We start from the raw sequence: 184,698 nt of genomic DNA on the forward strand, positions 1-184,698 counted from the left end.
AAGTGGGACTTGCACAAGCCCCAAAATGATGCCTAACTAGACACATTCTAAAACTGCCCATTTATTGTGCATATCGGGAGAATTGTAGGCATGGAGGGGCTATGGGAAGCGCAACGCCCGGCACCTCCGACGCAAACCACACGCTTGTGCTTCGTTGGGCAACTCGTGTCGTCGAGCTTTGGCGAGTTCGCTGACAGGCGCGCCGCGCGGCTCAGCCTCGAGCTGCTGGTGCAGGAGGCCGCGGACGATCGTTTTGTCGTCCATGTTTCGGGTCAGCCCGATCTCATCGATGCCTTCGAGATGGCGTGCAGTCTCGGCCCGATCGACTGTCTGGTGACGGACTGCGAACGAGCCGAAATATCAGGATACTCCAGAGGGAAAGACGCAGGATGACGATGCAGGCCGGATGGCACCCAGTGGCGCTTTCAGTATCGGTCGAGCCGGGAACTTCAGCAGGAACCCGCCTTGCCGGAAACGAACTGGTGGTGTGGCGGGACAATAATGGCGCGGCGCATGTGTGGGAGGACCGCTGCCCGCATCGCGGCATGAAGCTGAGCTTCGGTTTCGTGCGCGGCGACCACATTGCGTGCCTCTATCATGGCTGGCAGTACGATACCGCCGGCCAATGCCGCTACATTCCGGCACACCCGGATCTCAGGGTGCCGCAGTCCATCACCGCGTCTGTCTACAGCACGGTCGAGGCAGCCGGCATGATCTGGACGGCGCTGGACCAGTCGGCCGCCTTGCCCGAACTACCTGCCTTGCCGCAAGAGGAGGTGCCGGTCCGCAGCCTGTATCTCGACAGTTCGGCGGGAGCGGTGATGGAGGTGGTGAAGACCATGCCGCCCACGCCTTTCTCCGGAGGTCCCGTTGTCGCCAATCTGGCGGCGTTGGGCGAAACACTATTCAGCCTGACGGTCGGCGAGGACACGCTGCTTCTCGGCCTGCAGGACCTGTCCGGCGGACGGTCTGCCTTGCATGTGGTGATCGACGGGCCGGCAGCCAGATATGCGGGCAGGGGGCAGGCGCACTTCCTCGCCTGGACGGCCGAACTGCGTTACCATTTCGAGCTCGAACGTGCCGCCGGCGCGACCTCAATGACGCAGGCCGCATGATGGCCGGGATCACGCTCTACAACTACGAGCTGGACGAAAGCTGCTACAAGGTGCGGCTGGCACTTTCCATGCTTGGCCTGGAATGGGAGACCGTCGCCGTCGATGCATTTCCGGGGGCGGAGCACAAAACCCCGCCGTTCCTGGCCATGAGCCCCGCGGGCAGCCTGCCTATACTGCGCGATGGCGAGATGACGATGTTCGGCGCCGAGTCGATCATCGTCCATCTGGCGCGCGGCCACGACGCCACGGCGGCGTGGCTGCCGGCGGATGGTGCGAACTTCGCCAGGGTGATGCAGTGGCTCTTCTTCGCGGCAGGCGACCTGAGCGTCGCCAGCGCCGCGCGCCGCGGCGCCATGTTCGGCGCCGGCGGCGATGAGGCGGCTCTGCGTGCCGGCGCCATGCACGCGCTCCGCGCCATGGACGACCACATGACCGCGCGCGGCTTCGAGAAAAAGGAGTGGTTCGCTGCCGACGGGCCGACGATCGCCGACATCGCGCTTTTTCCCGCCTTTGCGCTGAGCCGCGATTTTGGCGTCGACCACGACGAATACCCCGCCCTGCGGCGCTGGACGCGTCGCTTCCGCGCGCTGCCCGGCTTCATGACGATGCCGGGCATTCCCGACTATCATTGACGTCCAACATTCAACGAGGACGAGGCTAGGAACAGAATGACCTCTCTCACGCGCTTTTCCGTCCAGCCGCTCTCGTCCATGACCCGACGACTGGCCGATGTCGCTTCCGGGCGGACCGATCCCGATCTTGTCATTGCCGGCGCGCGCGTGTTGTCGACCTATTCGGAGCGCATTCTTCCAGGTCGCGAGATTTGGCTGTCGGGAGGGCGGATCGCCGCTGTGAAGCCGGCCGGCACGTATACGGGCGGCAGCGCCCGGATATACGACGTCAGGGGCGGCATCGTCGCGCCAGGCCTGGTCGATCCGCATATCCACATCGAATCCTCGATGGTGACGGCCTGCGCCTATGCCGAAGCGGCGCTGCTCAACGGCACCACGACCATCTTCTGCGACAGCCATGAGATCGGCAACGTCATGGACGTTGCAGGCGTCGAGGCGATGCTGGAGGACGCGCGCCTGGCGCCATTGTCCATTTTCCTGACCGTGCCGAGCACCGTCCCGGCGACATCGCCGTTGCTGGAAACGGCCGGTGGCGACCTGACGGCCGAGAAGATCGGCGCATTGTTTGACAAATGGCCGGAAGCAGTGGCGCTCGGGGAGAAGATGGACTTCGTGCCAGTGACCATGGGCGACGAACGCAGCCATGCCATTCTTGCTGCGGCGCTGAAACGCGGCCGCCCGGTGTCGGGCCACGTCTATGGACGCGAATTTGTATCAGCCTATGCCGCGTCCGGCGTCACCGACACGCATGAGGCGATCGACCGCGAGATCGCCGACGACATGCTCGAGGCCGGCATCTGGCTGTTCCTGCGCGGCGGCCCGCCAACGACACCGTGGCACAGCCTGCCGCAAGCGATCAAGACGATCACGGAGCTCGGAGCCTCGCACAAGCGCATCGCGGTCTGCACCGACGACCGCGATGCCGACGACCTGATGCTCTTCGGCTTGGACTGGGTGACACGCGAGGCGATGAAGGCCGGCATGACGCCGGAGCAGGCTTGGTCGATGGGCTCGCTGCATGGCGCGACGCGCTTCGGCATGGAAGGCGAAATCGGAGGCCTCGGTGGTGGCCGCCGTGCCGACCTGGTGCTGCTCGACGACGGCTTCGATCCCGTCAGCACGTGGTACGGCGGCGAACTCGTCGTCGATGACGGCAAGATCACGCCGCTGCTCGACCAGGCCCTCTCGACCCGCTACCGCTATCCGGACACGGCCTACCACACAGTGAAGCTGCCGAAGCAGATCAAGCTAACGCCGGACCTGCCAACCGGCAAGGTGGTGGCGCATACCATCCGCACCGAACTGCCGGGGATCACGCTCGGCCACCAGAAGATCACGCTCGATCCGGCCAACGACTGGCAGAACCATTTCGACCGCCACGGCCTGTGCTTCGTCACTGTGGTCGAGCGCCATGGCAAGTCGGACGGCAACGTCGCTTACGGGCTGCTCAGCAATTTCACGCTGCGACGCGGCGCCGTCGCATCGTCTGTTGGTCACGACAGCCACAACATCATCATCGCCGGCCTCAACGAGGCCGACATGCAGGTGGCGCTGCGGGCGATCGAGGAAACACAAGGCGGCGTCTGTGTCGTCGTCGACGGCAAAGTGACTGCCATGGTTGAACTGCCGATCGCCGGCCTTTTGTCCGACAAGCGCGTCACTGAGGTCGCGGAGGAGGTGAAGATCCTCAAACGGGAATGGGAGGCGGCCGGCTGCTGCATTCCCTATATGGGCTTCAACCTCATCCCGCTCTCGGTCATCCCCGAAATCCGTATCACCGACAAAGGTCTCGTGCTGGTGCCGGAAATGGAGATCGTCCCCGCCTTCGAGGCCGCCTGAGTGGATCCCTTCCGGCTTGGGCTGGTCTCACCGCGCATCCATTATTTCCAAATGGTCGCGCGGCTGGGCTCGGTGCGCCAGACCGCGCAGGCGCTCAACGTGGCGCCATCCTCCATCAGCCGCGTCATCAAGGGTCTGGAGGACGAACTGGGCACGCCGCTCTTCGAACGCGTGCGCCAGCGACTGAAACTGACCAGCGCAGGCGAGCTTCTGCTCTACCACGCGCGTCAGAGCATCACCGAGTTGGCGCGCGCCTCGTCCGAGATCAATGATCTCAGTGGCCTCAACCGCGGCTCGTTGTCCGTGGCAATCGTGGAGAGCGCGGCGCGCGGGCTGGTGCCGAACGCGCTGAAGGAATTCTGGAAGCGCCATCCGCGGATATCGGTCGATGTGCATGTCGCCGGGTCGCAGCGGGCCTGCGATGCGGTTGCCGACGGCGAATGCGATCTGGCGCTTGCTTTCGACGTGCGCGTGCCGCGCAACGTGCGCAAGATCGCGAGCACGCCTCTGCCGCTGGGCGTCGTCGCTCATCCGGACAGCCGCCTTGCCGGCCGCAAGGAAGTGAAGCTGTTCGATCTTGCCGGCGAACAGGTCATCGTCTCGGACAACAGCCTTGCTTTGGGCATTTCGATCGACGATGCGATCGGGCGCTCCATGATCGACATCACGCGACGGTCGCGGACCAACTCGATCGGACTGATGACCGAGATGGTGCGCCTCAACCTCGGCGTGGTGCTTTGCACCAAGCTCGGCATCGAACCGGAAGTGGCTGACGGATCGCTCGTTTTCGTGCCGTTGCGCGATTCGCGCATGAACCCGCACCGACTGATGCTGCTCGCCCGACTTGAACGCGAAATGTCGGATGCGGCCTCCGCATTCGCGGCGCTACTGGCCCACATGGTCGAGGCACTGCATGATTAGTTGTTGCACTTTGCGCATCGATAAAGCGAGAAATTTGTCTCTATCTCGAACAACTGTGCTTTGCGAGACTTCCCGACCTAAGGGGATGTCATGAAGCAGAGTGCGGTCGACGCGGTCATTCGGGGGCTCAAGCGGGCGGGAGTGAGCATCGTCTGCTACCTGCCCGATTCGCTGTTCAAGGAGCTCTACCCGGCCCTTGATGCCGATCCGGATATCCGCACGATCCGCGTCACCAACGAGGGTGAGGGCGCGGCGATCTGCGGCGGGGTCTTCCTGTCGGGCCAGCGCGCGGCGCTGGTCATGGAAAACTCCGGCTTGCGCGCCTCGGTCGAGCCGCTGGCCCGAATGGGCCTCGGGGCAGGCATCCCGGTCGTGATGCTGATGAGCTACCGCGGCGAGCTCGGCGAGAACAATTGGTGGGCAATCCCGCACGGCATCACCATGGAGCCGGTGCTGAACGCGCTGCGCGTGCCGTACCGAATCGTCACAGAGGAGGCGAAGATCGAGCGCGCCATCCTTGACGCCTATTCCTGGTCCTATGCGTCCTACTACCATTCGGCTGTGGCGCTTGGCGGCGAGGTGGTGCGATGAAACGCTTCGACTGCATGAAGGCGCTTGCCGCGCGGTTGAAGGATGAGTTGGTGATCCTTTCGCTCGGCGGCAGCGTCGACGAGTGGTACAACGCCGCGCCGCATATGCGCGAAGCGAGCCTGTTCCAGCAGCAGCTCGGCTGCGTCACGCCGCAGGCCTTCGGGCTCGCCGCCGGCCTGCCGCACCGCCGCGTCGTTTCGCTCGATACGGATGGCGGCCTGCTCTTCAATCTGGGCATCCTGGCCACGCTCGGAAACGAGCAGCCGAAGAACCTCTTCATCGTGGTCTGGGACAATGAGTGCTACCAGTCGATCGGCGGCCCGCCGACGCATACGGCGCTGGGCCGTGTCGACCTTGCCGCGATCGCGCGCGGCGCCGGCGTCGAGAACGCCCATACGGCGCGCACCGTGGAGGAGTTCGACGCGCATTGCGCGAGGGGGCTGGCCTTGGACGCTCCCTATGTGGTGGTCGCCAAGGTCTCGGGAACGGTTCAGCCGGACATCAAGCGCAAACACAGCGACGGCCGCGAGGACAAGTATATCTTCGTCCGCCACGTCGAGGCGAGCGAAGGCATCGTCATCATGGGCCCGAGCGAGCACAACTGACGAGATCATGGGCACCCTCGGACCTGTCGTCCCCCGACGCGCGCTGAAACCCAGCTACGACTACGTCGTGGTCGGCTCGGGTTCCGGTGGCTGTGCGGTGACGCGGCGGCTGGTCGATGCCGGTGCCGACGTCCTCCTGATCGAAGCAGGCCCGACGAGTCTTGGGATCGTGGAGGCCGACGACCCCGGCCAATGGGTGCCGCTTGGCCGCGGCACCTATGACTGGGGCTATGACTATGCTCCGACACCGCGCGTGAACGGCCGTACCATCGGCATCCCGCGTGGCCGCCTGCTGGGCGGCTCAAGCGCCATCAACGCGATGATGTGGTATCGCGGCCACCCACATGATTACGATGCCTGGGAGGCTGGCGGCGCCAAGGGCTGGAGCTTCGCCGACGTGCTGCCCTATTTCCGGCGCTGCGAGGACTGGCGCGATGGTGCAAGCGAGTTTCGGGGTGCGGGTGGTCCGCTCCGTGTCGAGCGGCCGGCGGCACTGCACCCGGTCGCGCAGGCGCTGATCGATGGCGCGGCCGAGATCGGCATCCCCGTAATCGACGATCCCAACGGCCCCAGCAACGAGGGGGCGACCGCCGCGAATTTCAACATCTGCGACGGCAAGCGCTGGAGTTCGGCGACGGGCTATCTCGTGCCTATACTCGATCATCCGATGCTGACGGTGCTGACCGGTTCCGCGGCCATCGGCCTGACGGTCGAAGGCAGCCGATGCGTCGCGGTCCAGCACCTAGTCGGTGGCGAAATCCGCGAAACACGCGCGCGCGAGAGCATCGTGCTCGCGGCCGGTGCCATCGACACGCCGCGCATGCTGATGTTGTCAGGCATCGGCGATCCGCTCGAACTGAAGCGCCTTGGCATTGCGCTCGTTTGCGCCCTGCCGGGCGTCGGCCGGAATCTTCAGGATCATCCGCTGGCGCAGGCCTGCGTTTTCCGCGCGAAGCGCCCGATCGGCCCAATAATGGGCAATGGCGGCGGCTCGATGGTGAACTGGAAGTCGCGGCCGGACCTGCCGCAGCCCGACCTGCACGCCTTTCCGGTCCAGGGCAACAGCGCCGAACCGGCGATCCGCGCGCGCTACGATCTATCCGGCGATGTCTTTTCCTTCGGTACGGGTCTCATGCGCTCGAAGAGCGTCGGGCACTTGAAGTTGCTCGACGGCAAGCCCGGCGGGCCGCTCGAAATCCAACCGAACTTTCTGGCGGAACCGGAAGACCTCGACGCCATGGTCACGGCGGTCGAGATGGTGATGGAGATGGCGGCTGCAAAGGCGAACGCCGGTGTCTTCCGCAACTTTGCCGCACCCGACCGCCGACTGACCCGCACCGAGACCATTGCCTTTATCCGCGACGCGTGCTCGACCTTCTTCCACGTCTGCGGAACCGCCAAGATGGGCGACGACGCGATGGCTGTCGTCGACAGCCGCCTCGCCGTGCACGGGCTGGATGGGCTGCATATCGCCGACGCCTCGGTGATCCCGACGATCCCGACCTGCAACACCCACGCGCCCGCCACTATGATCGGCGAGCGCGCCGCCGATTTCCTGCTCGCGGCAGCTTGAGGATGTCATGAACGACAGAACGCACACGGAGCACTGGCGATGACACGAAGCCTCATCCTTGCGGCCGACACGCTGCTCACTATGGATGAAAATAACCATGTGCTGCCTGACGGCGCCGTGCTGGTCGAGGATGGCCGTATCGCCGCGGTCAGTGCGCTCGCTGCACTGCGTGCGGCGCATCCGGCCGTGGCCGTGAAGAAGCTCGACGATGCCGTGCTCATGCCCGGGCTGGTCAATGCGCATGCACATTCCGGTTTCCTGCGCGGCACGGCGGAGCATCTGCCGGTGTGGGACTGGCTGACGCTCCACATCAATCCGATGCATCGCGTGCTGCAGCCGCACGAGGCCGAGGCGGCGTCACGGCTCTGCTATGCGGAATCCGTGCTCGGGGGCACGACGACCGTCGTCGACATGTGGCGTTTCATGGAGGGCAGCGCCAGGGCGGCCGAGGCGATCGGCAACCGCCTCATCGCCGTGCCTTATGTCGGCGAGCATCCGGACTACGACTACTTTGACACGCTCGACATGAACGAGGCGATGATCGAAGGCTGGCACCGCAAGGCGGGCGGGCGCATCAATGTGTGGGTCGGGCTGGAGCATCTGTTCTATGCGGACGAGGCCGGCCAGCGCCGGGCGATCGACCTCGCAAGGAAATACGAGACCGGCTTCCACACCCATTGCAGCGAGGCTGAGATCGAGATCGCGGAATTTGAGCGGCGTTACGGCAAACGCCCGATGTTCGCGCTGGATGACCTTGGCTTCTTCGAAACCCCGCGCGCCATGATCGCCCACGCCGTCTGGCTCGACCGGGACGAGATCGAGCTTATTTCGAAGCGCCGCGTCTCGGTCGCCCACAACCCCGTTTCCAACATGAAGCTGGCGAGCGGCATCGCGCTGGTGGCCGAGATGCTGAAGGCCGGCGTGTCGGTTGGCATCGGCACGGACGGCGAGAAGGAGAACAACAATTTCGACATGTTCGAAGAGATGAAGGTGGCTTCGTTGCTAGGCAAGCTGAAGGACCTCGACGCCGCCGCAATGGATAGCTGGCAGGTGCTGCGCATGGCCACGATCCTTGGTGCAAAGGCGATCGGCCTCGATCATGAGATCGGCTCGATCGAGGTCGGCAAGCGTGCCGACATCATCGCGGTCCGCACCGATACGCCGCGCATGACGCCGGTCTTCCGCGACGGACCCTATTTCAATCTCCACCACAATCTCGTCCACGCCGTGCGCGGCAGCGACGTGTCCCTGACGATGGTCGATGGCGAGATCCTCGTCGAGCACGGCGTGCTGCGCACCGGCGACCTGCGCGAGATCATTGCCGAAATCCATCGCGTCGCACCTGGCCTGTTCGCCCGGCGCGCCGCCTTCCTCGCCGCGAATTCCGGCGGCAGCCTGCAGTGGACCCAATAAGGCGAGCCCCGGTCATGAAGACGACGGACAAGGCGGCACTGGACGACTGGTACGCGGTGGAGACGGCGGCCGATCTAGGCGGCGCGCCAAGCCGCACGCGGCTGCTTGGACAGGACATCGAACTGGTCCGTGACGCCGCGGGCGCAATCACCGTCCGGGAGGTCCTGGACGACGGCGGCCGCGGTCCCGCGCTGCCCGTCCGGCAGCGCTATGGCTGCGTCTGGACGACGCTGGGCGAGCCCGGGAAGGAGATCTTCGAGATCGCCGAGGCGCTGGAAGCCGACCGGCGCTACGTGCCCTGCGGCTGGGTGACGATGCGGGCTTCGGGTTTGCGTGTCGTGGAGAACTTCCTCGACATGGCGCACTTCCCCTTCGTGCATACCGACATTCTCGGCTCGGAGCCGCACACGGAGGTGCCGGCCTATCTGAGCGAGATACGTCGCGAAGTGGACGAGGTCTGGGCGACCAATTGCACGTTCTTCCAGCCACGCATCGCCGCCACGGAAAGCTCCGGCGCGTTTGTGCATCTGACCTATCGCGTGCCGAGCCCATTCGTGGTGATGCTCTATCGCGTGTGCCCCGTGGCGCCGGACCGGCTCGACGCGATCGCGCTGTTCATTCAGCCCATCGAGGAAGACCTCTGCCGCGCCCAGCCGGTCATGTATCTGGTCGATTCCGCTTCGACGCAGACGGCGTTGCTCAACTTCGAACAGGTCATCTTTCTGCAGGACCGGATCATCGTGGAGAACCAGCGACCGCTGCGCCTTCCACTCGAGCCACGGATGGAAATCCCGACCCGCGCCGACAGTTCCTCCATCGCCTACCGCCGCTGGCTGAAGGAAAGGGGCATCCGTTTCGGCACGGCCGCCGGAGCCACATGACCGAGCTGGGTCTCCAGGTGCTTCGCCCGACCTCGGTTGCCGAGGCGCTGTCATGGGCAGGCGAGGGCGCGTCGCAACTGGTCGCCGGGGGCACGGCGCTGCAGCTCGGCTGGGCGACGGGCCTGCCAAAGCCGCGGCGCCTTATCAGCATCAGCCGTATCGCTGGCCTGAAGGGCATCCAACCGGCCGGCGACGGCTTGCGCATCGGCGCACTGACGTCCCTGGGTGCCTTGGAGCGCGACCGGGCGATAGGCGAGACTTTGCCTCTGCTCGCAGCCGCCGTCCGCGCCACGGCGGGACCGGCCGTCCGCAATCTCGCGACACTGGGCGGCAACGTCGCCGGGCGCACGGGTTGCCTTCTGCCGGCGCTGCTCGCGATCGACGCGAAGCTGGAGATCGCCTCACCGGCCGGACACGCCGTCGTGCCGCTCGCGCAATGGCTGGCCGACGCACCGTCAGCGGGCCTCATTGAGACGGTCATCGTTCCACCGCAGCCAACCGCCGCTCGCTGGACCCATCGCAAAGTCGGCCTGCGCGCCGCCTTCACCCCAAGCATGGCCGGTGTCGCCGGGGTGATCGAAACGGCGGACGATCGTGTTACGATCGCGCGGCTCGCGGCCAGCGGCGGCGGGCAAGCGGCCCGCCTTGGCCACGCTGAAGCGCTGCTTATCGGCCGCCGCCTCCAGGAGATCGATTGGGCCGAGCTGCACGCTGCAATTCTCGAAGAGGCGCCGGCGATCGACGATCTGTGGCGGTCCGGCCGCTATCGGCGCAGTGTCGCGGCGAATGCGCTGGTCTTCGGGCTCGGCGGCAAGTTGTCCCAAGGAGCACATTCGCCGCGCCGGCGGACCGTGCCGTCCGGAAAGCCGCCTGCCGAGGTTCTTGTGTCCCGGTCGCAAACCGGCGCACGCTGGCACCAGCGGCCGGACGTTGCGCCGAAAATCGCCGGCAGGCTCGAATACCTGACCGACCATCGCGAGCCCGCCATGCTGGTCGGGCGCATTCGGCGTGCCGGCATTCCCCATGCAAGGATCGTTTCCATCGATACGAGCGCGGCCGAGGCGCTGCCAGGAGTCGCAGCGGTTGTCACGCACCGCGACATCGCCGGCAGCAATGCCTTCGGCATCGTTGTGCAGGATCAGCCTGCACTGTGCTTCGACAAGGTCCGCTATTTCGGCGACGCTGTTGCTGCCGTTGCCGCTGTTGACACGAAGACGGCCGAACGCGCGCTTGCTCTCGTCAGCGTCGAATACGAGCCGCTGCCAATTGTGAGCGATCCCCAACAGGCACTCGCCGCTGGAGCCGAGCCGGTCCACGCCTCAGGCAATCTGCAGTGCAGCTTCGAGTTCACGCGTGGCGATGCCGCCGCGACTTTTGCCAAGGCAGCTCATATCGTCGAGGCTGTCTACGAAACGCCACGCCAGATGCACGGCTTTATGGAGACCGAGGGCGGCTACGCTTTCGTCGGTACGGATGGTACCCTGAACGTCTTTGCCGGTGGGCAGCATGGCCGCCGCGACCGCATGCAGCTCTCGCGCATCCTCGGTATGCCGCAAGAGCGGATACGGGTGGTCACCAGCCCGACTGGCGGCGCATTCGGCGGCAAGGACGAGCTGACCGTGCAGCCGGCCCTGGCCCTGCTGGCGCTGAAGGCCGGACGCGCCGTGCGGCTGCATCTCGACCGGGCGGAATCCGTCATCGCGGGCACCAAGCGCAATGCCATGCGCATCCACATGCGCACCGCCTGCGACGCCGAGGGTCGTCTGCTCGCCCAGCAGGTGGATGTGATCGCGGATGCCGGCGCCTACGCGTCGCTCGGTCCGGGCGTGCTTGAGACGGCGCTCGAACATGCCTGCGGGCCATATGTCGTTCCCAACGTCCTCAGCTCGGGCAGGCTCGCCTACACCAATAACGGCGTCTGCGGCGCGTTTCGCGGCTTCGGTGCCAACCAGATGGCCTTCGCGGTAGAGTGCCAGCTGGACCGGCTGGCCGAAGCCGCCGGCATCGACATTCTCGAGATACGGCGCCGCAATCTGCGTCAGCCTGGCGCGCGCGGTCACCTCGGCCAGCAGGTCGCGCCGTCCGAACGTTTGGCCGAGATGCTGCAAGCCGCCGCTGCTGACCCGATCTGGGCCAAGCCGCGTGGTCCGTCGTTCGACGGCTATGAGACGATCGGCGTCGGCATGGCGATGAACTATCAAGGCAACGGACTAGGCACGCTGCCGCCGGACCCGGCCGGGGGTGCGTTGCGCTTGGCTGCGGATGGAATGATCGAAGCTCTCTACGGCCTGGACGAGATGGGACAGGGCCTGCTCACCTCGGTCAAGGCCGCCGTAGCCGGAGCGCTCGGCTGCGGTCGCGACGATGTCCGGCCGGTCACCGGCGATACGGCGGCGACGCCCGAATCCGGTTCCTCTACCGCCTCGCGCGGCACTCACGTGGTCTGGCGGGTCGCGGCAGTCGCCGCACCACATTTTGCGCGCGACCTGCTGGCCGCAGCGGGCCAACTGCTTTGCCGTGAAGCCGGGACGCTGGCGCTGGGGCCCGGCGGCATCGTCGAGCGACATTCCAACAGCGGCTCACTGCTCATGAGTTTCACCGAGCTTGCCAAGGCGTTGCCTCCGGACGGGCTGCCAGCTGCTGCCGTCAGCTTCGAGTTTCCGAAATCGGACTACCTGAAAGGCAATGCACGCCTGATCTTCGCTTTCGGCGCGACACTGGCGCGCGTTGCCGTCAGCCGCATCACCGGACAGGTACGTGTGCTCGACCTCCATCAGCACACCGCGGCCGGACCGATGCTCGATCCCGCCGCCTATCTCGGCCAGATCGAAGGCGGCGGCGTCCAGGGGCTGGGCTTCACCCTCACCGAGGACGCGGCGATGCGGGATGGCCGGTATCTTGCCGGCAACCTCGACTTCTACATGCTGCCAGGCATTGCCGATACGCCGGAAAGCCTCGCGACCTTCGCATTGGAGGATTTGGACGAGGACGACCCGTTCGGCCCGCGCGGAGCCGGTGAGCTTGGCATTGGCGCCGTGACGCCAGCCATCGTCAACGCGATTGCGGACGCCATAGGGGATTGGCCCGAGCGCATCCCGGTCGATCCAGAATGGGTGCTCGACGCCTTGCGGAGGAGTGCGGCGTGAGCGCCGACATCGAGATCGCCTTTGACCTCAACGGCTGCCGCCAGGCGCTGGCCGTGCCCGCCGAGTTGCGCCTGATCGACCTGCTGAGCGATCATCTCGGCATGACCGCCGCCAAGAAGGCTTGCGGCATCGGTCGCTGCGGCGCCTGTTCCGTGCTGATGGACGATCGCGCGGTCAACGGCTGTCTGCTCATGTCGTGGCAACTCGACCGGGCCACCATCATCACGCCGGAGGGTTTCGACGACCTTCCCGAAGCTATTGTCCTGCGCCAGGCCCTGGCGGCCGAAAACGCCTTCCAGTGCGGCTACTGCGCACCCGGCATCACTGTTGCGCTGACCGCTCTGCTGCTGGAGAATCCGGCTCCAGACGAGTCTCAGATCCGCACTGCGCTCGAAGGCAATATCTGCCGCTGTACCGGCTATCATTCCATCATCCGCGGTGCTCTCGCCGCGGTCGAGGCACTCGGTCGCGGGATGCGGACATGACGATCACCATTCGAAACGGCGAACCCAGGCACGAAGGCGTCAAGGCGTTCCTGGCCAAACCTAGAATGCAGCACCTGATCGGCGGCGGCTGGTGCGACGCCAGCGATGGCGCAACCTTGCCCGCGACCGATCCTGCGAGCGGCGGCACGCTCGCGCTGCTGGCGCAAGGCACAGCCGATGACGCCGGGCGCGCCGTTGCTGCGGCGCGTGCTGCTTTCGAGGGCGAGAGCTGGCGCGACATGACGCCGTCGGCGCGCGGCAAGCTGCTCTGGCGCATCGCCGACCTGATCGAGCGCCATGCCGATGAGCTTGCGGAGATCGAGACGCTCGACCAGGGAAAGTCGCTGAAGACTTCGCGCTTCGCGGAGGTTCCGGCTTCGGCTGAGCAGTTCCGCTATTTTGCCGGTTTTGCCACGAAAATCCTCGGCACGACAATTCCCACCTCGATCGGCCATCAGCCGGCAGGCAGGAAGATTTTCGCCTATGCGGTGCGCGAGCCGATCGGTGTTGTGGCGGCCATAACGCCATGGAATTCGCCGCTGCTCATGGCCTCGATGAAGCTCGCCCCGGCGCTTGCGGCCGGCTGTGCGATCGTGCTCAAGCCGGCTGAGGAAACGTCGCTCAGCGCGCTGCGGCTTGGTGAACTGATGATCGAAGCCGGCTTGCCGGACGGCGTCGTCAACATCGTCACCGGTCTCGGTGAAACTGTGGGCGCGGCGCTAACCGCACACCCCGATGTCGATAAAGTCGCCTTCACCGGTTCGACGGAAGTCGGAAAGATGATCGTCTCCGCAGCGCGCGGCAATCTGAAGAAACTGACGCTCGAACTGGGCGGCAAGTCGCCGGCCATCGTCATGCCGGATGCGGAAATGGAGCTCGCAATCCCCGGAGTGGCGCGGGGGATATTCGCCAATGCAGGCCAGGTCTGCGTCGCCGGCTCGCGTGTCTATGCGCATCGCTCGATCTACGACCGTCTGGTGGAGGGCCTGGCAGCGGAGGCGCGAAAGCTGCGTCTCGGACACGGGCTTGACCCGGATACCGACCTTGGTCCGCTGGTCAACGGGACCCAGGCCGCGCGCGTCGCCTTCTATGTCGACGATGGCGCTTCTGGTGGCGCCGAGATCGTCGCCGGCGGCCGGCGCTTCGACAATTTCTTCGAGCCGACCGTCGTCACCGGCGTGCGTCCGGACATGCGCATGATGCGCGAGGAAATCTTCGGCCCCGTCGTTGCTGTGATGCCGTTCGACGATGTTGAGGAGGCGATTAGCCATGCGAACGACTCGCCCTACGGCCTCGCCGCAAGCGTCTGGACCCGCGACCTTTCCGCTGCGCACCGCCTTGCTGCACATGTCCGATCGGGCACCGTCTGGATCAACTGCCATTCCTACTTCTCGCCGGAATTGCCCAAAGGCGGCCACAAGCAATCCGGCTGGGGCTATGAGAACGGCGCACCGGGCCTAGAGAACTATCTCGAGACGAAAACGGTCTGCGCGGTGATTTAGTCGCGCGTTTGTCTCGATGTTGGCGGATCGGCGGCTGAGAACCCTTCCTTTGGTTGGCAAGGATTGGTCGAAAAATGCCCCGGGATCGGCGCGACGCTCCAAGGGGCCAGTTCCGCTGACGGCGCTGGTCCACATTGACGTTGCGCTTGACTTGTCAACATTTCCTATAATAAATCATACATATTGCCATGAAAAAAGACGGCAGGTCTGGGAGGACCAATGAAAATCACGGCCATCAAGGCGCGCGTCTGCAATGCGGAAATGCGCAACTGGGTCTTCGTTCGCGTCGAAACCGACGAGCCAGGCCTGTTTGGCTGGGGTGAGGCAACGCTGGAATGGAAGACCAGAGCCGTCGTTGGGGCGCTTCAGGACCTTGAGGCCCTGCTCATCGGGCAAGATCCGCGCAACGTGGAGCAGTGCTACCAGATACTTACGCGCCACGGATTTTGGCGTCTCGGCGTCGAGGGAATGTCCGCCGTCAGCGGCATCGAGATCGCGCTCTGGGACATCCTGGGCAAGTCATTGGGCGTCCCCGTCTGGCGCCTTTTGGGCGGTCAGGTCCGCGACTATCTGCGCACCTATACGCATCTCGGCCTCGGGGACATGAAAGCGGTCTATGAGACCGGATCCGCGGATGCCATCGTGGAACGCGGACGCATCGTGACGCAAGCAGGCTACGATGCGGTCAAGGTCGTCTGCATTCCCTACACCCACTACGTATCGCCCGCCAAGGCAGTCGACTCCGTTGCCAATATGGTTGGCTCACTTCGCGAGGCGGTAGGCCCGGATATCGACATCATGGTCGATTTCCACGGACGCCCTGCATCGGTTAACGCAGCGATGGATTACCTCAAGGCAATCGAGCCGGCCCGCATCATGTTCGCGGAAGAGCCCGTTCCACCCGAAGATATTGCCGGACTGGCGCATATTGCGGCGCGATCGGCCGTGCCGATCGCGTCCGGCGAACGGCTGATTGGGCGCCGCGAATTTACGCACTCGATCGCAGCCCGCGCCTTCAACATTGCCCAGCCTGATATTTGTCACACTGGCGGTCTGCTCGAGACAAAGAAGATCGCGGCCATGGCGGAAACCGCAGGTATCGGCCTTGCGCCGCACAACCCGCTTGGTCCGATCGCCGGTGTGGCTGCTCTTCATTTCGGCATATCGACGCCAAACGTCGTCATTCAGGAGGAGATGTCCGGTGCCGTCGCCTGGTACGACGACGTCGTCACCTGGCCAATTCAGCGTAAACCAGGCCGCTGGGACCTGCCCGAACTGCCGGGCCTTGGCGTCACCGTCAATGAGGACGTCATCGCGCGTCACCCCTTTAAGCAGGAAGTGCTGCATGCCCGCAATGCCGTCATGCCGGACGGCACCGTGGTTGACTGGTGAATGCTATGGCAGGCCGGCTGCAAGGAAAGATCGCAATCGTCACGGGCGCCGGCCAAGGCATAGGTGCCGCCACCGCCCGGGCTTTTGCGATGCATGGGGCAAAGACCGTCATTGCCGAACTGAATGCGGCAAGCGGCAAAGCGATCGCCGACGAACTGCGTGCCGGAGGCGCCGAGGTATTGTTCGTCGAGACGGACGTCACCGACGCATCCGCAGTCGCGGACATGATCGCGCGGACGATCACGGCCTATGGCGGCGTCGACATTCTGGTCAACAATGCCGGTGCCAACGTCTTCTACGAACCATTGATGATGCCGGATGAGGAATGGGAGCGCTGCCTCAAGCTCGACCTCCAGGCCGCGTGGTTCTGCGCCAAGGCGGTTTTGCCGACGATGCTGGCGAAGGGCTCGGGGTCCATCGTCAACATAGCGAGCTGTCACGCCTTCCAGATCATTCCCCATACGTTTCCGTATCCGGTCGCCAAGCATGCACTTTTGGGCCTGACCCGTTCGCTGGCGATCGAATATGCCGCACGCGGTATCCGGGTGAACGCGATCGCCCCCGGCTATATCGAGACGCCAATCGCGGAAGCCTACTGGAACACATTCCCGAACCCCGCCGAGGAGAAGCGGCGAGCCTACGACCTCCATCCGCCCAAGCGAATTGGCCGGCCGGACGAGGTTGCAATGACGGCGGTTTTCCTCGCTTCGGACGAAGCGCCGTTCATAAATGCCGAGACGATCACCATCGATGGTGGGCGCTCGGTTCTCTACCACGACTAGCAACCACCATAGAGCTCTCAGGGAGGATATTCATGAAAACCACAACAAAGGCTTTGGCGACATTTGCGGTATTGGCTGCCGGACTGATGAGTGGCACAGCAAGCGCAGACGACATCAAGATCGGCTACATCAACAAGATGGGAGACCACCCATGGTTCGTCGCCGAAGTCGGCGGCGCCAAGAAAGCGGCTGAGGCGGCAGGGGCCGCGTTCGTGTCGCAGGACGTTCAGTTCGACGCCAATTTGACGATCACGACCTTCGATACGATGGTCGGCGATGGCGTGAAAGGCATCGCCATCGTTGTCCCCGACAAGGCGCTGGGACCAGTCATTGCCGAGAAAGCAAAGGCCGCAAAAATTCCCTTGGTGGCGGTGGACGACGACATCTACTACCAGGATGGCACCCAGGTCCCCTATGTCGGCATGAATGCTTACAATATCGGTGCGCGGGTGGGCGAAGAGCTTGCCAAGCTCTACAAGGCTGAAGGCTGGGCGGGCAAAGAGGTGCGCATCGCCTCGATCGAGGACCGCAAGGCCGATACCTGCATGCAGCGCAACAAAGGCGCGGAAGAAGCGTTCCTGAAGGCGGTGCCCGATTTCAAGCCGGGCAGCATCGTTCGCGTCCCCTACGACAATACGATGGTCAACGCCATCGATGTGATGACCACCACATTGACGGCCAATCCCAGCGTCACGAACTGGATATTCTATTCATGCAACGATGACGGCGTGCTGGGTGGTGCGCGAGCACTGGAGAATGCCGGCTATTCCGCAGACCAGGGCATGGGGATCGGCATCGACGGGAGCCGCGCCTGCGATGCCTTCGGATCCGGAAAGCCCTCGGCGTTCCGTGGTACGATGTGGCTCAATTCGGAAAATCATGGCGCGCTGGCTGTGAAGATTCTCTTGGCCTCCATCAAGGACGGAACGAAGCTTCCCGTTCAATCCTTCACTGACCCGGAATACATCACCGCCGACAATTTTGCGTCGGACTACAAAGCCAAGCTCTGCCACTGAACCAGATATGCGTCATGCGCCGCAGTGCGCATGACGCTCTTTGGGCCGGCAGTTCGTCGGCGGGCACACGGGACGATCCTCGGGAGTGAGCTTTTGATGCAATCGGATTTCTTCTCGCTCGACAGGATATCGAAGCGCTTCGGCGTCGTGCAGGCGCTCGACAATGTCTCGATTGCCTTTCGGCCAGGAGAGGTACTTGCCCTGGTTGGCGAGAATGGCGCCGGCAAGTCGACAATGATGCGAATTCTCGAGGGCGTGTTCGCACCGGACACCGGCACCGTGCTGCATGGCTCCACGCCGATCGTTTTCAGCGAACCGCGCGACAGCCACAGAGCCGGAATACGCGTCATCCATCAGGAGCCGGAGATCGTTCCGAACCTGACCGTGGCCGAGAACATTTTCGTCGGCGAACTGCCGCGGCTGGCAGGCGTCCTGCTCGACTGGCACAGGCTCGAGGACCAGACCGATAAGGTGCTTGCGACCTTCGGCATGCAGCAGGATATGCTGCCGCGTCAACTCTGCAGCACACTCGGTCCGGCACAGCGCCAGATGATCGAAATCATGCGCGCCATACGTGCCGGCGGCCGGCTGATCGCATTCGATGAGCCGACCTCGTCACTGACCGACGACGAAGCGCGCCGTCTGTTTTCAGTAATTCGCCGGCTGCGCGGCGAGGGCACTTCGATCGTCTATATCTCTCACAGGCTGAACGAGGTCATCGACCTTGCGGATCGCATTGTCGTCTTGCGGGACGGCCGGCTGGTCGATGATTCCCCCGCTGCCGGTGCCAGCGAGCAGACCATAGCCAAGCTCATGGTGGGCCGCGACATAGCCGATCTGTTTACGCGCGAGACGTGGCAATCGGGGCAACCGTTGCTGGAGGTGACGGGCCTGACCACCGACCACGTCACCGATGTGAGCCTCAAGGTCCGCCGTGGCGAGGTGCTCGGCATTGCCGGCCTTATGGGTGCGGGTCGATCCGAACTGGCAAAGGCGATTGTCGGCTATGATAGGCGCGTCGACGGAACCATAACGATGAATGGTGTGCCCGTTGGCCCTAACAGCCCGCATGCAGCGATCGTGGCGGGCATCGGCTTTGCCCCGGAAGACCGCAAGCACGAGGCGCTACTGTTGTTCCGAAGCATTCTTGATAACGCCTCGCTTTGCGTGCCCGATAGAACGTCGACCTTCGGCTTCTTCAACCGGCGCAAGGCACTGGAGATCGTCTCACCGCTTGCAGCAAAGATGTCGATCAAGGCGCCCAACCTCGACGAACAGGTTTCGAAATTATCGGGTGGCAACCAACAGAAGGTCGTTCTCGCGCGCTGGCTTGCGCGGCAGCCGATGCTTCTCATCCTCGACGAGCCGACCCGCGGCATCGACATCGGCGCCAAGGCGGAAATCTATCGCCTGATCGACGAGCTCGCCGCCAGCGGCATCGGCATAATCCTGATTTCCTCGGAAATGCCGGAACTGATCGGGCTGGCCGACAGGGTGCTTGTTATGGCTGGAGGCCGGATCACGGCCGAACTTTCCCGCCCTGACATCGACGAGGCCACGATCCTGAGACATGCCATGCCTCAATCTGCAGCATCGCTTGGAGGACAAATTCAGTGAACAGCCTTGAGCTCAGGACAGCAACAACGCAAACCGGCAAAAGGCGCGCTTCCTTGCGCATCGCAGAGCGCATCGGCATTCACAACATAAGCCTTCTTATTGCTCTCGCCATTCTCGTGCTCATTTTCGGCACCCTGAGAGGCGACGTGTTCTTCTCCAGCCGAAACCTGCTGAACATCGGTCTAGGCATTACCATCCTGGGCGTTCTGGCGATGAGCCAGACCGTGGTTATTGTCGCCGGAGGGCTCGATATTGCCGTCGGCGCAATTGTCGGTCTGACCACAGTATCGACGGCAATGGCCATCCAGGCCACCGGATCACCCGCCGCGGGCATTCTCGCCGGCCTGGTCCTGGGCGGTCTTGCCGGCCTCGTGAACGGCATCATCATCACCTATGGGCGGGTCAACGCTGTCATCGCGACTCTCGGTACGATGGCGATCTTCCGCGGCATCGCGTTCATCATGTCCGATGGGCAATCGATCGCGATTTTCAGCGACACTTTCCGCTTCATCGGGATCGGACGAATCCTCGGCCTGCCTCTGCTGATCTGGATTCTCTTGCTGACCGCGATCGTGTTCCATCTCTTCCTTGCCCGCTCGATCGTTGGCCGCAACATCTATGCCCTGGGCGGCAATCCCGTTGTCGCACGCTTCTCCGGCATCGACATCAACCGCTACCGCGTCGGCATCTACATCATGAGTGGAGTGGCGGCCGGATTGGCCGGGATTCTGTTGGCTGCCCGTACCGGCTCCGGGCAGCCCGTATCCGGATCCCAAGGCCTGGAACTCGAGGCCATCACAGCGGCCGTTCTTGGTGGCTGCGCCTTGCAGGGCGGCAAGGGCACGATCGTCGGCGCACTGCTGGGCGTCGCCATCATTGGCGTCCTCAACAACGGAATGATACTGACGTCCGTGCCAACCTTCTATCAGTTGCTTGCCAAGGGCTCGCTGCTGATACTTGCTGTGGTAATTGCCGAGTACCACTTGAACAGGACATGACGATGGACGCGGCGATCGCTTCGACTGGCCAAGGCAAGCAGGACATTCCTGCCGCAGATGGCACCACGTCATCGCTCAAGGATCGCATCGCACGCGATCTCGGACAGCGCATCCTCGCCGGCTCCTACGCCCAGCACTCCGTCCTGCCGACGGAAGCCGAGCTTTGCGTTATCTACGGGGCGAGCCGCACCGCGCTTCGCGATGCCCTTCTGACGCTTTCGGCGAAAGGTTTGATCGAGGCGCGCAAGCGGGCCGGGACGCGTGTGCGCGTGTCGAGCGAATGGAACAGGCTGGATGCACAGGTTCTGGAATGGATGCGCGATATCGAGCCCGATCTCGATTTCGTCCGCGGATTGATCGAGGCGCGGCTGGTCATTGAACCCGCTGCCGCCCAACTTGCGGCCAAGATGGCGACGTCAGGCGATCTCGCAGTCATCGAAGCGGCATATGAAGCCATGCGCATTGCTCCGCAGGATGACCTTGCTGCGTGTCTCGATGCCGACGTCAGGTTTCATACCGCCATCCTTCGTGCCAGCCGCAACCCGGTATTCGCCAATCTCGGCAATATGCTTGCGGCCGCCCTCAGCTTCTCCTTCCGCTTGACCACATCGGCCACCGCTAATTACCAGCAGACGCTGAGCGCGCATGGCGACGTGCTGGAGGCAATCAGGATGCGCAGGGCCGACGATGCACACGATCAGATGAAAGCGCTCATCGGGATCGCGTCGAACGACCTTCTTGCAGTCGCCCGCAAAGGTCGCCATCAACAGCCGATCGCCGCTGCCAAGGCCGATACCGTCTGAAGCTGATGGTCGGGACGATCCAGATCAGAAGCGGAGACCTGTCTGCTGAAATCGTCCCATCGCTTGGGGCAGGTCTTGCGAGACTGGACCATGGACGCGTGCCGCTCTTCAGGCCTTGGCCGAACGGCGGGAGCAGCAACCCGTTCGACCTTGCCTGCAACCTGCTTTTGCCATGGTCAAATCGCATCTCGGGCGGCGGGTTCACATTCGACTCAAAATTCCACGAACTGCCTGCCAATGTTGCAGGCGAGCCATTTCCCATTCACGGCAATGGATTTTCGAGCGAGTGGGACGTCGACAGCGTAACGCAGGACAACGCAAAGCTGTCGCTCATCAGCAACGGGCCCGGCCCATACCGATATCGCGCCGAGGTGAGCTACGCCCTGGCCGGGCAGGGGCTCGACCTGAAGCTTCGCATCGTCAATCAGGCGCCGGTCAGGCTCCCGTTTGGGCTTGGCATCCATCCGTGTTTCCCAAGAACGGCACGGACCACGCTTCATGCGCCGGCCTCGCAGGTTTGTCTCGAACTGCCCAGCCATCTCCCTGAACGGTTTGTCGATATCAAAACTCGTCCCGATTGGGATTTCGGCGCCCCGGCCGTATTGCCGAACGGATGGATAAACAATCTGTTTGCCGGTTGGGACGCCGTCGCTACCATATCGTGGCCGGAGCACAGTTGCAGCCTGCGGATTGAAGCTTCATCGTCCTTGAACTTCTACCTGGTCTATTCGCCATCGGACGAGAGCGACTTCTTCTGTTTTGAACCGGTCAGTCATCCTGTCGATGCTCACAATCGTGGTTCGATCGACGAATGGAATGGACTGTCGGTGCTTGGGCCCGGCGAGAGCCTGGCAGCCCGTTGCAGCTTTGCCGTCAATTAGGCGGACCTCTGCGGCGCCCTCGAATTGGCGGATGTCGGCCAGCATGTCCGGTGAGAACGAAGCCGGCTTTTCGTCCAAACGGAGCTTGGGAAGAGGGAACTCCGGCGACCGGGAACCCGTGAGCCAGTTCGACGTTTGCCGGATGTCGCTGCGCCGCTCGTCTGCTTGACGGCCCACCAAATGTGCCTGGCAGGATTGGATCAATGACGGATGTTGAACCAAAAGAATTCGTGCTCGCAGGCATCGTCATGAAGCGACTGGTCTCCGGCGAACAGACGGGAGGCTTGTTGAGTCTCTTCGAAAACAGAAGCGACGGGCACACGAAAACGCCAATCCATGTTCATGCGAATGACGACGAGACGGTCTACGTCATCGAAGGGCACTTGACCGCAATTGTGGACGGTGTGGTCCGAACGCTCTCGCCGGGCGAGAGCATGTTTTTGAGGCGCGGCATCCCGCACCAGCTTATGAATCCCGGCAATCAGCTCGTTCGCTATATCCTGATAGACACGCCAAGTGTGTTCGAGCAGTTTCTCGCCGAAGGTGGCCATGAACTCGGCAAGGGAGAGGTGGTCGGGCCGCCGACGCCTGCCGATATCGAGCGGCTCAAAGCAGCGGCGCCGAAGTTTGGGATTACGCTTCTGCGAGACTGGCCGGCAAGAGAGTAGATGACTTCGTGATGGCGGCTCGGATCGCCGCCAAAGCCGGCCCTTGCCCGAGGAACGGTTTTGGCTAGCCGTCGGCAATCCAATCCGAGAGGCTGCGGGCAAAACTTCGCGGCACGATGAGTTCGCACGCGGTCTCGCCGGTGCGCAGGAAGAGCACGGGCACGTGATGGAAGGATGTTTGCACGGCGCGGCCCGGAGCGGCGGCCGGCGCGTGCCAGTCGACGGCAATGCAGCCGGACAGAAGCCTTGCAATACCAGGGCCGGCCATTCTCAAACGAACACGACCTTCGCCGAGGGGCACGGAACAGCCGAGGAGGGGCACGGAACAGCCGAGATCGGGGTCGACGACAAGGGCTGGCGCTTCTGTGCCTTCGTCGAGAGCCAGCCAGAGGCGGCGAGGTGCAATGCGGATGATTAGAAGCCCCTTGTGGCGAATCGTCTCTCCAACCGAGGTGGGAAGTTTCGTGCCGAGCGACGCCGAGACACTCTTTTCGAATTGTCTCAGTGTCGCGTCCCAGCCCTCGATCTGGACAAGCGGACAATCGGCCACGGACAGGCTGAAATCCCGAGAAGAGGTCAAGCTAGTCATGCAGCCGTTCTCCCTGCGGATCGATGAATATCGGCGAGACAACGCGGGCGCGAACCGTTTCGGCCTTCATCGGATAGACCGCCACGACCTCGCTTCCTTCTGCCGCGACATCACCGGCAAGCAGGGCCAACCCGACATAATGGCCGCGTTCGGGGCTGAAAGTGACGGAGGTGACACGACCGCGCCCATGGCCATGGGGTTTCTCATCCGGCAGGAACAGGATGGCGCCGCCGCGCAGGCGTTTTCCCTCTTCGATGCATTCCAGCCCGACCAGGCGCTGCCGGTCGGGAGCCTGGAAGGCGGGGCGCCGTCGCAGGACGTCGCCGACGAAGCCGCTGCGTTTGCCGGCCATGCGACCGAGGCCGAGATCGTCGAGCGTCGTGCGCCCATCGATCTCAGGTCCGGCGACATGGCCCTTTTCGACGCGCAGCGCGCCGAGCGCCTCGACGCCGTAAGGCTTCAGGTCGAATGATCTGCCGGCCTCGAGCAGACGGCTCCAAAGCTGTTCACCGGCAGTGGCGCCGATATAGACTTCGTAAGCGCGCTCGCCGGAATAACTGAGACGCAGGATGCGGAGCGCACGGCCCTCCCATTCGCTTTCGAGTAGTCCCATATGCGAAAGCGCCTCCTCGGAAACGTCGAGAGCGGGAAACGCTGCATTCAGGATCGCGCGGCTGTTAGGCCCGGCAACCGACATCGCCGCCCATTCATCGCTGACCGAGGTAACGGCCACGCGCAAATCCGGCCAGGCCGTGTCGAGCAGGAATTCGAGACGCGACAGCACATCGGCGGCCTTGGCGGTCGAAGTGGTCATGAAGAACCGGTTTTCCGCTAGCCGTGTCGTGGTGCCGTCGTCGAAGACGATGCCGTCGTCGCGCAGCATGACGCCGTAGCGGGCGCGGCCTATCGCCAGTTTGGCAAAGCCGTTGGCATAGACGCGGTCGAGGAAGATTGCCGCATCCGGGCCCTGGACATCGATCTTGCCCAGCGTGGAGATGTCCATCAGGCCCGCCGCCTGACGTACGGTCCGCATTTCGGCGACGTAGGCCTCGTTCACGTTACGCCCCGACTGCCGGTAGAAATAGGGCCGCATCCAGAGCCCGACCTCGAGCATCTCGGCGCCGTTTGCCATGTGCCAGTCGTGCATCGGCGTGCGGCGGATCGGCTTGAAATGATGGCCGATGGCGCGTCCAGCAAGCGCCCCGATCGCCACGGGCGTATAGGGCGGCCGAAAGGTCGTGGCGCCGGTCTCGGGGATTGTTGCCTTGCGCAGGGCGGCCATCGCGGCAAGTGCGGTAAAATTGCTGGTCTTGCCCTGGTCGGTGCCCATGCCGAGCGTGGTGTAGCGCTTCAGGTGCTCGACCGATTCATAGCCCTCACGATGGGCGAGCTCGATATCCCCGGTCGTCACGTCCATCTGGAAATCGACGAAGGCCTTTCCACGTCCAACGGAAGGGATTTCGCGAAGTGAACTCGTGGCGGTCTCGTCGAGATCGAGTTTCGACGGAGCGGGCACCGGCGCCGACTTGCCGCAGGAGGCTGCGGCCTCGCTACCGGCGCGATGACCGTCGTCGATGGCATCGGCCGTCGCATAGGTTCCCATCATCGCGCCGGCGCCGAACCGGCCGGCCGGAAACGAACCCGGCACGAAGCCGTCGATTTCGTCGCGGTAGGTGGGCTTGCTCCCCAGGTGCGAGGTGAGATGGACAGTTGGCGACCAGCCGCCGGAGATGCAGACCAGGTCACAGGCGGCCGAGGACTGGCCCTCCGGCCCGTTGAGCGTTACTTGCCTGACGGCACGGCCGCCGTGCAGGTCGACGATGCGCGTTGCGGCCCGCACCACCACGCCGAGCCGTGCGGCTTCCGCGGCAAGTGCTGCGGGCGGGACGGCGCGCAGATCGGCAACCGTCACCTCCGCGCCGGCTGCGGCATAGTCGAAGGCGGTGCGCCAGGCACCGTCATTGGTGGTGGCGACAATGATTTTCTTGCCCGGCAGGACGGCGAAACGGTTGAGATAGGTCCGGGCGGCCGAGGCAAGCATCACGCCGGGCCGGTCATTGTTCGAGAACACCATCGGCCGCTCGATGGCGCCGGTGGCGAAAACAATCGAGCGGGCGCGCAGCATAGTGACCGTTTGCCGGGCCTCGCCATTCGGCTTCTGATCGGTTGGATCGCGCTGTTTGACCAGTCCAAGGACATTGCCGTCATAGCTGCCGAAAGCGGTCGTCCGCTTCATCAGCGCGACGGTTTCGAAGCCCTCCAACTCGGCCTCGGCCTGCCTCAACCATCCAGCCGCTGCGCTGTCGGACGGTTCCGCCAGAAGCTGGCCGCCAAGCAGGAAATCCTGCTCGATCAGCGCAACCCGCGCCCCGGCCGCGGCCGCTGCCCGCGCCGCCGACAATCCCGCCGGGCCGCCGCCGACAATGGCGACATCGGCGAAGGCATGACGAACCTCATAGCGGTCGGGATCCGGGCCGGTGCCGGCTCTACCCAGGCCGGCCGCCTTGCGGATGAAATGTTCGTAGAACATCCAGGCGCGGCGCGTCGGGCCCATGAAGGTCTTGTAGTAGAAGCCGGCGGACAGAAACGGTGCCAACAGCCCGTTGACGCTTTGCACGTCGAAGGCAAGCGATGGCCAGCGGTTCTGACTCTCCACGACCATGCCGTCGGCGAGTTCCAGTGTCGCCGCCGGCAGGTTCGGCTCGCGCCTGCCGGCGCTCCCGAGCGTAACCAGCGCATTCGGCTCTTCGGGCCCGGCGGAAAAAATGCCGCGCGGGCGATGATATTTAAAGCTGCGACCGACCAGCGTGACGCCATTGGCGAGCAGCGCAGAGGCAAGCGTGTCACCGCGATATCCAGCCAGCTTGCGGGCGTCGAAGGTAAACTCGACCGGCTGCTCGCGGTCGATGCGGCCACCTAACGACAGCCGTTTGCGGTTCGAACTCATGCCGGGGATTTCCTTAGAGTTGATTTCCTGGCCCGCAATTTTCTGGCGAAGTCGACGGATGCGACGGCATGGTTGCGGGTGTCGCGTTCGACCACCAGCCATTGCCGGCAACCGGTCACGTGCTGCCAGAATTCACGGTGCGGGCCGGCCGGGTTTGTCCTGATATAGACGTAGCGGTACCAGGCCTCCGGATCGGGATCGTCATGGGCCGGACGCGTGACCGAGGCATCGCCGCCATAGCGGAACTCGTCATGGTCGCGCGGGCCGCAGCAGGGGCATTCGATGCGCAGCATTTTGTCCCGCCTCCTATTGCAGCCAGGCGGAAGGGCCGACACCGGCCTCATCGAGCGTGTGGCCGGTGCGGAAACGATCGAGTCCGTAGGCCGCGGTCAAAGGATGCGGCTTGCCGGTGGCGATCGTGTGGGCGAAGCACCAGCCGGAAGCCGGCGTCGCCTTGAAGCCCCCATAGCACCAGCCGCCGTTGAGATAGAGGCCGTCGATCGGCGTCGGGCAGATGATCGGGCTGGCATCGGGCGTCATGTCCATGACGCCGCCCCAGTGGCGCAGCAGCCGGACGCGCGAAATGCACGGCATCAATGCAATCGCCGCCTCCGCCACCTCGCGCACGACGCCGAGATTGCCGCGCTGGGCGTATGAATTGTAGCCGTCGAGATTGCCGCCGAAGACCAGTCCGCCCTTGTCGGACTGGCTGACGTAGAAATGGTCGGCGCCGTAAGCGACGACGTGATCTACCAACGGCTTCAGCGGCTCGGTGACGAATGCTTGCAGCACATGGCTTTCGATCGGCAGTTCAAGCCCGGCCTTGGCGCCGAGCACGGACGTGTGGCCAGCGACCGCGAGGCCGACCTTGCCGGCGCCGATCCGGCCTTTCGTCGTTTCGACGCCGACGATACTGTCGCCGTCGCGGACAAAGCCTGTCACTTCGCAGTTCTGGATGATGTCGACGCCATGGCCGTCGGCAGCGCGCGCATACCCCCAGGCGACGGCGTCGTGGCGCGCCGTGCCCGCCCGGCCCTGGAAGATGGCGCCATGGATCGGGAAGCGGGCGGTGTCGGAAAAGTCGAGATAAGGCACCAGCCGGCGCACGTCTTCCCGGTCGAGGATATCGGCATCGATGCCGTTCAGCCGCATGACATTGGCGCGGTGGCTGAAGCCGTCGAGCTGATCGGCCGAATGCGCCGTGACGAGCTGGCCGCGCTGCGAGAACATGACGTTGAAATTCAGCGCCCGCGACATGCCCTCCCAAAGCTTCATCGAGAATTCGTAGAACTGGGTGTTGCCATCGAGCAGGTAGTTGGAGCGGATGACGGTAGTGTTGCGGCCGACATTGCCGCCGCCGACATAGCCCTTTTCGAGCACCGCGACGTTGCGGATGCCGTGGTTCTCGGCAAGGTAGAAGGCGGTGGCGAGGCCATGTCCACCGCCGCCGATGACGATCACGTCATAGGACGGTTTTGGCTCCGCCGCACGCCAGGCGCGCTGCCAATTCTTCTGGCCGGACAGCGCGTTGCGTAAGATCGAAAATGCCGAGTAGCGCGCCATGCGTGCGGGCCTATCGAACGATCGGGCCGGCCGGCGTGCGGGTAAGCACTTCGGCGCCCGCATCGGTCAACAGCACCGTGTTGGAGACGAAGTCATCGCCGCGACCGGTTCCCATCAGCCACGACAGGATGTGGAAGCTCATCCCGGTCTCGATCTCGAGGTCGGAATCGTGCCTCAAGCCCGTCACCGAATTGCCGCCGGTCCATGATGGTGGTTGGCCGGCACCGACAAGGTAGCCGCAGTGATGGCGGCGATAGTGGGAAAGACCGGCCGCGTCGGCGACAGCCTGCCAGGCGGCGTAGACATCGCGCGCCTTGGCGCCGGGCCGCAGCGCCTCGACGACAGCGTTGAACGCCTTGGCGGTCACTTCCGCCATTGCAGCGTCTTCGTCGCTGATGTGGCCGATGCGAACGAGCCGGCCGAGCGGGGCGTGGTAGCGCGAGATGCAGCCGGACAGTTCGACGAAGACCGGCTCACCCTTGCGGTAGATACCGTCGCCCCAGGTCGTGTGTTCTTCACCCAGGCGCGCGGCCGGGCGGATGAACGGCCCGAAGCCCGGCGCATGACCGCCGGCGCGGATCATTGCCGCAACACATTGGGCGGCGACCTCCTGTTCGGAAGCGCCATCCGAGATCGCGGCGATCGCAGCACCGGCGGCGGCGTCCGTCACCTTTGCGGCGCGCCGCATCAGCACCTGTTCTTCGGCGCTCTTCACCCGCCGCATCTTGTCGATCAGACCGGAGACATCGCTCCACGTTGCATCGGCTTGCGTCTGGAGCGCCACGGCAAGCCCATGACTGAGGCCGGCCGTCCAGTATTCGAGGCCGATCCGCTTGCCCGACAGGCCGAGCTCCGCAAGCACCCGCGCGGCAAGGTCGGCCGCCGTTTCGCTGTCAGAGTGGCCACGGAATTCCGCTGCATGCACCTGCTTCTCGATCGTCACCTTCTCCATCGAGCGGGTGACCAGGACGGGGTTTCCCTGGAGCGGGACGATCAGCAGGTGAGGGGCAAAATACCCCCAGTGATCGAGCCCGGTGAGATAGAAGACGTTCTCCGGCGAGGCAAACACTGCCGCGTCGAGCTCGCGCTCAACCAGTGCAGTACGGACCTTTGCCAGGCGGCCGGCGATTTCGGCTTCGGAAAACGGATTGCGGTCCATCGGGCGTCCTCGTGCTTGTCGCCGGCTTGGTGGCGGGCATGGTTCTTTTCGGCAGCCGGTTTCCCGGCCGCCATGTCAGTCGATGACGATGAGTTCGCGCGCCACATCGCAGAGGCGTTCGCCGCCGCGTTCCGTGACGACGAACGATTCCGAGATGGCGATGCCGAAATCGTCGAGCCAGACGCCGGCCATGAAATGGAAGCACATCCCGGGCTGCATCTCGGTGGTGTCGCCGGGACGAAGGCTTGCGGTGCGTTCACCCCAATCGGGCGGATAGGCGAGCCCGACCGGATAGCCGACGCGGCTTTCCTTCTTCAGCCCGTTCTTCCTCAACACTGCCTGCCAGGCGGCTTCCACCTGTTCGGCGGTGTTGCCGGGGCGCGCTTTCTCGAGGCCAGCGTCGACGCCCTCGACGATCGCCTTGGCCATGTCGAGGATGGCTTGCGGCGGCTTTCCGAAATGTACCGTCCGGGTCAGCGCCGCATGATAGCGGCGGCGCACGCCGGCGATCTCCAGAATGGCGAGGCCGCTGTCCGGCAGCGGCGCGTCGGACCACGTCAGATGCGGCGTGCTGGTGCCCTCGCCGACGGGCATCAGCGGACAGATCGCGGCATAGTCGCCGCCCGCTCCGGGCACGCCCATGATCTGCGCGTGATAGATTTCGGCAATGACATGGTTCTGAGGCACACCGGGCCGCATTTTCTCGATGGCGCGGTTCATGGCATGCGTGCAGATCGCACCCGCCTCGCGGATCAGCACCAGCTCGGCCTCGGATTTGACCAGCCGCGCCCAGTTGACGAGATCGTGGTTGTTGGCGAAGTGCGCGTCGGGCAGCCCTTGGATCAGATGGGCGTGGCAGCGCGCCGTATAATAATGCGCGTCCATCTCGACGCCGATGCGGGCTTTTCCCCAACCACGCGACCGGATCAGTTGGGCGAGTTCGTCATAAGGGTGTTCGAGGGGCTGTTGCACCAACCGTTCCGAGAACGGCACGATGTTTTTCTCGGGCAGGCCGGTGGTCAGGCGTGCGCTCTTGGCATCCTGTGCCCTGCCGAACCAGATCGGCCGGTCTTCCTCCAGATGGACGAGCACGCACTGCGGAACGTAGAACGACCATCCATCATAGCCGGTCAGCCAGCACATGTTGGCGGGATCCTGACAAACGATGAGATCGAAGCCGGCTTTTTGCATGCGTGTCTTCACGCCGGCGAGGCGCTGCCCATACTCCGCTTGCGTGAATGTCCCGAAGCCGTTCGCGGTCGCCACCGAAATCCTGCCTTCCAGGTACGCCGTTTGCCTTTTGTAAATGGCAACTAGGCCAAATTGTGCACAACTCGACGTCAATTTGCTGGCTAACTGCGAATTATCGCCGAATTTTCATGGTTTCTATATCTCTGCTTGCGAAATGTCTAGGGCAGTTGTATACGTCTGATCTAGCAGGCGTCGACCTCGAAGAAGGCCGCGCCCTGGGAACCATCCACAGTTGTCCAATGGGAGAAAAGCATGTTCAATTCATCGATATCGCGCCGTATGGTCGTGAAGGCGGCTGCCTGCATCGCGCTCGCCGCGACGTCATTGACGTCGTTGTCCGCTCACGCGGAAACCACCCTCGAACGGGCCAAGAAGGACGGCTACATCCGCGTCGGTTTCGCCAACGAGGCGCCGTTCGGTTACGCCACGCCAGACGGCAAGCTGACCGGCGAGGCCCCTGAAGTCGCCAAGGCGGTGCTCGCCAAGATGGGCATACCGCAGGTCGACGGTGTTTTGACCGAATTCGGCTCGCTCATTCCGGGTCTCAAGGCCGGCCGCTTCGACATCATCGCCGCCGGCATGTTCATCACTCCGAAGCGCTGCGCCGAGATCAACTACTCCGAGCCGTCCTACGGCATCGGCGAGGCTATGCTGGTGGCAAAAGGCAATCCGAAAGGCATCAAGGATTTTTCCAGCATCAAGGACAATCCGGATCTCAAGCTTGCCGTGATGGCCGGCGCCGTCGAAGGCGGCTTCGCCAAGGAAGCGGGCGTTGCCGGTGGGCAGATCGTCTCCTTGCCCGACCAGTCAAGCCTGGTCGCCGCCGTCCAGTCGGGCCGCGCCGATGCAGCCGCGCTGACCGCTCTTTCGATCGCCGACATGGCCAAGAAAGCCGACGGCGTCGAATCGACCAAGCCCTTCGGCGAGGTCGCCGGCAAATCGGTAAAAGGTCATGGCGGCTTCGGCTTCCGCAAGGAAGACACCGACCTGCAGGAGGCTTTCAACGCCGAGCTGAAGAAGTTCCTCGGTTCGCCGGAGCATATCGCGCTGGTCGAGCCACTCGGCTTCGGCAAGGATTATCTCCCCAACAAGACCACCGCAGAGCTCTGCGCTGGCAAATAGGTTCCCAACTGCTGGCGGCGCGAAAGCGCCGCCCTTTTTCCTTGGGGGAATCGCATGGGTATCCGTACGCTCGTTGCCATGCTGGTCATCGCGCTTGTCGTGATCGGTGCCTTGGCAACACAGGAATCATATCAAGTGTTTATGCCGGGGCTGCTGCAAGGCGCGGTCCTGACAATCGAGATCGCCGTCCTCGGCAGCCTGCTGGCAATTGTCATGGGCGTGCTTGCGGCACTTGCAAGGATGTACGGCCCGACGCCGCTCAGATGGCTGGCCACGGTTTACGTCGAGATCTTCCGCGGAACGTCGGCACTGGTGCAATTGTTCTGGCTGTTTTTCGTGCTCCCGCAATTCGGCGTCACGATCAACGCATTCGTTGTGGCGGTGCTCGCGCTCGGCCTGAATGTCGGCGCCTACGGATCGGAGTGCGTGCGCGGCGCGATCCAGTCCGTCGCCCGCGGGCAGTGGGAAGCGTGTACGGCATTGAACATGAGCCGCCCACAGATGCTGCGCCGGATCATCCTGCCGCAGGCCTTTGTCGCGATGATCCCGCCCTGGGGCAATCTGTTCATCGAGCTTCTGAAATCGACGGCGCTGGTCTCGCTGATCACGCTTTCGGATCTCGCCTTCAAGGCGCAGCAAATGAACCAGAATACGTTCAAGACCATTCCGATCTTCACCCTCGTTCTTTTGATGTACCTGGCAATGTCGCTGGTTGTGACCATCGGCATGCGGCTTCTTGAAAGGCGGGCGTCGCTCGGACTGGCGCGGGGGAAGGCGGCATGATCTGGGATTGGGGATTTGCCCTGGAAATCCTGCCGGTGCTTGCCCGCGCCGCCGTCATTTCCATCGAGGCGACGCTGATCGGCTTTGCACTTGCCGCCTCGCTCGGTCTGGTGCTGGCGGTCGTCCGCATCGCCGTGCCGTGGACCAGCTGGACGATTTCGGTGCTGGTCGAGCTGATCCGCTCGACCCCGCTGCTCATCCAGATATTCTTTCTCTATTTCGTCTTTCCGAAATTCGGTGTCGTGCTCGACGCTTTCACCGCCGGGGTGCTGGCCATCGGCATCCACTACGCCGCCTATTGCTCCGAGGTCTATCGCGCCGGTTTCGACAACATCCATCGCGGCCAGTGGGAAGCTTCGATCGCGCTCAATCTCTCGTCCTGGACGACGTTCCGCGACATCATCATTCCGCAGGCGATCCCGCCGATCGTTCCGGCGCTCGGCAATTATCTGGTGGCCTTGTTCAAGGAAACGCCGTTGCTTTCCGCAATCGCCGTGATGGAACTGATGCAGACCGCCAAGATCATCGGCTCCGAAACGTTCCGCTACACCGAGCCGATCACGCTGGTCGGCCTGTTTTTCCTTGCCATGAGCCTGGTTTCGGCGGCGCTCATCCGCTCCCTCGAAGGGCTGCTCAACCGGAGGACCACGCGATGACTGAACAACCGATGGTCCGCTTCGACAATGTATCGAAACGCTACGGCACGTTAACCGTTCTCGACGGGCTCAATCTCGAAATAGCGCGCGGCGAAAAAGTCTCGGTCATCGGTCCGTCGGGTTCGGGCAAGACGACGGTGCTGCGCATGCTGATGACGCTGGAGACGATCAATGACGGCGTCATCTGGGTCGAAGGCGAGCCGCTGACTCATATGGAGAGGAACGGCAAGCTTGTTCCCGCCGATCTCGCCCACATCCGCAAGATCCGCGCCAAGATCGGCATGGTGTTCCAGTCGTTCAACCTGTTTCCGCATATGACGGCGATGCAGAACTGCATCGAGGCGCCGATAACGGTGCTCGGAATGAAGCGGGCGGACGCCGAGGCAAGAGCGGCCGAGCTGCTGGAGCTGGTCGGTCTGGCCCAGAAGAAGGACCACTATCCGTCACAGCTTTCCGGCGGACAGCAGCAGCGCGTCGCCATCGCCAGGGCGCTGGCCATGCGACCCAAGATCATGCTGTTCGACGAGGTAACGTCGGCGCTCGACCCGGAGCTTGTCGGCGAAGTGCTACAGGTGATAAGGCAGATCGGGCGCGAGCATGATCTCACCATGCTGATGGTCACCCATCAGATGGGCTTCGCCAAGGAGTTTTCCGACCGCGTTTGTTTCTTCTATCAAGGCAAGATCTGCGAGCAGGGGCCGCCAAGCGAACTGTTTGGTGCTCCCAAGAACGAGCGGACACGGCAATTCCTGCACGCTGTCCTGGAGGCTGGGTGACGATCGAGACAGAGGCCAAGCCGCCCACGACGGTGACCGCCGCGCCGCCGCGCCCGCTCTCCGCGCGGGAGCGGTTCGAGCGCATCTACCGGATATTGCGCGACCGCATCTGCCTGCTCGATTATGCGCCGGGAAGCCACCTTTCCGAGGAAGAACTTGCCCAGGAATTCGAGATCAGCCGCACGCCGGTCCGGCGCGTGCTGGCGCGCCTTGAATCCGAGGGTCTGGTTCAATCCGTCCACGGCGTCGGCACGATCGTCACCGACGTCGACATCGAGGAATTGCAGCAGGTCTATCATCTGCGCCTGGAGCTGGCGCTCCTCGTCGGCAAGCTTTCGCCGATCCCGCGCACGGCGGACGACCTCGACCGGATACGGGCGCTCATCGCGCGCTGCGATTCCGATATACTCAATCCCGACCAGCGCGCTTTCCTGCGCCTCAACATGGATTTTTTCTACGAGCTCACGGCGATGACCGGCAACCAGCCACTGCGCGAGATCAGCGAGCGCCTGTATTTTCAGGTCGCGCGCGTCGTCCTGAAGCTGATGCCACAATTGGGCCTTGTCGAGGAATTCACCGCGTTCCGCCGCGAAATGGAAGAGGTCCTTGCCGCCGCTGAGATCGGCGACTGGGAGTCCATCGGGCACATAAGGCGGGCGCATATCTCAATGAGCTTCCGCCGCATGATGCGTCACGCAGGCGAGGCGAATCTGGATAGAGCTACATAATCAGCGCTTAAGATTGTGCCGGTGGCCTGCCGTCGAACTTGCCTAGTTGCCAGGGAAAGCATGGCCGCCCGCCCGGTGCCGACAGAATTTGCCAGCACCGGCGAGACTGCAGGCCCGCGCCGCCCTTAAAGAGGATTCTCATTCGGTATGCTGGCGGGATTCCAGACAACCTCCCATAGGTGTCCGTTCGGGTCGCGGAAGTATCCGGCATATCCGCCAAAGAACGTGTCCCGGGCAGGCTTGATGATCTCGGCTCCGGCGCGGGCGGCCTCATCCATCACTTGATCGACTTCTTCGGGGCGCACAACGTTGTGGCCGATTGTGAACGAGGTCGAGGTAATCGGCGCCTTGGGCAGGCCAGTGTCGTAGGCGAGGTAGTCCTGAGCCCAGATCGCGAGCTTCAACCCGCCGGACAGCGTGAAGAACGCGACGGCGCCATGCTCGAACTCGCGGCCGATGATCCCTTCCGTCGGCAAGCCGAGACCGTCGCGGTAGAATGCGAGAGAACTCTCGAGGTCGGCGACAGCGATAGTCAAAACCGAAATGCGCGGTTTCATGGCAGTCTCCTCTGGTTGTCGGAGACACCCGGATAAAGTCGGGCGACAATGAAGACTTGAACAAAACGGCCAACAGCGCGCCGCCAAGTCGAAGGACGCCCCGAGAGGTTTCACCCGTTCTGCAGCAGCCGATGAATCTGTCGCGGGGTGCTTCCTGTCAGGCGTCGGCTCTCGCGGACAAGATGCGCCTGGTCGGAATAGCCCGCCTCGGCTGCCAGGATGGCCGTAGCGCTGTTCGATTGGCTCCAAAGCCGCAGAAAGCGCTGGTAGCGGAGGATACGGTCAAGCGTCTTGGGGCCATAGCCGAAGCTCTCGTCGAAGCGCCGGCGCAACGTCCTTTCGCTCATCTCGAGTGCGCGCATCAACCAGGGGACGAGCGGCGCGTCGGGTGACGGCCCGCGCTCGATCAAGCGATATGCCGCCTGCATGGGAACGTCTGTCGCGTGGGAGGCCATTTCCTCGGCGAGGACCTGTTCGAGCGAACAGGCCAGATCCTCGAGATTGTCGCTGGCGCGCACGCGGCTGGCGAGGCGGCGAGCTCGCGCGCCCCACAAATCGTCGAGCGACAGCCTCTGGCCGACAAGCTCGATTTGCGGCACACCGAGCCATGCCGCCGCCGTGGCAGGATGAAATCGGAAACCGATCACGACCCTCGTCTGCCGCCAGAACCTCGGTCTGCGGCTCCTTGTCGGGGCCGGCAACTCGGAAGCTGCCTCCGATCCATTGCAGATCGATCGTTGCGTCGGGCATGATGACGATTGGCGGTGCGCCCGCCGGGTCCATTCGATGCACCCACACCGAAGCAAAGCTCCCGTGAAGCCGCGCCGACGCTGGACGTTGCTGAAATGAACCCGTTGCCTGTGCTGGGACGGGATCGCTCATCTCGCTCCTCTTCGGACTAGCGGCGGTGAACCTACGGCCCAGCGGCTGCGCCCGGCCGTCGCTCGAGGCAACAATCTGCACGACCGTCAACGTCTTCCAATCGAGAACGGTTGCAAGAATCGGTCGTTTTCTTCCGGCCGGAATGAAGAGGGCAGGTGAGGGGTGATGCCACGCGCATCGCCATCGGTAGCGCCGTGTGCGGGGCATACGTCGATGGCCGTTTTGTTCAATCCGGCAGGCGAGATGCGTGCTTATCTGTCGGCGTCGTACATCACACGAGAGGTTTGCGTCATGAGCAACAACAACGACCAACGGATCGACTACGTCGAATTCAACGTGAAAGACATTCAGCGGTCACGCGACTTCTACGGAAAGGCATTCGGCTGGACCTTCGACTACGGCCCGCAATATTGCGAGTTCAACGACGGGCGCTTGTCAGGTGGCTTCGCCGCTGGCCCAGCGAGGTCGGGAGGAGGCCCGCTGGTCATTCTCTATGCCGATGATTTGCCGGGAACGGTCAAGCGTGTCGAGCAGGCGGGAGGCAAGATCGTCAGACCGATCTATGGCTTCCCCGGTGGCCGGCGCTTCCATTTCGCGGATCCGGATGGTTACGAGCTTGCGGTTTACACCGAGGACGGCAGCAAGGAATGATCGCGTTCTTCCACCACCTCGGATTGGTTTTGCTCGGCGGCGTCTTTATCTGGGCGGGCGCCGAGCATTTCCTCAGATTCCGGGCGATTGCAGCGTCCCTGGCCGAGCGGGGCTTTCCTGCTCCCAGGCCTCTTCTCGCGGCCGGATCGGTGCTGGAGATCGCAGGCGGATTTTGCCTCGCAACGGGCCTTGGTGGACCCTTTCCCGGCGCGGCCTTGGCCGTATTCACCATTGCGGCGTCTTTCATGGCGCTCAACTTCTGGCGCTACGGCGGTGATGAACGCGAAGCGCTTCGTACCGGCTTCACCATCAATGTTGCCGTCTTGGGCGGGTTGATTGTCGCCGCGACCACTAGCCTGTGATCATCGTTTCGAGGCGGCGGGCCACTGGACCACGTCAGAGCCATTCTATGACGCTGCGCTGCTTGAGCAGTTCATTGATGGCTTCCGCAAGGCCGGTCTTCCGGCGTGACCTCCCAAACGGCCAGCATTGAACGCGGTGCTCTGTACAAAGCCTACTTCAAGATCGCGGCGACGATGAATCCCATCCCCTGCGGTCCTCCTCTAAGGTAACGGCGCCTTGGCTGTCACGGGTCGCCTTAGGCGCTCACGAATGCCTTGGGCAATGTGGATGAAGGCAGCGCACCTCGTAAACATGCAAGTTCACATTTTTAGCGGCGTGAGCAGGCGGTCCCTGAAAATCCGTGTTCTGATGTCGTTGCCTCCTCGGCACCGTTCGTGCGACCTATTCGTCAAAGCGACCCGTGGCGTCACGATCGCGCTCGTATCGTCTGGTGAGCGGAAACGGCGGCAACCAGGACTCGCGTCGGATGATCCAGCTTTCGTAGGTTGGCATCAGTTGGTCAGGCGCATCAAGCGACCCTAGGTTTACTTCGATTTCGTCTGCGGTGCGTCCGAAAATGGAGGAGCCGCAGCGGGGACAGAAAAACCGCCCGGCGTAGTCGCGTGTTTCGCCGTCGATCGTCACCGCATCCTCAGGAAAAATCGCGGAAGCGTGAAAAAGGGCGCCATGATGCTTGCGGCAGTCAAGACAGTGACAAAGGCCGACCCGGTATGGGCGCCCCGACGCGATAATTCGGACGTTGCCGCACAGGCAACCGCCGGTGAATCGGTCCATGCTGCGTCTCCTCCAAAATCAAGCGGCCGGAATGGTTACAACGACCGGCACTGTTGTTGCAATCGCCGCGCCGCGGGCGGGGACACGTCGTTCTTCCGTGGCGATGACATTGCAGCCGCCTCTCTATGCCTTGCGCGAGCTTGCCGCCGAAAATAGGCTTTGGTTTGTCATATGGAACGAAACGGCGCGTTCCATTGAGCCGCCAACTCGGCGGCCGAGGCGATCTTGACGCCGCAGTCGGCGAGTATGCGTGCGACGGTCGCTACCAGTTCGGCGTTGGACGAGGCTATGCTGCCGTCCGGAAGGAAAAGATTGTTTTCGAAGCCGACCCGGACATGGCCGCCAAGCAACGCGGCGGCGGTCACGCACGCCGCTTCGTTGCGGCCGAAGGCGCAGACGCTCCAATGGTCGAAGCGCGGCATGTTCGCCGCAAGGAATGGCAAGAGATCGGCAGGAACGGACGTCTGTCCCGGCGTGTAGCGGCCCAGCACGTAGAGAACCGGTATGCTTGCCCAGGGGATCAGTCCGCGCTGCTGCATGTCCGAAAGCCTGACGGCCTCCTCGGGCGAATAGAGGATGATCTGCGGCGCAACCCCCTCGGTGTGCAGCCAGGCCATGAAGCGCACAAAGGCGAGTTCCGATCCGGCATCAGGAACGATTTCGCGAAGCGCCAGCGAGACAGCTTGCGGCTTTACATCTTGTACGACGGCCATCTGTTGGGCCGGCGAATAGATACCGAGCGCTTCGGAGGTGATCTGGATTACCAAGCGGTCGCCGGCAGCACCGCGGATGGCGGCGATCGCCTGGCGGTAGGCGTCGGCGTCGAGCAGATGATTGCCGCTTCTGTCGCGGACATGGACGTGGATCATAGCCGCACCGGCATCGGCGCATTCCGCGGCCGTCCTCGCAAGTTCGGCTGGTGTCAGTGGAATCGCCGGATGGTCGGCCTTGCTGCGACGTCCCCCGTTCGGGGCGACGGCTATAGCGATGCGGTCGAGACTATGGGCCGGCTTCATGGGGACGTTCTGTGAGTGACAAGATTCATATGAATCAATCTTTGATCACACTGAAACAGACGTTGCAATCGCTGGTCTGGCGAGCTAGCAATATCCATGGACCAGGGAGAGCTTGCTGGACAGATCGTCAGTGCCTTCGACGGCATGTCGGCACAGCTTCGGTCCGCCGCGCGCTATGTCCTTGATAAACCGTATGACGTCGCGCTGTTGTCCATGCGCGAGCAGGCCCGGCACGCAGGCGTGCAGCCGGCGACGATGACGCGGCTGGCCCAGCATCTCGGCCTTGATGGCTACGAGACCGTACGCGATATCTACGCCGCCGCGATCCGGGACGGCGAAATCGGTTTCGCCGGCAAGGCGGGCCTTCAGGTGGCCAGCCAAAAGCTCAAGGGCGACCACGCGCTGGCGGCCGATATTCTGGATTCGATTTCCAGCCAGCTTTCCCATCTCGCCGAAAGCAGGTCGATCGACCGTCTGGTCGAGACGGCCAGGGCGCTGAGTGCGGCAAGGCGCGTCTATTGCCTCGGCCTGCGCTCGAGCCACGCAGTCGCCTGGCATCTGCATTACATCCTGTCGCTGATCGGCGAGAAGTCGGTGCTGCTGCACGGCATCGGCGGAACCGATGGCGACGCTCTGGCCCATGCGACCAAGGACGACGTGCTGATCGCCGCCAGCGTCCTGCCCTACACGCGCTTCACCATCGAGCTTGTCGAGTACGCTGCCGGCCGCGGCGTACCGGTCATTGCGATCACCGACAGCGGGGTAGCGCCCTTGGCGCTGCTTGCCGATCACCTAGTCGTCGTGCCGACCGGCAGCCCGTCCTTTTTCCACACCATGACGCCAGCTTTCATCGTTGCTGAGGTCCTCGGTGCTCTTGTCGCAGGGCAGGCAGGCGAGGGCGCTGTTGAGTCGCTGCGACGTTTCGATGAGCAGGGCGCCGCTCTCAAGACCCATCTGAACCAACGTGCGCCGAAGAAAATGCCCATGAGGGACCGTCGATGACACACATTCTTCATCGAACCATCCACTCGACGCTGCCGTTCGCCATTCGCGGCCAAGGCATCGAACTGTTCGATGCCGAGGGCAAGTCCTATATCGACGCGTCGGGCGGCGCGGCCGTGTCCTGTCTCGGCCACGGCCATCCCGACGTGATCGCTGCACTGCACACCCAGCTTGACCGCATCGCCTACGCCCACACCAGCTTCTTCACCACCGAGGTGGCGGAGCGCTTGGCGGATCGGCTGGTCGAGGACGCGCCGAAAGGCTTGGACCACGTCTATCTAGTCAGCGGCGGCTCGGAGGCGGTCGAGGCCGCGCTCAAGATGGCCAGGCAATATTTTGTCGAGAAAGGCGAGCCGCAACGGCGCCATCTCATCGCACGCCGGCAGAGCTATCACGGCAATACGCTCGGCGCTCTCGCCACCGGCGGCAACGAATGGCGGCGCGCCCAGTTCAGGCCGTTGCTGATCGAGACCCACCATATCGACCCCTGTTACGCCTATCGCTATCAAAAGCATGGCGAAAGCGACGAAGCCTATGCGGCGCGCGCCGCCCAGCAGCTCGAAGACAAGATCCTTGAACTCGGCCCGGACGAGGTCATCGCCTTTGTCGCCGAGCCGGTGGTGGGTGCCACGCTCGGCGCGGTGCCGCCGGTCGCGGATTACTTCAAGCACATTCGCGCGATTTGCGACCGCTACGGCGTGCTGCTCATTCTCGACGAGGTGATGTGCGGCATGGGCCGTACCGGCACGCTGCATGCGTGCGAGCAGGACGGCATCGCTCCCGACCTGCTGACCATCGCCAAGGGACTCGGCGGTGGCTACCAGCCGATTGGCGCGGTGCTGCTCGGCCGGCATATCTTCGATGCCTTTGCCCAAGGCTCGGGCTTCTTCCAGCATGGGCATACCTATATGGGCCATCCAATGGCAGCGGCGGCCGGCCTTGCCGTGCAGGAGGTCATCCGGCGTGACGGTCTGCTCGACAACGTCAGCGCAATGGGCGCGCAGCTGGACGAACGCCTGCACCAACGCTTCGATAACCACCATCACGTCGGCGACATTCGCGGGCGGGGTCTATTTAGGGGAATCGAGCTGGTGGTTGATCGCGCCAGCAAGGAACCATTCGACCAGAGGCTTGAACTCAACGCCCGCATCAAGCGCGAAGCAATGGCCCGCGGCCTGATGATTTATCCGATGGCCGGGACGATTGATGGTGTGCGGGGCGTTCATGTGCTTGTGGCGCCGCCATTCATCATTTCCAAACAGGATATCGATCGGATCGTCGAACGGCTCGGTGAGGCGATCGACGCTGCGATCGCTTCAGCGGCCTGACCCGCACGACGCGGACCGCCTCAACCAGTTCCAACGCGTCATCGGCGACGGGCCGGGACACCCACCAGAGAGGTAGCAACCATGTACAGTTCAATGAAAACCCTGATCGGCGCGGCGGCCTGCATGCTGCTGGCGCTGCCATCCGTCGGAGCCGAGCAGCGCTTCGTCACGGTCGGCACCGGCGGGGTCACCGGCGTCTACTATGCCGTCGGCGGCGCCATTTGCCGGCTGATGAACAAGGACCGGCAGAAAACCGGCATCCGATGCTCGACGGAGTCGACCGGCGGTTCGGTCTTCAACGTCAACTCCATCCAGACCGGCGACCTCGATTTCGGCTTGACCCAATCGGACGTCCAGTACCAGGCCTATGAGGGGACCGGAAATTTCGACGGCAAGCCGTTCAAGGATCTGCGGGCCGTGTTCTCCGTCCATCCCGAGCCGTTTACCGTGCTGGCGCGGCCGGACGCCGGCGTCACCAAATTCGAGGATTTCAAAGGCAAACGCTTCAACGTCGGCAATCCCGGGTCAGGCACCCGCTCGTCCATGGAGGAGTTGCTCAAGCAGATGGGCTGGACGCTCGGCGATTTCTCGCTTGCGGCGGAGCTGAAGGCGGACGAGCAGGGCAGCGCGCTGTGCGACAACAAGATCGACGGTTTCTTCTACGGCGTCGGTCATCCTTCCGCCGCGATCCAGGATCCGACCACGGCCTGTGGCGCCAAACTCATCCCGCTGACCGGTCCGGCAGTGGACGCGCTGTTGGCAGCTCATCCGTACTATTCAGTCGCCACCATCAAGGGCAGCATGTACGCCAACAATCCGGACGACGTGACGACATTCGGCGTCCGCGCGACAGTGGTGACGAATGCCAGCACGCCCGATGAGGTGGTCTACGAACTGGTGAAGTCGGTCTTCGAAAATTTCGACGACTTCAAGAAACTGCATCCGGCTTTCGCCAATCTCGATCCCAAGGAGATGATCAAGACCGGTCTGTCGGCGCCAATGCATCCGGGCGCGGAGCGCTATTACAAGGAGAAGGGCTGGCTCTGAGGCCTTCAATGCGAGGCGCCACAGGCGCCTCGCATCGCAAATAATTGTGGGGAACGATGACAGATCAAAGCCAGCGGGCGGCAGGGCCTGACCAACCCGTTATCGACATTGACAAGCTTAGCGAGATCGTCGCCGAGGCCGACACCGGTGGGCGCAAGCCGACCGGCCGCACCGCGAAGCTGATCCTCGGCGTATCGCTGGCATGGTCGCTGTTCCAGCTCTGGTATGCCTCGCCCCTTCCGTTCATGCTCAATTTTGGTGTCGTCAGCGACGGCATCGCCCGCTCCATCCATCTGGCCTTCGCCCTGTTTCTGGCGATGCTGACGTTTCCGGCCTTCAAGACCTCGTCGCGCAGCCGGGTGCCGCTGCCCGACTGGGTGCTAGGCATCGCCGGGGCGGCGTCCGCCCTGTATCTGTTGGTCTTTTACAGCGATATCGCCCATCGGCCGGGCCTTCCTACTACGGCTGACCTGGTCGTCTCGATCGCCGGCGTCCTCATCCTGCTCGAGGCCGCCCGTCGCGCCGTCGGGCCTGCCATCACCGTCATCGCGGCGATCATGCTGATCTATATCTTCGCCGGGCCTCACCTTCCTGGCCTGCTCGGCCACAAGGGCGCGACGTTATCGCGCGCAGCCTCGCAGATGTGGCTGACGTCGGAGGGGGTCTTCGGTGTTGCCCTCGGTGTGTCCACCAATGTCGTCTTCATGTTCGTTCTGTTCGGAACATTGCTGGAGCGCGCCGGTGCCGGCGGCTTTTTCATCCAGCTTGCCTTCTCGCTGCTCGGCAAATACCGCGGCGGTCCGGCCAAGGCCGGTGTCGTCGCCTCCGGCCTGACCGGCATGATTTCCGGCTCGTCGATCGCCAATGTCGTGACCACCGGAACCTTCACCATCCCGCTGATGCGTCGCGTCGGATATTCTGCGGTGAAAGCCGGCGCCATCGAATGCGCGGCCGGCGTCAATGGTCAGTTGATGCCCCCGGTGATGGGCGCGGCCGCGTTCCTGATCGCGGAATATGTCGGCATCTCCTATGCCGAGGTGGTCAAGCACGCCTTCTATCCGGCGCTGCTGACCTACGGCTCGTTGTTCTACATCGTCGATATCGAAGCGATGAAGACGGGGATGAAGGGCCTGCCGTCACGCAGCACGCACTCCGCATTTCAGGGTGCGCTGCGCGGGCTGATGGGCATATGCGGTTTCATCATCCTCGCAGGGCTTGTCTATTACGGCATTGGCTGGACGAAGATCGTTTTCGGCGCGGCCGCGACCTGGATGATCACTGCCGCGCTGATCGCCGTTTACATCGGCCTTGTCGCCTACCGGGCGCGTTATCCCGACCTGCCGCTGGAGGATCTGGAGGGCGAGATCGTCAGGATTCCCCACTTCGGCGAGACGGCGCGCACCGGCCTACATTTTCTGCTGCCTGTGATCCTGCTGATCTGGTGCCTAATGGTGGAGGAGTTGTCGCCCGGCCTGTCGGCATTCTGGGGCGCTGTCGCCCTTATGGCGCTGATCGTCACGCAGCGGCCGCTCACCGCCTTTTTCCGCAAGGACCGCGCGCTGGCGCAGCATTGGCTTCACGGTTTCGACGATCTGGTCGGTGGGCTGTCCGCCGCCGCACGCAACATGACGACGGTCGGCATTGCCACTGCGACGGCCGGCATCATCGTCGGCACGGTTCTGCTCACGGGCATCGGGCTGGTAATGACCGAGCTGGTCGAATTCATCTCGGGCGGCAGCTTCATCGTCATGCTTTTGTTCACCGCGGTGATCTGCATCATTCTCGGCATGGGCATGCCGACCACTGCAAGCTATGTCGTGGTCGCCACCTTGATGGCGCCGGTCATCGTCGATTTGGCGGCGCAGAACGATCTTGCCGTGCCGCTGGTCGCCGTCCACATGTTCGTTTTCTATTTCGGGCTGATGGCGGACGTGACGCCGCCAGTGGGCCTGGCGGCTTATGCTGCTGCGGCAATTTCCGGCGCCGATCCGGTGAAGACCGGCATTCAGGGCTTCAAGTACGAGATCCGTACCGGCCTGCTGCCGTTCATCTTCATCTTCAACACCGGACTGCTGATGATCGATCTCGAAGGTCCGTTCGATTTCGTCGCGATGGTGGTGACATCGACGCTGGCCATGGTCTCGTTTGTAGCAGCGACGCAGAATTGGATGCTCGTGCGCAACCGCTGGTACGAGACGATTGCGTTGCTTGCGGCCTGTTTCATCTTGTTCAGGCCGGGATTGTTGCTCGATCAGGTGAGTGAACCGTATCGGGCAGTACCCGCCACCGAACTCAGCCGTATCGTCGACGAGACCGCCGAGGGAGGCGCGGTTCGCTTGCGCCTGACGACACTGAACCTCAACGGCGATGAGATATCGAAGCTGGTTCGACTGCAGCTCGGGCCTGCAAATTCATCGGCCGAACGCCTGAAGGCGGCGGGCCTGGACGTCAGTGCGCTTGGCGATAGCGTGACGGTCGGCGTCGTGCGACTGGGCAGCCAGGCGGCCAAATTCGGCCTGCAGCCCGGCGACGAAATCAACCAGGTGCTAGTCCCTGCGGAACGGACGTCGCGCTATTGGTTCGCCATTCCGGCTCTGCTGTTGCTCGGTCTCGTCGTCTGGGGTCAGAAGCGGCGAAGGCGGGCGGTTGGTCTGTAAACGTCTTGTGAGCGGAAGCGTCTTGGCCAGCATGTCGGTAACCAGAGAACCAAACGACGCCCCGGAGCCGGCTAACGCGGAAATGCGCATGGCGACGCGCGACCGCCCCTTCGAACCCGTCGACTACGGGCTTTACGCGCTGACGGTCATTGCCTGGAGCGCATCGTGGTTCGCGATCGAGCTTCAGGTCGGCAGCGGCGTGTCGAACGAGGTCAATCTGGTTTGGCGCTTCGCCATCGCCACGCTGCTGATGTTTGCCTGGGCAGGTTTTTCCGGCCGGCGGCTCCGCTTTTCGATCACCGATCATTTGCGCTTTGCTGTGCTTGGCATCCTCATCTTCTCGTCGAACTTCCTGTTTTTTTATTATGGCGCCGGCTATCTCGTCAGCGGCTTGCTCTCGGTCGTCTTCTCGCTCGCCTCGGTCATCAACATGCTGCTCGGTGCCTTGGTCATCGGCGAGCGCCCGGCGCCGCGCATTCTCGCCGGCGGCATCATCGGCTTCGCCGGAATAGCGCTGATGTTCTTTCCCGAAATCGCTGCCAACGGGCTTTCCGGCGGTACGTTGGTGGGCCTTCTTCTGTGCCTCTGCGGCACGCTGAGCTTCTGCGCCGGCAATCTCGTCTCCGTCGCAAACCAGCGCCGCGGCTTGCCGCTCGTTTCAACGAGCGCCTGGGGCATGCTTTATGGCACTCTTTGGTCGGCGTTCCTGGCCTTCCTGCTCGGTGAGCCGTTCGTGTTCGCGACGACTGCCTCTTATATCGGCTCGCTGGTCTTCCTCGCCGTCATATCGACGGTCATGGCTTTCGCCGCCTACCTGACGCTGCTCGGACGCATTGGCGGCGCCCGCGCCGGCTATGCGACTGTCATATTTCCCGTCTTTGCGCTTTTGATCTCCACGGCGCTGGAAGGCTATGCCTGGACTGCGTACGCGATCATCGGGCTCGTCCTCGTCGCCGCCGGAAACGTACTGGTCATTCGCGGGGGACGGCGCTGACGCATGGAATGCTTGCGCAATGCCGCCGCGTTCCGGTTGTGCGGGCCGCGGTTCTATCGAGCTTGACTCTCCGCATCCTCTGTCTAAGCTGCGGTCAATGGGTCAGACCAATGTACCAGGGTTGGCCCGGGAGGGAACTAAACGCGCATGCCGATCCAGGCCGTTGAACCACGCCGGCTTTACCGACAGGTCGCCGATCAGCTCAGGCAACTGATCGATGCCGGCGAGTTTTCCGTCGGCGACCGCCTGCCGACCGAGCGGGATCTGGCCGACCAGCTCGGAATTTCCCGCCCGACAGTCCGTGAAGCGCTGATAGCGCTGGAGGTCGAAGGCCGCATACGCATCCGCGTCGGCTCGGGTATCTACGTCACCGATCCGCCGAGCGCCGCCGCCTCCGAACCCGAAGTCGAGGAAGGCCCGTTCGAGCTGTTGCGCGCGCGCGAATTCGTCGAAGGCGCGATCGCCGCCGAAGCGGCCCTCCATGTCCGGCCTGCAGATATCGAACGGCTCGACGACGTGCTGCGCCGGATGGAGGCCATGCGTCACCCCAACAAGATGACCATTGCGCTCGACCGGGAATTCCACACCGCTGTCGCCGGCATTCTCGAGAACGCGGTGCTGGTGCGCTTCATCGGCGAGCTTTTCGACCAGCGCATGAACCCGTACTTCGAACGCCTGTCGATCTATTTCGAGACCAGCGATTCCTGGCAGGTCGCGGCAAAGGAACATCGTGCCGTGCGCGATGCAATTGCCGCGCGCGACCCCGAGCGGGCCAAGGCCGCCATGCAGCAGCATCTGCGCCAGTCGCAAATCAGATTCTCACGCAATTTCGATGAGAGAGCCGCAGCCAAGGAGGTTGCGGAATAGCAGTTGGCCGGGGGGAGATCCGGCCGTCAAGTTCAACCAGGGAGGAATTAGATGCTGAGAAAATACGCAGTTCTGCTCGGTGCGATCGCCGCAATTGCCATACCCATGGCGTCGGCCTCGGCGGAAACGGTCCTGAAATGGGCACATGTCTACGAGACGACGGAGCCCTTCCACACCGAATCCGTGTGGGCGGCCGACGAAATCAAGAAGCGCACCCAGGGCCGCTACGCCATCGACGTCTATCCGGCCTCGCAGCTTGGCAAGGAAGCGGACATCAACCAGGGCCTGATGCTCGGCACCGTCGATATCATCATTTCCGGATCGAGCTTCGCGGCGCGCGAATATCCACCGATCGGCGTCACCTATTTCCCATACACTTTCCGCGATGCCGACCATCTGCTGAAATACACCAAGAGCGACGTCTACAAGGCCCTGACCAAGGGCTATGAGGACAAGACCGGCAATCATATCGCCGCCACCACCTATTACGGGACGCGGCAGACCACCTCGAACCGGCCGATCGCCAAGTGCTCCGACATGCAGGGCTTGAAGATGCGCGTTCCCGACGTGCCGGCCTATCTGGCCATGCCGCGTGCCTGCGGCGCCAACACCGCGCCGATTGCCTTCGCCGAGGTCTATCTGGCCCTGCAGAACGGCACGGTGGAGGCCCAGGAGAACCCGCTGACCACCATCGAGGCGAAGAAATTCTACGAGGTGCAGAAGAACATCGTGCTCACTGGCCATATCGTCGATCATCTCAACACCATCATATCGGCGTCGCGCTGGGCCTCGCTTTCCGACGAGGACAAGAAGATCTTCACCGAGGTGATGCAGGAGGCTGCCGCCCGCGCCACGGCAAAGATCGTCGCCCGCGAAAAGGAACTGGTGCAGGTATTCAAGGACCGCGGCATCACCGTAACCGATGTCGACCGTGCCGATTTCGAGAAGAATGTCCTGGAGAAGGTCACCTTCGAGGAGTTCGGCTACAACAAGTCCGATTGGGAAGCGATCCGCGCCATCAAATAGGCTATCCGGAAATCGGATGCTTAATCAAGAGGATAGAGCGGCAATCGGATTTGCTGCTTTGACCTGCCCTTCCGTCCGGCTCCAAATTGCGCCGGACGGCCTTTTCAATCCTTGACGACCCACCAGCTTCGGGAGCCCGCGCCGATGGCCGAGGAACACCACACCGAGATCACCGTCGAAGAGATCGCGCACGCCTTCGAGGAGGTGCCGGTACACGTCGACCTGTCGGACCACGGCGTCGAGGACTGGATTACGCTTGCCGTTTTCTGGGGCATGGTCGTCTGTGTCTTCCTGCAGTTCTTCACCCGCTATGCGCTGAACAACAGCCTTGCCTGGACCGAGGAGATCGCCATCAACGCGCTCGTCGTCGTCGTTTTTCTGGGCGCCGCCATGTGCGTGCGCCTTTCGCGCCATATCCACGTCGACGTGCTTTACCACTATCTGCCGGAGCGTGTCGGCCGCTGGCTGGCGCTCGCCGTCGATATTATCCGCATCGCATTCTTCGCCTACGGATCCTGGCTGATGTGGCGCTACGTCACGATCGTGGCGCATGAGCGCATGGTCACCGTCAACCTGCCGCGGCGCTGGTTCTTCTACGCCGTACTGGCGGGCTTCGTGCTGATGCTTCTGCGCTCGATCCAGGTCTTTATCGGCAATTACCGGCGCGGCTATTCGGTGCTCGAGCGTCCCGGTGCGTTCGAGACAGCGGGGGTCTGAGCGATGCTGCTTCTGGTCGGGGGCTTTCTTGTCCTGATGCTCATCGGCGTGCCGGTCGCCGTTTCGATGGCGGCCGCGTCGATCCTTTACCTCGTCATCTACGGCGTCGCGCCCGATATCATCGCGGCCCAGCGCATGATCGCCGGGGTGGAGAGCTTTCCGCTACTCGCCGTTCCGTTCTTCATCCTGGCCGGCAACCTCATGAACATCGCCGGCGTCACCGGGCGCATCTATTCCTTCGCCCTTGCCCTGGTCGGCTGGATGAAAGGCGGCCTGGCGCAGGTCAACATCATCGGATCGGTGATCTTTTCCGGCATGTCGGGCACCGCGCTCGCCGACGCCGCTGGCATCGGCACCATCGAGATCAAGGCGATGAAGGATCACGGCTATCCTATCGACGCCGCGGTTGGCGTCACCGCCGCTTCCGCCACGCTCGGGCCGATCTTTCCGCCCTCGCTGCCCTTCGTCATCTACGGCATGATGGCCAATGTCTCGATCGGTGCGCTGTTCATGGCCGGCATCCTGCCCGGCGTGGTCATGACCGTGCTGATGATGATTACGGTTGCCATCTTTGCCTACAATCGCGGCTGGGGTTCCGACACGCCTTTCGAGCTTCGGCGGCTCGCCGAAGCGGCGGGCGAGGTGCTGGTGGTGGCTGCCTTTCCGATTGGCTGTTACGTGCTTGTGCAGCTTGGCCTGTCGATCAACATCGCGGTCGGCATCGCGCTGCTGCTGCTGATCGCCGCGGACTGGTATTTCGATTTCTCCGCGGTCATGGCGCTGATGACGCCGGTCATCCTGATCGGCGGCATGACGATGGGCTGGTTCACGCCGACCGAAGCGGCGATGGCGGCTGTGATCTGGTCGCTTTTCCTCGGGCTGGTGCGCTACCGCACAATGACGCTGCGTTTGCTTGCCAAGGCCAGCTTCGACACGATCGAAACGACCGCGTCGGTGCTGTTCATCGTTACCGCCGCATCGATCTTCGCCTGGCTGCTCACCGTCAGCCAGGCGGCACAGCTGTTTTCGAACTTCATTTTCGCGCTCACCGAAAACAAATGGGTCTTCCTGATCCTGGTCAACATCCTGATGCTGGTGGTCGGCTGCTTCCTCGATACGATCGCCGCGATCACGATTCTGGTGCCGATCCTGCTGCCGGTCGCCGCCGTCTACGGCATCAACCCGGTGCATTTCGGCCTGATCATGACGCTCAACCTGATGATCGGGCTTTTGCACCCGCCGCTCGGCATGGTGCTGTTCGTGCTGTCGCGCGTCGCCAAGCTTTCGGTCGAGCGCACCACCATGGCGATCCTGCCGTGGCTGGTGCCGCTTATCGTGGCGCTGCTTCTGATCACCTTCATACCCGCCATCACGCTTTGGCTGCCGACCGAGATGGGCTTGATCCGGTGAGCGGCCAGGTGATTGCCGCAACGCTGTTCGGCCCGCAGGACCTGCGCGTCGTGGAGCGTCCGCTTGAACCGCTGGCACCAGGTATGGTGCGGGTGCGCTTTGGGGCAGGGGGCATCTGCGGCTCCGACCTGCATTATTTCCGCCATGCCCGTACCGGCGACTTCGTCGTCACTTCGCCGCTTGTCCTCGGCCACGAAATCTCAGGCGAAATCGTCGAGATCAACGGCGCCGCGCCCGGCCTTGGCGTCGGCGACCATGTCGCGGTCAATCCATCGCGCTGGTGCGGGCGTTGCGCGCGATGCCTGGAAGGCCGCGCCAATCTCTGCGAAAACATCTACTTCATGGGCTCGGCATCGAAGACACCGCATATGCAGGGCGGCTTCGTCAGTCTGTTCGACGCCACGCCCGCGCAATGTTTCAAGGTTCCACTTGATGTGGCCTACCAGGCGGCGGCACTTGCCGAGCCGCTAGCGGTGAGCCTGCACGCCGCCACGCGGGCGGGCGACATCAGGGGCCGCAATGTCATCCTGTTCGGTGCCGGCCCCATCGGTCTCTTGACCATGCTCGCGGCCAGGCTTGCCGGCTGCGCTGAACTGACCGTCGCCGACATCGCCGCCGCGCCGCTCGCCTTCGCCCGCAGTTTGGGCGCCGACAGGACGATCGACCTTTCCGGCGGCGACGCCGAACTCCAGGCGCTCGCGGCCGGCGGTTCGCTTGATGTGGCGTTCGAGATTTCAGGCACTGCCGCAGGCCTTGCCGCGGCGATCGCCAGCGTCCGGCGCGGCGGCACGGTGGTCCAGGTCGGCAATCTTCCCGGCGGCCAGATCCCGCTGCCTGCCAATGCAGTGATGGCCAAGGAGATCGACCTCAAAGGCACCTTCCGCTTCGGTACGGAGTTCGGCCGGGCGGTCGATCTCATCGTTTCGGGGGAGGTGGATGTCCTCAAGCTGGTGACCGCCGAGCGCACGCTTTCTTCCGCGCCCGACGCCTTCCGACTTGCCGTCGACCGTTCACAGAGTGTCAAGGTCGTGCTGACCGCGGACTGAATCATGGTTTTGCCAGATCGTTAGCAGCCATAACTCATTGCGAACGGACGAAACTCAGAACGTGCTCGACGTATATGCTCCCACCCAGGTCTCCGGTTAAACTCGGGAGCAATACCGGCAGCTTGCTGTCAAAATTGTTGGCAGCAAATCCGCTCGCGATTAAAGCCCCTTCGTCGCGAGATTTTGCTTAGTTCGGCCATTCCTCGTCCTGCCAACCGCGCGCTGCGTGGATCACCCGCAAAATTGAAATGCTTTCCCGGCCGCCCTTGGCGGTCACGGCATAAGCGATGATGTAGGGCAGGCGACTCACAGGCTTTTCATAGGTGCCGGATAGACGGCCGGGTCGCCCGGTTGCCATTTCCCCAAGCGCGGCCCCTGCGTCCAGAATCCGGTCTGCGACCAGGCGCGCAGCGCGCGGATTATCCTGCGAGATATAGGCGATCTGTTCCTTGATGTCGTCCAGCGCACCGCGAGACCACTGAACGGCTCGCGTCACACCTTGCGGCCCATGCCGGCATCAATCGCGGCATAAATTTCTGCCATGGCCTTATCATGAGACACGATGCGCCCAGCTTCGACATCAGCAAGGCCGCGCTTGATACCTTCAATGATTTCAAGCTCGCGATCGACATACGCTGCGACGGCTTCACCTGCGAGGAACGACTTGCTACGCCGGGTGTCGGTTGCGATCCGGTCGAGCTTTTCCTTTACATCGGGACTGACGCGAATTGTCATAGTGGTGCTAGCGGCCATAGCGGTGTCCTGTGTTGATCTGTGTACACCTTAGCACAGAGCGCCGCGCTGGTCCATTATCCCTTGACCGCCGAGCCGACGATCGAATCCACGAAGAAGCGCTGCAGGAAGGCGAAGAGCATCAATGGCGGCAGCACGGCGAGCGTGGCGCCGGCCATGACCAGTCCTGTATTGAGGGCGCCTCTGTTGTAGCTGAGCAGGCGGCTGAGGCTAATGACGATCGGATAATCCTCTGCATTGCCCTGCAAAACTGTCAGCGGCCACAGATAGCTGTTCCAATGATAGACGAAGGCAAACAGCGCCAGTGCCGCGATCGCGGGCGCCAGACTGAATCGAGGATGCGCAAAGTCCCTATTTTGCGAGGCAATCGGCGCTTCACTGTGCGGGTACAAATAGAATGTGCGACCGTGCTGGCTTCCCAGCATCAGGATAGAGCATACGCCTGTAACCTTCATAGCCCGATGCCGCGCTTCTTTCCCAGGTTCCAATCCACGCCCCCCGTATCCGAGCACACGACCCCGATGACTTGATTACCCAATCGCTTTTCGAGCGACGGCGACCAGGGCACGAGCTTGAATTCGAGCCCATTGTCGATCATCGCGAGCCGGCCTGAAGCCAGCGAGAAACGCCGCCGGTAAATCCCAGCCACATGATCGCCGTTGGCAGCCTTCGTGAATGAGAGGCCCGTCTCGGCGGCGAGGCGGGCACCGAGCGATTCCACCTCATGATCGTGTAGAGTATCGATCAGATTGCGCACAAGAATGACGCGCTGTCCCTCGCGCCTGGCCAGATCGCGGCTGACAAGGTGGTCGACCCGATCTTGCAGTGCCTGTCTTACGTCCCTGCCAAAGCCGCCGTCACCGAATTCGGCAGGCTCGCGTGCAACGAGTTGGCGATCGAGCCAAGTCGCGCCGGAAGCATGGACCTGCTGTTCGATTGAGAGGTCGGAGCGGACCGCGAGCGTGACCCGGCCACCGCCATTTGCACTCGCATCGCGGCACAACTCCACGACCGAGCCCGGGTCGGAGTCTCCGGCCGCATCAGGGTCATGGAAGCGAATGTGGTGCGTGCGTCCATCAATGCCATCGACGATGGCATAGGCCGCGCCGCGCCGTTCGTCATCAAGGCCGCGTTCGAGCAGTCGGCCGATCACGGGCGCATCAATCTTTTCGGCGGCCAGCACATAGTCGGCCGTCCCTTTTTCTAGCCCATGCACAGTGAGGCTGCGGTGCATGCGCTTGATGGTGTCGCCGCGTTCACCGAGGGCGCGCAAAGTGGCCTCGGCCTCTTCGACCACCATCCACTGGCCGGGACCGATCTCGTTCGCGAGGCCCAGGCTTTCCAGTTGCCGCAGCCGGCCGACTTTGAGCCCCAGGAACTCGTCGGGCCGGCGATCAGGGTGTGGCGCGAGATCAATGATACCATGACGGTCGGCGTCACGAACAAGCTGGCGATCGAGCTGCGTCCAGCGCTCAGTGTCGACCTGGTGCTCGATGGCCTGGCGGATGTCGAGGTCCGTGCGGAGCCCAAGCGTCTGGGTGAGAATGTCGCTCGCCCGATCGCGCATGCCCTGGCGGATGTAGTCGCGCGAGATGACAAGGCTCTCGCCATCGTCGGCAACGCCGCGAACGAGGATGTGAACGTGCGGATGTTCGGTGTTCCAGTGATCGACGGCTATCCAGTCGAGCCTCGTGCCGAGGTCGCGCTCCATGTCGACCATCAGGTCACAAGCGAAGTTCTTGAGGTCGCCGAGCTCCATTGCATCCTCCGGCGAAACGATGAAACGGAAGTGATGCCGATCATCCTTGCAGCGGTCGCAGAAGGCGTCATGATCTGCATCTTTGGTGTCGGGACCGAACATCCTCGCCTTCTCACCATCACGTGTAACACCTTCGCGGCGAAGATATTTGAGATGGGTGGCGAGTGGCGCAGACCCTCTGAACTGCCGTACCACACGGGTCTTGACGACGGCGCCGCGTGAGCTGTCAGAGATGAGGCGACTGGCGCGGATGCTCGCTGACCTGCCGCGGCCAAACGTTGAAGCTCGCGGGGAGGTGATCCGACCCTCGCGTGTAAGGTGCCCGCCGGCGCGCTGTGTGGCCGCAAGAGCCTGGAAGATGAAGGGTCGTGCGCGCTGGCCGGCGCGGGAGCGGATGCGACCGGGGCGGACGCGAAAGCTATCGTCACGCTTCATGCTAGACGGCCACGAGGTGCGGTTTCCATTGAAAGACTGAAAAATTGGGAATAGCGCACATCGCTGATTGTGCCAGCACATTGCGAAATGAGACGAAAATCGTAAGGAAAACAATCGGCCGAACCGAGCCGCACCTCGCGGCCCTTTATCCTGCCAATCTCTCTGTTCTCATCCACAGCCAACCCTTCCGCCGCAATTTCCGCGACGGAACAGGCCGGAATGCAATTGAGGAGGAACGTGGCGATCATCGCGATATGGCTAAAGAGGGCTGAGCGAATAGGCCGGAAACAGCGTGGTTCGATTGGAAATCGGTTTCACCCGGCCGTGGCTCGATCGCGGTCAGGTCCGCAACAGGATTGCCCATTGGCGACCGCATTGCGGACGAATGAATCGCCGCAAAGATCGTCTCGCCATAACCATTGCCATCCGATGCAGTGGCGTTCCGAATGTCATGGGGATGCGCAAAGATCGTTGCACGGAGCGAGCTGGCTCTGCCCCTTCCCTGCCGCGCGCGCCGCGGACTGAGAACTGCACCATCGAGCAGCGGCGCGAGTTTCCTGACGTAGTCGACCGTCTCGCGTGGCAGCGGACGGCCGGTTATGAGATGTTCCGTGTACCGACCAGGACCGGCATTGTAAGCGGCAAGAAAGCCGCTGCGCCCGAAGCTGTCGAGCATTTCGCGAAGATATGCTGCACCTGCAAGAATGTTGTCACGCGGTTGATAGGGATCGTCACCGAGACGGTATTTGATGCGCAGTTCTTCCCACGTCGCCGGCATGATCTGCATCAAGCCCATTGCGCCCTTGCTTGAAAGCGCACGAACATCGCCGACGCTCTCAACATGCATGACGCCGCGCAGCAACCGCTCTGGAATGGCGAAGCGTTTTGACGCTTCCCGGATATGCCGCGACCACGGGCCAGCCGACAAGATCGTCGACTCGGAGTGCGCCGGCCGTTCACCATGAGAGGAAGCCGCTGCACCAGTTTCGGGCGCCACGAAGCCGAGCATGACACATGCGGCAAACGTCGTCATGCCTCTGTGGGCTGCATCCCGCAGACCGCAGAACCGATGCGCTGCCAGCCTGCGACGGTGTTCGCTTCCGTTAAGGGCAGGGGCTCGCCGATCGAACCGGCTTTGCCAAAACTGTGATGAAATCGGCGTCCGCAGCCACAAGCAAGTGTCCGGCCCCCTCTGGGCTGCCTCGCGGGCGGTCGGATCGAAGGGTTTGACCGGCGCGCAATGGATCAAAAGGGTTGGCGAGAAAGATTCGTCGAAGGGCTCCAGAAGCATCTGTTCAGCCTCGCCCGTCGCGCTTCGATGATCGGTTCCAGTGCAGGCTCCAGACGCTGTTCTCTGCATCGGACCGAAACAGCTTGGCGCGGATCGGCTGCGTAAAGGACGGGTCGTCAATTGAGACGGAGAGGTAATCCCCAGCCTTGTCTCCGGCGCGGTCCCAAGCGGCACCGACCGCCATCCCTTCGCAATAGATCAGATGGTCGGGCGCGTTTTCGGTTTTGGATTTCTCGGCAGGCAGGATGGCAATCTTCGCCTCGATTGTTAGCGTGGAGAGATTGCCGAAGAAGCCGTCATCATTGCGCGTGAAGGTTCCGATCTGGGTCATTGCAGTGCTCCTTTCTGAGTGTTAGTGCGCGTCGAGCCGAGCCGTCACGGCTCGCTAGCGAGGGGATCGTTGGTGATATCCAGCACCGGAGTGGTGCGCTCCGTGGTCCAGACGGGAACCGCACGGCCAACGATCGATGAGAGCGGGAGCGGGCCGAAATAGCGGCTGTCAAAACTGTCGGCTGCACCCGGGTTCATAAGGAAGACGTCGGCCTCGGCAATGTCGCGGCAGCCCTGCCAGATGGGCAGGGGTCGACCGCGACTGTCACGCTCGCGCGCATGTCCATACGTCTTGCCGTTGACGATGATCGTTGTGCCTTGGCGACAGACGGTTGCGCCCCCGAGTGCCAAAATACGCTTCAGGAGCGGCACATTTTTCGGCAGATACCCGCGTCTTGCCATGAAGGCCGCCAATGGCTCGGGCGGCATGATGACGGCGATATTGGCAATACCGATTTTGTCGGCCGGCTGGACGCGATAGAGCCCGACGGGGATGCTCGCCGATGCGTTCCAGATGGATATCGGCGGATGGCTAATCGATGCCGGCGCCGCGGCGAGCACTGCGCCGCCAACCATGGTGGCGATGATCTTTGTGCGCTTGCTCATGACTTGATCCCGGGGCGCAGCAGGCAAGCTTTAAGACGCTTGCCCGTGTATGGACTCGGCTGCTCGCGTGCGGCTATCCGGCTGTGGACGTGCCGCCGTTGACGCGGCGACCTGAAGGTCAGGGTTTGCTGCTGTTTCGCCGCTACCAGGCGGCGCGGTTGCAATCTCCTGGCTTGCGCGTGGATGTTTTGCGACACAGCCCAGACCAGGATGGCAGCGTTCCAAATCGTTGCCATGCCGTGCACACTTGCCGCCTCTACGCAGGTCGATTCTTCGCGCGCATGAGAGTGGATCGGTGTCAGGCGGCGGGATTTCACCAATAAGACGAGCTGCCACGCCACGACGTCCCGCGTGCTGCGTGGAGGGAAGTCGGATGAGGGGACATGAGGCAGCGCAAATTGCTGCTGAACGGTCTCGCGATACTGCATTTTCGGTGCGCCACAGATCAGGAGCTGCGGTCGCGCCTGCCGACATAGGCGGGCGCGCGGGCTGCATGGGGTTTTGCCGGCGGAACATAGGTCGCGTTGGCATCGCTGGTGGAAGTGCGTGCGCCCAACTCTATCCAGGCGTGCAGGTCGTTGATGTCGTAGAGAACGCGCCCGCCGACCTTTCGGTATTTTGGGCCGGTGCCGTAGGTCCGGTGCTTTTCGAGTGTGCGGGCGCAGAGCCCGACGATGGGTGCTGCCTCCTTCGTGCGCAAATACTTTTGGGGCGCGTCCGCGGGACCCTTCGACATCGCTCGATCTCCATTCGGTTCTGCTGTCGTCCTGGCCTGCCGGGACGCGCGAAGTGGACCATGATCGAAATGAGGAAAGGCGAGGGAGGGCAAAGATTGGGGGGCGCGTTTTTGCTACCCCGAAGAAGGACTTCGGCGGCCGGACTTTTCGCTGCGGTTGTGGGGGTAGAAGAGAAGATCGCGATAGCCGCCGGCGACTAAAAAAGCTGCACGGCGTAAGATAGCTCGGACCTTGTGGCGGAGATGATGATCACGCCAATCTCGCGGCACAATCGGCTCCTGCGAAAACAGCACCTCCGCGAGCTGACGATAGGTTGCACCCGTGCGGTGACCATCATGTGCGCGTAAATTGAGGATATGCCTGATCTTGGTCTGTTGCGGCAGCGCGCCGTAAGATGGACTGGCTGCCCGGCCGTTCAGTGCGCGCCAGAACCGGCGCGCTGCATCGAGCCGCGTCTCGAATGCAGCGTCGAGCGGCAGAAGGATAGCGTTGAATTCACCGGCGCGGTCGTCAGCGACGAGATAACTTTTCCCAATTAAGGTAGACCAAATAATGTGAAGGCCTTCGTCCTGCGGCCAAACGCTGGCTCCGCCAAGGCTGGAAGGTCGAACTGTCTGATGGGATGCAGATACCCGCATGACCCTGAGCACGCGCGGCGAGGCCTGTTCTGTCCAGATGATATTGTCAACTTTCGGAAGTCCGGCACCGGCAGTTTTGAAATCGCGCGCCCCAACGGGCGGCGAGATCGGGCTGACCGGCAGGTTCTCCAGAACCAGCGAATTGCGATGCAAGCTGGCTGCACTCTGCCACGAATTCGTCATTCCGGATCAGATACTCGGCAGCGAACTCCGTAGCCTGGTAGCTGCACATGTGTGAATACGCCGCCGGATCGGTCCAATCGCCTTGCACTGTTCCTGTCCTCTCCGCGTACCCGGATGTGAGGCGTCGGCGTCAACATTCCAGGGGGATAAGGAAGTTGGATAGTTTGAGAGTCGGCAAACCATTATGCCGATTCAGCAAAATGGAGCGCCGGCCGCGTCAGTGCGGAGCGCCGCCAGCGAGAAGATATCGGTAGCCGCTGGTCGTCATCCATCGCGCGCGGGCAAGATGGGTCTCCCAGGACCGGAACGCTCGTTCCGGCTCCTGCTCCGGGTCTATATGCAAGACGATCCTGGCCACCTCTCGCCAATCGGCATCTTCCGCTGCCGCGTCAAGCAGGCGAATGTAGGTGAGCAGACGCTCCTCGTCATAGCCGGTCAGGACCGGGGCATCCGGCGCAATGTCGGCGACATCAGGATCGAGCAGCGGTTTAAGCATGGTATTTGACCGTTCATATTTCGATCGCGATCTCGAAGGAGCCGTCCTTTAGATCGAGCACCAATCATAGCGAATAGGAACGATCATTCCTAGAACGATAGTTCCCTTTCTGGTCCCTAATCCGTCATGAATCTCAAGGAGATCATGGCGGCCAACATGCGTCGTCTGCGCCATGACCAGAACGTGACGCAGGAGGAACTGGCCGCCCGCTCTGGACTGAGCATGCGTTACGTCGGATCGATCGAGCGCGCTCGGGTCTCGGCCAGCATCAGTGTTCTTGGGAGGATCGCAACTGCGCTGAATGTGGACCCATGCGAGTTGATCAGAAAATCGGCACCGTGAGTTGACGCGGGAAGCACCGCGAATTTTCGATTATCGGCGAGGCAACATGCAGGAATGAAGTCTCCAGCCGGGAACACGACAGGTAGTCGCCCCAAAGTCCGACGGAGCTCGTTGCGCAGCGACTGCGCTCATCTTGTCGTGAAAAGGAGGACGGCCCCGCCCTGTTCGTCCGGGCGGAGCCTTGGTCGGGGCCTTACTCCGCGTTGCGGCGGCCGTTGGGGCGCGACCAGATGAGGCTGTAGCCTTCGCCTTCCTCATCGTTGAAGAGGTTGGCGTAGATCGGAGCAGTGAAGCTCGGATCGTCCAGCTTCACGCCGAGATAGTCGCGGCCGTCATTGGAGCGCTTGGACCATGCGGCGCCGATCTCGACCCGCCCGACGAAGACACGGTGGCTGGGGGCGCTGTCGCCAGAGCGGTTGGTCTCGGGCACGACGCGGACGTTCTTGGTCTGGAGCGAGAGAGTGACGATTTCGCCGGTGAACTCGTTGTTGCCGGTCCTCTTGAAGGTTCCGATTATCGCCATGAGTTTTCTCCTTGAACTCTGTTTCGAGCCCGCACCATTGCGGCCTCGATGGCGATCGGCGGGCCGGAGGCGATCGACGCCGCATCGCTTGCGACCGCAGCGCCAGCGGAGGATGGCAGCCAAGCGACTTTGTTGTTTGGCGAGGAATGACGGCGCAGCCGGCAGGGGAAGAAAGTCGATCGGCGCCATTGCGGCTTAGGCGATCGAGGCGCAGCCGACCTTCGGCCAGATCAGCCCATTAAAGAGGCCGTTTGGAGCGGCCCACCAGATAGAGACATCAACGGAGAACCTGGCGATACCGTCGCTGGCGAAATCCCGGCTACGACGATCACCGGCGTCGATGCTCCTCTGTACAGGCATCGCGAAGTCGCAAGCTGTTGTCAGCAACGCGCATAAGACACGCACGTGATGGTTCAAGTCACGGCTGACGTGCACCACCGGATATGCGCTATCTTTGGAACGAGACGGCACGCCGTGGTGGATTCGAACTGTGCGTCGCGCGATGCCGAGTCAGCGACGACGCTAACAATGCGACGGCCGAAAAAAGCATCCTGCCCACGCCGGTTGTTCGGTGAGTTCGCCCAGATCCAGGCCCTGTTCGGTTAAACAGGCGTCGTTATTCGCAGCTGTGATGCCAGCTGCGACGCAGCTGAAACGTTGACGGCAAGCGTGACGGCGTCGCGCGCCTTTGCTAGGGCGCGGACTTGAGTATCGCAAAAAGACGGGCGGCGCTGGGAGCCTGAGATCCGGCATCCCGGGCCAAGCACTCCAGCGAGCTGCAAATACAGTACGCGCTGCCCGATCGCGGCCGTATCGTACAATCGAAAAAAGGGTAGGGGCGGGCAGCGCTTACGCGCCGCCTCCCTTGGGGCGGAAGTCGAGGACTGGGATGCCGAGCTTCTTTGCCTTGTCTGCAAGATTGTCCTGAATTCCGGTCCCGGGAAAGACGATGACGCCTATCGGCAGTACCTCCAGCATTGCGTCATTGCGCTTGAACGGGGCGGCTTTGGCATGCTTTGTCCAATCAGGGGCAAAGCCGATTTGGGGTACCTTGCGACGGTCTGCCCAACAGGAGGCGATCTTTTCGCCACCCTTCGGCGATTTCCCATGCATCAAGACCATGTCGGGATGCCTGGCGTGGACCTGGTCGAGCTTGGCCCAGATCAGCTGGTGGTCATTGAAGTCGAGCCCAGCGGTGAAGGCGATTTTCGGGCCAGGTGGCAGAAGGACTTCCTGCGAGGCGCGTTTCTTGGCGCTGAGAAAGTCGCGGCTGTCGATCAGCGCAGAGGTCATGTTGCGGTGGTTGACCATCGATCCGCTGCGCGGTCGCCAACTCGATCCGGTGTGGCGCTCGTAGTGCTCCGCGGCCTGATCACGCATCAGTTCGAAGGCGCTTTGGCGTTCGATCAGCGTCTGCCCTTCGGCCGTCAGGCGTTCCAGCTCGACGGATTTCACTTCGCTGCCGTCCTGCTCACGCTGGCTGCGGCGTTGCGCCTGCTCGTTGTGATCGAGTTCGCGCTCGATCCGATCTGCGGCGCGGTGAAAGATGTTGACGGTCGACCACAGAAGATCGTCGAGATCGGGCTCGAGGCGAGTGTCTTGCAGTGCCACGATGAGGGCGTCGAAGATGTCGGCGATCGCGCCGGCGACGCAGTGGCCCTCTGGAAGCGGTCGAGGATCAGGCTCATCCGCGAAGGGTCGGTAGCCATAGAGCTGGAGTTCTGTGAGGACGAGGTCGATGGGTGAAGACGAGTGCTGTGGTTCGTAGTCGTCATGCTCGCTCATTGGATGCTCCGCCGGTTGGACCGCGACCCTCGCGGCCTTCATGGCGACGGAAGCCGGCGGACGGGACGGACCTGCACCCGCAGCGAAGCGAAGGGCCGGAGTGTCAGCGGAGGAGGGTGAAGGCCGGCTATTTTGCTTCGCGATGGAAAGCGCTCCCTTGGGGAGCGCGCCGGAAAATAGTCGGCCGGAGACATTGCGGGTCCGGGTCGTTTGCTGGCCGATCGCCCTCTCGAAGGCCCGCAGGCGCGGTTCTCTCCGACTTCAGGAGCATCCAAGCGATGCAAGCGACAGCGGACAGGCTGTTCGTTCCGAGTTATTCCGCCACTGCCATGAAACGGGCGATGTCCTGCGGGGCGAGCTGAACACGGACTGCTGCTCGAACGGCATCCACGCCTAGCGTACAGAGATCTTCGTTGAGGTCACCAAGTGCCGGCGAGAGCACGACCGCCTCGATCCCGGCAGCATTCGCTCTTTCGATCAAGGTGTCACGCGCGCCGTTACCGGCTGGATCGGCGTCGCGCACGATGTAGAGCCGTCTCAGCGTGAGGGGGAACAGCATGGCAGCAAGATGGGCGGCCGAAAGTGCCGCTGCCATAGCCATATCGGGCAGGATGCACCGAAGCGACAAGACGGTCTCGATGCCTTCGCCGCCCGCCATGACGTCGCCCGGCAGGCCAAAGCGAACCGCGTGACCGAGAAGATCGCCCATCGCGCGCCTCGGCGTACCGACCGATGCCTTGCCTCTGCCGGAAGGATCAAGCCAGGTGCGATGTGCGCCAGTCAAATGGCCGTCGAGATCGGTGACGGAAGCGATCATCGCCGGCCAGGTCTCAGTCGGCGCGTGTTCGTCGGGCCGGTAGTAGCAGCGCGGGTGAAAACGCAGGCTTTCGGTCCCGTGCAAAGCGGTAATACTGCGGTTGCGCAGATACGCCTCTACGACCGTACCCGCAATCGGCTGCGACATCGTAAACAGCCGACGCGCTGCTTCAGATGATCCGGATGGCGTGTCTACCGATTTCGGCCGGGGAGAAATCTGCTCTGGTTCGGGATGCGGCAAGCCGAGAAACGTCATTGCTTCATTCGCAACGTCCTTGAAGTTGCTGAAGCCGCGGCTTTCGCGGATGACGTCTAGAAGGTCCCCATGCTCGCCAGTCGCCGCATCGGCCCACTTGCCGGCGGCTCCTTTTCCGTTCGCTGACCCGACGAGACGCACGAACATTGAGCGGCCCGGCGTGTTTTGCACATCGCCGACAAGCCAGTAGCGACCCTCGCGATGCCCGTTTGAGAGATAGTAGCGACAAACCGCCTCAGCCTGCTGGCCGAGGCGGTGCGCCAGTTCTGACGCATCGTGGCGGGCCATCACGCATCCTCCCGCGTGTCGATGCGCTGGACTGGATAGCCCTTCAGCAACTTGCCCAGAATTGCGGGTCCAGATGCGTCGGCGGGCACGAACATGCGCAGCTTCCAGGAGATGATCTCTCGGAAGAGGCCGTAAGCCGAAAGACGGTCACGCATTGTGTCGTTGAAGCCCGTCAGCTCGATTCGGCTGACGCCCATGAGGCGGCTGCGCCGAAGCTGCAGACCATCGGCGAGGTCGAGGATCGTTCGACCGCCCAGTAGCGCAACGAAAGCATCACTGGCTGTGATCGAAGGCGAGCTTGTTGCCAGTGCGCCTGCGATCCATGCTGGCGGGACCTGACGACCGATGATGCGCTCGCCATCGTCAGTCTGGAGCCGGTACACACGTGAGAATTCCCTGGGCAGACGCTTCCAGATCGGCAGCAGCATGCCGGCAACGACATGGATAGTGCTGTCCGTGAATTCGGGCACGTCAGCCGTCTCGACACTCCAGGCGTCAGCGAATGCAGCCTGCTCAGCCTCAACCCAGTGGCTCTCCGCCATCATCTTCAATGAGGCCTGATGGTGCTCCATCGGCCGGATCAGCCGGACGCGCCATTCGATCTCGCCATTGTCGAGCATCAGCTCTGGCGCTGGCACCTGTACGGCGGCGCGGCCGGATCGGTTGTTGACCAGGAGCTTCGCGCGGGGATCGTGAAGCTGAGCAAGGGCATCGGCAAGTGAAACGGGTCGATTGCGCTTGCGCTGGGCGATGGTCAGCAGTCGCGTTTCCGCACCGGTGGCGGCATGGACATGGATGACGCGTCGCTCGGTGACGACGAAGCTCTCCGCACGCAGTGTTTCCAAGCCGATGTCGTAGGCACAGGAGGCGATGGCGCCCTCGATTTTCGCATTTAGCAATTGCTCGAAGGCCGTAAACAGAACGGTTTGAAGCGCGATGGTGAGCGCCAGCAGCCGATTGAGGAAGGTCGTGATCGGCGGCAGCTCGTCCTTGATGCCGGTGGAGTCCGTCAGCGTGAGGCCGGTCGCCTCCTCGAACATCTGGAGTGAGCAGCCGTCCACCTTGTCGCGAACCAGCAGCAGGTAAAGCTGCCGCAGCGCGTCGCGGGCATAGTGCGACTCCAGATTGTCCTCAGGGCGAAATAGGCCCTGGCCGCCGGTCTGGCGCTGGCCGCGCGTAATGGCGCCCAATGTGTCGAGCCGCCGGGCTATCGTCGAGAGAAAGCGCTTCTCAGCCTTCACATCGGTCGCAACCGGCCGGAACAGCGGCGGCTGCGCCTGGTTCGTGCGGTTGGTGCGCCCCAAGCCCTGGATGGCGGCATCGGCCCTCCAGCCCGGCTCAAGCAGATAGTGAACTCGAAGGCGGCGGTTCTTCGCAGTGAGATCAGCGTGATAGCTGCGGCCAGTGCCACCGGCGTCGGAAAACACCAATATGCGCTTACAGTCATCCATGAATGCCTGTGCCTCGGCGAGATTGGCCGATCCGGCGCGGTTTTCGACGACAAGGCGATCGATGCCTCGAGTGCTGGTCTTGCGAACGACGCGGCGCGACCGGCCTGTCACTTCCGCTACGAGGTCGGTGCCGAAGCGCTGTACGATCTGATCGAGTGCCCCCGGGACGGGGGCCAGTGAAGCGAGTTGCTCGATAAGGCGATCGCGGCGGGCGACCGCTTCGCGGCTCTCGACGGGCTGGCCGTCGCGATAGACCGGACGTGACGACAAATTGCCTTCGCTGTCGGTGAACGGCTCGTAGAGTTGCACGGGGAAGGAAATGCTGCAGATACGAGAGGACATATTCGCGCGGCGTGATGTCGACGCGAACGTCGTTCCATTCCTCGGTTGGAATTTCCGCGAGGCGCCGTTCCATCAGTGCCTCGCCGGTCGAGACGATCTGGATGACGGCGGCATGGCCTTGATGGAGATCGCGCTCGATCGAGCGTATCAGGGTCGGCGTCTTCATGCCGGTGAGCAAATGCCCGAAGAAGCGCTGTTTCGTGCTCTCGAATGCCGAACGTGCAGCCGACTTTGCCTGACGGTTCAGTGTCCCGGTCTCGCCTGTGACGTTGGCGGCCCGCATTGCGGCGTCGAGATTGTTATGAATGACGCTGAACGCTCCGGCATAGGCGTCGTAGATGCGGGTCTGCTCGGAGGTAAGCTGGTGCTCGACCAGCTCGTATTCGACACCATCGTACGAGAGCGATCGTGCCGTATAGAGACCGAGTGCGCGAAGGTCTCGAGCCAGCACTTCCATGGCGGCAACGCCGCCGGCCTCGATCGTCTCAACGAATTCGGCCCTGGTCGCGAAGGGCAAATCCTCACCACCCCATAGGCCCAAACGCTGCGCGTAAGCGAGGTTGTGGACGGTGGTTGCGCCCGTCGCCGAGACGTAGACGACACGGGCGTTCGGCAGGGCGTTTTGGAGGCGGAGCCCGGCGCGTCCCTGCTGTGAGGCGGCGACGTCGCCGCGTTCTCCCTTGCCGCCTGCGGCGTTCTGCATGGCGTGGCTCTCGTCGAAAATGATCACTCCGTCGAAGTCGGTGCCCAACCATTCGACGATCTGCCGCACGCGCGAGACCTTCTCACCGCGTTCGTCGGAGCGCAGCGTGGCGTAGGTGGTGAATAGGACCCCTTGATCGAGGCGGATGGCCTTGCCCTGCGGGAACCGCGACAGCGGCGTGACCAGCAGGCGCTCCATGCCGAGAGCAGACCAGTCGCGCTGGGCGTCTTCGATCAGCTTGTCGGATTTGGAGATCCACACCGCCTTGCGGCGGCCCTGCATCCAACTATCCAGGATGATGCCGGCCGACTGGCGGCCCTTGCCGGCGCCCGTCCCGTCGCCGAGCATGAAGCCCCGGCGGAATCGCACGGCGTGCGCAGCATCGTCGCGCGCGGCAGAGACAAGATCGAAGGTGTCGTCCACCGTCCAGGAACTGGCGAGGAACTCCGAATGGGCCTCGCCGGCATAGATGACTGTTTCTAGCTGCGCGTCGGACAAGACGCCGTCGCTGACAACCTTGGTAGGAAGAATCGGCCGGTAGCTCGGCTTCGGCGGAGCAACGGATGCCATCGCCGCCGATTGAACCAGCTTGGTCGGATGCGGATGGGCGCCCGGAATGCGGATCGCCTGCAACCCGTATTCCTCATAGATGCCATCGGTGATGTGCCTACTTTCGGCAGGCCTCCAGTCCAAAGTCTCGTAAGCAAGCTCGGCGCCTTCCGCCTCGGCGAGGCTGCGCACCGGAGAGGAAGCCGCGGATCTGGCGAGATCACCGCGCACGGTGCGCGCTGTGGGCCCCAGTGCCTTGACGACGGGCGCAAAAGCCGAAGCGCTGACCGGCAGCCGTGCGGGAACGTGCTCGCCAATCCAAGCGATCAGTGTGGCGACATCGGGCGCCGTGCCGGCTGATGCTGGAAAGGTGCCTGGATTGTCGGCCGGCAGTTTGTCGATGACGGTCAGCCGGGTCTCGACGGTGGTGCCATGCCTGGCGTAGACGGCGCCGTCGATTGCGGCGGTGAACACCACGCGACCGCGCTCCTGGAGCCTGACGAAGGACTCGCGCCAGATGGGCAGCTCTGGGGAAAAATTTGCGCCAGTGATTGCGACAAGCCGCCCGCCCTCGGCGAGCCGGGCCAGCGCAGAGGCGACGTGACGATAGGCAGCGTCGGACACGCGACCCGAGACATTGGCCAGAACCGAGAACGGCGGGTTCATCAGCACGACGCTCGGCACAATGCCGGGATCGAGATAATCATCGATCTGCGCTGCGTCGAAGCGGGTGACGGGGATACCCGGAAAGAGCAATGAGAGAAGCCCGGCGCGGGCTTCGGCCAGTTCGTTGAGCAGCAACGTGCTGCCGCTGATCTCGGCCAGAATAGCAAGTAACCCGGTGCCGGCGGAGGGCTCAAGCACGCGGTCGGCAGCCGTGATTGCCGCGGCAGTCACGACCGCCAGACCGAGCGGAATGGGGGTGCTGAACTGCTGAAGCGCTTCGGTCTCTTCGGAGCGACGCGTGTGAGTTGGGAACAGGCCGGCGATCTTGCCCAGCATCGGAAGTGCGGCGGCCGGAGAACCGGCTTTGCGGAAAAGCGACTTTCCGTATTTGCGCAGGAACAGCACCGTCGCGACTTCGCAAGCGTCATAGGCTGATTTCCAGTCCCATGCGCCGGACGCATCGGAGGCACCGAAGGCAGCTACCATGGCGGAGCGAAGGTGCGAGGCGTCGACGCGCTGACCGCGTTCGAGATGGGGCAGAAGAAACTGCGCCGCGCTGTGGATGGCGGCAGCTGGTTCGACAGCCGGGGATGAGACAAGCGGAAGCGGCACTGCCGGAGCGGCAGTCTTCGAAGAAACATCAAGCATGGAGAAAACCTCGAGGAGAGCGGAACGGGATGAACCGGGCGGCCTCTCTCTCGACCAATCCGGCTCAAATCCGCCCTGGCCGGCCTCTCCCCTCTGGACTGCGGTCTTGCCGATAACGATCCTTCTTCGATCCGGGCGCTGCGCCGCTACCCGCCGTCAGCCCAATGATGACAGCGGCAACGCGGTTGGCAGCCCGGGGGCGATATCTTGGCACGCAGTGGGGACGGCGAGGCAGCAGCCGCCGAGCGAGAAGGACGCGGCAGAAGCGGCCAATTGGCTTTGCCCGTGGGTGAGAAACTGAGCATCCGGTAGGGGTAGGAAAGGGCGCGGAGCGGCCGAAGCCGCTCCGCGCGAGGCGATCTATTCAGCGGCCATGTGCGGTTCGCTGTCTTCAATCTGCGCATCGTCGTCTGAGAGGAATTCGGGCAGCTCTTCCCCATACGCGTCGGCGCCGGCGCCGCTATCAGCGCCAGCACTGTCGTCGGGGTCGACCAGGCGCAGCGGCTCGGGCAGCCAACCACTATCGGTCAGCAAGCGCTCGGCTTCCTTCGCCATTTCCCCCTTTTTCAGGTGCTCGATCAGCTGCGCGGCCTGTTCGCCCCTCGCCTCCCGCACCGCCTCGAGAATGCGAGACTTGATGATGCGGCCGAGATAGTTTTCGACTGTCGGTGTCCAGCCGGCGTCGACCATATCGAGACCGACCGCGCGTGCCAGTCGATCAGCTTGCGCGATCCGCTGCCGAACGCCGTGTGCCGAGATATCGCCGCCATAGCGGTCGGCTTTCTCGTGGAGCGCGTTCACGCCGTAGCTGACGCAATGGGCGAGCAACGCCGCCCGGCTGGTCTCATCCAGTGAGGCGATCCAGTCCCAAAGTGCATCGTCCTCGGTCGGCAGGTCCGATTTCCAGGCCTCATGGCGTTCGGCCACCGATTTCGCCGCGGGGCTGTCCTTCAGGTCACCTGCCTGCAGAGGGAAGAAGACATGACGGATCGAGGCCTCCAGGCACCCGTTCGTGGTGCGGTGCTGGAACGTGTCAGTGACCAGCTTGTGCAAGAGCGCTGTCATGGCGACATGAGGGTTGCCGGCAACCGCATCGCGCAACGCCAGTGTCCGGTGTGCGGTCAACTCTGTCACCAGTCGGTCCGGCAGGGGCTTGACCGCATCGTCCCCGTCTTCCTCGCACTCGACTGCCTGGCCGCCAATGGTGACAACGGCACGGTGCACCGACGAGCTGTCGGCAGCCCCGGACCCGCCGTCCCTTTTCGATTCATTCGCGCCGTCAAATGACATCGGCGGCACGTCCTCAGGCCGGAGAAAGCCGCGGTCGACCGAGCGCGCGCCGTCGGCGTCGATGCTGACGAACGCGCCGGCGATGGCGATGTCGGCCGGATCGAACTGCTTTGGGCGCTTGTCGAAATTGGCGAGCGCGGTCTCGATTTCACCGAGTCGCTGATCGACGTCTTCGGGCAGCTCGTCAGCACCCTCATATTCGGTTTCAAGCTTGGCATGCTCGGCGTAGAGGGCATCGATGGTAGCCTGCTCCTCGGCAGAGAGATCGAGCGGATCACTCTGCAGCTGATACAGCCCACGCGTTGCGTCGTAGGGGAAGCTGACAGCGACCTCGACCCACTTCCAACCCTCGGCTGCAACTTCCTGGGCAACCGCCTTTAGCTTCTCGGCGACCAGGCGGTCCAGCAGCGCTGCATCCTGCAGCCAGCCGCCGTCATCCGACTGGAACAGGTCGTGCATGACGATACCACCCGCGGCCTCATAGGCGTCGATCCCCACGAAGACGGCGCGCTTGTCGGAGGCGCGCACCGTCGTTTCGGTCAGCATGCGCCGGATTTGATAGGGCTCTTTCGACCAGGCATCCCTGATTGCCTCCCAGATATGCTCCTGGCGAGCGCGGTCTTCAGAGACCGTGAAAGCCATGAGTTGCTCCAGCGTCATCCCGTCATCGGCATACACATCGAGCAGCACTGGGGAGACAGAAGCCAGCCTAAGCCGTTGCTTAACGACGTTGACCGGCACGAAGAAGGCTGCGGCAATCTCCTCCTCGCTCATGCCTTTTTGGCGCATGTCCTGGAAGGCGCGAAACTGATCGAGCGGGTGCAGCGGCGCTCGCTCAATGTTCTCGGCGAGCGACACCTCCTCGGCAACGATCGCGCTGTGACGGGCGCGCACGACACAGGGCACGAGGGCGGTCTTGGCGAGGCGCTTTTGCTTCACCAGCAGCTCAAGCGCGCGGAAGCGCCGGCCTCCGGCAGGTACCTCAAACATGCCAGTCTCGTTGCCGTCGCTGTCGACGACGGACAAGACGCTGAGGCTCTGGATCAAGCCGCGGCGGGCGATCGAGGCCGCAAGATCCTCGATCGAGACGCCGACCTTGACGCGCCGGACATTGGACTGGGAGAGCACCAGCTTGTTGAAGGGAATGTCGCGCGAGGACGACAGGGTGATCTTCTGAACGGCAGTAGCCATCGGGATGTACTCCGCGACGGGCGGCCGAGAGCCTCTCTCTCGACCTCCAAACCCGTCATGAGAATTCCGTCACTCCTCGCCCTCTGATGTGCTCTGCAGCCAAGCGACACTTGTCGCGGAGCAGCCGGTCGGTCCTGGCGCTCTGCAACGACTTCGCCGCAGCGGGGTCCGGCATCCAGGCAGACTTCGGTCATGAACGCATCCGCAGGAAGACGCCGAACTGGAAGCGGGCGGCCATTACGCTGCCTCCCGCCGATCGTCGTCAGCGGCGACTTTGTCGGGCAAGAACCCCAAGAGATAATCCGCAGCCCTGCTTGCCAGAGAGGCGGCGCGAACGATCGCACGGTTATCCTCGCGCAGCACCTCCAGCCACGAGCCGATATAGTCGGCGTGACGCACGGTCGGCGTGATGCCCAGCGAGGCGCAGCAGAAAGCCGCACTTATCTCGGCAACCAGCTCTTCGAAGGCATACTTCTTGGTGCCGAAGGAACCAGACAAATCCCGGTTGAGGCGTGAGGCATGACCGGTGGCGTGCCCGAGTTCATGCAGGGCGGTCCGGTGCCAATTGATCGGCTCGAAGTAGGCTTGGGGTGGCGGGACCCGCACATAATCGTGGGCCGGAGCGTAGAAGGCGCGGCTGCCACCAACCCGGAAATCGATCCCCGTCTGCTTGATCAGCCTCTCGACCTTGGGCTCGATCAGGCCGAGTAGGGGCGGGGGCGTGGCCATTGCAACACCGTCGGGCAGCCCGTCGCACTGCGCGGCGTTGAACACCGTGAAGCGTTTGAGGAATGGGATCGAACGGGCTTGCTCGCCGGTTTCGCGGGCGCGTTTTTTCTCGTCGTCGGGCACGAACCGATCGGCGTAGACGACCGTCGTTCCATGCTCACCCTTGCGGACGCTGCCGCCAAGCGCGAGCGCCTGGCGGAAGGTCAGCCAGCTCTGTCCTGAAAAACCCTGCTCGATCACCGAACCCCAGAGGATCAGGATATTGATTCCAGAGTATCGCCGGTCGGTGGCGGCGTTCTTCGGCATGGCGAGCGGCGCCTTCGCAGCCGCCATTCCCCATGGCTGAACCCAGGGCAGCCGACCGGCCTCCAGCTCGCCGATGATCTTGTTGGTGATATCGTCATATACGCTGGCCCGGGTCGGGGCAGCCTGGTGCTGATGCTTGGTCATTGCGAGTCTCCGCGCCGGGCGCCGGGAGCCTCTCTCCCAGTCTTCAACCCGTCAGTGCGCCAAGCGCGGCCCTCTAACTCTATGGACTCGAACGAAGATTGCGGTTGCTGACCAACTCCGAGGTGAAAGACACCGTTCGAAACCGCAGCGTGAGGCGATCAGCAGAACCCACTAAAGCCGGGCGCGCGGGAGTAGGCCCAAGAGACCCGGCAGTGAGTCCATGGAAACGGAAGCCGCACAGATAGCCGAAGCCAGTCAGGAGCGGTTTCACCGGCCACGGAAGTGGGGAGCCAGCCGAAAGGCTCGTGGAGTGCGCGTCAGCGCAACCGTTCCGATTAGCAGGTCAAAGGAGCATCTTTGCCGCAGGCGCTCCAGTCGGCGCTTTTCGCAGCCGTATATTCAGAGAAAAGATCGTGCGGCAGGGCATCCGGAATGGCGAGACAGAAAAGTGTGCTCAATGCGACCCGCGATCCGTCTGTTTCCGAGCGAAACTATCGGACCATAGAGATTGGCTGAGGGCTCCGTTTTGAAAATCCCCGAACAATTCGACGAGACCGCGCCCCTGCGCGTCGCGATTGCAGCACGAATTGCCTTTCCCGATGGCTCGATGTGCGCAGCAGGCCTACGCAAGGAACGTGACGCCGGCCGACTTGAAACCGAGCTAATCGCAGGAAAGGAGTACGTCACCTTGCTGGCGATCACCAGAATGAGGGAACTATGCCGCGGGCGTCGAAAGGGCCACGCCTCGTCTGGCGCGGCGAAAGCTGGAAAAAGGACGGAACACTCCGAAACAAAGCTGGATGGTTTATCCGCGATCGAACAACGTTCATCAGCGCTGGCAGCGGCGAAAAAGGCCATCCAGGACCTGAAGCTGAAAAGGCGCTCGCGGTCTACATCGCCGGCAAGTACCATCGAGCGCGCGGTGCCGAAGATGTCTTGATAGCCGATGTCGTCAGCGTCTACCTGAGAGAGGTTGCACCGAAGCATGCCGCGCCGGAAGAGACGGCGGCTCGGCTGGACAACATCCTCGATTTCTTCGGTGAAAAGACGCTCGCCGCTATCAACGGCAAGCTTTGCCGCGACTACGTCGCGTTCTGTCCCACCGAAGCCGTTGCGCGCCGCCAACTCGAGGATCTTCGTGCGGCCATCAACTACTACCGCAGGGAAGGCCACACGACTGCCGCACCGACGATTGTCCTGCCTGACAAGGCCGGTGCGCGCGAGCGCTGGTTGACGCGCAGTGAGGCGGCCGCCCTTATCTGGGCCGCGTGGCGTATGAAGCAGAAATGGAAGGGCCAGGAGAGCGACCGGCGTACCGGGCGACACCTCGCCCGCTTCATGCTTGTCGCGCTTTATACAGGAACGCGCTCTGCCGCAGTTTGCGGTGCCGCCATCCGTCCCACCAAAGGGCGTGGTTATGTGGACCTCGACCGCGGCATCTTTTACCGCCGCGCCGATAGCGCAAAGAAGACCAAAAAACGCCAGCCGCCTGTGCGCTTGCCGGACAGGCTGTTGGCGCATCTCCGCCGCTGGGCGTGCACAGATCTCGATATCAGGACCAAGGCGCGCGGCAAGAGCGCAAATATTGGTCGCAAGATATCGCAAGACTTTGTGGTGGAGTGGAATGGAAAGCCGGTGGGGTCGGTCAAGAAGAGCTTTAGGAGAGCTCGCGACGCTGCCGGCCTCGGTCCCGACGTCACTTCGCACACGCTTCGCCACACCGCTGCGACCTGGCTGATGCGGGCCGGCGCCGACATGTGGCAGGCCGCGGGCTTTCTCGGCATCACCGTGGATGTTCTGATCGATACTTATGGTCACCATCATCCCGACTTCCAGGCAGACGCCGCCGAGAAGATCGCCAAGAAGCACGTCGCCGCCAAGGCGACGAAAACCTCGCTCAGGATAGGTGGCGATGAAAACGTGAACTTGGCCCGATCGCACCACAGGTTCCCCACACAAAGCCCGAAAGGAAATGCAATCATTGCGGAGCGAGCGTGACGAAGGAACCCGGGAACCTGCGGCTTTGCCTGGTAGCGCACATCGTTCGGGACGATGGGGTCGCAGGTTCAAATCCTGAGCGCGCTCAGGTCCCTCCTGTCTGAGCGACCACGGGGCGAGCGGTTGAGCGAACAACAGAACCGCTTGTGAACGCGCCGTGTCAGATCGAGCTTTAGACCCAAGGCTTTTCTGTAACGAACGCTGGCTATCGACCTGAACGTTACCTTGGTGGCGATCGATGGTGTGATATCACTTCGGAACATACCCTAAAATGACCGCTTTGCGCCGTATGCACGAACCCGCTTCGCGGGAGGGTCGCCTGGTTCTGAGGTGACGCGTATTCATAGGCCTTGAGCAGGTAAAGCCTGCGATTTGACCATGGAGTTCCCTTCAACGAGAGGAACTTGCCACGGCTACCTTGTCGACCGATGCTCCGATCACGCCGCTTCGCAGCGCATGCAGCAAGACATGCTGATGCGGGCTTGGGACCCCATAGGCAGCAGGATGCCGGGCGGCGGCATCGCGCCGGACGGATCACGCTGGATATCGTCGCGGCCGGCCTTCGTTCTTCCAGTCAGAGTACTGGCCAACCTGTTCCGCCGTCTGTTCCTGACCCGGCTGGTCGCGCTGCACGACGCCGGTCGGCTCGCCTTCTTCGGATCGGCGGCGCACCTGGCCGACCATCAGGCCTTCCTGCGTCATCTGAAGCGCCGGTCAACAGGATGCTATGTGCACGTTGCCGTGGCGCCGGTCGTCACGCACACCATTCCCGTCGGAAGCAACGCTACAGGCTCTGCGACCTGGCCCGGAAGCCGCTTCCACGACATGCCCAATGCGGGGTTCGCGACAAGCGCTGGCACCCCCGAGGCACAAATCCCCATAGGCAATCGTCCGCGGCCCGCGGGTTCCTGCATGAGAGACTTTCGTACGCCTGAGGCCACCAGAAACGCTTCACCAAGTCAGTCATTGCTGCGGACTTCGCCATCGCCGAAAAGCGGACATTGCCGAGGACTACGCTGCAGGTCGAGGTTGCTCCATCTCCTGCTATTCACAGCTCTCGATGATCTAAGCTAACCGGACGCGGTCTGGCCGTCTCTCAATGACGGGCTGGAAAGCGTGTCAGCTTGTTTTGCTTGGTTCTTTCGATTTAGGATACAATTTCGGAAGCAATTCTGCATTTCCTTGAAGGACCTAAAGCCGAGGCGCGGTGCGAGGCGGGATAAGGTTGTCGGGGACACTCCGCATCGGCGCGCGATCGCGGCGGCATTCTCGAAAGCCACGTAGTCCGGCTGCGCAAACATCACCCGGGCGACAGTTTCCAACTTCGTGGGAAGTACGAGCTCCTTTTTCGCAATCAGCATTTTGAGTTCGGCGAGCGTTGGCACCGGACTGTCGCGAGATACGACTTGTCTACCGCCCGCTCGTGAGGAATCAGATAGCCCCACACGCATGGTTCTCACTGTTTGGCTGCTTGCATGAACATGTCGAACTCGGCATCCCCAATCGGAACAGTATGCTCGTCACCGGGATACCTACCGGAATCGACGTCTGCCTTGTATTCCCTGAAGGCGACAAGGCGCTCGTCCTGGATCTTCTGCAGTTCAGGGCCAAGGTGTCGGTAAACCTTTCCGTGTCGCGGCGTGTGGTTCTTGCCGTAACCACACACATCTTCCGTGAAGAGGTACTGCGCATCCGCATACTTGCCAGCGCCCATGCCAAGCATGACAAGCGATGAGTTTTCAGCCAAGAATTTCGCGACCCGATCGGGCACGACTTCCAGTTCCGCTCCGAAGACGCCGATCTCCGCAAGTTTCTGGGTGTGTCGCCAGAGGCGCATCGCTTCGTCCGCGGTCTTGCCGACTGCGCGCCAGCCCGTCCAGGTGATGTATGACGGGATTAAGCCGATATGGCCAACGACAGGGATGTAGTTGTCGCAAAGTGCCTTCTGGATGTCGTAAGACGCCGCACAATAAAAGGCGTCACCACCAATGCCAGCGAAGTGGAAGGCTGCACGCAGATAATCCTCTGCTGTCGCCAGCGGGCGGCCAGCAAAGCTGCCCCAGCTGCCATATGGCAGGCCGACCTGTACGAAACAGTCGCCCGCTGCCTGCCGCATTTCCGAATCGAAAAATCGACCCTCGATGGAAAGCATATGAATGCCTGCTGCGGCAGCGGCAGCTGCCTCGTCGGGCGTGCTGACGAAGAGCATGGAGATTTTCTGTCCATTCTTCTTCATCTTTCGGATGTCCTCGACATGAGGACGGTTGTGATACATGCCCATAATCAGCCTCCGCTGCAGTTCAGGCGACCTTGAAAATGAGTCTGCGAGCGGTGTTCGGATCGGAAAGCATAGTCGGATAGCTTGCCGCGCTTGATCATAACGCCCAAACCCGCATCGCACCTATGATGACCGTTCCCGGCATAGCTCACACCGTAAAAGCCCGCCGAAAAGCGTCCAACGCCGCTTCCGGATCGTTTTGGGCAAACGCCTCCAAACCCACCGGCCCGCGGTATCCCATGTCGAATAGAGCTCTCGCGATGTACCGCCAGTTCATCTCGCCCGTTCCCGGCTCGCGACGACCCGGGTTGTCAGCCACCTGCACCTCGCCGATGAACGGCAGGCACTTCTCGCACCAGCGCACAATATCGCCCTCGCCGATTTGAGTGTGATAGAGGTCGAGATTGATACGCAATTGCGGTCTGTTGATCGACGACACCAATGCCAGCACTGCTGCCGTCGAGCCGAATGGGCAGCCGGGGTGGTCAAGCCGGTTCAGATTCTCGAGCGTGAAGGTTACATCTTCGGCCTCGGCCATGTCACAGATGCGGTTTAACGTGTCCCGCGCCTTGAGCCACATCGGGCCAGTCTCGACGTCAGTTTTTACAATAGGAATGCCGCCCTCGCCGAGACCGGTGCCATGCAGGTTCAACCGAGCAACTCCGAGGCGCTTTCCGACCTTCGCGGTCTCGAGCGCCGATTTTAAGAGAATGTCGGCCCCCTCATCATCGGCGAGCCTTCCGTCGAGATAGCCGTTCATGATTGTGAAAGTCGCGCCCGTCTTCTCGAGCTCCTCGAGGTCATGGTCCGGCCAATTCCACAATCCGATGCCGAAACCCATCTCATGCAAGCGCGCGACGCGCCAAGCAATTGGGCGATCAAGCCAAAGCATCTCGGCGCAGGCGGCCAGCTGGAAGGGTTGGCCCATGATGGCTCAAGCCTCGATCATGACGCGGCCATTCTCGACCTTCGTCTTGTAAGTCTTGAGGTTCTCGCAGGCCGGTGGCGTCTCTACTTCGCCGGTCGTGAAGTCGAAAACGGAAGCGTGCTTGGGGCATTCCACCGTATTGGCCATGACGAGGCCGTCAGCGAGGTGAATCTTCTCGTGCGTGCAAAGCCCGTCTGTGCAGTAGTATTCATTCGCGTCGTTGCGGAAAATCGCGAAGGTGCGGCCGCCATGATCGAAGCGTTTGGCTTCTTCGGCTTCTATTTCGTTGGCGGCACAGGCGTTGATCCAGGGCATGGTGTCTTCCTTCAGATGGCTTGCGGTTTGAAGTCGGCAGGGGCGGACGGCATGACGCCTTGGAGTAGCGCAACGGACTTTTCGAGCCCGTCGAGCGAGTTCAAAAGGACATCCTCATGCTCGATCGAGAGCCAACCATCGTAGCCAGCCATCTTCAGGCGATAGCAGAATTGCCGCCACCACTCCTCGCCGTGGCCGAAGCCCAGCGTGATGTAGCTCCAGGATCGCGCCGGAATATTCATCAGGCTGCCGTTTTCCAATAGAGAGGTCGTCGCCTGCACCGGGCCGTTCAGCATCGTATCCTTGGCATGAACGTGGTAGACCGCCTCGCCCAACGACTGAGCCGCCGCCAGGGGATCAGCGCCCATCCAAAAGAGGTGCGAGGGATCTAGGTTGGCGCCTACGACCGGGCCGACCGCCTGCCGCAATTTCAAGAGCGAGGGCACGTTGTAGACGCACTGGTTGCCGTGGAGTTCCAGCGCAATGCGCTCCACGCCATTCTCCTGAGCCAGCGCCACGATGTCGGTCCAGAACGGGATTATCTTCTCTTCCCATTGATATTTCAGGATGGTCTGCGTTTCCGGGGGCCACGACGAGACGACCCAGTTAGGCATGGCGTCGGAAGCTTTGCCGCCAGGAAGGCCACTCATGGTGCACACGGTCCGGATGCCCATTTCCCCGGCCACGCGAATCGTATCTTTCAACCCCTGACCCTGGGCTGGGTCGGTTGGATGCAGCGGATTGCCGTTTGCATTGAGGCTGATGATTTCCAACCCGCGCTCCTCAAACGCATTGATGAAGCGCTTCTGGCCTTCCTTATCGCCCAGTAGGGACGAGAGCGGGAAATGCGGTGCGGTGGACCAGCCGCAGGTGTTCACCTCGACGCCATCGACGCCCATGCGCTTGGCATGGTCCAGCATCGTCTCGAAGGGAAGGTCGCCTAGACTGTCGGAAACGAAACCCAATTTCATGCATAAAACTCCGGCTTTTCGATCATTTGCACGGACACGTTGCGCCCTTCGTTCAGCGCCTTCACGCCCGCCTCGGCAACGGTGGCAGCGCAGTAGCCGTCCCAGCAATCGGCGGCGGTGCCGGGGAACTCGCCGGTAGTTACGAAACGAAGGAAGTCGCGATTCTGCCTGCGGTAGGCGTCGGCGTAGCGGGTCCGCCAGTCTGCATCGTAGCCCGTGCTCTGGGCGAGCGCCGAATCTAAGCGGGTGTAGGAGACATTGTTCATCGCCACAGCACCCTGCTCGCCAATAAGCTCGGCGCGCACGTCGTAGCCATATGCGGCATTGTTGTTGATCTCGATGTTGACGAGTTGGCCGTCAACTGTCTGGAGCACCATGAAGACTGGCGCGACAAGTGCATCGGAGCGCTTCGGCTGGAAGGCCGAGATTGAAGCGTATTCAGTGTCGAGTACGTAGCGCACCACGTCGAATTCGTGCGGGGCGGAATTGGTGATGGCCATGGCGCCGGTGAAATCGGCCGCTGGCGTTTCAACGTTGCGGTGGAAATTGTGCATCATCAGCGGCCGTCCAAGCCGGCCACCTGATAGAGCACGTTTCATTTCCTGGTAGGAGCGGTCGTAGCGGCGCATGAAGCCGATCTGGACGAACTTCGCACCCGCCTTCTGTTCAGCCTCCATCACTGCGACACATTGGGCGGACGATGGAGAAAGAGGCTTTTCGCACAGCACGCGTTTGCCGGCCGCGATACAAGCCTGCGACAACGGCGCATGCGTGAAATCGGGGCTCGCGATGATCACCGCATCCACGTCGTGCCGTGCGATGACGCCTTCGGGGTTGGTGGAGATGTCGGAGGCGCCAAGGGCATTGGCGACCGCTCGGGCACGCGCCTCGTCCCTGTCGCACACCAGCTGGAGCGTGGCGCCGGGGAGGTCCTCGGCGACTATTTTAGCATGGTCTGCGCCCATTAGGCCGGCGCCAATCACGGCAATGCGGGTTGTCATGTATTCTTCTGCCTTTTTTCTGAGTTAACGGCCGCCGACCCTGGCAATCCTAAGGCGTCGGTTGATGTGGAGGCGGCGGATGCCGCGCTTGCTGAGGGAAGCCTATCGACTCGTTCGCTCCTCAACTACTTCCAGAGGCGGCGGATGGCCTTCGTGCTCATCCATATAATTTTCGATCTCGGCTTCGAGGTCGGCCATGGTCTCGCCGCCGGCCATCAGGTCGGTGATCTCCTCTCGTGTCTTTTCGTGCTTGCGGAAATCCGCGGCGATGGCACCGCGGATGAGCACGGCGAAATGGTCGCCCACAGCCATCGCGTGCATCACCTGGTGGGTAATGAAGATGACCGCGAGTCCGCGGCGCTTGGCTTCGTTGACGATGCGAAGCACGTGTGCCGCCTGCTTGACGCCGAGCGCCGCGGTTGGCTCATCGAGGATGAGGACGCGGGCCCCGAAATGAACGGCGCGTGCAATAGCCAGGGACTGACGTTCGCCGCCCGACAGGCCGCCGACCAGCCGGTCGCCATCGTCGATGCGCGTGATGCCGAAATCTTGCACCGCTTTGACCGCGATTTCGTTGGCGCGCTTACGGTCGTAGAACTTGAACGGGCCCCAGCCCTTCGTTGGCTCCAATCCCACGAAGAAAGACCGGCCTATGCTCATTAGCGGGAAAGTGCCCCCGAATTGGTGCACCGTGGCAATGCCGCGCTCTTGCGCATCACTTGGCCCGTTGAAGCTAATCGGCTGGCCGTCCATCAAGATTTGGCCGCTGGTGGGCATGAAGACGCCCGCTAGCGTCTTGATCAGGGTGGATTTGCCGGCACCGTTATCGCCCAACAGGCACAACACCTCACCTTGGCGCACTTCCAATGAAATGTCGTGCAGCACGTCGATCGCGCCGAAGGACTTGTTGATGTTCTTCAGTTCGAGAATGGCAGGTTTGTCGCTCATGACGCGTTCAGCCCTTTTTCGCGGGATTGGCCTTCAATTTCATAAACTTCTCTCAGTGCTTGGCGGCACCTCCGGCGGGCTTCGCGCCCCTCCGGGGTCTGTACGACAGGGCTAACTCGCGGAAGGACTGGTTCATCAGCACAGCCACCAGGAGCATCACACCGATGATCAAGTTCGACCAGTTGCGGTCAATCTGGGTAAAATAGATTCCCTGACTCACAATGGCGAACGTGACTGTACCGACGAAGATGCCGATCACCGAGCCGAAGCCGCCGGTGAGAAGCACGCCGCCCACCACCACAGACACGATCGCATTGAAGATGAAGCTCATTCCGCCGGAGACTTGGGCCGAATTGAACTGGATGGCTTGGCACATACCGACGAATGTGGCGCTGACGGCGGACAGCACGAACAGCGCGATGGTCATGCGGCCCGTCGGAATGCCTGCATTGCGGGCGCTTATGCGGTCGCCGCCCATGGCGAATAGCCAGTTGCCGTATCGAGTCTGATGCACGACGAAGCCGACGATCACAGCGATAATTATCCACCAGACTATGATGACCTGGTGGCTGCCGCCGATCAGTTGGCCGAACAGAAATTTGGCCCAGCCTGGCGCGGTGACCGCCACGCTGGCATTGCCGGTCAACAACACCGAGGCGCTGAGCACCACGCCCTGCATGGCGACCAGCGTGCCGAGCGTAATGATAAGCGAGGGCACGGAAGTGCGGACGGTCAGCAGGCCGTTGACGAGGCCGACCATCACGCCAACCGCGAGCGCGCCCACGATGCCGACCATCATGGGCATGCCGTAATAGCCGGTGAGGATGGCGGTGGTCATTGAGCCCGCTGGGATCAACGCACCGATGGAGATATCGAGTTCACCCGAGATCATCAGGAGGCCGAGAGGAATGGCGACAATGCCGAGATTGGCGGCGAAGTTGACCCAGCTGGCCGCACCGACGAGGGTCCGAAGGTCGACACCGCCAAAAATGACGAAGAACAGTACGACACCGACCAGGCTGAGGATCGAGCCCGCATCGGGGCGGCGCAGAAAAGCCTTGATTGCATCAGTCATGGCTGTCCCTCACGCCTTCTTCGCCGAATAGCTGAGAGCCAGCTGCCGGAAGGTGTCGTTGGTGAGCACCGCGATCAGCAAAAGTGCGCCGATGATGATGCTTCCCATGTTAGGATCGATACCGGTGAAGTAGATTCCCTGGTTGACGACTGAGAAGGTGATCGTGCCGAACACGATGCCGACGATTGAGCCGAAGCCGCCGGTAAGCAGCACGCCCCCTATAACCACGCACATAATGGAATTGAAGATGAAGGACCCGCCTGCCAGAACCTGCGCGCTTTGGTAGACCATCACCTGGCTGACCCCGACGAAAGCGGCGCTAAAGCCGCTGAACATGAACAGGCCGATTGTAAGCCGGTTGGTAGGAATACCGACGTTGCGCGCGCTTACCTTGTCACCGCCGAGTGCATAGATCCAGTTGCCAACCGGCGAGACGTGCAGCATCCAGAATGCGCTGACGATGAAGGCCAGCCACCAGAGAATTGTGACTTGGAACATGCCGCCGAGATACTGGCCAAGGATCGCCTTGGTGAGAGCGTCCGGCACCAACGATACACCGGTGCTGCCGGCGATCATGACGGTGAGGCCAAGCGTGAGGCCCATCGTGCCGAACATGGTCCCTATGGTAATGATGAGGGACGGGATGATGGTTCGCGTCACAAACAAGCCATTGATGAATCCGACGGCGAGGCCCATCCCGAGCGCAGCCAAGATGCCGAGCCAATCTGGTAGGCCATAGTGGCCGGAGATGATGGCGGCGGTCAGAGAGGCGGCGGGAATGATAGCGCCAACCGATATGTCCAGTTCGCCGGCAATCATCAGCAATCCTATCGGAAGGGCGATAATGCCGATCTCAGCCGCGACGTTGAGCCAGCTGGCCGTACCGGCTGCTGACAGAAAGCCACTGCCACCGAAAAGTCCGAAGAAGAGGAAGACTGCGGCCATGCCGAGGAACGAGCCCGCCTCGGGCCGGCGCGCCAGACGGCCGAGCGCCGGTGCATGACGAGCGGGCTCTGACGTTGGGGCTGCGGGAGATATCACTGGATGCGCCGTCATAATGGATCCGCTAGCAAGCGGGCGGCCGAACGCGGTCGCCACATTACAGGGATGGAAGGGCCGCTCGCTTCTTCGCGAGCGGCCTTGGTTGAGGACTTAGCGCGTCCCAGCCTTCACGCCCGCAATGGTGGCCTCGACAGTGCTCTTGTCGATTATGCCGGGGCCGGTGAGAATTTCGCGGGTCGGCACGGTCAGGCCGTAGTTCACCTTGCCATTCAGAATCGCGACGGCGAGGTAGCCCTGCAGGTATCCCTGCTGGTCGATGGCGCAGGCCTGTTTTCCCTCCTTCACGTTATTCAGGATGGTCTCGTCGAAGTTTATGCCGCAGAGCTGAACCTTGCCGTCTTTCCCGGACTGCGTGATGCCGTTCATGGCGGAGTTGGCGTCAACGTTGCCGATGGTGAACACGGCGTTCACGTCCTGATGTTGCAGCAGATAGGCCTTTACCGCCTGGGCCACAGCTGTAGCCGAGCCGAAGGACGTGGCGGGCAAGGGCAGGACGTCGGCTTCGCCGCCGCCATTCTTCATCCCTTCTTTGAAGCCACCACAGTAAGCCTCGATATTGGCCGCACCCGGGAGGGTGTTAATGCAGACGCCTTTCTTGCTGCCGGCCTTGGCGAGATACTCGCCGCCGGCGACGCCGCCTTTGTAGTCGTCAGAGCCAACATAGTTCATGGCGCCGAGGCGATCGGCCGCTTTCAACCCGCCGGCATTGTAAATCACTAGGGGAATGCCAGCATCCACGACTGCCTTGAACGCAGGGTCCATCGCTTCCGGCACCCAGTCTGGACCGACAATGGCGTCGGCCTTCTGGTCGATTGCCTGGCGGATCAGTTCGGCGGCGTCCACGCCCAGATTGTCGTAGTTCTGGGGCCCGAGCCAGGTGACCTTGCCACCCTGGGCTTCGACCACCTTGCCCGCGTCTTCGGCGCCGCGTTTGACGATTGACCAGAACGGGTCGTCCGGCTTGCCGCCGATGACGAAGATGTTGGCGGCAAGCGTCGCGCCAGTGCTAAATGCTGTCAGCACCGTTGCCGACACGAGTGTCTTGAATAACGTCACAGTCGTCCTCCCAGGTTTCACCCGCCTCGCGGGTGTTGAAATTAAGTTCTACTGTCCCGCCCGCCCGCTCCTCTCAGGCACATGCGGGACGGTGTCGTTCCGTCACTCTGCCGGCATGTCAGAGGCCGCGCCGCGGGCTTCCTGCTTGGCGCGCCGCCTTTCCTTCTTTTTGAGGAAGCGCGTCTTCATCGCGTCGTCGGCTTCCTTGCTACCGTCGTGCCAAGTACCGAACAGCTTATCGAGGGGCACGAGGCCATCACCGCCGTAGTTCACCTCGAAGTACTTATGGTGCAGGTAATGCACGTAGGAATGGCTATCGAGATTCATCTTGTCGGTGAGTTCGAATGTCTCGAAGCCAAGATGGCCGTTGACTGCGCCGAAACCGGCGCCGTGCAGCGTGAAATAGGCACAGACCGGGTTGGATGGGATCAATAAGTGCAGCCAAGCCTCGGCATGGTACAGGAAACCCTCGACCGGATGCATGGACAGAGACGACCACGGGCTCGGGTTGATCGAGTTGTGGTGGACCGAATGCACCCATTTATAAAGGGGTGGCCAATGGATCGCGCGATGCAGCAGAAAGAAATAAACCTCGTGCACAAACGGTCCGATCAACACCAGGAAGGACAAGTAGAGCCAATTGGTTGTCCAGGGCAGCCAGGCCGCCCAGCTGTTGGCATAGACCCACAGCATCATGATCTCGACCACGGTCCACAGCGGGATGGTCACAAAGAAAGACCGCAGGAAATTGTCTAGGTTCTGGCGCTGGAACCAGAAAACGTCGGACGGCACATCAGACGGAAATTTCGCATTGTATTTGAAGCGCGTCCCCTGCCGGCGATGAACGTAGTAGCGCAGCTCGAAGAAACCATAAAACAGGAAAATGCCGGCGGCGTTCAGACCGTATAGCCAGAAATAGTTGAGTAGCGACAAGCTTGCGAGGCTCTGCCAGCTCGGGATGAGCAGGTTGACCCAAAGGATCGCTGTGGCGATGTGGAAAGCGTTCCATGGCCAAAAAAAATCGGGAATCCAGGCAACCACCTTTTTTGCATTGAACGGACAATGCCACAACGGCGCCGGCTCTGCACGGCGGTGCGGTGCCCAATTGCCGCGTTTGTCGCGTGTTCCATACTGAAGGTCATCCATCGTAACAGCACCTCCTTGCCCGGATCAGTCGTGTGCTTGCGGGTCCAGTCGCCCCGGGGCTCATCATCAAATTGAGCCCTTGCTCGGCACGTTTTATATCGGAGGGTTGATATTTGTAGAAGTCGAAAATAATATCAAAATGACATTTGTATCATTTAGCTTCAATCATGATGATACAAAAGAGGGTTAACATTCATGAAACGGCCGACAATTCGCGATCTCGCTACCGCGGCAGGCGTATCTACAGCGACTGTAAACAGAATTCTGAGTGGGACCGTTTCCGTACGCCCGAAAACCGTTCAACGCGTCCAAAGCGCGGCGGAAGAAATAGGGTTTTACGCTATCGGAGCGATTGATAACCGGGCCCGTCAGCTATCGCCCCAGTACCGATTAGGTTTCCTGCTCCAGCAGTCCACCCGCGACCTCTACCAGCTGTTCGGGAAGAAAATCGTCGGCGCCTGTCGCGATCGTCGGGACGAGGTGATTGAACCTGTCGTCGACTTTGTGGATCTGCTGACGCCAGAGACTATCTCGAGCCGCCTCATCGCACTCGGCGACGCATGCGATGCCGTCGCGGTGGTCGCCGCAGATCACCCGATCATTGGTCAGGCCATCCGTTCATTGAAGGAGATGGGGAAACCAGTCGTTTCTTACATTACGGACCAATCAGCGCCGGAACGGGCGGCGTATGTGGGCACCGACAACTGGAAACTGGGGCGCACTGCAGCCTTCCTGATTACCCAAACGACCCATGGTCCTGGTCGCATTGCGGTTTTCATAGGGAATCATCGGTATCAATGCCAAGACGTCGCAGACGCTAGCTTTCGCTCCTACTTGCGCGAGCACGCTCCAAGGCTCACGGTGGAGGAAAGTCGCCCCACCCACGAGGAATCGAGCGAGGCTTACCGAATGGTGGCCGAGTTGCTGAAGGCGACTGACGATCTTGTGGGAATTCTGATCGTCGGCGGCGGAATAACCGGTGTACTTCGCGCACTGAGGGAGGTTCCTTCCGAAAGGCGGTCGGGGATCAAGTTGGTTTGCCGTGACATTGGCCCCGAGACCCGAAAGGGATTATCTGAAGGGTTGATCACCGCAGCCCTTTGTCATCCGCTGGAGGCGATCTCTGCACTTCTTGTGCAGACAATGATTGATGTCATGGGACCACAAGCACCGTTCGCTACGCTTCAGCGGTCCATACCTTTCGAAATAGTCACGCCGGAGAATATTTGAGACAAATATCTCGGCGGATGAATCAGGAGATCCCTCGGGATAGCTCAACCGGTGCAAGCTTCAGACTGCCAATTCGCGCTTCCAGCAGTGAACGCGCAAATGCGCATCCCGACCCCGACCGTATCGATCCGTCAAGCGGTCGACCGCAATGCTTCGCCGCCGAGGTCGCGGTAAAGAATGATGGGCCCAGCAACTGTCAGATCGCCAACGTTGGCAAAGCATCGTCAGCTAGCGGTCAGCGTCAGCCATCAACTTTGTGATCTGAACGGCACCAAAGGCTCCTTTTCGACGAGCCGCCGTCGTACGACATACCTTGCCTAGACACAGGTTGTGAAAACGCGTGATAAGGTCGGCCCGCGCTAGACTCAAAGATGGCCCGGGGCACCAGAAGATGGCACACCGCATGTGCAACGCAATGCTTGGCTTCGCGGCGCTTGCTTTAGCCGCGTGCCAATCGGCTCCTGAAACGCCGTAACCCGCCACTCTCGAACCTGCGTTAGAACCTGATAGTATTCCTTCACAACCTGCCTTGGATCCTGGCGCTGTTCCTTCCGGCTCAGCGATCTTAGATCAATCCGTGGCGGTCACTCCCCCTGGCAAGGGCGTTCCAACAAAGTATGCTGCTTTTTCGGGTCTATGGGCCGGACAATTGGACGGGATCTATGACGCCAAACTTGCCGTTCAGACGATTTCTTCCAATGGAAAGGTGACGGTCACCTATGCGTGGGGAAATCTGGGCGACAACTATCCGGGAGAGGCCGCCGGCGCTGGAAGAATTGTAGGGAGCACGTTGAAGCTTGAGCGCTTACCGAATGGCGCGGACGTCAGTTTTGTCATGCGGCCCGACGGGGCCCTGGCCGGAACCGTTACGCTTGCCGGCCAGACCTACACGGGCGCGTTCCTCAAGCAATAATCAAAGACGCATCTGAAGGGCTATGCAGAGGGCCAGGCGACTGTTCCATATTGCAGTTGCCTGTTGTTACCGGAGTGGAGGGCCGTTCAAGGCCCAAACTGGTCGTCTACGACACTGGCGGACATCTTCTGGTTGGACAGCAGCAGGATGTTCGCATCGCAGTTCGCAGGTTCCTAGCTGGCGCCGGCCTCATCTCGTCATCCGACAGACCAAGACGGTGATACAACATCCGCTTGGGGCAGTACCGCTTCACAGCTCGTTCGTTGCTGTCGCCGATCGAAGGAACAATCGCACGGGGAGGGGCAGCGCATCATGCCGGCGCTCGCCTTCGTAGCCGGTTGTGAGCTAAAAGATTGATATGATCCGGGACTAACCGTTTCATAGCCTAGGCGCGGCTCCGATTTGTCTTTCGGGACCGCGCTGGAGACAGTTCCGGTTGAACGGCAATCCAAATCTGTTCCCCTCTTTTTCTTGACCGTGCCTGACAAGTCGGGGCAGGCTGACGTGACTTCTGTTCTGACCACCATCTTCTTCTCGTGCGCAACGGTGGCGGTGGATCCGGCAATCACAATTGCCGCACAAATAATCGTCAATCTCATTGAATTTCCCCCTTAGAGCGCACCGCAAAAAATGTCGTCGGCTGTCTTGAGACAGTGGCGGAGACGGTACTCGCGCTTGGCCGGTCGATGCGGCTTCCGGCTTGATAAGATTGTAATTACATTAGCTACAGCGCAAGTAATCATTTCGGACTAGGAACGGGCTCACGCGCCTACCACCTTGAAAGCCCTTCGATGGAAAGCGGCTGAGCTGCGGCGAAAAGGGGGGCGTTTCAGCCTTTTCCGTCATGCTCCGCTAAGGGCCGACGGTGCCAAGACCTATAACGCCATAGAGGGCTCGGAAGGCCCATCGGCTTCGCCGTCGATCTGCCGCGCTGAGGTCGAGCCGTGCATGAATGCGCCGAAGATGCTGCGCCCCATGCCGGCAATGCCGTGGCCGAGGAACCAGAGCCGGTAAAGAAGGAAGGCATGCCCATCGTCACCACGACGCGAGAGGTGCGGCCGCGAAGCAGCGTCTTGGTAAATCCGCCACCCTTGCCCGGATAGGCCACCGCGGCAACGCCGACGACAAAATCGACGGTGATTGTCAATCTAACCCGCCGCGATCAAGACCGTGCTTTCTGGCGACCAGCTCAGCACGACGTCCTGACCTTCCGCCAGCCTGCCAGCGCCGGTGTTCTGCACAATCACCTTGAGTGTCTGGCCGGCACGCTCGACAAAGTAAGTGCTGCTATTTCCGGCGAAGATGCGTTTGGACACTTGCCCTCGCAGCACATTCGCATTGGCCGCATCCGGAGCCTCGGCATCAATGAAGATGCGGAGGCGTTCGGGCCGCACGGCGCAGCTTGCCTTGGCACCAGCGGCAAGCTTGGCACCCGCGCCAGCGGCAATCGCTGTGCCGTCCGGCAGTCGGATGCCGTTGCCCGTGCTGTCGCCGCGAAGGATGTTGGCGTCGCCCAGGAAAGTGGCGGCAAACTCGCTCTTCGGCCGATCGTAGATCTCCTCGGGCGAGCCTTCCTGCACCAGCTTGCCATCGCGCAGAATGCCGATGCGGTCGCTCATCGTCAGCGCTTCTTCCTGGTCGTGGGTGACGAAGATGGTGGTGATGCCGATCTCGCGCTGGATGCGCTTGAGCTCGATCTGCATGTCGACGCGCAGCGCCTTGTCCAGCGCGCCGAGTGGCTCGTCAAGCAACAGCACGCGCGGCCGGATGACGATCGCGCGAGCGAGCGCAACCCGTTGGCGCTGGCCGCCGGACAGCTGGTGCGGCCGGCGGCCGCCGAGCCTGCCGAGTTGCACGAGGTCGAGTGCGCGCTGTACCTCGCTGGCAATCACTGCCTTGGGCTCGCCGCGTACCGACAGGCCGAAGGCGACATTGCCGGCAACACTCATGTTGGGAAACAGGGCGTAGTTCTGGAACACCATGCCGATGCGCCGTTTTTCGACCGGCACCCGCTCGACGCTCTCACCACCTATGGTGATGCGGCCGGAATCGGGAAAGTCGAAGCCCGCGATTTGTCGCAGCAGCGTGGTCTTGCCGCTGCCTGACGGCCCGAGCAGGGCATAGAAGCCGCCATCGGCGAAATCGATGGAGACATCGTCCAGCGCCTTATGGGCACCGAAAGCGCGCGACACGTTCGCTACTTGGACGCCAGCCATTATTTCTCTCCGCCGAATTTGAAGAAGCGCGCCGTCAGCAGCATCAGTGCCATCGACACGACAATGATGATCGTCGAGACCGCATTGATCTCGGGTGTGAATCCCTTGCGGATCGCGGCGTAGATTTCGACCGGCAGCGTCGTCTGGCCGGGCGTCGACAGGAAGTAGGATACGACGAACTGGTCGAAGGACACGGCGAAGGCGAACAGCCCGCCGGCAATGACGCCCGGCATGATCCAGGGCAGCGTGACGCGGTTCGTCACCTGCCATTGATTGGCGCCGAGCGAGCGCGCCGCCTCTTCCAACTCGGGCGCGAAGGTCTGCAGTCGGGCCGACACGACGACAATGACGTAGGGCAGCGCAAGCGCGACGTGCCCGAGCAGGATGGCGAACAGGCCGCGCCCAATGCCGACGCCGAAGAAGAAGATCAACATCGCCGTGCCGGTTATCAGCCACGGAATGGCGATTGGCGGAAACAGCAGCGCCTGCAGGAATTTCTTGCCGCGAAACTCATAGCGGTAGAGCGCAAGTGACGCGGCCGAGCCAAGCACGACGCAGATGATGGTGCTGATGACTGCGATTTCGACGCTGTTCCAGGTGGCTGAGATAAGCTGGGCGTTCTGCCACAGCGAGACATACCATTCCGTCGTCCACTCGAACGGCAGCTGGTAGAAGGGCGAAACGTTGAAAGACATCAGGGCCATGATGACGATGGGCACATAGAGGAAGGCGAGCAATAGCCAGATGTAGAGGCGGCCGAGCCATTCGAGAACACGTGTCGTCGCCATCACGTAGCCCTCCGCAGCACCGGCGAGGCAACCGCCAGGATGACCAGCACGACGGCCAACAGGATAAAGGAGAGCGCAGCACCCAGCGGCCAGTTGAACACTGCGACGAACTGGTCCTCGATGACAGTGCCGTAAAAGGTGCCGGTACGGCCGCCGAGGATGCGCGGTTCCATGAACGAACCAACAACCGGGACGAAGATGAGCGCTGCGCCCGCCACCAGCCCCGGCAACGACAGCGGAATGATGACCCGATTCAGCACCTGCAGCCGCGAGGCACCGAGCGAGCGCCCGGCCTCTATCAGCGAGTCATCGATGGCCTGCAGGGTCAAGTAGCAGGTCAGCACCATGTAAGGCACGTAGGAGTGCACCAGCCCGATGATGACCGCCGGATAAGAATACATCAGGTCGATGTTGATCTTGAACGGCAGCACGGCGTTGAGCGCGGTGTCGAGAATGCCTCCTTCACGCAGCACCATCGCCCAGGAGAAGATGCGCACAAGCCCATTCGACCAGAACGGCAGGATGACGAGAAGGAAAATCGCCTCTCGGCTGCGGCCTTTCAGCACCTTGGCCAGCACATAAGCGGCGGGATAACCGATGACGATGCACCACAGCGTCACCTCGAGGCCGAGGCGCAGCGAGGCCAAAAGCAATGTCAGATAAAGGCTTTGTGAAAAGAAGGCGGCATAGTTTTCGAGCGTGAACGCCCACGGCTTTCCCGACAGCGGCAGGTCGGTCATGAAGGAGAAGAAGACCATGGCTGAGAGCGGCAGGAAGATCGCAACCGTCAGCCAGAGATAGGCAGGCGCCAGCAGTGGCAAGGCCGATCTCAATCCGCTGCGCGACGCGGCCGCAACCTGTGCTGCCATGACATCCACCTCCCAGGATGGGAAAGCATCAGCCGACATGGATGGTCGGCTGATCCCGGCTTCTGCTGTTACTTCACGTCGACCTTGAGCTGCTGCCAGAGCGACAGATAGGTTTCGCGCTGGGCGTCTGTGATCGGCGCCTGGAACTGAATGCGCTTGGCGACTGCCGGGTCACCCATCACCTTGCGGTTGAACGCATCCCCGGGAAGTGCTTCTACAGCCTTGGTGTTGGCGGATACCGGGGCTCCGACCTTGGTGACCCATTCGACATAGAACTTCGGGTCGATCATGTAGTTGATGAAGGCCTCGGCGCCGGCGACATTCTTGGAACCGACCGGAATGGAGAAGGCGTCGAGCCAGGCGACAGCGCCCTCCTGCGGGATCACGAGCGCGACCGGCAGCTTGAAATGGGTCTTGGCGCGGTCGGCCGAGCCGCTCCAATAGGTGCCGATGTCGATCTGGTTAGAGGCAGCCATCTGGTTCCAGTCGTTCTCCGAGCTCCAGAACGTCTTGATCTGCGGCATCAGCGAGGTGAGCTTCGCCTTGACCGCCTCGATATCCTTGATGTCGTTGATGTTCTGGCCGGTGGCAATGGCGCCGAACTGAACCGCCTCGACGGCATCATCACGGATGGTGACGCGGCCTTTGTGAGCGGGATCCCACATTTCGGCGATGCTCGTCGGCGGCTTATCGAAGGATTTTTCATTGATGGCGAGCGCCGTCAGCCCCCAGACCCACGGCACGCCATAGACCTTGCCGTCATGGACGAGCATCGGCGATCCGGCCTTGTCCTTGCTGATGTCGGGAAAGTTCGGCAGCTTGGACGTGTCGATCGGCTGGATCAGCTTTTCCGCCATCGCCTGGTCGTTGAAGGCGGCGTTGATCATGACGACATCGTAAAGGCCGGGATTGGTCCTGAGCTTGGTCAGCATCTCCTGTTCGGAATTGAAAAAATCGTTGACGACCTTGTTGCCGGTCGCCTTCTCGAAGGCTTCGATGGCCCACGGCTCGTCGGCGCCGTAGCCCTTCCAGTTGAGTACGTGCACCTCGTCGGCCTTGGCGGCAAATGCGAGTGCGGAGGTGAAGACGGCGGTCGCCGTCAGCAGGGCAGTCAAGTCGGGCATGCGCATGTTCGTTCCTCTCTGTGTTTGCCCGCTTCCCGGGCTTTGTCAGGCTGTCGGGCGTTTGGCCTCTTGCTTCCGGCCATGGAGGCCGATCGGCGGACCGCCGGCATGGCTTAGGAATGTCTGGATCTCGTGGTCGGTCGGCGCTGATGAACCACCGTGGCGGGTGACGGAAATGGCCGCCGCCGCATTGGCGTAGCGCGCTGCTTCAAAAGGCGGCACGCCGCGCGCCAGCGCACTCACGAAAGCGCCGATATGGGTGTCGCCGGCGCCATTGGTGTCGATGGCGTCGACCTTGAAGCCGGCACTCGTTTGCGCCGAGCCATCGGCCAGCCGTATGTGGCAGCCTTTCGCTCCGGCGCGAATAACGACGCCGACGGCCTTCGGGGAGTGGTCGCTAAGAAGCCGTGACGCGAGTGTCTCGACGCCGCCCGGACCGGCAATCGCGGCCGCTTCCGTCGTGTTGCAGCTCAACCAGTTGGTGCGGGCGAGTATCCGCGACAGGATAGGGCGGGGAATGTCGACGACGACAGGTGTCGGGTCGAGGACAAGCGGTGTGTCGGCCGGAAGTGCCTCGATCCAGTCGACAAGCGCGTCTCGGCTTCCCGGATAGCTAAGCGTATAGCCGGAGGTGAACACCCAATCCCCCGGTGCGACCGAGACGGGCGCCATCATGTCAAGGCTGAGCAAGCTCTCCGCACCAGGCCACGAGACGAAGGTGCGCTCGGCATCGCTGCTGATCATGGCGACGCAATTGCCGCTGTCCATGACGGGCGATGGCGGCGTCAGTGTCTCGATCCCCTCACTGGCTAAGGCCGTGCGCAGGAAGTCGCCATTGGGTCCGCTGCCGAGCTGGCCGCCGAACACCACCTTCATGCCGGTGCGGCTGGCCGCGGCCATCATGTTGAAGCCGCCGCCGGCGACTTGCGTGTAGCTCGACGCCGTCTTCTCCGTACCCGGCGCCGGCAAGGCGTCGATGCGATAGACATAGTCGACCACCGTGCTGCCGACATGGACGAGACGCCCACTCATGCCGCCGCATCCTTGCCGGGACCGGTCCTGTCCGCACGGCGCTTGGATATACGGGCCGCAACAAGGTCGGCGGTGAGCGCGCCAACCGCCGCTATGTCGATGCCCTTGAGGTCAGCAATGCGGTTCTGAGGCAATCGGGAAAAGCCGGTGCAGGCGCCGGCCATGCCGGTCGCGATGGCGCCGATCGTATCGGTGTCGCCACCGAGATTGGCACTAATCACCGCCGCTTGCCAGGGATCACCGCCGGCGATTTCCAGCACCGCGAATGCAGCCGGAATGGACTCCTGACTGGCGACGCCGGTGCCGACCAGATCGGTGATCAGCCGGATCGCGTCCTTCGTCGCCTTGCCGCGCACAAGCTCCTGCGCCCACCCAATGCGCGCGGCAATGTCACCGCCGGTCACCCAATGGCCGAGCGTTGCTCCGCCCCTCGCCGCGGCGATGGCGCTGTCGGAAGCGGCGCGCCAGTCGCCGCCGGCGACGCCGCGGCTGACGGCCGCCGCAACGGCGGCTGCGGCCGCAATGGCAATCGAGGTGTTGTGCGTGGCCCGGCAGGTCTCGGCAACTTTGGCGACCAGCGCGTCCAGCGGCTCTGGCGGCATCATGATGCCGACCGGCGCAATGCGCATGGCCGCACCATTTGTGTCGCCGCTGCGCCCCGCTTCCTCGGCCGGCACGCCATTGTTGATGGCGTCGATGGCGCGTTTGGTCGATGGTCCCAGCAGATCGTAGCTGCCGCGCGCTTTGACGTCGCGCTCCCAGTCGAGCAGCGCGTTGACCCACCGCGTATGATCGAAGCGGTTACCGGATTCGACCAGGATACGGCCAAGCAGAAGCGCCTGTTCGGTGTCGTCGGTGATCGTTCCAGCGGGAAGCCCCTTCGACACCGGATGGTCGGCGAAAGGAGCAATGAAGCCCTCTACATGGGCGTAGAGTTCGGCAATCCGGGCCGGCGACAAAAGCTGCGTCGGCATGCCCAGCGCATCCCCCAGTGCCCCGCCGACAAGCGCCCCCATGGCCCGATCAGTCATATTCCCGGTGTTGTCGTCCGGCATCACTCAGAACCTCATATGCAGCGCAAAATGCGCCGGGTTGAGCAGGCTGGTCACATATTCGATCGGCCGGTCATCGGCGGCGCGGGTCAACCGGCGACCGCGAAGGAACGGCGTGCCTTGCGGGCAACCGAGGATTGCAGAGTCCTCGGCGTTGAGCATTTCGATGCCGACCCATTCCTCGCCATGGTCGGGAATGAGGCCCGCGCCGCGCAGCGTCTGGTGCAGCGAGCCTTCGCGCAGGCCGCGCAACGGCACATCCTCCAGTTCCGGCGATAATGGCAGGCGGCTGCGCTCGATGGAGATGGCGTGGCCGTCGCTGGCATTGGTGCGCACCCGGTCGACAGCGATGAAAAACGGGTTTTCTATACCAAGCAGTGCGGCAAGACCGGGGTCCTCGATCACCTCGAGCCGCAGCGTCCGCGTCTCGGCGTTGGCGCCGGCGTTGGCGAGCGCCCGCGACCAACCGATGGAGTCATCAACGGGCTTGCCATCGAAGGTGACGAAAGAGCCGATGCCGACTTTGGTGGTGATCAGCCCGCGGTTGGACAGTTCCTCGAGGCCTTTGCGGACGGTGTTGCGGCTGACGGAGAAACGCTGGACGAGCTTGTTCTCGCTTTGCAGCCGGTCGCCGAAGCCGAGAACACCGGAGCGGATTTCATGTTCGAGAACGGTGGCGATCTGTTCGGGTTTGCCCGTGCCGGGAGACAGTTGAACCGAGCGCCGCTTCATATGGTACCTGTTCAGTGAGCCTGTATAATCCTGTTCATATCACGGCAGGCTTGTCAACGAGTGCCGCATGGAGCAGTTCGTGATCCCGAGTCCGGTTCAACAGGACGGCATAAGGAGCGTCAGCCTAGCGCCGCCGCAGCCGAGACGCGGGATCGACCGCTCCCGTCGAGGGGCGTCGTTTAGCAGGAGCTCGCGACCAAGGTGAATTCCAGGATCGCAGTCGGATGTGGGGAAAGGATGCCACACAACGCACTAGATACGGCGCACGACGGCCGCCTCGCCATCGTTGATCTCGCGGTCGCCGCCTGGCGAGGCCGTCAAACTACTCCTGTCGAGTGAGGTGAATTACGAAGGGAAATTACCAGCCCGGACCCGCGAGAGGCAGGCGTGTCTTTCGAGAGTTGGAAAATCTTACAAGTTTCGTCGGTCTGCTGCATTCTTCTTAAACATGGCCAAGACAAGCCGCTTGCCTTCGCGCACACTGTCTTCGAGCGGCTTCGCCTTCGCCAGATGCGCCGCAATCGCGCTAGCCAGCATGCAACCCGTCCCGCGCATTGATGCGACAAGACGAGGTGCGTCGAAGCGGATTGGTTCTTGATCCGAACGCAACAGAATATCGGTTGATCGAGGTCCTGATGCGTGGCCCCCTTTGATCAGCAGGCCCGGCACGCCGGCTGCCAGCAATTTCCGTCCCAGTCTCACCGCGTCGCTCTCGTCGGCTGGCGGTTCCGCACCAACAAGGAGCGCCAGCTCGAGGAGATTGGGGGTCACAAGGCAGCAAAGCGGCATCAGATCGCGCCTCATGGCAGCGATGGCACCTGCTTCCAGAAGCCCCCGGCCGGAGCTCGAGGCCAGCACCGGATCGAGCACTGCCGGCACCTGCGGATTTTCGCGCAGCACGCCGGCAATGGCAACGACGATCTCAGCCGTTGCGAGCATGCCGATCTTAATTGCCGCCACCTTGTTGGCCTGCAGCGCGGCGCACATCTGATCGGCCACAAGATCGGGCTGCGAAGGATGGATTTCCATCACGGCTTCGTGCGTCTGCACCGTCAGCGCTGTGACAGCCAGGCAGGTGCGCACGCCAATGGAAGAGATCGTCTCGATATCACGTGCAATTCCAGCCCCACCGCTGGAGTCTGATCCGCCGACCACGAGCACATGCGGTTCTCGCCTCAGCGCCATGGCTTTGTCTTTTCGATCCATTCTCGCGTGCGCGCTTCGGGATCGGCATTCAACGTGATGTCGGTGACCACCGCCGCGCTGTCCGCACCAGCCTCGAAGACACCGTCGAGCCGGTCGGGGTTGAGGCCGCCGATGGAGACCAATGGGATCGGCGCCACCCGATACTTCCACTCGCTCATCCGCTCGAGCCCTTGCGGCGCCCATTTCATCTGCTTCAGGATGGTGGGATAGATAGGGCCGAGCGCGATATAGTCGGGCTCGGCAGCGATCGCCGTTTCCAGTTCGAGATGATCGTGCGTGCTGAGCCCGAGCTTCAATCCGGCGTACTTAATCGCCAGCAGGTCGGCCGCGGCCAAATCCTCTTGGCCGAGATGGACGAAGTCGCAGCCTTCCTCAATGGCGAGCCGCCAATAGTCGTTGACGATCAGTTGGCAACCATGGACCGCGCAGACGTCGTTCGCGCGGCGGATTTCCGTCCGCAGCGTGGTCTCGTCCCTATCCTTGATGCGCAACTGAACCAGCTTGACGCCAAGTGGCACCAGCCGTTCGATCCAGGCGGCGCTGTCGACGATCAGGTAGAAGGGATCGAGCTTCATGAGAAAACCGCCCTGCCGAATGTTGGTGTCGATGGCACCGCGACGTCGCGGGGTTCGAGCATCCCCGAGCTGAAAGCTTCTCGACCGGCCTCGACCGCCTTGCCGAACGCACACGCCATGCCGACCGGATCGGCCGCCTTGGCGACCGCTGTGTTCAGGAGCACAGCATCAAAGCCGAACTCCATGACTGTTGCCGCGTGCGATGGCCGTCCGAGACCAGCATCCACGATCAGCGGGACATCAGGGAAATGTCCGCGCATCGAGCGCAGCGCCATGATGTTGACCGGCCCGAGGGCGGAACCGATCGGTGCGCACCAGGGCATCAAGACCTTGCAGCCCGCCGCAAGCAGCCGCTCGGCGACGACAAGGTCGTCGGTAGTATACGGGAACACCGCAAAACCGTCCTCGCACAGGATGCGGGCGGCTTCGAGCAGACCGAACACGTCCGGCTGCAGCGTGTCGTGATTGCCGATCACTTCGAGCTTGATCCAGGGCGTGCCGAAGACTTCGCGCGCCATTTGTGCGGTCGTGACCGCTTCCTTGACGGAGTGGCAGCCAGCAGTGTTGGGCAGGATTCTGACACCAAGCGAGCGGATCAACGACCAGAATTTTTCGCCAGCCCTGCCGCCTGCCATTTCACGGCGCAACGAGACGGTCACCACCGAGGTGCCCGACACCTTGACCGCGTCGGCAAGGATGGCCGGCGAAGGGTATTGAGCCGTGCCCAGAAGCAGGCGAGAAGGAAGCGTCGTCCCGAGAAGGTCGAACATGCTAGCCTCCCTGCATGGGCGAGAGGATTTCAATCCGGTCGCCATCGCTCAACCGGAATTCTGCCCGGTTGGCCTTATGTACGAGGTCGCTGTTGACGGCGGTCGCCAGCCAATCGCCCTCATAGTCAAGCGCGGCAAGCAGCTCGGCCAGCGTGGTGGCGGCAACCTCATGCGCTTCGCCGTTGACCATCAGTTTCATGAGCAAGCTCCTTGGTTCTGTCTTGATTGAAAACCAGGTCGGCAGCCTGGCGCGCCATGGCGGGGGCGAGAAGAAAACCGTGACGATAGAGCCCATTGATCGCGATGATCTCACCGTTCGTTTCGACGCGCGGCAAATTGTCGGGAAAGGCTGGACGGACGCCGACACCGGCTTCAACGATCTCGGCCTCGCCAAAGGCCGGATGAAGGGCATAGGCGGCACCCAGAAGCTCCATCATCGAACGCGCCGTGACTGGTCGGGCGGACTGGCTTTCAATCATCGTCGCGCCGATCATGAAACGGTGGTCGGTGCGCGGCACTGCATAGAGTGGAAAGCGCGGATGCAGCATCCTGACGGGGCGCGACAGCGAGAAGTCTGGCGTGTTTAGGATCAGCATTTCGCCGCGAACGCCGCGAAGCCTGTCATCGACGGCGGCCATCCCCGGGCAGTCGATCTGACGATCGAAACCGGAAACATGCCGGGCGTCGGTGCCGAAGTGGAATTTGACACCCATGGCTGCGAGCTTGTCATGAAGTGCTGCCATCGCCTGGCGCGGGTCGAGATGAGCCTCATCTGGGAAGAGCAGTCCGCGCCGGAAGCGGCCGGCGAGGTCGGGTTCCAGGAGCGCAATTTCGTCTTCATCGACACGCCGATGGCCCGACGTGCGGCTGGCGAAGCGGTCGAGCTCGCCGGCATCACGCGGGGGGGCCACGACAAGTGTTCCGCCCCGTGTCACCTGACCCGGCAGCACCGCATCCCACCAGTCGGCAGCGTCACGTCCAAGGTCCAGCACCGGCTGCTCGGCGCTTTCACGCTCGCACCATGGCGCCAGCATGCCGCCGGCGAACCACGACGCATTGCCTCCAAGGCCATGCCGGATCTCGGCGACAGTGACCGTCGCGCCGCGGGCGGCGAGTTCGAAGGCGGCGGTGAGGCCGGCGACGCCGGCCCCCTTTATCAGCACCTTCATGATGGCTTACCTGGCTGAGGCGTGAGCGGTGCGCCGGTCTCGTCCGCTGGCACGTAGAGATCGCCGCCCTCGCGGTATTTCGCCGCCATCGCCGCCATGCCCTCTTTCTGTGCCTCGGCGCGGATGTCGTGAGAGATGCGCATCGAGCAGAATTTCGGTCCGCACATCGAGCAGAAATGCGCCAGCTTGTGCGCCTCCTTGGGCAAGGTCTGGTCGTGGAAGGACCGTGCGGTTTCGGGGTCGAGCGACAGGTTGAACTGGTCCTCCCAGCGGAACTCGAAGCGCGCGCGGGAAAGGGCGTCATCCCTGACTTTCGCCGCCGGGTGGCCCTTCGCCAGGTCGGCCGCGTGCGCTGCGATCTTGTAGGTGATCACGCCGGTCTTGACGTCATCGCGGTCGGGAAGGCCGAGATGCTCCTTGGGCGTGACGTAGCAGAGCATGGCCGTTCCGAACCAGCCGATCATCGCCGCGCCGATGCCGGAAGTGATGTGGTCGTAGCCCGGCGCGATGTCGGTCGTCAGCGGTCCAAGCGTATAGAACGGCGCCTCGCCACAGACGGCGAGCTGCTTGTCCATGTTCGCCTTGATCTTGTGCATCGGCACGTGGCCGGGCCCCTCGATCATCACCTGGCAATCTTTCGCCCAGGCGATCTGCGTCAGCTCGCCGAGCGTTTCCAGCTCGGCGAATTGCGCCGCGTCGTTGGCATCGGCAATCGAGCCGGGACGAAGGCCGTCGCCGAGCGAAAAGGACACATCATAGGCGCGGCAGATGTCGCAGATTTCAGCGAAACGCTCGTAGAGGAAGCTCTCCCGGTGATGGTGCAGGCACCATTTGGCCATGATGGAGCCGCCGCGCGAGACGATACCCGTGACCCGGTCAACGGTCAGCGGGATGTAGTGCAGCCGCACGCCGGCATGGATGGTGAAATAGTCGACGCCCTGTTCGGCCTGCTCGACCAGCGTGTCGCGATACACTTCCCAGGTCAGGTCCTCGGCAATGCCGCCGACCTTTTCGAGCGCCTGGTAGAGCGGCACAGTGCCGATCGGCACCGGCGCATTGCGCACGATCCATTCGCGGATGTTGTGGATGTTGCGGCCGGTCGATAGGTCCATCACTGTGTCGGCGCCCCAGCGGATCGCCCACACCATTTTTTCGACCTCTTCCGCCATCGAGGAGGTGACGGCGGAATTACCGATATTGGCGTTGATCTTCACCAGGAAATTGCGGCCGATGATCATCGGCTCGCTCTCGGGATGATTGATGTTGGCGGGAATGATCGCGCGTCCGCGCGCTACCTCTTCGCGCACGAATTCAGGCGTGACGAAGTCGGGGATCGCCGCGCCGAAGGCCTCGCCGTCGCGCTCAAGCTTGCCGTGCAGGATCTCGCGACCAAGGTTCTCGCGGATGGCGACGAACTCCATTTCGGGCGTGATGATGCCAGCGCGCGCATAGGCAAGCTGTGTCACCGCCTTGCCGGTCTGGGCCCGGAGTGGCCGGTTGCGGACTGGAAATTCCGGTGTTAGGCGCTCGCCCGCCGCAAACCCATTGTCTTCTGGCCGGACGTGGCGGCCGTCATAGGCTTCGACATCGCCGCGCGCGGTGACCCATTCATGGCGAAGCCGTGCAAGGCCGTTTTCGATGCTGGTTTCGACAGTCGGGTCGGTATAGGGGCCGGACGGATCGTAAGCGGTCACCGGCGGCTCGCCTGCCGTCGGATGGACGGAGATTTCGCGCATCGGCACCCTGAGCTGCGGGTGGATGGTACCGGATTTGTGGATTTTGCGTGAGGCAGGCAGCGGTCCCGTCGAGACGGCGGGGGTGAGGGCATTCATCTTGAGGCTCCTTTGCTCGTTGCATTGGAGACCCAGTTCTGTGCCGGAAGGATGAAAAGACGCTTCTAGCGACCTGCTGAAACAGGACCTCGGGCGTAAACTCCCGCAAAGCGCTTGCACCGTCCCTACGCCAGTATGAACTGGATCAGGTTCAACGGGTCACTGCGCCGCGAATGCCAGCAGTATCTCAGCCCCTTGCCGGGACTCCCCTGGTGAATGCGTGAGGTTGGACGGGACGGCTCCGGTTTGTCAAGCGCGTTCTGGCCGCGGCTGATCGGCGGCCGGTCAGACCGTGCGGAAAAAATCGTGCATGTCTCGGCGACAAGTCAAGCGTCGGAGATGAAGGCAGGGACAAGGGAATCGCAAACCGTCGGACTAAAAATCAATCCTGATGATCACACCTTCAATGGGCACCAAAGGTTTGCGCGTAGATCGCCTCGATTCTTCCTGCCTCGTCACTGGTCAGCGCGGCGAATTCCTTTTCGCGCGCGCGGTTCGATAGATGTCCATCATTCTGGTGAAGAAAACGGAAGAGCAGATCGGTCAACCGCTCGGGCATGTCGATAAAGGCGTCCACCTGCTGCCGGAACTGATCGTAGCGCTGCAGAAATGCGGTTTCCTCGGGAAGGTCCCGTTCGATCGTCCGCTGAACGCAAGCATAGAGGAATTCGGCGTGCGGGGTTGCATCGAAGAACCGGTAGAAATCACCGGTGTCATTCAGCACCCGGACGTTGAATTGCGGCGTCGGTTCCCATTCCACCAACGGCAGAAGGCGCTGCGAATAGCTCTCGAGCACGCCCCTGTACTCGTTGATCTGGTCCAGGATCGCGGCCGAGACGGGAAAGACCACTCCCGGCGGATTGAAGCCGCGCATGGCAAGGACGTGGTGGATTAGGTAGCGGTGAATGCGGCCGTTTCCGTCCTCGAACGGGTGAATGTAGACAAAACCGAAGGCGAGGATTGCGGCGGCTACGACTGCATCAAGCTTTTGCGCGGGGCCCTGATCGAACGCCGCCATTCCATCGATTAGCCGCGGCAGGTCCTCGGGCCGAGCGCTGATGTGATCGGGCAAGGGCGTGCCGTTGTCTCGGTCATGCTCACCGACGAAACCTCCTTCTTTTCGGAAGCCAAGTCTTACGAAACGAGCGTCACCAAGTACAATTCTTTGCAGACGCAGCAGCTCATCGCGATCGATCGGCCAGCGGCCGGCTTCGCCGATGGCGCGGCCCCAGCGCTGGATGCGATCTTGCGGCGGGTGCTCGCCCTCGATCGCATAGCTTGATCGCGAGTCTTTGAGCAAAAGAAAGGCGGCGGTCCGAGCAAGGAGGTCGCGCGGCACGTCCGCTACGATTGCCTCCGCGCGCCGCGGTAGTTCAAGGCCGATGAATTTTTCGAGAATCTTGGTGCGGAACACCAGAGGGCAGAACTCACGCGTGCCGGGGAGATTGTCCCTTACGCGATAGCGCGAAGCGGTCTTGTCGGGTCCGGGCCACTGCAGCTCGGGATCGACAACCGGAATGTATCGTCCGGCCTCCGCGTCCGGCAGATCGATACGCGCGCCCCTCAGCCATTCATATAAAAACCAGATGCGGCGGGCATAACTGCCGGTCGGGCTTTCACGTACCAGCGCCTCGATCGGCGCGGGACCGGTCACTTGGAACAGCCGCTTGAGGACGGCAAGGTCCAGTCCCTCGTACTTGAGCGCAAAGGTCAGGTGGCCTTCGAGGGTAGGATTTGGGGCATGGCGGGGGGTCATGATCCGCCAGCCTTCCCGTTCGGTAATGCGATGATGCTCGCCAGTGGCGAACAACCTACGGGGCAAGGGCGCGGCGAGCCTGTAGGCTCCGATCAGGGCGCTGTACCCGGCCGGGGTCGCCGTTTCAGGAAGGCGGATTTCCTGAAAAACGGTAACAGGACCTGAAAATTGGTGCTGTTGCACCGCAGGCATGAAAAGCGAATCCTTCCATCGAATTTTGGTTTAGTCGGCCAAAACCTATGAAAAATGATTCTATTCCATGAAAATTGATGCCACAAGACAAATTTTCCGAAAACCGATTCTAAAACGGTGCTGAAGTCGATCAAGCAAGAACTCCGCCACCCGCTCAAGGAAGCGACTTCAGACAAAAAGGTGAGTCCAGGAACCGCCATTCGCCCGTCTCTTAGTCACGAGGCCGGCACGGATGGCCCGCCTTACGTCGAGCCGGATTGCTCGAGGAGCAGCGCGCCGTTCGGGGCTCACTCATAGAGCGCTCCGGCGCGCGATCCCGATTTGATAGCCGCGATCACGCTCGCGACTGATCTTGGTGACGTGGCGGCGTCGGAGTAGAAAAGTGATGCAGGATCTCGGTGGCGTCGTGTGTGTGACCTGAAGTGAGTTCTCTGCGGTATGGGGGGCGGCACGCAGCGCGCGCGTCTTCTCGGCAAACAGATCGACGAAGCGGCACCGAAGGGAAGTTCCTGGCATTCATTCTCGCCATCGCTGCCCCAATTTGCCGACCGGACTGCCGATCGATCTCGCCCAATACTTTGCGCGCGCAAGGGCCGAAGCTGAACTGGGCGGCACCTGCTCATTCGGGAGCTAACTCATGCTTGGCGCGCTAGCCCGAGAGAGCTGTGCCTGATCGAATGCGTGAAATCGTAGCTCGGGGTGGAGAGGCTGACGCCGCCATCTGTCACCCGCCTTCGGGCTGTAACGGAACTTGCGAGCAAAGCCACGGAAAAGCATCATTCGAACGAACTCTTTCGTCGAGACGAGGAGGGCAGTGAGGCGGTAGCCGCCGCTTTGAAGCTCTCCGGCAGCTGCTACGCTGGTCGTTCAGAGGGTCGCAGCTGCGCTTGCGCCGTCATATCAGATAAGTCTAATATAATCCGCGCCTGGCCATCGAACGCCGCGGCGCCCTCGGGTCGGCGCTATTCATCGGGTGGGCATGTCGGGCACGCAAGGGAGGACGAAATGAGACTGGTTCAGTCATTTGCATTTGCTGCTGTGCTGCTTCTTTCGTCTGCATTGTCTGCGGCCGCCCACTCGGCTCGTGAGGAGATCGAAGCGGCGTTGGTAAAATTCATGGACGCCTTCAACAGCGGAAACGCAGCAGCGGTAGGTCAAATGTATACCGACGATGCCGCCCTGCTGCCACCCGACGGCAAACGCGTCGATGACCGCAAGGGCGTGGAAGAATTCTGGCAGGGCGCAATCAAGGCCGGGATGAAGAATCTCACCCTGAAGGCGCTGGAAGTGGAAGGGAGCGGGAATCTGGTGCTCTATTGCCAGCGCTGTCGAGTGGCAGGACGATGGGGACCGGCTAACCGCGCGGTATAGCTTCGGTCTGGCGCGCTTTCCAATGGATTTGCCGCCAATTTGGCGGATCGCTGATCAGTCGCGGTGATTGCGACCACGTCACCAATTCCAATTCCCCGCTTCATGAAACGAGTCTGGAGCGTGCTTAAGCAAGGGATTGCTAATGTGCGAGACAGCACGCTTAGCTCTAGCGGGTATGGCCCAGCGGCTTGGTTGAGGGGGGACTAGCAGCTAGAGGCCGCTGGGCCTTGACCAGCAGCATGCTTAAGAGGAGGCGCTGGCTGGCTGGCCAAAAACTTGCGCTCAAGGCAACGCAAAAGCATCATTCGAACGGACACTGCCCGCCAGAAGCTTATTCCAGCCAATAGAGCCACCATGGAATGCAAGCCCAGCAAACCGGATTCACCAAACATCGCATCAGGACCTGCGCTTGCCCGTCCATGGCCGCGCCAGTCCTTCGGCATTCAGCATTGCGACGCGGAGCAGCCAGCCGACCCATTATAGACCGCGACGGACGGTGATTAGGGCCAGCGCGGCGATAGGCAGCGAGCGTAACCATTGGCGTAAGTGGAGTGTTTCACGATCTCAACTGGTTGGCTCCGCCAGGTTTCCAGCTGGCTGCCACCGGGCACGTGCCAGCTGGAGTAAACAATGAAATATTCGAAACCGGTTTTTGGGCGGGAGCCGCGCTAGCTGCCTGCCTTTTGCCGAAACCGGCTTGGCCGAGCCAGTTCGGCTGCGCATATTGCAATGAGGGGTGAGAAACCTGGCATTCGACGGGAGCAGTGCAGTAACATGTGCGAAGCCTAGTAGAGTCTGCAAGCGGCAATCATTCGTCGTGAGTCGACGCTAGTGTGTGCGTTTCGCAGCACTCCGGCTGGCTATCTCGCGTAAGACGGCATGAAGAAGCGTTCCAATTTCCTGTTCGGCGCGCCCGGGTGCAATTCCTGATTCGGACAACTGAACGAGAATTGTCTTGGCGGTGCTGCGCCAGAACGCATTCGCCTCCTCGCCGTTCTTGGATTCCAGCACGCGGGCAACTCCCTCGACCAACTTCCGCCGCCGATATAGCGGAAACGCCCTTATGTTTGACACCGATCACCTCACCCATTCAGTCTCGCGATTAAGCATTGGCGGGTTAGAAAATCTGGTTAACGGCGTATTCTTTTTGGTAGTAGTAAGAGTTCTGTGCGGGCGGTGAACGGTGCCGCGATTAGCCAATGAGCGCGATGGCTTGGGCGCAAACTGTCGGGCAGGAATGGGTAAGAGCGGACATTGGCCGATCTCCGCTCTTCAGGGCCGGAAAAATCTCGACAATGCTCCCAATCGATTCCAGATCGAAGGACGACGTCGTCAGAGCCGGTGTCATTGGCTGGCGTTCCGGAATAGCCGATGTCGTCACAATAGGATTTGATCGTCGCTGCTGCGCGACGGAGCAAGCCGGCACGCTCCGGCATCGTCAGCCGATCGACTTCATTGCCCCGCGCAGCAGTATAACCGCTGTTCCTGGGGCTCCCAAGCAGGATGTAGCTCTCCCTTTTGTTGACGCGATGTAGGTGGCCGATCATGATAACCAAGGGCGCAAAGAGCGACCCTCATGCTGGTGGGAGGATAAAAATGCAGCCACTTGTCATAGACGCGAAGCCTCAACCTATTTCAATTGATCCCGCTAACGCTGCAGTTCTCGTGGTGGACATGCAAAATGACTTCGGCTCCAAAGGTGGAATGTTCGACAGAGCCGGAATCGATATCTCCGGGATTCAACGGGCTGTCGACCCTACTGCAAGTGTAATAGCTGCCGCTCGCAATTTGAGAGTGCCCATCGTCTATCTGAAGATGGGGTATTATTCCGACCTCTCGGACCTTGGGACATCGGACGCCCCCAACCGTATCCGACATCTCCAGATCTTTGGGGTCGGTGAGAGCATGACAGCCCCGGACGGTAGCGAGGGCCGGATTCTGATCCGCGACACCTGGGGAACAGATATCGTTAACGTCCTCAAGCCAGAGGCAGGGGATGTCGTCCTCTACAAAACGCGGTTCAGCGGTTTCTACGAGACCGAACTCGATTCTGTTCTGAAGACCGCAGGCATCAAACACCTCATCGTGACAGGATGCACGACCAGCGTGTGTGTGGAGTCGACAATTCGGGATGCCTTCTTCAGGGACTATCACTGCATACTGCTAACGGATTGCACTAGCGAGCCCATCTCCTGGGACGCCTCAAGGAGCAATCATGATGCCTCGATCACGCTCGTGCAGATACTCTTTGGATGGACATCGACGTCCGACCATTTCCTGAAGGCGATCGAGGAGCGAGTTCAGGGGGGTCTTGAACTAGCCGAATGAACTGGCGAGGCCGCGTATCACCCGAATTCAGATCACGGCCTTGAGATTGGGTGCGGTGACGTAGGCCCATGGCAGGAGATCGTCGATTCGGCTGTTGGGATAGCCGTTGACGATCCTAGTGAGGACGTCGGCGAGATAGCCGAGCGGCTCGATGCCGTTAAGTTTGCATGTTTGTGCCGACCGTCGAACTATGCCGAGTGCCTCTTTCACCATGGCGGCCAGAGCGTGCTTCTCCCGCCGTTTGGCCGCAGGCCAGTCGTTGACACTCGGCATAGTTCTCATGCTCAAAGGGCGTTCAGGAATTCCAGAAGCCGGTCGTTTGGTCGAAATCGCTCGGCTTTGGCGCGTTCGTACGGCTTCAGCTTGGCGAGTGCGGATTCCTTCAGCTCAAGATGTGCGTGAAGATAGATCAGCGTCGTTTCCATCGTCTCATGGCCCAGCCACAGGGCAATGACCGAGCAATCGACACCCGCCTGCAGCAATTCCACGGCGGCGGTGTGCCGCTTATGTCTTGGTCGACATAGACGGCACACCTGCGCCATGCACACGCTGCAGGCGACCCGGGATGTCCGCAAAGTCTCGCTCTGGCTCGGTCACGCCAGCCTCCAAAGCACTGAAATCTACCTGCGGGCCGAGCCGACCGCTTGCCGCGATGGCGCCACCGTCGCTCAAGTCGGGTCGCTTCCGCACTCCCGCCAGGCTGCTGGCAGTGCTGAAGTCCGTCAGCCGATCGGCAGATTATGTCGAGTGATCGCTGCTCAAATACCGCAGGCGGCAAGCAATTGCCGCTGCGGACTCCGCATAATCAGACGCTCCACGTAATTCCGGAAGTCGACTGGCCTCGTCGCCACCATGACCTTGACCGCACCAGTCGGCCCGATCACGACGTCACCGGGCGCGGCCTTGTCGCTGATCGTGGTTCTGAACGGCCTGCCGCCGATGGCGCCGTTCAGCCCGGTCTCCCGCATCAATCGTTCAATGGTGCAGCGGGCCACATCGAAGCCTTCGCGCTTCAATTGCCGCCACACCTTGCGCACGCAATAGACGGCGAAGTTCTCTGCAAACACTCTTGTGATCTCCGGCTTCAGAGCTAAATCCCGTTTCGCCCGCAATGACAGGCGGGAAGGATCGTGGTGTTGTGCCGCACGCGCGTGATAGGTGGACGGGGCAATCGGCAGAACCCTGCAGATTGGCTCGATCCCGTAGTCGCCACGATGATCATCAATGAAGGCGATCATTTTTTGAACGGGCGGTCGAGCTCCCCCTTGGCAAAATAAGCGGATGCTTTCCGCAGGATCTCATTGGCCTGCCGAAGCTCCCGGTTCTCCCGCTCCAGAGCCTTCATCCGCTCCGTCATTTCGGTGGGGAACCCCTGCACGTTGGCCGCTGTCCACCTCCATCCGCTTCAGCCAGCCATCCAGTGCGGCTGGCGTGAGATAACGAGCCGCCACGTTTCACTCAGAACCCCGGCCCCGGCCGGGGTTTTTCATTTGCCCGGGTGATGCTAGGCTTGATAGTCTCTCTTCCGCATTTGCTTCGGGGGATGCCATGCGCACGATCGTTTTGCTGTGCAGTGCCGTGCTTTTCTCGCTCGCCCACATCCCGGCCCGCGCCGAGGAACCTTCGGTCGAACGCGGCCTCTACGTCTCGATTACCGGCGGCTGCCACGACTGTCACACCATGGGTTATCGGGAAAGCGGCGGGAAGATCGACCCGGAGAAGGCGCTCAAGGGCAGCAACATCGGTTTTCGGGGTCCATGGGGGACGAGCTATCCGGCCAACCTGCGGCTCATGGTGGCAGACGACGGCGAAGATGAGTTCGTGCGCATTGCCCGCTTTTTCGACGCAGCGCCGCCAATGCCCTGGTACAATCTCCGCAAGATGGACGAAACCGACGTGCGCTCGCTCTACCGCTATATCCGGTCGCTTGGCCCCGCCGGAGCGGCAGCACCGCAGCTGGTTGCGCCCGGCGAAAAGGTGATGACGCCCTTCATCGTGCTGGAGCCGCCGCAGATGCCGCCGCCCTGCAGTCGCGATCTCGATTGCGGCATAGGTGAAATCTGCGGCACAGCGGAACCGCGGATGTGCGTTAAGCGGTAGGCCTCAGAACAGCCGTCTGGCTTCGGTCGGGGTTTTTATTTGTCGCCATGGTGATATGTTGCCCGCATGGCGAAGTTTCGCAGGTTCTGGAGGCCAGGGGAAGGGGGGAGATGCAAAGATAGCCCCGGCCATAATTGCTCCCATCATGACCGAAATTGCTGCGGCAATGGACGTCCAATTTGCCCACACGGCGCCGGCTTTTTTAGTGTTTGACCGTGCCTTCAACTCTGCTCTCATACACGGATATCGCCACTCTCACGCTGCTGACGACGCCATGCTTGGACCAATGGGCACCTTCCGGTTGCGTTTCGAACGCTTTGCCGCCCCATGTTTTGAGGCACAGCGCTGCCATGGAGCTGCTGCAGGCGGGCGTCGATTGTTCGGTCCCGCTCGACGGTGTTGCTGTCAATCTCGATGCGACCGTCGTCGAGGAAGCGCGAGAGGCCCTCCCAGCGCGTGAGAGTGTAGCGGATCGTCTCGGCGAGCTTTGTCTTGTGGCTGATCAGGCCGAGCTTCTCGCGCAGCCAAGGTTCGAGATCGGCGACAATAGCGCGGCTCCTTTCCTGGCGACGCACGGCGTTCGTCTGCCGACCTCGTCACTCCAAACCTGGTCGAAAACGCGTTGGCGAAGCTCTGGATCGGACGGGTATAAACCGGCCTGTTGAAAGGGATTTTTGGAACCCCCATGCTTCAGAAAGGCCGTCACTGGTGATCAAAATTAGCGCCCGTCGGGATGAACTAGTGAACGGTATGTAAAAGGAGGACATTTGCAATGATTGTCCGCCCCAACCGGCTACGAAAATTGTCCCCAACTGGCGGTTGGTAGACGCCAAGCAGCCGCGCACGTATCGTTTTTTACGATCGGTCGCACCGGGCACAGCCCACCCCAGCGCCCACGCCCCCGTGCTCGGCGCATCGATCGACCCGTCGTGCTGTAGAGTGCGGCGGGTTTTTCAATGCCGATCTCGCAGCTCTTCACTGCCTTGGTGAGGGTCAGACGGTCGTTGCCGTTCTTTTTGATCAGCTTGCTGACCTGGCTCGGCAACACGCCATTTTCCCGCGCGAAATGTTCCACCTCATAAAGCGCATCGACCGACAGGCGGCCTCGGTCGAACAAGTGAACGAGTCTCGATTGCTTTTGTTCTCGTCCATTTCCGTTCCTACTCACTCGACATCCGACGCAGCTGGGAAATGAGGATCCGTCCGCCAATCGAGGAATGGCGGGCGGATCCTATCAGCGCAGGAAGGGACTTTTCTGGGCAGATACAAATTCGGGGCTGTTGGAGCGTCATTTCTGACTAGCGAGCATCAGCTAGCAACCATTCCTATCACCAAGAAGGTGATGGAGACGGCGAAAACCGGTGCAAGCAGCCAGCGAGCTTGGTGGACACTGTTCTCCATAGGCTCCTCCGTTGAGCGACGCCAACGAGTACGAACAGACACAGCTCCGGGTGGCTGCATGTGCGGGGCTATTGCGCGCTGCAGCGCAGACTTTGGTCCTATGCACGGCTAGACCGAAGGCTCAGTGAGGAACGTCTGCACAAGCTTCATGTCTGGGGGAGCTTTGGCGCAAAGTTTCGCGCCCAGTGCAAGAGAGCTCACAAGGAGATAGCTATGAGAATGCGTCTTTCCACCGCAGCCGCGGGATTTCTGCTGCTGGCTGGTGTCGGTGCTGCCGCCGCTCAGGACGTGGTGATCGACCCGGAACAGGAGACGGTGATTAAGGAATATGTGAAAAAGCAGCCACTCGCTTCGGTGAAAATTCCTGGAGTGGAGCTCAATATCGGCTCAACCCTGCCCGACACAGTTGAGCTTCATGAGGTCCCGAACGTCAAATACCGCTACGTCGTCGTCGACAACCGGACCGTTGTCGTTGATCCAGGCACACGCAAGATCGTCAAAGTCATCCAGTGACCTGAACGATTTGGGGAGGAGAAGCCCGCCGTTACCAAGTTAGGCGGCGCGGGGACGAAGCGTGTTTGATAGGCTGTCGGGCGGCAATCGATCTATAGATCCGCCAGCACCAGGCCTTGGGCAACGCTTGATCAACCCGCCGTGCTGATGGGCACGGCGGGTTTTTCCAGATGGAGGAGGGTTAGAATACGTTGTTAATTTATAATAGCTTTGCCGCGGGAGGCGATCAAATCATGGACAAAAGGGTCGAGGGAGACTCGGAGGAACTGGCGCGGGGCGAATTCGAGCTCAGAGCCGAACGGTATGGCGTGAACGCCTTCCTTCTCGTTGTCGAACTTTTAAACCTGCTGGAAAAGCGCGGAACCATCAGCAGCGACGACGTCGCGAAAATGGCCGATGCCGCAGCACTGGCTGTTGCCGCATCCAGTCAACCTGACATGAGCAGCATTAATCTCTTGCAGGCCATCGCTGCCGCGCGCCACTCCAAATAACGGCTGTCGAGAGCGTTTTTCAGCTATTCCAAGTCCATGTCCAAACGGGGTTGCGAGGAGGTCCTATCGATTGCGCACTAAGCGTCCTTGCTGGCCGCGCCCCCGATGATCTCGTCGGCGCTGCGAGCATCGAGCACGGGCAGGGCGGCCCAGCGCCGGCGGCTGGCAGCTAGGTCTTCCAGCATTGCCGGCTTGCGAGCGTCGGATCCGAATCGACGTAGGCGCTCCTCCAGCGCGCGCTGCGAAGCGGAGCTAAACCCAACGCACGGGTTCGTTCCCGATAACGTCGCGCTTTGGCGCGGTTGCGGCAGTCTCCATTGAGAACCAGCGACGGTCCTGCAGCCGGCTTTCGTCGACAAATAGCCACCGCAGCCGCGATCATCTTGCAATTTGTGGATCTTATGCGCGGCTGCACGTGATCAGGTCGTCGGCAGACAGTGCGATCGGGCACAAGAGATCGAGCGGCTCTGGGCCGGACGTTCCATGTGCCAGGTGTCGGACCCCTTTCCCATTCGAGGCGCAAGTGGGATAGTTGTGCAGATCTGCGATTTAGTTGATCTCCTTCACGACCACCAGAATGAGAACAGTCACGATTGTTCCAGGTGGTGCAATGGCAACGACCCGAATCTGATCTCTCCGCCCAAGTGAAATACTTTCCAAAGTAGTCTCGCACCGAATTCTGCAAGTCTTTCTATCTCACAGTACGTCCTGCCGCTTTTGACAACTCCTTCCGCTTGCATATCTCGACACTCGGTCTTTCTTCGTTGTTCGGGTGATTCAGATCGGAGAAACGACAAGTGCCGGCAACCAAGATTTTGTGGGGACAGGTCCTCACCACCCTTGGGTTCGTCCTCGTGACAACATGGGCAGCGACACAATGGACGGCATGGCGGCTCGGCTTTCAGAGCCAACTCGGTCCGTCCTGGTTCGAACTGGCGGGACGGCCCATTTATCCCCCGCCGGCATTTTTCTGGTGGTGGTTTTTCTATGACGCCTACGCGCCGAAGGTCTTTGTTGAGGGCGCGGCGATTGCGGCAAGCGGCAGCCTGATGGCGATCGCCACCGCGATCGGGATGTCGGTATGGCGCGCGCGCGAGGCAAAGGACTCCGCGACCTATGGCTCGGCACGCTGGGCGACGCGAGCCGAAATCAGAGCCGCAGGCATAGTCGGTCCTGATGGCGTGGTGCTCGGCAAGCTCGACCACGACTATCTACGCCATGACGGTCCCGAACACGTGCTGTGTTTTGCGCCGACCCGAAGCGGCAAGGGTGTTGGCTTGGTCGTGCCGTCGCTGCTGACTTGGCCGGGTTCGGCAATTGTCCACGACATCAAAGGCGAAAACTGGGAACTGACGGCCGGATGGCGCGCACATTTCGGCCGGGTGCTTCTGTTCGATCCGACCAATGCCGCATCCGCGGCCTATAACCCTCTGCTGGAGGTGCGACGAGGCGAGCGGGAAGTTCGAGATGTGCAGAACGTGGCGGATGTCCTGGTCGACCCGGAAGGCACATTGGAACGTTGCGCGCCATGATGCTGACCCGGCATTTGGGCGAAGCCGGCCCGCACCCGGTCGTGGCGTCATGATCTCGGGCCAGTTCCCAATCCGAGCGAAGAAGGCACGCTACTTCGCCGATCAGCGGCTTGCCGAGCGTGTCCTGCCGCCACCGAAAGCCGGAGAGAGCATGCAAAACGCTCGCTCTGACGACTGGACCGGAACGACAGTCTTTGCTGAGCCGGAAGGCAATCCTCAAAAATCGTGGCGCGCCAAGGATCAGCAGGACGACGATCCGGCCAATGGCGGCATCCGCCGCCAGCCCGAGCTTCCCGAACATGAGGACATCGCACCGGAGCGAACAACACAGCGCGACGATGAGTTCGATCTTGACCGGGACGAGCCCGACGATGACGCCATGCGCCGTCGTGGTGTCGATCAGGCTATGAGGCGCGCAGCACGTCAGGCCGCTCTTGACCCCAGTGATGGCATTGAGCTTTGAGCCCATGAAGAACGCGAAGAAAAAACGTCTGTCTGCCTATCTTGATCCTGACGTGATGAACGGACTGGCCGATTACGCTGGGCGGCGCGAGGTCTCGCTGTCACTGGTCGCCGAGGCTGCGCTCGCATCGTTTCTGTCGCCGGATGCCGAAGAGCGGAAGCAAGCGGCGATAACTCGCCGTCTCGACCAGATCGATCGACGCGTACAGCGTGTCGAGCGTGACGTCGGAATTGCTATTGAGACGCTAGCATTGTTCGTCCGGTTTTGGCTCAACTCGACCCCAGCCTTGCCGGAATCCGCTCAGGCCGAAGCCCGCGCGAAGGGTTTGCAGCGTTATGACAATTTCGTCGATGCGCTCGGTCGCCGGCTGAGCAAAGGACCAAGGCTCAGGCAGGAAATAGCCGACGATGTTCCGCCAGTACCGCCAGTGAACGGATGAATCAGCCGGCAAGATTGGTTGGCAGAGGCGAGAATTCCTGATGCGACGCTATGCCCGATCATCGCGCGACGCCAGATTGAACCATCTCTCGGGACCATGATCTTTCCAACGGGTTTGGCAATCTGCTCGCGCACCATTTCTAAAATCGTGCCCACAGAATTCGAGTGGTGAGGGGAGACGTCGTGTGTCTGCTTTGCTCCACTCTAGACAACAATAGTCTGATCAGATCAAAAAAACGCCCATCGAATCGATTGCGCAAACGTTTCGATGACACTATGGTTATTATACCCGCCAGGACAGAGCGGGCTTAAAGCGCAACATCAGGGAGGAGCGCTTGCGTGCAGCACTCCGTTTGAGCCGCAATGGCAACGATGGTTGAGGTAGCCCGTCGTGCCGGCGTGTCGGTCTCAACGGTGTCCCATGTGATCAACCGCACGCGCTTTGTCTCGCCTGCGAAGTCGAAAGCCATTAACGAAGCGATTGCTTTGCTTGGATATCAGCCCAATGCGCTGGCGCGTTCTCTCAAGGTCGCTTCAACCAACAGCGTCGGCTTGGCGATTTCGGCGATCTCGAACCCGTATTTCACTGACATCATCTGTGCCGTGGAAGCGGAATGCGCGCGTCTTGGCCTCATGGTTTTCCTCTCCGACACGCAGGACGATCCTGATCGGGAGCTTGCGGTCGTTCGCGCCTTCCATCAACGACGTGTTGACGGCGTTATTCTGGCGCCCTCGGGTGCCCCAGAGCGAGCCACCAACTACCTTGCCGAGAAAATGGTTCCCTGCGTTCTGATCGACCGGTTTGCCGACGAACGATTTGACCAGATCGGCGTGGAGAACCAATCTGCGATGCGGGCTCTTATCGATCACGTCGCATCCTTCGGCCACCAGCGGATTGGGTTCATTGCGGGGCAGCCGGGCCTTGCTACGACTCGCGAACGTATCAATGCGTTCAAGTCAGCTTTGATGGCTAACGGACTTGCCTACGTGTCGGAATATCTGCCGCCAGGCAACGTCGACACGGCGAGCGCTACGGCATCGACCCGCGCGATGTTGTCATTGGCTTCGCCGCCTACGGCGTTGGTCACCGGCAACAATATGGCGACGATCGGAGCGGTCCGAGCGGTTCGCGAAAAAGGTCTCGCAATACCTCGGGATCTTTCACTTGTCGGCTTTGACGACTTCGAATGGGCCGATTGTTTTGAGCCGCGACTGACCCTTATTGCGCAGCCTTGCACCGAAATCGGGCGGCAGGCCGCATCGTTGCTTAGCGCCCGAATTGCATCAACGGATACAGAGCCCCGCTCGGTGCGGCTTCAGGCGACGCTGCATGCCCGCCAATCCTGCGGGAGGCCGGCATGAGCGCGCCGCTTCTATCGGTGACAGGGGCCGTGAAACGCTTCGGCGGCGTCCAGGCACTACGCGGTGTCGATTTCGATCTCAAGCCAGGCGAGATCCACGCCCTGCTGGGCGAGAACGGCGCCGGCAAATCGACATTGATGAATCTGCTGTCGGGAGTTTACGCACCCGACGAAGGTACAATCCAGATTGACGGCAAGCCGGTGCGGTTCAACAACCCGCGCGAGGCGCAGACGGCCGGAATTGCGACCATTTTTCAGGAGCTTGATCTCGTTCCAACGCTCGATGTGGCGTCAAACCTCTTCCTTGGCCGCGAATTGATGCGCTCGGGCGGACTGCTCGATGTGGCGCGGATGCGCCGCGAAGCTCGCAAGCGTCTGGAAGCTATCGAACTGGCTATCGATCCCGCCAGGCTAGTCGGCGACCTCTCGATCGGGCAACGCCAGGTCGTTGCGATCGTCAAAGCGTTGTCCTATGCGACGCGGGTCCTGATCATGGACGAGCCGACGGCGGCCCTAACGGTGGGCGAGGTCGAGAGGCTGTTCGACATCATGCGCAAGCTCGCCGCCAGTGGCGTCGGCATCGTCTATATCTCCCACCGTCTGGAGGAAGTGCCGCAGATCGCGGACCGGGTGACGGTGATGCGGGACGGACGTGTAGCCGGCATCACCGATCCGCACACACCGCAGGCCGAACTGGTGCGGCTGCTCGTCGGGCGCCCACTGGACGAACTCTATCCCCAGCGCACCACGGCCGTCGGCCGGGCTCTGCTCAGCCTGCGCGATGCCAGCTTCCGGCTAGCGCGCGACAGCGGCGGCTGGCAGGCCCCGACAGGGCTTTCACTCGAGGTGCATGAAGGCGAGATCGTCGGGCTGGCCGGCATCATGGGGGCAGGGCGCACCGAGCTCCTGAGCGCGCTTTACGGCACCGGCCTTTCCGGCCACTGGGAGGGCGGGGTCGCCATTTCCGGCCGTCCGGTCAAGCTTGATTCCATCAGAGCCGCGCGCATTGCCGGCATCGCCTTCGTCACCGACGACCGCCGTGGCAGTGGCCTAATGCTGAGGATGGCGGTTGGCCTCAACCTGGTCATGTCGGTGATCCGGCGAATATCGCCGGGCGGACTGATGTCGCCGGGCCGCCAGGCCCAGGCGGTGAAACAATCGTTCGGCCAGTTCGACATTCGGCCGAAGAATCCCGACGTCGCGGTCGGCGCGCTGTCCGGCGGCAACCAGCAGAAGGTGGTGCTGGCCAAGGAGATACTTGGCAATCCCCGGCTCTTGCTGCTCGACGAGCCGACGCGCGGCGTCGATGTCGGCGCCAAGGGCGAGATCTATCAGCGGCTGCGGCAGTTGGCTGCACAAGGCCTGGGCATCCTGGTTGCCTCCAGCGAAATGCCGGAGCTGATTGGCCTGTGCGACCGCATCGTGGTGCTGCGCCAGGGGCGCAATGTAGCGGAATTCACCGGTGGCGTTGACGAGCACACCGTGATGGCAGCGGCAAATGGCAGGGATGCGTGATGTCCGAGCAGAAGATTTCGGTTGCGAGCGGTCCGGTGCTGGCCGCACCGGCCGCAAAGCATCGCGATCCACTCGCGCTGATCGTGCGCTTCCAGAGCCTGATCGGCCTGGTGCTGGTGGCGATCGGCGGCGTCATCTTCTCGCCGAGGCGCCATGGCGAGATACTGTTCCTTGCGCCCGACAACATGGCCAACATCGTGCGCGCGGTGTCGGAGACCGGCATTATCGCCATCGGCATGACCTTCGTCATTATCACCGCCGGCATCGACCTTTCGGTGGGCGCAGTGCTTGGTCTCTCCAGCGTCGTCACCGCGACGATGATGATCTCCGGCGGCTTCGGGCTTATCCCGACCATCCTCGCCGTGCTGGTAATGGGCACCGTCTTCGGCATGATCCAGGGCACCATTTCCAGCCGCTTTCGGCTCGAGCCGTTCATCGTCACGCTCGCCGGGCTGCAGGCGGCGCGAGGTCTCGCGCTGGTCGTTTCCGGCAATCAGTACATTAATATTTCCTATGGCGACGGGCCCGGCCTGGCGCCACCTGTCTTCGCGGTGCTGGGCGAGCGCCTGTTCAACAACACGGTGCCGGTGGCGACCATTGTCTTCATCGCCTTCGCCACTATTGCTACCCTGGTACTGAATACCACGCGCTTCGGCCGCTATGTCTTTGCCGTCGGCGGCAACGAGCGAGCGGCGCGTATTTCGGGCGTGCCGGTCTCGATGGTCAAGATCTCGGTCTACGCCATTACCGGATTTGCCGCCGCCCTTGCCGGCATCGTGCATGCCGGTCAGTTCAACTTCGGCAGCGCCAATGACGGTATGGGCTATGAGCTCACGGCCATCGCGGCCGTGGTCATCGGCGGCACCAGCCTGTTCGGCGGCGCCGGCTCGATGGTCGGCACCGTTGCTGGCACGATCATGCTCGGCGCGCTCGCCAACATCCTTCAGCTCAACAACATTACCCCCGCCATGCAGCTGCTCGCGACCGCCGCGATCATCGTTCTGGCGGCAGTGCTTCAATCCCTCGTTCGCCGCCGCGAGGGTTTGGGACGATAGGAGGCCGGCGGCAGCATTTGGAAGACCGTGAAACCAAGGTCTGGCCCTAGGCCCGACGAGGAGGAGAGCAAGCATGACAACGATGGAAAAAGGATCGAGGCGCGCCCTGCAGGTCGCCTTTCTAGCAGGCTCTTGCCTGTGCATGGCGGGTGCTGCCCAAGCGGCCGACCCGATGGTCAAGACCTGCGCCAAGGACGGCCAGTTCATCATCGGCTTTTCGCAGGCGAACAATGCCGAGCCCTACCGCCAGCATGTCAATGACGAGCTGACCGCGGCGGTCAAGGAAGTGCCGCAGTTCACGCTTCAGATCGCCGACGGCGCCGGCAACGTCAACACGCAGACCTCGCAGGTCGACAACTTCATAACCCAGAAAGTTGATCTGCTCTTGATCTCGCCCTTCGAGGCAGCGCCCATGACACCGGCGGTGAAGCGCGCGATGGATGCCGGCGTTCCCGTCATCGAGCTAGACCGCAAAACGGTAGGCGACCCCGGCAAGGACTACACCGCCTTCATCGGCGGCGACAATTACAAGATCGCGCTCGAAGCGGGCAAATACACCGCAAAGACCCTGCTCCCGGAAGGCGGCGAGGCGGCGGTGCTTGAAGGCCTGCCGAGTTCAACGCCGGCGGTGGAGCGACTCAACGGCTTCAAGGACGGTGTGAAGGAGAATGCCAAAATCCAAGTGGTGGCCGAGCAGGCCGCCGACTGGGTGCCCGACAAAGCCCAAACCGCCTTTTCCGCCATGCTGCAAGCGCACCCGGACATCAAGGTGCTCTATGCCTCGAACGACATGATGGCGGCTGGTGCGCTGCTCGCAGCGAAGGGTGCGGGCAAGCAGGTCAAGATCATCGGCACCGATGGCCTGCCGGGTCCGGCCGGCGGCATCGAGGCCGTGGCCAAGGGCGACTGGGCGGCAACCTTCACCTACCCGACCGGCGCCAAAGAAGCGATCGAGATGTCGAAGAAGATCCTGCTTGAGTGTGCTTCGTCGGTGGAGCCGACGGTGACGGTGGACACGACCGCGATCACGCCGGAAAATGCCAAGCAGATGATGGGAAACTGAGGGCAGGGCCGACAGCAGAGTTGATACGGCAAGGCCCCCAGAGTGGGCCTTGTTGTTTTTGGGAGCGAGCCGGCGTGGTCGTCGTCGGTCAAAACTCCGGCTAGAAAATCCCGGCGGTCGAAGGACGGCACGCAGTTGAGCGCGTAGACGGCTTCAGCCCGTCTCGCGGCGATTTCAGCTGGATCTTGCAAGCAGCCTTGTCACGGGCTCGTTTCCATTTTTGGTTGGCGCCAGACACTCGCGGAAAGCGCGAAAAGCGCCTCTATTCCGGAATAAAGCAGTCTCGCCGATGACCGCCACCGTCACCGCCGCCGCCGTCTCGAAAAACTTCGGCGCTTATCAGGATACCTCTGTTCCGCAATCCGGTCGTCATCACCAAAACGGCCGCACGCGCACCGTGCTGCTGGCCTACGAGGTTTTTGTCTGGCTGTTGAAGCGCGACAGGCGGGTCGAGCTGATAGCGGAGCTCAGCGAGGACGATATCGCTGCGGTCGAAGCCTCCGCATGGAGCCGAGTCCCGACTATCTCAACCACGAGCTCTCTGGGCCAAAACCAAAGTCGGACACGTCTTCTGTTATTCCTATCTCTGGCATTGGCACACCGGGAGGGCGCGAAGAAGGCGACAAAGACCAGCCCTGGCTGGTGCTGGCGCTGGTCGGCCCCCACGAAGCACGTGGACAATACTAGTCTAGCCCTTCGCCGGCGCCAGGTGTTGCTTGCTACGTCGCAGCTGCTTACCGCAGGTCCAGCTGCAGCAGGCCGCTATAGTCCTCCGTCGTCAGGAAGAAGCCCTCGTCGATCGCCTTGGCCTTGAAAGCAGGATCGTCGCCCAAGTCTCGGAATTCCGGCTTCAATGTGCCCGACGCGTTAAAATAACGATCGCGAAAGGCCGCCCGCTCAAGCTCGGCATAGTCTCCGCTCTTGCCTGCGACCGTGCAGGATTTCAGTTGAGTTTGGTCGGCGGCCTCCGCCGGAAACGACGTCCTCGCGAAGTCCATCGGCCCGATGTCGGGCGCGATGCCCCTGGGATACGAGGTGACGCATCGGACGGTCGTATCCGCGCCGGCGACAGACAGGTCAAAATAGGGCGGGTTCAATCCCTTCGCCGCGAGGTAGGCGAAGCCGCGGATGCGGTTAACCGCCTTCAACGCTTCCAGGTCTGTTGTTTCGAGCATGTCATTGCCGATTTTCACCCCGCCGGCGGCGCCGAGCGTGGCCATCTGTTGCTGCAGCCAGGCCGGATCGCGGTCGATCCATGTCAGGAAATCGAGCGGCACGGCCTGCGGTTCCTTGAGCTGCTTGCTCATGGATTGCGCCGCCGCCGCTGCCGCAAACATGAGCACGGAACCGGCGAGGATCGCCGGAAGCTTCGGGAGTCGTCGCATGTCAAAGTCTCCATCCTTGGTCGCGGTCTCGGTTACCAATGGACGCGCGGCTTAATGCCGAGCATGTCGCGCAACTGGTTCTCCGTTATGTCGTCGGGTCGACGCGTGCCGCCGACACCGATGGTACGTGCTTCCTCGTTGCGATAAGCATATGACTTGCCATCGAGGCCTATGTAGGGCGCATCCTTGAACCCCGAATGCTGGCCGGCCATGCGGTGCGTGGCGTGGATTTGCTCATGACCGAGCACGATGCCAGGATCCGCCGGATTGGAGGCAGTCGTTCCCGAGGACTTGTCGAACTCGACAGACGTGCGCGTGCGCGACGCAGCCGGGTCATAGCCGATGATCACGTCGCCCTTCGTCGTTTCCGGGTTCCCCAACGGATCCTTGTTGCGGGCCGCGGTGACGCCCGGCTCGTTCTGGATCGTCGTGGTTTGTGGGTCGGCGATGACCCGGCGCATCAGCTCGCGGCCGCTGTCGAAGGAGTTGGATCCGACAAAGAAGTTCTTCACGTCCAGCCAGGCGCCATGCAGCCAGCTTTGCGATACCTCGCCAGTCTTGCTGTCGACCCGTGCGGTCGGATCGACTCGCTGGATGTCCTCTTCGACCTGCCGCCGGTAGGCCGCGTCGCCGGCGACGATCTCCTTCAGGCCGGTCGGGTCGATGAACGCCATCGGGTTGTTGTTGGCGTAGGCAAACAGGTTGCATGCCGTCGAATTACCCGTGCACCGCTCGGGGTCGCCGACATAGAGCGGATCGGGCGAGATGAAGCGCCCGAGCGCCGGATCGTAGTATCGGGCGCCATAGTAGTAGAGCCCGGTATCGTCATCGAGATACTTTCCAGTGAAACGGTGATGGGTCTTCTCGCGCGGGACGTCGGCCGCGACATCCGTCAGGTGCGTGGCCCAGGCCGGGGACAATGTCTCGGGCTTATGTTCGGTGCCGTATGCCTTGTAGAGCATCTGCTCGACCGGCACGCCGTTCGAGGCGATGACATAGTCGCTGCTCTCAATGTGATCCTTCAGGTAGTAGAACCATTTGCCGGTGCCGTGCTCCAGGCGGACAAGCTTGGCCTCCGCCAGGTTGACGTAGCTCTCTTCGCCCTTAGGTCCGATCTCGAACGTGTCTACCGGGTAGAGGTAGACCTGTTCCGGCCCGTTCGCCGGAATTACTTTCTTGTAGAGGCGGCGCCCGGTTTGGTCGTAGCCGTAAAGCACTTCATTGGTGGCCGTCTGAGCGCGGATCAGTCGTCCGTTGATATCGAACACCGTTCCCGTCAGGGTCGGCGATTTCGCAAGTTGGGCGAAACCGTCGAAGGTGTAGGGCTTGGCCGCGGTTCCTGCCGGAATAAGGCCGGTCGCGGAACCGGACGCCGGCGCGATCGCCGCGCCGGGTTCGAGCTCGTCATTGCGGACGAACGTCCCCGCCGGCGAGTAAGCGAAGTCGGCCGGCCGTCCATAGCGGTCGATGCGGACGAGCTCGTTCTTAAAGTTGTAGTGGAACGTTCCCGACCGATCGACATGCCCCTCGTTGCCGACGCCTTGCGCCAATGTGTCAGCGATCTGGGTGATCGAGCCATTGGAGTTGAAGGTCATGGTGAGGTCCTGCAAGGACTTTCCGCCGGCTTGCGTCACGATATGCGTGAGGAACAGGGTCGCCGGATCAAAGGTCAGTTGCGTGAACGCCCCGAGGCGATAGTCGACCCGTTCAATGCGCGATTCCGCATTGTAGGTGATGTTCTCGATGATCTTCTGGGGTTCCGAAAAGTCGGGGTGCATCACAGTGACAGACCTCAGATTTTTGTCGGGCCCGAGTGCGAACTTTGAGGCCAGTCCGCGCGGACCTTCTGACGAGTCGATGCGGCCGTCGAGCGTGTGGTGGAAATGGTCGGCGTATTTCGCGCCGCCAATCTCCACCTCATGGGCAACCATGCGGCCGTTGGCGTTGTAGGCGTAACGTTGGATTGCATCGAACGCGCCGTTGGGATCATGGATGGTGATCTGCGTCGTCTTATCGAGCGGCAACACGATCGGCGCTTCGAACCCTGCTGCGGATGCGACCTCGACACCCCTGTCATACTCGTATTCGAGGTGCAAAACGCCGTCATTGGCTTCGGTGAGCTTGCGGTTCAGGAAGTCATAGGTGTAGGTCTGGACCGACGTTTCACCGTTGGTTCCGACGCGGGCGACCACCGATTGGCGACCGCGCGCATCGTAGAACGCGTAGCGGTCGCCCATTCCCGGGATCGACTGGAATTCGATGTCGCCGACGGAGTTGTAGATCAGCCGCCGCGGCGTCATCTCGCCCGGCAGCCAGATTTCGCTCAGGTAGCCGAAGGAATCGCGCACGAAACGCGAAATATGCGTCGTGCCGTTGCCGTCGCTGGCGATGGAAGCGGTCACGCCGTTCTCATTCCTCAGCGAATACTCGCTGTTTTGAACGGTGCCGTCGAACTGGTCGTGGTAGGTCGTGACCGTGAGCGTGCCCCAGGGTCGGAAGATCATGTCGGAAACCTTGCCCGACGGATGGGTTTCGCGGACCATCCGGCCGGCCGGGTCATAGGTGTAGGCATTGCCGATTTCGCGATCGGGGCGCGGAACATCGCCAAGGTCGAACACCTTCTGCAGGTTGAGATCGTCAACGCCGCCGAAGCTGGTCACCACAAAGGGCGTCCAGCGGAAGGTCTGTTTTTCGTTGCGGTTGTAGAGTGAGAAATTGAAGACCCTGACGCCGCCCTCGGCGACGTTTTCAAGTTCGGCGACCTTTTCGCTGCGCGCGTCATAGGCGGCGAGGTCCGCGATGAACTCGCTCTCGCCTTCCGGTGTCTCGGCAACACCCGCATAGCGGCGGCGCGCCGTCAGGATGAGCGACGGCAGCCCATGCTCGCCGATCTTGTAACTGTAGAAGCGTTCGGCACCGTCCGCGGCGGTTTCCCGGGTTTTGCGGCCGAGAGCGTCGTAGCTGTTCATCACGACCATGCCCAAGGGTGTGGTCGTCGTCGCCACGGCGCCCTGGCGCGGCCCATCGTAGGTCATTTTCGTCGTCTGATCGAGCTCGGCCGCACCGCCCGACAGCTTGGTGTGGCTGAGCGTCAGGGTGCCGGTTGGGTCGTAGATCGCTGACTCGGTGATGCCGAGTTCGTCGGCGATCGAAATACTGTTGCCGAAAACATCGTAACCCATAGTCTTCGCCAGCTTACGGCTGGCGTTGCGGAACTGTTCGAGCGCGGGCGGCAGCGCGCCAAGTCCCGACAGTACTTCAAGCGTTCGCGACCCCATCCGACCGCCGGAATTTGGCAGGTAGGTGAAACTCTCGCGGCTGAGCAGCCGGGTCGCGGCCAGGATACGCCGCTCGGACGCCGCGTTGATGATGCCGAGCGCCGCCAGATCGGCGCGCGACTGGGTGTAGTCGGTCTGGGTCGTACGGCTGAAGCCGGGAACCGTCAGGCTCTCCGGTCCCAGAATGTCGCGCACCCTGACCGTCTCCGACGCAGGCATGTTGAATTCGTCAAAACCGGCATAGGTCTGGGTCTTGACCGGATCCTTACATTCGGGATCGGCCACGTCCTGCTGTTCGGCCTCGCCGGCGGAGTCGGTCAGCGTCTCCTTGACCTTCCTGAGATAGGACGAGCCGTCGCCACGCGAAAACGCCTCCCACACCGACGATTCGCATTTCAGCATCATGCCGGTCGTCGGCAGCTTCTGGCTGCGCGTAGCGGTCGACAGCGAGTGCAGCGCCGCCGCCGACGGATCGAGCGTCTCGGTTGTCTCCGCGCTCGCGACGAGCGTCGCCTCCGACTTCACTTCATAGGTCTTGCGGATCTTCAGTTTGCCGGCGAGGTTCAGGTCAGCCGCCGTTTCCGCGAAGGTGTAATACTGTTCGCGATCGAGGCTTGAACGCTGCGTGATGCGCTGGCCGGCCGCGTTCTCGTCACCGTAAGCGACCTTCTCGACCTCCGAGAAGCCGATAAAGCGGCGATTGATCACATCATAGAATGGATTGTGGTAGAAATATTCGTCCGTCTGCACTTGGGCGCGAACCTGGCCGGGTATGCCCTGCGACGTGACGAGCTGCTTGGCGACGACAACGGGGAAATGCAAGTTGCGCGTCAGCTGGCCGTTGGCGCGGTCGCGCAGCATCTCGTCGATCGAGGTCGCATAGCGAATGTCGTGCCGGCGGCCGGAATCGAAGTCGACGACTGTGAGCAGGTTGGCCTTGACGAGTTGCATCGTGTCGGTGCGATTGAAGTCAATGACGACGACCGGCTTCACCTCGTCGCCGGACGGCTTCTGGAACACGATGATTTCGGTCTGGCCGTCGCCGTCGATGTCGGCGACGCGCGAGGCGAAGGTCTGCGTCGACGTGCCGAGTTGAACCCGCAGATTGAGCGCGATGCTGAGCGGATCCTTCAGGTAGGTCCCGTCGCCGAAGCCGAGCCAGATGCGCATCTGGTCGGTGCGCTCGCCCATCGACGCGAAATCGATTATGCCGTCACCATTGGCGTCGATGTACCACATCGTGGCGATGCTATCGCCGGGCTGCATGCCGCCTATCTTCGAGAAGGTGCCATGACCGCAGACCGGGTCGTTGATCGCGGCGTCACCGAACAGGAGCGCATTCGGGTCCGTCGAGAAGATGTTGCCTTGGTGCTCGTAGAGACAGAAGCCCTGGTCGGCTGGACGGATGACAACGAGATCGGGCAGCCGGTCGCCGTTGATGTCGACCATCCGCACATTGTTGCGACCCAGGATCTGGCCGTCCTGGCTGTTGAATGGGAACGCCTTGGTCAGCGCGCCGAAATTGACGCTATAACCGCCATCGGGCTGGCGCCGGGTGAGATTGAGCAATATCCGCCATTCGGTGCGGCCATCGGCATTGAGGCGCGTCGTGACGATGTCGGACAGGCTGTCCATGTTGAGGTCGGCGAAGCGGCCATTGCCGCCCGCGAAGGTCGTGGGAGAGACGCCGGGCAGCAGGATCGAGCGGCCGAGATAGGGGAAGGTCCCGTCGGCCTTGCCGTCATAGACATGCATCAGCCCGTCTTCGATTTCGACGATGTCGACGAAACTGTCGCCCAGTATATCGGCAAAAGCGAAGCGATTGTCGGTGAGCCGCGGCGTGATCTGACGAATTAGTCCAGCCTCGGTCGGACGCGACAGCACGAGCTGGGTTGTGTCGCCGAAGGCGCTGTTCAGGTCGCCGCTGCCCAGATGCACGGTCGCGCCGTCATCCTTGGTCTGCACGATGTCGACCAGGGCATCCATGTTGAGGTCGGCCAACTCGAAATTCTGCGGCGGGATGTCGCCGGCGAACGCCATCTTCGGCGCTTCGAACACGACGGGGCGCGATGCCAGTTCGGCACTTGTCCACGACGAATAGCCGAAATGGATATCCGGGAACTTCAGTGTCGATTGCGCCAAGGCCGAGCCGCTGGTGTCGCCATACCGGTAAAGCACGCGCAGCTGGTCGAGCACATTGACCGACTGCGCGTCGATGAGCGGCGTGAGGTCGGCTTGAGCCTTCGCCAGGCAGTCCGGATGCGCCCGGACGACGAACTTCGACGTGTCACTGGTATCGCGGCCGACATATCCTATGCACCATTGGGCGTAGACGGTGTCCTTGAACTTGGCCGTTACCTTGCCGTAGAGCCGGGCGTTCTCCTGCTTGCTGCCATTGGTGTGGCTGACGAGTGTCGATTGCGTCTCGATCAGGTCGAACTGATAGCTGCTCTGGCCGCCGGCGAAGCTGGCCTTTGTCAGATAGCTGCGTCCACCGAAACGCTGGTAGTCGTAGCGGATGGCTTCGCGGTTGGCGTTGAGCTGCAGTACCAGCGGCCATTTCGTGACGTAGGGCTTGGCTATGTCGAAATTGCCCTCCGCTACGGAGGGATCGCCGCTAAAGATCAGCCGCGTGCCGTCGGCGTTGGTCACCTCGAAGCCGGAGGGGACGGTGTCGGTGTGCAGGCCGCCCTCGAGGTCGAGCGAAATGACGTCGAACGCACCGGTGTGGTAGAGGATCTTGACGAAATCCTCGGCGTATTCGGGCTTGTATTCCCAGACGCCGTTTTGGTTTCCGAGAAAGATGAGCCGCGCGCCCATATACGACAAGCGAGAGAAGAAATCGCCGCCCGGTTTGGTCCCTGGAACGGCCGTGCCGAGATCGTCATTGACGGCGATTGCCTGGGTATTGAACTGCCAACCGATGCCAAGCCCGTTGCCCGTATCGCCTGCGAACTGGCTATACGTGAGGCTCATCTGCGGCCCGAACTGGCCGCGCGTTGGCAGGGTGGGTAGCGGTAGGGTGAAGTTCGCCGATCCCGTGTTGTTGTTCAGCGAGAAGCTGCCCTCTTCCTGCGCGACGGTGCCGCCCGCGGTCGGCAACTGCACGATCGACGTTGCTGATTTGTCTTCGGCGCGAGCCGGGAAGCCGATTACTGCGGCGCCAGCGGTCAGGGCTGCGAGGGCGGTAAGGGTCTTTGCGAACATGGGACTACCTCTCCGGGTGTAGGCATTACTGATGAATTTGCGGGCCCACGATGATGAGCTGCAAGCAGTTCGGGCGCGGACAGATGACCGAAGGCTGGACGGCGATCGCGTCGTGCAAGTGAATGTTTCCATCGAAGATGCGCAACGGCTCGCGGTTGCACGCTTCGGCGACTTGCGGGAGGAGCGGCTGCGGGAAGGAGCAGATCGGATTGTTGCCGAGATAGGACTTTCCGATCACCGGATGGACGTGAGCGAAGTTCTCGATCCGGTTGCCCCTCAGATCGACAATCGACAGCGCCGGAAGCGAGCCGAGCGGCAGTGCATCAAAGACCCGGTTGTTGCGTAGATCGATATTCGACAACGCCGGCATGTTCGACAGATTGCCGACATTGGCGATCTGGTTGTCGTCCAGGTAGATGTATTTGAGCCCGCCCGAGCCGAAGCGCGGGATCGCCGACAGCCGATTGGTGGCCAGGTTCAGTTTCTGAAGCCCCGTCAGCGATGCGATCGGCGAGGCGTCGGTGATCAGATTGTCGAACAGGTTGAGTTCGCCCAGTGCCCGGAAATGGACGACGGGGTTGACGGCGATGATCGACTTTTTGTTCAGTGTCAGACTGGTCAGTGACTGCGCCCAGTTCTGCGCTGCGCTGCAATCGGCGCTGTCGACGTGGTCGGCCTGCATGCGGCTCTCAAGCGCCGCCATGAAGCCGCGCGCGTCCCCGAGCGCGATCGAATCGAACCGATAGACGATGCAGTATTCCGCGAAGCTGGCGTACTGCAGCGGCAGGTTGCGCATGCCGGCGTCATCAAGCAGCGGCAGATCCGCCAAGGGCGTCACGGATTGCACGTGCGTGTTCGAGAAATAGAGCTTTGTCAGCTTGTTGAGCACTCCGACACCGATCAGGTTCGACAGTGGATTGCCGTCGACGTTCAGTTGTTCGAGGCGGCGCAGTTGCAATACCCCCTGGATCGAAGGGATCTGGTTGTTGCGAATCCAAAGCTTCGTCAGCCCCGGTACTGCCGACAGCGCCGCGACGTCGGACAGCTGATTGTCGGACAGGTCGATGGAGGTCAGATTGCCCATCACCGGGAACAGCGAGACGCTGGTCAACCCGCGGTTCTTCGCATCGGCGAACTGGCGTGAGCTGAGATCGTCATAGGCTCTGCCGCAGACAGTCTTGCCTGAGATAGACAGCAGCGCGTTCACTTCTGAGGCTTGCGCGGGTGTCAGAAAGTCGGTCTGGTTCCGCATCAGGCAGGCCGACAGGAACTCGGTCGCCTGCACAGGGTTGTCGGAAAGATCGAGATTAATCAGGCCCGGCAGCGCCGCCAGCGGCCTGACATTAGTGATCGAATTCTTTGACAGGTTGAGTATGGCTAGGTTGGTCAGACCGGCAAGCGGCGCGACGTCGGTGATGTCATTGCTCGACAGGTTGAGCGAGGTGAGTTGCGGTAAGGTGGCGAGCGGACGCAGGTCGCTGACGATCTTGGACGACAGGTCGAGCGCCGTGGTCGCCAGCAGCTTGTTGCCGACCGCCAAGCACGTCCCGCCGCCCTCCAATTCGACCATGGCGCGAATGGTCTGCCCAAGCGGGGTCGCCGCGTCGCGGTGCAGCACGCACAGGTCAACGAAGTTCTGCCCGCCGCCCGCGACGATTGGATTGCCGCTAAGATTGATGGCTAGCGTCGAGGGGAAGCTGCCGAGATTGGCAAAGGTCTCGATCTTGTTGTTGGCAAGGTTGAGGCTGGTCAGGCCGCCGAGCGCACTGAGTGGTTCGAGCATGTCGCCTGTCAGTCCATTGTTGCCGATGGACAGTGTCGAGAGCGCCTGCAGGAATTGCAGCGGTTCAAGGCTGGCAATCTTGTTGTTGTCGAGCGAAAGGTTTGTGAGCAGCGCCAGTGCTGAGAGCGCGCGGATGTCCGTGACGTCATTGTCGGAGACGTCGGCCCGCGTCAGCGCAGTCAGCGGCGCCAGCGCGTTGATGTTGCTGATGTGATTGCTGGAAATGTCGAGGAAGGTCAGCACCTTGAGCTTGGTCAGCGGCCCGAGGTCGGCGATCGAGTTGTCGGCGATCGACAGGCTGGCGAGGTTCGCCAGCACCTCAATGGGCTCGAGTGATTGCACGCCCTTGCCGCTCAGGTTCAGCGTCGTGATCGATTCCAGGAAGGTCTGTGCGGTGGCGCAGGCGGCCGGGTTGCCGAGCGCGGAGACCCCGCCGGGTGTTGAATCGAGCACCGCCATCACCGTCGCCGTTTCAGCCGGCGTGCGGTCGCCCTTGATGCACCATTTCGCGAAGGTGGTCGGCTTGTCGACCAGCGGCGCGCCCGAGAGGCACGTGATGGTGTGGATCTTGCCAGCGAAGAACGGCGTGGGGTCGGCGTTCAGCGCCTGGTCGAGATTGAGCTTCAACTCGGTGACCAGCGGCGCGCAGCTGGGAATGTAGATCCGGTCGGAAAATGTCGTCGCGCCGAAGTCTGACGGAAATTGCAGGTAGTAGACGAGACCGCTGCCATTATCGTGCGCGAACACCTTGATCGGGTATGTCTCGCCCGATGGGCACAGCAGCGGGTTGGCGGCGGGATCTGCGGCGACGATCGCGCTGTCGACGGCGGTTAGCACCTCCGAGGGAACCGTCGCAAAGCCAAGTCCGCGGATCACCGCTTCCTCGTCCGCCTGGTCCTTGCAGCGGATGCGGTAGCCGCGCCCGTCGGAGATAAGCAGCGGATAATGCAGCCGGTTCGCCTCCAGTGCTGGATCCTCGAACAGCACAACCTTCGGCTCGTCCGCACGGGCCGGGCCGGCGCCGGCGGTCACGAGCATGACCAGAACAAGGAGCAGCGATTGGGCGATGCGGTTCATCTGGTTCCTCCTTTAGAGGCCCAAGCTGATCGATGCGGCTCAATCAGCCCGAACCACTGGCAGCGTTACATCTCGTCCGCCGCCTCGATGGTCCAATAGCTCGACGGATCGCGGTCGCAGGTGAACTGAAGGGCCGGGATGTTGTTCAAGTTGCTGACCCCGCCGGCAATGATCAGGCACTTGCCCGTCTGGACGTTTGCCGCCTGAACTCCATCGCGCGTCTCGACCAGGTTCCAGCGGCGTGAAGGATCGCCGTCACAGTTGAACTGCAAGGCTGGAATGTTGTTTTCGGTGCTGACTCCGCCGGCAATCGTCAGGCACTTGCCTGTCCGGACGTTGGCCACCTGGAAACCATCGCCTGTCTCGACCAGCCTCCAGCGCTGCCATTGACTGCCGTCGCAGTCGAATTGCACCGTCGGCGCATTGTTGTCGGTTCGTCCCTCCGCGACCGAAAGGCACCTTTCGGTTTGCCGGTTCACCAGCACGACTTCGGGGTCGGCCGCCCGGATGCTCCAGAACCGCGACGGATCGCGGTCGCAGTTGAACTGGAGGGCAGGGACGTCGTCATCAGTGCTCACCCCGCCGGCAATGGTCAGGCATTTCCCCGTCTGCACGTTTTCAGCCTGAAAGCCGTCACCGGTCGCGGTCAGCTTCCAGCGCCGCGACGGGTCCCGGTCGCAGCTGAATTGGAGGGCCGGAACGTTGTTGTCGGTGCTGACCCCGCCTGCAATCGTCAGGCATTTTCCGGTTCGCACGTTCTGCAGTTGAAAACCGTCATCCGTCTCGACCAGCTTCCAGCGGCGCCACTGGTCGCCGTCGCAGTTGAACTGTACGGCCGGCGCGTTGTTGTCGACGCGCCCCCCGGCAACAGCCAGGCATTTGCCGGTCTGCATGTTTGCCAGCACCACGTCGGCCTCCTTGATTGCCGTGATGCACGCTTCGAAAATCTTCCCGGTGACCGCGATCGATTGCTCGGGTCGGGTGATGCAGACCGGATTGCCGTCCAGCGAAGGATTGAACGGGAGGATGGCGCTGACGGACTGCGCCGTGGCCAGGCGGTTCGCGCGCAGGTTCGGAGCGGCAAGCTTGGTCAGGCCCATCAAAGCGCTCGCATCCGCGATCCGATTCTTCGACAGATCGAGCGCCGTGAGTTCTTGCAGAAACCGCAGCGGCGACACGTCGGTGATCTTGTTGCTGGCCAGAACCAGCCGCGTCAGCGCCCGTGCCGAGGCGAGCGGCCGCAAGTCGGCGATCTGGTTGGAACTGAGGTCGGCGTCGGCCAGATCCTTCATTACGGCCGTCACGTTGATGTTGCTGATCCGGTTGCGCGACAGATCGAGAAACGCAAGCTTGGTCAGCTTTTCCAGATCGCGCGTGTCGGCGATCTCATTGCCGGACAAGGTCAGGCGCGTCAGATGGGTAAGTGTCGCCAGCGGCTCGAGATTTGTCAGCCGTCGCCCGGCCAGGTCGAGCGTCGTGCTCGACGCGAGAAAGTCCTGCGCGCTTGCGCAAGCCGCCGGATTGCCCAGCGCGGATGCCCCGCCGGGTGTCAGATCGAGCAGTTCCTCGACCGTCGTCTGCTGGGCCGGGTCAAGGTCATCCTTGCTGCACCAGCTGGCGAAGGTCGTCGGCCGTCCGGCAACCGGCGGGCCCGCGACGCATGCGATGGTATGGACCTTTCCGGCGAAGAACGGGGTGGGGTCGGCGTCAGTCGCCTGATTGAGGTTGAGCTTCAGTTCCGCGACGAGGGGCGCGCAGCCGGGAATGTAGAGTTGGTCGGAGAAGGATGTTGACCCGAAATCCGTCGGGAACTGTAGGTAGTATACGATCCCGCTGCCGCCGTCGTGCGCGAAGACCTTGATCGGGTAGTTCTCGTCGGATGGACACAACAGCGGATTGGCGGCGGGTTCGGCGGCGATGACCGCGTTGTCGACGGCGGTCAGCACTTGTGACGGGACGGTGGCGAAGCCCAGTCCGCGGATCACCGCCTCTTCGTCTGCCTGGGCGCCGCAGCGGATGCGGTAGCCGCGTCCTTCGGAGATGAGCAGGGGATAGTGCAAGCGAGTGGCGTTCAGCGTTGGATCCTCGAACAGAACCACCTTCGGTTCCTCGGCGCGGGCCGGACCGGCGTCGATCGCCGCAAGCAGCACCAGCAGCAGAAGAAGAAGCAGCGATTGGGCGATGCGGTTCATCTGGTTTCTCCTCTCCGCTCTATTCGACCAGGCTGAAGTGGCCTGGCCCGCAGGCCCGGCTGGTGTTGTCGCGTGCGATGTCGTTGCCCGGCAGCAGGAAACTGGCGCTAGAGGCGCTGTCAGCGAAACTGACCGCGCAGCGGAAGCCCGACACCGTCGAGGTGGTGAAATTCGCTGACGAACCGCGCTCGAGCTGGATGGCGGAGCCGACCGCAAGGCCAGCTGCCATCGGCGCGAGCCCATCCGAGCGGCCCGCCACGACCGCCCCGCGCAGCACCAGCGGATTGGCTGCGGCGATGTCGGTGAAGTCCATCCGCATCAGGCTGTCGGAGGTAAGCACCGCGCCGAAGCGCGCGCGGACAATAGTGGAGCGGGCGGGCGCCTGGGCCGAGATCAGCAGCCGTGCCCGAACCCCCTGGATCGCCAGCATGTCTGCCTCCACCCTGAGCCCGCGCGCATAAAGATCGGCCAGGCACAGCGACGCGCCGCGCGCCATCGGCGACAATCCGTCCGCCACGGTGCCGATGGTCACATCGTCGAGCGCGACAGCGCCGTTCTGCGCGATCACGGCAACGACCTCGTCGGTTGTTTGAGCGGCTGCCCGCGCCAGATCGATCCGCTCGAGTTCAAGCCGCGGCAATCCGTCCGCGACGATGATGACGCCTGTTGCCGACAGGATGCATGAGGACGTGCCGGCCGGCACCCTGTTGGGGTTGCCGACGAGCCGTGCCCGGGCGACGCCGGGGGCCGGCGCCATGTGCACCGTTTTGAACGGCAGTCCCTTCAGGATCAGCGTCTGCGGCACCTGGACCGATGCGGGCAGTTCGAGCCTGAGATTCACCCGCCCGGCGCAATCGCCCTCAGAGGAGAACTGCATCAGTGTCAGCGTGCCACCATCATTGATGCGGCGAACGCACGTATCGCTGGCCGAGCCCCGGCAGTCGAAGCCGGTACCCGGCGACGGAGCGGCAGTCAGCGCGCGATCCGTCTCGTCCATCCAGTCGCCAATGCCGGGGGCGGACAGGCCGAGCGCCGAGGTCAGAAGCGGACAGCCAGTGAACGACAGGTTCCGCCCTTGCGCGAAGGTCCAGTCCAGCCGCGCATTGCCGAGGGGGTCGAGCGAGGTGATTGACAGACCGGCGGACAGCGGCGACAAGCCGAGGTCGACGCCCGGTTGCGCGAAGGCCGCGTGCTCGCGTTGATAGCCATCGCAATTCGACAGACACAGGTCGATGAAGGGCGCCGAGCGAAGCGCAGCTACCGCGTCGGCGCCGAGCGGGGTTACGGCTTCGGCCTCGGGGATGCCGAAGAATGACCGCAGTTTCTCCTCCGCCGCTTCCGCTGCGGGTGCATCGGCGATGATGTCGCGCGTCGCCTTGCCGTCGAGGCGCACAATCGGCAGGTAGGAGGGCTGCGCGCCTTCGCCCGGCGGCGTGTAGCCCACGACAAAAACCGTGTCGCCAATGCTTTCGGCGCTGAGGAAAGTTTCGAACCGGTGCAGGCTCCAGCGCGCCGCACTCGCCACCGCGACATCCGATGTGCCGCTAAGATCGCCGCGCCCGCAATCGAGTACGAACGGTGTCCCGACATCGGGCGGCGCGACAAAGCCCTGGAGCACGCCCGGCAGTTGCAGGCGCTCGCGGATGGCGAGCGCCGCCTTGATCTCCACACAGGCGGTGGGCACGGCGAAATAGCCGCCGCCCGAGAGAGAGGGGAGATAATAGTTGCCCGATGCCTCGACATCGGCCCAGATCGCGGTCGTCGCGGGCCAGGCGATATTGAATGCCGTGCCGGGACATGGCAACCGCGGCTGCGCCCCAAAGCCGTTTTCAGCCTGAAGCTTGGCGAGCGTCGCCTCCGAGACCGCGGCGGTGTCGGGCAAGTGCAGCAGCCGCTTCGCCTGGCTCCCGCTGGTGCAGCCGGCGAGTTCCACCGCCTTGCCGTCGAAAAGCGCGACATAGACGTCGTTGTTCTGGTCGGTGACGAAAGCGGCAAGCTGCGGCTCGGCGCGGGCCGCCGAAGCGCCCGCGAGAAGCAGGGTGAGCAAGACGGCCGCCTGTCTCATCGCAATTCGTTCAGGCAGCTTGCGGCGCGGGTGGGGTCCATATTGACCTCCGTCATCAACGGATCGAGGCCAGCCGACTGGCACAGCGCCTTAACCGAGATTGAGTGCGGCCCCTGGAAATCGACCGTAAGAGTTCCATTGGTGACCTGCCCGTTCTGGCCGACGCACAGCGGATTGTTGGCGAGCGCCGGCCGACGACAGGTGCGGATGACGTCGGCCATCGCGCGGCGGTTGGTCAGTTCGCAGAAGTAGATGCGGCAGAGGGCGCCGACCGCGGCGCGGTTTTCGGCGTCAGCATTGATGATGCGCTTGATGTCGGCGATCAGCGCGCTCGCCTTGCCCCCAAAGGCGAGGCCTTCTACCCGCGTCTTCTCGCCCGCGATCTCGCCCGACCGTTCGGTGATCTTCGGCATCAGGTTGATGTTTTCCGAGGTTATGAACAGTCCGCCTTTCCAGCGGTCGAACTCGTCGAGGATCGAGGTCGCCCTCAGGATCGCCTCGCGGTAGGCGTTGTAGATCGGCCCCATCCTGGTGTCGCGCGCCGCTACGTAGACCTGGTTCAGCGCGGCGTATTCCTTGTTCACTGTGTCGGCGCCTGCCTTGATGTCGTCGATGCCGGCGCGCGAACTCTGCACCAGGCCTTCGGCGCGTTTCAGCTTGCGGGAAAACATCGCCGTGATCGGGCTCTCGACGCTGGCGAAGTAGCTCTCGATCACCTTGTCGGCCGCCCCGTCGGCGAAGGCATCGATCTCGATGTCGGACAGATTGGAGATCAGGCCGCACTGGGCGTCGAAATCGGCGCTCAAGGGCCCAGCCTGGCAGGCGCTCATCTCGGCCAGCCTCTGCTCGAGCGTCCGGTTCGAAGCGAGCCCGTCGGCGTACTCGAACAGCGCATGGTTCCATTCGATCGCGTTCAGGTCTGCCTGGCTGTGCCGCCGGTCGCGGCAGAACAGCGTCTGCTCCATCCGGCTCTGGTTGCCCGAAGCGCGGTAGGCGTCGAGGTGACGCGTCGCCTCGGCGCAGATCGCCAGGCCTGAAACCAGCCCGGCGAGCTGCTGGTGGACGGGCGGCAGCCCGCGTGTCTGTGCCTCCCGCATCAGGCTGGCCGCGCGTTGGCTGTCGTCGGGACTGCGGGCTGGGCGGTGGAAGACGCAGAGGCCTTGCTCGAAGGTCTTCAGCGTGCCGTCAGGAATGGCCGGCCCCTCGCAATTTGGAGCGTCGAGAACGCGCGATTCGATTGTATAGCCGGCGAGATTGTCGACGAAGAGGTCGCGCGCGGCCGCTCCCGTCGCGCCAAACGCCAGAGCGAGCGCTGCTGTGGCGACGATGGCTCTCATGACGCGCTCGCGAAGATGAAATAGAGGGTGAACACAGCGCCGTCGAAGGGGCAGTCGCTCGGCTGCAGCGACAGCCGGTACGAGCCGATAAGCGGCGCGCCGAGATAGGGCAGGATCAGGCTGGTGTCGTTCGAAGGTCCGGGCGCGCGCGGAAACTTGCGCGCCTGGTAGCGATCCTGCACCCAGTAGCGGATGATCCGGCTGATCTCGTCGCCGCTGTCGGCCTGGTTGAAAAAGGTCTGCAAGGCGACCCGCTCTGGTCCGACCGAAATGTCGGCGCGGACCTCGTTCGACCCCTTGGTCAGCGGCTTGAACACGAAGCCGCTGCCGCGGTGTTGCAAGGCGAAGCGGTTCCACTGCGCGCCAGTGCACTGGTAGTCGGTGCCGACGAAGACATCGATCAGGGTCAGGTTCTTGCGCTCACGGAATTTGTTGGGCGCCCACAGCGCGAAATAGCCGTTCGCCTTCATCAGCGCGTCGGTCGACGCGAAGGGCGAAACCTCGAACTCGACATTCTCGTCGAGCGCCAGCTTGCGGGCGAAACCGGAATTGGCGGGCACTACGATCTGGGCGACATCGATATTGATCTGCCGCTCGTCGAAGAAGCGCTTGGCAACGATGTCGTCGATCATCGCCTGGAGCTGGGTTGCGTTGCGCACATAGACCACGGGCACGGTTGCGGCCTCGCCGGTGAAGGCCTGCACCACTTCAAAGCGGCGACGCATCAGGTGCATCAGCCGGTTGGCGGTCTCGAGCACGCGCCGCTTGGTCACCAGATATTCGGGAATGCCCTTCATCAGGTCGGCGACGGTCTCCTGGGTCGCGATGAACAGATTCTTGCGCGCCGCCGGATCGTCGATCTGGGTGACCAGCTTTGTCATGTCCTCCTGCTGCTTTGTCACCTCGGCCTGAACGTTGCCCTGGAACTTCAGAATGCTGTCCTGCAGCGCGCGGCTCTTGAGACCGAGATCCTTGGCTTGGTTCAGGCCTGCTACGAGTTCCTCGGTGTTGCCGCGCGACTGCGTGATGCGCTGCTCGACGAAGGCGAGTTCGGCATCGTTCAGCGCCAGCATCTTCTCCTTCTGCCGGTCGCGCAGCTCGTTGATCAAGTTGGTCGAGGCATTTGATTCCTCGGCGAGACCGGTCACTGTCGTCTGCGCAGCGCGGACGCGGTCGATGCGGCCGTTGGTTGCAGCGACCAGTTCGGCGACACGTGCATTATCCTGGTTGAGCTGGGCTTCCGACAGGGACAGCTTGTCGAGTTCCAGATTGAGAATCCCGATCTCGTTGGTCAGCCGGTCGATCGTGCGCTGCTGGTCGGTGATCTGGAAACTGAGCATGTCGTTTTCGCGCGCCTGAAGATCGAGCCCCGCGAGGATGCGTTCGTGGTCGGACTTGAGCCGCGCCACCTGCTCGTCGATGCCGAGATCCTGGCTCTGGCAGTCGACGGCCGCCATCGAGCCTTGCAGCGCCAGTTCCTTGATGTCCTGCGCCCCTTGCGCCAACCGGCCGGCCAATTGGAAATGCGTGTCGACCAGCGCCCTTGCCTTGAGGGCCTTGTCAAGATCGAGTTGCTCGATCGCCTGGCGGAGCTGCGTAAGACGCTGCTTCAGCGCATTGATTTCATTTATATTCGCCTGAGTGATCTGGCCGGTGTTGATGATCGTCGACAGGATGGATTGGGCCGCTTCCAAGGCCGCCCTGATCGGTTTGGCGACGTCTATCACCGTCGCGACGCCGCTGCCCAAACCGCAGGCGCAGGTGATGATTTCGGGCACTGCGGCGCCGATCGAGTATGCACCTTGCACCGACGTCAGGATGATCTGCGCGGCCTGTGTGGTGCCGTTGAACGCGGCAAACCAGGTGATCACTTCCGTCAGCTGGCCGTCGACCTGGTCACGCGCCTCCTCAAGGTCCGCCTTCTTCTTTGCATAGACGTCCCGCTCGGCTTCGTACAGTTTCTTGGCGAAGTCGGTTTCCGTCTGGGAAAAAGAACCGCAATCGACGTTCGCCAGTTCCTGCGGCAGCGGGATGTTCGACGTGATCATTTGCTGGTCGGACATCAGCGGCTCGACATCGGCGAAGTCGGCGTTGCCGATGACGCACTTCATCAGGAACGCTCTCGCTTGTGTCTGCGTGTTCACGAGCTGCGCCCTGAGGCCCGACTGACCGTCCGGGCCGCACATCTGGGTAACGTATTGGTTGCGCGTGAAGGCCGGCGTCACAGTCTGGCATACCTGTTCGCCTGCGAGCAGCGGCGTGAACGGATGGTCGGCCGTGTCTCCAATCAGGGCAAGCTGGTTCTCGATGCCGCAAAGCTGCTCGCGGTCGACGGCCCGGCGGCGCTGATAGAGGTCGGTCTGGCGCAGTTGCAGTTCGGTGATTGCGTCGTTGGCGCGGCCGATCGCACCCTGGTTGTTGGTGATCTGCGTTTGAAGGATCTGCCGCTGGCGAACCGCCTGTTCGAGCTCGTTGGCGTTGCGTTCGGTCTGGCGGGCATATTCGGTGATCTGGCTCTCGAGCGAGGAAATCTGCAGATCGAGGTTCATCTGCGTCATTTCCCAGTTCAGCAGCCAGCGCAGTTCGTTGCGCCGCTCGACTTCGGCCTCCTTGGAGAGGACGATTAGGTCGAGTTCCTGTCTGTTATTGATCTGACGGCGCTGGTTCTCGAACTCGGCGATCTTGGTGCCGAGCTCGATCTCCAGCGACCTGATCTGCTGGCGATAGCCGAACGTGTCCTTCTCGGCGTCGACCGCGTTGATCTCTTGCTGGACGGTGGTGGCGAAGGTCTGCGCTTCGTGCTCCAGTTTGCCGATCTTGTGGGCGATCAGGTTGACTTCCTGGCTGCGGATCGTCCGCTCCTCGTCGAGCGCGCGCGTCGCTTCGCCTTCCTTGTTGGCGTACCACCGCTCAACCAGCGCCTCGACATTGCGCTCGACCTCGGTCAGTCGCTGTTCGCTTTCGGCCAGGGCCTGCTGCAGTTCCTCGAACGGGATCGTCGTGAACTGCATGGGGTCGATGTTGAGGAACAGGAAACCCTTGCGCACGCTTTCCATGCGCGCATCAAGGTCGCTCTGCTGAAGCAGCAGATCGGCGCGTAGGTCGTCGTAGGTGGACTCGCCCGGAATATCCATCTCCGTCTCGACCAGCACCCACATTGCGGCCTCGTAATTGGTGTAGGCCTTGGAGAGGTTGGGTTGACTGTTGAGGCCGGCGCCTCCGGCAGCGCCCAGCGTATCGCTGACCAGGAAGTCGAGTGCCTTGACGCGCGCCTCCGAGAGCGTCTGATACCAGACGTCGCCGGTGTTCATCAGCAACTGGATCTTCAAAGAGGACAGCGCCGTTAGCTGCCGCACGAAGGTGCGGTAACTCGCATCCTCTCCCGCCGCGGCTCCCTGGTCACCGCCTTGCTGTCGTGCGAGAATGCGAAGGCCCCGGTCGACGATCTCGATGCCTTGGCGGCCGAATTCCTGCGCCGCCTGCGGCGAAACCGGCGTATCGTTGCGGCTGACGCCGCTGGCCGACGACAGGAACGGCATGTCGGCGGCGAGGAACAAGCGATAGCGGCCGAGTTGCAGGTGGCAGTCGAAATCGCACACGATCGCCAGCCGTCCGGTCGCCTCGTTGCCGCAGGTCGTCAGGAACTGTTCGAGTTCGGTGGCGACTTCACCCATATATTTCACGTCGGCGCGGAAATTGGCGATCTTGAGCAGCGTCGTCAGCTCGCCGGCATGGCCGGCCGCCGCGTCAACATCGAGCGCCATGCAGTCCTGCGCGCGCGCCATTCCGGCAGCGCCAAAGATGAAGCCGACGACCAGTCCGCAAAGCAGGAAAAACCGTCTCATGGCTGCCCCGTCGTCAACAAGACCTCGGAAATCTGGCGCACGTGCCGGGCAAGTTCGGCCATCTGCACCTTGGAAAGCGATGGGTTCTGGAACCGCCCGACCACAGCCCGGGCATGGTTGATGCAGTCCTCGTAGGGGCCGTTGATCTTTGCGGTCAGTGCGCCGGTCTCGAGCGTGAGGTCGAGCGCCGAATACGCGCCGGCCAGTCCCGCGCAGGAAGAAAGCTCTGCCGTGATTGTCGGATCGTCGACGACATGCGCGAGGCCGGACAGGGCCGTCATCACGCCTTCGATCTGCCCGACGATCTGCGTCATCCTTGCCTTGCCGTCTTCGAATTCCTTCAGCGAATCCGGCTGGTTGAGGCTGGAGAGATCGACGGCTTGCAGCGTGGCGATCGTCTCGGCTGCCTTCAGCTGATCCTCCTTGACGAGCACCATGTTGGCCTGCGCGTTGCCGAGCACACGTTCCAACTCCATCACCTCGGCAGACTTGATCGACACGTCCATTTCGTTGACCAGCGACTGGTATTCGGTCGAAGCGGCGTTCATCAGGTTGAGCGTGTCGTCGACCTTCGTCCTGACCGCCTTGACGATCTGCCCGCGCACCCGCGTTTCGATCAGATTGGTCGTTTCGGCGCGCCCGCGCACTGGCTTGGCCGAACAGACCAGCTTCGCCAGCGCGTCCGAGCCGAGCCGTGCGCGTACGGCTTCGATTATCGGGAATAGCGGACGCCAGGCGGCAGGCAGCACATCCGCGCTTGCGCCCGATAAAGGCCCGGCATCGATCTCGTTCATCCGCGTCAGATGCCGGCATTTCTCCGGCAAGTCGGCCCCGGAGAAGTAAAGCCGCCCGGTAATCAGATAGGCCTCGACGCCAGCGGCGTATTGTCGGCCGACGAGGGCGGCGAGCTCTTCGGCGTTATCGGTCGAGACTGGGGCGAAGAAGCGGTAGCGGCTCAGATAGATCTCCGCCCAGGCGAGGCGTCGCATCAGCACCGAGGCGTCGTCGGCCGAAAGCGGGATGACCGGAAAGCCGACGCTGCGGCTGCCGCCGGAGGGGCCTGACGCCTCGCCGATCACCTCGCCGGTGAAGGGCAGGCCGAAATCGGGCTGCGTCGCCTCGTGACTCGGTTCGACGGCGGCGGGGCCGGGGGCGAGCAGGCTGAACCGGGTCGTCTCGGGCGTCGCGCTGGAGAGCGTCGCGTTCCAGAAACCATCGAGCTTCTCCGACGTGTAAGCGCGCTCCAGGATCGATCCGGCGCCGGCTTCGCCGGCCAACACGCAACTGACGATCACGAACAACGCAATGTCTCGGAAGCTTGTCATCGGCAGTACCACACCCTGTCGGCCGCGCCAGCCTGGGCGCAGATGCCGGTCGCAGCGCCGTGCGCCTTCCAGTCCGCCTTAATCTTGGCGAGATCGTTGAATGCGCCCTGTGCCGCGTTGTCGGCATGAACCTCGGCATCCAGTCGCCAGAAGGGCTTTGCCGGATCGGTCGGCAGCAGCACCCCGATCATGTTGATGTGGAAGGCGGAGACTTTGAGAAAGTCCTCGGCGCTTGCGACCGTCTTGCGATTGAGATTGGCGTATTGCTCAGGCGTTACGTCACCGAGCGCCCGCTTGAACTCTTCCTCCGAGACTTCGACGGAGCGCAGCATCTGCGTCGTCTTCGCCGCCAGCCCGTCGAGGATTGAGGTGTTGGCGACCAGCGTCGCGCCCGCACCGCTCACCGGTCCGAAGATCTCCGCGAAAATGACGCGGATCGCCTTCAAGTGCGTATCGGCCGATTTGATCTCGACGCGGCGCAAAGCGATGCCTGTTTCGAGATCGGACGCCCGACTGACGAAGCCGCTCAGCGCGCCTTGCAGCGTTTTGAACGAGGAACGGGCTTCCGGCGGCGGCTGCAGGAACACGGAGCGCGCATAGCGTACGGCCTCACTGCGGGCGATGTCCTCGACGGTGGCGCGTGTGAGCGCCGATTCCGGGCAACCGGTGACGTCGCCGAGGTCAGTCAGCATCTGCGCGGCATGATAGATTTGATCCATCTGTCGCACCGTCCCGAACGAGCCGCTGGTGGTGAACTTGGCCTCGACTCCGGACAGGTAGTCACTCAGGTATTCGCGCGCGAACTTCACCATCTCGCACTGCACGCCGGCGGCGCGTTCGCGAATGTGGCGGCCGTAGAACGAGGCGCCGACGAAGTATTTCTGGTCAGGCGTCGGTTCGAACCGTTCGACGAAGAGCGACTGGATGACGGTATCATATTCGCCGCACGCATAGGTGCGTTCAAGGCATGCGGGGTCGGTCTGCAGGTCGCACTGCGATAGCGCGGGGCCGCACATTTGCTGAGCTGCCGCAAGGTCAATCCCTTCGCCGTAGACAAGAAACGCTGCCACGACGATCGCCGGATTGAAGATGTATCTCTTCAGCAAGACGATCAAAAGAAAATGCACAAAAGCCCCCCGGCCACCGAAGCGGCGGCCTCATCGCTCCTCTACAGGCAATATTTTTGCAGGATTAGTTTTGTATTGGCTCGTTACAGCGAGGATCGGCCACGGAAAGCGTGGCCAATTCAAATTCAACTTCGCTTTAAAATGCACTGCTAAAGTAAGATAGAACGGTTTGTCTGTCGATACACGTGGCTTTTTGCATTCCGTTACGGAAATCCGTGCCTAAGTGTCGATGCAGTTAACGTTTCGTAAAGAATTGTCTTTTCCGCTCTCTTGGCCCGTCCAAGCATCGTTCGCGCCCACGGTTCGAATGCGGGAGGTCACGATCCGGCCTTGGGCCTAACCTCAACCAATCTGCGCGGGCTGCCAGGTTAGCTAGTCCAAGCCTGTGGCGGGCGCCCCAAAAACGCACCATACGCCTGCCTTCTTGGACGCTTCAAGCGGACGCACCAGAGTGGTGGGGGCACTGAACGCAACGACCGCAAAGGACCCTGCCAGGCCCGGCCATTCAGTGCGGGTCCAGTATTCGGTTTCGCTACGCGCGAGCGGCGGCAGCTTGTATTGCGCGAACGCCTCGCGCTGGCTTGGCCAGTCCGCCGAATCGAGGCTCGTCAGTTCCGCCATCGTCGGAAGCTGCCAGCCCATGTCGCCGTACGGCCCGCCTTGCCCGAGCGTAGCGCAGTACCCCATCGCGTCGCTCAGCGTTGCGGGTTGATCAAGCCTGTCTAGCCGGGCAACGAGGCAAGTGCGTTGGTCGACGAAGGCTTTGCCGTCATGTTCAGCGAGCAGCCAGAAATTTTGATCACTCAGCGGCTGGCGGGCCTGCTTGTGCACGATACCGCAAGGTGCGGCTTGGGATTGTGGCGCTGATATGGTTGCGAAAACGGCAAGCCCTATGCTGAAAGTCGCAAGAGTGGCGATCCGAAGCATGCCTTCCTCCTCCTTGGCCGCGCGTTCGACATGGCAATCGAATAAGCGTAGTTGAACCGGCGAACAATTGAAAGTTCCTGCACTTCCCCGGTTGCCTTGTAGATGATCGAAGCCTTGGCCCGACGAAGCGAATGCGTGCAGGAATCCTCGAGCCGAACACCGATCGTTTTCAACGCATTCATCGAGCACCCGGGAGTATTGCCTTGTGCTCATATGCGCCGAACGATCAATTCTGGTCTGGAAGTAATCCTCGGTCGTTTCTGCGCCGTCGAGCTAGAGAACAAGCTCGACCGCACGCGTCCGCATCTTCGGACCGATGAGCAAGCTTTCGATCTTGGTCTTCACAAGGTCACATCCGCGCAACATGCTAACGACGGCGAGATTGAACAAAGCTCGATGACGCGAGCGACCGTCTCGATCGAGGAAGCGTGGCATAAGGGGTGAGATCAAGCAGTCCTGGCCAGTCAGCGATGCGCTAGCGGGAAATGGCCTGCCGCGGAGAGGGCGCGTGTCTCAAGTCCCCAGGAATCGAGGGTAACTTTGACATAGTTGAACGACAACGCTGGCCGCGCCCTATGTGACCGAAGACATCTTCACCCCACTGGCTACCCGTTAGGTCGTGTGGACACTTGTGTGATCGATAGGACGATCCGCAGGCGTCAAAGCGGCAACAACGCGTCGGGCTTCACATCACCGATCGATGCGAAACGATGCGTTTCCCTGACACCAGGAAGCGGCAGAATGACCCGCTGCAGGAATTCCTGAAACGTCGCCATGTCAGCTATTCGTGCTTTGACCAGGTAGTCGAAACCACCAATCACCATATGGCATTCGATGATTTCGGGTGCCTTCGCAACAGCCTCCGCAAAGCGGTCGAAGACGTGTGGCGCGGTATGATCGAGCCTTACCTCGACAAAGACGCCTGTGATCGAACCCTCGAAGATCGGACGCGTTGGTTGCCACCAGCCTCGCTGCCGTTCCGTTAACCCGGCAGCACGCCGAGCGGGCCATGTTCTAATCAATTCAGCCAACGTCGCCGGATGCCATCTGCCCCAGACATGGTCGACGTTCGCCTCGATCAACTGCGGATAGAACGCTGCTAGCTCCGAGGCGTCGGCGAGTTCACCCGAAATCTCGGTGAAGACCACGATGCCGTATTGCTCCGTTGCCACGGCACGGCCAAGCGGGGGTAAGTCGTCAGGGCGCAGTGGATAGCGACGTCGCCTTCGTTCGGTATACCGCAATCTGGCGGCTTCATATTCCTCGGAGTCTTTGGACGCTTCCCGTCGCCGTTTCCGCTCCTCCGGTTCTGCGCGGCGTGCGGCCCTTTCGATCTTGGCCAATGGCGCCTCAACTCCTCGTAGGAGCGGAAAGGCACCCTCCAGGCCCGCAGTTCGTCGTCCCAGCTCGCCCATGGAACGGCTCGCAGTTCTTCGAGAACCGTCCGCGAATATGGCGTGCGGATGCGCAGGTCGTCCGCGACTTCCAGATACCGGCTCGACAGCGGATCGAAGGCGAAAGCGTCTCGTCCCTTGCTGTCATCATGTGCTACTCGCAGATCCGCCTCTTGCGCAAGCCAGCGCTGGATGCGCCGCGCGGCAGTCTTTCCCGGCACGAACCAGCTTGTGCGCTCGTCACTCCACCTGGCGCGCGGAAATGCCTGTCGAAACCGCTCAACCGCCGCGCGATCGTACGGAAACGCGCTTCGGCTCCAGGAGCTGGCTGCGGTGCAGCAGGGGCGTCGGATTTTTCCATCAGATTGCGAAGCACAGCACTGCTCGCAAACAACGCGGTGCAGTTCATTTGGGTCCAAGAGCACCAGAACGTATGGTCAGAGCCGCTAGGGGCAGCCAATGAGGCGATCGGTGAAACTGCTGAATGCTAGCGTGGGAAAGCTTCGCCGCGCCGGACCGTTTATTTTGCTCCAGGAGAGGTCCATTCATGCCCAGACTAGATGCAAAAACCCAATTGCCAGACGGCCAACGAGCCCTCGTTCGCGTCCCCTGAAAGCGAGGAGACGGAAGTGAACCACTTCGTCGAAACGCAAAGTGTATCGCCAGCCCAGGCGCGGGAGCTTGTGCGGCGCCACGGAAACGACTGGCGTAAGATCGATAATGCCGGCAAGTCTTATAAGGACGACAGCTAAGCACTTCCAAGCCGGGTGAAAGGGAGCTTTGTCACGACATCCGCGGAGTTGCAAATCGAGCGGATCGGCCTGAGGTGACGAATGACCACCATCGCCATATTGGTAGCTTTCTCAGACCGTTTGCACCGGCCCGGTCTGGGGATCGAATAAAACCAGCGAAGGCCGCGTTCGAGCGGCGCTTTTGCTTCGACTGCGCTGCCGTAGAAAAGCCGCTCCGTCGTCATATTTTTTAATTAATACAGTTACTTCAACAGTCGCAGTGGAATCACGTGAGAGCTGTTGCAATCGGGCGCTCCGCCGCCTATTGTGTCTTGCAACAGCTCTGAGCTAAACGTATGGTAACTGTTGAATTGATTGATTTTGTTGAGTTAAATAACGATCAGCGTCGGGAAAAAGTCAATTCCGACCAACGTTTCATTGCGCTCCAAGAGGCCCAAAGGAAGGCGAAGAGCTTTCGGGGATCCCTCGTCTGGCACACCGTGAACGGCATCGACCATTTGATGCGAAGCTACTACGACGCCGCTGGCGTACGACACCAAAAGGCAGAGGGTCGGCGCTCGCCGGCGAGCGAAGCTGTCAAGGCGGATTGGGAAGCAGCTCGCGCGTCCGCCCAAGAAACGCTGTCTGCGCGACAGGAGCAGATGGAGCGCCAATCTGCTGTCAATCGCGCGCTCCGGCTTGGGCGTGTTCCCCTGATCGCCGCAAGAATTATCAGAGCAATCGATAACGCCGGTCTTCTCGGGGAAGGCATTCGTATTGCAGGCACGAATGCGATCTACGCCTATGAGGCGGCGGCCGGAGTGTTCGTGGATCCCGGAATCACATCGACGCAAGATATCGATCTCCTCATGGACTCGCGCCAGTCCCTCAGGATCATGTCTGGCGCCAACGTCGAAGATGGAGCGCTCATCAACCTTTTGCGCAAGGTCGATCGGTCTTTCGAGCGTTCATCCGCCAAATTCCGCGCGGTGAACCGCGACGGATATCTCGTCGATCTGATCAAACCGCTCGCAAACCCGGCGTGGAAGCCGAGCCGGGAAACTATCGGGAAGGCTGACGACGAATTGGTGGCCGCCGAGATCGCCGGCCTGGCATGGTTGGAAAATGCCCCTGCTTTCGAAGCAATCGCCATCGATGAAAAAGGCGGACCGTTACGGCTCGTGGCACCCGATCCGCGTATTTTTGCCGCTCACAAATTCTGGATCTCAAAACGAGCTGATCGCGAGCCAATCAAGCGCCGTCGCGACCTGGCCCAAGCGCAAGTGGTTGCCCGGCTGACGACGCAGTATCTCGAGCATCTCCCCTACAAAGCAAGCGAGCTTCGGGTCCTCCCAAGGGCCGTTTTCGACGAGGCCCATCATTTGTTCGCACAACCAGCGTCGCGGCCGTGAATGTCTGAGCAACATGTTGGCCGGCTGGATTGGCCCTCAACTTCCAACCGATCGAAGACGCGGCCCAGCAGCGCCAGATCGGAGGGACGAAAGACGCCAGCTTGCTCTGCTTTGGGACCAATTGGCACGACACCCCTTGATGCAGGCCCAGCCGACAGGATCGAAACTAATTGGCGCTATTACAGGGTTCAAGCTGGAGACAGCCGATGATCCTAGAGTCTCGTGCTCATGCCGGTTCGATATTCGTTTGGGAGAAGTCTTTGCCGATGAAAAGCAGCGGTTCGTCTGCACGCTTTGCCAAAGCATAGGACAGGAAATCGGCAAAATTCAGCGCCGCCGGGTGGTGGCCTTTGCTGTAGGTCAGCCAACCGTGGGTCGCCAGATCAACCAATTCGGAGTCGACAGGAATGATGTCGGCCTCGATTTGGCGCAGCCAAAGATCGATCTCGGCCAATGCGTGTTCGCCGCGCCTGCTGACCAGCACCATGCGTGCCTCGGGCACCCCGGTTGCCGGGACCAGTCGGATTGGGTCGGAGACCAGCGCTCGTTCCAGCCTTGCTGCCTCAGGCTCGCTCCGAAGGATCGCTACAACAGCTGAGGTATCGATCACCATCAGTTAGGGATTCCATGCTCGTCATACCCGATGATCTCCTCGTCGCTGCGAGTGTCCAGTTCAGGCAATCGTGCCACTCTTTCTCGGATGGCGCGCAATTCTGTCAGCAGACGCTCCTGAGCGGTCTCTCCAAAGCCCAAGCGATGCAAGCGCTCACTAAGGGCTTGATGGATGGCTGCTGTCTTACTGATACCCTGGCGGCGTGCGAGTTCATCGGCGAGAGCAACGGTGGCCGGATTTTTGATATTCAGGGACACTAGAAACTCCAAAAATCTGCCTTTCTGGCAATTCCACCATAGTTCTCTAGGCTCTTCAATATACCTGCTAGCCTCGCCTACACCCGCGCCGGATTGATCATGACAATCGCCAGGCCGTTGCCTGCCAAGGCGGCGACCGCCAGTCTCTCGAAGCTGCCTGTCGACTCCAATCCGACAACGGCCGGCGAAAGGGCTGCCAATCGCCGAACCAGATCCTCCACCCCGGCATGGTCATTACCCACCGAGAACGCCTCGCCGGACGGCAAAACATGCACGTCGAGCCGATCCTTGGAACGTCGATGCCAATAATGACTTCCCAATCGGGCTTCGCTTGCGGCCCTAGATATAGCCGGCTGTTCCTGCTGGAGCGGAGATAGCCAGTCGGGCACCGGGTTGCTGAGCTATCGCGGTCGCCGCACCGCATTTCGCAAGTCTCTGCACGTCATTCCACGATCGCCGGTTTTGCTTGTTGCAAGGCCGGCGCTCCTGCCTTTTCTAATGATCCCCGACCGCGACACGAATCAGTTCGTGGCGAGAAACGGGGACCCCGCATGGCGACCAACCATCATGCCAGCAAGGGAGCGGTGTCGCGCGGCACGCGCATGCTGCGCACCGCCCTCGGCCCGGCCATCGCAGGCTTCCTTGACGATCCAGCCATTGTCGAGGTGATGCTCAATCCCGACGGTCGCCTGTGGGTTGATCGTCTCAACGAAGGACTCGTTGTAAGCAATGAAATACTGATCGCGGCCGACGGCGACCGGATCGTCAGGCTGGTCGCGCACCATGTCGGTGCGGAGGTGCATTCGGGCTCGCCGCGCGTTTCGGCCGAACTGCCCGGCACCGGCGAACGGTTCGAGGGTCTGTTGCCGCCTGTTGTCACGGCGCCAACCTTCGCCATCCGCAAGCCGGCAGTCGCGGTGTTCACGCTTCAAGACTATGTCGCCGCCGGCATCATGACCGAAGCTCAGGCTGGCGTCCTGCAGCTTGCCGTGAAGACACGGAAGAACGTGCTGGTGGCCGGCGGCACGTCGACGGGCAAGACCACGCTCGTGAACGCGTTGCTGGCGGAGGTCGCTAAAACCGCCGACCGCGTCGTGCTGATCGAGGATACGCGAGAGCTGCAGTGTGCTGCGCCCAATCTTGTGGCGCTGCGCACCAAGGACGGTGTCGCCTCGCTTTCCGATCTGGTGAAGTCGTCATTACGCCTTCGGCCCGATCGCATTCCGATCGGCGAGGTACGCGGTGCGGAAGCGCTCGATCTGTTGAAGGCCTGGGGCACCGGCCATCCCGGCGGCATCGGCACCATCCACGCCAATTCTGCCATTGGCGCACTGCGGCGACTGGAGCAGCTCGTGCAGGAGGTGGTCATTACGGTTCCGCGCGCACTGATTGGCGAAACCATAGATCTCATCGCAGTTCTCGCTGGCCGCGGCTCAGCGCGCCGGCTCGTCGAGATCGCCCTGGTCGACGGGCTCGATCCGGCCACCGGCGACTACCGCACCCTGGAAGCAAATTTCGAGACCACAACGACCGTGAATCGCCACTCTCCCTATGGAGCTTCAGAATGACCCAGATCCGCTTCAATTCATCGGCTATCCGCAAACTTACCGTGGAGCTGTCGTATGCGGCGACCGCCGCGATCATTACGATTGCGCCCGCCCATGCTGCCGGTTCCTCCATGCCCTGGGAGGAGCCGCTTCAGCAAATCCTTGAGTCAATCGAGGGGCCAGTCGCCAAGATCGTGGCGGTGATCATCATCATCATCACCGGTTTGTCGCTCGCCTTCGGCGACACGTCAGGCGGATTTCGCCGGCTGATCCAGATCGTCTTCGGGCTGTCGATCGCTTTCGCGGCAAGTTCGTTCTTTCTGTCCTTTTTCTCCTTCGGTGGCGGAGCTCTGATCTGATGGATGAGGAGATCCGTGGCTTTTTCGCGCCGGTGCATCGCGCGCTCACCGAACCGATCCTGCTCGGCGGCGCGCCGCGTGCGGTCGCCATCGCAAACGGCACGCTGGCCGGCGCGATCGGATTGGGGCTTCGCTTGTGGATCGCGGGGCTCATCATCTGGGCGGTCGGACATCTCGTGGCCGTCTGGGCGGCAAAGCGCGATGCGCAATTCGTCGATGTGGTTCGCCGCCACCTGCGCTATCCCACGCATTTCGGATGTTGAGGTTTCGCCATGATGAACCTCGCGGAATACCGAAAGAAGAGTGCCAGCCTCGTCGATTATCTGCCGTGGGCTGCCCTGGTAGCGCCGGGCGTGGTGCTCAACAAGGACGGCAGTTTTCAACGGACGGCGCGTTTTCGCGGGCCGGATCTGGACTCCGCGACGCCGGCGGAGCTCGTCGGCACGACCGCGCGGCTCAACGGCGCGCTGCGCCGGCTCGGCTCCGGCTGGGCACTTTTTGTCGAAGCGCAGCGCAATCCTGCCTGCGGCTACCCAGACAGCCGGTTCCCGGATTGCGCATCCGCACTTCTCGACATCGAGCGTCGCGAACAGTTCGAAGACTCCGGTGTGCTGTTTGAGAGCAGCTACTTTCTCACCTTCGTGTGGCTGCCTCCTGCGGAGGAAGCGTCCCGAATGGAGAGCTTGCTCTACGAAGGCCGGCAAAAGACCGGTGTCGATCCGTGGGAGCTCCTGAAGAGTTTTGTCGATCGCACGGACCGCGTGCTCAACCTCATCGAAGGTTTCGTTCCCGAAGCTGACTGGCTCGATGATGGCGAGACGCTGAGTTACCTGTACTCCACCATTTCGACCAAGCGGCATCGCGTTCGCGTACCAGAAACGCCGATGCATCTCGATGGCCTGCTTGTCGATCAGCCGTTAGCCGGCGGGTTAGAGCCGAGGCTTGGCGATGCGCATCTGCGCACACTCACCATCATCGGGTTTCCGACCATGACCTTCCCGGGAATTCTCGACGATCTTAATCGGCTTGCTTTCCCCTACCGCTGGTCGACGCGGGCGATCATGCTCGACAAGACCGACGCCACCAAGTTGGTGACGAAGATACGCCGTCAGTGGTTCGCCAAGCGGAAATCCGTCGCCGCGATCCTCAAGGAGGTGATGACCAACGAGGCGTCCGTCCTCATCGACACCGACGCCGCCAACAAGGCGGCCGATGCGGACGCGGCGCTCCAGGATCTGGGCTCTGACCAGATCGGCGAAGCCTATGTCACCGCCTCCGTGACGGTCTGGGATGCCGATCCGTCGATCGCCGACGAAAAGCTGCGTCTGGTCGAAAAGGTCATTCAAAGCCGGGACTTCACCTGCATCGCCGAGGGCGTCAACGCTGTCGAAGCTTGGCTGGGCGGCATCCCTGGCCATGTCTATGCCAATGTTCGCCAGCCGCCGCTTTCGACGCTCAACCTCGCCCACATGATTCCGCTCTCCGCGGTCTGGGCAGGTCCAATCGAGGACGAGCATTTTGGCGCCCCGCCGCTGTTCTTTGCCAGAACGGAAGGCGCCACACCGTTCCGGTTCAGCCTGCATGTCGGCGACGTCGGCCACACCCTCGTCATCGGCCCGACGGGCGCTGGCAAGTCGGTCCTGTTGGCGATGATCACGCTGCAGTTCCGGCGTTACGAGAACAGCCAGGTCTTTGCCTTCGATTTCGGCGGCTCAATCCGCGCGGCCATACTCGCCATGAATGGTGACTGGCACAATCTCGGAAGCGATACCGCAAGCGGGCAGGGGTCTGACGATCCGTTGCCCTTGCTCACTTTGACCGATCTGTCGGACGACGTTGACACCGTGTCGCTGCAGCCGCTTGCCCGCATCCATCATACGCCGGAGCGGGCCTGGGCGGCCGACTGGCTTTTCGACATTCTACTGCGCGAAGGCGTGTCCATCACGCCGCAGGTCAAGGAACATCTGTGGTCGGCGCTGACGTCGCTGGCTTCTGCGCCAGTCCAGGAGAGGACACTGACTGGCCTGTCCGTGCTGCTGCAGTCCTCGCCGCTGAAACAGGCGCTTGGTCCCTACTGCATCGGCGGCGCTTTTGGCCGGCTGCTTGATGCCGAGTATGAGCATCTCGGCGAAGCCTCCGTCCAGGCGTTCGAAACCGAGGGCCTGATTGGCACAGGTGCAGCGCCTGCCGTGCTCGCCTATCTGTTCCACCGCATCGAGCAGAGGATGGACGGCCGGCCGACACTGCTGCTCATAGACGAGGGCTGGCTGGCGCTCGACGATGGCGGTTTCGCTGACCAGCTGCGCGAATGGCTGAAGACGCTGAGGAAGAAGAACGCCAGCGTGGTCTTCGCCACCCAGTCGCTTTCGGACATCGACGGATCGCCAATCGCGCCGGCAATCGTCGAAAGCTGCCCAACGCGGCTGTTCTTGCCGAACGAGCGCGCCGTCGAGCCGCAGATCACCGAGATCTACCGACGCTTTGGGCTCAACGATCGCCAGATCGAGATCGTCGCCCGAGCGACACCGAAGCGCGACTATTACTGTCAAAGCCGCCGCGGCAACCGCCTATTCGAGCTGGGGCTTGGTCCGATCGCGCTGGCGCTCTGCGCCGCATCCTCCAAATCGGACCAGGCCGCGATCGACCGGATAATCGCCGAGGTCGGCCGAGACCATTTCCTCGAGGCCTGGCTAGCGGAGCGCGGTCTCTCCTGGGCGGCCGACCTCATCCCAGGTCTCACCAACGTGATCGACCAGTCCACAGAGGAGATTTCGTCATGAATTCCAATCTTGCAGGCAGCCGAATCCGTCGCATGGCGGCAGCTGGCGCCATCGCCGTCGCCATGGCGCTGTCATCGGCACCAGCATCGGCGCTGATCGTGTTCGATCCGAGAAACTATGCCGAAAACCTGCTTTCGGCATCGCGTGCCCTGGAGCAGATCCACAACCAGATCACCTCGCTGCAAAACGAAGCGCAGATGCTGATCAACCAGGCGAAGAATCTCACGTCGCTGCCGACCTCGCTGCTTGGCCAGATCGAGGGCAATTTCTCCGAGATGAAGAGCCTGCTCGGCGAGGCCGGCAAGCTGGCCTATAGCGTCCAGGAGATCGAGAGCCAGTTTACCTCCGCTTACGAGAATTTCGGTTCGGAACTCTCCAGCCAGCAGCTTGTAGACGGCGCGCGTCAACGCTGGCAGACCTCGGTGTCGGCCTTCGAGCACTCGCTGAAAACCGGCGCCGTCGCGGTCGACAACATCGCCGGCACACAAGAGCAGACGAGTGCGCTGGTCGGTGCCAGCCAGTCGGCTGTCGGGGTGCTTCAGGCAACGCAGGCCGGCAACCAGCTCCTCGCCGTGCAAGCCAAGCAAGTTGCCGATCTCACTGCGATGCTGGCCGCACAAGGACGAGCCGAAGCCCTTGAGCAGGCGAGGCGGGCGGCCGCGCAGGAGCAGGCACGCGAACAGTTCAGCCGTTTCATGACGGGCAGCAGTTACAGCCCGTCATCGGTAAAAATGTTCCACGACTGAGGCGAGAATCGCATGGATCTCAAGATCGCCGCCCGGATAGCAGCCGTTCTTGCCCTTGGCGCCGCCATGACTGCCGCCTCCATGGCGCTGCGCGGCGACGGCTCGCAGGACGCGTCCTCCCCGCGCTCCGCATATCCGGGCGGCGAGCCGGCTAAGGTCGAGCTTGCCCGATGCCGGGCCATCGGCATGGCGGCCGTTGACGACGAAGCCTGCAGGAGAGCCTGGGCGGAAAACCGCCGACGCTTTCTGCAACCATCCCTCCGCCCCATCGCGCCAAACGCGGCTCCGTGGATCGAAAAGGACCAGAGCCGAATGCTGCCGCTCCAACCGCCAACTCCGCCTCGCGCGGAAGACCGGCTCCATCCGGAAACGGTGGCGCCATGAACGACACCGGCGTGATCGATCGCTTCCTGGAGACCTTTACCCGCTATATCGATTCCGGCTTCGGGCTGCTCGGCGGCGAGGTCGCATTCCTCACCTCCACTTTGATCGTCATCGACATCACGATTGCCGGCCTGTTCTGGGCTTGGGGTGCGGATGAGGACGTCCTGCACCGACTGATGAAAAAGACGCTCTATATCGGCTTCTTTGCCTTCATCATCGGCAACTTCAATCGTCTGGCCGGGATCGTCTTCGAGAGCTTTTCCGGACTCGGTCTGAAGGCGGGAGGTTCGGCACTTTCGGGCGCCACACTGCTGCAGCCGGGCCGCGTCGCGCAGGTCGGCGTCGATGCCGGCAATCCAATCCTCGAAGCCGCCAGCCAGTTGATGGGCTACGTCTCGTTCTTCGAGAATTTTGTTCAGATCGCGGTCCTGATGATTGCTTGGGCGATCGTGCTGATTGCGTTCTTTGTTCTCGCCGTACAGATCTTCGTCACGCTGGTCGAATTCAAGCTGACGACGCTTGCCGGCTTCGTGCTGATCCCTTTTGCGCTGTTCAGCCGGACCGCCTTCCTCGCTGAAAAAGTGCTCGGCAACATCGTTGCCTCCGGCGTGAAAATCCTGGTGCTCGCCGTCATCGTCGGCATCGGCTCGGGCCTCTTCAGCGAGTTCACCCAAGGCTTTGGTGCCGAACAACCAACGATCACCGATGCGCTGTCGCTTGTACTGGGCGCTCTCTCGCTGATGGGACTTTCGATCTTCGGTCCCGGCATTGCGACGGGGCTGGTTTCGGGTGCTCCGCAACTGGGCGCAGGTGCCGCTGTTGGCACGAGCCTCGCCGTTGGTGGCCTTGGCGTAGCCGGCGCTATGGGCGCCCGCGCCGGATTGAGCGGCGCAGCAGGCGGGCTCAGTGCAGGCGGGCGCATGTCGGCAGCCGCCGCACGTGGTGGCGCGCACCTGGCCGGCAGCACTTCGGCCGCCTGGGAACTTGCAGCAGCCACGTCTGGAAGAGGTGGTGCAGGCTCAATCGCCGCCGGCATGGCGGGTGTCGCAAAGGCTGGTGCCAGCGCTGCCGTTCAACCGGTCAAGCAGGCAATGTCGCGCGCCGCGTCAGCTTTGTCCGATAGCTACGAGGCCGGCCGCTTGGCAGCTTGGGCTGCGACGAGTGGAGAGCGATCGTCGCGAACGGCTTCCTCCGGTGACTGGTCGACCACCCAAACCAGTGCCGACGCCCCGCCCGCATGGGCAAAACGCATGAAGCGCCGCCAGGCCATAAGCCATGGCGCCAGCATCGCCGCGCATTCAGTTCATTCGAGCGATGATGGCGGCGGCTCAATGAATGTTTCCCTAGATCAGGACGACCGCCGATGACCCCCTTTAGACGCCCTTTTGTTCGTTACGGAAAAACGCCTCAACCCGAGACGCCCTATCAGCGTGCAGCCCAGATTTGGGACGAGCGCATCGGCTCGGCTCGCGTCCAGGCGAAAAACTGGCGGCTGATGGCCTTCGGCTCGCTCGTCTTGGCCGGCGGTTTTGCATCCGCATTGGTCTGGCAGTCGACGCGCGGCTCAGTGGTTCCCTGGGTGGTGGAGGTCGACAAGTTCGGCGAAGCGCAGGTTGTCGCTTCGGCCATTGCCGACTATCGGCCGACCGATCCGCAGATCGCCTGGCATCTGGCCCGCTTCATCGAAGAGGTCAGAAGTATTCCGGCCGACCCGGTCATCGTCCGCCAAAACTGGCTGCGCGCCTACGATTACACCACAGACCGCGGCGCCATTTCCCTCAATGATTATGCTCGCTTGAACGACCCTTTTGCCAAAGTGGGCAAACTCCAGATCGCCATCGAGGTTTCCAGCGTCATCCGTGCTTCGCCGGATTCCTTCCGCGTCGCCTGGATCGAGCGCCGCTACGAGAACGGCACCTTGGCCGGCACCGAGCGCTGGACCGCAATCCTCACAATCGTGATCCAGCCAACCCGCGACGCCGACCGGCTGAAAGCCAATCCGCTCGGCGTCTACGTCAATGCCATCAACTGGTCGAAGGAGCTTTCATGATGTCTGCGGCACGAACATTGGCGAGACCGGCCATGCGCAATGCGCCCAGGGCGCGTATGTTTGCCCTGGCACTGCTGTCAGCAACGGCGCTCGCCGGCTGTGCTTCGAAAAAATACATTCCGCCCGAGATCCAATATGACGATGCCAGGCCTGCCGTGCAGAAGGTCGACCCACCTGCTCCAGTGAAGGTGGTGGAAGTGCCGAAACTGCTTCCACTGCCTGGTCAGTTGAAACCGGTCGAGGCCATGAAGGTGAAGCCGGAGTCAGCCGATCCGAAGCAGCGGATCAGCCAGGCCAATGAGGCCGCACGCATGCAGCCGGTTCGCGACGGTTTCGTCAATGCCATCCAGCTCTATCCCTGGAGTGAGGGCGCGCTCTACCAGATCTACGCCGCACCCGGCCAGGTCACTGACATCGCCTTGCAGCCCGGCGAGCAGCTTGTCGGCTCCGGGCCAGTCGCCGCCGGTGACACAGTGCGCTGGATCATCGGCGATACGCAAAGTGGGACAGGGGAGCGCCAGCAGATCCACATTCTTGTGAAGCCGACACGGCCGGATCTCCAGACCAACCTCATCATAAACAGCGACCGCCGCACCTATTATCTCGAGCTCCGCTCGACCGAAAAGACCTACATGGCCTCCGTCTCCTGGCAGTATCCGCAGGACCAGCTGATTGCGCTGCGGCGCCAGAATGCGCAGGCTTCCGCCGCAAAGCCGGTCGCGACCGGCGTCGACCTCCAGAGACTGAATTTCCGCTACCGCATCGAGGGCGATGCCGCACCCTGGCGGCCGCTTCGCGCCTTCGACGACGGTGCAAAGGTCTACATCGAGTTCCCGTCGGGCATAGGGCAGGGGGAAATGCCGCCGCTGTTCGTGATCGGCCCTTCGGGTGGTTCGGAACTGGTCAACTACCGCGCTCGCCAGAATTACTACGTCGTTGATCGGCTGTTTGCGGCCGCTGAATTGAGGCTCGGCGACAAGACGAGCGAAAAGCGCGTCCGCATCGTGCGGACGGACGCGAAACGACGCCAGCCTGGCGCGGGGCTGTTCCGATGACCGACGCTGCAAATGCACTCAACCATGACATTCGAGCCGAACTGCGCCTGCGGCCCGAACCGGCCAGGGTCACGCGATTGTCGCGCAAGGCGCTGATAGGGGTTGGTGGGGTTGCCAGCGCTGCGATCCTCGGCACGTTGATTTGGGCGCTCGACACTGGACGGCGCGGCACCGAACAACCGCCCGAGCTCTTCACCACTGAAAACCGCTCCACCGCCGACGGGCTGCAGAGCCTGCCGAAGGATTATGCCGGAATTCCGCAACTCGGCCCCGCGCTGCCTGGCGATCTTGGCCGGCCGATCTTGCGTGCGCAGGAACGCGGCCAGCCGACCGGGGCGCCGACCATCAGTGGATCGCGCGCCGATCCGGAGGAGCAGCGCCGACTGGCCGAGATCGAGTCCGCACGCGTGGCGAAGCTCTTCACCGATACGAACACGAGAGCTGGTCCGGCACGACAGAGTGCTGGCAGCAGAGTCGCCCAATCTGGTCTGACTCCGCCCCCCGGGCCGCCACCGATCGATCCTGATGCCGCGCAAAACGTGCAGGATCGCAAGCTGGCCTTCGTCAAGGCCGAGCCAGACGGTCGCACCGTCAGTCCCAATCGGCTCGCCGAGAAGGCCTCGCCCTATGTGGTGCAAGCCGGCACCGTCATTCCAGCTGCCCTTATCACCGGCATCCGCTCCGACCTGCCCGGCGACATCACCGCTCAGGTCACGGAAAATGTCTACGACAGCCCGACAGGATCCCATCTCCTGATCCCGCAGGGTGCGAGGTTGATCGGCCAGTACGACAGCCACGTCGCCTTTGGTCAGTCGCGCCTGCTGCTGGTGTGGAACCGGCTGATCATGCCCGATGGCACATCGATCGTGCTGGAGCGGCAGCAGGGCGCTGACACGCAAGGGTTTTCTGGCCTTGAAGACGAGGTTGACCATCATTGGGGCCAGATGTTTCGGGCCGCCGCGCTCTCGACATTGCTGGGCATTGGGACATCGCTTGGGTCCAGCGACGACGAAAGCGAAATCGCCAAGGCCATCCGCGAAAGCGCGCAGGACTCGGCCTCCGATATTGGCCAGCAGATCGTGCGCAATCAGCTCAACGTGCAGCCGACGCTCACGGTGCGGCCCGGTTTTCCGGTTCGCGTGATCGTCAATCGCGACCTTGTTCTTGTGCCGTATGGTGCGCCGAAGGATCCGTCATGACCAAGCTGAAACGCTCCGCCATTCCCGATAATCGTCCGGTCAAGATCACGGTCGAACTGCCCGGCGCCGTTCATCGCGATCTCGTCGCCTATGCTGATTATCTGAACAGTCAACATGTCTTTGTCTCACACGCAGGAGGTGAACCATGCCGGATCTGAGGCTCGGTCGGCTGCCGAAGGTTGGTGTCGTCCGCATGACCATCATCCTGCCAGAGCCTCTCAAGGAGGAACTCGACCAGTATGCGGCCGAGCACAGCCGGCTCTATGAACCCGTGGACACTGCTGCCCTGATTCCGCACATGCTGGAAGCCTTCGTCAGTTCGGATCGCGGTTGGCGCAGCCGTAAGGCGAAGGCCGGCCGTGGCCGTCAACGAGGGGCGTCTCCAGCCAGCAGCACGACGCGAAGCGGTGCTGAAGGTGATGGCTCCGCCTGAAGCTGTCCTAATGGCTTTACCCCAAGCGGAATATCGGTTCCGGCCCTAAGCGGAAGCTCGCATGCTCCGGGCCAATTCACGGCCATGACCCAGAGCGGACATTTCGCGCTCAGAAGGGATTATCACGGTGACCGGAGGGATACCCCTCCTGTCATCCTGACCGTATTTGTGCTGGATGCGCTCTGACAGGTGCGATGCCGTGGCAGGTTTTTGCAGACCTTGGCGAGAAGGAATGATCCAAAATGTAACCCTGGCCATGCCAATTGCTTCAATGATCGATGCAATCCACTCAGAGCAGGTTGATCGCAATTTGAACGTTGCCGCGCGTCGCTTTCGAGTACGGACAAATGTCGTGCGCCTCGTCGATCAGGGCTCGTGCGGTATTGTACTCCACGCCGGGCAGGCTGACGTTGAGCCGAGTGCTGAGAGAGTAGCCGTCGTCCCCGAGATTCAGATCAACCTCGGCATCGATTCTCACTCCGGCCGGCAGCGCAATTTTTTGTTCGTGAGCCACAGACGCAACCGCGCTTGCGAAGCTGGCCGACCAGCCGGCTGCAAGCAGTTGCTCCGGGTTGGTGCCGATGCGCGCCGATCCGGGTATGGAAAGCCTGATGTCCAGAAGGCCATCAGAGCTGCGCGAGGCGCCATTCTCGCGGCCACCTGTGGTTGCGGTCCTGGCCGTATAAACAACCCTCGCGATCCGGTTCATAGGCATTCTTTTGGTGGTTGTAGTACCTGCCGGAGGGGCGGCGCCGCGAACTCGATCACGCGTCGACCTCGACAACGGCGTCGGCAAAGGCCTGTGGCGCTTCCTGAGGTAGGTTGTGTCCAATGCCGCCCATGACTACCCGGTGGCTATATCTGCCTGAAAACATCTTGGCGTAAGCGCTGGCGTCCGGATGCGGCGCGCCATTGGCGTCGCCCTCGAGCGTCATCGTGGGCACGGAGATGACGGGTGCCTGAGCAAGCCGCTGCTCCAGTGAATCATATTGCGCCTCGCCTTCTGCCAGGCCGAGCCGCCAGCGGTAATTGTGGATGACGATCGCGACGTGATCCGGATTGTCGAAGGCCGCAGCACTCCGCTCGAACGTGGGCTCATCGAAATTCCATTGCGGCGAGGCGAGCTGCCAAATCAGCCTGGCGAAATCGCGCGTATATTTCTCGTAGCCGACACGGCCGCGATCGGTAGCGAAGTAATATTGGTACCACCATTGCAGCTCGGCCTTCGGCGGCAGCGGCAGTTTGCCGGCTTTCTGGTTGCCGATGAGGTAGCCGCTCACCGAGACCATCGCCTTGCAGCGTTCCGGCCACAGGGCGGCGATGATGTTCGCCGTCCGAGCGCCCCAGTCGCAGCCGGCAATCGTCGCCTTCTCGATACCCAGCGCATCCATCAGCGCGACGATGTCGCCAGCGATGGCCGACTGCTGACCATTGCGCATCGTCTCGTCCGACAGGAACCGCGTCGTGCCGTATCCGCGCAGGTAGGGCACGATCACGCGGTGGCCTTTCACCGCCAGAATGGGCGCAACGTCGACATATGTGTGGATGTCGTAAGGCCAGCCATGGAGAAGGATAACGGGCGGACCGTCGGCAGGGCCGGCCTCTGCATAGCCGACATTAAGGACACCGGCATCGATCTGCCTGGGTGCGCCGAACGAGTTCTTTGCCGTGTGCATCGCAGACGCCGTCGTCTGGTCGACTCCGCTGGGTGCCGCCTTCGCTGTCGCGGTCATGCCGAGTTCGGCAAGCGTCATGCCCATTGCGGCTGCACCGATCAGGCGACGGCGGCGCTCATCGATTTTGTCGCAAACACTGATCGTGTTCATGGTGATGTCTCTTTGTGATGAGGCAATGTGCTTTGTTCCTGCGTAGTCACGAGACGAGCTGCTGGCCGCCGTCGACGTCGTATGTCGCGCCCGTCAGCGCCGTGTTGCTCATGATGTAAACGGCGAGCGCGGCAACATCAGCCGGTCCGACGACACGTCGGATCGGCAGCGTCGCGCGCAGTTCGTCGCGCCGCTTGTCGAGGTTGTCGCCGAGCAGCGACGCCGACAGTGGCGTGTCGACGAAGCCTGCGGCGATCAGGTTGACGCGTATCGGCGCGAGCTCGAGCGCGAGATTGGCGATGAGCGCGGGGAACGCGACGGTAACCGTCGAGACGATCGCGAGGCCTGGTTTTGGGCGGCGTGCGCCCGTGCCGCCCATGAATATCAGTGAGCCGGCCGACCCGACCTTGCCAGCGGCGCTGCGTGCCACATTGAGCGCGAGCAATAGGTGGTCCGTGAGATCGTGTCGTGCCTCCTCGGGAGGAATTTCGAGGGGTGAGCGATAATGGGGAGCGCCGGCAGTAACCATCACATGGTCGATCAAGTCCGGCAGATCTTGAAAGAACGACTTCAGCTGGGTCGCATCGTTGGCGTCGAAGGCGGCGGTGCCCTCAGCGCTAATCTCGCACGCTGCTTGATCGAGGCGGTCGCGATTGCGTCCGGTGAGGATGACGCGGGCGCCTTCGGCGCGGGCACGCCGGGCGGTCTCCAGACCGATGCCGGCGCTACCGTCGATGACGACGACCGTCTGGCCAAGAAGTTCAGGTTCGCGCTGAGTGGGGATGGCTGCGGTACTCATGATTTCCTCCGATAAAGGCCGTCAGGTCGCCACGATCTCCGCAGGCCGCGGACGAATACGGCGGCAGTGTGCCGCCGTCTGGAAGCTCGTCCTACTGCGGCAGTTCCTCGGCAGACTGCTCGGCCACCATGTATTCGGCGTACCAGTCCGGCCAGTTCTCGTCGCGCTGGCCGCCGGTCCGCTTCTCGTGCTCTCCGTGGGCGACCGACGCGCGCCGCATTGCGGCGGCCAGGTCGCCCTCGGAGGCGAAGCTCGTCGCCTTGGAGTCGATCCGGCCCGGAAACCGGGTGGTGATCTCCTGGAGCAGCCAGCCGTTCCCGTCGGGATCGCTGAACGTTGCAAAGGAGACGTAGCTGCGTCCCTCCGGGTCCCGACCATTGACAGCAGGCTGTCCCGGACCGGCACGGTGGAACACTTCGCTCACATCTGCACCATGAGCGATGAGCTCGGCGCGCGCCGCCACGATGTCGGACACGATGAGATAGAGACCCTGTGTCGACCCCGGCGCGGCCGAGGTGACACCCTTGCCGAAGTGGATCGAGCCAGGCGAGCCCGGAGGCGTGAACTGCACAACCCGGAACGTGTCGCCGACCGCGAAGTCGGCATCGAGCCGCCAGCCGAGGCCCTCGTAGAACTGCTTGGAGCGGTCGACGTCTGCGACCGGAATAACGACAACCTCGAACTTCAGGTCGACGGGACGTGCGCTTGCGGTGTCGGAGGTCTTTTCGCCCTGACGGGCCGTTGCGATGTCTGACATGGTCGTTTTCTTTCCAGTTGGGTGGGACCTGGTCCTGCCCGATCGTTGCCACGTAATGACCGAGCCTGTTCTTGATCTCTCTGCTGGATGTCGGCGAGAGCCAAGTTCTCTTCGACGTATTTTGACGCGTCGAGCGCACGGAAACGGTCCGCCGGTGTGAAGAGTGAGATGCGCACGGTTGGCCATTCCCTCGCGTGTGAGATCGATCATCACTACGCCTCGGCGGCCGAGGTCTGGACGGCAGAAATCGAGTCGATGATTTCGTCTGTCGTGACAATCGCGCTGGCGTAGTTCGGCATGTTGACGTCGAGAGCCGCGTGCATCTCCTCATCCGAGTAGTCTGCCGTCGCGTCCCTCACCACGGTTACGTCGTAGCCGAGCTCGGCGGCGAAGCGAACGGTCGCTTCGACGCAGGTGTGTGCGATCAGTCCGATGACAATGAGTTTCTGGATTCCGTGCCTTTTCAGCTGCAGATCCAGATCCGTATTGGCGAACCCACTGGAACACCAATGTTCGGTGGCGACAGTCTCGCCTGGCTTGGGCTCGAACTCGGACCGAATCTCGCCGCCCCAGGTGCCGTATTCAAAGCTCTTGCTCTTCCATGCTCTCTTCTGGACGGGCGCGACGTAAGTCCATGTCTCATAGTCGCCCGGACGGTATTGATGATGCATTGCATAGAAGACGCGAAGCTTAGCTTGACGCGCGGCATTCAGGACTTGCAGCATGTGAGGCACGCAGCCGTTCGCCTCTGCGACAGCCCGGATGCGGGGCCATATCTTGCCCCCATCGGAAATGAAGTCGTTGTACGGATCGATCACCAGAAGTGCGGTGACCTCCCGGTCATGTGCGTGCCTCGTCATTGTGCCTCCTCCATGGAGCGGCTAGATCACAAGCCAGATGCTGCCGCTCAGTTCCTGAGCGCGGCTCGTTCGATGCTGGCCGCAAAAAGCGGCGTCTCGCCCTTGTTGTGAGCGATCGACATGGGCTGGCGCTGTGACCGAAGCACCTCGAACGGGATGCCCTGGCGCTCGAAGAAAGCCATGAATTCCTTCGTGGCCCAGGACCGGACGTGGTTGGTAAACTCACATCGGCGACTGTCGATAGCCTTGACGCTCAGCTCCCAATGCACATGGATCGTGGTGCGGCCAGTAGGCGTGAAGAGGTCTGAAACCGACTCCAGGATGAGGTGATCCTTGCGGCCGAGCGTCTCGACATAATGTTGCACCATCAGGCTGCCGCCGATGATCTCGACATTGATCGACATGCGCTTGCCATCCGGCGTCGTCGTGAAACCCGCCGCTATGTGGGCGGGCGAACACCCCTGATATTCATGTTCCGACAGCGCGAAGCACCAGTTGGGAATGTCGATCTTCTCGATCGGCGCGTTGATGATAGCCGTAAAGCTTGAATCGACGATTTCATGGTCCTCGACGGGGGCTGCCATCTTCGTGATGGGTTCGTGCGATGCGGAAGATTGCGCGATTGCTGACATGACGTTCTCCTTTGTCCCGGGTTCAATCGGGTTGCCTTGGGCAGTCGAGCAGGTGTGACTGCAAGCGGAACCCTGTTGGGGGTTCAGATTTGCTGGCGCAGCGGACGAAATGCCGTCCGGAGTTCGGCGGTGAAGGCCGCGGGCTGCTCCCAGGCTGCGAAATGGCCGCCCTTGAGGAGCCGGTTGTAATGGATAAGCTTCGGATACGCCTTTTCAGCCCAGCTCTGCGGCGCCTGGTAGATCTCGTCCGGGAAGGCGCTCACAGCGACCGGGATCTTGATGCCCCTGGGGTCGAAGAAGCCTCCCGTCGGGTGGTGCGCGTTGTCCCAGTAAAGACGCGCCGAGGAGATCGCCGTGTTGGTCAGCCAGTACATCGTGACATTGTCCAGGATATCGTCCTTCGTCAGCCCTTCCGCCTGCCCGTCGAAGACGCGTGCGATCAGCTCGTAGCTGCGGATGTCGTGGTCGAGCATCCAGGCTGCGAGACCAACCGGCGAGTCGACGATGCCGTAGAGCGTCTGCGGGCGATTGTTCATCTCGATCGCGTAGCCCAGCCCGTTCTTGTAGAAGTCGTCGAGCTGGTCGTAGGCCCGCTTCTCGTCGGGCGAGAGGCCGGCGGGCGCCGGGCCGCCGGCGGCAAGCGCCTTCGAGATGTCGGCGGGCACGGTGGCAGCCATGTTGGTGTGGATGCCAAGCAAGCCTGGAGGCTCTTGCAGCGCCATCGTCTCCGACACTGCGTTGCCCCAGTCGCCGCCCTGTGCGACGTATTTCGTGTAGTCGAGACGCTGCATCAGCGTAGCCCACGCCTTGGCGATGCGGGCAGGGATCCAGCCAGGTGCCGTCGGCTTGCCGGAGAACCCATAGCCCGGCAAGGACGGGATCACCACGTGGAACGCATCCGCCTCGGTCCCGCCGTATGCAGTTGGATTGGTGAGTGGCTCGATGACCTTCAACTGCTCTATGATCGAGCCAGGCCAGCCATGCGTGACGATGATCGGCAAGGCATTCTCATGCCTGGAGCGGACATGGATGAAGTGGATGTCCAGCCCGTCGATCTCGGTGATGAACTGCGGCAGGGCATGGAGCCGGGTCTCCATCTTGCGCCAGTCGTAATCCGTCGCCCAGTACTTCGCGAGCTTCTGCATTGTGGCGAGCTGCACGCCCTGGGTGTCGTCGGCCACATTCTCCTGGTCCGGCCAGCGGGTCGCGGCGACGCGTCGGCTAAGCTCGTCGATTTCCTCCTGAGGAAAGCTGACCTTGAAGGGCCGGATCGCATCGCCCGCGGCTGCGGCGACCGATGGGAGCAGGCTGGCAGTACCTACGGCGGCAATGCCCATTGCGGCCGTGCTCAAAACCAGGCGGCGGTCCTGATCGATTAGTTCGGGAGTCTTGTTCGTATTCATGGGTCTCTCCTGGGGGGTGCTCGGTGCTGCCGAAAACTTACGCCCGCAGGACGAGAATCGCCCGTTATGTGTTGTGAGCCCCCTGTTAGTCGCTGTCAGCGCTGGTGGCTCCGGGCAGCGGGGTCCTGCCACCGTTCGCCTATGGCGCAGGTGTTGTACTTGACTTAGACTATAGGCTTGGTGGCGGGCGGCTCCGAGAGAAGCGCCATGACGATAGTGGCAGGTCAGGCCAAGGACGGACTGTCGTTCGGTCCTTTCCATCTGGTTGCGAGCGAAAGGCTCGTCACAAAAGACGGCGCTCCCTTGGCGCTGGGCTCGCGTGCACTGGACATTCTCATTGTCCTGATATCCACGCCGAATGAAATCGTCGGCAAAAAGGATCTGATGTCGCGGGTTTGGCCCGATGTCGTAGTCGAGGAAGGCAGCCTGCGGTTTCACATGGCCAGGCTCCGCAAGGCGCTGGGTGACGGAAAGGACGGCGCACGATACATCGCGACACTACCAGGGCGGGGTTATTGCTTCATCGCGCCCGTCTCGCAGATCGGCGGTCCGCGCGATGAAGAGCCTGCAGCTGCCGCCAGTTTTCCGCACGCGAATCTTCCGAGCCGCTTGGGCCGAATGGTTGGCCGGGACGACGACGTTCTCCAGCTGTCGGCTCGACTGAATGCGTCGCGCTTCGTCACAATCGTTGGCGCGGGCGGCGTCGGCAAAACCACCGTCGCGATCGCGGTCGGACATCACCTCATTGACGCCTTCGCGGGCGCTGTGCTGTTCGTCGACCTGGGAATGCTCGGCGATCCCGACCTGGTGACGACAGCCGTCGCCTCCATGCTTGGGCTGTCGGTTCAATCGAGTGACGCGACGCCCAATCTGATCGCCTACCTGCGCAACAAGCGGATGCTTTTGATCCTCGACACCTGCGAGCATCTCGTCGATGCGGTGGCGCCTCTGGCCGCAAGCATCATCGACGCGGCGTCGCAGGTCCACATTCTGGCAACAAGTCGCGAAGCGCTTCGGGTCGAAGGCGAGCATATCTACCGATTGGATGCCCTTGCCTGTCCGCCGGACGACCCAAGGCTTACGGCGGCGGTTGTCCAGACGTTCCCGGCCATTCAACTGTTCGTGGAGCGCGCGGTGGCAAGTGGCGCGCGCTTGGATGTCAGCGATGCGGAAGCCCTGATCGTCGCAAGCATCTGTCGAAAGCTTGACGGTGTGGCGCTCGCAATCGAGTTGGCGGCCCGGCGGGTCGAGTCTTATGGATTGCAACAAACCGCCGCGCTTCTCGATCAACGTCTGACTTTGCTGTGGTTGGGATCGCGGACCGCGCCACCGCGTCAAAAGACCCTGCAGGCCACGCTGGATTGGAGCTTTGGGCTACTTACCGACCTGGAGCGCGCAGTGCTTCGCAGGCTCGCTGTATTCCTTGGTCATTTCACGCTCGATGCGGTCTTGGAAGTCGTCACAAGCGCTGCCCTCGACAGGTCGACCGTTCTTAATGCCATGGATAGTCTTGTTGCCAAGTCGATCATAGCGACGCGCCCGCTCGGAGCGATGATGCGCTATCGGCTCCTGGATACCACGCGCGCCTATGTCCTCGATATCAGCATAGATGACTCCGAGGCCGCCGATCTGGCGGTGCGCCACGCCGCCTACTATCGAAGATGGCTTGAGCAAACAGGTATCGAGTGGCCAGGTCTGGCGACCGGCGAAGAGCGGGCTCCTCACTTCGCCGCCATCAACAATGTGCGGGCCGCTCTGGAATGGTGCTTCGGCGAGGGCGGAAACGCCGATATCGGCATCGGACTTGCCACTGCTGCCGCGCCTGTTTTCCTGGCGATGTCCTTGTTGCCGGAGTGTCATCGCTGGTCAGAATGCGCGATATTCGCTCTCGACGATGCCGCTCTTGGCGGACTTGACGAGATGCATCTCCAGGCAGCCTTGGGTGTGTCCCTGATGTTCATGCGGGGAGGGCGTGATGCGGCGCGCGTCGCCCTGGAGAAAAGCCTGGCGATTGCCGAAGAACGCGGTGATACGTTGGATCAAGTGCGCCTGCTGGGTCCGCTCAACATGTTCCACCTGCGGACAGGCAATTTCGTGACCGCCCTCCAGTTTGCAAAACGCTGTTCAGCCATAGCCGCGACCCTGGAGGATCCGGTCGCGATTGCGTTGGCGCATACCATTCTGGGGATATCGCTTCACCTTCGTGGTGACCTGGCCGAAGCCCGCGCGGAGCTTGAGGCGGCGCTGGATCGCGGACCGCGCGCTCAGCGAACCACGACGATCTATCTCGGTTTCGAAGGCAAAATCCTGGCCAAGGCTATTCTGGCCAGGAACCTTTGGCTGCAAGGCCATCCGGATCAAGCCATGGAACGCGCCCGGCAGGCCGTCGAAGAGGCCGCCGCCATGGATCATTCGCTGACGCTGGCGATAGCCTTGATCTGGGGAATATCGGTATTCCTGTGGGCAGGCGAACTGGAGAGTGCTGAGGCATACATAGACATGCTCATTTCCCGCGCCGAGTCCCATTCCATGGCCCCTTACCTGCTGGTCGGTCGGGGATTCAAAAGCGAAGTCGCAATCCGGCACGGGGATGCGACAGGTGGGGTCGGGGGCCTCCAGAGTTCTCTCCAAAAGCTCCACGCAGCACCTTACGAATTGCTCACGACCGAGCTCAACCTCTCGCTGGTTAGAGGACTATCCGCGATCGGTCAGGTCGACGAAGCAGTCGCGCTGATCGGTGATTCAGTTGGTCAAGTCGAAAAGAACGGTGACCAATTGTACCTTCCGGAGTTGCTGCGGATGAAGGGAGGCCTTCTTCTCCAACAACTGTCGGAACCCAATCGCGACGAGGTCGGCGCATACCTAATGCAGGCACTGGAGTTGAGCCGGAGTCAGGGCGCGCGGGCATGGGAGCTGCGAACCGCAATTGATATGGCAACGTTGATGGCTGGGCGAGGGGAGATCGACGGCGCTCGCGAGCTCTTGCAATCGGTTGCGGAGCATTTCGTAGAAGGCGCGAGTACGGAAGATTTGAAGGCTGCCGCGCGCCTGTTGGCGACGCTGAGCTAGCTACCGCCGATACGCGTTTACACTTTTGCAGACGGTCCGACGGCAGCTATTGGCGCACCCAAGGCAATGCAGGCTCAACTGTAAAATTGCCGGGAGAATTTAATCGAAGGACTGACTCGGGTGGAAACCGGAAGTTCGACGCGAACCCAACAGAGAGCTCGCCGGCTGTTCACGGCTGCTCTACTCGCTCAGTCCTCGGACAAGCCGGCCAGAGAACTATCCTTCCAGAAGCGACACGGGATCAAGGGACGTCGCCTGGCCGGACGTGACGCGCAGGAGAGGGCATCTTTGCAAACGCGACGATCACTCCGGCACGCCGGAGATGCCCAGCGCCTCGACGTAACGCTCGGCGAACACCTTGTCCCGCCACGGGTTGATCTGTCTCTGCAGGGTGAGCGTGTAGGTCGGGAACGCCTCCATCAGCCGCCGCGCCGCCGCCTGCGCTTCGTCCAGCCGGTTGAGTTTGACCAGCGCCATGATCACCACCCGGTGCGAGGAGCCGTAGTTCGGCATCTCGTGCAGCGCGCGTTCTCCCCTTTCTGGGAAACATTCACTGTCTCAAGCGGCACGGGATTGCGGAAGGTTGACCTGGATGTTGGGTCCATTTCGACGGCCCTCGGCGTCCTCGGAATGCCAGGCCAGACAGCGTATACCGGAATGCTCAATATCGGCCGGCCGAAACAGGGCGAAACACTTGTGGTTGCAGCGGCCAGCGGGTTGGTCGGCTCATTGGTCGGCCAGATCGGGAAATTGCACGGCTGCCGGGTGGTTGGCGTTGCCGGCGGCGCTGAGAAATGCCGCTATGTCAGGGAAGAACTCGGCTTTGACGCCGCGCTGGACCATCATGCTGCCGACCTCGCGGAGCAGTTGCGCTCCGCCTGCCCGGACGGCATCGATATCTATTTCGAGAACGTTGGCGGGCATGTTTGGAATGCCGTGTTTCCGCTTCTCAATGATTTTGCCCGCATCCCCGTCTGTGGCTTGGTTGCCCATTACAGTGATGTAGGACCTCCGGCTGGTCCAGACCGTCTGGTTGCGTTCATGAGAGCAGTGCTGACGAAGCGATTGACGGTCCAAGGCTTTATCGTTTCTGATTTCGGCGCGCAGATCGACGACTTCCGCAGGGACGTTTCGGCCTGGCTCCAAGCGGGGAAGGTCAAATATCGTGAGGACATTGTCGAGGGACTCGCGAATGCGCCGATGGCCTTCATCGGTCTTCTCAAGGGCCGCAATTTCGGCAAGCTGTTGGTCAGGGTTTCACAGTGAGTAGAAAAGCGTCTCCCAAACCTAGATTGCCGAAACCACATGGAATCGTTCGAGGGCGAATATGCGGGGCGCTTTGCTGTCATCGGTGAAGGGGCAAAGACTCATTCACGCCGTGCATCGGTTCGTATCTTGCAACGCCCGTAGTATCTGCCAAGGATACGCGATCCTGATCCGATGGAGCACGGGATGTCGAGCCAAATGAGAAAGCTGACCTTGACCGCGGACCACGTCGCGCGGGTCCACAAGGTCGTTCAGGACCAGGGTTTGACGCCAGGTGCCGAGCTACACACCGATGCCGACTACGACAGCTGGGTCGAGCAAATGATCCGAACTCATCCGGCCCCGAAAGCACCGACCCGCCTGTTCGCCTACGGCTCCTTGATCTGGAAGCCGGAGATCGAGCATATCGGTGAGCAGGTAGGCCTCGCTCGTGGGTGGCATCGCGCTTTCTGCTTTCGCATGACCCGTTTTCGGGGCACGCCGGAGCAGCCAGGCCTTATGATGGCCCTCGATCGTGGGGGGCAATGCAGCGGCGTCCTGTACGACCTGCCAAAGGACAACCTCGAACGCCAATTCGGCAAACTCTTTCGACGCGAATTCACCTACAAGCCGGCCAACAGCATGCCCCGGTGGATCACGGTGGCGACCGCTTCCGGGCCTATCTCGGCCTTGGCCTTTGTGATGAACCGCGCGTCACCTCTCTATGCCGGTCGTCAGTCGCTTGAAGCCGTTGCCGATGTCCTGGCCCTGGCCTGCGGTCATTGGGGAAGCGGGGCCGAATACCTGTTCAACACGGTTTCTCACCTCGAAGCCAAAGGCATACATGACAGCAGCCTCTGGCGGCTTCAACGCCTTGTGGCGGAGTTGATAGAGCGAAACCCGGCGGAGCGGAACGTTCTTTGAGCCGACGGAGCGGTCGCTTCAAGCATCCGCAGTTGGCGCGAACATGACCTCCAGCATTGTCACCCGCGATGTCCGCTTCCGGGCGGAGGCTGAAGAGACTGCCACCGCACTTTTCAACCTCGCCAAGGAACACCTCGAACGGCTCAAGGCGAGGCCATCGACTTAAGCCTAGCTGTGCGTGTTTCGACATTTCGACGTTGCGGTGTCGGATTATTTGCATGCAAACCAGTTTTACGACGCTATCCTCCCATCCTCAACGGAAGATTCTGGGAGGAATGCATGGCTGCGCATGAGCAACATGCCGTTGAAATCATTAGGGACAAAGAGTGGTCGGTTCGCGTGACGGTCAACGGCACCACCACCACGGTCCCTTTTACATCTGAGAGCTACGCGCGTTCGTTCGCAGACGGTCAGGCGTTCCGACTGGGCGTTCAGGTCGCGGAGATCAAGAAGGCGGCCTAGCTGCGCGCTTGCCCCAAGAGCCCCACAGCGATTGAACCTCGAGTGACCAAAGCCGGTTGAAATTAGCCGTTGCGCGGCATAAGAGCCTGTGCCTATAGTTAGTACGTGGCTCGCACGAACAAACAGACTGACTGTGACGACCTGTAGATGGCGCCGAAGCTGGGCTGCTGCGCGGTCTGGAGGTGAGCCGGAACACTCGGTCAACAGGGGATACGCACAGTGAACCGCTTTCAGAAACTCTCGACCGCAGCGCTCGTCGCAGCATCCTTCACGTCGACCGCCCTCGCCACGAATGACAAGCTGACGATCGGCATCGTCACCTTCTCGACATCCGACGTCGACACAAACCAGATGGTCGACACGATGAGCCAGGAAGCCAAGTCTAAGGGCTGGTCGGTGGAAACGCTCAATGCCAATGGCGATCCTTCGCAAGCGATCACCAGCATCAAGCAGCTGGCAACCAAGAAGGTGGACGCCATCATCGTCACGGTCTTCGATTCGACGGGCCTGGCGGCCGGGCTCCAGGCGGCGGCGGACGCAAAGATCCCCGTGCTTTCGGCCGGCGGCGGCATGGCAGACGGGATCGCGCTATCTGCAAGTACCGGTGCTGCGCAACCGCTGATCGACTTGATGCTGAAGGACATCGGCAAGTCCGGAACTGTACTCGACCTCACCTACCATCCCGGCATTCCGTGCCGCGAACGAGCCGACGCCTTCGATGCGGCGGTCAAGGCAAATCCGGGGCTCAAGGTGACCTCGCACGAGATCAGCATCCCAGGTGCTGCCGAATCGTCGCAGGCCGCGACCAGCGCCTGGCTTGCAGCCAATGCCAACGCCAAGGGGCCGTTCGCCATCTTCAACTGCTATGACGACAACGCTATGGGCGCGATCGCGGCGCTGAAGCAGAACGGCCGCAGCGACGTGAAGGTCTATTCGTTCAACGCCACGGCGCCCGCTGTCCAGGCTGTCAAGGACGGGACGATGACCGCCACGCTCGGTGTCGATCTGACTTCGGCAGGCAAAATGCTAGTCGATCAGATTCCCGACATCCTGGCAGCTGGCGACCAGTGGAAGCCCAAATCCTTCGTGCCAGGCTATACGCTCGTTACCAAAGAGAACGTCGACAAGTTCATCAAGGACAATCCGCAGTAAGCTCTCCTGATTGTGGGTCTGGGCCGGACTTGCCTGGCCGGGCCGGAGTGCTGTCATGAGAGCCGCCATGTCCGCTGATCATTCCCTGCCCGAAACCCACGCTCCGGCAGAGCCGCCCCGCGTCCTGCCGTCAACGCAGACCGGCTATGCCTCGCCCAATGCCCGACAGCGGCGCGCGTTGCTCATGCGCCTGCTTGGAACCTACGGCACCATCATCGTGCTGGCGTCGATGCTGGGGATCTTCTCGGTGCTGGAGCCGGGGACCTTCGCAACCATCGGCAATTTTCGCAACATCGTAAACGACATGGCGATCGGCACCATTGTCGCGGCCGGCCTCACCGTGCCCCTCGTCGCCGGTGATTTCGACCTCAGTATCGGCTATGTCGCGAGTTTCTGCGGGCTTCTCGTGGTCGGGCTGTTGAGCAGCAGTGGCTTGCCGATCCTACCCGCCATCTTCCTTGTCGTCGGTCTCGGAACGGTCATCGGCATTGTCAACGGCATTGTCGTTTCGAAGATCGGGGTGAACGCCTTCATTGCCACGCTTGGCACGGGCACCATCGTCGTCGGGCTGAACTACGCCTATTCGGGCGGAATTCCGCTGCAGCTCACCCAGTCGCGCGAATTCACCAATATCGCGATCGGCCGGATTGCCGGAGTGCCGCACCTCGTCATCATCATGGCCGTCGTGCTTGCGCTGCTGTGGGTGATCCTCAACCGAACAGTGCAGGGCCAACACATCAAGGCCATCGGGGTCAGCCCGGAATCAGCGCGCCGCGCCGGCGTCGCCGTCGATCGCAGCCGCATCGTTGCCTTCGCCATCGCCAGCACCTGTGCTGCTATCGGTGGCGTGCTGATGGCCTCCAATCTCGGCTCCGGCCAGGTGACGGCGGGTGACAGCTTCATGCTGACGTCGTTTTCGGCCGCCTTCCTCGGTTCGGCGGCGCTGCGAGAGGGTCAGTTCCATATCCTCGGCACCTTGATCGGCGTGCTGACGGTCGCCGTCGGCAACAATGGGCTGGCCATGATAGGCGCGCCGATCTTCACGCAGTTCCTGTTCACCGGCTGCCTTCTCGTCGTCGCCGTAGCGCTCGGCGGTATTGGCCGCCGCTATGCGAGGGGATAGGCCATGGCGCAGAAGATGCTGCTCAGCCTGCGCCGGATCTGCCGCAGCTTCGGCGGCATCCAGGCACTCGATGACGTTTCGCTGGACATCGCCAGGGGCGACATACTCGGCCTCGTTGGCGACAATGGTGCCGGCAAGTCGACGCTGATCAAAATCCTGGCCGGCGCGCATGACCCAACTTCCGGCGACGTGATCCTCGAAGGGCGGCCGCAAAAGTTGTCGCCGCCGTCCGAAGCGCAACGCCTCGGCATCGAGACGGTCTATCAGGACCTGTCGCTGATCGGCACGTTCACTGCCGCCGAAAACTTCTTTCTCGGCCGCGAGATTGCGCTTGGCCGCGGCCCGGCGCTGCTGCGCTGGATCCGCCGCAAATCGATGGGCGACATCGCGATGCGCGGCCTCGAGGAACTGCACATCGAGATCCCCGGGGTGCGCAGCAAACCGGTGGATCGCATGTCCGGCGGCCAGCGCCAATTGGTGGCGATCGCGCGCGGTGCCTTTTGGGGCCACAAGCTGCTGCTGCTCGACGAGCCCACCGCGGCGCTCGGCGTACGCGAATCCCGTGAGGTGCTCGACCTCATCAAACGACTCGGCGCCCAGGGGCTGACGATCGTCATGGTCACCCACAATCTCGATCATCTCTGGCAGGTGTGCAACCGCGTGGTGGTGATGCGCAGGGGCCGCAAGGTCGCCGATCTCGCAAGTTCCGGCACCAACATGGAGGACGTCGTCGCTTATATCACCGGCGCCAGGCAGCCGGCGACCGCGCAGGCGGAAGCATGAGCGCGGCTGAAACGATGACGCTGCGCCGGCTGCTGGGCAATGCGCCGAGCCGCTGGGGGCATTGGGGTGCCGACGACGAGATCGGAGCGCTCAACTATCTGACCGCCGACGAGGTCAAGCGCGGCCTGGCGTCGGTGCGGGACGGCCGCACCTTCACCCTCGGCGTGCCGGTCGGGACTTCTGAGGGCGATGCCGTCTTTCCCGGCCGCTGGCCGGCGAAGCATTTCATGGTCGCCGACAAGGCCGGCTTCGAGAACGGTCACTGGCAACCGCTTGCCGGCGGCCTCGAATTCGCAGACGACTATATCACCAGCTTCGCACAGGCCGGCACGCATTGCGACGCGCTCGGCCACATGTGGTTCGACGACACGCTTTGGAACGGCTTCGCGGCAAGCAGTACCAATGGCGGCATGACCAAGGCCAGCATCATGCCGATCGCGGAGCGCGGGATCGTCGGACGCGGCGTGCTGCTCGACATCGCCCGGTTCCGCGGCAAACCGGCCCTTGAGCGCGCTGAAACATTCACGCATCGCGACCTCATGGAATGCGCCCGGGCCCAAGCGGTCGATATACTGCCGCGCAGCATCCTTCTCGTTCGCACCGGCTGGGTCGGCGCACTGGCGGCGGGAAGCCAGCGCGTCGGCGATGGATATTGGGAACCCGGACTGACCTTCAGCCTCGACCTCGTGCGCTGGTTCGACGAGATGCAGATCCCCTGTCTGGTTACCGACACACTGGCCAACGAGACAACCTACGAGCCCGAGACCGGGTTGATGCTGGTGCTGCACGCCGCGCTGATGCGCAATCTGGGCGTGGCGTTCACCGAAATGGCATCGCTCGACCTGCTGGCCGCCGACTGTGCCTCGGACCGCCGCTACGAAGGCTTCTACTGCGCCAGTCCGGTCAAAGTGAGCAAGGGCACCGGCGGCGCGGCAAATCCAGTGTTCATCAAATAGCACCCAACAAGGTGGAACGGCTTATGACTTCTGCAGACGACCAGATCTGTTTCCTGCCGGCCACGGAACTGGCCCAGCGCATCCGGCGCCGCGACCTGTCGCCGGTTGAAGTAACCGAGGCTTATCTGCGCCGCATTGAGGCGCGCAACCCGGTGGTCAACGCCTATACGCTGGTTCTCGGCGACCAGGCGATGGAAGCTGCGCGGGCCGCCGAAAAGGCCGTGATGGCAGGCGGTCCGCTTGGACCGCTGCATGGCGTCCCAGTCGGCATCAAGGACCTCGACGATATGGCCGGCGTGCCGACCTCGATGGGGTCGTGGGCGGTGCACGACCGGGTGCCCAAAACAAGTGCTGTGGCGGTCGAGCGCCTGCTCGACGCAGGCGCCATCGTGCTCGGCAAGACCAACACGCCGGAGTTCGGCCATAAAGGTATCACCGACAATCTGCGCTTCGGGCCGACCAGCACGCCCTTCGCGATCGGCTACAATTCCGGCGGCTCGTCCGGCGGCAGTGCGGCAGCGGTCGCCGACGGCATGGCGGCCCTGGCGCAAGGCACGGACGGCGGCGGTTCGGTCCGCATCCCCGCCTCGTTCAGCGGCACCGTCGGCTTCAAGCCCTCTTTCGGCCGCATTCCTTCGGTGACTCGCCCCGACGCCTTCTTGTGGGGACATCCTCTGGTCCATATCGGACCGCTGACCCGCACCGTTGCGGACGCCGCGCTGATGACCAAGATCATGGCCGGGCCTCACAACCGCGACCCGTTCTGCCTGCCGGATCACGGCGTTGACTATGTCGGCGCCGTTGCCGGGCGGACGCCGAAACTGCGCGTGGCCTACAGCCCGCGACTGGGCAATTTTCCGGTCGAAGCCGGGGTCGCCACCGTCGTTGCCCGGGCCGTCGATGTCGTGCGAGCACATGGCATTGAGGTTGATGAGGTCGAGCTCGATTTCAGGGCCGATCACAAGGAACTGGCGGCGCTTTGGGTGCGCACGATCTCGATCCACTATGCTGCCATCGCCGTGTACTGGAAACAGGAGGGCATCGACCTAATGGGCAAGCACGCCAAGGTGCTCACCCCGCAGTTCCTCGCCATGCTGGAGGGCGCCTACAAGGTGTCCGCCGTCGACCATGCGCTCGACGATCTTTTGCGCACCGGCGTCCTTGACGGCCTCGAGGATGTATTCGAAGCCCATGACCTGATCGTCTCGCCGACGCTGGCCGTTCCGCCCGTCAAGAATGCCCCCGACGGCAACACGATCGGGCCGACATCGATCAATGGCGAGGCGGTCGATCCGCTGATCGGCTGGTGCATGACCTATCCGATCAACTATACCGGCCATCCGGCGATTTCGGTTCCGGCCGGCCTGACGGCGCAGGGCCTGCCGGTCGGCCTGCAGATCATCGGGCGGCGGCACGCCGACGAAACCGTTCTGGCGATGGCGGCTCAGTTCGAACGTATGCAGCCCTGGTTCCAAAGCTATCCGGGGCTCGCTGGATAGTTGGGTGTCGGAATACCTAGATCGGAAGCTGCAGCAGCTCGGAAATCACCAGACCGGCTGCGCCTAGGAGGGCGGCCCGGTCACCTGCATCGCCGGCAATGAATTCGATCGCGCCGCCGGGTCGTGACGGAACCATGGCGCGGACATGCTCCGCGATTGCGCCGAGCAGGCAATCGCCGCCGAGCACGACATCGCCATGCATGATGAAAATGTTGGGCGCCACCGTCTGCTGCAGATTGGCGATGCCGACGGCGACGTTGCGGGCATAGCGGTCGAGCAGCTCAGCCGCTCCCGGCAGCCGCCGCGCCGCCATGTCGACGAGGCGGGCCGAGTCGATCAGGTCTGGCTCTGGCAGAGCCGTGCGGGCGGCCTCCCGCCGGAGCCAGCTCAAGGTGGCAATGGTGTCCCAGCAGCCGCGCCTGCCACAGCGGCAGGGCTCGCCGTCGAGCTGCACGAAAGTGTGTCCGAGTTCGCCGCCTGCGCCTGCCGTGCCACGATAGAGGTGCCCGTCGAAATAGAGTGCGCCGCCCAGCACCTCGCCCGTGTAGACGACCGCGAATTGCCTGACGCCGCGCCCGGCGCCGAACCAGCGGTCGCCGACCAGCAAGGCGCGCGGATGATGGTCGAGCTTGACCGGCAGGCCGAAGCGTCGCCCGAGATCGTCGGCGAGCGGGTAGCGGTCGAGCGCCGGCGCGAGATTGACAGCGACGATCGACCCGCGATCGGTGTCAACCATGCCGCCGACGCCAACACCGATCCCGAGAGGCATGCGCCGCGCCCTGGAGAGAGTGTCGCCGACGCATTCAGCGATCGACTCGATGATTGGCCGGACCGGCCCCCTGCCGTCCGGCAGGGCCATCTTGCGTTCCGATTCGATCTTGCCGTCGAGCGTCGCCACGCAGGCATGCACGGCATCCGGCATCAGCAGCACACCGCAGATCGGACGGGCATTGGGCGAGAACCACAGCGGCCGGGCCGGCTTGCCGCCGCCCGGACTGGGAGGAACCGGGTCGCTCTCGACCAGCACCTGATCGTCGATCAGCGGCTGCACGATTCCGGAAATGGTGGTGCGGTTGACCCCGGCCAGGCGGGCCAGTTCAGCCCTGCTCGTCGGCCCAAGATCGAACAGGGCCTGCAGCACACGGCCGCGATTGGTCGAGCCGACCATCGAGGACGACAGCAGCGCCTTGCGCCGGCGCGAAACCCGCTCCGCGCCGGACGCATCGCCGGGCGGCGTGAACAGAGCGCTGCGTCCGCCATTCGGGCGCCCATCGTCGGTATCGTCCATCGTCGGGTTTTTCATAAGGGGCATCCTGCCAGCTCTTCTAACCCAGGACCTTACCGGTTTCGAGCACTTTGTGCGAGCAGGCAACAAACTCGTGCATTACCAGGACAAGATGCGTCGCAAATGTTCAAAGACACGCCAGCTCGGCGTCTCCTGACTAATTGGTGTCACAATAAGTTCCTGACCCACTTCGGCTTTGACACGTTGCGCGACCTGCCGGATTTCGAGGCACTCGAGGACGCTGGCCTGCTGTCCAAGGACAAGCTGCTCGCCGGCGATATTCCGGTTGGCCAGACGAGCGGGGAGCGTGATGATGAGGTGGACATCGTCGCTGAAGGCGAGATGCCATGAGCAGACAGGTCTCTTCGACTCTCGGCAATCTCACGTCCAGGATGACCGATCGCGTGGCAATCGGTGATCGGGATCATGGACTTCAACCACATCGCCTTCGACAAGATTGGCTGGAAAGATCACCAGATTCGTCCCGCCGGCATGACGCAGCGACGGAAACAAAATACCGCGAAGCCCCTTGATGATCACCTGGTCTGCGAGCTTCCGGTGGCCTTGACGTCGACCCGCACCAAATCGCGCGCCACGAAGCCAAGCAGGTCGCGATGCTCATCCAGCCATTGCGACATCGCCTTCAACTCGCGACCGATCTCGTGCGTGGCGAAAAGATCGAATATGCTGGCTTGGACGGTGCGTTCTTGGCGCATTGTCGGCTCCGGCGGTGGCAGGGCTTTGGAGTCAGTCGCATGATCCAAGATACCTGAAACCGCCGGGCCTTGCTCGCGCAAAGCCGCGGTTCATTCAACAGAATCAACCGTTTGCCGTTGATGGACGGGAACTAGCTAGCACTTTTTCACGATGATTTCGCCCGGCGTCGCTGACCAGACTGGCAAGCCACGGACGCTGGGATCGTCGAACGTCGGCATGCAAAAGGAAAAAGACAGGACGTTGGTGGTTTCAGGTTTTGCGATGGTTTCGAGGTGCGAGAAGTCGGCTCGAGCATTGGCGCGCAGAGCGGCTACCTCGCTGCCCCTTGCGTCCGGGCGTCTATAAGTAATCTCTAGTAAACGAGCTGAATGATTAGGATTGGGACCGCAAGAGCAGAACTGCAAATGCCCTCTCACGCTCCACCCATATAGATATCCATGATCTGCCGATCGTCGCGCACATCCTGAGGCTTTCCCTCGAAGCGCCTTTCGCCGGCCGCCAGGATGTAAAGCTTGTCTGCCATCGGCATCGCCTCACGGATATTCTGCTCCACCATCACGATGCCGATGCCGTGCGCGGTGAGGCTGCCAATGCGCTCGAGCGTCTCGATGACCATGGCCGGCGATAATCCGGCGGAAGGCTCGTCGAGCAGAATGAAGCGCGGTTCCGAGACCAGCGCTCGCCCCAGCCCAAGCATTGCCTGCTCGCCGCCAGAAAGCGAACCGGCCGCGGTTCGCCGTCGCCGCGCCAAAGAAGGATATTGCTCGATCACCGCCTCGATGCGCTGTTCGACTAGCCGGCTGTCCGCGATGGCGTAGCCCCCCATGCGCAAATTCTCCATCACTGTGAGGCGCGGAAACACACCGCCGCCCTGCGGCATCAGCACCAGCCCCTGGCGCACCACCTCATGGACGGCAAGGTTGGAGAGCGTTGCATCGCCCAGGCTGGCCGTGCCGCTCCACACCGGCAGCGCGCCGGCAATCGCCTTGAGCAGGGTCGACTTGCCACAGCCGTTCGGTCCGAAGATGCAGGTGATCTTACCAGCCTCCGCGCTTAGCGAAACGCCATGGACGATCTCCTGCTTGCCGTAGCCGGTGACGATGTTTTCGGCGGTGAGGGTGGTGCTCATTGCGGCCGCCCCAGATAGGTCTGCATAACTTCCGAATTGCGAACGATGTCGTTAAAAGAGCCGCTGGCCACGACGCGCCCTGCATCCATGACGATGATGCGATCGCACACGTTGCGTACCATCTCCATGTCGTGCTCGATGACCAGGAAGGTGATGCCGTGTTCGCGCAGCCGCGCGATGGCCTCTAGGATGATCTTGCGGATGTTGGGATGCACGCCCGCCGTCACCTCGTCGAGCAAAATGAGCGTGGCCTGGCGCATGATGACGCGCCCGAACTCCAGCAGCTTCTGCTGGCCGCCCGAAAGGTCCGAAGCGCGATTGTCGGCGACATGGTCCAGCGTGAGCAGCGCCAGCGTTTCGGCTGCCCGATCACGGGCGCCCTGCCAATGGCCCTCGGCCGCTGCCGCTAGCAGGTTTTCGGTGACGCTCATATTGTCGAACATGGCCGGAATCTGGAAGGTGCGCGCAAGCCCCAGCCGCGCGATCGCGTGAGCCTTTCGGCCGCCAATTTCGTGACCGTCGAAGCGGATCTGGCCACGATCCGGCGCCACCGTGCCCGACACCAGGCTGAACAGAGTGGACTTGCCGGACCCGTTGGGCCCAATCAGGCCGGCGATCTCGCGCCGACCGACCTCCAGAGACACACCGTTGACAGCCTTGATGCCGCCGAAATGGCGGTAGAGTTCGCGCACGACGAGGATAGGGTCGCCGGCCCCGGCCGTTTTGCCCTCGACCACGCTCAATTGGGCCCTCCTTGGCCGTCGCCGACAACCTTGCCGACCGCCTTGTCCAGCACGGCGCCGGACTTGGCCCCGTGCCGCGAAAACAGACCGGCGATGCCGTTCGGCATGAACAGCACCACCAACACGATGGCCGCGCCCAATATGGCGATATAGAAAGCGGTGTCGCCCCAGTACATCCAGATCACGCGGTTGACGACGAACAGCCCTACACCGCCCAGTGCCGGCCCCCACAGGCTGCCTAACCCGCCCAGCAGCACCATTACCACCATCTGGTCGGTGATGTCGCCGCCGAAGACGCTTTTCGGATTGATGAAGGTGACCCAGTAGGCGAAGATCGCGCCGAACACCGAAGCGGTGACGGCGCTGAGTACGAAGGTTTGCAGCTTGACCAGCGACGTGTTGATACCGATTGCCTCGGCAGCCGGCTCGTGGTCGCGCAGCGCCTTGACCTTCAGCCCGAAACGCGACCGCTCGAACAGCGCCCAGGTGATAAGGTAGGTCAGCGCAGCCGCGCCGAACATGGCGAAGTAGAAGAAGCGCTCGTCGAGAAAGGGCGGCAGCCCAATTCCGCCAATGCCGCCGGTGAAGTCCATCACCGAGGTGAACTGGATGAGCACCTCGGCGAAGGCCCAGGTGGCTATAGCGAAATAGGCGCCGCGCAGGCGAAGTGTCGGCGCGCCGATCATGATGGCAAACAGCGCCGTCACCACGACACCGGCCGGGACGGTGGCAAAGAAGGGCCAGGCGAGTTTGTCGCCCATCAGCAGCGCCGTGACATAGGCGCCGAGCCCGAAGAAAGCCGAATGGCCGAAATTGATGTAGCCGGCATAGCCGCCGAGCATGTTCCAGGAGCAGGCCAGCCCCGCCCACATCAGCGCGCCGGTGGCGATGCGCAGCCAATAGTTGTTGACCAGCATCGGCAGGAGCGCCAGCACAATGATCACCCCAATCAGCAGGAGGAGGCCGGTCCGGCGTTGCTTCATGTCCGGCCTCACAGGCCGTGTCGCAGAATCCCGCTCGGGGACAGGAGCAGGACGAGGAACAGCGTGGCGAAGATCGCCAGCAGCGAATAGCTCGACCCGACATAGGTCGCGACGAAGGCTTCGATGACGCCGAGCAGCAAGGCGGCGACAAGGGCACCGCCGACGGAGCCCAACCCGGCAAGCACAGCCACGAAGAACGCGAACAGCGTATAGCGCAGGCCGACCTCCGGATTGACTGAAAAAATTGCACCCATCAGCACGCCGGCCATGGCGGTGATGCCTGCGTAGAGCCCGTACACATTGGCGCTGAGGCGGCGAATGTTGACGCCCATCAGCGCAGCGTTCTGCCGGTTTTCGGCCGTCGCTCGGATGGCCAACCCATAGCGGGTGCGGTAGAGGAACAGGAACAGCCCGCCGGCGATGGCGATGGCGAACACCGCCGCCGCCACGCGGATCAGCGGCACCGTCACCGGCCCGACGGCAAGGCTCTCGCCGCTCAACGCCGTCGGAACGCTGTGGGTATTGAAGCCCCACGCGGTCAGCATGCCGCCGCGTAGCAGCGTGAACAGGCCGAAGGTCAGTGCCAGCGCCATCAATTCCGGCCGCGCCGTGCGGCTGTTGCGGACATTGTAGAGGATCGGCCCAATCAGATAGCCAATGGCGCCGAACAGCACGAATGCCACGGGGATCGCCAGGAATCCGTCTACGCCCAGTCCGGCGGCCATGTAGTACCCGAGATAGCCACCCAGTACGACCCAGCCGCCCACAGCGAAATCGATGACGTGCAGCACGCCGAAAGCGAGCTGGAATCCGATCGTAAAGGTGGCGATGACGCCGCCGATCAGAAGGCCGTTCAGCAAGGTCTGTAGGAAAAGATCCAAGGCGGGAACCATCCGTCAGTCAGCCAAACCAAAAAAACGCGGGGTGCCGCGGCAAGGCGGCCGCACTCTAGGCACGGTCCGTTATTTCTGAGCACGCGCAACCGTCGTCGTTCCCCCAGACAGGGTGATGGCGATGAGGCTGCCCACCCCCTGTCCGAAGCCGCTTATTTCCAGGCCGGCAGCGGGTAGGTGAGGTTTGCCGACGCGGCCTCCTTCGGGCCCACCGCCACCGTCTTGCCGCCCTGAATCTGGATCAGCACCGGAACCGGTTGGACGTTGTCATGGTAGTGGTTGCCTTCCTTCTCGAACTTGATCGGCCCATAGAAGGTCTGGATGTCTGTCTCCGCGATCGCGTCCTTCAGCGCCACCCTGTCTTCGGGCGTTAGTGCCGGCTTCTTGCCGAGTCGCTTGACGGCATCGCCGAAAACGAGCCCGCTGGCCGCGCAGGCCGCTTCGGTGTAGTCGGGCTCGTGCCCGGACTTCTTTTGCGCCATCTCGGCAAACTCCCTTGCGGTGCCGAAGACGTCGTCCTTGTACGGAACCGATGGCAGCCACACCGAGACGCCGCAGGTGCCGTCGGCGTCCGCGGCCAGCGCCTCGGCGAAGGCCGGGTCGGTGACGCCGTAGTGCATTATCAGCGCCTTGGGCCGGAAGTTTAGCGACTTCGAGGTCTTGACGACATTGATCAGCGGCTCCTCATGGCCGCCGACGGCGACGATGTCGGGATTGAGCGCTGCGATCTTAGAGATAACTGGGGTTAGGTCGCCCGAGGCGGGCACCAATTCGTAGGCGACGACTTCCAGCCCGGCCTCCTTGGCTCCGTCGCGGAAACCTTCGCCGGTTTCCTTCGAGAAAGGCTCGTTGACCCCGATCACCGCAATCGTCTTGGCCGTGGGGTTGGACAGTTTCGCCAGCACGGCCAGCGACTTACCGGCAGTGGTGTCTACGGCCGGGATGATGCCGAAGTTGAATTCCGGCTTGGCCTTCCAGACGTTCGGCGATTCCGCGGAGCCGGAAATCATCGGCACCTGATACTTCTGGCAGATCGGCTGCACGGCGATGGTCGAGCCGCTGGTGTAGGGGCCGAACAGCACGTCCACCTCGTTCTGCACGATTAGGCGCTCGGCGGCGTCGGCGCCGGTCGCCGGGTTGCTCTGGTCGTCACCGTAGAACATGTCGACCTTGAAACGCTCGCCGGCGACCTCGACGCCCCCCTTGGCATTGATGGCCTCCGCCCACAGGTCGTAACCGCGCTTGGTCAGGTTGCCGCCGAGGATGTTCTCGCCCGACAGCGAGGTAATAACGCCGGCCTTGTAGGTCGCCACCTGCGCGTGTGCCGTTCGCACGAACGGCATTCCCAACGGACCGGCCGCGAAGGCGACAGCGCTGCCGCCGAGGACCCAGCGACGCGAAAAACCTTTGCTGTTCGTGGACATCATTCAACTCCCTTTGCCCGGCTATGAGATTTGGAAACCGACCATATTCTTGTTCCTACCACTATATGCCCTTTGTGCGGATAAGGAAGATTTCGCTGCCGTCCTCGGATCACGGCGGCGCAGGCGGCGATGAAAGCCATCTGGAATGACGATGGCTCCCGCTCGGTAGCCCTATGTTGATGACTATCGCAAACTCGCCAGCTGATTGCTCATCGGCTTGATTAATGCCAGCGCGGGCCGGCGCTTCCCCAATGCCGCGCCGCTCGCCGTCAACTGCAGAAAGGGGACAGTCGTCATCAGGACAGGTCAGCTCGTCGCTGCTCGACTCCGCGATCGAGAGGAGAAACGCCGGAAGTGGCGGCTTAGCTCAAGCCAGGATGGAGCGACCCGGCGCCCGCAGGTCAAATCCTGCTGTCGCAACGATTAGGAGGGCCCGAGGACGAATATGGCCAGCAGGGCAACAAGAGGGTGATCGCGATGCCCCACAGGAGAGTGCTTTGGCATTGTCCAGAACTGGCAGTTTGGCGCAGGTTCCAGACGGCCGACTGGACGCGTGAGCGAGCATCCAAGAATCTGCCAAAGGGGCCGACCACGCAGTGAAGCCGGGCCGGGGATCATGGTCCCCGTGGAGCATCCTCTCAGGGGCGAAGAAGACTTCCGCCATGCCTCACTGCAGGATTTCTGAGATGACGAGTATCCCGCCGTTTCGATCTGACGAGTTCAAGCAGCTCAGCCTCATCCGCGTCAGCCTCCTGCAAGGCGACCAAAATTTCCAGGGCTAGGTGCTCGGCGTCCAAGGATGACCGGGCGATATGCTGGTCGCTGCATATCTGGTCGAAAATCCGCTGGCAAAGATCGACGTCGGAAGGATATGGGCCGGCGCGTTTGAAAGGCATTTTGAAAGGGCCATTGGGCTGGCTAAGTCAACGGCGTGTAAGAAGCGGACATTCGCGATGATCGTCACGCCCCAACCGGCTACGGACACTCGTCCCACTGGCGTTGGTAGACGCAAACTGGCACCGCGCGTATCGTTTCTCACGATCCGCGACACAGGGGTAAAGCCCGACCAGACCCCAAGCCCCCGTGCTTGGTGCAACGCTCGATCGAACCGTCGCGCTTCGGAGCGCGGCGGGTTTTATCTTGAGCACTCGTTCTAGTCGCGAGACTTTTGCTGCCATAGTGTCAGCCCTGGACCTTGCAATAGTGCCGCCGGGGATGTCGTCGACGAGATCAATCAGCTTGCCGTAGCATTCGGCCACGCCGCGGTCGCTGCAACCGACATGCACAACTATCTTGCAAATGGCGCCGACAGCCGAGGTTCTATTGCCTGTTCATCGCTGCACGCTCTTCACGGTCGGAATCTGTACCCGTTCATGCAACCTCGGGCCCTGCCTTCGCGTTGAGCCGCCCAACGCGGAGAGCGACAACAATGCCGGCGTCTACCTTGATCGCAACGCCACGGTAGTCAAGACGATAGCTGACGCCGCGAAAGCGCTGGAACAACCATGGCCATACATGGGCAGGCAAGGGACGTTGTGGAGGCGTTTCATCAGGAAGTGGGTGGCGCCCATGCGGGCCTTGATCGTGCCGAAGGGATGCTCGACCGTCTCGCGCCTTGTCCGCATGGCGTCGGGATTGGCGTCGAGCCGGCGCTGGATCTCCTCCACGACATGCTCGCGCTCCCATCGGGTGATCCGGCGCTCCTTGGACGGCGTGCATTGCCGCTTGATCGGGCAGGCCGCGCAAGCTGCGGTCGACCAGTAGCGACGCAGCGTCATGCCATTCTCGACGTTGCTGTAGTGGTAGGTCAGCAACGCTCCGGACGGGCAGCGATAGACATCCCGATCAGGTAGATAGGCGAAGTCCTGCTTGCCGAACCGTCCGTCGGCCTTCGCGCCGGCTGTTCACGGCTGCTCTACGCGCTCAGTCCTCGGACAAGCCGGCCAGAGAACTATCCTTCCAGAAGCGACACGGGATCAAGGGACGTCGCCTGGCCGGACGTGACGCGCAGGAGAGGGCATCTTTGCAAACGCGACGATCACTCCGGCACGCCGGAGATGCCCAGCGCCTCGACGTAACGCTCGGCGAACACCTTGTCCCGCCACGGGTTGATCTGTCTCTGCAGGGTGAGCGTGTAGGTCGGGAACGCCTCCATCAGCCGCCGCGCCGCCGCCTGCGCTTCGTCCAGCCGGTTGAGTTTGACCAGCGCCATGATCACCATCCGGTGCGAGGAGCCGTAATTCGGCATCTCGCGCAGCGCTCGTTCTCCCCAAACCAGCGCTTCCTCGTAGCGTTCGAGCATCAGGTAGCTCATCCCGATGCCGGAGAGCGCGATGCCCTTCTCGGGGTCGACCGGACTCAGCCGCATTGCCCTGTGGAAGTGCTCGATCGCGACGAGGGGGTGGCCGGAATGGGCGTTCACCCAGCCGCTGCCCGTATGGCCCTGCGCCGAATTGGGGTTAAGGAGCAGGGACCGTTCGATCGTGTCCAGCGCCGTCTCGTAATCCTTGGCGCTGTAGGCGATCACCTGCGCGGCGAAACGCAAGCTTGTCGGGTCGTCTCGCGCGTCCGCCAGCACCTCGCGAGCCATGCGCACGGCGACGCGGATATCGTCGGGCTCGTGCCAGCACTGACTCACCGACAGGCTGCGGATATAGGCACCGAGTGCCTTCGCTAGGGTGAAGCCTGGGTCGATGCTGAGCGCCTCGTTGGTGAGCCGGCGCACGTCGGCGAAGCCTTCGCGCCTCATGCTGTAGAAGCGCGGCAGCGCACGAAGGTAGAGGTCGTAGGCACCGATGTAGTCGGTCGGCTTCATGCGCGCCTGCTTGATCTCCTGCAGCCGGATGCTCGGTTCGACAGCGCCGACGACGCTCTCGGTCACCTTGTCCTGCAGGTCGAAGATATCGCTCACGTCGCCCTCGAAGCGGTCGGCCCAGACATGGTGTCCGCTGATCGCGTCCACCAACTGCCCACTGATGCGCACCCGCGATCCTGCTCTGCGGATGCTGCCTTCGAGCACGTAGCGGACGCCCAGCTCGCGCCCGACCTGGCGAAGGTCTACCGCCCGGCCCTTGTAGGTGAAGGACGAGTTGCGGGCGATCACGAAGAAGGAGTTCACCCGGCTCAATCCCGTGATGATGTCCTCCACCAGCCCGTCGGCGAAGTATTCCTGGTCGGGATCGCCGCTCATGTTGGTAAAAGGCAGAACCGCGATCGAGGGTTTCGCGGGCAGCGGAGGCGATGCAGCCACCGAGGCACCGGCGTCGGTCTCGACGCGGTAGGCGCGCACAGGCCGCTCGATGTTCTTGAGGCGCAGGTCGCCGAGCGGCGTGAAGCCGCAGTCGAGCTTGCCCTGAAGGTGGTCGTAGGCGGTGCCTGAGACGACCACGGTGCCGGGGTCGGCGATGCTGTCGAGGCGCGCGGCGATGTTGACCCCGTCGCCGTAGAGGTCGCCGTCCTCCTCGCAGACCACGTCGCCGAGATTGATGCCGATGCGGAAGCGAATCCGCTCTTCCTCGGGCATCTCCGCCTCGTGTTCTGCCAGGGCCTGCTGGATCGCCATCGCCGAGGCCACCGCGTTGACGACGCTCGCGAACTCACACAGCATGCCGTCGCCGGTGAGCTTGACGATCCGACCCCGGTGCTCAGAGACCAGCGGTTCGAGGAGGTCCTTGCGGTAGATCTTCAGCCGCTCGAGCGTGCCGCGCTCGTCGCACTCCGTCAGGCGCGAATAGCCGACCACGTCGCAAACCATGATCGCTGCGAGGTGACGCTGCGTGGTCATTGCACCGCTCAGCCAAGCGCCTGCACGCGGGCCGCCCCGCGTCCATGTCCTGCCAACTTCCAGACGCCCCATGTGCATGGTATCCGTCTCTCCCAGTCGCCGCCCGTCGCCGATACAGAACGGAAAACGCAGCTCGACCTTGCCTTCACGAGATTTCGCTATCCCGCTTGCGAGGCGTGGAGCGTTCCAGTCGCCGCGCTAACAGCCAACCGGCGACACGCCCACGCAGCCTCTGGGGACGCTGACATGCCACTCCCAGAAGGCCGGAGATATTTGCTATCCTTGGTAACCGGTTGACGCCACCGTCGCGGTGCTTTTGTCACCGCGATGTAACAGCGAGATGGCCCTACGAACGCGCGCATCGGGCATCACACCAGACGTTCGCGCTTAGAGGTGCTGAGGTCGGAAAGTGGCGCGTTCTTCCGCTTGGCGAACGCGTAACAATGACCCTCGTTGCTGCCGTTTAGTCGCAAAATCCCAAAGCCCGGATCGGGTGACGCGCATCTACTGTTCCGAGACACCGGCCGCGCGGTGCGAGGCCATGTCTGCGGCCATCCGCTCGACATCACTACGGAACTGCGTTCTAAACCAGGACGTGATGGTGAACGTTGGCCGCGCCGCGACAAGCTGCGCCGCCCATCCGACGAGCTTCTTCGATGCGCCCCGCCTGCTCCTGGATCATCATGATGTATTGGCATGGCGCGACCCCAACTACGGCAATGTCGCATATTGCTATTCAGGAATCACTCGATTGCAAGGCCGTCGAGCGGATGGAGAAAGTCAGCGACGAACAATACCGCCGCTGAACCTTACGGGGCCGCAGCGTCTCGCACTTGGCGAAGTCTTGCGCTGCCGAGTTCTGCAATAGTGACAGGCAGGCTGCCAACTCACCCCAGCCAATACCTCGGCCCCGGCCCCTTGCGTCCTGCCATATCGGCAGGGTTCGCAAGGCTACACCGGTCGATCGACAGGCAGCCGCAACCGATGCACTCGGTAAGCCCCGACCTCAGGCGCTGCAACTCGGCGATGCGCTGGTCGATGCGCTTGGTCCACTGGCCCGATAACCGCGACCAATCCCGACGCGACGGCACGCGATCGGCTGGCAACTTGGCCAGCTCGCCGCCGATCTCCTCAAGCGTCAGCCCAATGCGCTGCGCGAAGACGATGAAGGCGATCCGGCGCAGCACGGATCGCGGGTAGCGTCTGTGTCCCGAGCCGGCCCGCTCGGACGCGATCAGCCCGCGCTCCTCGTAGAAGCGCAGGGCCGATGATGCGACGCCGCTGCGCCGCGCCACGTCGGTGATGGTCAGCATGGAATCCATGCATGAACGAAAGCACGATTCCCGCTTGACTTCAAGTTAACTTGAACTTGTACCAAGAGGCATACGGATTAAAGGAGCACTGGCAATGGAGACGAATGTCGAACTTCAGGGACTTCGCGTGGCGGTCACGGGCGGCACGTCCGGCCTCGGACTGGCGCTTGTGCGGCAGCTTGCCGCGATGAATGCGTGCGTCGCCTTCGTCGCCCGCACCGCCGCGAATGTCGAACGCATCGCCGACGAGACGGGCGCGCACGGTATTGTCGGCGACGTCGGCAAGAAGGAGGACATCTACCCGATCGCGTTGCAGGTCACTGCCAGCCTCGGCGGGCTCGATGTCCTGATCAACAATGCGTCGAGCCTCGGCCCTGTCCCTCTGGCGCTCCTTGCCGATACCGAGTGCGAGGAGCTGGAAATGGCGCTCGCGGTCAATCTCGTCGGCGCGTTCCGGCTGACGAAAGCCCTGTTCGGTGCGCTTGCCGCGTCCGCACGCGAGGGCCGCGGCGCGCTGGTCATCAACATTTCCAGCG

At 62.2% G+C, this 184,698-nt stretch carries 163 protein-coding genes, 13 pseudogenes, 1 riboswitch and 1 other annotated feature; of the genes and pseudogenes, 83 read left to right on the forward strand and 93 right to left on the reverse strand.

Annotated elements, in window-relative coordinates; genetic code table 11:
* Window positions 1-389 precede the first annotated feature (389 nt).
* From NKI52_RS14045 to NKI52_RS14140, 20 genes are all read left to right on the forward strand, one after another.
* Entirely contained in the window at window positions 390-1,115 is a 726-nt protein-coding gene (locus NKI52_RS14045) for a Rieske 2Fe-2S domain-containing protein (protein WP_352692152.1), read from the forward strand.
* On the forward strand, window positions 1,115-1,747 hold the full coding sequence (locus NKI52_RS14050) for a glutathione S-transferase family protein (RefSeq protein WP_352692151.1): 633 nt from the start codon (window positions 1,115-1,117) through the stop codon (window positions 1,745-1,747). The genes NKI52_RS14045 and NKI52_RS14050 overlap by 1 nt, the downstream gene beginning before the upstream one ends.
* A 36-nt stretch (window positions 1,748-1,783) precedes the next feature.
* Entirely contained in the window at window positions 1,784-3,586 is a 1,803-nt protein-coding gene (locus NKI52_RS14055; protein ID WP_352692150.1) for an adenine deaminase, read from the forward strand.
* A complete protein-coding gene (locus tag NKI52_RS14060) occupies window positions 3,587-4,507 on the forward strand; it encodes a LysR family transcriptional regulator (protein WP_352698304.1) in 921 nt (306 codons plus the stop codon).
* 90 nt (window positions 4,508-4,597) lie between these two features.
* A complete protein-coding gene (locus NKI52_RS14065; RefSeq protein ID WP_352698305.1) occupies window positions 4,598-5,098 on the forward strand; it encodes a thiamine pyrophosphate-binding protein in 501 nt (166 codons plus the stop codon).
* Window positions 5,095-5,703, forward strand: coding sequence for a thiamine pyrophosphate-dependent enzyme (locus NKI52_RS14070; RefSeq protein ID WP_352635260.1), 609 nt, complete (start codon window positions 5,095-5,097; stop codon window positions 5,701-5,703). The genes NKI52_RS14065 and NKI52_RS14070 overlap by 4 nt, the downstream gene beginning before the upstream one ends.
* Window positions 5,704-5,710: 7 nt before the next feature.
* A complete protein-coding gene (locus NKI52_RS14075) occupies window positions 5,711-7,276 on the forward strand; it encodes a GMC family oxidoreductase (RefSeq protein WP_352635258.1) in 1,566 nt (521 codons plus the stop codon).
* Window positions 7,277-7,315: 39 nt separating this feature from the next.
* Entirely contained in the window at window positions 7,316-8,689 is a 1,374-nt protein-coding gene (locus NKI52_RS14080; RefSeq protein WP_352692146.1) for an amidohydrolase family protein, read from the forward strand.
* A gap of 14 nt (window positions 8,690-8,703) precedes the next feature.
* Window positions 8,704-9,570, forward strand: a complete 867-nt coding sequence (locus NKI52_RS14085) for an aromatic ring-hydroxylating dioxygenase subunit alpha (RefSeq protein WP_352692145.1) — start codon at window positions 8,704-8,706, stop codon at window positions 9,568-9,570.
* Complete coding sequence (locus NKI52_RS14090) at window positions 9,567-12,716, forward strand: molybdopterin cofactor-binding domain-containing protein (protein ID WP_352698307.1); 3,150 nt, start codon at window positions 9,567-9,569, stop codon at window positions 12,714-12,716. The genes NKI52_RS14085 and NKI52_RS14090 overlap by 4 nt, the downstream gene beginning before the upstream one ends.
* Window positions 12,713-13,201, forward strand: a complete 489-nt coding sequence (locus tag NKI52_RS14095; protein WP_352698309.1) for a (2Fe-2S)-binding protein — start codon at window positions 12,713-12,715, stop codon at window positions 13,199-13,201. The genes NKI52_RS14090 and NKI52_RS14095 overlap by 4 nt, the downstream gene beginning before the upstream one ends.
* Window positions 13,198-14,703: an aldehyde dehydrogenase family protein gene (locus NKI52_RS14100; protein WP_352698311.1), complete on the forward strand. Its 1,506-nt coding sequence runs from the start codon at window positions 13,198-13,200 to the stop codon at window positions 14,701-14,703. Before NKI52_RS14095 ends, NKI52_RS14100 begins: the two co-directional genes overlap by 4 nt.
* A 219-nt stretch (window positions 14,704-14,922) precedes the next feature.
* Window positions 14,923-16,095, forward strand: a complete 1,173-nt coding sequence (gene dgoD / locus NKI52_RS14105; protein WP_352692141.1) for a galactonate dehydratase — start codon at window positions 14,923-14,925, stop codon at window positions 16,093-16,095.
* 5 nt (window positions 16,096-16,100) lie between these two features.
* Window positions 16,101-16,877: an SDR family oxidoreductase gene (locus NKI52_RS14110; RefSeq protein ID WP_352692140.1), complete on the forward strand. Its 777-nt coding sequence runs from the start codon at window positions 16,101-16,103 to the stop codon at window positions 16,875-16,877.
* A 32-nt stretch (window positions 16,878-16,909) separates the two neighbouring features.
* On the forward strand, window positions 16,910-17,893 hold the full coding sequence (locus tag NKI52_RS14115) for a substrate-binding domain-containing protein (RefSeq protein WP_352571183.1): 984 nt from the start codon (window positions 16,910-16,912) through the stop codon (window positions 17,891-17,893).
* Window positions 17,894-17,989: 96 nt separating this feature from the next.
* On the forward strand, window positions 17,990-19,510 hold the full coding sequence (locus tag NKI52_RS14120; RefSeq protein WP_352698313.1) for a sugar ABC transporter ATP-binding protein: 1,521 nt from the start codon (window positions 17,990-17,992) through the stop codon (window positions 19,508-19,510).
* 53 nt (window positions 19,511-19,563) lie between these two features.
* Window positions 19,564-20,508: an ABC transporter permease gene (locus NKI52_RS14125; RefSeq protein WP_352698315.1), complete on the forward strand. Its 945-nt coding sequence runs from the start codon at window positions 19,564-19,566 to the stop codon at window positions 20,506-20,508.
* 2 nt (window positions 20,509-20,510) lie between these two features.
* The gene (locus tag NKI52_RS14130) at window positions 20,511-21,311 is read left to right on the forward strand and encodes a FadR/GntR family transcriptional regulator (protein WP_245274602.1); all 801 of its coding nucleotides are present in this window, start codon (window positions 20,511-20,513) and stop codon (window positions 21,309-21,311) included.
* A gap of 5 nt (window positions 21,312-21,316) precedes the next feature.
* Entirely contained in the window at window positions 21,317-22,192 is an 876-nt protein-coding gene (locus tag NKI52_RS14135; protein ID WP_352698317.1) for an aldose 1-epimerase, read from the forward strand.
* Between the two features lie 203 nt (window positions 22,193-22,395).
* A complete protein-coding gene (locus tag NKI52_RS14140) occupies window positions 22,396-22,860 on the forward strand; it encodes a cupin domain-containing protein (protein ID WP_352698319.1) in 465 nt (154 codons plus the stop codon).
* Window positions 22,861-22,924: 64 nt separating this feature from the next.
* Here the strand turns inward: NKI52_RS14140 and NKI52_RS14145 are convergent, their stop codons facing one another.
* From NKI52_RS14145 to NKI52_RS14170, 6 genes are all read right to left on the reverse strand, one after another.
* On the reverse strand, window positions 22,925-23,449 hold the full coding sequence (locus tag NKI52_RS14145; RefSeq protein WP_352698321.1) for a sarcosine oxidase subunit gamma: 525 nt from the start codon (window positions 23,447-23,449) through the stop codon (window positions 22,925-22,927).
* Window positions 23,442-26,396 (reverse strand): sarcosine oxidase subunit alpha family protein, encoded by a 2,955-nt coding sequence (locus NKI52_RS14150; protein ID WP_352698322.1) that lies wholly within the window; start codon window positions 26,394-26,396, stop codon window positions 23,442-23,444. Before NKI52_RS14150 ends, NKI52_RS14145 begins: the two co-directional genes overlap by 8 nt.
* A complete protein-coding gene (locus NKI52_RS14155; protein ID WP_352449799.1) occupies window positions 26,393-26,689 on the reverse strand; it encodes a sarcosine oxidase subunit delta in 297 nt (98 codons plus the stop codon). The genes NKI52_RS14150 and NKI52_RS14155 overlap by 4 nt, the downstream gene beginning before the upstream one ends.
* A gap of 13 nt (window positions 26,690-26,702) precedes the next feature.
* Window positions 26,703-27,959: a sarcosine oxidase subunit beta family protein gene (locus NKI52_RS14160; RefSeq protein WP_352698324.1), complete on the reverse strand. Its 1,257-nt coding sequence runs from the start codon at window positions 27,957-27,959 to the stop codon at window positions 26,703-26,705.
* A 10-nt stretch (window positions 27,960-27,969) separates the two neighbouring features.
* On the reverse strand, window positions 27,970-29,118 hold the full coding sequence (locus tag NKI52_RS14165; protein WP_352698326.1) for a M24 family metallopeptidase: 1,149 nt from the start codon (window positions 29,116-29,118) through the stop codon (window positions 27,970-27,972).
* A gap of 75 nt (window positions 29,119-29,193) precedes the next feature.
* The gene (locus NKI52_RS14170; protein WP_352698327.1) at window positions 29,194-30,384 is read right to left on the reverse strand and encodes a M24 family metallopeptidase; all 1,191 of its coding nucleotides are present in this window, start codon (window positions 30,382-30,384) and stop codon (window positions 29,194-29,196) included.
* Between the two features lie 237 nt (window positions 30,385-30,621).
* Here NKI52_RS14170 and ehuB point away from each other — a divergent pair, with 237 nt between their 5' ends.
* From ehuB to NKI52_RS14195, 5 genes are read left to right on the forward strand one after another with little or no spacing between them, the layout of a single operon-like run.
* Entirely contained in the window at window positions 30,622-31,491 is an 870-nt protein-coding gene (gene ehuB, locus NKI52_RS14175) for an ectoine/hydroxyectoine ABC transporter substrate-binding protein EhuB (protein ID WP_352576580.1), read from the forward strand.
* A gap of 54 nt (window positions 31,492-31,545) precedes the next feature.
* Window positions 31,546-32,274 carry an ectoine/hydroxyectoine ABC transporter permease subunit EhuC gene (gene ehuC / locus NKI52_RS14180; RefSeq protein ID WP_352698330.1) on the forward strand — a complete coding sequence of 243 codons (729 nt, stop codon included), beginning with the start codon at window positions 31,546-31,548 and terminating at the stop codon, window positions 32,272-32,274.
* Window positions 32,271-32,930, forward strand: coding sequence for an ectoine/hydroxyectoine ABC transporter permease subunit EhuD (gene ehuD, locus NKI52_RS14185; RefSeq protein WP_023674259.1), 660 nt, complete (start codon window positions 32,271-32,273; stop codon window positions 32,928-32,930). The genes ehuC and ehuD overlap by 4 nt, the downstream gene beginning before the upstream one ends.
* Window positions 32,927-33,706: an ectoine/hydroxyectoine ABC transporter ATP-binding protein EhuA gene (gene ehuA / locus NKI52_RS14190; RefSeq protein ID WP_023717024.1), complete on the forward strand. Its 780-nt coding sequence runs from the start codon at window positions 32,927-32,929 to the stop codon at window positions 33,704-33,706. The genes ehuD and ehuA overlap by 4 nt, the downstream gene beginning before the upstream one ends.
* Window positions 33,703-34,434 (forward strand): GntR family transcriptional regulator, encoded by a 732-nt coding sequence (locus NKI52_RS14195; RefSeq protein WP_023674261.1) that lies wholly within the window; start codon window positions 33,703-33,705, stop codon window positions 34,432-34,434. Before ehuA ends, NKI52_RS14195 begins: the two co-directional genes overlap by 4 nt.
* A gap of 125 nt (window positions 34,435-34,559) precedes the next feature.
* Here the strand turns inward: NKI52_RS14195 and NKI52_RS14200 are convergent, their stop codons facing one another.
* Window positions 34,560-34,991, reverse strand: a complete 432-nt coding sequence (locus NKI52_RS14200; RefSeq protein ID WP_352698331.1) for a VOC family protein — start codon at window positions 34,989-34,991, stop codon at window positions 34,560-34,562.
* Between the two features lie 110 nt (window positions 34,992-35,101).
* Window positions 35,102-35,638, reverse strand: a complete 537-nt coding sequence (locus NKI52_RS14205; RefSeq protein WP_352698333.1) for an AraC family transcriptional regulator — start codon at window positions 35,636-35,638, stop codon at window positions 35,102-35,104.
* Window positions 35,639-36,164: 526 nt separating this feature from the next.
* Here NKI52_RS14205 and NKI52_RS14210 point away from each other — a divergent pair.
* A complete protein-coding gene (locus tag NKI52_RS14210; RefSeq protein ID WP_352698335.1) occupies window positions 36,165-36,524 on the forward strand; it encodes a VOC family protein in 360 nt (119 codons plus the stop codon).
* The gene (locus tag NKI52_RS14215; protein WP_352619309.1) at window positions 36,521-36,886 is read left to right on the forward strand and encodes a DoxX family protein; all 366 of its coding nucleotides are present in this window, start codon (window positions 36,521-36,523) and stop codon (window positions 36,884-36,886) included. The genes NKI52_RS14210 and NKI52_RS14215 overlap by 4 nt, the downstream gene beginning before the upstream one ends.
* Window positions 36,887-37,268: 382 nt before the next feature.
* Here NKI52_RS14215 and NKI52_RS14220 read toward each other — a convergent pair whose 3' ends face one another.
* Window positions 37,269-37,661: a GFA family protein gene (locus NKI52_RS14220; RefSeq protein WP_352698337.1), complete on the reverse strand. Its 393-nt coding sequence runs from the start codon at window positions 37,659-37,661 to the stop codon at window positions 37,269-37,271.
* A 167-nt stretch (window positions 37,662-37,828) separates the two neighbouring features.
* Entirely contained in the window at window positions 37,829-38,677 is an 849-nt protein-coding gene (locus NKI52_RS14225; RefSeq protein WP_352698339.1) for a beta-keto acid cleavage family enzyme, read from the reverse strand.
* Between the two features lie 96 nt (window positions 38,678-38,773).
* Between NKI52_RS14225 and NKI52_RS14230 the strand changes: the two genes are divergently transcribed.
* From NKI52_RS14230 to NKI52_RS14275, 10 genes are all read left to right on the forward strand, one after another.
* Window positions 38,774-39,679 carry a MurR/RpiR family transcriptional regulator gene (locus NKI52_RS14230; RefSeq protein WP_352698341.1) on the forward strand — a complete coding sequence of 302 codons (906 nt, stop codon included), beginning with the start codon at window positions 38,774-38,776 and terminating at the stop codon, window positions 39,677-39,679.
* The gene (locus tag NKI52_RS14235) at window positions 39,676-41,007 is read left to right on the forward strand and encodes an aspartate aminotransferase family protein (protein WP_352698343.1); all 1,332 of its coding nucleotides are present in this window, start codon (window positions 39,676-39,678) and stop codon (window positions 41,005-41,007) included. The genes NKI52_RS14230 and NKI52_RS14235 overlap by 4 nt, the downstream gene beginning before the upstream one ends.
* A gap of 93 nt (window positions 41,008-41,100) precedes the next feature.
* Window positions 41,101-42,054, forward strand: coding sequence for a TAXI family TRAP transporter solute-binding subunit (locus NKI52_RS14240; protein WP_352635415.1), 954 nt, complete (start codon window positions 41,101-41,103; stop codon window positions 42,052-42,054).
* A gap of 56 nt (window positions 42,055-42,110) precedes the next feature.
* Entirely contained in the window at window positions 42,111-44,711 is a 2,601-nt protein-coding gene (locus NKI52_RS14245; RefSeq protein WP_352635209.1) for a TRAP transporter permease, read from the forward strand.
* 88 nt (window positions 44,712-44,799) lie between these two features.
* Entirely contained in the window at window positions 44,800-45,705 is a 906-nt protein-coding gene (locus NKI52_RS14250) for a DMT family transporter (RefSeq protein ID WP_352635207.1), read from the forward strand.
* Between the two features lie 147 nt (window positions 45,706-45,852).
* Window positions 45,853-46,572 carry a FadR/GntR family transcriptional regulator gene (locus NKI52_RS14255; RefSeq protein ID WP_352452148.1) on the forward strand — a complete coding sequence of 240 codons (720 nt, stop codon included), beginning with the start codon at window positions 45,853-45,855 and terminating at the stop codon, window positions 46,570-46,572.
* Window positions 46,573-46,623: 51 nt separating this feature from the next.
* Window positions 46,624-47,598 (forward strand): sialic acid TRAP transporter substrate-binding protein SiaP, encoded by a 975-nt coding sequence (locus NKI52_RS14260; RefSeq protein WP_023674274.1) that lies wholly within the window; start codon window positions 46,624-46,626, stop codon window positions 47,596-47,598.
* A gap of 144 nt (window positions 47,599-47,742) precedes the next feature.
* Window positions 47,743-48,315, forward strand: a complete 573-nt coding sequence (locus tag NKI52_RS14265; RefSeq protein ID WP_023674275.1) for a TRAP transporter small permease — start codon at window positions 47,743-47,745, stop codon at window positions 48,313-48,315.
* Window positions 48,316-48,318: 3 nt separating this feature from the next.
* Window positions 48,319-49,725: a TRAP transporter large permease gene (locus tag NKI52_RS14270; protein ID WP_023674276.1), complete on the forward strand. Its 1,407-nt coding sequence runs from the start codon at window positions 48,319-48,321 to the stop codon at window positions 49,723-49,725.
* Window positions 49,722-50,771, forward strand: coding sequence for an L-idonate 5-dehydrogenase (locus NKI52_RS14275; RefSeq protein WP_352698344.1), 1,050 nt, complete (start codon window positions 49,722-49,724; stop codon window positions 50,769-50,771). Before NKI52_RS14270 ends, NKI52_RS14275 begins: the two co-directional genes overlap by 4 nt.
* A gap of 187 nt (window positions 50,772-50,958) precedes the next feature.
* Here the strand turns inward: NKI52_RS14275 and NKI52_RS14280 are convergent, their stop codons facing one another.
* The 13 genes from NKI52_RS14280 to NKI52_RS14340 form a co-directional block, all read right to left on the reverse strand.
* Entirely contained in the window at window positions 50,959-51,267 is a 309-nt protein-coding gene (locus NKI52_RS14280) for a type II toxin-antitoxin system RelE/ParE family toxin (RefSeq protein WP_023674278.1), read from the reverse strand.
* A complete protein-coding gene (locus NKI52_RS14285; protein WP_031211112.1) occupies window positions 51,264-51,524 on the reverse strand; it encodes a CopG family ribbon-helix-helix protein in 261 nt (86 codons plus the stop codon). The genes NKI52_RS14280 and NKI52_RS14285 overlap by 4 nt, the downstream gene beginning before the upstream one ends.
* A gap of 56 nt (window positions 51,525-51,580) precedes the next feature.
* Window positions 51,581-51,979: an ABC transporter permease family protein gene (locus NKI52_RS14290; protein WP_245274603.1), complete on the reverse strand. Its 399-nt coding sequence runs from the start codon at window positions 51,977-51,979 to the stop codon at window positions 51,581-51,583.
* Window positions 51,976-53,718 carry a relaxase/mobilization nuclease domain-containing protein gene (locus tag NKI52_RS14295; protein ID WP_031211113.1) on the reverse strand — a complete coding sequence of 581 codons (1,743 nt, stop codon included), beginning with the start codon at window positions 53,716-53,718 and terminating at the stop codon, window positions 51,976-51,978. Before NKI52_RS14295 ends, NKI52_RS14290 begins: the two co-directional genes overlap by 4 nt.
* The gene (locus NKI52_RS14300; protein ID WP_156937256.1) at window positions 53,715-53,966 is read right to left on the reverse strand and encodes a hypothetical protein; all 252 of its coding nucleotides are present in this window, start codon (window positions 53,964-53,966) and stop codon (window positions 53,715-53,717) included. Before NKI52_RS14300 ends, NKI52_RS14295 begins: the two co-directional genes overlap by 4 nt.
* On the reverse strand, window positions 53,963-54,727 hold the full coding sequence (locus NKI52_RS14305) for a lytic transglycosylase domain-containing protein (protein ID WP_352571221.1): 765 nt from the start codon (window positions 54,725-54,727) through the stop codon (window positions 53,963-53,965). The genes NKI52_RS14300 and NKI52_RS14305 overlap by 4 nt, the downstream gene beginning before the upstream one ends.
* Window positions 54,728-55,013: 286 nt before the next feature.
* Window positions 55,014-55,340, reverse strand: a complete 327-nt coding sequence (locus NKI52_RS14310; protein ID WP_023674284.1) for a DUF736 domain-containing protein — start codon at window positions 55,338-55,340, stop codon at window positions 55,014-55,016.
* A gap of 44 nt (window positions 55,341-55,384) precedes the next feature.
* Complete coding sequence (locus NKI52_RS14315; protein WP_352698346.1) at window positions 55,385-55,945, reverse strand: S26 family signal peptidase; 561 nt, start codon at window positions 55,943-55,945, stop codon at window positions 55,385-55,387.
* Window positions 55,942-56,373, reverse strand: a complete 432-nt coding sequence (locus NKI52_RS14320; RefSeq protein ID WP_023674286.1) for a replication initiator protein A — start codon at window positions 56,371-56,373, stop codon at window positions 55,942-55,944. The genes NKI52_RS14315 and NKI52_RS14320 overlap by 4 nt, the downstream gene beginning before the upstream one ends.
* Window positions 56,374-56,390: 17 nt before the next feature.
* Window positions 56,391-56,681 (reverse strand): helix-turn-helix transcriptional regulator, encoded by a 291-nt coding sequence (locus NKI52_RS14325; RefSeq protein WP_023674287.1) that lies wholly within the window; start codon window positions 56,679-56,681, stop codon window positions 56,391-56,393.
* Between the two features lie 114 nt (window positions 56,682-56,795).
* The gene (locus NKI52_RS14330) at window positions 56,796-57,320 is read right to left on the reverse strand and encodes a DUF2285 domain-containing protein (protein WP_352571244.1); all 525 of its coding nucleotides are present in this window, start codon (window positions 57,318-57,320) and stop codon (window positions 56,796-56,798) included.
* Between the two features lie 46 nt (window positions 57,321-57,366).
* Window positions 57,367-57,552, reverse strand: coding sequence for a transcriptional regulator domain-containing protein (locus NKI52_RS14335; protein ID WP_352455880.1), 186 nt, complete (start codon window positions 57,550-57,552; stop codon window positions 57,367-57,369).
* A 168-nt stretch (window positions 57,553-57,720) separates the two neighbouring features.
* Window positions 57,721-57,999 (reverse strand): DNA -binding domain-containing protein, encoded by a 279-nt coding sequence (locus NKI52_RS14340; protein WP_023674289.1) that lies wholly within the window; start codon window positions 57,997-57,999, stop codon window positions 57,721-57,723.
* A gap of 126 nt (window positions 58,000-58,125) precedes the next feature.
* On the opposite strand from NKI52_RS14340, the gene NKI52_RS14345 reads away from it, so the two are divergent.
* The gene (locus NKI52_RS14345; protein WP_023674290.1) at window positions 58,126-58,341 is read left to right on the forward strand and encodes a helix-turn-helix domain-containing protein; all 216 of its coding nucleotides are present in this window, start codon (window positions 58,126-58,128) and stop codon (window positions 58,339-58,341) included.
* Between the two features lie 193 nt (window positions 58,342-58,534).
* Here NKI52_RS14345 and NKI52_RS14350 read toward each other — a convergent pair whose 3' ends face one another.
* The 6 genes and pseudogenes from NKI52_RS14350 to NKI52_RS14375 form a co-directional block, all read right to left on the reverse strand.
* Entirely contained in the window at window positions 58,535-58,864 is a 330-nt protein-coding gene (locus NKI52_RS14350; protein WP_023674291.1) for a DUF736 domain-containing protein, read from the reverse strand.
* An 849-nt stretch (window positions 58,865-59,713) separates the two neighbouring features.
* Window positions 59,714-60,649, reverse strand: coding sequence for a DUF2493 domain-containing protein (locus tag NKI52_RS14355; RefSeq protein WP_031211117.1), 936 nt, complete (start codon window positions 60,647-60,649; stop codon window positions 59,714-59,716).
* Window positions 60,650-60,962: 313 nt separating this feature from the next.
* Window positions 60,963-62,009 (reverse strand): DUF7146 domain-containing protein, encoded by a 1,047-nt coding sequence (locus NKI52_RS14360; RefSeq protein WP_023674295.1) that lies wholly within the window; start codon window positions 62,007-62,009, stop codon window positions 60,963-60,965.
* Window positions 62,009-66,368, reverse strand: a pseudogene (locus NKI52_RS14365) (strawberry notch-like NTP hydrolase domain-containing protein). The gene NKI52_RS14360 and the pseudogene NKI52_RS14365 overlap by 1 nt, the downstream one beginning before the upstream one ends.
* 360 nt (window positions 66,369-66,728) lie before the next feature.
* Window positions 66,729-68,849, reverse strand: a complete 2,121-nt coding sequence (locus NKI52_RS14370; protein ID WP_352698348.1) for a ParB/RepB/Spo0J family partition protein — start codon at window positions 68,847-68,849, stop codon at window positions 66,729-66,731.
* A 237-nt stretch (window positions 68,850-69,086) separates the two neighbouring features.
* Window positions 69,087-70,028 carry an ArdC family protein gene (locus tag NKI52_RS14375; RefSeq protein ID WP_352619985.1) on the reverse strand — a complete coding sequence of 314 codons (942 nt, stop codon included), beginning with the start codon at window positions 70,026-70,028 and terminating at the stop codon, window positions 69,087-69,089.
* Window positions 70,029-70,536: 508 nt separating this feature from the next.
* On the opposite strand from NKI52_RS14375, the gene NKI52_RS14380 reads away from it, so the two are divergent.
* From NKI52_RS14380 to NKI52_RS14390, 3 genes and pseudogenes are all read left to right on the forward strand, one after another.
* The gene (locus tag NKI52_RS14380) at window positions 70,537-70,968 is read left to right on the forward strand and encodes an excisionase (RefSeq protein ID WP_245274605.1); all 432 of its coding nucleotides are present in this window, start codon (window positions 70,537-70,539) and stop codon (window positions 70,966-70,968) included.
* Window positions 70,965-72,026 (forward strand): tyrosine-type recombinase/integrase, encoded by a 1,062-nt coding sequence (locus NKI52_RS14385; RefSeq protein ID WP_245274606.1) that lies wholly within the window; start codon window positions 70,965-70,967, stop codon window positions 72,024-72,026. The genes NKI52_RS14380 and NKI52_RS14385 overlap by 4 nt, the downstream gene beginning before the upstream one ends.
* A gap of 504 nt (window positions 72,027-72,530) precedes the next feature.
* A pseudogene (locus tag NKI52_RS14390) lies at window positions 72,531-72,731 on the forward strand (transposase); the annotation flags it as partial.
* A 751-nt stretch (window positions 72,732-73,482) separates the two neighbouring features.
* On the opposite strand, the gene NKI52_RS14395 reads toward NKI52_RS14390, so the two are convergent.
* The 10 genes from NKI52_RS14395 to NKI52_RS14440 form a co-directional block, all read right to left on the reverse strand.
* On the reverse strand, window positions 73,483-74,307 hold the full coding sequence (locus NKI52_RS14395) for a 3-methyl-2-oxobutanoate hydroxymethyltransferase (RefSeq protein WP_352619987.1): 825 nt from the start codon (window positions 74,305-74,307) through the stop codon (window positions 73,483-73,485).
* Between the two features lie 145 nt (window positions 74,308-74,452).
* Window positions 74,453-75,232 carry a TIM barrel protein gene (locus NKI52_RS14400; RefSeq protein ID WP_023674303.1) on the reverse strand — a complete coding sequence of 260 codons (780 nt, stop codon included), beginning with the start codon at window positions 75,230-75,232 and terminating at the stop codon, window positions 74,453-74,455.
* A gap of 6 nt (window positions 75,233-75,238) precedes the next feature.
* On the reverse strand, window positions 75,239-75,547 hold the full coding sequence (locus tag NKI52_RS14405; protein WP_023674304.1) for a MocE family 2Fe-2S type ferredoxin: 309 nt from the start codon (window positions 75,545-75,547) through the stop codon (window positions 75,239-75,241).
* 11 nt (window positions 75,548-75,558) lie between these two features.
* A complete protein-coding gene (locus NKI52_RS14410; protein WP_352698350.1) occupies window positions 75,559-76,518 on the reverse strand; it encodes a sugar phosphate isomerase/epimerase family protein in 960 nt (319 codons plus the stop codon).
* Window positions 76,515-77,519: a Gfo/Idh/MocA family oxidoreductase gene (locus NKI52_RS14415; protein ID WP_031211122.1), complete on the reverse strand. Its 1,005-nt coding sequence runs from the start codon at window positions 77,517-77,519 to the stop codon at window positions 76,515-76,517. Before NKI52_RS14415 ends, NKI52_RS14410 begins: the two co-directional genes overlap by 4 nt.
* A 102-nt stretch (window positions 77,520-77,621) precedes the next feature.
* Window positions 77,622-78,467 (reverse strand): ATP-binding cassette domain-containing protein, encoded by an 846-nt coding sequence (locus NKI52_RS14420; RefSeq protein WP_352457196.1) that lies wholly within the window; start codon window positions 78,465-78,467, stop codon window positions 77,622-77,624.
* A 52-nt stretch (window positions 78,468-78,519) separates the two neighbouring features.
* Entirely contained in the window at window positions 78,520-79,542 is a 1,023-nt protein-coding gene (locus NKI52_RS14425) for an ABC transporter permease (RefSeq protein ID WP_023674309.1), read from the reverse strand.
* 9 nt (window positions 79,543-79,551) lie between these two features.
* The gene (locus NKI52_RS14430; protein WP_023674310.1) at window positions 79,552-80,487 is read right to left on the reverse strand and encodes an ABC transporter permease; all 936 of its coding nucleotides are present in this window, start codon (window positions 80,485-80,487) and stop codon (window positions 79,552-79,554) included.
* A 207-nt stretch (window positions 80,488-80,694) separates the two neighbouring features.
* Window positions 80,695-81,660 carry a sugar ABC transporter substrate-binding protein gene (locus tag NKI52_RS14435; RefSeq protein WP_031211128.1) on the reverse strand — a complete coding sequence of 322 codons (966 nt, stop codon included), beginning with the start codon at window positions 81,658-81,660 and terminating at the stop codon, window positions 80,695-80,697.
* A 102-nt stretch (window positions 81,661-81,762) separates the two neighbouring features.
* Window positions 81,763-82,806 (reverse strand): sterol desaturase family protein, encoded by a 1,044-nt coding sequence (locus tag NKI52_RS14440; protein WP_023674312.1) that lies wholly within the window; start codon window positions 82,804-82,806, stop codon window positions 81,763-81,765.
* Window positions 82,807-83,001: 195 nt separating this feature from the next.
* Here NKI52_RS14440 and NKI52_RS14445 point away from each other — a divergent pair, with 195 nt between their 5' ends.
* A complete protein-coding gene (locus tag NKI52_RS14445) occupies window positions 83,002-84,036 on the forward strand; it encodes a LacI family DNA-binding transcriptional regulator (RefSeq protein WP_023674313.1) in 1,035 nt (344 codons plus the stop codon).
* A 649-nt stretch (window positions 84,037-84,685) separates the two neighbouring features.
* Window positions 84,686-84,949 carry a hypothetical protein gene (locus NKI52_RS14450; protein WP_023674314.1) on the forward strand — a complete coding sequence of 88 codons (264 nt, stop codon included), beginning with the start codon at window positions 84,686-84,688 and terminating at the stop codon, window positions 84,947-84,949.
* 1,148 nt (window positions 84,950-86,097) lie between these two features.
* Here the strand turns inward: NKI52_RS14450 and NKI52_RS14455 are convergent.
* The 14 genes from NKI52_RS14455 to NKI52_RS14520 all read right to left on the reverse strand — a co-directional run bounded on the left by NKI52_RS14455 (window position 86,098) and on the right by NKI52_RS14520 (window position 100,262).
* Window positions 86,098-87,165 (reverse strand): ABC transporter ATP-binding protein, encoded by a 1,068-nt coding sequence (locus NKI52_RS14455; protein ID WP_352571235.1) that lies wholly within the window; start codon window positions 87,163-87,165, stop codon window positions 86,098-86,100.
* Window positions 87,165-87,953 carry an ABC transporter permease gene (locus tag NKI52_RS14460; RefSeq protein WP_023674318.1) on the reverse strand — a complete coding sequence of 263 codons (789 nt, stop codon included), beginning with the start codon at window positions 87,951-87,953 and terminating at the stop codon, window positions 87,165-87,167. The genes NKI52_RS14455 and NKI52_RS14460 overlap by 1 nt, the downstream gene beginning before the upstream one ends.
* Window positions 87,953-88,822 carry an ABC transporter permease gene (locus tag NKI52_RS14465; RefSeq protein ID WP_031211130.1) on the reverse strand — a complete coding sequence of 290 codons (870 nt, stop codon included), beginning with the start codon at window positions 88,820-88,822 and terminating at the stop codon, window positions 87,953-87,955. Before NKI52_RS14465 ends, NKI52_RS14460 begins: the two co-directional genes overlap by 1 nt.
* 68 nt (window positions 88,823-88,890) lie before the next feature.
* Entirely contained in the window at window positions 88,891-89,952 is a 1,062-nt protein-coding gene (locus NKI52_RS14470) for an ABC transporter substrate-binding protein (protein ID WP_031211132.1), read from the reverse strand.
* A gap of 39 nt (window positions 89,953-89,991) precedes the next feature.
* Entirely contained in the window at window positions 89,992-90,978 is a 987-nt protein-coding gene (locus NKI52_RS14475) for a PfkB family carbohydrate kinase (RefSeq protein ID WP_023674321.1), read from the reverse strand.
* On the reverse strand, window positions 90,975-92,009 hold the full coding sequence (locus tag NKI52_RS14480) for an ADP-ribosylglycohydrolase family protein (RefSeq protein WP_352644415.1): 1,035 nt from the start codon (window positions 92,007-92,009) through the stop codon (window positions 90,975-90,977). The genes NKI52_RS14475 and NKI52_RS14480 overlap by 4 nt, the downstream gene beginning before the upstream one ends.
* Before the next feature lie 27 nt (window positions 92,010-92,036).
* On the reverse strand, window positions 92,037-92,762 hold the full coding sequence (locus NKI52_RS14485) for a GntR family transcriptional regulator (protein ID WP_023679209.1): 726 nt from the start codon (window positions 92,760-92,762) through the stop codon (window positions 92,037-92,039).
* Window positions 92,763-93,173: 411 nt separating this feature from the next.
* Window positions 93,174-93,947, reverse strand: a complete 774-nt coding sequence (locus tag NKI52_RS14490) for a hydroxymethylpyrimidine/phosphomethylpyrimidine kinase (RefSeq protein ID WP_023679208.1) — start codon at window positions 93,945-93,947, stop codon at window positions 93,174-93,176.
* Window positions 93,938-94,543: a thiamine phosphate synthase gene (locus NKI52_RS14495; protein WP_023679207.1), complete on the reverse strand. Its 606-nt coding sequence runs from the start codon at window positions 94,541-94,543 to the stop codon at window positions 93,938-93,940. Before NKI52_RS14495 ends, NKI52_RS14490 begins: the two co-directional genes overlap by 10 nt.
* Window positions 94,540-95,313 (reverse strand): thiazole synthase, encoded by a 774-nt coding sequence (locus tag NKI52_RS14500; RefSeq protein ID WP_352644413.1) that lies wholly within the window; start codon window positions 95,311-95,313, stop codon window positions 94,540-94,542. Before NKI52_RS14500 ends, NKI52_RS14495 begins: the two co-directional genes overlap by 4 nt.
* Window position 95,314: 1 nt before the next feature.
* Entirely contained in the window at window positions 95,315-95,512 is a 198-nt protein-coding gene (gene thiS, locus NKI52_RS14505) for a sulfur carrier protein ThiS (RefSeq protein WP_126104944.1), read from the reverse strand.
* Window positions 95,481-96,482: a glycine oxidase ThiO gene (thiO, locus tag NKI52_RS14510; RefSeq protein ID WP_352644411.1), complete on the reverse strand. Its 1,002-nt coding sequence runs from the start codon at window positions 96,480-96,482 to the stop codon at window positions 95,481-95,483. The genes thiS and thiO overlap by 32 nt, the downstream gene beginning before the upstream one ends.
* Window positions 96,479-98,314 (reverse strand): phosphomethylpyrimidine synthase ThiC, encoded by a 1,836-nt coding sequence (gene thiC / locus NKI52_RS14515; RefSeq protein WP_352698353.1) that lies wholly within the window; start codon window positions 98,312-98,314, stop codon window positions 96,479-96,481. Before thiC ends, thiO begins: the two co-directional genes overlap by 4 nt.
* A gap of 104 nt (window positions 98,315-98,418) precedes the next feature.
* A riboswitch (TPP riboswitch) is annotated at window positions 98,419-98,535 on the reverse strand.
* Between the two features lie 182 nt (window positions 98,536-98,717).
* Window positions 98,718-100,262, reverse strand: a complete 1,545-nt coding sequence (locus tag NKI52_RS14520; RefSeq protein WP_023679202.1) for a Fic family protein — start codon at window positions 100,260-100,262, stop codon at window positions 98,718-98,720.
* Between the two features lie 1,005 nt (window positions 100,263-101,267).
* On the opposite strand from NKI52_RS14520, the gene NKI52_RS14525 reads away from it, so the two are divergent.
* Window positions 101,268-101,633, forward strand: a complete 366-nt coding sequence (locus NKI52_RS14525) for a YybH family protein (RefSeq protein ID WP_352698354.1) — start codon at window positions 101,268-101,270, stop codon at window positions 101,631-101,633.
* An 828-nt stretch (window positions 101,634-102,461) separates the two neighbouring features.
* Here NKI52_RS14525 and NKI52_RS14530 read toward each other — a convergent pair.
* Window positions 102,462-102,707 (reverse strand): DUF6074 family protein, encoded by a 246-nt coding sequence (locus NKI52_RS14530; RefSeq protein WP_084641544.1) that lies wholly within the window; start codon window positions 102,705-102,707, stop codon window positions 102,462-102,464.
* Between the two features lie 471 nt (window positions 102,708-103,178).
* Here NKI52_RS14530 and NKI52_RS14535 point away from each other — a divergent pair, with 471 nt between their 5' ends.
* Window positions 103,179-103,961, forward strand: a complete 783-nt coding sequence (locus NKI52_RS14535; protein ID WP_352698356.1) for a cysteine hydrolase family protein — start codon at window positions 103,179-103,181, stop codon at window positions 103,959-103,961.
* Between the two features lie 27 nt (window positions 103,962-103,988).
* Here the strand turns inward: NKI52_RS14535 and NKI52_RS14540 are convergent.
* The 3 pseudogenes from NKI52_RS14540 to NKI52_RS14550 form a co-directional block, all read right to left on the reverse strand.
* Window positions 103,989-104,135, reverse strand: a pseudogene (locus NKI52_RS14540) (transposase domain-containing protein); the annotation flags it as partial.
* A gap of 110 nt (window positions 104,136-104,245) precedes the next feature.
* Window positions 104,246-104,464: pseudogene (locus NKI52_RS14545) on the reverse strand (tyrosine-type recombinase/integrase); the annotation flags it as partial.
* Between the two features lie 390 nt (window positions 104,465-104,854).
* A pseudogene (locus NKI52_RS14550) lies at window positions 104,855-105,361 on the reverse strand (IS3 family transposase); the annotation flags it as partial.
* Window positions 105,125-105,241, reverse strand: a sequence feature (AL1L pseudoknot). It overlaps the preceding pseudogene by 117 nt.
* A 148-nt stretch (window positions 105,362-105,509) precedes the next feature.
* Between NKI52_RS14550 and NKI52_RS14555 the strand changes: the two are divergent.
* Window positions 105,510-106,061, forward strand: a complete 552-nt coding sequence (locus tag NKI52_RS14555; RefSeq protein WP_023679195.1) for a hypothetical protein — start codon at window positions 105,510-105,512, stop codon at window positions 106,059-106,061.
* Window positions 106,062-106,447: 386 nt separating this feature from the next.
* On the opposite strand, the pseudogene NKI52_RS14560 reads toward NKI52_RS14555, so the two are convergent.
* Both NKI52_RS14560 and NKI52_RS14565 read right to left on the reverse strand, forming a co-directional pair.
* A pseudogene (locus NKI52_RS14560) lies at window positions 106,448-106,655 on the reverse strand (IS66 family transposase); the annotation flags it as partial.
* 199 nt (window positions 106,656-106,854) lie between these two features.
* Window positions 106,855-107,178 (reverse strand): DUF3606 domain-containing protein, encoded by a 324-nt coding sequence (locus tag NKI52_RS14565; protein ID WP_023679193.1) that lies wholly within the window; start codon window positions 107,176-107,178, stop codon window positions 106,855-106,857.
* 497 nt (window positions 107,179-107,675) lie between these two features.
* Between NKI52_RS14565 and NKI52_RS14570 the strand changes: the two genes are divergently transcribed.
* Together NKI52_RS14570 and NKI52_RS14575 are read left to right on the forward strand one after the other, a co-directional pair.
* On the forward strand, window positions 107,676-107,975 hold the full coding sequence (locus NKI52_RS14570; RefSeq protein WP_023679192.1) for a DUF1236 domain-containing protein: 300 nt from the start codon (window positions 107,676-107,678) through the stop codon (window positions 107,973-107,975).
* Between the two features lie 233 nt (window positions 107,976-108,208).
* Window positions 108,209-108,466, forward strand: coding sequence for a hypothetical protein (locus tag NKI52_RS14575; RefSeq protein WP_352698359.1), 258 nt, complete (start codon window positions 108,209-108,211; stop codon window positions 108,464-108,466).
* Between the two features lie 77 nt (window positions 108,467-108,543).
* Here the strand turns inward: NKI52_RS14575 and NKI52_RS14580 are convergent.
* A pseudogene (locus NKI52_RS14580) lies at window positions 108,544-108,714 on the reverse strand (type II toxin-antitoxin system VapB family antitoxin); the annotation flags it as partial.
* A 549-nt stretch (window positions 108,715-109,263) separates the two neighbouring features.
* On the opposite strand from NKI52_RS14580, the pseudogene NKI52_RS14585 reads away from it, so the two are divergent.
* From NKI52_RS14585 to NKI52_RS14615, 8 genes and pseudogenes are all read left to right on the forward strand, one after another.
* Window positions 109,264-110,048, forward strand: a pseudogene (locus NKI52_RS14585) (type IV secretory system conjugative DNA transfer family protein); the annotation flags it as partial.
* Window positions 110,048-110,461: a hypothetical protein gene (locus NKI52_RS32735; protein ID WP_502897753.1), complete on the forward strand. Its 414-nt coding sequence runs from the start codon at window positions 110,048-110,050 to the stop codon at window positions 110,459-110,461. The pseudogene NKI52_RS14585 and the gene NKI52_RS32735, both read left to right, overlap by 1 nt.
* 4 nt (window positions 110,462-110,465) lie before the next feature.
* Window positions 110,466-110,900 (forward strand): hypothetical protein, encoded by a 435-nt coding sequence (locus NKI52_RS14590; RefSeq protein WP_023679188.1) that lies wholly within the window; start codon window positions 110,466-110,468, stop codon window positions 110,898-110,900.
* Window positions 110,901-111,262: 362 nt separating this feature from the next.
* Complete coding sequence (locus NKI52_RS14595) at window positions 111,263-112,261, forward strand: LacI family DNA-binding transcriptional regulator (protein ID WP_023679187.1); 999 nt, start codon at window positions 111,263-111,265, stop codon at window positions 112,259-112,261.
* The gene (locus NKI52_RS14600; RefSeq protein WP_352698361.1) at window positions 112,258-113,775 is read left to right on the forward strand and encodes a sugar ABC transporter ATP-binding protein; all 1,518 of its coding nucleotides are present in this window, start codon (window positions 112,258-112,260) and stop codon (window positions 113,773-113,775) included. Before NKI52_RS14595 ends, NKI52_RS14600 begins: the two co-directional genes overlap by 4 nt.
* Window positions 113,775-114,830: an ABC transporter permease gene (locus tag NKI52_RS14605; RefSeq protein WP_031212475.1), complete on the forward strand. Its 1,056-nt coding sequence runs from the start codon at window positions 113,775-113,777 to the stop codon at window positions 114,828-114,830. Before NKI52_RS14600 ends, NKI52_RS14605 begins: the two co-directional genes overlap by 1 nt.
* Before the next feature lie 73 nt (window positions 114,831-114,903).
* Window positions 114,904-115,893, forward strand: coding sequence for a substrate-binding domain-containing protein (locus NKI52_RS14610; protein ID WP_023679184.1), 990 nt, complete (start codon window positions 114,904-114,906; stop codon window positions 115,891-115,893).
* 289 nt (window positions 115,894-116,182) lie between these two features.
* Window positions 116,183-116,457: pseudogene (locus NKI52_RS14615) on the forward strand (type II toxin-antitoxin system Phd/YefM family antitoxin); the annotation flags it as partial.
* 170 nt (window positions 116,458-116,627) lie between these two features.
* On the opposite strand, the gene NKI52_RS14620 reads toward NKI52_RS14615, so the two are convergent.
* The 10 genes from NKI52_RS14620 to NKI52_RS14665 form a co-directional block, all read right to left on the reverse strand.
* The gene (locus tag NKI52_RS14620) at window positions 116,628-117,317 is read right to left on the reverse strand and encodes a hypothetical protein (protein WP_156937420.1); all 690 of its coding nucleotides are present in this window, start codon (window positions 117,315-117,317) and stop codon (window positions 116,628-116,630) included.
* Window positions 117,311-123,763, reverse strand: coding sequence for an RHS repeat-associated core domain-containing protein (locus NKI52_RS14625; protein ID WP_352698364.1), 6,453 nt, complete (start codon window positions 123,761-123,763; stop codon window positions 117,311-117,313). The genes NKI52_RS14620 and NKI52_RS14625 overlap by 7 nt, the downstream gene beginning before the upstream one ends.
* A gap of 25 nt (window positions 123,764-123,788) precedes the next feature.
* On the reverse strand, window positions 123,789-126,623 hold the full coding sequence (locus NKI52_RS14630) for a leucine-rich repeat domain-containing protein (protein WP_352576687.1): 2,835 nt from the start codon (window positions 126,621-126,623) through the stop codon (window positions 123,789-123,791).
* A 65-nt stretch (window positions 126,624-126,688) separates the two neighbouring features.
* The gene (locus NKI52_RS14635) at window positions 126,689-128,773 is read right to left on the reverse strand and encodes an RICIN domain-containing protein (RefSeq protein ID WP_352698366.1); all 2,085 of its coding nucleotides are present in this window, start codon (window positions 128,771-128,773) and stop codon (window positions 126,689-126,691) included.
* Window positions 128,774-128,834: 61 nt separating this feature from the next.
* On the reverse strand, window positions 128,835-130,862 hold the full coding sequence (locus NKI52_RS14640) for a hypothetical protein (RefSeq protein WP_198023625.1): 2,028 nt from the start codon (window positions 130,860-130,862) through the stop codon (window positions 128,835-128,837).
* Window positions 130,863-130,876: 14 nt separating this feature from the next.
* The gene (locus tag NKI52_RS14645; protein WP_352698368.1) at window positions 130,877-132,217 is read right to left on the reverse strand and encodes a hypothetical protein; all 1,341 of its coding nucleotides are present in this window, start codon (window positions 132,215-132,217) and stop codon (window positions 130,877-130,879) included.
* Window positions 132,214-136,062, reverse strand: coding sequence for a coiled-coil domain-containing protein (locus tag NKI52_RS14650; protein ID WP_352698370.1), 3,849 nt, complete (start codon window positions 136,060-136,062; stop codon window positions 132,214-132,216). The genes NKI52_RS14645 and NKI52_RS14650 overlap by 4 nt, the downstream gene beginning before the upstream one ends.
* On the reverse strand, window positions 136,059-137,387 hold the full coding sequence (locus NKI52_RS14655) for a hypothetical protein (protein WP_352698372.1): 1,329 nt from the start codon (window positions 137,385-137,387) through the stop codon (window positions 136,059-136,061). Before NKI52_RS14655 ends, NKI52_RS14650 begins: the two co-directional genes overlap by 4 nt.
* The gene (locus tag NKI52_RS14660; RefSeq protein WP_245274782.1) at window positions 137,384-138,514 is read right to left on the reverse strand and encodes a hypothetical protein; all 1,131 of its coding nucleotides are present in this window, start codon (window positions 138,512-138,514) and stop codon (window positions 137,384-137,386) included. Before NKI52_RS14660 ends, NKI52_RS14655 begins: the two co-directional genes overlap by 4 nt.
* A gap of 372 nt (window positions 138,515-138,886) precedes the next feature.
* A complete protein-coding gene (locus tag NKI52_RS14665) occupies window positions 138,887-139,441 on the reverse strand; it encodes an Lcl domain-containing protein (protein ID WP_031212469.1) in 555 nt (184 codons plus the stop codon).
* A 102-nt stretch (window positions 139,442-139,543) separates the two neighbouring features.
* On the opposite strand from NKI52_RS14665, the gene NKI52_RS14670 reads away from it, so the two are divergent.
* Window positions 139,544-139,885 (forward strand): hypothetical protein, encoded by a 342-nt coding sequence (locus tag NKI52_RS14670; RefSeq protein WP_352576703.1) that lies wholly within the window; start codon window positions 139,544-139,546, stop codon window positions 139,883-139,885.
* A 215-nt stretch (window positions 139,886-140,100) separates the two neighbouring features.
* Here NKI52_RS14670 and NKI52_RS32740 read toward each other — a convergent pair whose 3' ends face one another.
* Complete coding sequence (locus NKI52_RS32740; RefSeq protein WP_502897757.1) at window positions 140,101-140,523, reverse strand: Lrp/AsnC ligand binding domain-containing protein; 423 nt, start codon at window positions 140,521-140,523, stop codon at window positions 140,101-140,103.
* A gap of 941 nt (window positions 140,524-141,464) precedes the next feature.
* On the opposite strand from NKI52_RS32740, the gene NKI52_RS14685 reads away from it, so the two are divergent.
* Together NKI52_RS14685 and NKI52_RS14690 are read left to right on the forward strand one after the other, a co-directional pair.
* The gene (locus NKI52_RS14685) at window positions 141,465-141,587 is read left to right on the forward strand and encodes a hypothetical protein (RefSeq protein ID WP_352698374.1); all 123 of its coding nucleotides are present in this window, start codon (window positions 141,465-141,467) and stop codon (window positions 141,585-141,587) included.
* A gap of 335 nt (window positions 141,588-141,922) precedes the next feature.
* A complete protein-coding gene (locus tag NKI52_RS14690) occupies window positions 141,923-142,978 on the forward strand; it encodes a GSU2403 family nucleotidyltransferase fold protein (RefSeq protein ID WP_352698376.1) in 1,056 nt (351 codons plus the stop codon).
* A gap of 226 nt (window positions 142,979-143,204) precedes the next feature.
* On the opposite strand, the gene NKI52_RS14695 is transcribed toward NKI52_RS14690, so the two are convergent.
* The 3 genes from NKI52_RS14695 to NKI52_RS14705 all read right to left on the reverse strand — a co-directional run bounded on the left by NKI52_RS14695 (window position 143,205) and on the right by NKI52_RS14705 (window position 144,123).
* Window positions 143,205-143,591 carry a type II toxin-antitoxin system VapC family toxin gene (locus tag NKI52_RS14695; protein WP_352698378.1) on the reverse strand — a complete coding sequence of 129 codons (387 nt, stop codon included), beginning with the start codon at window positions 143,589-143,591 and terminating at the stop codon, window positions 143,205-143,207.
* A complete protein-coding gene (locus NKI52_RS14700; RefSeq protein WP_352698380.1) occupies window positions 143,591-143,848 on the reverse strand; it encodes a type II toxin-antitoxin system VapB family antitoxin in 258 nt (85 codons plus the stop codon). The genes NKI52_RS14695 and NKI52_RS14700 overlap by 1 nt, the downstream gene beginning before the upstream one ends.
* Before the next feature lie 77 nt (window positions 143,849-143,925).
* Window positions 143,926-144,123 carry an IS110 family transposase gene (locus NKI52_RS14705; protein WP_352698382.1) on the reverse strand — a complete coding sequence of 66 codons (198 nt, stop codon included), beginning with the start codon at window positions 144,121-144,123 and terminating at the stop codon, window positions 143,926-143,928.
* A 276-nt stretch (window positions 144,124-144,399) separates the two neighbouring features.
* On the opposite strand from NKI52_RS14705, the gene trbB reads away from it, so the two are divergent.
* From trbB to NKI52_RS14765, 12 genes are read left to right on the forward strand one after another with little or no spacing between them, the layout of a single operon-like run.
* Entirely contained in the window at window positions 144,400-145,416 is a 1,017-nt protein-coding gene (gene trbB / locus NKI52_RS14710; protein ID WP_352698384.1) for a P-type conjugative transfer ATPase TrbB, read from the forward strand.
* On the forward strand, window positions 145,413-145,754 hold the full coding sequence (locus NKI52_RS14715) for a TrbC/VirB2 family type IV secretion system protein (RefSeq protein ID WP_352698386.1): 342 nt from the start codon (window positions 145,413-145,415) through the stop codon (window positions 145,752-145,754). The genes trbB and NKI52_RS14715 overlap by 4 nt, the downstream gene beginning before the upstream one ends.
* Window positions 145,754-146,017, forward strand: coding sequence for a VirB3 family type IV secretion system protein (locus tag NKI52_RS14720; RefSeq protein ID WP_023679160.1), 264 nt, complete (start codon window positions 145,754-145,756; stop codon window positions 146,015-146,017). The genes NKI52_RS14715 and NKI52_RS14720 overlap by 1 nt, the downstream gene beginning before the upstream one ends.
* 9 nt (window positions 146,018-146,026) lie before the next feature.
* Window positions 146,027-148,534, forward strand: coding sequence for a conjugal transfer protein TrbE (trbE, locus tag NKI52_RS14725; protein ID WP_352698387.1), 2,508 nt, complete (start codon window positions 146,027-146,029; stop codon window positions 148,532-148,534).
* On the forward strand, window positions 148,531-149,280 hold the full coding sequence (gene trbJ, locus NKI52_RS14730; RefSeq protein ID WP_502897754.1) for a P-type conjugative transfer protein TrbJ: 750 nt from the start codon (window positions 148,531-148,533) through the stop codon (window positions 149,278-149,280). Before trbE ends, trbJ begins: the two co-directional genes overlap by 4 nt.
* 12 nt (window positions 149,281-149,292) lie before the next feature.
* Window positions 149,293-149,664 (forward strand): putative entry exclusion protein TrbK-alt, encoded by a 372-nt coding sequence (gene trbK-alt / locus NKI52_RS14735; protein ID WP_352698389.1) that lies wholly within the window; start codon window positions 149,293-149,295, stop codon window positions 149,662-149,664.
* Entirely contained in the window at window positions 149,661-151,031 is a 1,371-nt protein-coding gene (gene trbL, locus NKI52_RS14740; RefSeq protein WP_352698391.1) for a P-type conjugative transfer protein TrbL, read from the forward strand. The genes trbK-alt and trbL overlap by 4 nt, the downstream gene beginning before the upstream one ends.
* Window positions 151,028-151,714, forward strand: a complete 687-nt coding sequence (gene trbF, locus NKI52_RS14745) for a conjugal transfer protein TrbF (RefSeq protein WP_352698393.1) — start codon at window positions 151,028-151,030, stop codon at window positions 151,712-151,714. Before trbL ends, trbF begins: the two co-directional genes overlap by 4 nt.
* A 32-nt stretch (window positions 151,715-151,746) precedes the next feature.
* Window positions 151,747-152,769 carry a P-type conjugative transfer protein TrbG gene (gene trbG, locus NKI52_RS14750; protein ID WP_352698436.1) on the forward strand — a complete coding sequence of 341 codons (1,023 nt, stop codon included), beginning with the start codon at window positions 151,747-151,749 and terminating at the stop codon, window positions 152,767-152,769.
* Entirely contained in the window at window positions 152,766-153,968 is a 1,203-nt protein-coding gene (locus NKI52_RS14755) for a TraB/TrbI/VirB10 family type IV secretion system protein (RefSeq protein ID WP_352698395.1), read from the forward strand. The genes trbG and NKI52_RS14755 overlap by 4 nt, the downstream gene beginning before the upstream one ends.
* Window positions 153,965-154,126, forward strand: coding sequence for a DUF2274 domain-containing protein (locus NKI52_RS14760; protein WP_502897755.1), 162 nt, complete (start codon window positions 153,965-153,967; stop codon window positions 154,124-154,126). Before NKI52_RS14755 ends, NKI52_RS14760 begins: the two co-directional genes overlap by 4 nt.
* Window positions 154,114-154,401: a DUF2274 domain-containing protein gene (locus tag NKI52_RS14765; RefSeq protein WP_352576721.1), complete on the forward strand. Its 288-nt coding sequence runs from the start codon at window positions 154,114-154,116 to the stop codon at window positions 154,399-154,401. The genes NKI52_RS14760 and NKI52_RS14765 overlap by 13 nt, the downstream gene beginning before the upstream one ends.
* 289 nt (window positions 154,402-154,690) lie before the next feature.
* Here the strand turns inward: NKI52_RS14765 and NKI52_RS14770 are convergent, their stop codons facing one another.
* From NKI52_RS14770 to NKI52_RS14800, 7 genes are all read right to left on the reverse strand, one after another.
* A complete protein-coding gene (locus NKI52_RS14770; RefSeq protein ID WP_352698397.1) occupies window positions 154,691-155,110 on the reverse strand; it encodes an Ohr family peroxiredoxin in 420 nt (139 codons plus the stop codon).
* Window positions 155,111-155,165: 55 nt separating this feature from the next.
* Entirely contained in the window at window positions 155,166-156,227 is a 1,062-nt protein-coding gene (locus NKI52_RS14775; RefSeq protein WP_352698399.1) for an alpha/beta fold hydrolase, read from the reverse strand.
* A gap of 46 nt (window positions 156,228-156,273) precedes the next feature.
* Window positions 156,274-157,026 carry an SDR family oxidoreductase gene (locus NKI52_RS14780; RefSeq protein ID WP_352698401.1) on the reverse strand — a complete coding sequence of 251 codons (753 nt, stop codon included), beginning with the start codon at window positions 157,024-157,026 and terminating at the stop codon, window positions 156,274-156,276.
* A gap of 91 nt (window positions 157,027-157,117) precedes the next feature.
* Window positions 157,118-157,774, reverse strand: coding sequence for a VOC family protein (locus NKI52_RS14785; RefSeq protein WP_502897608.1), 657 nt, complete (start codon window positions 157,772-157,774; stop codon window positions 157,118-157,120).
* Window positions 157,775-157,995: 221 nt separating this feature from the next.
* On the reverse strand, window positions 157,996-158,643 hold the full coding sequence (locus tag NKI52_RS14790; RefSeq protein WP_352698405.1) for a cysteine hydrolase family protein: 648 nt from the start codon (window positions 158,641-158,643) through the stop codon (window positions 157,996-157,998).
* A gap of 47 nt (window positions 158,644-158,690) precedes the next feature.
* Window positions 158,691-159,227, reverse strand: coding sequence for a hypothetical protein (locus NKI52_RS14795; RefSeq protein ID WP_352454421.1), 537 nt, complete (start codon window positions 159,225-159,227; stop codon window positions 158,691-158,693).
* Window positions 159,228-159,358: 131 nt separating this feature from the next.
* The gene (locus tag NKI52_RS14800; RefSeq protein WP_352698407.1) at window positions 159,359-160,678 is read right to left on the reverse strand and encodes an epoxide hydrolase family protein; all 1,320 of its coding nucleotides are present in this window, start codon (window positions 160,676-160,678) and stop codon (window positions 159,359-159,361) included.
* Between the two features lie 207 nt (window positions 160,679-160,885).
* Between NKI52_RS14800 and NKI52_RS14805 the strand changes: the two genes are divergently transcribed.
* On the forward strand, window positions 160,886-163,747 hold the full coding sequence (locus tag NKI52_RS14805) for an ATP-binding protein (protein ID WP_352698409.1): 2,862 nt from the start codon (window positions 160,886-160,888) through the stop codon (window positions 163,745-163,747).
* Between the two features lie 303 nt (window positions 163,748-164,050).
* Here the strand turns inward: NKI52_RS14805 and NKI52_RS14810 are convergent, their stop codons facing one another.
* Entirely contained in the window at window positions 164,051-164,224 is a 174-nt protein-coding gene (locus NKI52_RS14810; protein ID WP_245274779.1) for a hypothetical protein, read from the reverse strand.
* Between the two features lie 63 nt (window positions 164,225-164,287).
* Between NKI52_RS14810 and NKI52_RS14815 the strand changes: the two are divergent.
* The 9 genes and pseudogenes from NKI52_RS14815 to NKI52_RS14855 form a co-directional block, all read left to right on the forward strand.
* A pseudogene (locus tag NKI52_RS14815) lies at window positions 164,288-165,013 on the forward strand (NADP-dependent oxidoreductase); the annotation flags it as partial.
* Window positions 165,014-165,211: 198 nt separating this feature from the next.
* Complete coding sequence (locus NKI52_RS14820; RefSeq protein WP_352698411.1) at window positions 165,212-165,916, forward strand: gamma-glutamylcyclotransferase; 705 nt, start codon at window positions 165,212-165,214, stop codon at window positions 165,914-165,916.
* Between the two features lie 43 nt (window positions 165,917-165,959).
* Window positions 165,960-166,082: a hypothetical protein gene (locus tag NKI52_RS14825; RefSeq protein WP_352698413.1), complete on the forward strand. Its 123-nt coding sequence runs from the start codon at window positions 165,960-165,962 to the stop codon at window positions 166,080-166,082.
* A gap of 113 nt (window positions 166,083-166,195) precedes the next feature.
* Window positions 166,196-166,378: a hypothetical protein gene (locus tag NKI52_RS14830; protein WP_023679139.1), complete on the forward strand. Its 183-nt coding sequence runs from the start codon at window positions 166,196-166,198 to the stop codon at window positions 166,376-166,378.
* A gap of 219 nt (window positions 166,379-166,597) precedes the next feature.
* Complete coding sequence (locus tag NKI52_RS14835; protein WP_352698415.1) at window positions 166,598-167,530, forward strand: sugar ABC transporter substrate-binding protein; 933 nt, start codon at window positions 166,598-166,600, stop codon at window positions 167,528-167,530.
* A 67-nt stretch (window positions 167,531-167,597) separates the two neighbouring features.
* Complete coding sequence (locus NKI52_RS14840) at window positions 167,598-168,653, forward strand: ABC transporter permease (protein WP_352698417.1); 1,056 nt, start codon at window positions 167,598-167,600, stop codon at window positions 168,651-168,653.
* A 3-nt stretch (window positions 168,654-168,656) separates the two neighbouring features.
* Entirely contained in the window at window positions 168,657-169,436 is a 780-nt protein-coding gene (locus tag NKI52_RS14845) for an ATP-binding cassette domain-containing protein (protein ID WP_352457238.1), read from the forward strand.
* Window positions 169,433-170,392 (forward strand): cyclase family protein, encoded by a 960-nt coding sequence (locus NKI52_RS14850; RefSeq protein WP_352457239.1) that lies wholly within the window; start codon window positions 169,433-169,435, stop codon window positions 170,390-170,392. Before NKI52_RS14845 ends, NKI52_RS14850 begins: the two co-directional genes overlap by 4 nt.
* A 23-nt stretch (window positions 170,393-170,415) precedes the next feature.
* Window positions 170,416-171,891, forward strand: coding sequence for an amidase (locus NKI52_RS14855; protein ID WP_352698419.1), 1,476 nt, complete (start codon window positions 170,416-170,418; stop codon window positions 171,889-171,891).
* A 16-nt stretch (window positions 171,892-171,907) separates the two neighbouring features.
* Here NKI52_RS14855 and NKI52_RS14860 read toward each other — a convergent pair whose 3' ends face one another.
* Window positions 171,908-173,194: an ROK family protein gene (locus NKI52_RS14860; RefSeq protein WP_352595144.1), complete on the reverse strand. Its 1,287-nt coding sequence runs from the start codon at window positions 173,192-173,194 to the stop codon at window positions 171,908-171,910.
* 156 nt (window positions 173,195-173,350) lie between these two features.
* On the opposite strand from NKI52_RS14860, the pseudogene NKI52_RS14865 reads away from it, so the two are divergent.
* Window positions 173,351-173,527, forward strand: a pseudogene (locus NKI52_RS14865) (SMC-Scp complex subunit ScpB); the annotation flags it as partial.
* A 30-nt stretch (window positions 173,528-173,557) separates the two neighbouring features.
* On the opposite strand, the gene NKI52_RS14870 reads toward NKI52_RS14865, so the two are convergent.
* The 10 genes and pseudogenes from NKI52_RS14870 to soxR form a co-directional block, all read right to left on the reverse strand.
* Window positions 173,558-173,716 carry an RES domain-containing protein gene (locus NKI52_RS14870; protein ID WP_023679132.1) on the reverse strand — a complete coding sequence of 53 codons (159 nt, stop codon included), beginning with the start codon at window positions 173,714-173,716 and terminating at the stop codon, window positions 173,558-173,560.
* 14 nt (window positions 173,717-173,730) lie between these two features.
* Window positions 173,731-173,892: pseudogene (locus NKI52_RS14875) on the reverse strand (ISNCY family transposase); the annotation flags it as partial.
* A 413-nt stretch (window positions 173,893-174,305) separates the two neighbouring features.
* On the reverse strand, window positions 174,306-175,022 hold the full coding sequence (locus NKI52_RS14880; RefSeq protein ID WP_023679129.1) for an ABC transporter ATP-binding protein: 717 nt from the start codon (window positions 175,020-175,022) through the stop codon (window positions 174,306-174,308).
* Window positions 175,019-175,759 carry an ABC transporter ATP-binding protein gene (locus tag NKI52_RS14885; protein WP_156937422.1) on the reverse strand — a complete coding sequence of 247 codons (741 nt, stop codon included), beginning with the start codon at window positions 175,757-175,759 and terminating at the stop codon, window positions 175,019-175,021. Before NKI52_RS14885 ends, NKI52_RS14880 begins: the two co-directional genes overlap by 4 nt.
* A 2-nt stretch (window positions 175,760-175,761) precedes the next feature.
* Window positions 175,762-176,748, reverse strand: coding sequence for a branched-chain amino acid ABC transporter permease (locus NKI52_RS14890; RefSeq protein ID WP_352698421.1), 987 nt, complete (start codon window positions 176,746-176,748; stop codon window positions 175,762-175,764).
* A gap of 8 nt (window positions 176,749-176,756) precedes the next feature.
* The gene (locus tag NKI52_RS14895) at window positions 176,757-177,629 is read right to left on the reverse strand and encodes a branched-chain amino acid ABC transporter permease (RefSeq protein ID WP_023679126.1); all 873 of its coding nucleotides are present in this window, start codon (window positions 177,627-177,629) and stop codon (window positions 176,757-176,759) included.
* 164 nt (window positions 177,630-177,793) lie between these two features.
* Window positions 177,794-179,065 (reverse strand): amino acid ABC transporter substrate-binding protein, encoded by a 1,272-nt coding sequence (locus NKI52_RS14900; protein ID WP_352698423.1) that lies wholly within the window; start codon window positions 179,063-179,065, stop codon window positions 177,794-177,796.
* Window positions 179,066-180,594: 1,529 nt separating this feature from the next.
* Window positions 180,595-180,969, reverse strand: a pseudogene (locus NKI52_RS14905) (transposase); the annotation flags it as partial.
* A 134-nt stretch (window positions 180,970-181,103) separates the two neighbouring features.
* Window positions 181,104-182,849: an adenylate/guanylate cyclase domain-containing protein gene (locus NKI52_RS14910; RefSeq protein WP_352698425.1), complete on the reverse strand. Its 1,746-nt coding sequence runs from the start codon at window positions 182,847-182,849 to the stop codon at window positions 181,104-181,106.
* A gap of 887 nt (window positions 182,850-183,736) precedes the next feature.
* Window positions 183,737-184,171, reverse strand: a complete 435-nt coding sequence (soxR, locus tag NKI52_RS14920; protein WP_352450000.1) for a redox-sensitive transcriptional activator SoxR — start codon at window positions 184,169-184,171, stop codon at window positions 183,737-183,739.
* 85 nt (window positions 184,172-184,256) lie between these two features.
* Here soxR and NKI52_RS14925 point away from each other — a divergent pair.
* A partial coding sequence (locus NKI52_RS14925) for an SDR family NAD(P)-dependent oxidoreductase (RefSeq protein ID WP_352698427.1) occupies window positions 184,257-184,698 on the forward strand: 442 nt, incomplete at its 3' end.

Origin of the sequence: Mesorhizobium sp. M0590 (assembly GCF_040320905.1) — a bacterium.
In the GTDB taxonomy this organism is placed as follows: domain Bacteria; phylum Pseudomonadota; class Alphaproteobacteria; order Rhizobiales; family Rhizobiaceae; genus Mesorhizobium.

Bases quoted from the DNA above. Each gene is read 5' to 3' on its own strand.
- NKI52_RS14215 (WP_352619309.1), top strand. From the start codon at position 36,521: ATGATCGCGTTCTTCCACCACCTCGGATTGGTTTTGCTCGGCGGCGTC.
- NKI52_RS14430 (WP_023674310.1), bottom strand. From the start codon at position 80,487: ATGGCCGCAGTCTTCCTCTTCTTCGGACTTTTCGGTGGCAGTGGCTTT.
- NKI52_RS14575 (WP_352698359.1), top strand. From the start codon at position 108,209: ATGGACAAAAGGGTCGAGGGAGACTCGGAGGAACTGGCGCGGGGCGAA.
- NKI52_RS14345 (WP_023674290.1), top strand. From the start codon at position 58,126: ATGAATCTCAAGGAGATCATGGCGGCCAACATGCGTCGTCTGCGCCAT.
- thiS (WP_126104944.1), bottom strand. From the start codon at position 95,512: ATGAAACTGATGGTCAACGGCGAAGCGCATGAGGTTGCCGCCACCACG.
- ehuC (WP_352698330.1), top strand. From the start codon at position 31,546: ATGGGTATCCGTACGCTCGTTGCCATGCTGGTCATCGCGCTTGTCGTG.
- NKI52_RS14900 (WP_352698423.1), bottom strand. From the start codon at position 179,065: ATGTCCACGAACAGCAAAGGTTTTTCGCGTCGCTGGGTCCTCGGCGGC.
- NKI52_RS14470 (WP_031211132.1), bottom strand. From the start codon at position 89,952: ATGCGCATGCCCGACTTGACTGCCCTGCTGACGGCGACCGCCGTCTTC.
- NKI52_RS14445 (WP_023674313.1), top strand. From the start codon at position 83,002: ATGAAACGGCCGACAATTCGCGATCTCGCTACCGCGGCAGGCGTATCT.
- NKI52_RS14790 (WP_352698405.1), bottom strand. From the start codon at position 158,643: ATGACGAGGCACGCACATGACCGGGAGGTCACCGCACTTCTGGTGATC.
- NKI52_RS14405 (WP_023674304.1), bottom strand. From the start codon at position 75,547: ATGCCCTGGATCAACGCCTGTGCCGCCAACGAAATAGAAGCCGAAGAA.
- NKI52_RS14655 (WP_352698372.1), bottom strand. From the start codon at position 137,387: ATGACAAGCTTCCGAGACATTGCGTTGTTCGTGATCGTCAGTTGCGTG.
- NKI52_RS14425 (WP_023674309.1), bottom strand. From the start codon at position 79,542: ATGACTGATGCAATCAAGGCTTTTCTGCGCCGCCCCGATGCGGGCTCG.
- NKI52_RS14830 (WP_023679139.1), top strand. From the start codon at position 166,196: ATGGCTGCGCATGAGCAACATGCCGTTGAAATCATTAGGGACAAAGAG.
- NKI52_RS14055 (WP_352692150.1), top strand. From the start codon at position 1,784: ATGACCTCTCTCACGCGCTTTTCCGTCCAGCCGCTCTCGTCCATGACC.
- NKI52_RS14415 (WP_031211122.1), bottom strand. From the start codon at position 77,519: ATGACAACCCGCATTGCCGTGATTGGCGCCGGCCTAATGGGCGCAGAC.
- NKI52_RS14465 (WP_031211130.1), bottom strand. From the start codon at position 88,822: ATGGCAGCACAGGTTGCGGCCGCGTCGCGCAGCGGATTGAGATCGGCC.
- NKI52_RS14210 (WP_352698335.1), top strand. From the start codon at position 36,165: ATGAGCAACAACAACGACCAACGGATCGACTACGTCGAATTCAACGTG.
- NKI52_RS14595 (WP_023679187.1), top strand. From the start codon at position 111,263: ATGGCAACGATGGTTGAGGTAGCCCGTCGTGCCGGCGTGTCGGTCTCA.
- trbG (WP_352698436.1), top strand. From the start codon at position 151,747: ATGCGCAATGCGCCCAGGGCGCGTATGTTTGCCCTGGCACTGCTGTCA.
- NKI52_RS14160 (WP_352698324.1), bottom strand. From the start codon at position 27,959: ATGGCGCGCTACTCGGCATTTTCGATCTTACGCAACGCGCTGTCCGGC.
- NKI52_RS14080 (WP_352692146.1), top strand. From the start codon at position 7,316: ATGACACGAAGCCTCATCCTTGCGGCCGACACGCTGCTCACTATGGAT.
- NKI52_RS14600 (WP_352698361.1), top strand. From the start codon at position 112,258: ATGAGCGCGCCGCTTCTATCGGTGACAGGGGCCGTGAAACGCTTCGGC.
- NKI52_RS14840 (WP_352698417.1), top strand. From the start codon at position 167,598: ATGTCCGCTGATCATTCCCTGCCCGAAACCCACGCTCCGGCAGAGCCG.
- NKI52_RS14070 (WP_352635260.1), top strand. From the start codon at position 5,095: ATGAAACGCTTCGACTGCATGAAGGCGCTTGCCGCGCGGTTGAAGGAT.
- soxR (WP_352450000.1), bottom strand. From the start codon at position 184,171: ATGGATTCCATGCTGACCATCACCGACGTGGCGCGGCGCAGCGGCGTC.
- NKI52_RS14825 (WP_352698413.1), top strand. From the start codon at position 165,960: ATGACCTCCAGCATTGTCACCCGCGATGTCCGCTTCCGGGCGGAGGCT.
- NKI52_RS14780 (WP_352698401.1), bottom strand. From the start codon at position 157,026: ATGAGTACCGCAGCCATCCCCACTCAGCGCGAACCTGAACTTCTTGGC.
- trbF (WP_352698393.1), top strand. From the start codon at position 151,028: ATGACCCCCTTTAGACGCCCTTTTGTTCGTTACGGAAAAACGCCTCAA.
- NKI52_RS14325 (WP_023674287.1), bottom strand. From the start codon at position 56,681: ATGTCGAAGGGTCCCGCGGACGCGCCCCAAAAGTATTTGCGCACGAAG.
- NKI52_RS14065 (WP_352698305.1), top strand. From the start codon at position 4,598: ATGAAGCAGAGTGCGGTCGACGCGGTCATTCGGGGGCTCAAGCGGGCG.
- NKI52_RS14485 (WP_023679209.1), bottom strand. From the start codon at position 92,762: ATGAAGCGGCGCTCGGTTCAACTGTCTCCCGGCACGGGCAAACCCGAA.
- NKI52_RS14890 (WP_352698421.1), bottom strand. From the start codon at position 176,748: ATGAAGCAACGCCGGACCGGCCTCCTCCTGCTGATTGGGGTGATCATT.
- NKI52_RS14270 (WP_023674276.1), top strand. From the start codon at position 48,319: ATGCTGCTTCTGGTCGGGGGCTTTCTTGTCCTGATGCTCATCGGCGTG.
- NKI52_RS14350 (WP_023674291.1), bottom strand. From the start codon at position 58,864: ATGGCGATAATCGGAACCTTCAAGAGGACCGGCAACAACGAGTTCACC.
- NKI52_RS14200 (WP_352698331.1), bottom strand. From the start codon at position 34,991: ATGAAACCGCGCATTTCGGTTTTGACTATCGCTGTCGCCGACCTCGAG.
- NKI52_RS14240 (WP_352635415.1), top strand. From the start codon at position 41,101: ATGAAAACCCTGATCGGCGCGGCGGCCTGCATGCTGCTGGCGCTGCCA.
- NKI52_RS14220 (WP_352698337.1), bottom strand. From the start codon at position 37,661: ATGGACCGATTCACCGGCGGTTGCCTGTGCGGCAACGTCCGAATTATC.
- NKI52_RS14310 (WP_023674284.1), bottom strand. From the start codon at position 55,340: ATGACCCAGATCGGAACCTTCACGCGCAATGATGACGGCTTCTTCGGC.
- NKI52_RS14490 (WP_023679208.1), bottom strand. From the start codon at position 93,947: ATGGCGCTGAGGCGAGAACCGCATGTGCTCGTGGTCGGCGGATCAGAC.
- NKI52_RS14410 (WP_352698350.1), bottom strand. From the start codon at position 76,518: ATGAAATTGGGTTTCGTTTCCGACAGTCTAGGCGACCTTCCCTTCGAG.
- NKI52_RS14610 (WP_023679184.1), top strand. From the start codon at position 114,904: ATGACAACGATGGAAAAAGGATCGAGGCGCGCCCTGCAGGTCGCCTTT.
- NKI52_RS14520 (WP_023679202.1), bottom strand. From the start codon at position 100,262: ATGCCTGCGGTGCAACAGCACCAATTTTCAGGTCCTGTTACCGTTTTT.
- NKI52_RS14665 (WP_031212469.1), bottom strand. From the start codon at position 139,441: ATGCTTCGGATCGCCACTCTTGCGACTTTCAGCATAGGGCTTGCCGTT.
- NKI52_RS14250 (WP_352635207.1), top strand. From the start codon at position 44,800: ATGGCGACGCGCGACCGCCCCTTCGAACCCGTCGACTACGGGCTTTAC.
- NKI52_RS14695 (WP_352698378.1), bottom strand. From the start codon at position 143,591: ATGGTGATCGATACCTCAGCTGTTGTAGCGATCCTTCGGAGCGAGCCT.
- thiO (WP_352644411.1), bottom strand. From the start codon at position 96,482: ATGAAGGTGCTGATAAAGGGGGCCGGCGTCGCCGGCCTCACCGCCGCC.
- NKI52_RS14860 (WP_352595144.1), bottom strand. From the start codon at position 173,194: ATGAAAAACCCGACGATGGACGATACCGACGATGGGCGCCCGAATGGC.
- NKI52_RS14300 (WP_156937256.1), bottom strand. From the start codon at position 53,966: ATGATCGCCACGTTCCTCCTCAATTGCATTCCGGCCTGTTCCGTCGCG.
- trbJ (WP_502897754.1), top strand. From the start codon at position 148,531: ATGAATTCCAATCTTGCAGGCAGCCGAATCCGTCGCATGGCGGCAGCT.
- NKI52_RS14770 (WP_352698397.1), bottom strand. From the start codon at position 155,110: ATGAACCGGATCGCGAGGGTTGTTTATACGGCCAGGACCGCAACCACA.
- NKI52_RS14590 (WP_023679188.1), top strand. From the start codon at position 110,466: ATGAAGAACGCGAAGAAAAAACGTCTGTCTGCCTATCTTGATCCTGAC.
- NKI52_RS14755 (WP_352698395.1), top strand. From the start codon at position 152,766: ATGACCGACGCTGCAAATGCACTCAACCATGACATTCGAGCCGAACTG.
- NKI52_RS14910 (WP_352698425.1), bottom strand. From the start codon at position 182,849: ATGACCACGCAGCGTCACCTCGCAGCGATCATGGTTTGCGACGTGGTC.
- NKI52_RS14320 (WP_023674286.1), bottom strand. From the start codon at position 56,373: ATGCAGTATCGCGAGACCGTTCAGCAGCAATTTGCGCTGCCTCATGTC.
- NKI52_RS14265 (WP_023674275.1), top strand. From the start codon at position 47,743: ATGGCCGAGGAACACCACACCGAGATCACCGTCGAAGAGATCGCGCAC.
- NKI52_RS14085 (WP_352692145.1), top strand. From the start codon at position 8,704: ATGAAGACGACGGACAAGGCGGCACTGGACGACTGGTACGCGGTGGAG.
- NKI52_RS14500 (WP_352644413.1), bottom strand. From the start codon at position 95,313: ATGTTCGACCTTCTCGGGACGACGCTTCCTTCTCGCCTGCTTCTGGGC.
- NKI52_RS14120 (WP_352698313.1), top strand. From the start codon at position 17,990: ATGCAATCGGATTTCTTCTCGCTCGACAGGATATCGAAGCGCTTCGGC.
- NKI52_RS14335 (WP_352455880.1), bottom strand. From the start codon at position 57,552: ATGTGCAGCTACCAGGCTACGGAGTTCGCTGCCGAGTATCTGATCCGG.
- NKI52_RS14235 (WP_352698343.1), top strand. From the start codon at position 39,676: ATGACACACATTCTTCATCGAACCATCCACTCGACGCTGCCGTTCGCC.
- NKI52_RS14670 (WP_352576703.1), top strand. From the start codon at position 139,544: ATGATCGAAGCCTTGGCCCGACGAAGCGAATGCGTGCAGGAATCCTCG.
- trbE (WP_352698387.1), top strand. From the start codon at position 146,027: ATGATGAACCTCGCGGAATACCGAAAGAAGAGTGCCAGCCTCGTCGAT.
- NKI52_RS14605 (WP_031212475.1), top strand. From the start codon at position 113,775: ATGTCCGAGCAGAAGATTTCGGTTGCGAGCGGTCCGGTGCTGGCCGCA.
- NKI52_RS14355 (WP_031211117.1), bottom strand. From the start codon at position 60,649: ATGAGCGAGCATGACGACTACGAACCACAGCACTCGTCTTCACCCATC.
- NKI52_RS14050 (WP_352692151.1), top strand. From the start codon at position 1,115: ATGGCCGGGATCACGCTCTACAACTACGAGCTGGACGAAAGCTGCTAC.
- NKI52_RS14295 (WP_031211113.1), bottom strand. From the start codon at position 53,718: ATGAAGCGTGACGATAGCTTTCGCGTCCGCCCCGGTCGCATCCGCTCC.
- ehuD (WP_023674259.1), top strand. From the start codon at position 32,271: ATGATCTGGGATTGGGGATTTGCCCTGGAAATCCTGCCGGTGCTTGCC.
- NKI52_RS14715 (WP_352698386.1), top strand. From the start codon at position 145,413: ATGACCCAGATCCGCTTCAATTCATCGGCTATCCGCAAACTTACCGTG.
- NKI52_RS14525 (WP_352698354.1), top strand. From the start codon at position 101,268: ATGAGACTGGTTCAGTCATTTGCATTTGCTGCTGTGCTGCTTCTTTCG.
- NKI52_RS14375 (WP_352619985.1), bottom strand. From the start codon at position 70,028: ATGACCAAGCATCAGCACCAGGCTGCCCCGACCCGGGCCAGCGTATAT.
- ehuB (WP_352576580.1), top strand. From the start codon at position 30,622: ATGTTCAATTCATCGATATCGCGCCGTATGGTCGTGAAGGCGGCTGCC.
- NKI52_RS14260 (WP_023674274.1), top strand. From the start codon at position 46,624: ATGCTGAGAAAATACGCAGTTCTGCTCGGTGCGATCGCCGCAATTGCC.
- NKI52_RS14820 (WP_352698411.1), top strand. From the start codon at position 165,212: ATGAGAAAGCTGACCTTGACCGCGGACCACGTCGCGCGGGTCCACAAG.
- NKI52_RS14690 (WP_352698376.1), top strand. From the start codon at position 141,923: ATGGTAACTGTTGAATTGATTGATTTTGTTGAGTTAAATAACGATCAG.
- NKI52_RS14285 (WP_031211112.1), bottom strand. From the start codon at position 51,524: ATGGCCGCTAGCACCACTATGACAATTCGCGTCAGTCCCGATGTAAAG.
- NKI52_RS14420 (WP_352457196.1), bottom strand. From the start codon at position 78,467: ATGAGCGACAAACCTGCCATTCTCGAACTGAAGAACATCAACAAGTCC.
- NKI52_RS14245 (WP_352635209.1), top strand. From the start codon at position 42,111: ATGACAGATCAAAGCCAGCGGGCGGCAGGGCCTGACCAACCCGTTATC.
- NKI52_RS14480 (WP_352644415.1), bottom strand. From the start codon at position 92,009: ATGACTGATCGGGCCATGGGGGCGCTTGTCGGCGGGGCACTGGGGGAT.
- NKI52_RS14630 (WP_352576687.1), bottom strand. From the start codon at position 126,623: ATGAACCGCATCGCCCAATCGCTGCTCCTTGTTCTGGTCATGCTCGTG.
- NKI52_RS14645 (WP_352698368.1), bottom strand. From the start codon at position 132,217: ATGAGAGCCATCGTCGCCACAGCAGCGCTCGCTCTGGCGTTTGGCGCG.
- NKI52_RS14495 (WP_023679207.1), bottom strand. From the start codon at position 94,543: ATGAAGCTCGATCCCTTCTACCTGATCGTCGACAGCGCCGCCTGGATC.
- NKI52_RS14475 (WP_023674321.1), bottom strand. From the start codon at position 90,978: ATGAGTGGGCGTCTCGTCCATGTCGGCAGCACGGTGGTCGACTATGTC.
- NKI52_RS14570 (WP_023679192.1), top strand. From the start codon at position 107,676: ATGAGAATGCGTCTTTCCACCGCAGCCGCGGGATTTCTGCTGCTGGCT.
- ehuA (WP_023717024.1), top strand. From the start codon at position 32,927: ATGACTGAACAACCGATGGTCCGCTTCGACAATGTATCGAAACGCTAC.
- dgoD (WP_352692141.1), top strand. From the start codon at position 14,923: ATGAAAATCACGGCCATCAAGGCGCGCGTCTGCAATGCGGAAATGCGC.
- NKI52_RS14650 (WP_352698370.1), bottom strand. From the start codon at position 136,062: ATGAGACGGTTTTTCCTGCTTTGCGGACTGGTCGTCGGCTTCATCTTT.
- NKI52_RS14135 (WP_352698317.1), top strand. From the start codon at position 21,317: ATGGTCGGGACGATCCAGATCAGAAGCGGAGACCTGTCTGCTGAAATC.
- NKI52_RS14290 (WP_245274603.1), bottom strand. From the start codon at position 51,979: ATGAAGGTTACAGGCGTATGCTCTATCCTGATGCTGGGAAGCCAGCAC.
- NKI52_RS14400 (WP_023674303.1), bottom strand. From the start codon at position 75,232: ATGGGCCAACCCTTCCAGCTGGCCGCCTGCGCCGAGATGCTTTGGCTT.
- NKI52_RS14800 (WP_352698407.1), bottom strand. From the start codon at position 160,678: ATGAATACGAACAAGACTCCCGAACTAATCGATCAGGACCGCCGCCTG.
- NKI52_RS14760 (WP_502897755.1), top strand. From the start codon at position 153,965: ATGACCAAGCTGAAACGCTCCGCCATTCCCGATAATCGTCCGGTCAAG.
- NKI52_RS14150 (WP_352698322.1), bottom strand. From the start codon at position 26,396: ATGAGTTCGAACCGCAAACGGCTGTCGTTAGGTGGCCGCATCGACCGC.
- NKI52_RS14305 (WP_352571221.1), bottom strand. From the start codon at position 54,727: ATGCTCGGCTTCGTGGCGCCCGAAACTGGTGCAGCGGCTTCCTCTCAT.
- NKI52_RS14850 (WP_352457239.1), top strand. From the start codon at position 169,433: ATGAGCGCGGCTGAAACGATGACGCTGCGCCGGCTGCTGGGCAATGCG.
- NKI52_RS14370 (WP_352698348.1), bottom strand. From the start codon at position 68,849: ATGGCTACTGCCGTTCAGAAGATCACCCTGTCGTCCTCGCGCGACATT.
- NKI52_RS14805 (WP_352698409.1), top strand. From the start codon at position 160,886: ATGACGATAGTGGCAGGTCAGGCCAAGGACGGACTGTCGTTCGGTCCT.
- NKI52_RS14255 (WP_352452148.1), top strand. From the start codon at position 45,853: ATGCCGATCCAGGCCGTTGAACCACGCCGGCTTTACCGACAGGTCGCC.
- NKI52_RS14225 (WP_352698339.1), bottom strand. From the start codon at position 38,677: ATGAAGCCGGCCCATAGTCTCGACCGCATCGCTATAGCCGTCGCCCCG.
- NKI52_RS14555 (WP_023679195.1), top strand. From the start codon at position 105,510: ATGCGCACGATCGTTTTGCTGTGCAGTGCCGTGCTTTTCTCGCTCGCC.
- NKI52_RS14880 (WP_023679129.1), bottom strand. From the start codon at position 175,022: ATGAGCACCACCCTCACCGCCGAAAACATCGTCACCGGCTACGGCAAG.
- NKI52_RS14130 (WP_245274602.1), top strand. From the start codon at position 20,511: ATGGACGCGGCGATCGCTTCGACTGGCCAAGGCAAGCAGGACATTCCT.
- NKI52_RS14155 (WP_352449799.1), bottom strand. From the start codon at position 26,689: ATGCTGCGCATCGAATGCCCCTGCTGCGGCCCGCGCGACCATGACGAG.
- NKI52_RS14100 (WP_352698311.1), top strand. From the start codon at position 13,198: ATGACGATCACCATTCGAAACGGCGAACCCAGGCACGAAGGCGTCAAG.
- trbB (WP_352698384.1), top strand. From the start codon at position 144,400: ATGGCGACCAACCATCATGCCAGCAAGGGAGCGGTGTCGCGCGGCACG.
- NKI52_RS14140 (WP_352698319.1), top strand. From the start codon at position 22,396: ATGACGGATGTTGAACCAAAAGAATTCGTGCTCGCAGGCATCGTCATG.
- NKI52_RS14460 (WP_023674318.1), bottom strand. From the start codon at position 87,953: ATGGCGACGACACGTGTTCTCGAATGGCTCGGCCGCCTCTACATCTGG.
- trbL (WP_352698391.1), top strand. From the start codon at position 149,661: ATGAACGACACCGGCGTGATCGATCGCTTCCTGGAGACCTTTACCCGC.
- NKI52_RS14315 (WP_352698346.1), bottom strand. From the start codon at position 55,945: ATGAGCAAGCGCACAAAGATCATCGCCACCATGGTTGGCGGCGCAGTG.
- NKI52_RS14775 (WP_352698399.1), bottom strand. From the start codon at position 156,227: ATGAACACGATCAGTGTTTGCGACAAAATCGATGAGCGCCGCCGTCGC.
- NKI52_RS14165 (WP_352698326.1), bottom strand. From the start codon at position 29,118: ATGGACCGCAATCCGTTTTCCGAAGCCGAAATCGCCGGCCGCCTGGCA.
- thiC (WP_352698353.1), bottom strand. From the start codon at position 98,314: ATGAATGCCCTCACCCCCGCCGTCTCGACGGGACCGCTGCCTGCCTCA.
- NKI52_RS14115 (WP_352571183.1), top strand. From the start codon at position 16,910: ATGAAAACCACAACAAAGGCTTTGGCGACATTTGCGGTATTGGCTGCC.
- NKI52_RS14330 (WP_352571244.1), bottom strand. From the start codon at position 57,320: ATGCGGGTATCTGCATCCCATCAGACAGTTCGACCTTCCAGCCTTGGC.
- NKI52_RS14810 (WP_245274779.1), bottom strand. From the start codon at position 164,224: ATGGCGCTGGTCAAACTCAACCGGCTGGACGAAGCGCAGGCGGCGGCG.
- trbK-alt (WP_352698389.1), top strand. From the start codon at position 149,293: ATGGATCTCAAGATCGCCGCCCGGATAGCAGCCGTTCTTGCCCTTGGC.
- NKI52_RS14230 (WP_352698341.1), top strand. From the start codon at position 38,774: ATGGACCAGGGAGAGCTTGCTGGACAGATCGTCAGTGCCTTCGACGGC.
- NKI52_RS14765 (WP_352576721.1), top strand. From the start codon at position 154,114: ATGCCGGATCTGAGGCTCGGTCGGCTGCCGAAGGTTGGTGTCGTCCGC.
- NKI52_RS14395 (WP_352619987.1), bottom strand. From the start codon at position 74,307: ATGGGCATGTATCACAACCGTCCTCATGTCGAGGACATCCGAAAGATG.
- NKI52_RS14340 (WP_023674289.1), bottom strand. From the start codon at position 57,999: ATGCTTAAACCGCTGCTCGATCCTGATGTCGCCGACATTGCGCCGGAT.
- NKI52_RS14090 (WP_352698307.1), top strand. From the start codon at position 9,567: ATGACCGAGCTGGGTCTCCAGGTGCTTCGCCCGACCTCGGTTGCCGAG.
- NKI52_RS14360 (WP_023674295.1), bottom strand. From the start codon at position 62,009: ATGGCCCGCCACGATGCGTCAGAACTGGCGCACCGCCTCGGCCAGCAG.
- NKI52_RS14455 (WP_352571235.1), bottom strand. From the start codon at position 87,165: ATGGCTGGCGTCCAAGTAGCGAACGTGTCGCGCGCTTTCGGTGCCCAT.
- NKI52_RS14845 (WP_352457238.1), top strand. From the start codon at position 168,657: ATGGCGCAGAAGATGCTGCTCAGCCTGCGCCGGATCTGCCGCAGCTTC.
- NKI52_RS14145 (WP_352698321.1), bottom strand. From the start codon at position 23,449: ATGACTAGCTTGACCTCTTCTCGGGATTTCAGCCTGTCCGTGGCCGAT.
- NKI52_RS14720 (WP_023679160.1), top strand. From the start codon at position 145,754: ATGGATGAGGAGATCCGTGGCTTTTTCGCGCCGGTGCATCGCGCGCTC.
- NKI52_RS14795 (WP_352454421.1), bottom strand. From the start codon at position 159,227: ATGGCAGCCCCCGTCGAGGACCATGAAATCGTCGATTCAAGCTTTACG.
- NKI52_RS14075 (WP_352635258.1), top strand. From the start codon at position 5,711: ATGGGCACCCTCGGACCTGTCGTCCCCCGACGCGCGCTGAAACCCAGC.
- NKI52_RS32735 (WP_502897753.1), top strand. From the start codon at position 110,048: ATGATCTCGGGCCAGTTCCCAATCCGAGCGAAGAAGGCACGCTACTTC.
- NKI52_RS14855 (WP_352698419.1), top strand. From the start codon at position 170,416: ATGACTTCTGCAGACGACCAGATCTGTTTCCTGCCGGCCACGGAACTG.
- NKI52_RS14045 (WP_352692152.1), top strand. From the start codon at position 390: ATGACGATGCAGGCCGGATGGCACCCAGTGGCGCTTTCAGTATCGGTC.
- NKI52_RS14535 (WP_352698356.1), top strand. From the start codon at position 103,179: ATGATAACCAAGGGCGCAAAGAGCGACCCTCATGCTGGTGGGAGGATA.
- NKI52_RS14110 (WP_352692140.1), top strand. From the start codon at position 16,101: ATGGCAGGCCGGCTGCAAGGAAAGATCGCAATCGTCACGGGCGCCGGC.
- NKI52_RS14625 (WP_352698364.1), bottom strand. From the start codon at position 123,763: ATGTTCGCAAAGACCCTTACCGCCCTCGCAGCCCTGACCGCTGGCGCC.
- NKI52_RS14440 (WP_023674312.1), bottom strand. From the start codon at position 82,806: ATGGATGACCTTCAGTATGGAACACGCGACAAACGCGGCAATTGGGCA.